This is a genomic window from Thorsellia anophelis DSM 18579 (assembly GCF_900111395.1).
In the GTDB taxonomy this organism is placed as follows: Bacteria; Pseudomonadota; Gammaproteobacteria; order Enterobacterales; family Thorselliaceae; genus Thorsellia; species Thorsellia anophelis.
On record NZ_FOHV01000002.1, the window covers coordinates 1 to 230,686 of the forward strand.

Genomic DNA, 230,686 nt, shown 5'->3' on the forward strand with positions numbered 1-230,686 from the left:
CGCCGATGGTAGTGTGGGGTCTCCCCATGCGAGAGTAGGACACTGCCAGGCACCAAATAGCGTGTTAAGTATAAGACTTTAGAAATAAAGCAAGTTGCGTAAAGATAAAAATAAAAAACGCATATTAAAATAAAAATAGACCTACAATCATGTAGGTTTTTTGCTTTGAGCATGAATAATTTTGCTTATTGCACACAGAATTGCTTGGCGGCAATAGCATTGTGGACCCACCTGACTCCATACCGAACTCAGAAGTGAAACGCAATAGCGCCGATGGTAGTGTGGGGTCTCCCCATGCGAGAGTAGGACACTGCCAGGCACCAATATAGTAACATTAAAAAGCCCTGTTTATGCAGGGCTTTTTAATGTTATATCCCACAAAAATATCATCTCAGTAACATCTCAGTAAATAAGTTGGCTAAAAGCTTTGGTGCGTGTTGAATCAAAATTCAGCGTATTCTCAATTTTATTTGTTTACTCTAAATAGCCAACAATAGCTCAATTAGCAATTTATCCTAATATATACCATTTTAAAATGTTTAATATTTTGGATTTTAATTGAAAATTATTATATGCAACTAAATGTTGTTGCTTGATTCCTATCATTAGTTCTGGTTTGATTGTCTATGAAATTTTATGGCAAGAGATTTGAAATGTTTGATTAGAAGTCCTACTTGATTAGATAAAATAAGTTATAATTAATATGCATCAACAGAGATATTAAGTCATAACGTTTAAATGATTAACCTAATTTTTTATTTACATAGCTTAAGTAAAAATTTATATCTTATGGGCAGCCTTTTGTGACTATGTGATAAGATGAAGCATAATATCGTTAGTGTTTAAAATTTACTGGCTTAAATTAATTGGGAATAAAATAAGGAGTCTGCATTCATAAAATGAATAGTTTGATACCAACAATAATTGCTTTGCTCGCTTATATTGCTAGTATAGCATTGATATTGCCTTCAATTTTAAACCCTAAAAGTTATTATCGATTATCAGTATGGATAACAACGGCCATTGCACTGATTGCCCATGCTAGCCATTTATATGAGAGAGTTTTTCCGCTGAGCCTAAATGGTGTTGAACTTAGTTTACTTAATCTTGGTTCAGTTGTTAGCGTGTTTATTTGTGCTGCGATTATTAGCACTGCTTGGCAAAATAAAGGGTGGCAGCTTTTACCAATTGCGTATAGTTTTGCACTTATCAATCTTATTTTAACTGCTTTTTTTCCAGAAAATATAGCAAAACAACTAGAGTCAAATCCTATATTACTTATTCATATTGGTATGGCTCTTCTAGCGTATAGTACTCTTTTTATCGCGAGTTTGAATGCAACATTTCTTGCTTGGATAAATTATCGTTTAAAGCACAGAAATTTACCACTAGGCCACAGAATTCCACCATTAATGCAAATTGAAAGACATTTTGTCAGTACAACGCAAATTGGTTTTAGTTTTTTAAGTGTTACTTTGCTAGTTGGATTTATTTATTTACCTGAACCTTTTGGGATACTGAGCCTGCATAAAACACTATTATCGTGCGGCGCTTGGTTTGTTTATGGCAGCTTAATTTCTGGGCATTATTTATTTGGCTGGAGAGGTGTCCGTATTGTCAGACTCAGTTATCTTGGTATTATATTGCTTTCATTTGCCTATATTGGTAATCGTCTTATAATAGGATATTAAAGGAGTAATTTTGGCTTTTTTATCTACCCCTGCATCACTTATATTAATCATATTACTTTTAATCGCCTCAGCATTTTTTTCATCTTCAGAAACCAGTATTTTAGCGATTAATCGTTATCGACTTAAGTATCTGGTTAACGAGGGACATAAAGGTGCATTACGTGTTGAGCAATTGCTTAAAAAACCTGATGAGTTAATTAGTTTATTACTTATTGGTAATAATATAGTTAATATCTCAGCTTCTGTTATTACAGCTGATTTAGGGCATCGAATATCAGGCGACCTTGGTGTGGCCATTGCAACTGGATGTCTGACTTTTATTATCCTGTTATTTGCTGAAATTATTCCTAAAACTTTTGCTGCAGCGTATCCTGAGAGAATTGCATTTCCAGCTAGTTTTCTTCTTATCCCTCTTCGTTTAATTTTATTGCCTTTAATTTACGCACTCAATATTATCAGTCGTTTTTTATTAAAAATGTTTGGTATTCATGACGTAGGGATAGGCAATAATGCTTTAACAAGTGAGGAGTTAAAATCCATTGTTAATGAATCCTCCGAAGAATTACCTTCGAAAGATCAATCGATGCTATTATCGGTATTAGATCTTGAACATTTAACAGTTGGCGATGTGATGAAACCTCGCTATGAAATCGTTGGAATTAACATTAATGAGGATTGGAAAACGATCCTTAAGCAGTTAACACATTCGCCTCATGGGCGTATCATTCTATACCGAGATTCTTTAGAAGATATTATTGGCATATTAAGGGTAAGAGAAGCTTATCGCTTAATGGCTGAGAATGATTTTGATAAACCCTATTTATTAAGAGCAGTTGATGAAAGTTATTATATACCAGAGAGCACAACATTAAGTCAGCAATTAATTGCATTCCAACAACATAATAAGAAACTTGGATTAGTTGTTAATGAATATGGTGATATTACAGGATTAATTGCTGTTGAAGATATTCTTGAAGAAATTATAGGAGAGTATACAACCTCAATGTCTCCTTCTATTAATGAAGAAGTTAAACTTCAAGAAGATGGTTCTATTTTACTTGATGGTGGAGCTCATGTACGAGAAATTAATAAAGTCTATCAGCTAGCGCTTCCTATTACAGATGCAAAAACAATTAATGGATTAATTTTAGAAACGTTAGAAGCTATTCCTACAGTAGGTCAAATTGTTACAGTGGGTTCTTATGATTTTATTATTGAACAGGTAGAAGATAATAGAGTCAAGTGGGTAAAAGTAATTAAGCTAGATGTGTCACATTAAGAGTGTTTGATTAGCATTTAAATCATGATGATTTGAAAATATACCGCTAGCTAATAGGAGTGCGGTATTAACCCTATAATTTTTTATTTAAGTCTTAAATTTAATTAGAGATAGTTGCTGCATTTAAAACTGACGAATTTTGTCAGTATCAAGCAGAATATATCGATGCTGATAACATTTAAGCACATTTTTTAGAGGGATTATTATCGGTTCATTTTAATTCTACCGGCAAAAGAGTGTGATAAGGTCATGCTATCTACCATTTCAAGTTCTCCGCCAATAGGGATACCATGAGCAATACGAGTCGCACTGATACCTTTTGACTCACACATTTGTGCAATATAACTTGCAGTAACTTCTCCTTCAATTGTTGGATTAGTCGCCAAAATAATCTCTGAAATGGTTTCTTCAGTCAAACGTTCGGCAAGCCTATCCAACCCTAAGTCAGCAGGACCTATTCCATCTAATGGGGATAAATGTCCCATTAATACAAAATATCTGCCAGAGAATTGCCCCGTTTGTTCAATTGCATGGATATCTGCAGGTGTTTCTACGATACAAATTTGCCCATTTTCTTGCCTTTTTGGATTTTTGCAGATATTACAATGGCTTTGTTCTGTGAAAGTGTGGCAGTCTTCACAGTGCCCAATTTCATTCATTGCTTGTAAAAGTGCATTTGCTAGCCGTAACCCACCAGCTCTATCTCTTTGTAATAGATGAAAAGCCATTCTTTGTGAAGACTTAGGACCAACACCAGGTAAACTGCGTAATGATTGCATTAAATGTTCAAGAAGGGGGCTTGTTTGCATAAGTGTTTAATATTTTTGATATAGATAAAGTGCCTTTATCTATGAGTAAAAGATTTAAAGGCACGGTGATTTCGTTAAAATAAATTAGAATGGAAATTTCATTCCTGGTGGAAGCTGCATGCCACCTGAGATGCTTGCCATTTTTTCTTTTTGTGTCTCGTCAATACGTCTTGCTGCATCATTAATCGCTGCAGCAATTAAATCTTCTAGTAATTCTTTTTCATCTTCCATTAAACTTTGATCAATTTCAACACGTTTACAGTTATGTGCACCATTTAAGGTCACTTTCACCATTCCAGCACCAGATTCTCCAGTGACTTCTAACTGAGCAATTTCCGCTTGCATTTGTTGCATTTTTTCTTGCATTTGTTGTGCTTGTTTTAATAAGCCGCCCATGCCTGCTTTACCAAACATTGTATCTCTCCTAATTGCATGATTGAATTAAATGTGATTAACTAAATTTATGAAGGATAATCACGGGTACTAGTATACTATATCAAATTGGTTTAATACTTTCTTCATCAATTTTTGCGTTAAAAGCCAGGCAAAGCTTTTGTAGATGTTGATCGGCTAGAATCGATGTTTTTGCTTGTGCCAATAATTCTGCATAGACGGCATGTCTATGCTCATAAGGTGTTAAGAGTGCTTTATTATCTTCTTCATATAGAGATAGCTCAATGCTTTCATCAAAATAGATGCTAAGCGCCTCTTCTAATTTTTGCTTATTTCCATTATGTGCTAAATGTTTGTGGGTAGAGCGGTACCCAAGTTTAATTTTATTTTCTGTTTTAGCATATAACGTGTTCAGAGCAAGTTGTTCAACTAGTTTAGTAACTTTTAGTTCAGGGATAATTTTAGCCCATTCATCTCTTAGTATCGATGCTTCAACTAGTTTATTTTGTAGCTCAGGTGTTTTTTCTAATTCTAATGCATCTTTAATTTGTTTAACGGTTGTTTTTGATTCAATGTTGTCAGAAATTACTTGAGCCCGCCATTGGTAGTTATTAGCGTCATTTTCATCACTAGTGTTTTCTTGTTCTCCTTTAGTTTGGCTAATTATTTTTTCATGGTGCTTTAGTTTCATTTCCAAACTTAGATCATTAGCACTAGACAGGGTAGTGTCAATTGAAGCGTCTGGCAATTTTTTGGAAGCAACAGGATTAGCGCTTTCTATGTGATTCTTTCTAGTTTGATATTTAGCGGCATCTTCAGCCGCTTTAAACTTTTTTCCATCAATTTGCTCTTGTTGTTGCCTAATTTTTTCACGAGCTTGTAAGAGTGCCGAGGTGGGAGAATTAGGAGCGATTACATTTGCTTTAGAAGGACTGATTTCTTGTGTATTAGTCGGTTCTCTAACTGGTAGCTGGTTATCTGATAGTGTTGTTGAACTTTGTGCCGATTCTTTAGTTGCTGGAGCGGTTGTTAGTTGTATAACTTGAGGCGCTGTACTAGATTGGTTTATTTTAGAATTAGATTGAGATTCACTACTAACCATTGTAGTTATTTGGGCTGGTGTAACCGCTTTTTGTGGATGGAAAGCTAAAGCTCTTAGTAGGGTCATTTCAACGCCCATTTTTGGGTCAGGGGCATAGGGTAATTCTTTTCGGCCTACTAAGATAATTTGATAAAATACCTGTAAATCTGTTGGCGAAACAATCCTAGCCAAATCTCTTAATTTTGCTTCATTGTGCTGATGCTGAGGTTCTAATGCACCTGGTAGTAATTGTAGTAATGCAATTTGATGAAAGAGTGCCGCTACTTCAATTAATACATCTTGCCAAGCACCACCTTTTTGGCTGATGAGTTTGATTTGTTCAAAGACGACTTCCGGTTGGCCTCTTATAATACTTTCAGCAATTGTCATAGGCTGCTCATCGTCTAGCATACCTAGCATTTGTATGACAGTTTCAGTGGTGACCTGATTATTACCACTGGCAATCGCCTGATCAGTTAGACTAAGTGCATCACGCATACTCCCATCAGCTGACCTAGCAAGCAATTGAAGAGCTTTAGAGTCAAATGGAACGGCTTCTTTTGTGAGTATATATTCAAGCTGCTGGGTAATTTGACTAATATCCATTGCCCGCAGATTAAATTGCAAACATCTTGATAAAATTGTGATGGGTAATTTTTGGGGATCGGTTGTGGCTAGCAAAAATTTGACATGTGCAGGAGGCTCTTCAAGAGTTTTGAGGAGCGCATTAAAACTGTGTCGCGAGAGCATATGTACTTCATCTATTAGGTAAACTTTAAATCTACCTCGGACAGGTGCATATTGTACATTATCTAATAAGTCTCGAGTATCTTCTACTTTTGTACGAGATGCAGCATCGATTTCTAACAGATCAACAAAACGTCCTTGTTCAATTTCAAGGCAATTTCCACACTTGCCACATGGAGCATCAGTAATCCCTGTTTCACAATTAAGACCTTTAGCCAGCAAGCGAGCGATACTTGTTTTACCAACTCCCCTTGTTCCAGAAAAAAGGTATGCGTGGTGTATACGCCCTAGTTTTAATCCATTCGCTAAAGCAGCAAGTACATGTTCTTGACCAATCACTTGGCTAAAAGTTTGAGGTCGCCATTTTCGAGCTAAAACTTGGTAACTCACGCAAAACTCCTATAATTATGATGGATTATTTTGATTAATGCCCATCAAATTCTGTTAGGCAAAAACAAGGCACACCTAATGCTTCTAAGCGTGTTTTTCCACCTATATCGGGCAAATTAATAACAAACGCAGCGCCTATGATTTCAGCGCCAGTTCGCCTGACTAAATTGACAGTTGCACTGACAGTTCCACCTGTTGCTAATAAATCATCAACGATAAGTACTTTATCAGTTGAAGTCAGCGCATCAACGTGAATTTCTAATTTATCTGTACCATATTCTAGTTCATACTCTTCACTAAAGGTTTCGCGAGGAAGTTTGCCAGGTTTGCGTACAGGAATAAAGGGTACATTTAATGCAAGTGCAAGAGGAGCTCCAAATAAAAATCCTCTAGCTTCTGCGCCAAGTATTTTTGTCACCCCTTTATTTTGATAATGTTCTTTAAATAAATTAATTGTTGCTTGATAAGCACTTGGGACTTCTAATAAACTGGTAATATCACGAAATAATATGCCTGTTTTAGGATAATCAGGAATGGTTTTGATCGTTGATTTAATCAGATCAATGGATTCGGCATACATATTAAGCATCTCCTTGTTGCTATTAAATAGTATTAGAATAAATATAAAATTTAATTATACTCAAAAATAAATAGATAATCCTTATAGATTTTAGAAAATCTCTAACGGTAAGCAATTATTTGGCTTACGGTATAAGAAGTATTAACATCAGATTTTTGCTTATACTACATGTTAATTTTTGATTACTGGTGTTAAAAAGTGATAGCAAATTGCAATAGGTAAACTAAACCACGAAAGCGGTTTAATTTATAGGGATATGAAAGTAAATGCAATCGACTTATGGCAACAATCTGTCTAAAATCAGAAAAAACTACTTTAAATCAATTGATTCTTAATTATATTTTATAGTGAAAAAAATATAAATATTTTTATTTTCAATTTGTTAGTTTGTTTTTTGTGAATATTACCGTAATGAAACATTTGTATCAAAGTCTCAATTGGTTATAATCAACTATATATTGTACTTTTATACTGAAATTCTAGCATTATGAATGGACGTGGGCTCTCTTTTTTATCTTCTGTTGAGGCAAATACATGCGTAGTAAGAGTAAATCTCACACATTAAAATCAATCTTTCTCATGACAAGTGTCTTAGGAATGAGCTTTGTATTATCAGGTTGTGATTCGAAAACTTGGTGTCAAATTAAAGCTGCTGTTGGCATCGTCAATCAAGAACAATGTACTGCAGCTGTTATAAAAGCAAATGCAGGTCCTGAGGTAGGTGTTTTTACACTTAAAGCACAGCCTTTTACATTAAAAAGTGAATTACCAGGACGAGTGCTTGCTTATCGAACTGCAGAAATTAGACCTCAAGTTAGTGGTGTATTATTGACGAGGCATTTTGTAGAAGGGACGGATGTTGAACCAGGAGTATCATTATATCAAATCGATCCTGCACCTTTTGAGTCTGCTGTAAGAAGTGCTGAGGGTAATTTAATTGCAGCAAAAGCCAGCGCAGATATTGCGAACATTACTGTAAATCGATTTCAATCTCTTCTCGGAACTAATGCACTTAGCCGACAAGATTTCGATAATGCATTAGCAACAAAACGCCAAGCTGATGCGGCAGTTAAGCAAGCTGAAGCATCTCTTGAAAATGCTAAAATAAACCTTGAATATACCAAAGTGAATGCTCCAATTGGGGGGAGAATTGGTCGTTCTAATTTTACTGAAGGTGCGCTAGTGAGTACGACGCAAACAACGCCACTTGCGACGATCAATCAATTGAATCCTGTTTATATTGATATCCCACAATCGAGTAGAGAGTATCAATATTTAAGAAATAAAATTATTACGGGTAACTTATCAGCTGAGGATAAAACAGTTGTACAATTAAAATTAGAAAATGGTGAGATGTATAATGAATCAGGTATTATTAGTTTTTCTGATATTGCAGTTAATCCTTCGACGGGATCAATTACGTTAAGAGCTGAGTTTCCAAATCCTAATTTGACATTACTTCCTGGCATGTTTGTTAATACAGTTATTGAGGAAGGGGTGATTAAAGACGCAATACTTATTCCACAGCAGGCAGTTCAAAGAACACCAACAGGGCAAGCTGCAGTGATTGTTGTAACACCTGAAAATACAATTGAAAATCGTATCGTGACCGTAGATAGGGCAGATGGTAACATGTGGTTGTCAACTGACGGCGTAAAAGCTGGAGAGAGGGTGTTAGTTTCAGGTCTAGCTAGATTACAGTTTTTGTCACCTGATAATCCATTTGTATCTCCAGTGGAAGAGGATCCAAACGCACCAAAACCGACTTCTGCACCTGATGCAAAAAAAGCTGATGTAGAGCAATCAGACTCTAAAAAAGATGACAATGAGCAAAGCTCAGAAAATAAAAGTGAATAATCTTGAATTTGAATGAAGCTGTACAGTAAGATTATTACTAAAAAATGGTGAAAAATCGATCATTCTGGTCATAAGTTGATAACCATCACACATCATAGGATTTAGCAAGTATGTCTAGTTTTTTTATTGACCGCCCGATATTTGCATGGGTACTTTCCATTATCACCATGCTTTTTGGTGCATTAGCGGTTGTACAATTACCTGTTGCGCAGTATCCACCAATCGCGCCTCCAACGGTTAGCATTGCTGCAACGTATCCAGGGGCTGACGCTGTTACAGTAGAGAATACGGTAACTCAGTTGATTGAACAAAATATGAATGGGTTAGACAATTTTCTTTATATGAGTTCAACGAGTGATTCAGCAGGTAATTCAGCTATTACGCTTACATTTGAAAATGGAACTGATCCTGATATTGCACAGGTACAAGTACAAAATCAATTGCAACGCGTCACTTCTTTATTGCCTCAAGTTGTGCAGCAACAAGGAATAAATGTATCTAAATCTGGCGATGCTATGATGATGGTTGTTGGTTTTATTTCAGTTGATGGCAGCATGAATCAAGATGATATTGCAGATTACATTAGTTCTAATATATCAGATCCATTAAGTCGTGTTTCAGGTGTTGGGAGCATTACTCAATTCGGTTCAAGATACGCAATGAGAATTTGGTTAGATGCTGATAAATTAGTTGCTTTTAATCTTACAACTCAAGATGTTCTTAATGCAATAAGAATTCAGAATAATCAAATTGCTGCAGGTCAATTAGGCGGGACACCTTCAGTTCCAGGCCAGCAACTCAATGCGCCAATATTAGTACAATCATTACTATCCACTCCTGAAGAATTTGGAGAGATAAGATTAAAAGCTGACTCAGATGGTTCTACAGTAAAACTTTCTGATGTTGCTAGAATTGAGTTAGGTGGAGAAAATTATAGTATCATCGCTCGTTTTAATGGAAGTCCTGCTTCTGGGGTAGGGGTTTCACTTGCAACAGGAGCTAACGCACTTGATACAGCCGCATTAGTACGTGAAGAGCTAGGCCGATTAGAGAGAAATTTCCCACCGGGATTAAAAATTGTTTATCCATATGATACCACTCCTTTCGTTAAACTCTCCATTAAGGAAGTAACGAGAACACTAATTGAAGCGATTATTCTTGTTGTGTTAGTTATGTATTTATTTTTACAGAATGTGCGAGCAACATTAGTTCCAACAATTGCTGTGCCAGTAACGTTATTAGGTACATTTGCAGTCCTCCATGCATTTGGCTATAGCGTGAATACCCTAACTATGTTTGCTATGGTCCTAGCCATAGGCCTTTTGGTGGATGATGCGATCGTTGTTGTTGAGAATGTTGAAAGGCTTATGCTAGAAGAGGGCTTATCTCCAAAAGAGGCAACTAAAAAATCAATGGAGCAGATCCAAGGGCCAATCATTGGTACAGCATTGGTTATTATCGCCGTATTTATGCCAATGATGTTCTTTGGAGGTGCAACTGGGGAGATTTATAGGCAGTTTGCTCTGACGATTATTGCGTCCTATACCATATCAACTTTTGTTGCACTGATTTTGTCTCCTGCAATGTGTGCTTTGTTACTTAAAAAGCCACAACATGTCGATTTCAAAGATCAAAAAGGCTTTTTTGGATGGTTTAATCGTGTTTTTGAAAAAAATACGAATCATTATACCGGCAGTGTAGCTATGATGATTCGTAAGGTAAAACGTTTTGCGGTAATTTATTTAGTTTTAGTTGTAGGTGGCTTTTTACTCTTTACCAGCATTCCTAAAGACTTTCTGCCTCCAGAGGATCAAGGGATTTTATTGGCAAGCGTGCTTATGCCAACTGGTTCAACTCAGGAAAGAACACAGGCTGTTTTAGAGGAAATTAATGAGTATTTTATTACCGAAGAAGCTAATAATGTTGAAGCGGTATTTACTGTAAATGGATTTGGTTTCGCAGGAAGAGGTCAAAGCACAGGGATTATTTTCTTAAGGTTAAAAGATTGGAATGAAAGACAAGGTGCGCAAAATACGGCGCAAGCTATTGCAAATAGAGCCAATGCAGCATTATCTAGAATTCGTGATCCATTGTTTATTTTTACAACTCCTCCCCCTGCTATTATTGAGTTAGGAACGGCAACGGGCTTTACTATGCAACTTATGGATGCGAGTAATATGGGGACAGAGGCGTTATTAGCCATTCAAAGTCAGATATCAGCAGCAGCAAATGCAACGGGTAGGGTAACTGAAGTGCGTGCTCAGTCTCTTCCACCAGCACCGCAATTTAAGCTGAATATCGACCAAGATAAAGCGCTCAATTTAGGTTTATCTCTTGCAGATATTAATACGACCTTAACAACCATTTTAGCAAGTACTTATGTTAATGATTTTATTGATAGAGGAGACGTTAAAAGGGTAATGGTTCAAGGTGAAGCACCTCAAAGAATGTTACCAGAAGATATCAATAATTGGTATGTGAGAAACAATCAAGGTGAAATGATCTCTTTTTCTGAATTTTCTACTTCAAGCTGGCAATTTGGTCCTCAAAGATTAGAAAGATTCAATGGTAATCCTTCTATTCAAATTACAGGACAAGCAGTTCAAGGGGTAAGTACAGGACAAGCTATGGATATTATGACTGAGATAGCAAATCAACATCCAGGAGTTGAAGTTGCATGGAGCGGAATGTCATTCCAAGAGCAGTCAGCTGGTAATCAATTGCCGGCATTATTTGGTCTAGCAACTATCATGGTATTTTTATCGTTAGCTGCGCTTTATGAAAGTTGGTCAATTCCATTTGCTGTTATTCTCTCTGTTGCGTTAGGGGTGCTTGGAGTGGTACTAGCGACTTACTTTAGAGGCTTAACGAACGATGTATACTTTATCGTTGGATTGCTGACAACTATAGCTTTAGCGGCAAAAAATGCAATTTTAATTGTTGACTTTGCTAAAGAGGGAATGGAAAAAGATAAAATGTCGTTATATGAGGCAACGGTTCATGCAGTTAAGGTGCGTTATCGTCCTATTATTATGACCTCTCTTGCCTTTATGCTAGGGGTTATTCCTTTAGCTATCAGCACTGGTGCTGGTTCAGGCGCTCAAAATGCAGTAGGGACGGCCGTGCTTGGCGGAATGATAAGCTCAACGTTACTGGTTATTTTCTTTGTACCTGTCTTTTTCGTTATAGTGAGGCTTGTATTTGGTACAAAAAATACGAAACAGAATGAGCCTGGACAGAGTATAGCGCTCGAGAAAGAATTAAAGTAGCTTTATGTTTTAAAATAGATGAATAATAGTAAAAGGCGCTTAGGCGCCTTTTACTATTATGGTTAATGTAAAAAAAATATAAAATAGCAAGAGCTAATAAATTTTTGCGTATTATAGGAAAAATTAACTCAGCAAGGATGGAATAAATGCACCAATATAAATTATATCTCTATACAATACTTTTTATGTTTACAATTCCTTTATTAGGCTGGTACTTTAATTGGGAATTATTGGAATTAACACAAAATAATGGATGGTACACTCATTTAGATGGTCGATTTGAACATTTTTCTGTATTTGTATTATTTTTATTTACAGAGTCAGTCTCTTTTCCTTATGGGATTATCACTGCGTTCTTCTTAACGATTATTATAGCAAGATTGCTTAAACTCACGTTATTTCAAACTTGTTTACTTTTAGTAGTCACTGCATCAGCAATTATTTTTGGATTAGGCATAAAGTCACTTATTAAACATATTACAAGTGAACCTAGGCCCTATATGCTATGGCTTGCAAATTTATCTACTTCGGTAAAATTAGATTTAGCTCAATACTATGCATTGACTGATAAAGCTGCTCAACAAGCCTTATTAAAAAGTATCATTGAACAGCCTTTTTTTGAACCTTGGCATATTCCATCATGGTTGGCAGATCATTGGATTAGAGATAGAGAGTATAGCTTCCCATCAGGTCATACTTTTTTTGCGAGTTTTTTCGCTTTACTGACCGCTGGATTATTAAAAAATAAATCAAATTGGTTAGTTGGTTTACTGATTTTTTGGGCGATGGTAGTGATGTTAAGTCGTTTGTTACTTGGAATGCATCGCCCAATTGATTTAATTGGTGGGGTGATCATAGCTTTGATCGTCTCTTTAGCTGCTTTATGGCTAATGCATAAATTTATCATCGCAAGGAGTTAAGAGGATAATTTATTCAGTACTCGCGTTTGATTTAGAAATATTTAGTTACAATAATGCCTATAAATTGCTATTTTAATGTAAAGATTCCATTATGAGCATGATAAATTATTAAAAATGTGGCGTTGATAGTGTAACATTTGCGTAAATTGTTTTACTATTTATAGGTTGGCATACTTACCTAATTATTTAAGGTCAGTTATTTCGTCTGTGTTATAGTTTGCATGCGACGCAAAATTTTTGATGTCATATGCGTGTGAACTAATAACACATTTTTCATTTACTGGTTATTTACAAAGGCTTTGTATGATCCGTATTCAAAGAGGTTTAGATATACCCATAGCTGGTATACCAGAGCAAAATAGCATTGATGCTAAATCGACAACGCAACAAGCGATTATCGGATTTGATTACCCTGGATTGAAACCTTCAATTTTAGTTGAAGTTGGGCAGCAAGTTAAGCTAGGTCAATCGTTATTATTAGATAAAAAAAATCAAGGGGTTGTTATAACTGCTCCTTGCGCTGGAAAGGTAATTGCTATCAATCGTGGTGAAAAACGTATTTTCCAGTCCATAGTGATAGAGTCTGAATCATTAACTGAGAATAATACCATTGTATTTGAATCATTTGATGATATCACGGTACTTAGTGAAACTAAAATTCGTGAGCAATTACAACAATCTGGATTATGGTCGGCGTTCAGGACTCGACCGTATAGTAAAATTCCTGCAATTGATGCTAAAGCGAATTCAATTTTTGTTAATGCAATGGACACTCATCCTTTAGCAGCCGATCCTCAGGTGGTGATAAAACATTACCAAGCTGATTTTGATAAAGGCCTTGCTGTGATTGCTAAATTAGCTCCCGTTAATTTATGCGTCGCTTCGAAAGTGTCAGTCACGCAACAAACAATCAATGGGGTCAGCACTCATGAATTTTCAGGTCCTCACCCTGCCGGTTTAAGTGGTACTCATATTCATTTCATCGATCCTGTCAGTGCTAATAAGACAGTCTGGACTGTAAACTATCAAGATGTGATTGCGATAGGAAAATTAATGACAACCGGCCGTTTATGGACGGAGAGAGTCATTAGTTTAGCTGGCCCAATTGTTAAGCGCCCTAGATTAATGACGGTGCCTGTTGGTGCCTTTCTTGATCAAATCATTCAAAATGAACTTAATCATCCCCTTGAAAAATCTAGAGTGATTTCAGGTTCGATACTAGGGGGGCGGCATGCAACTAATGCTTTTGCCTTTTTGGGCCGCTATCATTTGCAAGTGAGCTGCATTGCTGAAGCTGAACGTCCTGAAATATTGGATTATGTCAGACCAACTGGTGAACGTTTCTCGGCAATGAATTTGTTTTTCTCCAAATTATTTAAGCGTAAACTTAATTTAACAACGAATACTGAAGGCGAACCGCGTCATATGGTTCCTTTTGGGAATTATGAACTGATTATGCCATTAGATATTTTACCAACCCAGCTTTTAAGGGCACTGATTATAGGTGATACCGATATGGCACAAAAACTAGGGTGTCTTGAGTTGGATGAAGAAGATCTTGCGCTGTGTAGTTATGTATGCGCGGGCAAGTATGAGTATGGTCCAATTTTACGCGCACAACTTGCCCGTATTGAAGTGGAGGGATAATTGTGAGCTTCTTAAAAGATTTAATTTATTCTAATGCAACTGAAAAGTATCTTAGAACTAAAACAACTTCTCATGTTAGAGATGGTGTTAGTTTAAAAAGAGCGATGACTTGGGTATGTTTATGGACTATCCCAGCTGTTTTCTTTGCTTGGTGGAATGTCGGTTATCAGGCTAATTTAGTTTTTGATGCCAATCCTCAGTTAATTAGTGCGCAAGATAATTGGCGCATTCCTCTTCTTAACTTCTTAGTGGGATTTGATCCAAACAATTTTTTTGCAAATGTTGTCCACGGTGCGCTTTATTTCTTTCCGATATTTATCACGTGTTTAGCAGTCGGTGGAATCATTGAAGTTACTTTTGTGAAAATGAGAAATCATCTTTTGCATGAAGGCTTCATGGTGAGTGCGACGTTATTCACTCTAAGTGTTCCTCCGACGATTCCCCTTTGGATGGTGGCTGTTGCAATCGCTTTTGGGGTAATTGTGGGTAAAGAAGTTTTTGGTGGAACTGGAATGAACTTCCTAAACCCAGCATTAGTCGCTAGGGCGTTTTTATTTTTTGCTTATCCAACTAGTATGACTGGTGATAGCATATGGATTGCAGCGCAGGTTAATGAAACAGTGCAAGGATTCTCTGGTGCGACACCACTCGCATTAGCACAAGTAGGCGGTGTTGCGGCTATAGAAGCAGGTAACTTTACCTGGTTACAAGCATTTTTAGGTTTCATGCCAGGATCATTAGGCGAAACAAGTACGCTAGCTCTGATGATAGGAGGACTGGGTATCATTGCGATGCGAATTGCATCTTGGAGAATTGTACTGAGTGGATTTATTGGCCTAATTGCTATGAGTTACTTTTTTAATTTGATTGGTTCATCAACTAATCCTATGTTTGCGATGCCTTGGTATTGGCATATGGTATTAGGTGGATTCGCACTAGGGATTTTCTTTATGGCAACCGATCCGGTTTCTGCCTCAATGACAGATACTGGAAAATGGGTTTATGGTTTCTTTATTGGGGCATCAGTTGTCTTTTTGAGAGTGCTCAATCCAAGTTTCCCAGAAAGTGTCATGTTAGCCATATTATTAGGTAACTTATGTGCCCCGCTGATTGACTATTTTGTGGTTAAAGCCAATATCAAACGTAGGAGTATTCGTAATGGCTAATGAAACAGATATTAAATCTCAAGAAACGCCATTTTCAATTATGCGAGCTGCATTTATTATCTGTTTGATTTGCTCGGTAATTGTTTCTGCAGCTGCAATTTTTTTAAATGAAAAGCAAGCTGAAAATAGACGTATCGATAGACAACGTAGTATTTTAGAAGTGGCAAGATTAATCGAAGGTAGAGCGACGCCTGAACAAATTAATCAAATTTATAATCAATTTGTACAGCCAAGATTAGTAGATTTACGCACTGGTCAATTTACTGATGAATTATCAGTAGAAGGGTTTGATGCGTTAATTTTAGCAAATGATCCTAATCGTTCTTTTAGAGTGCCAGCAGAAAAAGATATCGCTAATTTGAGCCGCATTGAAAATTTTAGTTTAGTGTATTTGGTATTAGATAAAGAGCATAATCTAGATAAGCTAATCTTACCTGTTCGAGGGCCTGGTCTGTGGGGGCAAATTTACGGGTTTTTAGCCATTGATGGCGATCTTAAAAAAGCATCAAATATTATCTTTTATAAACATGCTGAGACGCCTGGTTTAGGAGGAGAGATCGAAAACCCACGGTGGCGTGATCAATGGAATGGTGTGGTATTATTTAATGAATCAGGAGAGGTTGTGATCGATGTAGTTCAACAACGCGATCCGAATTCAGCAGTTGCTAATCAACAAATACAAGGGCTAGCTGGGGCAACGTTAACTAGCCATGGTGTACGTAATTTTGTTCAATTCTGGCTCGGGGATGCTGCATTTGGTCCTTTTATTGCAAATCTTAGAGCAATGAGTTCAGACGATATTGTGAAAGGAGTGAACTGATGGCTGCAAATTCACAAAAACCGACAATTTCAAATGTAATCACTTCGCCTATCGTCAATAATAATCCGATTGGGTTACAAATTTTAGGGATATGTTCAGCATTAGCTGTTACGTCAAATTTGCAAACTGCTATGGTTATGTCGATGGCTTTAACATCGGTTGTAGCATTCTCAAGTTTTTTTATCTCACTTATCCGAAATTTTATTCCAAACTCTATTCGAATGATTATTCAGATGGTGATTATCGGTACGCTTGTGATTGTTGTTGACCAAATATTGCAGGCCTATGCGTTTGAAGCATCTAGGCAGCTCTCTGTCTTTGTTGGATTAATCATTACGAACTGTATTGTGATGGGAAGAGCTGAGGCATTTGCCATGTCTAATCCGCCTGTCATATCTTTTTTAGATGGATTAGGAAATGGGCTTGGTTATAGTGCTATGTTATTTGTTATTGGCGCTATCAGAGAGTTATTTGGACGGGGAAGTTTGTTTAATATTACGTTATTATCGCCTGTTAATGAGGGGGGATGGTATGTGACTAATGGCATGATGCTATTGCCACCTTCTGCATTTTTTATTATTGGGTTGATTATTTGGGGTATTAGAACATTTAAAAAAGATCAAGTTGAGGAAAACATCCATAAGCTTGCTTCACAGACATCTGGTCAGGAGGGGCAATAATCATGGAACATTTGATCAGTTTATTTGTTCGGGCAATATTTGTTGAAAACTTGGCTTTAGCCTTTTTCTTAGGGATGTGTACATTTATCGCCGTTTCTAAGAAAGTAGAAACGGCATTAGGATTAGGGGTGGCAGTTGTAGTCGTGCAATCGATTACTATACCTATTAATAATCTTATTTATAACCATGTTCTTAAGCAAGGTGCGTTAGATTGGGCTGGATTTGGTGATGTTGATCTTAGTTTTTTAGGATTGCTTGTTTATATCGGCGTAATTGCCACACTTGTCCAGATGCTAGAGATGTTATTAGATAAGTTTTTCCCAAGTTTATATAATGCATTAGGAATTTTCTTACCTTTATTAACCGTAAACTGTGCAATTATGGGGGGAGCTCTCTTCATGGTTGAACGCCGTTATAACTTCACTGAAAGTGTGGTATTTGGCGTTGGGTCAGGAATATCTTGGGCGCTTGCAATTGTTCTACTTGCGGCAATTAGAGAAAAATTAAAATATAGTGATCCACCTGCTGGTATTAGAGGGTTAGGCTTAACATTTATCACCATTGGTCTGATGTCGTTAGGTTTTATGGTCCTTTCTGGCGTTCAAATCTAAGGGGAATCTTATGCTAAGTGAAATATTAATTGCTGTAATTGTATTTTTAGTTTTGATTTTGTCTCTTGTTGCAATTACGTTAATTGCCCGGTCAAAATTAGTTCAAAGTGGTGATGTGAGCATCACCATTAATGGCGAAAAAACGATTACTGTGCCTGCTGGTGGAAAATTATTACAGACATTGTCTAGTAGCAATATATTCTTATCATCAGCATGCGGGGGAGGCGGAACTTGTGCCCAATGCCGATGTGTCGTTAATTCTGGTGGTGGTGAGATATTACCTACTGAAGAGAGTTATTTCACAAAATATGAAATTAGGGAAGGATACCGTTTATCTTGCCAAACACCGGTTAAACAGAATATGGAAATACGAGTTCCAGAAGAAGTTTTTGGTGTGAAAAAATGGGAATGTACAGTTGTTTCTAATCCTAATGTGGCGACATTTATTAAAGAATTGACGTTAGCTTTACCTGAAGGTGAGGATGTTAACTTTAGGGCAGGGGGGTATGTTCAATTAGAGTGCCCACCTCATACTGTTAACTACAAGGATTTTGAGATAGAAGAAGAGTACAGAGGAGATTGGGATAAATTTAATCTTTGGCGCTTTGTGTCAAAAGTTGATGAAACGGTTATTCGTGCTTATTCAATGGCGAACTATCCAGACGAAAAAGGCCTAGTTAAGTTTAATATCCGAGTTGCAACGCCTCCGCCTAGACAAGATCATTTACCCCCAGGACAAATGTCTTCATGGGTATTTAGTCTGAAACCTGGTGATAAAGTGACTGTCTATGGTCCGTTTGGTGAGTTCTTTGTCAAAGATACCGAAAATGAAATGGTATTTGTTGGTGGGGGAGCTGGTATGGCGCCTATGCGCTCTATGATATTTGATCAATTAAAGCGCTTAAGCACAACCCGGAAAGTCAGTTTTTGGTATGGTGCACGCTCACTTCGAGAAGCATTTTATGTTGATGAGTTTGATAAATTACAAGCTGAAAATCCGAATTTCACTTGGCATTTAGCATTATCGGAACCTTTGCCTGAAGATAACTGGACAGGTTATACCGGTTTTATCCATGACATATTGTATAAAAATTACTTAGAATCTCATGCAGCACCCGAAGATTGTGAATTTTATATGTGTGGACCACCTATGATGAATGCCTCGGTAATTAACATGCTAACTAACTTAGGTGTTGAATCTGAGAATATTATGCTAGATGATTTTGGCGGCTAAGATTTAACATTTTGATTTCTAAAAGCCTATACTTAACCGTATGGGCTTTTTTTATGCTTAAGTTTGGCTAATCTTTAGTAAGTTGTTATCTGCTATAGATTCAGTTTTAATCAAGTTAATTGTTTTATTTTGTAACATAAAGGTAAAGCTAATTGTGTTTTTGTAAAAATGGAATATTTTAATAGATGACATTTAATTGAATGACTAATTTATGGGGATATAATTATGCAAGGAATGCAAATTGATCGGTGTATTTTTAAAAAATGGTACAAAATATATTTTGTTATATTTATTATGGGTCTGAGTAGCCTTAACTCTGTTAATGCTAATGAAAAACGCCTTTTTATTTATAATTGGTCTGATTATATTTCGCCAAAAGTACTTGAGAATTTTGAGAAAAAAACAGGTATTTCAGTTGTCTATGATACCTATGATTCTAGCGAAGAACTAGAATCATATATTATGACAATGCCTCCTAAATATGATCTTGTTGTACCCTCTTCGACTGTTTTAGCAAAAGGAATTGATGCACATTTATACCAACCGCTTGATAAAACTAAATTACCTGATTTTTACAATAATCTTGATCCAAATATTTTAGAGCTAATTGCAAATGACGATCCTGATAATCAGTTTGCGTTACCCTATATGTGGATTTCAACAGGAATAGGCTATAACTCAGATAAAATAGAGGATATTTTAAAGCGCAATTTACCTAAAAACCCTTGGGATTTAGTCTTTGATGTGAATAGCGCAAGAAAATTAGCCCAGTGCGGGATTGCTTGGTCAGAATCTCCATCTGAAATGGTATCCCTTGCACTAAATTATCTTGGATTAGATCCAAATAGTGCTGTACCTGAGGATTATGTTGAGGCAGCAAATTTACTTCGAACAATTAGTCCGTATGTGAAATACATCGATTCTGCAAAGTTAATAGAAGATCTTTCAACGGGTAAGGTGTGTGTTGTAATTGGCTGGAGTGGTGATATTTACCAAGCAATAGATAAAGCACAAAAGAATGATGATGGAATCAATATTGAGTATAAAATCCCAACAAAAGGTGCATTTGCTTCTTTTGATGTATTTGCAATGACGAGTACAGCTGAAAATGTTGAAGAAGCCTATACATTTTTGAATTATTTATTAGATCCCCAAGTCATTGCTGAAATAAGTGACTATGTATTTTATGCCAATGCGAATGTCCCAGCTAAAAAATATATGAACAAAGAATTAGTTTCAGATAACAATATTTATCCACCTCAATCGGTTTTAGAAACCTTATATACCCTGGAATTAAAGTCCCCAAGAATTGAGCGTGCAATTCAGAGGGTATGGCGTGACTTATTAGACTCAAAAATTAAAATGGGTCTAGTGAATGATTTCAGCTAGGATATCAGCAATATCGGTGTACACTCTTGTCCAATAAGAGTGTGCAGATATAAGATCCATGCTATGCAACCAAATGCATTTTTTAAAATAGAGAAACTGACATTACAGATATGACATTGTTATCAATTTTGCCTAAGCTGAAAAGGTCTAGTTAGGCTTAAAATTGATAACATAAAATAAGTTATTTCTTTTTTAATAACATATAAATGCTAAATAATAAAAAAAGTATACTCGGTAGAAGCGCACTTAAAATGGCTGGTAGAGCAAAGACAATACTTATTCTACCAAAAAGTTCGTTTGTTACGTAAAATAAAAATCCAAACGCGATACCAGTAATAATCCTCACTCCCATAGGAACGGAACGAAGTGGACCAAAAACAAAAGAGAGAGCCATGAGCATCATGACCATAACAGAAAGTGGAGAGAATACTTTTTGCCAAAAAGTTAATTCATAAATTCTAGATTCCTGTCCTGCATCTTTGAGATATCTTATATAATTGAATAATTCAGTTAAAGATAAAGCTTCACTTGATAGGGCTACAACACCCAATTTATCTGGTGTAAGGGTTGTTTGCCATAATTTATTTTTAGTACTGCTATGGTCAATTTGTAATGGATTGCTTAAATTAGAGCCATCAATCTCATTTAATATCCAGCCATTTTTTTCTAGTGAGTATTGAGCCGTTTGAGCAAATTGGAGTTCATGTAGTTGATTTTCATTATTGAAATTGAATATATGTACGCCTTTAAGTTTTTGCGGACTTTCAACTCTTTCTATATAAATAAAAGCGTTATTATCCCTAGCCCAGATACTACCTTGTGTAGACAATAAGTCACCGCCATATAATTTTTCGGCCCGATAATTACGCGCAAATTGTTCAGATCTTGGAGCAATCCATTCTCCAATAGCCATATTCATAATCATCAATATGATAGCGGTTTTCATCACTGCTGATGCAACTTGTAGCTTAGAGAACCCAGCGGCCTGCATAACCACTAGTTCACTTCTTGTGGCAAGCGATCCTAGACCTAATAACGCTCCTAGTAAAGCAGCCATGGGAAAGAATATCTCTAAATCCCTTGGAAGTAATGCTAAGGTAACAAACATTGCAGACATAGCATCATAATCAGCTTGTCCAACTCGGCGAAGCTGTTCAACAAATTTTATAACACCATCAAGGGCTATTAGAGTAAATAAGGTCATTAATATACTGGATAGAATTGTTCTGCCTATATATCTATCTAAAACACCAAACATTATTTAATGACTCCTATTGCAATGCCAATTTGTCGAAAGAAGCGGCTATTACGGCTATTTAAGATTATTCCAATGATCAAATAGAATAAATTTAGCCCCCAAACCCAAATAAGAGGATCGATAAGTCCTTTTGCTGAATTTGTTTTAATAGAACTTTGTGCTAAGAAATAAATTAAATAAAGCAAAACAGCTGGTAGCATGCTGACTACTCTACCCTGTCTTGGGTTGACTTCACTTAAAGGTATTACAATCAAAGCCATTAAAAAAACTGCAGCAATAAGGGTTAAGCGCCAGTGTAATTCAGCCTTGGCGTTAGGGTCTTCTTTATCAAGAAGATCCCAAAATGAAAGTTCATCGATTTGTAAGGAATCTTGTGCTTTTTGGTTGTCAACGTCATTTTGACCGATTATGGCTTGATATTGATTGAAATGAGTAATTCTAAATTCTGGTGTTCTAGCCGTACCTTCATACCTAGTTCCTTCAGTTAGTATTACTTCTTGAGATCCATCTGGATGCTTAACTAACTTACCGCTATTAGCAACTACAATAGATGGCTTGCGGTTATTGACTTGATTTAGTTGTGCTAGGAATACATTCTCAAAAGATTGGCCTTTAATTGAACCAACATAAATCACGGCAGATCTGTCAGGGGTAGATTGAAATTGCCCCTCAATAATTGCAGCTAGGCTTGGATTGGCCCTAGCATTTTCAACAATCTCAGTCTTGTATTGAGCTGACCAAGGTAAAAAATAAGATACATTAAGCAGTGCTAGTCCTCCAGTTAGGATAGCTAAAATAGACGCACTGGCTAAAATTCGTCTAGGTGAGATACCACAAGCATACATAACTGTGATTTCGCTTTCAGTATGCATCCTGCCCAAAGTCATCAATAATGCCAGAAATAAGCTGAGCGGCAAGATAAGCTGAGCCATATCAGGGACACCAAGTCCAAGTAATGGTAAAATGATATCGGCTGACACTTGTCCTTCTACTGCTGAACCCAAAATACGAATCATGCTTTGACTAAAAAAAATCAAAAGCAAAATGAATAATATTGAGATTTGTGTTTTAAATATCTCTTTTGTGAGATAACGAATGATGATCACAAATTAATTTACCTTAAAAAAGTCATTGTATAATTAGTGTACGGCCCAGTCTAGGGTTGTCATGTCATAATGCGGTATTATAACCGTATTTTTGTTATAAGCGCGTATCTATTTTATTCGGATATTAGCAAAATTTAGTTTAATTAGCCCATGCGAAACAATTATAACCTAATTGTTCGTTAGGATATGTATTATTGCTATTTCATTGAGACGTTAAATGGCTTATTATCTAGCAAATAAAGATAATTAACTCATCTGGAATATTCACTACAAGGAAATATAATATGGATTATGCAGTCAAGAATTTCATAGCACAAAAACAAAAAGCTGGATGTATTGTTGTTGGGATTTATTCAGCAAAAGGCTTAAGTGATGCCGCGCTTGCGCTTGATACGGTAAGTGAAGGAGAATTAAGCCAAATCATTCGTAAAGGTGATATTGACGGTAGTATCGGTCAAACATTAATGCTTCAATCAATTAAAAATAGTCCCGCAGAAAGAGTATTGTTAGTTGGTTGTGGTAAAAAAGATAGGTTAACAGATAAGCAATATGTTGAACTTATACAATCTTCTTATAATGCAATTAATACAACAGGTGTTAAAGATGTAGTGAGCTTTTTAACTGATATCGAGGTAATTGATAGAGATATATACTGGAAGGTGCGCCGTTCAGTTGAGATTATGCAAGAGCTAAAATATACTTTTGCACATTTTAAGAGTGAAAAGCCAAAAGCAGCTAAACTTTCAAAATGGCAGTTTAATGTTGCTGATAAAAAATCTCTCGATGCTGCTTCTAAAGGATTATTACATGGTAAGTCAATTGCAAGTGGTGTGAAATCCGCAAAAGACTTAGCAAATATGCCACCAAATATTTGTAATCCAGCATATTTATCTTCCCAGGCAAGACAGCTTGCTGATGAATATAGTGATCTCATAAATGTCAAAATTGTGGGTGAAGAAGAAATGGCTACAATTGGGATGCACTCTTATTTGGCTGTTGGGCGTGGTTCTAGAAATGAATCCCTAATGTCTATTTTAGAATACAAAGGTAATCCTAATTCTAATGCGAAACCAATCGTTCTGGTGGGTAAGGGCTTGACCTTTGATACAGGTGGTATTTCACTCAAGCCAGCAGCTGAAATGGATGAGATGAAGTATGATATGTGTGGCGCTGCATCTGTATACGGTGTTATGCGTGCTATAGCTGAGCTAAAATTGCCTTTGAATGTGGTTGGTATATTAGCAGGCTGTGAAAATATGCCTGGTGGTGATGCTTATAGACCTGGTGACATTCTAACAACGCTATCAGGCCAAACCGTTGAAGTTTTAAATACTGACGCAGAGGGTCGTTTAGTACTGTGTGATGTTTTAACTTATGTTGAACGATATAATCCAGAGTTGGTTATTGATATCGCAACGTTGACCGGTGCTTGCGTTATTGCTTTAGGATCGCATTTTAGTGGTTTATTGAGTCCTGATGACAAGTTAGCTCAGGAATTGCTTAATGCTTCAGCGCTTGCTAGTGATAGATTTTGGCGTTTACCAATGGATGATGGGTACGATAAGCAGTTACAATCTAATTTTGCGGATATGGCAAATATTGGTGGGCGTGCAGGTGGAACAAGCACAGCTGCATGTTTCTTGGGTAGATTTACGAAGAAGTACCGCTGGGCACATCTTGATATTGCTGGGAGCGCTTATCAATCAGGTAAAGCAAAAGGTGCAACAGGCCGACCTGTTACTGCTTTAATTGAGTTCTTACTTCAAAATTCAAATACATCAGGATTAAAAGCTTAATCGATGTATGCAGCTCATCTACAGATAATACTTACCTGTAGATGACGCTATTACACCACTTCTCATGTTTATCTAATATGTAGTGATTCCATCTTATAATAAATTAATTTAGTGTCTGCAAGTTCAATGCCTACTCTAAACTATTTTAGTTATTTTGCATAATTACCCATCAAAAAACACAGATTGACTTCTTATAAAAAGTATTAAGTGTTTCTTTTAAAAATAGTCATGTAAGCCTCTCGACATTAGTATAAAAAAAGAGTATGTTTAGACGTCTAGATTTCTATACGTTTATACGGCTAAAAATGATAGGTTGGTATTTAAGTAGAAATCTTTAATCAAATTAACTTTAATTGCTTTAAATTTTAATTGTCTAGTGGAGGTATTATGCCTATTCGAATTCCTGATGAACTCCCCGCCTTTAGTTTTTTACGTAATGAAAATGTTTTTGTCATGTCAGATGAAAGAGCATTAACTCAGGAAATAAGACCGCTTAATATTCTCATTTTGAATTTAATGCCTAAGAAAATAGAAACAGAAAATCAATTTTTGAGATTGTTATCTAATGCGCCTTTGCAACTAAATATTAAGCTTGTTCGTCTTGCGACCCATGAGTCTAAAAATACACCCACAGAGCATCTAGATAATTTTTATTGTGATTTTAATAATATTAAAGAGGATAATTTTGATGGGTTAATTGTCACAGGTGCACCCTTAGGACAAGTTCAGTTTAATGAAGTTGCCTACTGGGATGAAATTAAAACGATTATTGAATGGTCTAAAGAACATGTTACTTCAACATTATTTGTTTGCTGGGCTGTTCAAGCTGCACTTAATATTTTATATGGTGTTCCTAAGTTAACTTTAAATGAAAAACTTTCGGGTGTTTATAAACATCAAATTTCCCAAAAACATGGATTATTAACAAGAGGGTTTGATGACTCATTTTGGGCACCTCATTCTAGATATGCGGCTTTTCCAACAGATATTATTGAAAAATTGCCTGGCGTTGAACTCTATGCAGAATCTGAAAAGACTGGTGCTTATCTTTTTGCTAGCCGAGATAAACGACAAGTTTTTGTGACAGGCCACCCAGAATATGACGTTAATGTATTATCTGATGAATATCATAGAGATGTTGGTCTGAATCTTAACCCTTTAATTCCTGAAAATTATTTTCCAGGGGATAATCCTGATAATTTACCGCAAGCCATTTGGCGAAGTCATGCTTATTTGCTCTTTGCTAATTGGTTAAATTATTATGTGTACCAAATTACTCCTTATGATCTCAGTGTGATGAATCCGACACTTGAGTAATTAATTAGTATTAGGCCGTATTTATGTCATAAGTAAACTATTTTAACATTTAATTATCAATGATTTAATTGTTTTTGTACTGAATTTAGCACTATTGATGAATGCAATACTTAACAGAAACACAGATCGTTAGGTCATGAGAAGAATAACTGAGATTGGGAAATGCTATGAATGATTTGAAGCGCAATGAACGTATTTTGGCGTTAGAGACTGAGTTACAAAAACGAATTCTATTACTTGATGGTGCTATGGGCACTATGATCCAGTCTTATCAATTAGATGAAGCAAAATATAGATCCGAGCGATTTAAAGATTGGCCGTGTGATTTAAAAGGTAATAATGATCTTTTAACATTAACTCAGCCAGAGATCATTCAAGCTATTCATGAACAGTATTTAGAAGCGGGTGCTGATATCATTGAGACAAATACATTTAACTCTACGACGATCTCCATGGCTGATTATCAAATGGAATCTTTGGTAGAAGAGATAAATTTTGAAGCAGCAAAACTTGCAAGAACAGCGGCCGATAAATGGGAAGCAATCAATCCAGAACGCCCTAGATTTGTTGCTGGGGTTTTAGGGCCAACAAACCGTACAGCCTCTCTTTCTCCAAATGTGAATGATCCTGCCTATCGTAATATTAATTTCGAGCAATTAGTCATAGCTTACAGACAGGCAACAAATGCATTGGTGAAAGGGGGAGTGGATATCATTATGATTGAAACCATTTTCGACACACTTAATGCAAAAGCGGCTGCATTTGCTGTAGAAACTGAGTTTGAAGCACTCGGCATTCGTTTACCTATCATGATTTCAGGCACCATCACTGATGCATCAGGCCGAACCTTATCAGGCCAAACTACAGAGGCGTTTTATCATTCATTACGCCATACTCAGCCCATCAGTATTGGATTGAATTGTGCATTAGGGCCTAAAGAACTTAGACCTTACCTCGCTGAATTATCTAGAATTAGTGAATCGTTTGTATCAGCACACCCAAATGCTGGTCTACCCAATGCATTTGGCGGATATGATTTAGATGCATTAGAAATGGCTTCAGAAGTCAAAGAATGGGCTGAATCTGGATTTTTAAACATCATTGGCGGATGTTGTGGTACGACACCAGAACATATCCGTCAAATGGCTAAGGCAATAGAGGGCATTGCTCCTAGGGTGATTCCTGAGCTTGAAAAAGCTTGCCGCCTGTCAGGATTAGAACCACTTATCATTAAACAAGATTCGTTATTTGTGAATGTTGGTGAACGTACCAATGTCACAGGTTCTGCTAAATTTAAGAGGTTGATTAAAGAAGAAAATTATCAAGAAGCGTTAGCGATTGCATTACAACAAGTAGAAAATGGTGCTCAGATAATCGATATCAACATGGACGAGGGAATGTTGGATTCAAAAGCAGCGATGATTCGCTTTTTGAATTTGATTGCCGGTGAACCGGATATTGCCAAAGTGCCTATTATGATTGACTCTTCTAAATGGGATATTATTGAGGCTGGATTACAATGCATACAAGGGAAGGGGATTGTTAACTCTATCTCATTAAAAGAAGGTGAAGAACCGTTTATCCATCAGGCAAAATTGGTTAGGCGTTATGGCGCAGCAGTGGTTGTTATGGCATTTGATGAAGTTGGTCAAGCCGATACACGGGCGCGCAAAATTGAAATTTGTCAGCGGGCTTATCAAATATTAACTGAAACGGTTGGATTTGCGCCCGAAGATATTATCTTTGATCCAAATATTTTTGCGATTGCAACGGGAATTGAAACTCATAATAACTATGCGAATGATTTTATCGGAGCATGTGAAGACATCAAACGAACACTGCCTTATGCCCTCATTTCAGGTGGCGTGTCGAATGTCTCTTTCTCTTTTAGGGGAAATGAACCAGTAAGGGAAGCCATCCACGCCGTCTTTTTATATCATGCAATCAAAAGCGGTCTTAGCATGGGGATTGTCAATGCCGGTCAGCTTGCTATTTATGATGAGCTTGACCCTGAGTTAAAGCTTGCAGTAGAAGATGTTGTTTTAAATAGGCATGATGAATCCACTGAGCGCTTACTTGAGTTGGCTGAAAAATATAAAGGACAGCAATCTGAAACAGTCACAGAGAAAGCCGCTTGGCGTGAGTGGGAAGTTAATAAACGCTTGGAACACGCCCTTGTTAAGGGAATTACTGAGTTTATCGAGCTTGATACAGAAGAAGCCAGGCAACAAGCTAAAAGGCCTATTGATGTAATTGAAGGTCCATTGATGGCAGGCATGAACATTGTTGGGGATTTGTTTGGTGCAGGTAAAATGTTTTTACCACAAGTCGTTAAATCTGCGCGTGTGATGAAGCAAGCTGTTGCTTATTTAGAACCTTTTATTCAAGCTAGCAAACAGGCTGGCACGACGAATGGCAAAATTTTACTCGCTACTGTTAAAGGCGATGTACATGATATTGGTAAAAATATTGTTGGTGTTGTTTTGCAGTGCAACAATTATGAAATTATCGATTTGGGCGTGATGGTGCCTACTCAAAAGATACTTGATACCGCTATCGCAGAAAATGTTGATATGATTGGACTATCTGGTTTAATTACGCCCTCTTTAGATGAAATGGTTAATATCGCAAAAGAAATGCAACGACAAGGTTTTAACTTACCTTTGCTAATTGGTGGAGCAACGACCTCTAAGGCTCACACAGCCGTTAAAATTGAACCTAATTATCAAAATGGGCCGACAGTATATGTCCAAAATGCATCACGAACTGTTGGGGTGGTAGCAGCATTAATTTCAGATGAACAGAGACCAGAATTTGTTCAACGTATTAAAGAAGAATATGAAGTTGTAAGAGTTCAGCATGCCCGTAAAAAACCACGTACTCCCCCTGTTAGCTTAAATGTGGCAAGAGAGAATGATTTTAAAATTGATTGGCAGGCTTATATTCCGCCGAAACCAAAATTTTTAGGTGTGCAAGTTGTTGATGCTGATATAGAAACATTAAGGCATTATATTGACTGGACGCCTTTTTTTATGACCTGGTCCTTAGCAGGCAAATACCCTAAAATTCTAGAAGATGAGGTTGTGGGCCATGAAGCTCAAAAATTACTTGCTGATGCCAATCAGATCCTCGATGAATTATCGGCATCTAAATCATTAACCCCTAAAGGCATTTTTGGTTTATTTCCGGCAAATCGTGTCGGTGATGACATTGAAATTTATCAAGATGAAGAGCGAACGATTAAAATTGCAACGAGTTATCATTTACGGCAACAGACCTTAAAATCAGATTTTCCAAACTATTGCCTTTCTGATTTTGTGGCACCAAAATCATCGAAGGTTGATGATTATCTGGGTGCGTTTGCAGTCACTGGCGGTTTAGAAGAGGATGCATTAGCAGATGCTTACGAGGCTGTACATGATGATTACAATAAGATCATGCTAAAAGCATTAGCAGATAGATTAGCAGAAGCATTTGCGGAATATCTGCATGAACAGGTGAGAAAAGTACATTGGGGGTATGCGCCTTTAGAAAACTTGGATAATGAATCATTGATTCGCGAAAATTATCAAGGCATAAGACCTGCACCTGGTTATTCTGCTTGTCCTGAACATACTGAAAAAGCAGCGATTTGGTCTTTATTACAAGTCGAGGAAAAAATCGGTATGCAATTAACGGAATCCTACGCAATGTGGCCCGGTGCCTCAGTATCAGGTTGGTATTTTAGCCATCCTGAAAGTAAGTATTTTGCAGTTGCTCAAATACAGCGAGATCAAGTCGAAGACTATGCAGCACGTAAATCAATTTCATTAGCTGAGGCAGAAAAATGGTTAGCGCCTAATCTTGGCTATGAAGGGAGTGATAATTAAACAGTATTAAATTATCTGCTCAAGTTTTATTTGAAAAATGCTTTGCTGAATGATTGCTCGCTCAGCAGAGCATCCACCCTGCTAAATATCCCAATCTAACATGTTCATTATTTAACCATTAGTAAAGCGATTTCTGGTATATATCTTTGTCTATTTTAATTATACTCACTCAGCTAAGCGCTATAGAGTGTGCAATGTGCTTGACCAAGCTTTTTAACAGTAATTTGGAAAAATGATGATTGAATTTAAAGAGGTCAGCTTATCTTTTGATAATAACCCTATTCTGAAAGAGATTAATTTAACCCTTAGTGAATCACGTATTGGTATTATAGGGTGTAATGGTGGCGGAAAAAGTTCTATGATTAGATTAATCAATGCACTTCTATTGCCGACTAGTGGTGAAGTATGGGTAGATGATCTCCTAACTAAGAAAAATAAAAAACAAGTACGGCAACAAGTCGGATTTGTTTTCCAAAACCCCGATAATCAGATTGTTATGCCAACAGTAGCAGAAGACTTTGCTTTTGGCTTGAAAAACCAAGGCATGGATAAGTCTACCCGATTCGCTACAACAGAGTTAATACTAAAACGGTATGGTTTATGGGAGTTTAGAGATCATCCTGCTTATTTATTAAGTGGAGGACAAAAGCAATTATTAGCCATAGCAGGTGTAATAGCCATGCAACCAAAATATATCATTTTTGATGAGCCGACTACATTACTAGATTTAAGGAATAAACGCCTTATTGAAAAAACGATTCAAACACTTGAACAATCAGCTATTGTTGTGTCACATGATCTTCAATTTCTAGCTCATTTTGACCGCATTATTGTACTTGATGAAGGTCAAGTTAAGTACGATGGTAAACCTAAAGAAGCGTTAGCGTTTTATGAGGCGTTGATGACATGATTATCTCTGTCTATTCCCCAGGAAATTCGTTTTTACATCAGCTTAAGCCTGGTATTAAATTGTTTATGCTTATAGCAATAACGAGTGGAATATTCATTTTTCCTTCTCTAATGATTAGTATAATAAGTTTAGCGCTATCAATAGGTTTATATATTGGTTGTCAATTGCCTGCAATCCATTTTACTCAATTAGTAAAAAGAAGTGTGTTTTTTTTGATCGTGTTATTTATTCTCCATTTTTTCAATAATACTTTAATCGTTGCCCTGACAATTTGTATCCGACTCTCTGCAGTATTGATTTTTGCAACGATTTTCACATTGACTACTCGTATCAGTGACATGATTGATACTGTCGAAAAAGCTCTTTCTTTTATAAAAAGATTTGGGGTGAATCCGAAAAAAATCAGTTTAAGTATATCGCTTGCAATTCGCTTTATCCCATTATTATTTGAAATTACCTCAAGAGTCAGAGAGGCTCAATCTGTTAGAGGTGCTGGTAGGAATATATTTGCTATTATTATTCCATCACTTGTACTCATGTTTAAAACAGCTGAGGAATTGACACAAGCACTTGATGCCAGAGGGTATGACTGTGAACCACTAAGCTTGGAAGATAAAACCAAGTAGAAATCATTAAAATCAAATAAATTATTATTTTAATAGCAGACTTAACTGAAACAGAGGATGTGATGCATACAAAAGACATTGTTTATATAGCATTATTCACAGCTTTTATGGCTGCTTTGGGGGTTTTTCCACCGGTTACGTTATCTTTTATTGCCATTCCTATTACTGCGCAGTCATTAGGTCCAATGCTAGCAGGATCGATATTAGGGGCTAAAAGAGGCGCTCTGTCAATATTGTTATTTTGTCTTTTAGTTGCGATTGGGCTCCCTTTGCTTTCTGGTGGTCGGTATGGAATCGCAGTTTTTTTAGGCCCGACAGCAGGGTTTATTTATGGATGGATAGTATCAGCGTTCTTCATTGGGCTGAGTTATCAAATACTACGCAGTAGACTTAATTTAGTAATTGAATTTATAATTTTACTAATAGGTGGAATTGGTATTGTATATACATTTGGCCTGTTATGGCTTATGTGGATAACGGATACTAGTTTTAAAACAGCACTGCTTGGCATGCTTATTTTTATACCAGGAGATATGATTAAAATCGTTATTGCATTATTTATTACTAGAGCTATCAAACGTGCTTACCCAGCAATTTCAGCGGTATAAATGTCAAGAGCCATAAACATTCATAATGGCTCTTAGACTGTTAATCTAGGTAATTATTCAGTAAAAAAACCATCATCTTCTAGGTCTAATGGCTCTTCAGAATGAACTATCCCTGTATTATCAGCATAAATATAATCATCAGAGAAGAAGGTAACCCCGCCAAAGTTGACACGAACATCGCTCTCACCTATCCCTTCAGCATGAACGCCAACAGGAACAGATGCAAGTGCTTGTATGCCAATGTCAATTTCAGCTAGATCATCTACATGCCTAATTGCACCGTACACAATTAAGCCTTCCCAGTTATTTTGAGCGGCTAATAAAGCGAGGTTATTATCTATTAATGCTCTTCTAACAGAACCACCGCCATCAACAATTAATACTCTGCCTGCACCTTCTTCTTTGAGGAGTTCATACAGTAAACCATTATCTTCAAAGCATTTTACAGTTGTTATTCTACCAAAGAAATGCGACCTACCACCAAAGTTGACAAACATCGGGTCAACGACATTTATCTCTTCATAATATTGGTCGCATAAATCTGAAGTGTCAAAAGGTAAAGGTATTTCCATGTTGCAGCCTCCCTAAAGTTGATTATCAATTCTGGCAGGGATAATAGCACATCTAATCATTTAGTGATTAAATCAAACGCATATTATTCTTCACAAATTGGTTTGATGAAACTTACACCCATATCCCAAGGTTGCTCAATCCATGTATTTTGAGGAATAGGTTGAACGAAGTCATCTACTAAATGCTCACCTGCTGGTTTTGCAAAAATAGTGACAAATTTAGCTTTAGGATAGATTTCTCTGATGACTCTTGCAGTATTACCGCTATCGACTAAGTCATCTACAACGATGAAACCCTCACCATCCCCTTCAGCTTTTTTAATGATTTGCAAGTCCCTTTGGTGATTGTGATCATAGCTAGAGATGCAAATGGTATCGACATGACGAATACCAAGTTCGCGAGCTAATAGTGCACTAGGCACTAATCCGCCACGGCTAACTGCAATAATACCTTTCCATTGTGAAACAGGCAGTAGGCGTTTTGCTAATGTTCTTGCATGGATTTGTAGGTTATCCCACGTGACAATATATTTTTCTACACTTTCGCTCATATGTTTTCCTAGCTTTGCAACGTTAAAATTGCGCGGCATTATAGTGCTAGGAAGTAATAATTGCTAGTTAGAGTACTCACAATCATAAAGAAAGTTACAATATTGTTTGTAAATAATACAAATAAGGTGTAATTCTGCAAAGATAAACAAGATTTTAATTAACTGTTAATCGTAAAAAGTAAGAGCAAAAAATAACAGGTATGATTTACTCTCACTTAGTCTTAGATTACTTTACAGCTTCTTTTAATGCCTTTCCTGCGACAAACGCTGGTACTTTAGATGCTGGGATTTGTATTTCAGCACCAGTTTTGGGGTTGCGGCCGGTACGAGCTTGTCGATTATTCACTTTGAATGAACCAAAACCAATCAACTGTACAGTATCTCCTTTTTGAAGTGTTTCACTTATTGCAGCTAAGGTTAAATCAATTGCATTTTTTGCTTCTGCTTTTGTTATTCCAGCTTGTTCTGCAACTGAGTCAACTAATTCTGTTTTATTCATAATCAATCCTTTTATATTATTGTATGCTAACGCAACTTATTATAACGTTTAATGGTATAGCTATGGCTCAAAACAAATCGACAGCGTATTTTGAGTTGCTATAATTTAGACTATATAAGGGTAAAAAGTGAAGTGTTTATATATAATTTTATAAAATTTTTCTAAAAAGAGAGGGGTGTATCTAGAATACCAGCAAAGATTCCTCTAAAAATAAGAATTAATGTTGAAAATAATGGTTAGTTATTTACAAAGGTATCTCTAGTTATTCTATCTTTTGATGAATATTTTACGAAATTAAGGATTGTCATACTTCTATTAAATGAATCTAATAATTTAATCTTCTTTAACGTGAACTAGTCATTTCCTAAAGAACCTCAGCATCCTAAAGATGGTAGGTAATATTACCTATTTTCAGCCAAATTTTTATTTTTTTATACACATCTAGAGAAAAATTAAGTGCCGAACCTAATTTGTAATCCTTTTTTAAGGATTTTATGAAATTCTGATGTTTATCTATATCTTATACCTGCTTTAATAAAAAATTAACTTAATTGAAAAATAAATGCAACATACTCTAATTATGATTATTTTTAATGATATAAGGAGTAATGCCGTGTTTAACAAAAAAAGATATTTGTCTTACTTAATTTTATTTCCCAGTCTGTTTTTTTTATTTTCATTTACTTACCTCCCATTTGGGGTGGCATTGCATGATTCCCTATTTGAGTTCAGAAATACTAAAGTTGGTGAGGAGTATTACACTGGATTTTCTAATTATATAAGGCTTTTTAACGATCCTGTATTCTATCAATCACTATGGAATACATTAAAATTCATCATCATTACTGTACCTATCAGTATTTTAATCGCTTTTCTGCTCGCATTAAAATTAAATCAATCTACTTTAATAAATAGAAGTTTTAGGGCAATTTTTTTCATGCCAACGGTTATACCTCTTGTTGCAGCAGCAGGGTTATGGATTTTTATTTTTTTGCCTGGCAGTGGATTAATCGATTATTACTTGACTCATCATTTAAAACTTTCTGCAAATAATTTTTTAGGGAACCAAGATTCAGCATTATTTGCACTATCCATTTTATCGATCTGGAAATTTTCTGGTTATTACATGATTTTTTTCTTAGCTGGACTGCAAAGTGTTCCTAAAGACGCTTTTGAGGCTATTAAGATGGAAGGGGCGTCAGAGTTTCAATGTCTCAGGTATGTCACTATACCAATGCTCAGACCAACGATTACTTTTGTAGCAACCATTGCGCTTATTTACTCAGTTACTCAAGTTGATCATATTTTAATGATGACAAACGGTGGGCCTAATAATTCAACGAATGTGATTTTATTTTATATCTACTCAACGGCTCAAGATAGCTTTGATTTTGGTAAAGCATCTGCTGCTACCATTATAACACTTCTATGCTTGCTAGTATTAACGATTATAAATATGGGTGCGATGGAAAAAGGGGCTCACTATGAACATTAAAAAATTAATAACCATGGTATTAGTCTCTATTGTTGCTCTGATATGGGTAATCCCATTTTTATGGATGCTAAGTGCTTCTTTACAACTATCACATCCCTATTTAGCTGTCTTAATTCCAAACCAATTTCCTAATTTGGATAAATTTGTTGATGCATTATCTTATGCATCTTGGGGTAACTTATACCTTAATACGATTATTTTTACCTTAGGTACCTTAGCAGGTCAATTAGTCACAATTACTTTGGCCGGTTTTGTTTTTGCATACTTTAAGTTTCCAGGAAAAAATCTTATTTTTTATGCTTTTTTGGTTCAACTATTAATTATACCTACCGTGTTGATCGTACCTAATATGTCTACACTACAATCAGTCGGACTTCTAGATACTTTATTCGGCATCATGCTTCCCTATTTCGCTTCAGCCTTTGGTACTTTTCTGATGAGACAAGCCTTTCGCTCTATACCAAAAGAATATATTGAAGCTGCTTTAATGGATGGTGCGAGTTTAATGCAAATTTTAAGAATTATTCTTGTGCCAATGGTAAAACCCTCTTTAACCGCTTTTTCAATTGTCAGTATCAGTGCACATTGGAATGAATATCTTTGGCCGCTCATGGTTATAAATTCACCAAGTAATCAAGTTCTTACTGTTGGCTTTGCAAGTTTTTCAAAAAGCGCAGAAGCTGGGGCTGATTGGGGGTTAGTTGCGGCTGGAGCCTTGATGATTGCTGCCCCTCTTATTATTATTTTTCTATTATTCCAAAAAACATTCATTCAAAGTTTTGGCTTTAGTGAACTTAAATAAATCATAATGTTAAATCAAAAGGGAACTCTTATGTTTATTGCTCAAATTTCTGATCTTCATGTCGTTTCTGACACTCATAGAATGTATGACTTTTTAGATGTCAACAGCCAAACAGCAAAAGCTTTTGCCTATTTAAAAAGTTTGCCTATTGATTTAAGCTGTATTGTTATCAGTGGAGATACTGTTAATTGTGGAACTCAAGCTTCTTATCATATGCTGGAAAGGCTTTTAGATGAATCTAGATGCCCTATTTTTACTATCCCTGGTAACCATGATGATCGTGATTTTTTAAGAACTGTAGCGAGCGGGAAATATCATCGTTCAAAACGTGATAAATTAGATTATATTGTTGATGATTTTGACATAAAACTTATTTTTATTGACTCAAGCGTTAAGGGTGTACCTCATGGCTATTTAGACAAAGATCAAGTTGAATTTATTTGTGATTCATTAAGACACAGTGATAAACCCGCTATGATATTTATGCATCACCCTCCATTTTTGACAGGGGATACTCATATGGATCCTATTTATTGTCTTAATGGTGAAGAATTGCTCAATGCCGTTTCTCAGTTTTCTCATTTAAAAGCAATTAGTTGTGGTCATGTCCATAGAGCTATCTTTAAAAATCATAATGGACTGTCATTGATGACAGCTCCTTCAATTGCAACAACATTTTTAACTGATTTTTTTAGTTCTGAAGGTAGGTTTTTTGAAACTGACAGCAGCTATTTATTACATCGTTTTAAACAAAATGAAGGTTTAACATCATTTTGTGAAACCATTCCTCAAACATTACCTATTTCAATACAAAAAGTAATTAGTTGTCCGAAAACAGGTGAAGTTTAATGAAAAAATCAGCATCTCACTCGATTATCTATGAAAACATTAATAAGTATTATGATGATAAGCAAATCCTTCACTCTATTAATTTAGAAATTAATGAAGGTGAGTTTATTGCTTTTGTCGGGCCATCGGGTAGCGGTAAAAGCACTCTGTTAAGGATACTTGCAGGCCTAGAAGATGTAACTTCTGGGAAAATTATAATTGATGGTCAAGATGTTACTCATTTACCCCCTAAAGACAGAGATTTAGCCATGGTATTTCAAAATTATGCGCTTTATCCACACATGACCGTAAGAGAAAATATTCTTTTAGGAATGAAAATAAGGAAATTACCACAAAAACAGCAAACAGAAGCTATAGAGAGAGTTGCGCCTATGCTGCAGCTTACAGATTTATTAGACAGAAAACCACGCCAGCTTTCAGGAGGGCAACGTCAACGTGTTGCTATGGCAAGAGCAATCGTCAGAAATCCTAAAGCATTTTTAATGGATGAGCCACTTTCTAATCTTGATGCAAAACTAAGAAATGAAGTGAGAGCATCAATCATTGAGCAGCAAAAGTTATTAGGCACCACAACTATTTATGTCACTCATGACCAAATTGAAGCTATGACTATGGCCCATAGGATCGTGGTGTTAGAAAAAGGAAAAATTCACCAAGTTGGTAGTCCTGAAGAGCTCTATCACTACCCTTCAAATACCTTTGTAGCCGGTTTTATAGGTAATCCAGGCATGAATTTCATTCAAGCAGAAATAAAAGAACAAGAAATTATCTCGACTAGTGGATTCAAATTTTCTATACCTATCAATAGCCCCATTATTAAACAAAATAAAATTATTATTGGTCTTAGACCCGAGCATTTTCATTTGCAGATGAATGGCGATAAAAATTTAAATTCAATTGATTGTGTTGTGAAAAGAAGGGAAATGCTTGGCTCAGAGTATTTGCTTCATGTTCAACTACAGGATAATGAATCCCTCATTATTAGAATACCGAATCAAAAAAACGTACCAGAAGTGAATCAAAGTATGACTTTTTATTATTCATTGGAGGATATTAGATTGTTTTGCTCTAATTCTCTTAATTTAATTTATCCCTTTAACTCATTTAATCGAGGTTAAAATGCTTAAAAAACTTATTTTTTCAACACTCTTATTATCTAGTGTTTCTGCCGTTCATGCTAAAACAGATATTGATTTTATGTTTCCTGTCCCTGTGCAAGGTAAACTTGCTCAAGAGATGAACTTGTTAACTAAACAATTTAATGAATCACAAGATGATATTAATGTCACCCCAATATTCACAGGTGATTATGATAGTACCAAAATGAAAGCCGCTGCTGCACAAAAAGCTGGGAATTCGCCATCTGTTGTGATCACTGCAGCGAACAACATTCACGACCTTGTTATAAGTGATTCTATTTACCCTATGGAAGAAATTATAGATACAACAGGAGGGAGTGCGGAAGAATTTTTAACCAATGAATTTTGGGCCGCGCTTCATTCAAATGCAATGGTGAGTGGTAAGGCTTATGCAATTCCTTTTCATAATTCAACACCTCTACTCTATTATAACAAAACACTTCTCAATGAAGCAGGTCTTTCTGTCCCACAAAATTGGGAAGAAGTTATTCAAGTAGCTAAAGTATTAACTAATAAAGAAAAAAATCAATGGGGAATAATGTTGCCAACAATAAATACCGATTATGCAGCTTGGATATTAGCTTCTCTTACTTATGCAAATGGTGGGCAATTTTATAACCCTGATTATGCAGGTGAAGTTTATTATGATGCACCCTCTACAATAGGCGCTTTAACTTTCTGGAGAGATCTTGTCTATAAATATGAAGTGATGCCAAGCGGTGTTCTTGATAATAATGCTATATCAAGTGCATTTTTTGAAGGCCGATTAGGAATGGCATTTTTGTCTACAGGCGCACTAAAGTTCATGAAAGATAATTCTAAGGATTTTGAAATGGGGGTGGCTTTTATGCCTGCGCAAGTAACAAGAGGTGTACCAATTGGCGGTGCTTCTTTAGTTAGCTACAGAGGAATAACCGATGAGCAGAAAAAGGCAGCAGGGGTTTTCATTAATTTTCTAGTATCTCCAGAAAATGCAGCAAGATGGAGCCAAGCAACGGGTTATTTTGCACCTCGCAAGAGCGCCTATGATTTACCTGAAATGAAAAAATTTATGCAAGACAATCCTGAGGCAAAAATTGCTTTAGATCAGCTACAATATGCCAAAGGTTGGTATTCAATGTATGATACAGTCACAGTAAGACGAGCAATAGAAAACCGCATACAACGTCTGGTTAATGAGCCAGATTACTCTCCAGAACAAGCGGCAAAAGATGCACAAGAGGAAGCTAATAAATTACTTGAACCTTATGTATCTAAAACAGCACTTAAAAAGTTAGACCCATAGCCTACACTAAATAACTGTCTAAGATAATAGTACTTGGGCAGTTGCTGATTGGCTAAATATTTTATCATTGCAACCACCATTGGGTGTAATAAATCTTGATATGAACTCCCCTCTTGATTTTTGTTAAGGCATTACTATTAATTTTTATTTAAGAATAGACCTATGTTGCTTTCTCCTATTTCAAAGAGTTCTTTTTTAAGAGATTTAACGAGATTGATAGAGTAAGGTTCTTCTAGTATCACTCTAAAAATCTCCCATTGGGCATCCCATTCATCTTTAACTGATTCAATATTATTAACTTCAATCGAATCTATTTCTAAGTTATGCTCTGTTAAGTATACATTCGCGACAGTTTGGACTGAAATTTCGCTAATTGAAAGTGCATAATCGAGCCAGGTTTCAGTTAATTTTGCATGTAGTGCTTCGCTTAATGCTTGACAGGCGTCAATCGCAGGATGGACAGCGTAAAAATCATAATCACTTTGTTTTGGAATGATTTCTTCTAATTTCTCCAATTGTTTATCATAATTAATTTGTGCGTTTTTGACGATTAAGCTTTCCCATAAGATATTTAATATGTTTCTGTATTGATCTTTAGCTATTTTATTTTCAGTGTGCAGTGCGAAAAACTCAAAATTAATTGCCATGCGCTCACAAAGAGAAAGCATAAAAAGTTGTAACTGAGGCTCAGATAGTTTTTTAAGTCTAAGCTGTAATGGATTTTTAAGCATAATATTGAATCTCTTTGTTTCAAATATGAGTTAAGGTAAGTGATATGGTTTTGAATAAGTATGAACAGCGTCAATAAATATCTTCGCGTGTTCTGGGTTAACATCTAAATGAATTCCATGACCTAAATTAAAAATATGTCCTGTACCTTTGCCATATTGTGCTAATAAACGCTGTACTTCACTCTCTATGCGTTCTTTTGGGGCATAAAGTACTGATGGATCCATATTTCCTTGTAAGCTAACTTGTGACCCAATTTGAGCTCTTGCAGTATCTAATTCAGTAGTCCAATCAATACCGACAGCATGACAACCTGTTGCAGCGATATGGGAAAGCCACTGTCCTCCATTTTTAGTGAAAAGTGTGACGGGAACAATTCTATTTTCATGAGACTGAATCAAACCATCGACGATTTTTTGCATGTAACGCAAAGAAAATTCGAGATAACAGCTTTGACTTAACACGCCACCCCAGGTATCAAAAATCATAACTGATTGAGCTCCTGCTTTAATTTGAGCATTGAGGTAGACGATAACACAATCAGCAAGCAAGTCTAATAACTTATGAAGCGCATCAGGATCGCTATAACACATTTTTTTTATTTTGGTAAATGCCTTACTGCTGCCACCTTCAATCATATACGTTGCAAGTGTCCAAGGACTGCCAGAAAAGCCAATCAAAGGGACTTGGCCTGCTAATGCAGTTCTGATAGTTCTGACTGCATCCATTACATAGCCAAGTTCAATTTCAGGATCAAATACTGCTAATTTATTAATGTCGGCTGTATTTTGGATGGGTCTTTCAAAACAAGGACCTTCACCTGTGCTAAAGTATAAGCCTAACCCTAATGCATCGGGTATTGTTAAAATATCTGAAAATAAGATAGCCGCATCTAAGTCAAAGCGCCTTAAAGGTTGTAACGTTACTTCGCATGCAAGTTCAGGATTTTTGCAAAGCGACATGAAATCACCTGCTTGTGCCCTTAATTCCCGGTATTCAGGTAGATAACGGCCAGCTTGTCTCATCATCCAAACAGGCGTGCAATCAACAGGTTCTTTTAGCAATGCTTTTAAATAACGGTCATTTTTTAATGTACTCGACATGAATATATTCCTTTAAGTAGGTGTATCCAAAGGGTTCAGGTAACCCATTTAATTATCGTTGCGGCAAAGTACGAGCGTATCTTCGATTAATCTTCTTGCAATTGTGCCATACGGAGGTAAATTTGGTAATGAATGAGTATCATACCAGTCTGCATGGAGGATCTCTTTGGTATCACATAGTATTTCACCTTGAGCGTAATCCGCCATGAATGCAAGCATTAATGAGTGAGGAAAAGGCCAAGGTTGTGAACTTACGTAGCGTATATTCTTTATCTCGATACCACATTCTTCTTTGACTTCTCGACTAACTGCTTGCTCGACCCGTTCTCCAACTTCCACAAAGCCAGCAAGGACGGTATAAATATCATTGCGATGTTTTGTATGTTTTGCTAAAAGAATTTTATCTTCTCGCCTAATTGCGACAATAATTGAGGGGGCAATCTGAGGGTAATAGCGTTGCCTGCAGGCTTTGTTATGACACAGCATCGCCCATTCTGTGCGGCTAGGATGCATGATTGTGCTGCAATAGCCACAAAATCGATGAGAAGTGTGAAATTCAGATAATTGAACTGCTTTCCCAATTAATTGAAATAGTTCAATGTCTGTATCAAGCAACTGCCTTGGCGAGTACATGCCTGATGATCGGGTTTGAGTAACTAACCAAACAGGCGATGTACCATACTCACCTACAACAAAAGCTTCGCAATTAGTCAAATTAAACTCATGTGCCTTACCATGTGGTAACTCACCTTGATTGAGCCATATTTGAGAGCCATCTGTTATAACCCAAAAGCCTTGTTCATGCCCATTTAAGATTTGACTAATCACAATGCAATGCCTCGCTTATTACAATCTCATCATTAGTGCTTATTGATGGCCGCTAATTGCTCTTCACTGAGCGCTAACTCATCATTTCGATTTACTGTCACACCACGTTCAATAATATTTTTGGCTATCCCTTGTGCTTCTTCGAGAGAATGCATGACGTAAGTACCACATTGGTATTCATTTAGTTCAGGAATTTCTGATTGGTTTTGTACGTTTAAGACATCTTTCATTGCCTTTACCCAAGCTTCAGCAACTTGTGATTCATTTGGTGCACCAATTAGGCTCATATAAAATCCAGTACGGCAGCCCATAGGCGAGATATCAATCACTTCAACTTCTGAACTATTAATGTGATCGCGCATAAATCCTGCAAAAAGATGTTCTAAGGTATGGATACCTTTTTCTGATAAAATTTCATCATTTGGCACACAAAAACGTAAATCAAAAACTGTTATGGTATCACCACTAGGAGTATTCATTGTTTTAGCAACTCTTACCGCAGGGGCATTCATACGTGTATGATCAACTGTAAAACTATCTAATAAAGGCATAATATTTTCTCCAGGTAAACGTATTTATTATTGACCGCCATTTAGGCGTAAAAATTCACTAAACGACAGGGTGTCTTGTGATTCAATTTCCCATTGCTTCGTGATAGATTGCTCTTTTTCTATATCAAACTGCATTTGAGTTAAGAATTGGTAATCTGATTGACTGAGTTCTTCTTTATATTTTTTAGCAAGACTCAGACCATAATTAGTCATTCCCTGTTCTTTAAAGGCCTGCAATAAGATGCCTGAATAGGTGAGTTCAGGTTCATCGAAAGCCCTTATCCATTTTTCACATACCATTTCATAGCGATTATTTTGTTCATTTTTATCTAATATTCTAGCAATTCTAATTAAATCAACAAATAAGCTTTTCCCAACAAGGCGTAGAGGATGATTTTCATTCCCACAACCAACAGCAATCGTTTGATCGGGTTTCCTTCCTTCAACGATTACTGTTTGCCAATTACGTTTTGTGCATTGTAATTCAGAACTGCTCATTTCAGGAGCCTTTGCTAGAACACACCAGATTAAAAAGAGATCTAAGAACCGTGCTTGTTCATCACTTATGCCAATAGCGTCAAATGGATTAATGTCTAGTGAACGAACCTCAATATATTGAATGCCACCGCGTAAAATGGCATCAGAAGGTCTTTCATTCGCTTTTGTGACTCGTTTAGGACGTATTGGGGCGTAGAGTTCATTTTCAATTTGTAAAATATTAGTGTTGATCTGAATGCGCTTACCATCTTTTTCTAGTCCAATTGCCTTAAATTCTTCTGAGCTTAAAGTCATTGCATGGCGTAATTGACCGATATAAGTATCAATATTATTAAATGTTAGACCTAAGTTTGTTTGAGCATTACTAGTATAGCCTAGATCACTTAGCCTTAAAGATGTACCATAAGGTAAGTAAGCCATAGAATCATTAAATTCAAAAGGTAAATGAGTTTGCTTATTGTTCAAAAAAGAGCGACAAATCGCTGGTGATGCACCAAATAAGAATGGGATAACCCAGCCAAAACGGTAATAATTTCTAATTAAATTTAAATACCCAGATGAAATTTTGTCTTTACCAGTCACTTCATCTTCAACACCAAGATAGGCTTGCCAGAAGGAAAGAGGGAATGAAAAATTATAGTGCACACCAGAGATAGTTTGCATAACAGCGCCATAACGCTGCTTTAATCCTTCACGATATAAAGTCTTAAGCTTGCCAATATTAGAATTACCATATTGTGCTAAGCGAACTTCTTCATCATCACCAATAAAGCAAGGCATACTGAATGGCCAAAATTGCTCATTTGGAAGAGATTTTATGGTATTGATATGTAAATCTTTTAAAAAACTCAGTGTTTCGGTTAAGTTAGTGTCTGCTGGCGTTATAAATTCTAGTAAAGATTCTGCGAAATCAGTGGTTATCCAAGGATGAGTAAGCGTTGAGCCTAATTGAGCTGGATGGTCGGTTTGTGATAATTTTCCATTAAGATCAATTCTTAATGTTTCGCGCTCAATACCTCTAATAATACCAATAATACTATCAGGATGCTTTTCTAACCAGTTCAGTTCAGATGAAATATTTGGAATCACAATAAGTTCTCTTTTTTTATAATATAACAATCAGGCTCTGATTGAATTTATGCTCAATCAGTAAATCACTTCATTATCTTTACCTAACCCGCCTACTTTCAGTTAATTGATAATGTATCTTATTAAGTCATAAAGTACCATATCTAGCCATAAAATTACTTCTTAACTCAGAAATAGTGGCTAATAATGATGATAAATTTAATTTTCTAGTAGGTTTTAAATTTATGTCAGTTTAACATTTTCAATAGATAATAGGGGATAATTAGTCTATTTTTAGTATAATTATTAAGTATAAGGCATGATAGTTAATTAGTTTGAATAGTTAGATCTTTAGCAATTAATGCTAGTCTATATTTTATTTAAAAATAGAAGGGCAGGCTTAGCACTAAATAGCGAGTAGCTTTGCCTAAAGTTAAATAAAATACGCATTTTTTTAGGTTAAGTCTTTGCCAGCCGGCAATGATGCATAATACATCCCCGATTAAAGGAACCCAGCTTAACAGTAAGCTATAGTAGCCATAGCACTTAATCCATTTTGTAGCGATGATGAGCATTTTTGTTTTAGGCTGTGATGTGATTTTTTCAGGAAATAAGCGTCCAATGATCAAATTTGTTATACCACCTAAACTATTTCCAATAGTCGCAATTAGCCAAAGAAACCAAACGGGATAGTTACCAATGTGAAGAAGTGTTAAGTATAAGACTTCTGAGCTCAATGGTAAAATAGTAGCACTTAAAAAGCTATTGATGAATAAAGCTAGCCAAGCAATCGGAGACAATGGTTGCGTAAAAAGATCAATTATATCCATGTTTAGATTTATCTATGCAGAACCAAAAACCATCTTTCATGCAGATTAGATTGTCATCAGTATAGCTTAAGGTAAAATACTTTATGATATGGTGCATCCGGGAGGATTCGAACCTCCGACCGCTCGGTTCGTAGCCGAGTACTCTATCCAGCTGAGCTACGGATGCACAGGAGTTTTTAATGCGGGTATTCATGCTAAATGAATGGTGCATCCGGGAGGATTCGAACCTCCGACCGCTCGGTTCGTAGCCGAGTACTCTATCCAGCTGAGCTACGGATGCATAAAAAAATGGCGGTGAGGGAGGGATTCGAACCCTCGATGCAGCTATTAACCGCATACTCCCTTAGCAGGGGAGCGCCTTCAGCCTCTCGGCCACCTCACCTTTCAGAACGCAAAGCGTCTTGAAGTGGCGAGTATGATACGTTTTGAAAATTTTAAGTCAATTCATTTTTTCATTATTTAGTGTTATTTGAACAAAACATATCCAGTTTTGCTGAAAAAGCATCACAAATAAGCATGCTAGTTGCTTAAATGCACTTTTTTAGATTGAAAATATTATTTTTTTGACTTGAATTCACCTTTAATTAATTTGTGTCAAAGTAGAATTAAATGTATTAAATTTGATTGACTCGTAATAGGATATGGTTAAAAAAGGGGAATTTAGGGTTGTTTTTAATAATAATAGGGAAATAGACAGTGTTATAGCATTGAATTTATTATGCTGGCTAACGATTTAATTTCTATGCAACCATTTAAGGCACATTGCGTGCCTTACGTTTACTGTATTTATTTAAAATTTATACCTGGCATGTATAAAATAAAACAGATTTTATGACGTAAAACGAAACAAGACACTTATAATCAGACTAAGATGAATAACTTACATAAGTTGGTTATAGTTCTTTTGCTTTATCATGTTGAATTCTTTGATAAATCTCTTCGCGATGCACGCTTAATGATTTTGGTGCATCGATACCAATTCGTATCTGATTTCCCTTAACATCAAGTACTGTAATTTTTACGTCATCTCCTATAATCAGTGTCTCACCGATACGCCGTGTTAAAATGAGCATTATATAATCCCTATTTATGCTTTTAAAATGTTAGTTAAATCGAATAAATATTCAGGCAAAAAATCAGCCTAATTCGATGAGAAATTTACCTGAGTCATTATAATACAAAAAATGAAACATAAATGTCTAATTATTTTTTGCAATTTGATGTTTCTTTCTGTTTGTTACATTTAAAATTCATTCTAAACATTAACTTACATAATTCTTATTTTGTAATTGGTTTGGACAATTGATTGATAAGCTAAGAAATATTAGGTGCTTATCCTATGTTTTTGATAATGAATGAATATTTGCAGGGCGGAATAAAATAATAAATCAAATTAGCTTTTATAATAGGCGAATAAATGAATTAACATTCATTTATTCGCAATAATTATCTGGCTATAATGAATTTATCCATGATTCAGCAGAGTTAAGGGCCTGTTCAATTTTCTCAAGATTAGTGCCACCTGCTTGAGCAAAATCAGGTTTGCCTCCACCTTTTCCATCGATTATTGGTGCTAGATAGGCGACTAGTGCTCCTGCACTGTAAGTGCTGACCAAATCTTTTGTGACACCCGCAAGTAACGTTGCTTTGCCCGCTTCTTTATCGAGACTAGCGATTAACACAATTCCACTACCCATTTGATTTTTTATATCATCAATCAAATTTCGAATCAGTTTGATATCATTGCTTTCAATCTTGTGAGTTAATAATTTTACACCTTTAACTTCTTTTGCCTGTTCAATTAAAGCTTGTTTATTTTGACTTAATTGAGCCGCCTTAAGTTGTGCAATTTCTTTTTCAAGTAGCTTTGTTTTTTCAAGTTGCTGAGTAATTTTATCAACTAGGCTTAATTTATCGCTTTTTAGCATTGAAGCTAATTGAATTAATTGCAACTCATCAGCTTGGGAACGCAAGAGTGCATTTTTACCAGTTGTCGCTTCAATACGCCTAATACCAGCAGCAATACCCGATTCGCTTAAGATTTTAAATAATCCTATATCACCAGTGCGGCTTGCATGAGTTCCACCACATAGCTCAATTGAATAGTCTCCCATTGATAGTACACGTACCTCATCGCTATATTTTTCACCAAATAGTGCCATTGCACCTTTGGCTTTTGCTGAATCAATATCCATCAAAGTAGTATCAATGAGATGATTTTTACGAATTTCATCATTCACGCTATTTTCAATTTCAATCAGTTGGTCTTGGGTGATACTTTCAGTATGGGAGAAATCAAAGCGTAAGTAATGTTCATTGACTAGTGATCCTTTTTGAGCAACATGTTCACCTAATGTGTGGCGAAGTGCCGAATGCAGTAGGTGAGTAGCTGAGTGATTAATGCGAATGGCTGCTCTTCTTTCTTCATCAATATGTGTTTCTACTAAATCACCTATCTTAAGTGAACCTTGAGTGAGATTTCCGACATGGCCAATCGCATCAGTATATTTTTGTGTATCTCTAACACTAAATAGGTTATTTGCACTTTTGATTTGCCCAACATCTCCAACTTGCCCTCCAGATTCTGCATAAAAAGTGGTTTTATCTAGAATTAGAATAGCTTCTTGATTTGCATTAAGCGTTTCAACAGGTTTTCCATCGACATAAATTGCTTCAATTTTTGCTGTTGTTGAAAGATTGAAATATCCATCAAACTCAGACTTTTGGTCAGGGCTAATTTGGGCAGCGTATTGAGTATTAAACCCACTTGCTTCACGAGCTCGCTTGCGCTGGTTTTCCATTTCACGTTCAAAACCTGCCTCATCAATCGTAATATTTTTTTCACGACACACGTCAGCGGTTAAATCGATAGGGAAACCAAACGTGTCATACAACTTAAATACGATTTCACCACTTAGTACGTCGCCTTTTAATTGGCTTAAGGCTTCATCTAATAGCATCAAACCTCGCTCTAAAGTGCGTGCAAATTGTTCTTCTTCTGCTTTGAGTGTTGTCTCAATTAAAGTCTGTTGCCGGGCAATTTCAGTACCTGCGCTGTGCATAACATCAATAAGTGGATTGACTAGTTTATAGAAAAAAGCTTCTTTTGCCCCAAGTAAATTGCCGTGCCTTACAGCTCTTCGAATAATTCTACGTAATACATATCCACGACCTTCATTCGAAGGTAACACACCATCAGCGATTAAAAAAGCAGTAGAACGGATATGATCTGCAATGACCCGTAATGATTTATTATTAAGATCGCTCACATTCAGTAACTGTCCAATCGTTTTGATAAGAGTTTGGAATAAATCAATATCATAGTTGGAGTTAACATGTTGAATAACTGCGCTTAAACGCTCAAGCCCCATACCTGTATCTATGGAGGGTTTTGGTAAGTTTTCCATTGTCCCATCAGGTAGGCGGTTAAATTGCATGAAAACTAAATTCCAGATTTCAATAAATCTATCCCCATCTTCTTCAGGACTGCCAGGAGGGCCTCCCCAGATGTGATCACCATGGTCATAAAATATTTCTGAACAAGGTCCACAAGGGCCAGTATCACCCATTTGCCAAAAATTATCAGAGGCATAAAGCGCACCTTTGTTGTCTCCTATGCGGATAATTTTTTCAGAAGGGACCCCAATTTCATTATGCCAAATCTCAAATGCTTCATCATCATTATGGTAAATTGTAACCAGAAGTTTATCTTTTGGAAGATTAAACCAGGTTTCACTAGTCAGTAATTCCCAGGCATAATGGATGGCATCTCGCTTGAAGTAATCTCCAAAGCTAAAGTTACCGAGCATTTCAAAAAAGGTATGATGGCGGGCTGTATATCCGACATTTTCTAGGTCATTATGTTTACCACCAGCACGGACACATCTTTGAGCGGTAACCGCTCGGGTGTAATCACGTGTTTGGGCACCTAAAAACAAATCTTTAAACTGGTTCATACCAGCATTAGTAAATAGTAAGGTAGGATCGTTCTGTGGCACTAGCGAGCTACTATCAACCGCTTTATGCCCTTTAGCTTCAAAATATTGGATAAATGCTTGACGAATATCCGCAACAGTTTTAATAGAGTTAGTCATATGTTGTGTCCAATTAATGATAAAAGAAACAGTATGTCATTATACGTTCCTTTTGTAATAAAATCAGTCTATAGAGATAGTCATGATTATCTGATGCATTTTAAATTCTTCTTCTATTACTTTAAGAACGAATAAGTGCGGTTTTCTAGCTTACTTATGTAAGGCGTTTTTCCCAATACAAGAGCTCTATATGTAATGGTGAAGTTTTTTTATATTCAATTTCAATTAAATACAGGAAGATTGGTGTGTGCGTGATTATCATTCCTTTATTTACGCTATAGTATAATGTATGAAATGAAATAACTTCAAGCCTTTAAATTCTAGTGAATATGTTTAGGGTATAACCCAAAATTAGCTTATCTAAATTGCTATACTTCGTTCTTATAATACAAAAAACATCTATTTTTTCTTTCTAATGTTTTGTAATTCAATGCATTATCTAATCAATAATAAAGCTATTATTTCAACTCGTTCAATATTTATGCATTTACCTTATATCTCCGTCTTCTATGTCGGGGATGTAAGGTGTAACGACGTAGTCGTTATTCTTGTGGTTTTTTTCTATATATTGCTTGATAATAGATATTTGAGTGCGATCACAACTTCCTGCAAAAGTAAGAAGGCGACTACAAACGAGCTCCCCAATTTTTTTTAGTTCGGCATAATATTTTTTTAAGCATTCGACTAGAAATACCTTTCAAACTATTAACCAAGTTCCATAAAAACCGTTTAACACAAGCTCATTTCAAATGCATTGGATGCGAGTTTGAAGAAAATATGGATATTGTTGGAGTGAACATTGTATTAATGGCGGGAGTCAGCAACAAAAAAACACCGAAGCGAATTAGTGATCAACTAACCCTAGTAGGCCTCCCCTATCTTTTAGATAGGGGGTAATGTCAATGGTGCAAAGTAAGTTCACTGATTAAGCGTTATTTTCGTTTAAATGGTAAGAGCATTAATCGCCAAAGGGTATTTCGCTCAAGATTAGAGAAATCAGGTTGTCCTATAGGCATTGATTCATGTGATTCTTTAGGATTTGCTGTGTAAGTTTTAAATAATTTATCCCAAATTGATAGGTTAAAGCCAAAGTTGCTGTGATACTCAGCTTGGTGGGTGGAATGATGTATACGGTGCATGTCAGGTGTCACGAATAATATTCTGAGTAAAGCATCTAATTTTAGGGGCAGCTTTAAATTCGCATGATTAAATATTGCCATGCTATTTAAAATGATTTCGAAACAGATAACCGCTATCCATGGAATCCCAATAAGAAGGACAAAAGAGAGCTTAATCAGCGCGGAAAGTATAAATTCAAGTGGATGGAATCTTAATGCAGTTGAACTATCTATAGATTCATCAATATGATGAACTTGATGAATACGCCATAGAATTGGTATGGCATGGAAGATTAAATGCTGTGTATAAATCAGCAAATCTAATAGAATAATGCCTAATATGATTTGTATAGGGTACGGAATCGTTAACCAATTAAATAAGCCAAAGTCTTGTTCAGTGGCGATAAGCGCTGCAGTTGTTGCGCTTATCGGTAAGACAAATCTTATAATGACACTGCTTAAAATGACAAATGTATAATTTTTGGTCCAGCGATGATACCTAGGCGTCTTAATGGTGCGCCTTGGCCAAAATGCCTCACACAGGCCAAATATGATAATACTGCCAATAAAAAAACAGAGCCTAATTGAAGATTCAGTCATTATGATTTAGTTTTTGGCTATGTTATGGGGAAATTCTGTCAATAGACCAGCTATTGTTAGTGTTTTGTACTGTATATCTGAACCGATCATGCAATCGATGCTCTCCACCTTGCCAAAATTCAATTTGGTTAATTTTAATTTGAAATCCTCCCCAGTTCTTAGGAAAAGGAACGGTTTCATTTTGATATTGTAACAGTAACTTATTATATTTATCTAATAGAGTTGTTTTAGAGTTTAATGTTGACGATTGTGAGGAAGCAATTGCGGCAATTTGGCTCTCTTTAGGCCGGCTATAAAAGTATCGTTCTGAATCGGTTGAGCTTAGTTTACTTACCACGCCAGTTGCAATCACTTGACGCTCTATCATATACCAAGGAAAGAGAATGCTGACTTGTGGATTATGTGCAATTTCTTGTGCTTTTTGGCTTTCATAATTAGTAAAAAAATTCAATGTACCTTGACCGGCATCCAAACCTTTCATTAATACAATTCTTTGTGAAGCTTGACCTTGTGCATTAACGGTCCCTAAAACAAATGCACTTGGATCGGGAATATTGGCATTTTTAGCGTCATCTAACCAAGTTTCAAGCAAGATGAATGGATTAGCCGTTAAATCCGCTCGAGTTAAACGTCCAAGTTGGTATTCACGCCTTAAATTAGCGAGTTGTTGATTGTCCATTGTCGCTCCTTATACGATTGATAAGATCAGTTTTATGAGACGCTGATTTATTTTATTCTGCGCCTTGCTCTTTTTGTTTGATTGTTTGAAAACCAAAATAAATTCGAGTGATGATTGTTATGCCTGCAAGCACTGAAAAAATCAGTGCTAAAATTGGAAAATACATTGGCCATAAACAAAAAGCACAAAAAAATAAAATCGTTTCCGTTCCTTCGGTTAACCCATTTAAATAATAAAAGCTTTTGTAAGAAAATACAGGATTTTTGATTGCAAACCGTTCAGCAGAGATTGCAAATGCTAGAAAGCTGCTGCCTGTTCCAATAAATGTTGCGAGTAATATGGCTGCACTTAATCCATTAAGTTGGGGATTCGCAATCGCAAAAGCGAGCGGAATACTTGCATAAAACAGAAAATCTAAACAAATATCCAAGAAACCACCCGAGGCACTTTGTGATTGTGTTAGTCTTGCTAATGCCCCATCTAATCCATCAAAAAGGCGGTTTATGAGGATGAACATCAAGCCTAATAAATAACAATTCATGCTAATTAAAATTGCCCCTATTATCCCAAAGACAAAACCAACTAAGGTTAAGTGATTGGCATGTATTTTATATCTGTCTAATACTTTAACGATAGGGAGTAGTATGGGTTTTAATTTAGGTGCGATATAAGCATCTAACATTGCGTGACCTCATTATGTCGATAGAGATAAGTTTTGATTATCTCATTAAAATTCAAATTATGAACAGAATATAAGGTCTCTTTGATTTTAATCATATTATTCTTTTCTTTGCCATTTGTGGTAACTCAATAAGAGTTTATGGGTTAAAGCACCCACTCGGTTGCTTCGCCAGATACCGGCCACATGTTTATTCGCTTCCCCCCAAGTTGGATAGGGGTGGATTGTTCTTAATATTTTAGATAAGCCTAAATTATATTTCATAGCTAAGGTAAATTCTGCTAGTAAATCATCGGCTCGGTGAGCCACAATGCTTACCCCTAAGATTTTATCACTATTAGGCTTGGTCAATACTTTAATAAAGCCTTGATTCTCATTATCTGTGATAGCTCGATCAAGCTCTGCTATGTCGAAAGTGGTTAGATCATACGGGATGTTATTTAATTTTGCATTCTCTTGTGTTAAACCGACTCGCGCAATAACCGGATCTAAATAGATGCAGATAGGAATGATACGTTCATCAACTGCAAATCGTTTAAATGATCCAAATAATGCGTTCACAGTCGCAAACCAAGCATGATGGGCGGCTACATGAGTAAATTGATGTTTCCCCACAGCATCCCCAGCTAAATAGATGGACTCAAAAGGGCTTTGTAAAAATTGATTGGGTTTAAAGGTATTTAATGAGTTTGGCTCTAATCCCAAATTTTCTAATCCCAATCCATCTAACTTGACTTGTCGGCCAATAGCAAGGATCAGCAGATCAAAATGAACAATTCTTGAGGCAGTATGCTGATTTAATATATTAACACCATATGGTAAAGACTCATGGTGGACTAATTCTTCTTTTTCACAAGTAAAATAACGTTCTGATTGACTATTAAGAAGGATTTCGACCCCACTTTTTTGTAAAATATTTAATGCGATTTGTCGGACATCGCTATCTTCTGACATCAAAATCTCATTATGCTTTGTAATCAAGGTTACTTTAATACCCAAGCGGCTGAAGCTTTGAGCTAATTCTACACCAATAGGCCCCGCACCTTCTATTACAATATGTTTTGGGGCCGATTGGCGTTCATAGAGTGTTTGCCATAGTGTTTCGGTTGTTTGTGCATTGACCTCTGAAATACCGGGTCTGTCTAACCAATTTGGTTTTGAACCAGTTGCAAGAATAATGCGCTTTGCGCTGACAATCTTAGTTTTGCCCATTGCATCGATGATTTTAACTCGCCAAGGATCAACCAAAGTCGCTTCTCCTAAGTTTACCTCTACACCAAGAGATTCATATCGCTCAACACTATCATGGGGGGCAATACGTTCTATTCTTGAACGGATAGAGTGCATGATTGATTTAAATCCGTCGTCAGTAAGGGAGAACTGAGAGGTTGGAATTAATCCATGTGAGTGTTGATGGTTAATTAAATGAGCAACACTTGCACTTTTTATCAGGGATTTGCTTGGTACGCAGCCATAATTTAAGCAATCTCCTCCCATCAAATTTTTTTCAACCAATAACACTTTTGCTTTAACACTTGAAGCAATATAGCTACTGACAAGACCAGCAGCACCCGCACCGATGACAATAAGGTTATAGTCGAATGATTTTGGTTTTGAAAAAGAACGATGCTGTTTTTGGTATTGAATATAGCGCAATCCCGTTTTAATTAATAAAGGAAAAATCCCCAAAAGGGTTAAGGCTAATATTATTGATGGGGAGACGATATCATCAAGTGAGTTGATTGCTGCAAGTTCAGTGCCAGCAAAAACGAAAATAATTGTGCCAGGTAGCATACCAATTTGGCTGATGAGATAAAATTGAACTACCCTAAAGCGAGTTAATCCCATTAAGGTATTAATCAGAAAAAAGGGAAAAATAGGTACAAGTCTTAAAGTAAGAAGATAAAACGCGCCTTCAGTATCAATTCCTTGGTTGATAGAGGCTAATTTATCTGGAAATCTACTGGTAAGTGATGCTCTAAAAAGATATCGTGCAAATAAAAATGCACCTGTTGCCCCTATGCTAGAGGCAAAAGAAACCAGCAACAAACCATAACTGAAACCAAAAAAGGCACCTGCAGCTAAGGTTAAAATGGCTGCTCCAGGCATAGATGCCGCTGTGATGAGGACATAGGTTAGGAAAAAAAGGGCAAAGGCCAGTAAAAAATGACTTACTTCTGAGTGAATATAATGATGCCAATGCTTATAATTAGATTGTAAACGTTCTAATGTAAGGTATTGACCGATATCAAAATAGAAGAAACTGAATAAAAGTAGCCCCCATATTAGGACAATTAGACCCTTTTTGTTCATATGAAAATCCTTTTTTATCAGTCAAAAATAAAAGGAAAAATGCTATTGAGTTATCTTTTCTCAATAGCATTCAATCGAGTCAGTTAAAGTGATATGACAATCCGTTTAGATAACTGATTCTTATTATAAAGCTTTATCTTGGTTTTCAAATAAAACTGAATATTTGCCATAGCCTTTTTCTGCTAACTCGTCTTTAGGAATAAAAAGCATGCTTGCTGAGTTCATGCAATATCTTAATCCAGTTGGGGCCGGGCCATCATCAAAAACATGTCCTAAATGTGAGTCAGCAAATTTACTTCTAACTTCAATGCGCGTCGCAAACCAACTATTGTCTTCTTTAGTTGTAATAAAGTTTTCGTCTATGGGTTTGGTAAAACTAGGCCAACCAGTACCAGAATCGTATTTATCTGTTGATGAAAATAAAGGTTCACCACTGACGATATCAACGTAAATTCCTGCTTCTTCATTATCCCAGTAAGGATTATCAAAAGGTCTTTCAGTACCATCTTTTTGCGTTACTTTATATTGAATATCATTGAGTTTTTGTTTTATTTCTTCATCGCTTGGGCGAAAATATTTAGGTTCATCCATGTCTGATGCTTGGTTCACTGTTCGAAATTCAACTTGTTCTGGTACATTAGAAGACAGCTTATTTTTCTCGTCGATCATTTGACGTAGTGTTTTTGGTGCGGTCTTGCGGTCTGGTCCAAAGATTTCATCTAAGTATTGGTCTCTACCTGAGCCATGTCGATAATATCTGTATCGCAAAGGGTTGTTGATATAATAATCTTGGTGGTACTCTTCTGCAACATAAAAGGTATCAAATGGGATTAACTCCGTTTTAAGGGGTTTCTTAAAAATTCCTGCTTTATCAATTTCAGCTAAAAAGCTAGCAGCTTGTTGTTTTTCTTGTTCATTTTTATAAAAAATAGCAGGTCTGTATTGTGGTCCTCTATCGACAAATGAGCCTTGATCATCGGTTGGGTCTATGCCTCGAAGAAACGCATCTAACATTGCTTCATAAGACAAGACACTAGGGTCATAAGTCACTTCAATGACTTCAATATGTCCAGTTGTACCAGAAGAAACAGCATCATAAGTCGGATTTGGTATAGTGCCACCAGAATATCCTGAAACAACATCGATGACGCCTGGTACTTTTTCCATATCAGCTTCAGTACACCAAAAGCATCCTCCTGCTAACACTGATGTTTCATAATTTGCATCAGTTTTGTTTACTTCTTTATTATCTGCATTAGAGTGCATAGATGCAAAATATAAGGCTGGGCTTAAAATGCATACACCTAATAGTGCGATAAATCTATTAGAAATTGAGTTTGAACGATTCATTTTAGACTCCTAAAATATATAAATATGGTTCAGCTTTACTAAAAAAACGATAACTTACTTAGGTTTCAGAAATCGTAATGCAAAAATAGTTTGAAAATAACGCTAGATTCAATCACTTTATTTAACCAATAAATTGATTTCTATTTATTAGCCATTTTTGAATGAATTTAATTGTATCTGAGTCTCTTTTACCAAAAGGCTACTTAGGCATTAATTATTTGTAATCTATTACCATCATTTATTTCGAGTCTTTGAATCATGTGTGGATAATTGTTTAGGGAGTTTGATAAAAGGAATTTTTTTAATTAAGATTTTTATGGCTTGATAATGGATAAGTCCAATTGCTTTTAAAGTGACTAATGGACAAGTTATAAAAGCGATGAGTCGTTGTTTGCGAGTAAGCGGTAAGAACGTACCTTTAAGTGAGGTTATGAGTGTTTTAGTGTTTTTATCTTGGTAGTAATCAATATTAATATAAGTAGAAATTTCTTGTATATCAAAGCGGAAGTGGTACTCTCCTTGTCTAGGTAAAAAAGGAGAAACATGGAAACATTTATCGGCAATTAACCAATTTTGAGGGCTTATCTTCGCATCAGAATTGAGAGGCTCCTCTGGTGATAAGCTGTGGGTACTACTTGGAGGGAGACATAGGTAAGTATGAGTTTCACCAAAAGTGTTATTCACCTCGCAAATCACAGCCTTAATTGCTTGATCGTTATCACGGCACACCCAGAAACTGACAGGATTAAAAACATACCCAAGTACTCTTGGCATACAAATGAGTGTTATATCATGCCAAATAGGTTGCGAATATTTGGTTAAAATATCATTTGCCCATTGCCTTAATGATCTGTCATCACGGTATCCATGGTCTTTAAAGTAAAAACTATGCAGACTAAATCGATTTAGTGCAAGGTTTCCTAATTGTGTTTTATTTTGTGACTCTAATAATTCTAGAGGTAATGATAGGTAGTAAACCTCATAATTAAAGGCGTTTACTTTAGGTATTAGACGTTTATGCATCACATTAGCTTTCAATATCAAGGCTTGCTTGATTGAATGTTTAGGCAACTGTGTATGCATAATGACCTCTTTTATTATGATTGACTATTTTTGCAGCCAAGGGGGAGATATTCCCATTTTTTCGGCAACTTTAACGGCACTTAATAACCCATCTTCATGAAACCCGTACCTTAACCAAGCACCAGCATACCAAATTTTATCAATACCTTGGATCTCCTCAATTCGATTTTGTGCATTAATTGCACTTTGGTCAAATTTAGGGTGTTCAAAATCATGTTTATCAAATATTTTGCTTCTATCAGGTGGGTTCTTAGGATTTAATGTGACAAGGATAGGGGAATCGCTTGTAATTGGTTGTAAGTTATTCATCCAATAAGTTAAACACAATTCATCTGTTCCTGATTGTCTACCACCAGATAAATATACCCAACTTGACCAAGCTTGTTTACGCTTTGGCATGAAGCTTAGGTCATTATGAACGTAAACCGTATTAGGCTGATAGTGAACATTTCCTAGTATTTGTTTCTCGCTTTCACTTGGATTGCAAAGTAGCGCTAGGGACTGATCACTATGGCAAGCAAAGATAACTTCATCGAATAATTCTACAGTATCTGACGCCGTTTTTACTTCAACACCTTGGTCGGTTCGAATAACTGATTTTATCGGTGTTGATGAGCGTATGGAGGATTTAAATGAATCTGATATTCTATTGACATATTCACGACTTCCACCTTTTACTGTATACCATTGAGGTTGATTATTCACGGTGAGAAGTCCATGGTTATCGAAAAATTGAATCATTGTTTTGGCTGGAAAACGGAGCATTTCATCAAGCGGTGTACTCCAAATAGCGCCTCCCATAGCTAATAAATAATAATTTTTAAACCAGTCACCTAACTTGAGTTCTTCTAAGCATTGTTGCATGCTTGCATTTGGGTTGAGAGCGACAAACTCGAGCGCCATTTTATTAAATTTTAAGATATCCCTTAACATTTTATAAAACGCAGGGCGTAATAAATTACGTTTTTGAGCAAAAATATAAGGAAGCTTTCTTGTGCCATACTCAATTCTACCATCATCAATACTGACCCCAAAAGACATATCACTTTTTGCTATTGGGACACTTAAGTGTTCAAATAGTGCTGTGAGGTGAGGGTAATTGCGATAGTTAAAGACAATAAATCCAGTATCGACAGGGACTTTACCTTTAGAAGTGTCAAGTTCAATGGTACGACTATGGCCTCCTAATGTATTATTTTTTTCGAATAACGTGATATCGTGATGAGGATTAAGTAAATAGGCTGCTCCTAGTCCGGAAATACCACTGCCAATAATTGCGATTTTTTTTCTTGTCATGACAATTCCAATTTTTTAGGTATTTGAGTAAATGAAGTAGGTTTATTATAAAATGACACTATTGTATTAAAATAGGTATCCATAGAGCTTATATTAAGTTTATACTCTTAATGAATTCTCATTCAATAACAAAGCACTTAAAAAGTTGATCAAATCGATTAAATGTTTACTTCTTTGGTTATATGATTAAATAGTGTTGCTTATTAGCTGTAGTAACCTCAGTATACCGGTCATGATAGTTCGATTCAAATTACAGATAATTAATAAATTAGAAACCTGAAGTAAACTGAAAGTATGATACTTTAAACGATAATCTAATAATTCGTAAAATGTGACTCAAAAATCTTATGGCTATAAAATCCTATCGTATCTTAATGTTAAACAATAAAAGATAGGCGTCTTAAATTTGGAGCAAGGTATGATAAGTCAAACAATTAATACAAAAACAACAGATGTGTTTTTAAGAGCGCTGTCCTGTCTAGATGCAGGCTCGTTGGTATTAGAATTACCAAATGGTAAAACCTATCAATTTGAAGGAAATAAACCAGGCCCTCATGCACACCTTATTTTGCATGAGTTTAGTGTTATCTCTAATCTTGCGCTAAGGGGGGATATTGCTTTTGCCGAGGATTATCGAGATGGACATTGGGATAGTCCAGATATTGCCGCATTAGTTGAATGTGCTATTTTGAATTACGATGCCTTATCTAGGTATATTGCAGGTAGCTGGGTGCAAAGATTTTTAAGCCAAGTATTTTATTTATTTAAACGTAACTCTAAGCGAGGGAGTAAGAAAAATATTCATGCGCATTATGATTTAGGCAATGAATTTTATTCTTTATGGTTAGATGAAACTATGACCTATTCTTCTGCTATTTATCAGCAAGGTAATGAAACACTCGCTTCAGCTCAGCGCAATAAATATGATCGTATTTTAAATAAATTTAATCAGCCTAGCTCACTTCTAGAAATCGGATGCGGTTGGGGTGGTTTTGCTGATAGAGTTGCGAATCCTCATAGCAATTTTGTATTAGATCATCATTTAAAGGCGCTCACTATTTCAGATGCGCAATTCCAATTTGCTAAAAATAGGCTTTCTGGTCATGAAGAGAAAATTAATATTGCGCTTGAAGATTACAGGGATGTGCAAGGTAAATTTGATGGAATTGTTTCAATTGAAATGTTTGAAGCGGTGGGGGAAAAATATTGGAAAACATATTTTGATAAAGTGAAATCACTTTTATCAAAAGAGGGTAAGGCGGTTATCCAAACTATTACAATTGCTGATCCTCACTTTGAGGCATACCGCAAAAGTGGTGATGCTATAAGGAGTTTTATCTTTCCTGGTGGTATGTTACCGAGTCCTGAACGCTTTGATCAAGTTGCCTTGAATTCTGGATTAAAAACAGAAGATCACTATTTTTTTGGTAAAGATTATGCGAAGACCCTACTGACATGGCTAGATAATTTTGACGGTGTTCAAAAATCTGTTTTAGCGTGTGGGTTTGATATGCCTTTTATAAGATTATGGCGTTTTTATCTTGCTTATTGCGCGGGAGCATTTAATGCTGAAAGAATTAATGTTATGCAAATTGAGTTACATCACAATTAAATCAGAGCGTTTACTATCACATTTAGAGGATTAAATCATGAACATTAAAATGCTTTTTGCAGGTTTTTCTGCCTTATTAGCTGGATGTGGTGGTATTGATGGCCAGCAATATGTTAATCAAAGTCCACCCTTAAAATTAGAAGACTATTTCAATGGGCCTATCAAAGCTTGGGGATTTATCCAAGATAGAAGTGGTAATGTTATTACTCGATTTGATGTTGTTATGCATGGCTCATGGGAAGGTAATAAAGGCAAATTAGAAGAAGTGTTTACTTATTATGATAGTGGAAAAGTCCAAAATCGCACATGGGAAATTACCAAAATTGATGAGTTAACCTACGAAGGTAAAGCAGGGGACATTCTAGGTACAGCTAAGGGGTCTGCATTTGGTAATGCGATAAATTGGGTTTATGAAATGGATGTTCCTGTTGATGATACAACTTATCGTTTAAAATTTGATGATTGGATGTGGGCAATGAATGATGGGGTTGTGATTAATCGTTCGTATATGAAAAAATTTGGTATTACCGTTGCCGAGCTGACCGTTTTTATGCAAAAAGTCCCTGTAGAGGCAATTGAAGTACAATAGTCCGGTCGTTTAAGTGGCGATTGGTTTATTTTTCTAACAAGCTTTAGGTGGCATTATGAAAAACAGTATGATTGATCGTACTTACTGGATTATTGGGGCAAGTAGTGGTATTGGCCGAGCATTGTCTATTGAACTTGCTAAAAAAGGTGCAACTTTAGTGATTAGTTCGCGAGATGAGAATTTGCTCATTTCGCTGCATGAACAACTAGACAAATCAAATGGGCAAACACATCTTGTTATTCCTTGTGATGCAAGTGCATTTGATAGTCTGCAAGAAGCTAAGTCTATCATATATAATAGATTAGATAAGCTTGATTGTGTGGTTTATATGTCTGGTATATATCATCCTATGGATACTGCTCAATTAGAATTAAGTTGGGTGAAATCTATTGTAGAAACAAATTTGCTCGGTCCTATGTACATTACGCAATTGATGATAAATGATCTACTAAACATACCTAATTCTCAGCTTGTATTTTGCGCAAGTGTTGCAGGATACAGAGGATTGCCAAATGCACAACCTTACGGCGCGAGTAAAGCTGGTTTAATTAACTTTGTGCAATCCATTCATGCAGAATATGGTCGCAAGTTAGACATTAAACTTATCAATCCTGGATTCGTTCAAACTCGGTTAACAGATAAAAACCAGTTCTCTATGCCCTTTATTATTGCACCAGAACAAGCAGCAACAGCAATTGTCTCTGGATTATTGAAGCATAACCAGTTTGAAATTCATTTCCCTAAACGATTTACGTTATTAATGAAATGTTTCACGTCATTGCCTTATTGGTTGTACCATCGTTTAGTCAGACGATAAGTGTTTAATTTTTAATCAATAAGTTATCCTGATAGTTCAAATTAAATAGGTGTGTTAGATTAAGGGTAATGCTAGAGTTAGCAATCACTTAAAAACCGATATGATAGTTTATTGTTTTGGCATCACTGACAGAGTAGACTGGAGCAGATGTGAAATTATTAGTAATAGAAGATGATAAAAAAGTATCTCAATTCATCGAGAGGGGATTTAAAGAGCTTGGTCATAATGTTGATATAGCTGAAGAGGGCAAAACTGGCTTATTTTTAGCTATGACTGAACAGTATGATGCGTTAATTGTTGATAGAATGTTACCTGGTATAGAAGGACTGACAATAGTACAAACTTTACGTGCGGCGTCAAATAAAATTCCTATCATAGTATTAAGCGCAATGGGAAAGGTAGATGATAGAGTCAAGGGATTAAGATCTGGGGCGGATGATTATTTAGTCAAGCCTTTCGCCTTTGAAGAGCTATTGGCTAGAGTTGAAGTGTTAATTGAGCGCTGCAGTGGTAAAGGCGATGTCAGGCAAACAGAATTAGTTGCGCATGATTTAGTTATGGATCTGTTGGCTAGGAAAGTAACGAGAAATGGAGTTGAGATAGAGCTTCAATCAAGGGAATTTAGATTATTGGAATATTTACTCCGTAATAAAGGACAAATGGTCACTCGCACTATGTTGCTTGAACATGTTTGGGATTACCATTTTGATCCTCAAACTAACGTCATTGATGTTCATATCAGTCGCTTACGAAATAAAATTGATAAAGGATTTGAAAATAAGATTATTAAAACAATTAGAGGATCTGGATATATTATAGACGATAGTATACATAGCATCTCAGATGAGCAAGGTTTTCATGACATCAACGATTAAAAATTTCAGGCAAAGTTCTAGTTTTTTTATGGCGACATTGTGTTCCATACTTCTACTTAGTGTTGCATGCTTTGTTTTTTATTTTATTTCTGTTGTCAATAGTGATGGTTTTTTAGCAGAATCACGCGCCGCAATAGATGCAGAAATGTCTCGCTTATTAATGTTAGATCAAATCGATAGCAACGCGTTAAAAAAAGCGCTAAGCATGCATAATGATACACCTCAAAATACGTTTATTTACGGTTTATTCTCTAAACAGAATGAAGTATTAATTGGGAATAAGGCATTTTGGTCACCATTTTTAAATGAGCTACAACAAAATACTCCTACATTGACTCAATATCAAATCGCCCAAGGTGGTGGTGCTGATGACCTATCCTTTTTTCAACAACTTGAGAATTTAACTTTGGAAAGTAATTATCTTTCTAAATCAGTTCAGGTAGAAGAAGGTAATTATTTGATTGTCGCTCGTAATATTGATGAATTCAGAACAGCCAGATGGTTTGCTATGACTTTTGGCTGGGTTATTTTTGTTATTACGCTCATGCTAATTTTATGTTTTTATATTATTGGGCAATTCGTCGTTAATAAAGTTAATTCTATCTCACGGATTGCCAATGAAATTATCACTACAGGAAATATCAGTAAACGAATTGCCAGAGATAGATACTGGGATGATTTAAGTAAGCTTGAAATTGTCTTAAATACGATGCTTGATGAAATTGAATCATTAATGCTAGGCATGAAAAAAGTAACGGATGATATTGCCCACGATCTCAGAACGCCACTTACCCGCTTAAGAAATGACTTAGAGCAAGTTGAGCCGGCTGAACTTAAAGAAGAGTTACTTAGTGAAGCTGATCGCTTATTAAGTATGTTTAATGGTTTACTTAGGATTGCAGAGGTTGAAAGCGGTAAAAAACGTGCAGAGTTTCAATTGGTTGATTTTGATGATATTGTTAGGGATGCTGAAGCACTATATGCCCCATTGTGTGATGAGAAAAATATCAGTATTAACAGTGTGATAAAAACGGCTAAAGTTTATGGCGATCGTAATTTACTGTTTCAAATCTGTATTAATCTTATTGATAATGCAATTAAGTTCACGCCATCTGGAGGATTAATAGAAATTATGTTATCTGAGCAAGATGGGTGTACATTTTTATCGATTACTGATTCAGGCATAGGAATTGATGAATCTGAAATTAATCATATCTTTAAACGATTTTATCGAGTAGAGCGAAGCCGTAACAGTGAAGGTAATGGTCTTGGTTTATCGATTGTACAAGCGATTGTGCAATTACATAAAGGGCGGATAACTGTTAAAAATAGGGCAGTAGGAACACGGTTTGAACTATTTTTCCCAAAAGATAAAAATATGACTTGTGCTGCTAATTTACCTAAATAGGGTAAAATAAGTTGAAAAAGCTAGTCTTAATATTCAAAATATGATATAAAGCGCGCCGCAAAAGCGCTCTTATTTATTGGTTATTTAACCTGGTTAATTAATCAAAAATTAATTGCATTACGTTGCGACTATAACCGCTGGTATGTCTAGAGTTTTATTAAGCTCTGGGTTTACATGTGTAAATACACACATGCATCGACACAATAGCCGGGGTGCCATGATTTTATCAAGTTTATCTTAAATAAGATAAAAACTAGGTCGGTCTATTGGGATGTATGGAGGCAAAACCCCATTTATATGATTAGAGGTCTATTATGACAACAGTTTCAATGCGCGATATGCTACAAGCAGGCGTTCATTTCGGTCACCAAACTCGTTATTGGAATCCAAAAATGAAACCATTCATTTTTGGCTCACGTAACCGTGTTCACATCATTAACTTAGAGCAAACTGTTCCTATGTTTAATGCTGCACTTGCTGAGTTAAGCAGAATTTCTGCTCGTAAAGGTAAAATTCTATTTGTTGGTACGAAGCGTGCTGCAGGTGAAGCAATCAAGGAAGCGGCTAAAAGCTGTGATCAATATTATGTGAATCACCGTTGGTTAGGTGGCATGTTAACTAACTGGAAAACAGTTCGTCAATCAATTGGTTTGCTAAAAGATTTAGAAAAACAATCACAAGACGGTACATTTGACAAGTTAACTAAAAAAGAAGCGTTACTTCGTGCACGTGATCTTGAAAAGTTAGAAAACAGCCTTGGTGGAATCAAGGATATGAATGGTTTACCTGATGCACTATTTATCATTGATGCTGAACATGAGCACATTGCAATTAAAGAAGCAAATAATTTAGGTATTCCAGTATTCTGTGTAGTTGATACAAACTCTAACCCAGATGGTATCGATTATATTATTCCTGGTAATGATGATGCTATTCGTGCGATTACACTTTATTTAACTGCTGCTGCTGATGCAGTACGTAAAGGTCGTTCGCAAGAAGTGGAAATAATCCCAGCTGCTGCAGAAGAAAGCGCTGCTGAATAATCATTAAAGCATGTTGAGTTTAAATTGCTTTTGGTTATATAGCATAAGGCCTTATTCTTGAATTCAATATGCAGATATATTCTTTAAAGGGCCTGAATAAGGCCTTTTTTGTTATAAATATGTGTTCAATCAAAAGATAGCACTCCATTTAAGAGGATTTAAATATGGCAGATATTACTGCAGCACTCGTAAAAGAACTTCGTGAGCGTACCGGCGCAGGCATGATGGAATGTAAAAAAGCACTTGTTGAAAGTAACGGTGATATTGAGCTAGCCATTGATAATATGCGTAAATCAGGCCAAGCAAAAGCAGCTAAAAAAGCAGGTCGCGTTGCAGCTGAAGGCATCATTCTTGCTAAAATTGCAAGTTGTGGTACGTTTGGTATGCTAGTTGAATTAAATTGCGAAACAGACTTTGTTGCTAAAGATGCAGGTTTCATGGCGTTTGGTGAAGAAGTTATTGAAGCAGTTCTTGCGGCTAAAATGACCGATATTGAAGCAGTACAAGCAAAGTTTGAAGAGCAACGTGCGGCTCTAGTTGCTAAAATCGGTGAAAACATCACAATTCGTCGTGTTTCTTTAGTAGAAGGCGAGAAATTAGGCGCTTATTTGCATGGTGCACGTATCGGTGTTATCGTTGCTGCGTCTGGTGCTGATGATGAAACTATTAAGCATGTTGCAATGCATGTTGCAGCAAGCAAACCTGAATATGTTAATCCTGAAGATGTACCTGCTGATGTTGTTAATCGTGAGCATCAAATTCAATTGGATATCGCGATGCAGTCAGGTAAACCACGTGATATCGCAGAAAAAATGGTTGAAGGGCGCATGCGTAAATTTACGGGTGAAGTCTCATTAACAGGCCAACCATTTGTTATGTCTCCAGATAAAACTGTTGGTGCAATGCTACAAGAAAAAGGTGCTAAAGTAAGTACTTTTGTACGCTTTGAAGTAGGTGAAGGCATTGAAAAAGTTGAAACGGACTTTGCAGCTGAAGTTGCAGCTATGAGTAAAGGCGTTTAATTTGATAAAGATCCTTATGGTATTAATATATGCTAATACTATAAGGATCAAATCTTATAATAATCTATTTTTTTAGAACTCATCAATAAAAAATATGTTAGCATTCATTATTGATTTCTCTATTTTTATTAGACTATTTTGAAAATTTCACTCTCGAAATATCAATAATCAATGTTAATCAATTAATTATTAAATCTATTTATACTATTTAAATTTAATAATTTCAAAGTTATATAGAGGATAACCTATGGCCAAAAATTCACAACCACTTTATCGTCGAATTCTTCTTAAACTCAGTGGTGAGGCTCTGCAAGGTGCTGAAGGATTTGGGATTGATCCGGCTGTGTTGGATAGAATGGCCCAAGAAATCAAAGAATTGCTTGAATTAGGCGTCCAAGTTGGTGTTGTCATTGGAGGCGGAAATCTATTTCGCGGTGCCGGATTAGCAAAGGCTGGTATGAACCGTGTTGTTGGCGACCATATGGGAATGCTTGCAACTGTTATGAACGGGCTTGCGATGCGCGATGCACTCCATAGAGCTTATGTTAATGCAAAACTCATGTCAGCAATTCCACTTAATGGCGTGTGTGAAGATTATAACTGGGCAGATGCTATCGGTTTGTTAAAAGAAAATAAAGTCGTTATTTTTTCTGCTGGTACAGGTAATCCATTTTTTACAACTGATTCTGCAGCTTGCTTGCGTGGTATTGAGATTGAAGCGGATGTGGTATTGAAAGCAACAAAAGTTAATGGTGTTTATACCGCAGATCCTGAAAAAGACCCAACAGCAGTTATGTATGAAAGATTAACCTATCAGGAAGTATTAGAAAAAGAGCTTAAAGTAATGGATCTTGCCGCATTCACCTTAGCAAGAGACCATAAAATGCCAATACGTGTGTTTAATATGAATAAGACAGGTGCACTCAGAAATGTGATTCTGACAGAAACAGAAGGCACTTTGATTTCTTAAGTCAGTCAAATATAATTAAATTAGGATAATATTATGCAAACAATTAGTGACATTAGAAAAGACGCTGAAGCAAGAATGGAAAAATGCTTGGAAGTGTTTAGAAATAATATTTCTAAAATTCGCACAGGGCGTGCCTCTCCAAGCATTTTAGATGGTATACAAGTTGATTATTACGGTTCGTTAACACCACTACGTCAATTAGCAAACGTCACCGCTGAAGATTCAAGAACACTTGCTGTTACTGTATTTGATCGTTCAATTGGACCTGCTGTGGAAAAAGCAATCATTAACTCTGATTTAGGATTAAATCCTTCTTCAGCTGGAACGACGATTAGGGTACCGTTACCGCCTTTAACTGAAGAACGTCGTAAAGATTTAATTAAAATTGTGAAAGCAGAAGCAGAGCAAGGTAGAGTCTCTGTACGTAATGTGCGCCGTGATGCGAATGATAAATTAAAAGCATTATTGAAAGATAAAGAGATCGGTGAAGATGAAGAACGCAAAGCACAGGATGAAATTCAAAAAATCACAGATGCTGTGATTAAAAAAGTTGATGCAGCTTTAGGTGAAAAAGAAACTGAATTAATGACTTTTTAGTCTTAATGGCTAATGAGATGAATAGACGCGTGAGTATTAAGTGATTAACTAGCTCACGCGTTTTTTTTCACTGCTTAATTTTTTAGTTTTGCGTAATCGGAAAAGTCTATGCAACAAATTGCTATTTTAGGTTCAACAGGATCAATAGGCCATACCTCACTTCGCGTGATAACGGAACATAGTGATAAGTTTAACGTGTTTGCTCTGATTGCGGGTGGAAACGATAAAGTTATGTTTGAACAAGCCATACGATATCGGCCAAAGTTTATTGTCATGGCTAATATCGAAGCAAGAGATTCACTCGCAAAACAACTTAATAATTACTTTCAAATGCATGGCAGTCAAAAATTTGAATGTGAATTATTATTTGGTGAGCAATCGATGTGTGATGTTGTTGCTCATCCGGATATCGATCAGGTGATAGCTGCGATTGTTGGCGGTGCTGGGCTTGTTCCGACTTTAGCTGCAGTTAAGGCAGGTAAACGAATATTACTTGCAAATAAAGAATCGCTTGTCATGTGTGGCAAGTTGTTCATGCAGGCAGTAAAAGAGCATAACGCCACGTTATTACCTATCGATAGTGAGCATAATGCTATTTTTCAGTCCTTGCCTGAAGCGCTGCAATCTAATCTAGGGCAAGTTTCTTTAGCTGATAATGGTATCAAGTCAATTATTCTCACTGGGTCAGGCGGCCCTTTTCTAAATACACCATTAAGTGATTTTAAATTGATTACGGTTCAGCAAGCTATTACTCACCCCAAATGGAATATGGGAGCAAAAATATCAGTTGATTCTGCTACGATGATGAATAAGGGCTTAGAATTCATTGAAGCAAGATGGTTATTTAATGCGAGTTTAGAAGAAATGGAAGTGATTCTTCACCCTCAGTCTATTATCCATTCAATGGTGAGATATAATGATGGTAGTGTCATTGCTCAGATGGGTAATGCGGATATGGCTATTCCAATTAATCATGCATTAACTTACCCTATGCGAGAACACTCGCCTGCGCAACAATTAGATTTTTTTAATTTAGAGCCTCTTGTTTTTAAGGAGCCTACAAAAGATAGATTTCCTTGTTTATTTTTAGCAAAACAAGCATCTCAAGCCGGACAGGTTGCAACAACTATTTTGAATGCAGCAAATGAAGTGATTGTTGCTGCTTTTTTGGATAAAAGAATCCAATTTTCTGATATATTTAGACTTAATGATATGATGTTATCTCAATATGTTTATTCAGAGCCAGAGTCAGTTGCTGAGGTGCTAGAAATAGATAAAGAAGTTAGAGTTAAGACTAATGAACTTATCGCTAAACGAGTGTAGAAGCCGCATAATGGAAGAAAATACGAAACCTAAGCATGTTGCTATAATCATGGATGGCAATGGAAGATGGGCGAAATTACGAGGTAAACTTCGTATTTCAGGACATAGGGCCGGAGCAAATGCAGTCAGAACAACCGTTAAAGCTGCTATATCTGCAAACATTAAAGTATTAACGCTTTATGCTTTTAGTAGTGAAAATTGGCGAAGGCCGAGTGCTGAGGTGACTGGATTAATGGAACTCTTTTTGCGTTCATTAAAAACCGAAGTCCCTAAATTACATGAAAATAATATTAAACTACAGGTTATTGGCGATATAAGCGGATTTAATCAACGTTTACAAAATGAAATAGCTAAAGCACACGAGCTTACGAAAAATAATAGTGGGCTGAAATTAAATATAGCTGCTAATTATGGCGGACGTTGGGACATAACGGATTCAGTAAAGACACTATTTCAGCAAATTCAAACAGGGCAGCAATCTATTGAGGCGATTAATGAAACAATGCTTACTGAATTGATCGCAGATCGCACTGTTTCTGATGTTGATCTTTTAATACGTACAGGTGGAGAATGTAGAATAAGTAACTTTTTACTATGGCAAATAGCCTATGCTGAGCTTTATTTTACAGACTGTTTTTGGCCTGATTTTAATGAAGATGAGTTCAATACAGCTATTGCTGCTTTTTCTAATCGTATTCGGCGATTTGGTGGTCTTTAAGTGATAATAGTGATTGTTATACTAAACTGCGTAATACATTTTGTACTACAGATCGAAAAATATTTTTTATCTGTGCTTATTTCTAAGGAGCCAATGTGTTTAAACAACGGGTTATTACATCTTTAATACTTATCCCTTTAGCTATAGGTGGGCTCTTTTATTTAGACTCATTTTGGTTTACGGCTGTTTTAGCAGTTGTTGGAGGCTTAACAGCATGGGAATGGACTAATATGATGCACATCAAATCATCTGCTATGCGCATGTTGTTAGGTGCTATTTTTACCTGTGTAGTGATTGCTTGTGCTGCAATATTTACCCCGATTCAGACTGCAATGGTGAATCATCTTATTTTAAGTATTTCAATTGGATGGTGGGTCGCTGTTATCGGTTTAGTCTTAACTTATCCTAAATCTAGCATGATTTGGAAACAAACCCATTTCTTAAAATCCTTATTCATTCTTTTTATCCTACTTCCTTTTATTGTTGGCATGGTTGAGCTTAAAGCAATGAGTCCTTGGTGGGTCATGTATGTTTTATGTTTAGTCTGGATAAGCGACACAGGTGCGTATCTTGTTGGAAAAAAATGGGGTAAACATAAATTAGCACCAAAAGTTTCTCCAGGGAAAACTTGGCAAGGTTTTGGAGGAGCTCTATTTTTCTCATGTTTATTACCTGTAGGAGTGTTGTTGTTCAAACCAGAATTTATTCCTGTAACGACCTTACAGTTTTTTATTATTTCAGTTATAACTGTAATTGTCTCAGTCTTTGGTGATTTAGCTGAAAGTATGTTTAAGAGGGAAGCTGGAGTAAAAGATAGCAGTCAGTTAATTCCTGGGCATGGTGGTGTTTTTGACAGAATAGATAGCTTAACAGCTGCTGTTCCTATTTTTTTTATGCTTTTACAATTTGCAATTAATGGATTTAATGCATAGATTAACTAATGATGAAATCTAGTTAATAGAAGCTTGAGGTGGTATGTTTAATTTACTTTTATTTTTAGTCACAATCGGTATATTAGTTGTTATCCATGAATATGGACATTTTATTGTGGCAAGAAAATGTGGCGTTAGAGTTGAGAAGTTTTCTATTGGATTTGGCCCTAAGCTTTATAGTTGGTATGATAAGAATGGAACAGAGTTTAGTTTGTCTATGATACCTCTAGGTGGTTATGTCAGGATGCTAGATGAAAGAGTTGCAGAGGTAAATCACACTTTAAAAGACAAAGCATTTAACAATAAAACAATCGCTCAGCGCGCTATGATTATTGCAGCAGGCCCACTTGCGAATTTTATATTGGCCTTTTTTATTTTTTGGCTATTAGCAATGATAGGATTTGAATCTAGAAAATCTGTTATTTTATCTGTTGAACCAATGTCAATTGCATCTCAAGCTAATATACCAGCTAATACAGTGATAATGGAAATTAATGGACAAGATGCGCGATCACTTATTACGGCCGAGGCTATCTTACATAAACTCGCTGAAAATAAGACTAGCTCAGCAACACTCATATTACAAGATATGGATGATGAAACGTATGAGTTTGAGCGAGTGTTATCATTAAGTGATTGGCAGTTTGATCCTCAAAATCAAGTTGCCTTAACAAGTTTAGGTATTGTTTTTCCAGAATACCCACTGAATATTCAAGAAGTTTTATCAGATAGTCCCGCGCAGAAAGCAGGACTACAGCCTGGCGATATAATTACACATATGAATGCAGAGCCAGTAAATAGCCGCCAAGAATTTATCCATTTTATTAATTATCATGCAAATGAAACAGTTTATTTAACTCTTATGCGTAATTCTACAGAAATTGATGTTATGATTACCCCAGAGAAAATTGTTGATAAACAAGGTGATAAAGAGATATCAAAAGGTAGAATAGGGATTTCATTTGCAAATGATCCGTTAAAGGATGAATATATGCTCAATAATCGCTATAATCCATTAACAAGTCTCTGGATTGCCAGTAAAATGCTGACTCAAAAAGTAGGATTGATACTAGGATTTTTGGTTGATGCAGTTAAAGGAAATGCTAGTATTGATGATATCGCTGGGCCAGTTGGAATTGCGCAAGCAGCCGGTTCACAGTTTTCTTTTGGTATGAGTGCCTATTTAGCTTTTTTAGCATTTTTGAGTATCAATTTAGGGATAATGAATCTGCTGCCGATCCCTGTATTAGACGGTGGACACTTGCTTTTCCTTGCTGTAGAAAAGATTAAAGGAAGTCCGGTTTCATTAAAAATACAGCAGAATTTTTATTTTGTGGGAGCGATTTTGCTCATACTATTAATGGGATTAACTTTCATTAGCGATTTTATGCGGTTTTGATATAAAATTGCATAGTTAAAAACTGCACTCTAATGTTAACAATGTGCGTATTAGCTTTAGATAATTTAAACAATTTTCATGAAGAATAAACCAATGAAAAAATCTATGAATACTAAAAACACTAAACATGTTAAAAGCATGTTAGCACGATTTAAACGCCATCCAATAAAGCATGTGGTTGCTGCCTCACTTTTTTTGGCTAGTACGACACTATTAGCGGACAGTTTTGTGCTCCAAAATATTCGTTTTGAAGGATTACAAAGAGTAGATGAAGGAGCTGCATTACTTAATATGCCTGTAAGAACGGGTGATACAATAGATGATGAATCTGTTGGAGATGTTATTCGTTCTTTATTTGCTTCAGGAAATTTTGAAGATGTTAAAGTTTTAAGAGACGGTGATTCACTAGTGATTCAAGTCACTGAACGTCCAACTATTGCAAGTATTACATTTTCGGGTAATAAAGCAGTTAAAGAAGATCAACTTACTCAAAATCTAGAAGCATCAGGCGTAAAAGTTGGTGAAGGTCTAGATAGAAATGCCTTAGCAGATATTGAAAAGGGTTTAGCTGATTTTTATTACAGTGCTGGCAAATATAATGCAGCGGTTAAAGCCGTTGTTACTCCTCTACCTAGAAATCGTGTCGATCTTAACATTGTCTTTAGTGAAGGCGCTTCTGCTGAAATACAGCAAATTAATATTGTTGGCAATCAACAATTCACATCCAAAGAGCTTATCAGTAAATTTGATTTACGTGATACATTACCATGGTGGAATATCATGGGTAATAAACAGTATCAAAAACAAACTTTGGCAGGTGATTTAGAGAAGCTAAGGAATTTTTACTTAGATCAAGGTTTTGCTAGGTTTACAATTGATTCAACTCAAGTTAGCTTGACGCCAGATAAAACAGGTATTTTTGTGACTATCAATATCACTGAAGGTGAAAAATACCAAGTGTCTGATGTGGTTGTTCGTGGTGAGCTAGTTGGTTTGAATAGTAAAATTGAAGAGCTTTCTCATGTTGAGCCAGGCACCTTATTTAGTGGACAACGTGTAACTGAAATAGAAAACTCTGTAAAAGAATTATTAGGGGCAAATGGGTTTGCCTATCCTCAAGTATTAGTTGAACCTGAATTTATTGATGATGCAGGGCAAGTAGTTCTGTATGTGAATGTCAGTCCAGGTAGCCGTTTTTATGTTAGACAAATTTCTTTTGAAGGAAATGATATTAGCCGAGATGAAATTTTACGCCGTGAAATGCGCCAATTTGAAGGGGCATGGCTTGCAAGCGATAAAATTGAACAAGGCCGTGAAAGATTAAATAGACTAGGGTATTTTGATAGTGTTGAAGTTGAAACTGTCAGAGTGCCAGGAACAGAAGATCAAGTTGATGTTGTCTATCGTGTCAAAGAACGTAATACTGGTACTTTCAATGTCGGTGTTGGATTTGGTACAGAGAGTGGCTTAAGTTTCCAAGTTGGTGTAGAACAAGACAACTGGCTCGGAACAGGTAATACGGTTGGAATTAATGCTACAACTAATAAGTCAGACACATCTGTTGATCTTTCATTAACTAATCCTTATTTTACTGCAGATGGCGTGAGTTTAGGGGGTAGAATTTTCTACAATGCTTTTGATGCATCAGATGCAGATCTAGATAGTTATACAAATAGCAGCTATGGTGCTGATATTTTGATGGGTGTGCCTGTTAGTGAAACAACTACACTGCGCGCAGGGTTAGGGTATGTACATAATGATATCAAAGATATTCAAGCAAGAATTGATACAGTCCGTTACTTTGATGCGTTAGGTAAAGATGTCGATTCCTCAGGTGGAAATAGATATTCATTTAACGCTAACGATTTTAACTTAACGTTAGGCTGGAATTATAATAGTTTAAATAAAGGTTTTTTCCCAACAGACGGAATGAGAGCAAACGTGAGTTCGAAAATCACTGTGCCTGGCTCTGATAACCAATACTATAAAATCAATGCCGATATCTCAAATTATTTGCCATTAGATGAAAAACAAAAATGGGTCTTACTTGGACGTGGTCGCTTAGGTTATGGTGATGGTTTTGGTGGGAAATATATGCCATTTTATGAAAATTTCTATGGTGGGGGTTCAAGTTCATTACGCGGGTTTGCGGGCAATAGCATAGGTCCTCGGGCAGTCCCAGTTTCCTGTACGAATCTAAATGATTCCAAGTGCATAGGAAATCCTGGCGATGCGATTGGGGGGAATGCGCTAGTTGTTGCGACTGCAGAGTTAATCACGCCGACTCCATTTGTGAGTGAAGAATATTCTAATTCACTACGTACATCGCTATTTATTGATTCAGCGACAGTTTGGGATACGAAATGGAAAAACACTGCAGCAACAAAAGCAGCAGGTATTCCTGATTATGGTTCCCCAACTGAATATCGTGCATCAGCGGGTGCAGCGCTGCAGTGGGTATCACCATTAGGACCATTAATTTTCTCTTATGCAGTTCCTGTCAAAGATTATGCAGGAGATGAATCAGAAGAATTCCAATTCAATATTGGACGAACTTGGTAAATTAGAGTGAGTGAAGTTTAATTTATCTAGTGCTTAACTATTTTATAAAAATATTATTGATTATTGTTCATAACCATTATTTTAGGAGTCAGATGTGAAAAAATTATTAAATTTAGGATTGATCGCTGCTGCATTGATGAGTACTACGGCTTTTGCAGAGGATAAACTAGGCGTTGTGAATATTGCATATGTTTTTCAGAATATGCCTGAGCGTGCTGAAATTGCCAAACAGCTAGAAGCTGAGTTTCAACCAAGAGCAGAGTCTTTGCAAAAAATGGAAAAAGACCTTCAAGATAAATTGAAAAAAATTAATACTGAAGGCGATAAAATGAAAGACGCTGATCGTGAAAAATTAGCAAATGAAATTAAAACAATGCGTGATAAATTTGCTGCTGAGGCGCAATCATTTCAGCAAGATAACCAAGAAAGAGAGAATACTAAGCGTGCTGAATTATTAACTCAAATTCAAGAACAAGTTAAAACCATTTCGGAAGCAGAAGGTTTTACAGTTGTAATTGACTCAACAGCAGTGACATACCGCCAAGATTCAACTGATATCACTGAAAAAGTTTTAGCAAAATTTACTAAAGCTAAGTAAGGTTAAACATGCAAGCATTAATAGTTAAAGATATCGCAGCTGAAATTGACGCGATTGTGCTAGGAGATGAAACAATTGCAATTAGTCGGTTAGCTTCACTTTTATCGGCTAAGAATACAGAAATTACTTTTTTATCTAATCCTCGTTATCGAGATGATTTAGTAAATTGTAAAGCAGCTGCAGTTATTTTAACAGAAGAAGATTTACCTTTTTGCCCAGATAATCTTGTTAAGTTAGTGGTAAAGAACCCCTATTTTGCTTATGCAAAGATTGCAAGATTATTAGATACGACCCCTAAACCTGCAACAGATATCTCTAAATATGCAGTTATTGCTAAGAGTGCTGTCTTAGGCAAGAATGTGTCGATTGGTGCTAATGCAGTCATTGAAGATGGCGTCGTGCTTGGAGACGATGTTGTTATTGGGGCTGGTTGCTTTATTGGTAAATATACTAAAATTGGTGCAAGAACAAAGCTTTGGGCTAATGTTAGCGTTTATCATGAAGTTGAAATAGGGGAAGATTGTTTGTTTCAATCTTCTGCAGTGGTTGGATCTGATGGTTTTGGATATGCAAATCACCAAGGAAATTGGATTAAAATACCACAACTTGGCAGAGTTATTATAGGCAATAGAGTTGAAATCGGCGCTTGCACGACAATAGATAGAGGGGCATTAGGTGATACTGTCATAGAAGACGGTGTTATCATAGATAATCTATGCCAAGTAGCTCACAATGTACATATCGGTAAGAATACAGCAATTGCCGGCTGTGTGACACTAGCAGGTAGCTTAAAAATTGGATCTAACTGCCAGATAGGTGGAGCGAGCGTTCTAAACGGTCACATGAGCATTGCTGATGGTGTTGTAGTGACAGGAATGGGCATGGTGATGAGACCAATTGATAAACCCGGTATTTATTCATCTGGTATTCCACTACAGACAAACAAAGAATGGCGAAAAACCGCAGCTCTTGTTATGAACATAGATAAGATGAATAAACGGATTAAGGTATTAGAAAAAGAACTTAAATCTTCAAATAGTACTGATAATATGGATGTGAATGAATCATAATTATTATTCACAGCTCGTGAATCTTATTTTAAAAGTGTATGCAAATGGATTTGTTAATTATAAAATTTTAAACAGGTAAATAATTTTGGCTAATCAATCAGAACAAGTAGAACTAGCAGAGCAAGATCCAATTACTATTGATATTGAAGAAATCTTAACGCTTCTTCCACATCGCTACCCATTTTTGTTAGTTGATCGTGTGGTAAGCGTCAATCTAGGTAAATCGCTTGTCGCTATTAAAAATGTCACGTTTAATGAACCTTTTTTTCAAGGCCATTTTCCAGGTAAACCAATTTTTCCTGGCGTTCTCATTCTTGAAGCTATGGCTCAAGCGACAGGTATACTTGCTTTTAAAAGTGTCGGCAAGCTCGCTGATGGAGAGCTCTATTATTTTGCTGCAATTGATGAAGCAAGATTCAAACGGCCTGTTATGCCTGGTGACCAACTTGTTCTTGAAGTTGAATTTATCAAAGAAAGAAGAGGGGTTGCTAGGTTCAAAGGTGTAGCAAAAGTTGACGGTGAGATAGCATGTGAAGCATCAATGATGTGTGCTCGTCGACGCGTAGGAGACTAAATTATGACACAATCAAGCCAAGCATCTCCATTTATTCACCCTACTGCTGTTATTCACCCAAGTTCTATTATTGAACCGGGTGCGATTATTAGCGAAAATGTTGTTGTAGGCCCATTTTGTACGGTAAGTGGACAGGCTAAGATTGGCGCTCATTCAGTTCTTAAATCTCATGTTGTCATAGACGGTATTATTGAAATAGGTGAACATAACACAATTTTTCCATTTGCTGTATTAGGGGGAATAAATCAAGACCTCAAATATGCAGGTGAACCTACAAGCGTTGTTATTGGCGACAGAAATTCAATTCGTGAAGGCGTGACGATTCAAAGAGGTACAATCCAGGGTAATAGTGTTACCGTTGTTGGAAATGATAACCTTATGATGATTAACACCCATATCGGCCATGATTGTATCATTGGAAATAATTGTGTTTTTGCTAATAATGCAACCATGGCAGGGCATGTCACGGTAGGGGATTTTGTGATTATCGGTGGACTAAGCGCCGTGCATCAATTTTGCGTAGTGGGCTCTCATGCGATGTTAGGTGGTTGCTCTGGTGTTGTTCAAGATATCCCTCCTTATATAATTGCACAGGGTAATCATGCAATACCATATGGTGTTAATCTTGAAGGGTTAAAGCGTAGAGGATTTAGTAAATCAGACATTCTCGCGATTCGAGATGCGTATAAAATTTTGTATCGCAATAGCAACAGTTTAGATGAGGCGAAGCAATCAATCGCAGAGTTATCAAATACCCATACTGTGCTCAATAAATTCACTGAGTTTTTTGCCCTATCCAAACGTGGCATTATTCGTGGGCAAAATTAATCTGATGCAATCTCAAGAAGATAAACCAATTATAATAGGTCTAGTCGCTGGAGAAGTCTCCGGTGATATTCTTGGTGCCGGATTAATTGCTGCTATCAAGCAACAATACAACAATGTTAGATTTGTTGGAATAGCTGGTCCTAGAATGAAAGCGATGGGATGTGAAGCTTGGTATGAGATGGAAGAGCTAGCCGTTATGGGAGTAGTTGAGGTATTAGCTCGCTTGCCAAGGCTATTATCCATTCGCCGTGATTTAGTTAAACGGTTTACAGAATTAAAACCAGATGTATTTGTAGGTATTGATGCACCAGATTTTAATTTAACCTTAGAATCAAAACTAAAGCAATCTGGTATCAAAACAGTTCAATATGTTAGCCCTTCTGTTTGGGCTTGGCGACAAAAAAGGATTTTTAAAATTGCAAAGGCAACACATTTAGTGCTAGCGTTATTGCCATTTGAAAAAGCTTTTTATGATAAATTTGAAGTGCCTTGCTTATTTGTTGGACATACCTTAGCGGATAAATTACCACTTGAACCAGATAAAAATGGCGCAAGAAATCGATTGAAACTTGAACCAGAGGGTTTGTATTTAGCTATCTTACCAGGTTCAAGGCACGCTGAGATTACTTTACTCACTCCTGTTTTTTTACAAGCGGCAGAAGAACTCTTGAGCAAAATACCTAATCTTAAATTTATTGTACCTATGGTAAATGAAACTAAGAAGAAGGCTTTTTTAGACATAAAAGCTAAAGTTGCTCCTAACTTACCACTAACTGTATTTGAAGGCAAATCTACAGATGTTCTAACGTCTGCTGATGCAACTTTATTAGCATCTGGCACCGCAACACTAGAGTGCATGCTTGCAAAATCACCTATGGTTGTTGGTTATAAAATGCGTGGGCTTAATTATTTTATTGGCAAAAGGCTAGTTAAAACCCCATTTATCTCATTACCAAACTTACTAGCAAATAAACAGGTAGTGCTAGAACTTCTGCAAGATGATTGCATAGTTTCGAATATTGTTAATGGATTAACACCACTACTCAGTGATGTAGAGCATAATAATGCGCTAAAATCTATTTTTAGAGATCTTCATTTACAGATTCGTTGTAATGCCGATGAGAAAGCAGCGCAAGCTGTGTTATCATTAGTTCAAACACATACGACATAGAGTATCTTTCTATAAATTACCAATTGATAAGATCCTGCGTTATCTATTTTATTAACTATCATTGAAATTATCACTATGGCTGATCTCATACATATTTTAGGTTCCCCTATTACCCATCATAATACGACTGTATTTTCATTTTTCCAAGAGCACATCACTAAACTCACTCATAAAACGTTACCTATAAAATTCATGGTAGCGGTTGATACCCTTGATCCGAAACAATCTGAAAGATACCGTCTAGATTACCCTGATCTTTCAATTGAGTGCTATGAAGGTAAAAAACAATTAGCTTTAGCATTGATTGAGCATGCTAAGACACATAAAACGTGTCGTTATTTTTTGCACGGACAATTTAATCCGAAAATATGGTTTAGCCTTATTCTCAATCAACTTGATGGAAGTCGATTTGCTTGGCATATTTGGGGAGCCGATCTTTATGAAGAAGAAACTAGTCTCAAATATAAATTTTTTTATTTTATAAGGCGTTTTGCACAACAGCGTATTGAGTGGTTTTTTGCAACAAAGGGTGATGCAGAAGTTCTTGCCAAGCGTATAACACATTCTAAAATAAAGCGATTATATTTTCCAACAAAAATGAACTATGACTTAACGCCTAGTCTTGATGTTAAAAGGCATAGATTAGAGCGGTTACAATCGCAAGAAAGAGAGCTAACCATACTACTTGGTAATTCGGGTGATAAAACAAATCATCATTTGTTGGGTTTAGATTTGATTTATAAAACATTTGGACAAAATGTGAGAATCATTATTCCTATGGGTTATCCTGAAAATAATCAAACTTATATTGCAGAAGTAGAACAAAAAGCGAATCATTTATTTAATATAGGTTCAGTTGATATTTTGAAAGTAAGATTGCCATTTGAAGACTATTTGAAATGCTTATCAAAATGTGATTTAGCTTATTTCTTATTTGAAAGGCAGCAGGGCATTGGGACTATTTCATTATGTATTCAGCAATGTGTACCATTTGTGCTACATTCTGAAAATGCTTTTCATGTGGACTTAAGTTACGAAAACATTCCTTATTTTTTAACAACAAGTCAAATGGATATTGATTCACTTGTTGAATTACAAACTAATCTTAATCAAGTTGAAATCGAGAAAATAGGTTTTTTATCACCTAACTATATGTCAGATTGGGCGCAGGCATTGAGTAATCTCACAGGAGAAGAGCATGTCATTACCTGAGTTAAGTTTATTATTAGTCATTTATCTCTTTTCAATTGGATTTGTCGGCTTAATGACAATAAAGGCCTACCAGCGAGATAAATTTAACTTTCATATACTTTTTTCTTTGCTATTTTTATTGACATTTTATTTCGGGTTTCCATTTACAGTGATGTTAATTTTTGGATACCAGGTGCAAGTTGAAACAACAACTTCGTTGGCTTACACATTATTGAGTGCAACCTTATTTTATGGCATTTATTCGCTTGCATATCACACAAAATTAATCCCCGCTAAATCAACTTATAACAGAAATAAAGCAAAGCCACTGTTAAATTTCACTCGATTGGAAGTTTATCTAACGGTTCTATTTTTAGCTTTTATCTCTATTGGTACATTAGGCGTCTTTTTTATTCAAAATGGATTTTTATTATTTAAGCTCGATGGTTATAGTGAGATTTTTTCAAGTGGTGTATCAGGGGTTGCTTTAAAACGGTTTTTTTATTTTTTTATTCCAGCTATGTTAGTTGTTTATTTTTTAAAACCTACACAAATACGTTGGTTACTTTTTTTAGGTATTTGTACAGCGTTTGGGCTATTCACTTACATTGTGGTAGGTGGCACGCGCGCAAATATCCTAATTGCGTTTGCGTTATTCTTGTTTATCGGCATTACAAGAGGGTGGATAACACTTTGGATGCTTATCTTAGCTGGTTTGCTTGGTGTCGTAGGGATGTTTGCGCTTGCGATTATGCGTTATGGATTAGATGTTTCAGGACCTGAAGCTTTTTATCATTTTTTATATCTGACAAGAGATACCTTTTCTCCTTGGCAGAGTGTTGCTAAAATTTTTGATAATTATGACAAAATCGAAACTCAAGGTTTAATGCCTATTTTGAGAGATTTTTATGTTTTTATTCCAAAATCTCTTTGGCCTGAAAGACCTGATACAATTGTTAATACGGCGAATTATTTTACTTGGGAACTCTTAAATATTTTTTCAGGATTAGCTTATTCACCGACGATGCTTGGTTCCATTTTGATTATGGGGGGAGTGGCGTTAATTCCATTTGGCGCAATTTTTGTGGCGTGGGTTATTCGTGCTTTTGATGTTTTATACAAATCCGGAAGTGAAGAGACAAATATTTACCGAGCTGCTATCTTGAAAGCATTTTGCTTCGGTGCGATTTTCAATATAATTGTGCTAGTGAGGGAGGGCATTGATGCTTTTTTCTCAAGACTGATTTTCTTTGTCATAATTTTTGCTCTCTGTGTTTTACTGGCCAAGATTGTCTATTGGATGTTGGTTGCAGGTAAGTATGTCTATTTTAAGATAAGGCGAATGGTATAAGTTTAAAGCGCTACATATCTCAAAGCAAATACGCTTGAAAAAATGTTATTATTTATATATTCACGGAGTTTAAATTGGAACAGATTACCACGTACCAAATTAGAGGGTTTTCAATAGCAGGATTTGCAGATGAAAATCATTTTCTATCCTATCTATTTGAAAATGGTGATGTTAAAACGGGTGCTTTAGTCGCAATTAATGCAGAGAAGATACTCACCGCTGAAACAAATAGCGAGCTTGCTACTTTAATTCATGAAGCAGAATATAAATATCCTGATGGCATCAGTATTGTTAAGGGAATAAAACGTAAGTACCCAGGCACTCAAATCACTAGAATTGCGGGAGCTGATCTTTGGGAAGCTCTGATGGAAAAAGCGGGAAAGCATAATACACCTGTTTTTTTGATAGGCGGGAAACCTGAAACGTTGTCGGAAACACAGCAAAAGCTGAATCAACTTTGGCAAGTTAATATTGTAGATAGTCAAGATGGTTATTTTAAATCTGATGAAGAAACGGATTTAATCGCACGCATTAAAGCAAGCGGAGCAAAAATTGTCACAGTGGCAATGGGTTCTCCTAAGCAAGAGTTATTCATTCGTGCCTGTAAAGCAGCTTATCCTAATGCTCTTTATATGGGAGTTGGAGGGACCTATGATGTATTTACTGGTCGAGTAAAAAGAGCGCCACTCGTCTGGCAAAATATGGGCTTAGAATGGCTTTATAGACTACTTAGTCAGCCAAGTCGAATTAAACGTCAATTGAAACTCTTGAAATACGTTTATTATTATTACTTTGGCAAGTTGTAATTGCTTTGAAGTGAACGTTTTCCAAGTTGACTGTCATAGTAGCGCTCGGAGGCTTTATGAGTTCAGATGAATCAAAACCTATTAAAGGGCTGTTTAAGTTAGAGGAACACTCGGAGTGTCCCCTATGCGGAGCAAAACTTGTGATAAAATCGAGCAGTAAAGGTCCTTTTTTAGGCTGCTCTAATTATCCTGAATGTCATCATATTCAATCTTTTAAACCGCAGTCGGAAACCACCGTAATTAAAGAGTTGCCTGAAAAACACTGTGAGCTTTGTCAAAGCCCATTAGTGTTAAGACAGGGGCGGTATGGGATGTTTATCAGTTGTGTAAATTATCCATCATGCCATTATGCTATCTCAACGCACAATACGAATGATTCACAAAAAACGCATTCGCTTGAACAAAATGAGTCAATTGAATGTCCTAGCTGCCAAGAAGGGCATTTAATTTCTAGACAATCTCGGTTTGGTAAGCGTTTTTGGGGATGTTCTACTTATCCAACTTGCAAATTCATTGTTAATTTGCAACCAATTGCTAAAAGCTGCCCTAAGTGTCAACTGCCTATATTATTAGAAAAAAGAAATACTAAAGGGGTTATTTACCAGTGTGCAAGCAAGAAATGTGATTTTCACTCTGATATTCAAACAGAGCCTTGATCAGTAAAATAGTTACTTAACCATAGTTTTAATTAACCTCAAAGGCCTTTATGACCACTAACCTTAACCCTGTATTTTCTGTCTCAACAGTTTTAGAAGCAGCGCAAGCATTAGCATTAGGCCATCTATTAGCCTACCCAACAGAAGCGGTATTTGGATTAGGATGCGATCCTGATAACGAGCAAGCCGTTCTATCGCTTTACCATCTCAAGCAACGATCTCTCAAAAAAGGATTAATTCTGATTGCATCCAGTTTTGAGCAATTGCAGCCCTACATTGAGCTTGATGCTATGAGTCAAATCCAGTTAGAAGCCGTTACTCAAACTTGGCCAGGTCCATATACATGGGTTATGCCCTCAAAAAATACTACGCCTCATTACTTACGAGGTGAGTTTGACACTATTGCAGTGAGAGTCAGTGCTCACCCAATAGTAAACAAGTTATGTCAACATTTTGGTAAGCCAATTGTTTCAACAAGCGCCAATATATCTGGTTATGAACCGGCGAGAAATGCTGAAGAAGTATTTGAGCAATTTGGTCAATCAGTGGTGATTTGTGAAGGCAATGTAGGTGGACTTGGAAAACCAACTACTATTAGAGATGCGATAACTGGCGAAATTTTTCGAGGATAAATAATAGGTTTAGTACTAAACCTATTATTTAGTAGGGCAGAATGATGATGCTTCTTATGGCATGGCATTTAATACTTGTGTATCAGGCGGGCTCCAATGGAACTGACTACCTATACCAAGAGGTATCTCAAATCCCCAGAAAATAAATAAAGTTGCAGTTAATACAAGTAATAAACCTAATGTATACGGAATCATCATTGAACTTAAAGTGCCCACTCCTGTCCCTTTAAAGTATTTTTGGCAATATGAAATAATTAAAGGATAAAATGGGAACATAGGGGTGGCAACATTGACTGCAGAATCACTTATTCTAAAACTTGCTTGAGTCAATTCGGGTGAAATCCCTACCGCCATTAGCATAGGGACAAGAACTGGAGCCATAACTGACCATTTTGCTGAAGCGGAGGTAATCAGAATATTTAATAAACCTGTTAATATGATCACCCCTATAATAGTAATACCACTTGGTAGCGCAAGGCTTTTTAATAGATCTGCACCTGAAAATGCGAGTAATGTACCAATATTAGACACTTTGAAAATATATAAAAACTGAGCACAGACAAACGCAAAGACAAAGAACGAGATTAAAGTAGTTAAAATCCCTTCCATCGATTTAACAATATCATTACTAGATTTAAATTTCCCTGTAATATACCCATAAATGATACCCGGTACAGAGAAGAATACTAATAGGATTGGAACAATCATGTTCATAAGAGGTGATTTATTACTGGTTAATGACCCTTCAAATCTTAAAATAGATGATTCTGGGTATGCCCATAAAGTTAATCCACCAGCTAGTAGTAAAAGACTTAGCATAGCAAATCTAAACGCTTTAATTTCAAGCGGCGTCATATAGGTCATTTCTTTTACAGAACCTTTTTGTTCGCCAAAAGCAATCGGTATATTGCGATTTAAGCGAGGCTCTACCCATTTATCCGTAATAAGCCAGCACATTCCGATTACTCCAATCGTTCCACCTAGGCTAACAAAATAATTGCTTAATACATTAACAGAGTAAGTCGGATCGACAATATGAGCGGCATCTTGCGTAAAGCCTTGCATAATTGGGTCGATATTTGAGGGGAGAAAACTTGCGGAAAAACCACCAGCTAAGCCGGCAAAAGCTGCAGCAATGCCAGCTAATGGATGCCTGCCATAGTTATAGTACATTAAAGCAGCAATAGGCATTAAAAATACATAAGCAGAATCAGAAGCAACATGGCTGACAACCGCAACAAATGCAACTAAAGGGGTAAGTGCTTTACGAGGTGTAATACGCAAAAGCTTTTTTAAAATAGCCTGTAAAAATCCACTTGCCTCTGCTATTCCAATTCCTAGTGTTGCAACAATTGTAATTCCTAGGGGCGGAAATCCCATAAAATTACCGACTAAACCGGTAATTAGATTTAATAGACCTTGCTCTGTCATTTGGTTCACAATCACAATTTTTTCATGTGTTAGTGGATGGATGTAATCAAAATCAAATTTAGATAGGATGAATGATAAAATCAAGCAAATCAAGAAAGCAAAAAAAATGAGTACAGTAATATTGGGTATAGCATTACCAAAGCGTTCAATTGTGTCTAGAAATCCCTTTTTTTTTACTGTAGGTGGCGGTACTTGCTCTGCTGTCGTCATATTACTCTCCGTAAAGTCACAAAATGATAAATGCATTTTAAAAATAGGCTAGGATGCCAAAATTGAAACGTATGTAGATTTAAACATAGATTTAGGTTGAGCCCAAAGGTTATGAATCATAGTTAAGAGAATGAAAAATAATTAATTTTATTCTTATGCTGCTTGGTATGACACTTTAAACTCATTAGGCTAAGTAATCTTTGATACTAAACTATTTTTATCCGTTTGGTCTAGAGGTATTTTATTTAGATATCTCTAAAATCAATTTTTAATGTTTCATATATAAAGTATATGAGCTCAATTAATGTATGTATTATTTTGTAGTATGTAAGTATATCATTGTTATGAACAGGCTAAGGATCAAAAAATGAGACCAATTATTACAAAGCATCTAATTAAAATATTTGCTACAATCACATTATTAATTCTATCCATAAATTAGTTGAGAAAATGAATATGTTTGCAAATTTATCAGAACGATTATCCAAAACTTTACGAAATATCAGTGGCCGAGGTCGCTTAACAGAAGACAACATTCAAGAAACACTTCGTGAAGTGCGCATGGCGCTTTTAGAAGCGGATGTTGCCTTGCCTGTTGTGAGGGAATTTATTAAGCAGGTTAAGGACAATGCAGTAGGACAAGATGTCAATAAAAGTTTAACCCCAGGTCAAGAGTTTATTAAAATTGTTCAGCGCCAATTAGAAATTGCCATGGGTGATGTAAATGAAGCGCTTAATTTAGCAGCTCAGCCACCTGCTGTTATCTTAATGGCGGGTTTGCAAGGGGCCGGTAAAACAACTAGCGTAGGTAAACTCGCTAAATTTTTAAAAGAAAAACATAAGAAAAAAGTATTAGTGGTCTCTGCAGACGTATACAGACCTGCCGCAATTAAGCAACTGCAAACATTAGCTGAATCTTTAGATGTTGCATTTTTTCCATCAGAGAATAATCAAAAGCCGATTGATATTGTTGATGACGCATTAAAACACGCGAAATTGAATTTTTTCGATGTGTTAATTGTTGATACTGCAGGCCGCTTACATGTTGACAGTGATATGATGGATGAAATACAGGCCATACATAGTTATTTAAATCCTGTAGAAACATTATTTGTAGTTGATGCAATGACAGGACAAGATGCTGCCAATACTGCAAAAGCATTTAATGATGCTTTGCCCTTAACAGGTGTTATTTTAACTAAGGTTGACGGTGATGCCAGAGGCGGAGCTGCATTATCAATTAGGCATATAACTGGCAAGCCCATTAAATTTTTAGGTGTAGGTGAAAAAACTGATGCTTTAGAACCATTTTATCCTGAGCGTTTAGCTTCAAGAATTCTGGGTATGGGGGATATGCTATCTCTGATTGAAGAGCTTGAAAGTAAAGTTGATAAAGAAAAAGCTGAAAAAATGGCTAATAAGCTTAAGAAAGGAGAGGGATTTGATCTTAATGATTTTTTAGAGCAATTGCAGCAGATGCGTAAAATGGGCGGCATGGCAAATTTAATGACTAAGTTACCTGGTATGGGTAATTTACCTTCTGGTGCAATGGATATGGTTGGTGACAAATCGATGACAAGAATGGAAGCGATTATCAATTCTATGACATTAAAAGAAAGAACTAACCCAGATATTATCAAAGGTTCACGTAAAAAAAGAATCGCTGCAGGGTCTGGTACTCAGGTGCAAGATGTAAATCGAATGCTCAAACAATTTGATGAAATGCAGCGTATGATGAAAAAAATGAAAAAAGGTGGCTTGGCTAAAATGATGCGTGGTATGAAGGGCATGATGCCACCAGGCATGTTAGGTCGCTAAGGTTGTAAGGTAGATTGTTTACTAATTAGATTCTTATGGCTTGCAATTTACCTCAAAATAAGTAAAATGCTCGATTGATCTTGGCTAAGTGTTGTAAATTTGGTGCTTAGTTTATGTCAAATCGTAAAGAATCTGGTGTATCCTATATTCTTTCACTCCCCTTTTCTATGCATTAAGGTTGTAAATCGATAATGCATTTTACAGCGACTGCCTTCGGAATGTTGGCGGTCGTTGTTATTTTATATACAAATGAGGATGTTATGGTAACAATTCGTTTAGCTCGTGGCGGTTCAAAAAAACGCCCATTCTATCAAGTCGTAGTGACTGATAGCCGTAATTCACGTGATGGTCGTTTCATCGAACGTCTTGGTTTTTTCAACCCGATCGCTTCAGGCCAAGCTGAAAAATTACGTTTAGATTTAGATCGTATCAATCACTGGATCGGTGTAGGTGCAACTGTTTCTGATCGCGTAAATCAATTAATTAAAGATGCAAAAAAAGCAGCTTAATTAATTGTTATTAATTTATAGGGTAATACCATATAAATAATTGCTTTTTAAATTTGATAGAGTAAGTATTTTAACATGCAATCTCAAACACATTCAGTGCTCTTAAAACCGATTGTTGTAGGTAAAGTTGGTGCACCTTATGGTGTACGTGGCTGGTTAAAGTTGTTTCCTGCAACAGAAAACAAAGAGAATATCTTTGACTATGCGCCTTGGTACCTTCGTGCCGCTGGACAGTTAAAGTTTGTTGAAGTTGAAGAGTGGAAATGGCATGCACAAGATATTGTCATCAAACTTAAAGGGATTAATGATAGAGATGAAGCTCAGCGTTTAACGAATGCTGAAGTGGTAATCGAAGAAAATAATTTACCCGCGTTAACACAAGGGGATTATTATTGGAAGGATCTTATCAATTGCCGTGTTTTGAGTGAAACTGGCTATGATATGGGAATTGTGACTGATTTGATGGAAACAGGTTCTAATGATGTGTTAATTGTTAGAGCAAATCTCAATGATGCCTTTGGTGCAAAAGAACGATTAATTCCTTACCTTGATGGTCAGGTAATTAAAAATGTTGATCTTAAAGCTAAACAGATTATTGCTGATTGGGATCCCAATTTTTAATGCATATTGGTATTATTACCCTTTTTCCAGAGATGTTTCATGCTATTACTGATTATGGCGTGATAGGTCGAGCAGTAAAAGATGGGCGTTTGCGTGTTGATTTTTGGAATCCGCGTGAGTTCACACAAGATAGACATCAAACCGTTGATGATAGACCTTATGGCGGCGGGCCTGGTATGTTGATGATGGTACAACCATTGAGTGATGCTATATTACAAGCTAAAACAGTAATAGGTGAGCAATCTAAAGTGATTTATTTATCACCTCAAGGAAAACCTCTAACGCAAACAGGTGTGAGTAAGCTTAGCACAGCTGAATCTTTGATTTTAGTGTGTGGTCGATATGAAGGGATTGATGAACGTGTGATACAAACGTTAATTGATGAAGAGTGGTCAGTTGGTGATTACGTTCTTAGCGGTGGGGAGTTACCTGCTATGGTGATGGTTGATGCCATAACAAGGTTGTTACCTGGTGTACTAGGACATTCTGAATCAGCAGTTGAAGACTCATTTGTGAATGGATTACTTGATCATCCACATTACACCCGACCAGAAGTTTTAAATGGCATGCAAGTTCCGAAAGTGTTACTTTCAGGTAATCATGCAGAAATTCGTCGCTGGCGGCTTAAACAATCGCTTGGGCGTACTTGGCAAAGAAGACCCGATCTTCTACAACATCTAGCTCTGACTGATGAGCAAAAATCTTTGTTGAAGGAATTTCAGCAAGATTCAAATGAACATTAATTCATAGACAATTCAGTTAATCTAGCAATAGGAATATAAAATGAGCAATATCATTAAACAAATCGAACAAGAGCAAATGAAAACGAATGTCCCTGCATTTCGTCCTGGTGATACAGTCGAAGTGAAAGTTTGGGTCGTTGAAGGTTCTAAAAAGCGTTTACAGGCATTCGAAGGCGTTGTTATCGCTATTCGTAATCGTGGACTTCATTCAGCATTTACTGTGCGTAAAATTTCAAATGGTGAAGGTGTTGAGCGTGTGTTCCAAACACATTCACCTGTTGTTGACAGCATCACGGTTAAGCGTCGTGGTCTAGTGCGTCAAGCTAAGCTTTACTACTTACGTGAGCGTACTGGTCGTTCTGCACGTATTAAAGAGCGTTTAAATCGTGTTAATGCACGTGGCTAATCTATTTTTTAGCAGATTATGACCTAAAAAAGCTCGGCATTGCCGAGCTTTTTGCTTTAGGTAATAATATAAATTTGATAGAAAAGATTGAGATAGTTATTGGACTAGGTAATAATAGGCATTAAACAAAAGATCGATGTTAGTCTTAGTGCGTGCAATATATTTTCAGGTTAATTTTAAAAGTGGTGGTCGATATGACAACAAGTGATGAGGGGTTGCCCCTACAATTTACAGATAAAGCAGCTAATAGAGTTAAAGAATTAGTCAGCGAGGAAGAAAACCCAAACCTAAGATTGCGAGTTTATATAACAGGCGGTGGATGTAGCGGATTTCAGTACGGATTTATGTTCGATGAAAAAACCAATGAAGATGACTTTTTGATAGAAAAACAAGGTGTTGCTTTAGTGGTAGACCCAATGAGTTTACAATATCTTGTGGGCGGTACAGTCGATTTTTTAGATGGTCTGGAAGGATCTCGTTTTGTTGTGAGTAATCCTAATGCGACAAGTACGTGTGGGTGTGGCTCTTCTTTTAGTGTTTAAGATTGATTTAAATAAAAAATAGAACAGCTAATCAATCGTTTTTATCAGGAATACCCATAAAACCTAAGCCTAGTAACAGCCTATTGCCATAATACACATTTCCTAGAGACGATGATCGATATGAAGTGTCCCTCATAAATGAGTTAGGCGTTTTTAGATTAAACGCCGAATTCTTTTCTTATCTCAAGTGGTTATTTTTAATAAAATATTTCGTAATTCATTATGTTCATTTCTGTTAGTGTAGATGGATGAAAAATAAGTTGTTTCGGTATTTACGTTACATAAATCAGGCTGATTTTTAATTATTTTTTTAAGTCGGATTAAAAAGCCAAAATACTACGCTTTTAGACAACCATCTACAGCAAGACCATAAAATGAGAAGTAGCCGTAACCGAAGAGTTCATCAGTGATCAATCTGTTTATCAATAATGTCTCAATTCTATGGAAAATAAAGAACCATATAGAATGGTTAATACACGGATGAGAGAGTCTGCTTATGTAATTGAAGTTGCGCAGTAGGAATCCCTTGCTTTATTGGGAGAGGATGCCAAAGCTATTTACTATCAGTTATTGTGGATGGCTGCGTTAAAACGTAGCCGTCCATAATAGATAATAATTGAAAAGCTAATTGGCAAATATATTAACCTTTTACACAAACAACTTGTCTTAGAGTATGCACTACTTCGACAAGTGATTTTTGTGCAGCCATCACTGCATCAATATCTTTATAAGCCATTGGTATTTCATCAATCACTGCCTCGTCTTTTCTACATTCAACATGTGCTGTAGAGCGGATTTGATCTTCAACTGTGAAACGTTTTTTAGCAGCGGTACGACTCAACGTTCTTCCTGCACCATGACTACAAGAGCAAAAACTCTCTTCATTCCCTAATCCACGTACAATAAAACTTTTTGCCCCCATAGATCCAGGTATGATTCCAAGTTGTCCCTTTTGAGCTGACACTGCCCCTTTTCTGGTAATAAAGACAGACTCACCGAAATGAGTTTCTTTTTGTACGTAATTATGATGGCAGTTTACCGCCATAAGATCGGTATAAAATGGTTTCTCAATTTGACTAGCCAAGGCTTTTAATGTGTTTTCCATCATAACTTCACGATTAGCAAGCGCAAATTCTTGTGCCCATTTAACGGCCTCAACATAATCATCAAAATGCTGGCTTCCTTCTTCAAAATATGCAAGATTTTTGTCTGGTAGGTTGCCAATATGAGCTTCCATATCTTTTTGAGCCATTTCAATAAATAGGCTACCAATTAAATTACCGACGCCACGTGAACCGCTATGTAGCATTACCCAAACCCTGTCTCTTTCATCTAAACAAAGTTCTATAAAGTGATTTCCTGTACCGAGTGTCCCTAAGTGTTTTTGATTATTAGAATTTTTAAGTCTAGGGTATTTGTCACATAATGCAGCAAATCCAGGTGCCAGTTTTGCCCATTGAAGATCTACGTTATGCGGAACATTATGCCAAGAACCTGTATCTCTTCTTCCTCTTTGCATCACTCTACCATGTGGTACCGTTTTCTCAATTGCAGAACGAATACCAAATAGATTATCTGGCAGATCACTGGCTACAAGTGACGTACAGACAGCCATCATACCACATCCAATATCGACTCCAACGGCAGCCGGAATAATCGCTTTATAGGTTGGGATAACGCTTCCAATTGTCGAACCTTTACCTACATGTACATCAGGCATAACGGCCAAATGTTTAAAAATAAAGGGTAGTGTAGCAGTATTAAATAGTTGTTTTTTAGCCTCTTCTTCAACGGGTACGCCATGGGTCCACATTTTAATTGGGTGGTGTTTATCTGAGCTAATTGTTTGGTATGATTCATTCATGATTATATTCATTTTCTTATCTCTCATTTATTTTAAATTTGTTGTTTGCTATCTATTTTGGTTTATTTACTGGCCTATTTATTTTGGTTGAGGGTGACAAGTCCGTTTAATACACCGTCTAAACCGCCATAAACACTCAATGTATCAATATGTTCAACAACTTTTTCTAGAGTTTCTAGTTCTTTTAACCTAAGTGCAATCGGATTATTTTCCATCACTTTAGCTGTATTCAGTAGTGAGCGTGTTGCTGATGTTTCTTCTCGGCGACGAATTACATTGGCTTGAGCTGCTTTTTCAGCCTCAACGACCTTGGCCAAAATCGCTTTAATTTCGCCAGGCAATATAATGTCTTTAACGCCTAATGAGGTGACTACAATCCCACTATTTTTTAGTACTTCAGAGAGCCTATCTATCACAATTTTATTGATAATCTCTTTATCTTCCAATAATTCATCAAGTGTTCTTGTACCAATTGCTTCTCTAAGCGAAAATTGCAACTCTCTGTAAAGATAAGGTTTAATCTCACTCAGTTGTTCATGCGCTTTTAATACATCGATATATTGCCAGTTAGCAATTAAATTTATTCTTAAGGTGACTTTATCTTTGGTTAATATTTCTTGGCCATTGACTTCTAATCCTGTGATACGTGTATCAATGATTTCCAAATCAATCGTGCGGTTAACTGCCCAATATGCATGATTGCCCGCTGCTAAAAGAGGCATTATTTTGCCATCTACTTTCAATATACCAACATGATATGCAGGGATATTAGCCATTAAAACATGAGATGTCCCAACGATTTTTTTTGCCCTTGCATTAGGGCGTAAAAGTTGACGTTTGATCGATTCATCTACTTCAATCGCCTCTTCAACGCAATACGTTTTAAGTGTTTGGGTTGTTGGACCTAACCAATATAAACGTTTCGTCGCTGGTGGTAAGATTTCAATTAAGATCCCATTTTCATAGCGTAAACCGATTTCATTTTCATTTGTATTGATTTCAGTACAATACTTAGCAATGACCTCTGGTAAATAAGCATACAAATGATTTGCTAATTTCTCATCAATCAAAGGAGCAGCAAGATCAACAAAAACTACGTTAAGCTCATTATCTGAATCTTTAAATTGAAATTCACCTTGAGCGTACACATTCTCTAAAAGCTGATTGCGGTATAGCAGAGCTAATTGATTAGGTTGAACTGTTAGTTTTTTTCTGCCAAACCATTGCTGCGTAAATTGAGTTTGTTTATCGTGTTGTTGTTCTGTTTTAATCATTATTTTATCTCTTATTATATTTCTTATTGAAATCACTGCGTAGCGTGTAGCGAGGTGTAGAATAAAATCAGTCAATTTTTTACGGTCTTTTGTCATTAAAAGCTGATTTTATTTACTCACATTAAGTCGTTTTTCCTCTTATCTAACTTAAGATCTAGATTAGATAAGATAAGAGGGGGTATTGGCGATACCTCGTACAGTCTGTCTCGCCTTAACCTTCGAGTTAATGCCCAGTTACTAGCCAGGCAGTGATTGTCAGCAGTAAACCTTCTACTGCAATGTTGTTTTAAAGTTGAAGGAGTCGAACCTTCCCAGCGTTAGCCTTACCATAATTGCAAGAGAGAATCAGTTAGTTCTCTTGATTGCATCTGTGTCTTAGTCTTATCTAACCCGCTAGTATTAGAGGGAGACGGTGGAGTATTAACGATAGTGATAAAATTATGACTAAATCGGTAACCTCAATCCAACCTAGACCTAAAGAAAGTGTAATTATTCTGTTAGGTGACGATGACATGAAAAATAAAGCAATCAATGTGCCAACTTTTTAAATGACATGACTAATTTTATTTAAGTTATTGTTTTTAAGTTTTTTAATGTTTTAATTTTTATTTTTAATCTTTATTTGAAGGGGAAGTCATCATGGTAAGTATCTATAGAACTTTGTTATATTTTTTTTATTTTTATATAAAATTATAATAATTTATATTATTATCTATTTAAGGGTGAGTAAATTTTTTGTTCGATTGATCTAGTAGGTGGAGTAACATGATAAATAGCATCGAAACAGGATTAAAAAATGTCGTGATTGGCACAGTAGGCACGATTTTAGATAAACGTGGCAATAAGCATAATCGATGGCGCAGTTGGCGGCCCTCATTAGGTGCCTGCTTGCAAACAAACTTACCAATTCATCGATTTGAGTTACTGTATCAAGAAAATCACAAACACATTGCTTTGCAACTACAGCAAGATATAACCATCGCGGCGCCGCAAACAGAGGTCTACCTGCATTGTGTTCCGATTAGCGATCCTTGGGATTTTCAAGAAACCTATACGCAGTTATATGAATTTTCAAAGTTATATCAATTTGATAGGGAAAAAGAAAATTATTATGTGCATATCACAACAGGCACACATGTGATGCAAATATGCTGGTTTTTACTGACAGAGGCCCATTATTTTCCTGCAAAGTTACTACAAACGTCACCGCCAAAAAAAGAGCGAGAATCTCAAAAACAAACATCAGTTGAGAAAAATATTGAGCAAGATGAGGCTCATATAGACATAAAATATAAGGAAAATGAACATTCTATTGATATCAAGCCAGTTGCAGGGACTTACTCAATTATTGATTTAGATTTAAGTCGTTATGATGAAATTGCTAAGCGTCATGCCTCCGAGAAAGATAATCATTATGAGCAACTTAAATCTGGTATTGCTACGCTTAATTCTAATTATAACCATATGATTACAGAGATAGAGAAAGTCGCAACGCTCTCTAAGTCTCCCATTTTGCTGAATGGTCCTACAGGATCGGGTAAATCTTTTTTGGCAAAGCGTATTTATGATTTAAAACGAAGTAAACACCAATTAGTGGGTGATTTTGTAGAAGTTAACTGCGCGACTCTACGAGGAGATGCGGCAATGTCTGCACTTTTTGGTCATACTAAGGGTGCTTACACAGGCGCACTCTCAGATAGACCTGGTTTGTTAAAAAGGGCAAATGGTGGCTTATTATTTTTAGATGAAATCGGGGAGCTAGGGCTTGATGAACAAGCGATGTTGCTAAAAGCGATAGAAGAAAAGGTATTTTATCCGCTTGGAAGCGATAAAGAAATATCCTCAGATTTTCAACTTATTGCAGGGACTCATCGAGATTTAAGGCAATGGGTCAGGGCAGGAAAATTTAGAGAGGATTTATATGCTAGAATTAATCTTTGGGCATATGAATTGCCTTCACTTGCTAACAGGCCAGAAGATATTGCACCAAACATTACTTATGAATTGAATCAATTCGCATTTTTAAATCAGCAGCAAGTTGCTTTTAGTACGGAAGCAAAACAAAAATATTTATCGTTTGCGACCTCGAAACATGCGAAGTGGTCTGGCAATTTTCGAGAATTGAGTGCGAGCATTACCCGCCTTGCGACATTATCTTCTGGTGGGCGAATTGATGCCTCACTTGTTGATGAAGAAATCAAGCGTTTAGAGTACGCATGGGGGCTTAAGTTAAAGGATTCAGATAGGTTGGAAACCGTACCAATAGAAAAAGAACTCGAGTTTTCAGATTTGATAGATTTAAATGGATTAGATTTATTTGATAAACAACAATTGTTGACTGTGTTAGAGGTATGTAAATCTAGCAAAAATCTTTCAGAAGCAGGAAGGAAATTATTTTCTGTTTCTAGAACTGAAAAAAAATCACCTAATGATGCTGATAGACTGCGGAAATATTTAGCTAAATTTGGTCTTTCATGGGAATTAATTCACTCCTACTGAGTTTTTAGCATGAGGCAAACTTACGTATTGTCTTTTTGAGAAGCAAGGCAATTATAGGGTTTGTACTCACCTCTATATTGAGAGCCGCCGTATAGTGAAGTTTAGATTTTAATTAAAATCAGGTTGATTGCCACCATTCTTGATAGGTCGGGGGTGTTACGCTACCTTCAGCATACACTGCCTTAAGCTCCACACAAGTTTCATGTCTGTTCTGCTTTACATTTGGTACCTGATTTATCAGTATCTTGAATTCTCTTATTAAAATAGTTTGCGTATCAAAAATTAACAAAAATGAGATACAAGGTATTTTGTTGCTCATTTATGAGTATCAAATTAGTTTGTCACTCAAAAAAAAGGAAAAATAAGATACAAAGTGTTTTGTTGCTCATTTATGAGCATCAAATTAGTTTGTCACTCAAAAAACAGGAAAAATAAGATACAAAGTGTTTTGTTGCTCATTTATAAGTATCAAATTAGTTTGTCATTCAAAAAATAGCAAAAATGAGATACAAGATATTTTGCCGTTCATTTATAAACACCAAAACAACCAATCTATTCATATCTAAGTCCCTTATGATATTTCAAACACGAATAAAAATTGGTTGGCGAAAATTGAGCAATATAATGGTGGTGGTATACCGAGGGAATTATAATGTTAGATCATGATTGTTATGATCTAATCTTTATTGAGTGATTCTGAACAAGGAGTTATTTTATCATGGACTATAAATATAAAGAGATCACGGATTATCACTATGATCTATTCCCACCTGCAGTGTTGAATTATGAAATCTTAATCAATCATCTTATTGACGCGACTGATGCACTTGCCAGATTTGATGCAATCCTAAAAACAGACCTGATAAGGATATCCTTTATGCTCTTTTAAGCCATCAGGAAGCTGTCATATCTTCTAGAATAGAAGGTATTATTAGTACAATGGATGAAGTTTTGAAGCTCGAAGCTCATTCGCGCCATGAAAATCATAAAGGGCAGGTCCGCTTGGATATAATTGAAACATTCCTTTATCAGCGTACATTAAAATCAGCTCAAATGGCTATGGAGGATGGATATCATATTTCCCAATCCCTAATTAAATCTGCCCATCAACAATTACTTTCTTTTGGCCGAGGCACAGATAAGTCTCCAGGAATGTTTAAGACAGAACAAAATTATCTCGCGGATAAGCGCAATAAAACAATATTATTTATTCCGATTAGTGCTGAAAGATTACAAGAAGGGCTAGATAAGTTATTTCTTTTTATTGCTGAATCTGATGCGCCAGCCTTGATTAAGGCTGCGCTCACCCATGTTGAATTTGAAGCGCTGCATCCTTTTAAAGATGGGAATGGTAGAATTGGACGAATCCTCATACCTTTAATGCTTTGGCAATCTGGTTTGATTTCAGAGCCACATTTCTACATAAGTGGATATTTACAAGAGCATAAAGATGATTATATTGATGTGATGCGTAATGTTTCCAAAAATAATGATTGGCACTCATGGTGTGTCTTTTTTTTAAAAGCCGTTAAGGCTCAAGCAAAACAAAATTTAGAAACAGTACAAAGCATCAGGGAATTATATGAAGATATGAAGGAAGAGTTTAGTAAACATCTAGCTTCAAAATGGTATGTGCATGCATTAGATTTTATTTTTACGTATCCGATTTTTCGAAATTCTTCTTTCATCGAAAAAAGTGGTATACCTAAAGCAACTGCTTCTAAATTTGTTCGAATCTTACTAGATCGCGAGATTTTAGTGGTGGTGGAAGAGGGGGCTGGTAGAAGAGCCGCTATGTACGCATTTGAACCACTCATGAAATTAGTCAGGGTTTAATATCTTGAATAAAAAGTAAAAATACAAAGAGACTTTATATGGTCGTATGAAGAGATATTTTTTGATATGATGACAAGATAATTAATTAGCCATGTTATGCAAAAAAGGAAGATAGTCTATGCCTTGGTTGACCATATTAAATGCTTTAGGATTTGGTTTATTAAGTGCCAGTAGTTTGTTAATCGGTGCTGCATTAGGATTTTATTTCAACTTTTCTAAAAAAGCAGTCGCAAGCGCATTAGCCTACGGGAGTGGTGTGTTAATTGCAGCTGTTTGTTTTTCTCAGATCCCAGAATCAAGAGAATTATCAAGTACCCCAATTGTTTTGATGGGCATTCTTTGTGGTGCTATCACGTTTATTTTGGCGGGTAAAGGACTTGAGTATATTCAAAAGAATAAAAAAGGGACAGGAAGTGAGCGCCATTCGAATATTGCTCTTTTATTAGCGTTTGGTGCGTTACTAGATGGTATTCCTGAATCTTTGAGTTTAGGTTTAGGATTTTTAGAAGGGGGGGAACTCAGTACAGTATTATTAATTGCCATTTTCTTATCAAATTTACCAGAAGGATTAAGTAGTGCCTCTGGTATGAAACAGGCAGGTAAATCAGCAAAAAGTATATTCTTATTATGGGGTATGATAACGATTGCCTGTGCAATCGCAGCGGGTTTAGCTCCAGCATTATTTGCTGATGTTGACCCGATGATACTAGGCTTCATTACGGCATTTTCAGCAGGCGCTATTTTGTGCATGGTTGTCGATAGTATGATTATTGAAGCATTTGAGTCAACGCATGATTGGACTGGATTGATTGTTGTTTTAGGCTTTATTACTGCTTATGCTATACATTAAGCAAATAATCATCGCATTTTTTCAATTGCTTTGAAGTCATCAGTCTATTGGGGGATTTGGGGTAGGTTATTCAAAATCACTCTGGCAAACCATGTCTATTTGAGATCCAAGAGATATTGGATGTGGTAGAAATGCCCTTCTCTAATCGAAGGGCTAAAAATAGATTAGTTTAGCTCTTTTTTGCTGCAGCTAAGCATAATCCTAATGTCACTTGATACGATTTTTCAAATGCGCTGAGTGGTAAAAATTCAAATGCTGAATGAAAGTTATGTGCGCCTGTGAAATAATTAGGCGTCATAATACCGCGTGCAGATAAAGCGCTTCCATCTGTGCCTCCACGCATTGGGATAATCTTAGGCTCAATGTTTAGCTCATTAAATACAGCTTTTAAAAGATCAATTGAGGTTGATTGCCCGCCATCTGCTAAAGAGTTCGCAATATTGCTATACATATCAATTATTTCACATTTAATTTCAGCTGTAGGATAAGCTTGTTTGACGCGTTCTACTCGTTCAAACATAATCTCTTTACGTTTTTCGTAGTTTTTTAAATCAAAGTCCCTAATTGAAACTTGAACGCTAGCCTCATTTTGATTAGCAATCAGGTGATTGAACCAAAAATATCCTTCACGTTTTTCAGTATGTTCAGGGGTATCTAATGGATCAAAATACCCCATGAGATCTTGAACGATACGCAGGGGATTGACTAGTACATTCTTCGCAGACATAGGATGCGCAGTGACGCCTTTAATATGTAAATGGGCAGTGCCAGCATTAAATGTTTCATAGATGAGTTCACCTGTTTCACAACAATCTATTGTATAGGCAAAATCAACAGGAAAGCGGGTTAGATCAAGTAGTTTAGCCCCTTTCAGTCCAATTTCTTCATCTGGGACAAAACTAATATAAATATCACCACGTGGAGTATTAGGATGTTCAAAAAAGTACTCTACCATTTGCATGACGACTGTCACCGCAGACTTGTTATCAGCGCCTAAGACGCTCGTACCATCACTGAAAATAATGTCTTCATTAAGATATTTTTTAATTTCAGGACGCTCATTTACACGTAACCATATATCGTGCTCTTGATTAAGGCAAAGATCCTCACCTTTGAATGTCAAAATTTGAGGTTTAATGTCAGGACTGAGTCCAACATCAACAGTATCCATATGGGCAATAAAGCCTATCGTATGAGTATCTTTCAAATTACCCGCTAACTTAGCGGTCACATTAGCATATTCATCGATATGGACATTCTGACAGCCAAGTTCAGTTAACTCTTTAGCAAGGAGTTTAGCCATATCCCATTGGCCCGAGGTGCTAGGCACAATGCTCTTAGAAGCGTCACTTTGGCTTGTTATGGCTAAATATCTAAAAAATCGGTTGGTTAATTTTTGTTGTATAGATTGATTATTCACGTGTATGGCGCTCCTATGAAGTAAAAAATGAAATATTATTCATCAAAAATCGCGTTGATTTCTTCAAAACTAAATCCTCTAGATTGTAAGAAACGCTGAATTTTGAGTTTAGATTCAATCTGTCTATCCTCAAGTAAATGCGGATATTTTTTGTGTGCGGTAAGCTGTGCTAGTGCAAACCAATCAATCTCAGCTGATTCTATTAACGTATTGATTAAGGTTTTATCTATCCCTTTTTGATAGAGCTCACTTTTGAGTTTACTCTTTCCGATGCCTTTTTTATGCCGGTTTTCAATATACCTCTCGGTAAATCGGCTGTCGTTTAACCAATTATGCTCTGCACAATATTCTAAGACAGACTCAATCAGGGTATATTGTGATTCTGATAGGTGATGTTGCTGGCTTGAAAATGAAAAATCATCCGTGAGATCATCTCTGAACTCTGAATCGATATCTTCGCCATTGCATTTTTTATTCTGCCATCTATTGGTATGAGATGATTCTTTTTTTAGTATAAATTGAGTGAGCTTACGCATGAGTTCAACTCGCCCATGATCTCGCTTTGAAAGATAATATTGTGCTTGTAGCAATAAGGCTGAAAATGGATTTGTGGTCATAATATCGTTTGTTATTGCCGTTACCCTAGCTTGACTTCTTACCGCCCAAATTGGGTGAGCATTTACGTTGAAATTGCTAATATGTTTTCTTATTATATTCTAATTTGACTTTTCCTATTGAATATTTTGAGTATTTCAATGTGACTTAAGTTTCAGTATAAGAGGATTTAACCTGAGATGTATTTGTTTCTGATAAGGCTGCCTTTTGGCGTCGATACATGGGGATCATCTCAAACACACCAAATAGAAAGAGTCTAATCTTCTGTGCAAAAGTCAATGGTTCACTTTTTGCAAGCATAAAAGAAATCATGAATACTTTTAATAAATGCATAATTGTCATGAAGATGAGTGCAAAATATAAGAAGTAATTAAGTGGTTTTTGTACTGGCATGATGATATTCAAGAGTAAAAATACCCAAATGATAAGCATCAACAATCGACCTAAGTTAATTAACATAATGTTCCTATTTAGTTTAAAGTGAAAAAAGCATTTTTATTGATTAGTTATGCGTGTGTTTGAACGCTGGCAATGCATGATTGATATACGAACTGATGAGTCAGGTGATGACATTAATTTAATGCTCTATTGTGCCATTTCTTTCACGCCACAAGCAAGATTTACCTTTTTTCATCACAGTATCTAATCGTGCTTCATGCATCGCTATCTCATCTGTACTAGCATAGACAACTTTTAAAGGATGCGCTCGTTTTATTGCAACTCTAACCTCTTGTATTTTTGAATGTGTGGTTTCTTCATTTTCTAGTGAAGCGAGTGATAAAGAGGTTTGCCCACCTGTCATGGTTAAATACACATCTGCTAGGATTTGGGCATCAAGTAGCGCGCCGTGTAAAGTACGCTTGCTATTATCTATGCCTAATCTTGAGCAGATGGCATCAAGACTATTTCGTTTGCCAGGGAATAGCTGGCGAGCCAGTGTTAATGAATCGGTGACTTTACAAATGTCATGTGTTTTGATTGATTGGCCTAATAATTTAAATTCATGATCCATAAAGCCAACGTCAAATGGTGCATTATGGATCACTAATTCACTTCCTTTTATAAAATCAATAAATTCTTCAAAAATATCCTTAAATTCTGGTTTGTCATATAAAAATTCATCAGAGATCCCATGGACTTTAAAAGCGGGAAAATCAACTAATCTGTCAGGTTTGATATAGACATGAAAATGTCTTCCTGTGAGACGCCGATTAATAACCTCGACTGCCCCTATTTCAATAATTCTGTGTCCTTCATAGGTGACCCCGAACTTATTCATACCAGTTGTTTCAGTATCGAGAATGATTTGACGAGATTGCATAGTTTCTTAGGCCTTTATTTTTTAGTAATAAATTTGGTTAGTCGTCTGTTTTTTCATCTAAACAGTAAAAGGCAATTTTTTACTTATTTTCTTATTTGCTTTGCTATAATGCTTTACATAGAGTATGACGCTGAGATAACGTTTATTTTATCAACTAAGTGAGCTTGAACTTTTGAATATTACGTGGAACACATTCAAGACGAACAACCTCAAAAGTGAATTGTCGCATTAATTTAGTGTGAGCTCAATTAATCGATCGCAATTGAATGTATATTTGTTCAAAGCTATCGATTTTGGCAATGAGTTTTGTGTAATTCCATTATTGATCCTGTAGACTCAATCGTTTAATAGAGTGTTTGATTCAAAAGTGTCAAGGATGAGCAAATTGATAATAAAGAAAAGGAAATAGTATTGAAAGAAATAAAAATTTTTACTGATGGGTCGTGCCTAGGTAATCCAGGACCTGGTGGGTATGGTGCTATATTGCGTTATAATCAGCATGAAAAAGAGATCAGCGGTGGATTTTATCATACAACGAATAATCGTATGGAGCTGCTTGCGGTTATTGAGGCCTTAAATAGTCTTAAGGAACCTTGTAAAATAACTGTGATGAGTGATAGCCAGTATATGAAAAATGGTATTACTAAGTGGATACATAATTGGAAAAAAGATAATTGGGCAGTTGCTCTTCGTAAATCAATCAAAAATATAGATTTATGGCAAAGGTTAGATCAGGCAGTAGCCCCCCATCAAATTGACTGGCAATGGGTAAGAGGACATTCTGGCCATGTGGAAAATGAACGATGTGATGAACTAGCTCGGCAGGCGGCAAATGCACCAACAGCAGATGATACAGGTTATAAAGAAGAATAACCCAAAATAAATCGAGGTTTATTTTGATAAATTTGATTCTCACGTATCATGCCAATGATTGGTTTTTAAGTAGTAGGGACTTTATTTAACTAGGAAAATATGTATGTCAGAGAAAATCACTCTCATTACAGGAAGCTCACTTGGTAATGCGGAGTATGTTGCAGAACATCTTGAGCCTTTACTTGGCGTCTTAGGACTAAATCCAGAGATTAAACATGGCCCAAAGTTAGATGAAACACCTTTGTTTGGTCTTTGGCTTGTTATCTGCTCGACACATGGTGCGGGGGATTTACCTGATAATTTACAACCCTGGCTAAATGAATTGGAAGCTAGAGAACCTGATTTGAGTCAAGTCAAATTCGGCGCCATAGGTCTTGGAAGCAGTGAATACGATTTGTTTTGTGGGGCGATTAAAACAATTGAAACAGTTTTGACTCAACTAGGGGCAACAAAAGTTGGCTCTCGATTGGAGATAGATGCGACTACAGATAGCTTACCTGAAGAGGTAGCTGAGGCTTGGTTGGATACTTGGGTATCGAACTTACAAAACGAAAATTGAGAGATGTGGATATGCTTGATTAAGTGTTAGAGCTAACGTTTAATCAAGCTTTAGGTTATTGCATAAATAGCATTTAATGTATAAATGATGAAGGAAGTTAAAATGTTAGATTCAATTAGAGTATTATTCCAGCACTTATTGCCTAAGCAGTTGCTGACTGTTTTACTAGGATTTGTTGCAGAGAAACAGTTAGGTTGGTTTACGCAAGGACTTATCAAAATTTTTATCAAAGCCTATCATGTAGATATGCAAGAAGCGAAAGAATCAGAACCAAAGGCTTATAAAACGTTCAATGAGTTTTTTACAAGACCCTTAAAAGAGGGCGTAAGACCGATTGATGAAAATTTATCGAGTCTTGTGTTTCCTGCAGACGGTAAATTAAGTCAGTTTGGAGATGTTGAAGGGGAAGCTCTCGTTCAGGCAAAAGGACATACTTACACTTTAACTGCTTTACTCGCGGGTAATACCCCATTGATTGATGCATTTGCTGGAGGTCTGTTTGCGACAATTTATCTTTCACCCCGCGATTACCACCGACTTCATATGCCTTGTGACGGGGTGTTAAGAGAAATGATTTATGTTCCTGGAGATTTATTTTCTGTGAATTTGCATACTGCAGCACATATTCCGAACTTATTTGCACGTAATGAGAGACTTATTTGTATTTTCGATACCGAGTTTGGTCTTATGGCACAAATTTTAGTAGGAGCAACAATTGTTGGTAGTATTGAAACGGTGTGGGCTGGATGCGTAACCCCACCAAGAGAGGGGATTATCCAGAGATGGACTTATCCAAAAGAGGGTGAGGTAGATGAATCTTTAGTGATTAAGTTGAAAAAAGGTCAAGAGATGGGACGCTTTAAACTCGGTTCAACAGTCATTAATCTTTTTGTTAAAGATTCACTTACCTTTGATGCAACTGTGACACTAGGTCAATCGACGAAGCTTGGTGAATTATTTTTACAGAAAAAATAACCATAAATCGCATCATAGAAGCGAATGATGATTTTATCATTCGCTTAAAATAGCCTTGTTTATTAAATGAGCTCATAGCTCATTACACGGCTAAGTGGAAGGCATCGAAGAAAAAGGCATAGAAGCAGCCTATTGATAAAGACGAGTATTAATTTACTAAATTAACAATCAAAGCTAAAAGCTATCGAAGTATCTCTTGTTGATTGCAATCTGAGTTGCTAGTATTTGAAGATAAACCCTATTTTGTTGTTAAGATTAGTCTTTGGGATGGAATAAATCCGTCATTTAAAGGACTTATGATTCTAATGACAAATCAGAATATTACCAGGTTAGCTCAAGCTAGGGCTATTTATGCAGGTTATATTTTGTTTTTTAAAACAGAATTTAGGTTGGTTGATTTTTAAGTTTTTGATTTTTAATTGATTAATGGTTTATTGGCGATTGTTTTTTTAGTGAGTTACTTTAAGGAAATTGAGGGCCAATTAAACACCCACCCCTTAGCATTATTTCACTGCGATATTGCCCTTTCTAAAGTAAAGTACACTTTTTTATTTTCGGGTAGGATGAATACAAGTCGCTAGTTATCTAGAAGTTGCCGATTTGATGAAAGAAAATAACATATGTGTGTGCGTTTTTAAACATAATACCACTTATTTACATCTCGATTGATAGGAGTATTTGATGACACTTCCCCCTGTGTTTACAGAGCAGAGTTTTACAGCAAAAGAAGTTCAAGATTTTCGAAATGTATGGCGCAAAGCCTTCACTGCTTTATTAGCAGGTGATGAAGAAAAAGCAGCTTTTTTGCCTGAAACAATTCGCGCTTTACCCAAGCCCGTAATTGAATTTGCTAGCCAATTATTCCCCAGTAATACTTCTGGGCATAACGCTTCAGGTATGAAATTATATTTCACTTTAGAAAGTGCTTCGTTTGCCGCTATTTTGCCATTGATACCTGAAGATCTATGGCAAAATGAGGATTATTTAACCTTATTCACCTATTTATATGGAGCTGAAAGGTTGCCTTTAGTGAAGCATACGTGGCATAAAATCCCCGAGAAAATCTATCAATATGGTTATTACCGTCGCTCTTTTCGTGCACCACAAGATAGCCAACGGATACGAGTTAATCAATTGAATTTTTTATCTAATATTTGCCAGCCATCTAGATGGTACGATAACAATAACAATAAATGGCATTATTATCAATTGAGTCTAGTTGAACAAATTAGGTATGATCATCAATTATATCAAACTTCCCAAATGCTACTTTGGTCGGCGGCATTAGATCTAGAATACCCTGAAATTTACCAAACCTTTGAAGATATTATTTTTAATAAAGATAATATTGGAAAAGTCAGTGTTACACTGATTCAGGCATTATTGAATAGTGAAAAGGTCGCCAGTTGGCAATTAGTCGAAAAATTACTATTAGCCGCTCAACGCCAAGAAGGCTTGCGTCAAATGATTTTAGAATCCTTAGATGAAACCAGTATTGGTGCTTTAACTTATATGATCCAAGTGATTTTGGAACATAAATTGACGCGTTTTTCATCATTAGTACGTGCGGTCGATACTTGGACAGGTCTCGGTTGGGAAGCTGAAAAAGAGCGCGTAGTAAAAGATATCTTATCCTTAGCCCACACCTATTTACAGCAACCGGCGTTGATTTCACAGGCAATAAAAAGTAAAAATAATAATGAAGTTTATATGGCACTGTGGGCGCAAGGAGTATTCGATATTGAAAAAACGCAGCCCCATTTAAACTATTTAGTGCAACGAGGCAATGTTGAGAAAAAATTATTAGCCATCAAATTTGCCAGTGAGATAAATATTCCCACCTTAGAAATTCCCTTTTATTTATCGATTTTAAATAGCCTAAATAATGAACTAGATGATTCAAAGGCTAAAGTGGGAGAAAGTAATCAAAAATTGATGATTTTAGGTGCGTTGTTCAGTCGTTTAGTTGAGTTATTTCAGCAGCACAATGCAGGCTATGCTGATTCACAATTATTTGCGAAAATTTATGCTCTAGCAGCAAGCATCCAGACCCAAGAACAAAGTTTTACTGGGAAGGTATTTTCTTGGTTAACTATAAATTTTAGAAAAAGTGATATTTATTTAGTACTCACCGAATTAGCGGGCGATAATCAAACAGATAATAACCAATTATTAGCAATATTTGATACGTTAGCGATTAATGTGCGTGAAGCCATCACCCTAAAAATATTAGGTCGCCATTATTATTATGCTTATGAATTTAATACAATAGAAAAGCCTTCCACATTAACTGCAAGACAACGTGAATTTTGTTTTCAAGTTTTGAGTGATCGTGCAGAAGGGATCGCGGCTAGCGCATTACGTGGTTTGTCATCGGTGCAACTTACCCCTGTTGAATTAGAGCAAATCTACCCATTACTGAAACGTAAAGCGGCTAGAGTACGTAAAAATACCATCACATTGATGGCTAAGCAGTCAGATACTACCCTAGAAACCTTTATTGCAAGCCACCTTACGCTTGGGGATCTGGAACAAAAAATCGGGCTATTAGATCTCATTTTGCAATTAAAAACACAACAACGTTTATTGACTCAGATCGATAAATGGGCAGAGCGTTATCAGAAAGAAAATAAAGTGTCCGCACGTGAGTTAACTTTATTACAGCAGTTGACCCAAAACGGTGATGAGCAAGCGTTTGTGTCTGCCGAAAACGGTTATGGATTATTTGATCCCAGTCGGATTGAGGCTAAACAACCACTCAGTGTGAAGACAGATAGTCTGTATCAAAAGCGTATTGCAAAAGAGCAATATGGGTTTTCTCAACCACTAGATACAATCAAAGTACATTTAGCCGCACTGAATCAATTGTATTTAGCGCACCAATATTACGAATATGAAGTAGAATATTATGGCGGAGAGTTTACTAAAGTTTTACTTAGCAATAGTTTACAATATAGCCGAAATACATTTGAGAAGGGGTATTCCGCTAGGGAGATTTTTGAACTTTTACCCCTTTGGCAAGAGTGGGAAAACTGGTATCAAGCCTCTGGTTTAGATCCGATTGATCTACTGTTATTGACCTTGATTGATGGCTGTAATCGAAAAGTGTGGCGGGATACATTAAGTCCGATGATGTTTTTTCATAAAAATGTGCTGATTAATCCAAAACAATCGGCTTATCAATGGGATAATCCAGCTAAAACCATTCTTGAAGGTTTATTAAAATTAGAATTAGGGAATAAAGAGAACCAAAACGTGGTGGTTGACTTTTTATTAGATGCCTGTGAACAGCTATTTTTATCATTACCTGACGAAATATTACAATACCAAATTGATACGAAGGATAGTTACGGCTACCATGGTGATGGTTGGCAACAAGAACCTATCTTTAGTACTTTCCTACACTCGGCTTATTCACACTCTGGGCCCACCCTTAAGTTAGATCTTGTCACTACGGCACGGTTATTTAAGTTATATAAATGGCGAATGGAGTCTGGTTTAGCGCATAATCGCGACCATGCTCGCCCCCCAATTGAGCTATATTTACAGGCATTCCATCATCAGCTGATCGGTGAAGATGAACTCTATTTTGCTTTATGTGAACCTAGTGCATTACGTAAATTGACAGCATGTTTACAAATTAAACAACAACACCAGTTTAATTATTGCCAACATTATCCATTTTTAACTGCGATGCTAACGCGCATTATCAATATGTGTTTAGATATTGAATTGATACGTGGCGATTCAAGCACTTTAGTAACTCATTTTAGTCAAGAGTTACAAGTTATTTTTGGCAGTCAACGTTTAGTGCAAATTTTAGTCGGTTTAGATAAAACCAATCTATATCGAGGGTATATTTACGCAGGCTATAATCAAAACCAGCTTAATAAACAGCAAATGTTCAGTTATTTATTAAAGCGTTGTTATCCACTGCCGACGGATACTCAAGCGGAATTTAACCAAATGGTTACCCAGTTTAACATTAAAGAATCACGGTTAATTGAAGCTGCAATCTACGCACCACAATGGCAAAAATGGGTGAGTGACTTTTTAGGGTGGAAGGGATTAGACTCAGCTATTTGGTGGATGCATGCGCATACTAAAATCGCTAGCTATCAAGATGTGAATGCTGAAAATGAGAGTGAAATTGCCAGATATTCAGCTATCGATCTGAATGAATTTAAAAATGGTGCGGTGGATAAAGAGTGGTTTACGGCTGCTTATAAAGCCTTAGGCAAAACTCGTTGGAATATATTATATACTGCTGCTAAATATATTTCTGAAGGTAATGGTCATAAGCGAGCACGATTGTATGCAGATGTGATGACCGACAACTTAAAGATCCGTGAAGTGATAGCTAAAGTGAAAGAGATGCGTGATCAAGATTATTTGCGTGTTTATGGTTTGGTGCCATTGAGCAAAACTAACCCAGAAAAAGATGTACTTACGCGTTATGAATATTTGCAACAGTTTAAAAAAGAGAGTCGCGAATTTGGTGCTCAGAAACAAGCAAGCGAAGCATTAGCGATTCAAATTGCGATGGAAAACCTTGCCCGTAATGCTGGATATGCTGATCCGGTGCGTTTAACTTGGTCAATGGAAATGCAGCAAGTGCAGCGTATTTTATCCACCGAAACCGATGTTATCTTGGATGATTTGCAGATTAAGTTAGTCGTTGATGCCACCGGTATCGCGGACTTGGTTTATAGCAAAGCAGGTAAGCCTTTAAAATCCCTACCTAAGGCGCATAAAAAAAATCCTGAGGTATTATCTCTCATGGAGAAGCGTAAAACCTTACGCGAGCAATATAAGCGGGCACTACGTGGATTAGAAGAGGCAATGGTGCGAGGGGATGAATTTACTCTACAAGAGATGTTGAACCTACTTGAACACCCAGTGATAACTCATCACTTACAAAAACTAGTCTTTATTACCCAGGATAAGCAAACAGGATTTTTACGTGACGGACAGCTAATTTCAGCAACGGGTGAAGTTCACCCTTTGCATGACGAGGCTCAAACACTTCGCCTACGGATTGCACACTGCGTTGATTTACATCTTACTCAAGAATGGGTGGCCTATCAGAAGGTTTGTTTTAATCAGCAATTACAGCAACCGTTTAAACAAGTGTTCCGTGAACTGTATCTGCCTACTGCGGATGAACTTGCCGCCAAAACCGTCTCCCACCGTTATGCAGGGCACCAAGTCGCGCCTAAACAGACTTTAGCACTGCTAAAAACACGTGGATGGAAAGTCGATTATGAAAGTGGCTTACAAAAAGTTTTCCATAAACATGGTTTTATCGCCAGAATATATGCTGTAGCTGATTGGTTTTCACCTGCTGACGTTGAAAGCCCTACTTTAGAAACGGTTGAATTTAACTCACTTAAAACGGGGGACAACGTTGAGTTCAGTTCGATTGCACCTATTATTTTCTCAGAAGTAATGCGTGATTTGGATTTAGTGGTTTCTGTTGCTCATGTTGGTGAGGTTGATCCAGAAGCAAGTCAATCATCAATTGAGCTACGTGCTGCACTGTTACGTGAAACTGTAGATTTATTTAAACTTAAGAACATTGAGATTGCTGGCAGTCATGCCCTCATCACTGGCAGTTTAGCCCAATACAGTATACATTTAGGCAGCGCGGTAGTGCATCAATTAGGTGGTAGTTATCTATCCATCATAGCGGTACCCTCTCAGCATCGCGGACGGATATTTCTCCCCTTTATGGATGAAGATCCAAGGACAGCCGAAATCATGGCAAAAGTATTGTTGTTAGCGTGCGATGATGAAATTCAAGATCCGACCATTTTGCAACAAATTAGGCGGTAAGGTTAGTATTTTCGGCGTAACATTAGCTATATATCTTTATTGCTTCAGCTGAGGTCGTTGCAAAATTGCTTGTGAATGTTGTTTTTTAGGTTTTAAGATCAAACGTTATGATTTATTTATCATATTTCGTATTTTTAAAGGCTTTTGTAGACGGTTTGCCAATCGCTGTTAAAAAGTGCATAAATTTGGCTTTTTAACTCGTTTTTATGATGTTTTTCGCTCAGTTTTTTTGACCGATTTTTTTGCTTATTCTGTTGCTTAATCGTGCACTAGAGATTAGGCAGGATTGAGGGCTAAGAGTCACTACTTTCCATGGCCTGCTTGTCGCGGTAGGACTTAGCCTCGAGTTTGATGATGTAGTACTTCTCGATTAATCTATCGATTAAAGAGATGGCGGTGGCGTTATTTTCAATGCCCTCAAAAAAAGGATTCAGTGCAAGGCTTCCCAGTTATGGTTTCGTGAATTCCCTTATCAGAATTGGTTTTACTGTGGAAACCATAAACTTGAAGTGAATTCCGAGAAAGATTTGAAAAGAATCATGATTAAAGAGAAAGAACTCACTGTCAGCTGTGCAGAACTTGCTGACTATGAAGTGGTAGACGCGATTGGCAAGCTGATTTCATTTGAGCATGTCGCAGAATTATTTCAGGGTTTAGTCAATCTTAGCCCTAGAAAAGTACAAGATATTCTTGAACGAAGTAGCTCTGTTCAGGCAAACCGAGTATTTCTATTTCTGGGTCGATACTACGATCACCAGTGGGTCAATCGCGTAGATGAGACAAGAATTAAATTGGGAGCAGGAAAGCGGCAGGTTGTCGAAAAAGGGCGTTTTGATGAGCGATATCAAATCACAGTGCCAGAGATATTAAACGTCAAAAAAAGATGAATAACAGAATGGATAAAGATAGCCCATATTACAAACAGGTTTCTTTGCTCAAAAGAATGCTTCCTGTGGTAGCAACAGAGACGGTTTTAGCATTACTTAACGCCCACTGAATGGGAATCGGAATAATATCTGCCCCTGCAACTTGAAGTAACTACAGTATAATTTTACAAAAAAATGTCAATTCAATGTGTCAATATGCAGTTAAATTAGCATTGACTATTTTTTTATGAACTGAATGCCTCGTAATAAGATCCAAGATAATTTTTAGACACTATCTTGAACCTAATCTTATTTTTTAGCCTTCATTATACATATCTAGATTTTCTATCTCATGAGTGGCCTTAATCGCTTGATTATCCGCATTTCTGATGGCATCTAAACGTTCAAAGTAGGCATCATTTACTTCATCACTCGCATAAACACCATCAAATACTGAGCAATCAAAATCAGTTAAAGTAGGATTTTCTTCTGTGATGGCTGATTTTAAGTCTTCTAAGTCTTGGAATATAAGCTTATCTGCACCGATTAACTGTCTGATATCTTCAAGCTCTCTTTCATGAGCAATCAATTCGGTTACACTTGGCATATCAATACCATACACATTGGCAAAACGAACTTCTGGCGCGGCTGAGGCGAGGTACACTTTTTTAGCACCTGCTTCACGAGCTAAATTCATAATTTGCTCAGAGGTCGTACCTCTAACGATTGAATCATCCACTAAAAGTACATTTTTACCTTTAAATTCTGCCGCATTAGCATTTAATTTACGTCTGACAGAAGCGCTTCTTGCCTCTTGACCTGGCATAATAAAGGTACGACCAACATAGCGATTTTTAACAAATCCTTGACGATAAGGTTTATTTAGAATTCTAGCGATTTCTAAAGCAGAATCGCATGAGGTTTCAGGAATAGGGATAACGACATCGATGTCGACATCTTGCCATTCCCGTGCAATTTTCTCACCTAGTTTTTTGCCCATATTAAGCCTAGCGTTATAAACCGAAACATTATTGATAAAAGAGTCGGGTCTTGCAAAATAGACATATTCAAATATACATGGGCGTAATTTAGGATTCTTCACACAAATTTTACTATGGAGTTCCGCTTCAGCTGAAATATAGACTGCTTCACCAGGTAAAATATCACGAATCAGCTTAAATCCCAATGTATCTAGTGCGACACTCTCTGAGGCTACCATGTATTCTTTATGTTCCGATGTAACACCATTTCGTGTGATTGAGACAATTTTTTCTCCTAAGACTAATGGTCGAATGCCAAATGGATCTCTAAATGCAATTAAGCCATATCCACTTATCATCGCAACACAGGCGTATGCGCCTAGAAGGCGAGCATGCGTGCGTTCAATAGCACTAAAAATCACTTCTGGAGTAAGGGTTAAATCAGTACATTTATCTAACTCGCTAGCAAGAACATTTAATAACACTTCTGAGTCCGAAGTAGTATTAATATGTCTTTTATTGGTTTGATATAATGATTTTCTAAGTGATTCAGTATTGGTCAAATTACCATTATGGGCAAGCGTTAGTCCATAAGGAGAGTTAACATAAAATGGTTGAGCCTCTGAAGCGCTAGAGCTGCCAGCAGTTGGGTAACGGACATGGCCTATTCCCATGTTGCCTTGTAATCTCTGCATATGTTTAAGCCCAAATACATCTTTAACCAATCCATTTGCTTTTCTCAGGCGAAAAGCACCAAGGTGGTCTAATGTTACTATACCTGCTGCGTCTTGCCCTCTGTGTTGTAAAACAGTTAAAGCATCATAAATTGATTGGTTTACAGGAGATACTCCGACGACCCCAACGATTCCGCACATACCATGCTCCTAAAGATGTTGTTGAAATATTCAAAAAAAACGCGACCTTCTGATCGCGTGCAATATCATTAATTATTTTTTATTCATATACTCAGCAAAAGTACTTGATGAAGTTTTTAGATAATCAAAGAACCAATGTTGAATAGGTTTGAATTTACTGACGAGTTCAGATCTTCCCCAGTCTTCAGAACTACCAATACCAGTGAAGGCATCAATAAATAGTAGCAGAGCAGCGACTAGCAAAGTCCCTCTTAATGCACCAAAGCACATTCCTAGTAGTCTATCTGTACCACTTAGTCCTGTTTTGTCAACTATTGTTCCGATTAGGTGGTTAATAATACCCGCAACAATCAAAGTTGCAGCAAATAAGATTCCAATAGCAGTCGCATTTCGTAAAATAGTATCTTCAATTCCTGTAAGATAAACCGCTAGATAAGCATAAAATTTGCTTGCGATAAAAAAAGCAGCTATCCAGCCAATTACAGAAAGTGCCTCACGGACGAACCCTCTGATTAAACTGATAAGTGTTGAGATACCGATGATGCCTAGAATAATATAATCAATCCAAATTAACATAATAACTCTTTATATATGAAAAATAACCTCTGGCAAGTTGATTCAACCAACCAATTACATTTACTGCTAATTATCTACTTTAAAGTGACTACTTGTCCATCTAAACCCGTTAAACTTTTCAATTTACCAAGCTGTTGATTCAACGCTTGTTTAGAATCATTCGGACCGACATAAACACGGGTAAGTTTAGCACCAGATACAGTGAAAGCTGGGTAGCCAGCTGCTTGTAATTTTGATACTAATTCATTTGCTCTTGTGCTATTTGATAATGCCGCAAGCTGAACTGCATATTTACCTGAGGCTTGACTAGATTTAGTATCAACGGGCTTAGCTTTAGTTTGTTCAGCTGGTTTTTCCACAGGCTTCTCAATATTTGTGGCAACTTGTTTTGGTGTTGTTGTATTTAATTCCTTGGGCTGTGTATTTGGGATATTTGCATTTGATGCCGTTGTAAGAGGAATCAGACCTTGTACTTGAGCTGTTGTATCGATTATGGCTGTCTCATCTGTGGTATTTGCTATTTCATTTTGTTCATTTAAATTATTATTTGGAACTGAATAATGTTCTGGTAATTCATTACTGAGTTGAATATTTTGTCCGTTAATTTGTGGTGCTTCAATATACGTTTGATCAGTGTGGTTTTGATTTTGGGGGTATAAGGCAATAGCAGGTTGATTTTGTCCATTGTACCATTTTTTACCATCAAACAAACTCGGTAAAACAGCAACACTTATTCCAACTAGAATAATAGAACCGACTAATTGTTTTTGAAACTTACTCGCCACTGATAACTCCTTGTCGCTTACTATGAGCTTCTTTTTAAAGTAACAGGTAGTATTTAAAAAGAAGATGTTAAAAATTCTGCAACTGTATAGAATGAACCGCAGACGATAATGATATCATTTTTTTCAACTTTATTTTCTAAGTAATCATATGCTTCTTTAATCGAGTTATGAGATGTTACTGGTGCTACAAAATGCCCTGACTGTTTATACGAAGCTTGAAGGTTATTCAGCGTATCAGATAACAGCTCAGCACTAGCCCCTCTAGAAACGTTCAAAGAGATAAAATGAAAACTATCTGCTGAAGGTATTAATGCATTAAGTGTGCTTGCAATATCTTTATCTGATAACATACCAATAATAAAGTGAAATTTAATTGAGTTAGGTAGGGTTAATTTTAGTTTGTTTACTTGCTCACTCAGGTACTTTGCTGCATGTGGGTTGTGTGCGACATCTAAAATGATCTTTGCAATTGTTTTTTCTTTATCGTCAATGCGTATTTCTTGGGTCTGTATAATTTGGAATCTACCACTGAGCGAAACCTTAGTGAGTGCATCTTTAATTTGTTTTTCAGAGATTCGTCTATCATCAGCGCGATTTAAAAAGCCGCCAGCATATAAAGTTGCCAATGCCGTAGCTGCATTTTGTACCGGAATCTGCGGATAGGGTAGATTCAAAAGTTGTAAATCTGTACCATGCCAATTCCAAGAATCTAAAGATTGCTTAAAATGCCAAACTTGCCCCAATTCATAAAGCGGTGCATTGATTTCGTTTGCAAAATTTATCATGGATTGAGGAATATTAGGTTCACCTATCACAGCAGGTCTGTTTGTGCGAAATATGCCTGCTTTTTCTTTAGCTATGACTTCTCGGTTATCCCCTAACCAATCAACATGATCAATATCAATAGAGGTAATGACAGAGATATCTGCATCAACAATATTACATGAATCTAGTCTTCCTCCTAAACCAACTTCTAGGATAACGACATCTAAACTAGCCTGTTTAAAAAGATGTAAAGCACTTAGGGTGCCAAATTCAAAATAAGTTAAAGAAGTTTCCCCTCTAGCGTTTTCAATCCAAGAAAATGATGCTGTATGTTCATGATCTGGAAGTTCTTTACCTTGAATTCTAACTCGCTCATTATATTTAATTAGATGAGGAGAGCTATAGACTCCTACTTTAAATCCAGCTTCAAGTAAAATTAATTCTAAGGTTCTGCAAGTAGTACCTTTACCATTTGTTCCCCCTACAGTTATCACAATTGGGGCAGGTTTCAATAGAGATAATTTATCACCAACCTTTTTTACTCTAACTAACCCCATATCAATAGATTTTGAATGTAAGTTTTCTAAGTAGGATAACCAGGTTGTAATATTATCTTTTTCGTGTGGACGATAACATTTATCATCGTGTACAGTAGGGGAAGATTGTTCTGACATAGGCTCACATTATTCTAAGGGAAATGAATCAGACTTGTTATATAATCACTTAAACAAATAAAGGCACCTTATTAAATAATACGGTGCCTTTATGAAAATTGCATTTTGCGCTACTTAAGCCTTTTTAGGTGTTGAGGAATCTTCTTCAACTTCATGCGCAGAGTGTTCAATAAAGGCCTCTGGCTCAGGCTCTGGTTTATTCATTAATTTTGCAAGAATATTTGCAATACGCTCACGCATTTCTGTTCTGCGAATTATCATATCAATTGCACCTTTTTCGATTAAGAATTCGCTACGTTGAAATCCTGATGGTAATGTTTCTCTAACAGTTTGTTCTATAACGCGAGGACCTGCAAATCCAATTAATGCATTAGGCTCAGCAATATTTAAATCACCTAACATCGCAAGGCTAGCAGATACACCACCCATAGTGGGATCAGTCATTATTGAAATATATGGCAAGCCACGTTCACGTAATTTCGCTAATGCTGCACTTGTTTTAGCCATTTGCATTAAGGATAAAAGCGCTTCTTGCATTCTAGCGCCCCCACTTGCTGAAAAGCAGACAAAAGGGCAGTTATCTGCTAGAGCTTGCTCTACGCCTTTAACAAACCTAGCCCCTACAACAGATGCCATTGAGCCCCCCATAAATGAAAATTCAAATGCCGCTGCAACAATAGGCATTTGTGCTAATTCGCCTTTCATAACAATTAATGCATCTTTTTCACCAGTGGCTTTTTGCGCTGCAACTATGCGGTCTTTATATTTTTTTGTATCTCTAAATTTTAGAGCATCCTTAGGTTCAAGTTCTGCACCAATCTCTATGGCAGTGTTTTTATCCAAGAACTTAAGTAGTCTAGCCCTTGCATGAATTCTCATGTGATTGTCACATTTGGGGCATACTTCTAAATTTCGAATGAGTTCAGGACGAAACAGGGTTTGGTCGCACTGTGAGCATTTAGTCCAAGTGCCTTCAGGAATGTTTGCTTTTCCTGTTGCTGAAATTGTTGGTTTGTTAAATATTCTCTCGAGCCAGCTCATCGTTATAGCCTATAAATTAAAGGGTTAGTAGTTTTATTGAAACCATTCTTTTTATGAATGATCTTTTCATTATATTTAATAATATCTAATGCAAGCGACTTTTCGCTCATAAGTATATTTTACCGTATTATACACGAACCTTAGTTGATTGTCGGTAATCAAAATGAATCGACGATAAAATTAGTTCAAACATAGGTATTGATAACTATATTGTACCGATTAATCAATTAGATTAAAGCATAGATTTTCGTGGTTGTATATTTTTTGATAAAAAAAATGAGTTATCTGCCTAATTCTAGGAGATAACTCATTTTTATTAATTACTGTTCGATTTTTTGTATTTTCTTCTTTCTTTTATGAATTCAATTATCCCTGGTAGAATTGAAATGAAAATTATAGCAACTATCAAAAGCTTTAGGTTGTTTTGAACAAATTCTGTTTGACCAAAGAAATAACCAGCGTAGCTAAAGCTGCAGACCCATAGAATCGCGCCAGATACATTATACATTGCAAATTGACGATAGTTCATGCTTCCCATACCTGCAACAAATGGGGCAAACGTGCGAACTATAGGTACAAATCTTGCTATGATAATGGTTTTACCACCATATTTTTCATAAAAAGCATGAGTTTTATCTAAATGACTAGGTTTAAAAAACTTTGCGTTAGGATTGCTGAATAATTTTCGTCCAAAATATTTGCCAATCGTATAATTCACCGCATCCCCTAGAATTGCAGCAACCAGAAGTAGTGCCACGATTATATGGACATTAATTGGTGTTTCAGGCAAAGATGCAAATGCGCCAGCAACAAAAAGGAGTGAATCACCAGGTAAAAATGGTGTCACAACTAAGCCTGTTTCACAAAACACAATCAAAAATAAAATGGCGTAAACCCAAATGCCATATTCAGCAATAAGAGTTTGTAAGTGAACATCTATATGAAGAATAAAATCTACTAGAGCTAAGATATAATCCATTAAAAATCCTTAAATTAAATAAACGACTAAGTTTATGTGTGTTAACTATCATGCTTTTATCGAAGTTTAGTAGGATTTAACATAAAAAAGCAAGTTAATAGCGGATGTTTGAGTGATTAATTATTTTTTTGATATTTTTACATGGTTTAATCAATAGGGTATGATTTGGTAGCAACTAATCGGTATGCTGTTGAATAGTTGCTGGCTTGATTAATTTAGCGTGCTTGAATAATGGCAAAATAATTATTTTCAGGATCAGCAAAGTTGAATACTTGTTGACCTGTCGGGAGAGTCATTAATTCACCAACAGTAATTTTTTTGGATTTAAACTGTTTATATAATGTATCGATATCTTGAGTTGTAGATAAGAGTATCGACGGCGTACCCAGATTCAGCTCAGGTTGATAGCGAGCAATTAAATTTTTATCGTGTAGAACAATTTCAGTTCCATTTTCTCGACCATCACTGATAACAATGATTGGTACCCCTGAATCATTATTGTTCTGTTTTATAACAAAATTTAAATGTTCAACCCAGAATTGAGCGATTTTTTCTTGGTTTTCAACATAAAGCATAATTTGATGAAATTTAATCATTTTCGTTAATTTCCATGAATAGATATTGTGTTTATAAAAAAGCCTAATATTTCGATTGATTATGGCTGAATGTATCTAAATTTGATTTAACCATATCAGCTAATATTTTGCCCGATATAGACAATTACAGAAGATTATCAGAGTAGTCAAAAGAAGTATATTCATGAATGAGTTTATTATTAGCTTCCATTTTCTTGTTTTTAATAAAAACAAAAAAATGAAAGCTATATGAGATAATTTTCGCAACATAAATTTAGAGCTTACTATTTGTATATTAAGGTTTTTTATGTTAAGCAGATCTTGATGAGATTGCGTTTAAATGCACACCAATATAGCGTTCATATCGTGCAGGCTTTAATTTACTCAGATCTACTAAAACTAATCCATCTATACTATTATTAAAATCAGGGTCAGTGCCAAAATCAATAAATTTAACCCCGCCTGGTTCACATAATTCAGTATATTGCTTATATAGCGTTGGAATAGCACAACCCAAATTAGTTAACATACTTTTTAAGCATGTGAAATCTGCTTGATAATCATCGCCTTTAAATTGGGCGAGGACATCAGGTAATGATGCAGGATAGGGATTGCGTGAAGTTGCTAATAGGTCAAGGTCAGGAAAATATAGCCGATAAAATGCAATCATTAAATCTCTCGCAGCCAAGGGCAGGGTACCTGACATTGACACTGGTCCAAAAAGGTAACGATAATGTGGATAGTGTGCGATAAATGCACCAATGCCTAGCCAAAGGTAGTCTAATCCACGTCTCCCCCAATATTTTGGTTGAATGAAGCTTCTCCCAAGCTCTATGCCATGCTGTAAATAAGGCATCATACGCTCTTCATAATTAAAAAGCGTATGGCTATAAATAGATTCAATCCCTTTTTCGATAATCGATTCACCCGTAGGCAAAAAGCGATACGCGCCGACAATTTCTAATTCTTGATGGTCCCATAAAATAAGCTGGTAGTAGTAATCATCATAGATATCTAAATCGCGTCTTTTTCCAGTACCCTCTCCAACTGCACGAAAAGCAATTTCTCTAAGGCGACCAAGTTCCCTAAGTACAGGGCTATTGTCGCTATCTTTACGCTGATAAAGATAGATAGATTTGCCATCAGGAGTTTGTCCAAGGCATTCGGATTGTTCAATTTGTTTTTTCAGTAAGATTCTATCTTCAGCTAAGGCAATAGGGGCTTCACAATGAAACAATCCAGGTTTGGAATGTCCAAGACGATAAACATGTTTTCTAAATTTTTTTGCTAACTCATTGATATCAATTTTGTTGTCGTGCCAGTTATGGAAAGGAATACTTTGGCCAACTTTGATTTTTACAGTTTTATTTTTTTGTTCAAACATTTCTCTAATCAATAATAAAGATGAAAGCGGTTTGTAACAAATTGAGGTTGTATAAAAAAGCGGACTATTTCTAGCTTTGACATGGATTGGAACGATAGGAGCTCTAGATTTTGCTGCAAGCTTAATAAAGCCAGTGTACCACTTCCCATCACGCACACCGCTAACATTTAATCGTGAAACCTCTCCTGCTGGAAAAAATAATAAGGCACCTTGGTTTGTTAGGTGTTGATGCATAGATTTAATTTGTTGTCTATGTGTGTTTTTCCCTACATTATCAACAGGAATGAATAAATTGCTAATCGGTTTGAGATTAGAGAGAAGTTGGTTAGCAACTACTTTAATATCCGGTCTCACTTTAGCGATTAATTTGATCAATAACAAACCATCTAAAGAACCAATTGGATGATTAGCAACAAGAACTAATGGACCATTTGAGGGAATGTTTTCCAGTTCATCAATATCATACAAACAATTAATTTTGAAATATTCTATAATTTGTTCGACACACTCTAGTCCTCTTAAGTGAGGGTAAGCTTCAGCAAAGTCTTGAAACTCTTTTTCATACACAAATTTTTGCAGTGCTTTGCGTTTGAGTGATGCAAAAGGACTATCATTAAAGTTGCTCGGAAGTACATCGTTAATATTAAACATAAGCAATTCTCCTTAATACAGTTTATTAACCTATCTCAGATATTCTCATATTGAGATGACAGTTAAATGACCGAATATACAATTAAACTAGCATAAACGGTATTAGGTTAACCTTAACAAACACAGACTTAAAAAAAAATCACTTAATTAACTAACAAAAATAGTTAGCTAGTTTTTTTTGAAATGTTTAAGTTTGATTTTTTTTGGTGTAAGTAGCTTATTGTAAATGAAAAAATAAATATAGTGTTGGTTAAGAGAGTATTAAATACTGATCTTCAAGGGGATAAAAAATGATGCTTTTTTTATGATGAAAGTGTTTTTTTTTCTCTTTATTTATGCCTTTTTACGAATCATAATCATGTTAAAAAGGCATAGATTAAAAGAGGTAGAAGAGTGAAAACAAATCACTACAAGAGGTTATGCTGTCGGAAGATTACTCAAAAATAAAGGACCGTCATCGAATTTTGGTAGATTAAAATGGTCTGGATAGTTTACATGGACTAAATATAAGCCATTCGGCTTAGCGGTAGCAGCAGCAATTTGACGATTTTTTAGAGTGAGTAGCTCAGCTATCCACTTTTCCGGTTTTGCTTTAATACCTACTTGTATTAAGCTACCTGCAATATTTCTTACCATATGGTGTAAAAAAGCATTTGCCTGAACTTCAATAACAACATAAGCCCCAATCCGTTTAACCGAAATATACTCTAAATTTCTCCATGGGCTGTGAGATTGGCAAGCTAAAGCTCTAAAACTGGTAAAATCATGTTCTCCAACTAAACTTTGTGCAGCCCTGTGCATAGCCATTTCATCTAGTGGCTCAAAACACTGAGTTAACCCACTTTGTAATATTGCAGGTCTTAGCCTGTGGTTATAAATCACATAGCGGTATCGACGTGATTGAGCTGAAAATCGCGCATGGAAATCTTGTGCTATAGGCATGGCAAATTTTACTGCGATATCTGGCGGTAGTTGACTATTGACACCTAAGGTCCAAGCGCCTTGTGCCCTTTGAACATGAGTTTTGAAATGAACAATTTGGCAAGTTGCATGAACACCTGCATCAGTTCGACCTGCACATTGGACCTCGATTACTTCATTGGCAATGTGACTGAGTGCTTTTTCCAGTTCACCTTGCACAGTTACTGCATGATGTTGTCTTTGCCAGCCGGCATAACGAGAGCCATCATATTCAATTCCCATTGCATAATTTAATAAGGGAAGCTCATTATTGTTATTTAAAGAGGGTTGCATAATTAATGTTATGATTTTTTTAAAGTAATTTTATGTGTGATTAGTCAGTATAAAGCAGTACGGCGACTGTTAACAAGTCGCCGTATCAGAGATGAATCTATTTTAACTTATATTTGCGGCCAAAGCCATGCTGCACCACGAACACCACTCGAATCACCATGAACAGCTTTTAGAATTGGGGTTGAGCACTCACCACCAAATACCCAAGGTAGAATTAATGAAGGAAGTGAATCATAGAGTTTATCTACATTACTCATCCCTCCCCCAAGGACAAATACGTCTGGGTCAAGTTGGTTTGTGACCTGAGCAATTGCTTTAGCTAAACGAACCTGATAATTATCAAAAGCTTTAATTGCAATAGGATCGCCATTTGTTGCTTTTTCCATTATGATTCGACCGTTAACTCTTGGGCCTTTAGAAAGCCTTTGATAATCATTCATGAAACCAGTGCCTGATACAAATGTTTCTAAGCAACCGCGTTTTTGGCAATAACATAACACATCTTCACTATAAGATTTATCTTCAGGCGTCATCCAAGGCAGAGGATTATGTCCCCACTCACCTGCATTACCATTTGCGCCTGCATGGACTCGCCCATCAATCGCAATACCAGCACCACACCCAGTCCCAATGATGATTGCAAATACGGTTCTTTTGCCTTTTCCAGCTCCATCTGTTGCTTCTGATACGGCAAGGCAGTTTGCATCATTTGCGACTCTCACTTCGCGATTAAGGAGTTTTGATAAGTCAGTATCGATTTTTTGACCATTTAACCAGGTTGAATTCGCATTTTTAACCTTCCCCGTAAAAGGCGATATCGTGCCAGGCATGCCAAGACCAACTGTCCCTGTTTGCTTAGTTTCTTGCTCTGTTAAATTTACTAAATAGACTAACGCTTCTAATGTTTTTTGATATTCACCTTGCGGAGAGTCAATTCTATGGCGAAAAATTTCTTTTCCATCGTCCGCTAAAGCAATAACTTCAGCTTTTGTACCGCCTAAATCAATTCCGATACGCATATCAATTCCTCTTATTAATAAGTTTACTATAATGGATTTAAATCTGAGCTAGCATAAGTGCCTTTTAAATGATTTTATTTGGTTAACTTACTGTGTTTAATATTGCCATAGTGTTACAGATGTTTTATGGCCTTGCCAAATAATGGCATTATTGTTAACAGCAGAAAAATGCCTTAAGCTAGCGGCTGCCTCTCCATGATTAAAAAATACCTCAAGAGACGAAGTATCCCCAAATAACTGAATGTGAGTCAATGGTTTACTTAGTTTGTAACAACGTGTTGTACCGTACTTAGTTGCAAATGCAATTCCTGCAAATTCCCTATCAATGGTGACCTGTCGCGCCATCGAATCATATCGGACGGTTAATTTTTCGATAGCGGAATCTTTATTGTTTAAAAGTAATGGGTCACTTGCAAATAATGCTAACTCAAAATTATCAAAGGTTGAGTCATCTGATAAGATTAATTCAAAATGGGCACTGCGTCCAATAATACTTTTATCATCTGCATACCCTTTAAAAATGACTTCTTTTCTCAGGTTTTGTAATTCTTTGACTGGATGCTGAAAAATCTTTCCATCAATTAAAGTCAGTTCTCTAGGTAAGGTTAGACAATGCGCCCATCCATCTTTATCGCTTGGATACTCAATCTCTGGTAATCCCATCCATGCTATCATGATACGTCTACCATCAGGAGTCATGGTTGTTTGAGGGGCATAGAAATCAAAGCCAAAATCAAGCTCATGAAATTCTCCATGAGAAAATGTGAGATTAGGTAAATTAAGCTCTGGACCCACAATATAGCCGGATTGATAAATATTTTGGAATTTATCATCAGTAGGGTTTAATCCTTGAGGTGAAAAAATAAAGACACCGAATGATTCATTTTCTTCAGTTAAACAAAAATAATCAGGACATTCCCACATATAACCAAATTGCGTTAACTGTGTGTTTATTTCCCCTATAAATTGCCAATCTTTACCATTTAGGGAGCGATAGATAACACCGGTCCCTTTTAGATCGCATTTTCTTTGGGCGCCAATAATGGCATAAAAGAGTTCCCCTTCTTGCCAAACTTTTGGATCACGAAAATGTTCAGTATATTCTGGAGGAATCGATTCAATCGCATCATTAACGGTTTCAATCAGACCGTTTGGCATCAGTTTTGCAATTACCTGCGAACAACTGCGCTTCCAGTTTTTATCACGCCTATTAGCAGTATAAAAAACGTGTAGCGAATCGTTGAGAATAAAACCACTACCTGAATAGGCACCATGAGAATTAATATGACCATCAGGAATTAAAGCAACACCACAATCTTCCCAGCTAACTAAATCCTTTGATTTTACGTGGTACCAATGCTTTAAACCATGTACAGGCCCTAAAGGAAACCATTGATAGAACAAGTGATACTCACCATTAAAATAACAAAAACCATTTGGGTCATTCAATAAGCCACACGGTGGCTGGATATGGTATGTTAATCTAAAAGGTGCATGAGCGACTTTTGATTTTAATGTCTCTAATGAATACGCGCTGACTTCATGCAAAGAGGTATAACGTTTTTCCCTATCCCATTCGGATGTTTCAATAGAAAGTAAAGATGCTAGCATAGTTTCTTTGTCCATTACATAGCCTCTTTTTGAGCTTGTCTTTTGGCTAAAATAAATGTCATGCTAAAGGCAATAGTAAAAGCAATCGCCATGCCAATAATATAAGAAAAGAGTGATTTGGGTGCAATAGAGATGATCCCAGGTAAACCCGCTGCTCCTAAGGCGATTGCAAGTACATCTTGATAAGCAATAAAAGCAGAAGCAAAACCTGATCCTAAAATTGCCGCATAAAATGGATAACGTAGTTTAAGATTTACCCCAAACATAGCGGGTTCAGTTATGCCTAATAATGCAGAGAAACCTGAAGCTGAAGCAACACCTTTCATTTTTGCATCTTTGATAATAAAGAATGCTGCTAGAGCTGCTGCTCCTTGTGCAACGTTAGACATAGCTGCAATAGGGAAAATAAAGGAGCCACCAGTTTCCCCCATGTTAGCTAATAATTGCGTTTCAAGAGCAATAAAGCTATGGTGCATACCAGTAATGACAATTGGGGCATAGAAGAATCCAAATAAAAATCCTCCTAAAACACCTAAAGAATTGAATAACCACAAAATACCAAACATAATCCATTCACCTAATTCACGGGTTATTGGACCTAAAGCAATAAAAGTTAAAATTGAGGTAACTAGAATGGCAAATAAGGGCGTTAGCAGCATATCTAATGCAGCTGGAATAAATCGCCTGAAGCTTTTTTCAAAAAAAGCTAGTACATAGGAAGCTACTAAAACAGGCAATACTTGTCCTTGATACCCTAATTTTTCGATATGCATACCAAAGATATCCCAATAAGGTATGCTTGTGGCGCTATTAGCATCATAGGCATTCATTAAATCTGGGTGCACCATGATCATTCCTAGTGTGGCACCTAAAAATGGGTTGCCTCCAAATCGCTTAGTAGCAGAAAAACCAATTAACACAGGTAGAAACACAAAAGCAGCGTTCGAGAAAGTATTAATCATGCTAGCAAGATCATTAAGTGCTGGTGTCTTATCGATTAACGATTCTCCAACATAGAAAAGATCTTTGGCTGTTAATAGGTTATTGATTCCCATCAATAAGCCACCTGCTACAATTGCAGGAATGATTGGTACAAAAATATCGGAGAGCATTTTTACAAAACGTTGAATCAGATTAAGCTTTTCAGCGCTAGCTGCTTTAACATCCTGCGTTGACATCTCAGTTATTCCAAGTTGCTTGCTTAGTTCTGCGTAAACAAGATTAACAGTACCTGTTCCGATGATAACTTGATATTGCCCACCTGTGGAAAAAGTTGCTTTAACGATGTCCAAGCCATCAATTTTAGCTTGATCTAATATAGATTCGTCTTTGAGGACAAGTCTTAAACGTGTCGCACAATGTGATGCGGCTTCAATATTGTTAGAACCACCTAGGGCGGTTATTAACACTTGAGTAGACATTTGTATATTCATCAGGATGGCCTTATTAAGTAAAGAGTGAATAGATTAGAGTATATTAGAGTATAAAAGTACATTAAGTATTATCATAAATTGGCAATACTTAATGTTAATGGAACCGATTCCAATAATCTAGAGCTTCTATGATTTTAAGTCAACACTCTGATGCTTTTTTAAGTGGAAATCTGTAAAAATGTGATCGGAATCAAGTGTTAATCGGTTCTGATAGTGAGTCGCATCGATTCTTTTCAAACAATTGGCTGAGGATGAGGAATTAAACTGTTCAATACAAAGCTGTTTTACACTTGCATCTTCATTGAGCATAATTTGGTTCATGAGTTTTAATTTATACGCCGCTATTTGGCCAGCTTCATAAAAAGGCAATGAAATTGTTGTGATGGCAGGATGAAGCATCTCACTAAATTGGTATCCACCAAAGCCTGCCAGGCTTATCTCATCTGGGATGCTTATCCCAGCCTCAGCGAGCGCTTTAAATGCACCAAGTGCAATATTATCTGTTGCGCATAAAATTAATGAGTAAGTTTTTTTGTCAGCTAAGATTGATTTTGTTATTTGATAAGCATCATCCATGCTAAAAGAGCATAAATATCGGGTCAGATTAGCATGATTAGACTTAAAAACATCCAAATATCCCTGCCAGCGATTTTTTCCTACTGCTAAGTCAGATTCTGCAACTCCTATATAGGCAGCATTATCATGGCCAAGTGAAATACAGTATTTAGCTAAGGTTGAAGCTGCTTCGTAATCGGGGTAAGCAATAAAAGGGAGGGTAGGATGCGTTTGACCTACTATTAAAATAGGGATATTAGCAAGTTGTAACTGTTTTATGACTTTATTATGTTCAGAGGTAAACTTTGATGCTAACCAAACCACTCCTGCTAATTTTTGCTTACTTAAATTATCAAGTGCATTTATCTCTCTTTGTATTGATTGACTGGAATTGAGTACAAGCATTTGCATATCGAATTCAGAAAGAATGCTGTCCAATCCCATTAACGTACGTGAAACTGCATAAGAATCAATTCTTGGTATGACAACACCCACTAGTTTACTGTGCTTTGACTTTAAGTTTTGGGCTGATTGGTTTGGTAAAAAACCTGTTTTTTTGATAATTTGTTCAATCTTAAGCTTTGTTTTTTCGCTGACAGATCCTCCATTTAAAAATCGAGATACGGTACTCTTAGCGACACCGGCAAGATTAGCAATATCATTAATATTAAGAGGCTTATTCATTACTCATTATCCAAATTATCATCGGAAGCGAGAAAACCGCCACTTTGATGGCGCCATAATTGTGCATACATGCCATTTTGTTCTATAAGTTCGTTATGACTTCCTGATTCGATAATCTCACCTTTATCCATCACAATAAGTCTATCCATCGCGGCGATAGTGGACAGTCTATGTGCAATTGCTATGACTGTTTTCCCTTCCATTAGACGATACAAGCTTTCTTGAATAGCGATTTCAACCTCAGAGTCAAGGGCACTTGTAGCTTCATCAAGCAGTAAAATAGGGGCATCTTTTAGCATGACTCTCGCAATGGCAATTCGTTGCCTTTGTCCACCTGAGAGTTTGACGCCACGTTCACCAACATGAGCTTCATAACCCTTACGTCCTAAATGATCTGAAAGCTCAGTGATAAATTCATGAGCGTGTGCATTTTTTGCAGCTTCCATGATTTGATCTTCGGTAGCATCAGGGCGTCCATAAGTTAAATTATCTTTTACCGAACGATGCAGTAAAGATGTATCTTGTGTAACCATTCCAATGTTTTGCCGGAGGCTTGACTGCGAAACATCTGCTATTGATTGACCATCAATTAATATTGAACCACTATCGACATCATAAAATCTGAGTAAAAGATTTAATAAGGTTGATTTTCCTGCACCAGATCGACCAACTAAACCGATTTTTTCACCAGGTTTAATCTGTAGGTTTAACGATTTTATAACTTCTTTTTCACCACCATAACTAAACTCAACCTCTTTAAAAATGACTTCACCTTTTGAAACAATAAGAGAGTTCGCGTTAGGTTTATCTTTAATTTCAACTTGCCTAGATAAGATTTGTAACCCATCTTGGACCGTGCCAATATTCTCAAATAAGTTAGACATTTCCCACATTATCCATTGAGACATTCCATTTAGTCTTAGTGCTAATGCGATAGAAGCTGCAACTGCCCCAACACCCATAATACCTTGTGACCATAGAATGAGTCCCATGCTTGCTGTAGCAATTGTTAAAAAGGCGCATAATGCATAATCAAGCGTATAAAATCCTGTCACAAGACGCATTTGTGCATAAACAGATTGCATAAACTCTTTCATTGAATTTTTTGCAAAATCAGCTTCACGATTAGCATGTGAAAAAAGTTTTACAGTAGAAATATTCGTATAGGCGTCAGTAATTCTCCCAGACATTAAAGAACGTGCATCAGCTTGGCGTTTAGCCACTTTTCCAAGTCTAGGGACAAAATAGATATTGGCAGCTGCGTAAAAAAAGAGCCAAACTAAAAATGGAATTAGCATTAATAAACTAAAATTACCCACTACTAATAAAATAGTCACGAAATAGATCCCAACGAAAACTAAAATATCCATGAATATCATAGTGACATCACGAGCAGCTAAAGCAGTTTGTAGTACTTTTGTTGATATTCTGCCAGCGAATTCATTTTGGTAAAATCCCATGCTTTGATTAAGCATTTGCCGATGAAATAACCAACGCAAACGCATAGGATAATTACCCATCAAGGTTTGATGCTTAATTAAGCTTTGAACACCAACGAGCAGGGGGCTAATTAATAAAATGATTAATAAAAATAAAATCCTATGGCCTTCCTTAGCCCATAGATCTTCTGGTTTAGTTTCACTTAACCAGTCAATAACATTACCTAAGAAACTAAATAGTACTGCTTCAAAGATACCGACGGCAGCTGTAAAAAGAGACATAATGAAAATATATCGACGTATCCCACTGCTACAAGCCCAAATAAATGGGATAAGTTTAGTTGGATATCTTTTTGGTAAGTTATCAGGAAAGGGATTTATTTTTTGTTCAAACCAATTAAACACATTCACTCCTTAAAGTATATACTATAGTAATTAAGTTAGAGTATATCATTAGATTACTAAAGAGATTCAAATTAGATAAACTAAGGTGTCAATATTTTAGTTTTTATCAAAAGTGCGTAAAACTTTGCCCTTTGGGGCAGAAATGTAAGCACGGACTGCCTCGCAGTCCTATCGGTAATTAGTGAGGTGTACGCTGCTGTTCAATGTACTGACGTACCACAGCAATAGGTGCACCGCCACAACTGCCCGCAAAGTAACTTGGCGACCAGAGCTCGCCTCCCTACAGTTTTTGGCGAATGCTAGGATAATTTTTTTGACTGGTTCCAATCCCCTTGCTTTAGCAGGGGGAGGATGTCAAAGAATCAGTATTTGATATTGTTAAAACGGTAATTTTGATTTAGCGTGATGATAGCATCAAGATTCTTTAATTAAATCTGTAGAGATTATGCACGCTTTACTCATTTAGTACAGGTGCTCAAGTAGATATTATAACGGTTTTTGGGGCCAGCTTATGGTATAGTAGGCGGTATATAACTTACTTTAATTTATCTTACTGAACAGAATATTATGACTAAAAAAAACAGGTGTCTAGCACAGGTGATTGCATTTTTATCTCTTTTAATTTTGAGTGATGTGTCTTTTTCAGATGATAATAAAGCCCAATTGAATGCTCTAGAAACTGAAATAGATAAGCAAGAAAATAAATTGAAAAATCAAAAAATAGAAAAAGATAAGTTAAATTCGCTATTGCAAAAACAGAATCAAGAGATAAATGCATTAGAACTAGAATTAAAAGCGTTTAAAACTGACTTAGATGTAATTGATGACGAAATCAAATCAATTGAAACTCAAATTAGTAAGATTAATCAATCTATTATTGAACAAAAAGCTCTACTTCTCAAACAAATTGAAATGGCATTTATGCAAGGGCAAAGTAGTACAATGGAGATGCTTTTTTCAAGTGAAAACACGCAACGTAATGATAGAGTTGTCGGTTATATTGGATATTTGAATCGTGCACGCGAAAAAACTATTGAAATAATCCAAACACAAGAAATTGAGTTGCGTGAGAAACAAGATGATATTAAAGCTAAAAAATCTCAACAAGAGACTTTAATCAAAGAACAGAATGTAAAATTAGAAGCGCTAGAGGCTGTAAAATTAGCACATTCAAAAACAATATCACAAATTAAATCGCAAATGAGTAAAACAGAGGATGAATTAGTATCTTTAAGAGACGATCAGATTAACCTTCAATATAAAATTCAACAGGCTACGAGAGAGGCCGAAAGGCAAGCAGCGGCATTAGCAGCTGAATCATTGTCTAAATCCCAAACTAGTAATCCTTCTACTGGTAAAATGTTAAGTCAAAGTTCGAATAGTTCAGGAAAAACTTTACCAAAACCTGTTGATGGTGCAATTATTATCAATTATGGTGAGCAACTAGGAGGAGAGATCATGAGCAAAGGGTGGGTGATCTCTGCTGCATATGGTCAATCGGTTAAAGCTGTACAATCTGGAAAAGTACTGATAGCTGATTACTTACAAGGGTATGGTAATGTCATTGTGATTGATCATGGTGCTGGGTATATGAGTTTGTATGGTTATAATAGTGAAATGCTTGTTAAGCAAGGCGATGATATCTCAATAGGAAAGGTTATTAGTAAAGTTGGTCAAAGAGAAGGTGAATCAGATAGTGGGCTGTATTTTGAAATTAGAAAAGAAGGCGAAGCTGTCAATCCGATAACTTACTTGAATAATTAGTCAAAATTAACCTGGCTATGCTTCACCTATTAAATATAACCAGTGAAATTGATCCATATCAATTTATGTGCACCTAGATTGAGACTCATACTCAATATTAAGTTATACTGCGTCCATGTAAATTCATTGATGTTTCCCTGGTGTTGGCGCAATATTAGCGCACCCCAATCTAACGGTTGGGGTTATTTTTTTACCCATCAAGAATCTGTCTGATATGAATAGTTATTCATAGTCACATAAGTATTATCTAATCCTCTTTTCAATTTGTTTTCACAAACACTACTTTATTGTCTAAGCAAGATAAGTCTATAATCTGCATTTGTTTGTATTTCCATATATGTGACACCTTAAACTGACAAAAGTGAGTTTATTAGCTATAAATCGTGATCAAATTCACATTAATAAGAATATTTCCAATAAAAAATAGATAATCCTTTCTTTTACGGTTATTTTGGAATAAATTATTCATTATAAGTTGTAATATTAGAATTGTATATATTGCGAGTTCATTTTTTAGCCATATGGTTTAGCTTGAGACTTTAATTAAACCTGGCTCGTCTAAAAGGAGTTGATATGTCAAAGTTTACTGATTTTTTAGATAAGCAATTATCTATGAGGATGGCTGCTCTTTCTCAACAAAGGCATTTAATTGCTGTTCGAGATGGTGTTATTTCATCCTTACCTTTTATCATCATAGGAAGTTTATTTTTGATAATAGCGGTGCCTCCACTACCTGCAGAATGGGCGATTACCATGTGGGCAAAAGCTCATGCTGCACAAATTTTGATTCCATTTCGAGTAACAATGTTCATTATGACACTCTATATTACATTTGGAATTGGGTATAACTTAGCCAAAGGGTATCAGCTCGATCCTTTAGCTGGAGGACAAATTGCTATAGTAGCGTTATTGCTATCTATTGCACCGAATATATTAAAATTAGGCAATTCAATCATGGCTCCATTAATTGGCATTGATGATGGAACATTTATGGGATTAATGATGCCGGTTGGTGCTGAAAGTATGGAAGAGTTCCGTAAGGTATCTGAATTTTACTTGCCAATTTCTAATTTAGGTGGGCATGGTCTTTTCATGGGAATGATTGTTGCGATTGCCTCGGTTGAGATTATGCGCCTTTGTAAAAAGTACAACATTACAATTAAGATGCCTCCTCAAGTTCCACCGAGCGTTTCTCGTTCATTTGAAGCATTGATTCCGATTCTATTTGTTGTCATTATTATGGTTATGCTAACACTAGTTTTCGGTCTTGATCTTCATAAACTTGTTGAACACGCCGTTGCACCTATTGTTAAAGCAGGGGACAGTTTGTTTGGGGTTCTAATACCAGTATTTTTAATTACCTTTTTCTGGTCATTTGGTATTCATGGGGTTTCAGTAGTCGGATCACTAGCTCGACCTGTTTGGGAAGTGTACTTAGGTAATAATGCTTCAGCAATAGAACAAGGTCTTCCCGCTCCACATGTTGCGCCAGAAACATTCTTTCAATGGTTTGTTTGGATTGGGGGATCTGGTGCTACAGTTGGATTAGTTTTTGCAATGTTATTTTTAGCTCGTTCTACCTATCTGAAAACAATGGGGCGGACTTGTTTTATACCTTCTATTTTTAATATTAATGAACCTGTTATTTTTGGTACTCCTATCGTTTTAAATCGTTATCTCATCCCACCTTTTATCATTGTGCCGCTTATCTTGGCTGGTTTATCTTATTATGCAACTGTGCTTGGTTTCGTTAGACCAACCTATGCGCAAGTGCCTTGGACATTGCCAGCACCGATAGGCGCATATTTATCTACTGGGGGAGATTGGCGTGCAGTGGTGTTAGTTTTGATTAATATTGTTATTTCGTTCGTTATGTACCTTCCATTCTTTAAAGCTTATGATAAAAGCTTATACTTAGAAGAGAAAAATAGCTCAGCAACTGCTTAAATATTTAAAAATTAACTTTTTGTAACATTTTTAGTTGCTTTTTACGATGCCACAATTTGTGGCATTTTTTTTATCAGTAACCGGCCAAAAAATATTTAATTATTTGAATGATAATTCATTTAATTTATTTTAGATGTACTGAAAATATTGATTTCACATTACTGATAAGTGATAATAGATAAATAAACATTAATTTACGTTTAATCAATCTTTGTAATTCTTTGCGTAAAAGAGTAATCTATACCGCCTATTACCTATCAGCGGTTAAAGTAAGTGATTTAAATCATAAAGTGGCAATATTTATTTACAGTTAATTGAGTTAATAGCGATTTTTCGGGAATTTTTTGCATTATATATTGTATTAACAGGAGTGCTATTTAAAATGAGACAAGGTCCATTTAGTTCGGTCAAATCTAAGATATTAGTTGGTTTTTCACTTATTATCGCAATGATATTTGTAGTGGCAATTACCAGCATTTTAAGAGTAAATTCAATAGCTGATTCATTGTTATATGTTGATAGTTTTAATAGCGTAAAACAGCGCCATGCAATTAATTTCCGTGGAAGTGTCCATGATAGAGCTATTGCAGCAAGGGATATCATATTAGTTGAAACTTCAAGCGAAGTACCACAGGTAGTTGATACTATCAATAAGCTCGCAAAAGATTATGCAGATGCGCATGTTGCATTAAATAATTTGCTTAAGGAAAGAGCCGATGAAGTCCAGCCTATAGAACTTGAAATTTTAAAAAGAATTGATGATATCGAAAAGCAGACACTTCCTTTAATTGATGAAGTAATTAAACACCGACTTGATAAAAACTATGCTAGAGCCGAAATAGTAATGATGGAAAAGGCTAGGCCTTTATTTGTTGAATGGCTAAAAGTGATAAATGAATTTATTGATTTACAAGAAAAATCTAGCGTTGCTGAAACACAAAAAGCACTTGCAACAGCAGAAAGTTTCCAAGCAGCAATGTTATTGTTACTTGCTATTGCAACTGTCATAGGATTGAGTTCTGCGTTTATAGTTGCCAGAGTAATCACTCGTTCACTTGGTGACGAGCCTGGTCATGTTAGTAGTATTGCCAATGATATTGCATCTGGTAATCTTGCTATCAGTATCGATTCGAATTCAGCGGATCCTGATTCAGTTATTGTTGCGATTGCAAATATGCGTGATGGGCTGAGTAATATGATTTCTAATGTTAGAGATAGCTCTGAACATATTGAGCAAGCAGCTGACTTAATTGATAAATCAAATGTATCTTTATCTGTTAGGACAGATCAGCAAGCATCTTCTTTATCTCAGATTGCAGATTCAATGACGCACTTGACAAATATTGTACAACTCAATACTCAAAGTGCTCGCCAAGCTACGGAAAAAGCAGAATCTGCTTCATCAGTAGCAGTTAAAGGGGGCGCGGTTATCAGTGAGATGGTAACTACAATGGCTTCAATTAATGAGTCGTCTCGTAAAGTGGCCGATATTACAAGTGTCATTGATGGTATTGCGTTCCAAACTAATATTCTTGCATTAAATGCTGCAGTGGAAGCTGCGAGGGCAGGTGAGCATGGACGAGGGTTTGCTGTAGTTGCAACTGAAGTACGTAATCTTGCTCAGCGTTCAGCAACTGCTGCAAAAGAAATTGAAGGCTTAATTGCTGATTCTGTACAACGTGTTAATAGTGGTAATCAGCTTGCTGCTCAAGCAGGTACTTCAATAAGTGATATTGTTGATAGTGTTCATGAAGTGACACAGATTATTTCTCAAATTACTGCGTCTAGTGAAGAACAAAGCTCAGGTATACATCAAGTTGGGGCACTTATCCAGCAAATGGATGATATCACGCATCTTAATTTATCCATGGTAAGAGAGGCAAATGATGCAACTCATACGATGAAACAGCAAATTGTTGAATTAAGTAAGTTAGTTGCAGCTTTTAAAATGTTTGATAGTGAAGCTTACAAACGTAGCCATAATGCTCATGTACAGATTTCTACTACTGATATCACCTATAGTCCAAATGCTCGCATAGAAAGTAAAAAGAGTCATTCAAATACCAAGTCATTACCTAAAGTGACTACTAATAATTCGATTGATAATACCCCTATCGCGCGTAAAGAGCCAGCTAAGACAGCTACACCTAGCCATAGTGAGAAAGGTAGTAAACTAGATAAAGTTGGAACTGCAACTAGGCATGAAGCAGATACGAAGAAAGATGAATTAAAAAGACCTAAAGTCTATAATTTAGGTGGGCAAGAAGTCAAATCGCCAACTGGTGCACCTAACAAGAAACAAGAGAATATTGTGAGTGATCATGAAGATTGGGAAGAGTTTTAAATATCCGTTAATTATTCTCTTTTAACATAGCAATAAAAAGGCCTGCATAGCAGGCCTTTTTATTGCTTTAGTGAATGGTGTATATTAAATGCTATAGTACATCTCAAACTCAACGGGATGTGGAACCATTCTTAACCGTTCAACTTCTTTATTTTTAAGGGCAATATAGGCATCAAGCATATCCTTGCTAAACACTCCACCACGAGTTAAAAACTCATTATCAGTTGCAAGCGCATTGAGCGCTTCTTCAAGAGAAAATGCAACACTCGGAATCCCTTTTAATTCTTCTGGAGGTAAATCATAGAGATTTTTGTCCATAGCATCACCAGGGTGAATTTTGTTTGTAATGCCATCTAAACCAGCCATAAGAAGAGCAGAAAAGGCTAAATAAGGATTTGCAGCAGGGTCTGGGAATCGGACTTCAATTCGTCTCGCTTTGGGATTAGAAACCACAGGAATACGTATTGATGCTGAACGATTTCTTGCTGAGTAGGCTAATAAAACAGGAGCTTCATAACCAGGTACTAGTCTTTTATAAGAATTTGTACTTGGATTAGTTATGGCATTTAAAGCTTTAGCATGCTTGATAATCCCCCCAATGAAATAAATTGCAGTTTCAGATAACCCTCCATATTTATCACCACTAAAAAGGTTGACACCATTTTTTGCAAGTGACATATGGCAATGCATCCCAGAGCCGTTATCACCACAAATCGGCTTAGGCATAAACGTAGCAGTTTTATTGAACTGATAAGCAACATTCTGCACTACATATTTATAAATTTGGGTTTCATCTGCTTTAAGTGTGAGGGTGTTAAAACGTGTTGCAAGTTCATTTTGGCCAGTGGCGACTTCATGGTGATGCGCTTCGACGACTAACCCCATTTGTTCCATTACTAAACTCATTTCAGCCCTAATATCGTGAGAAGGATCAATAGGGGTTAATGGGGCATACCCGCCGTGAGGAGCTGGGCGGTGCGCTTTATTCCCACCTTCTATTTGTTTACCATTATTCCAATATCCTTCGTTATCATCAAGAAATACATGGCTACCTTGTGGACCACTACCGAATCTAACATCATCGAATAGGAAAAACTCTGGTTCAGGACCTACAAGGACTGTATCTGCAATGCCAGTTGAACGAAGATAAGCTTCCGCTCTTTTAGCGAGTGAGCGTGGACAGCGATTATAGCCTTGCAAGGTACCTGGTTCTACAACATCACAGCGGATAATGAGCATAGAAACTGCTGAGAATGGGTCTAAAACGGCACTTGAAGTATCAGGCATGAGTACCATGTCTGATTCTTGGATAGATTTCCAACCGGCTATGGAAGAGGCATCGAACATTTTTCCTTCTTCAAAAAAATCTTCATCAATTTGATGCGCAGGGACGGTCATGTGCTGATCTTGCCCTTTGGTGTCTGTAAAACGTAGATCAACAAATTTAACATCTTGTTCCTGCAACATAGTGATGATGTTGTCGCCAGTCATAAAAAAATACCTCTTTTATTGAGTGAAATAGGTGAGTGAAATCGTTAATAATCTGATATGAGATAGAATCAGCTATGTAATAATAAACAAAGAATGCGTTGATGGAAAGCATCGAATTTTTAGTTTACATTTTTTAGTAATTAATTTGCAGAAAAAAGTATCAAAAGAGAGTAATTTATCTCTAAAAAAACAATGGAAATACTATTTGGAAATTGGATATTTGAGTTTAAAAATGCCATATAATGATATTTAAGTGTAAAAAAAGGACTTTGCCTGAAAAAAATCATTTTTTAATTGTTTGAATTATAAAGGGTTTACAGGTTTTGACATATTCGTTAATTTCTTTTGTTTATTGATCTGTGAATTCCATGTAAAATATGTTGTTATTTTTATATAAACCCTGCTCAATTCTTAATCAAAAAAAATTGTTATAGGAAATGAGAGTTAACTGAGAGACTTAATTGTGATTGAAAAACTACGTAATATCGCCATCATCGCCCACGTTGATCATGGAAAAACCACTATCGTTGATAAATTATTAAAAAAATCAGGTACATTAGCTGCCGATAGACAAAATGATTCAACCGAGCGGGTCATGGACTCTAATGACTTAGAAAAAGAGCGCGGTATTACAATCTTAGCTAAGAATACAGCAATTAATTGGAATGGCTATCATATCAATATCGTTGATACTCCAGGACATGCTGATTTTGGTGGAGAAGTTGAACGCGTAATGTCAATGGTGGACTCTGTTTTATTGATTGTTGATGCAATGGATGGTCCAATGCCACAAACACGTTTTGTGACACAAAAAGCATTTGCCCATGGTTTAAAGCCAATTGTGGTTGTAAATAAAGTTGATAGACCAGGTGCGCGTCCTGACTGGGTTGTAGATCAAGTCTTTGATCTTTTCGATAATCTAGGCGCCACTGATGAGCAATTAGATTTCCCAATTATTTATGCATCTGCGTTATTAGGAATTGCAGGTAAAGATCATACTGATATGTCAGATAACTTAGATCCGTTATTTGAAGCAATCATCGAGCACGTTGAGCATCCACAAGTTGATTCAGATGGTGCCTTCCAGATGCAAATTTCTCAATTAGATTATAATAATTATGTTGGTGTTATTGGTATTGGCCGTATTAAACGTGGATCAGTTAAGCCGAACCAACAAGTGACTATTATTGATAGTGAAGGTAAAACACGTAATGGTAAAGTAGGCCAAGTGTTAACTCACATTGGTTTGCAGCGTGTTGAAGCTGAAATAGCTCATGCAGGTGATATTATTGCTATCACAGGATTAGGTGAATTAAATATTTCCGATACTATTTGCGCTGCAGGTGAAGTTGAAGCATTACCACCGTTAACGGTTGATGAACCAACCATTAGCATGTCATTTGGTGTGAATACTTCACCTTTCTGTGGTAAAGAAGGTAAATTTGTCACTTCACGTCAAATTCGTGATCGTCTACAAAAAGAATTAGTGCACAATGTTGCTCTACGAGTTGAAGACACAGAAGATCCAGATACGTTCTTAGTGTCAGGTCGTGGTGAGCTACATTTATCCGTCTTAATAGAAAATATGCGTCGTGAAGGCTTTGAATTAGCAGTATCGCGTCCTAAAGTTATTATCCGTGAAGAAAATGGCAAAAAAGAAGAACCATTTGAACAAGTAACAATTGATGTTGAAGAACAGCACCAAGGTTCTATCATGGAAGCGATGGGATACCGTAAAGGTGAGCTTAAGAATATGATTCCAGATGGTAAAGGTCGCGTACGTTTAGATTACGTGATTCCAAGCCGCGGGTTGATAGGATTTAGAACTGAATTTTTGACAATGACCTCAGGTACTGGGTTAATTTATTCGACGTTCAGTCATTATGACGACTTTAAAGGTGGAGAAATTGGTCAACGTCAAAACGGCGTGTTGATTTCTAATGGACAAGGTAAAGCACTAGCATTTGCATTATTTGGTTTACAGGAAAGAGGTCGTTTGTTCATTGGACATGGTGCAGAAGTTTATGAGGGTCAAGTTATTGGTATTCATACACGTTCAAATGATCTGACAGTTAACTGTTTAACGGGTAAGAAATTAACTAATATGCGTGCCTCTGGTACTGATGAAGCGATTGTACTTGTTCCACCAATCAAAATGTCATTAGAACAAGCTTTAGAATTTATCGACGATGATGAGTTAGTAGAAATTACTCCTCAATCAATCCGTATTCGCAAACGTCATTTAACTGAAAATGATCGTAAACGTGCGAGCCGCTCATCTAAAGACTAATTATTGAAAGTAATTAATAGTTTAAGAGACTGCAACTATTATTTAGTTGCAGTCTCTAAATTTAATAATTTTATTTTTCAATAGTTTATATCTTAAGATATAGTTTTAGGCTCGTTCTTGCTCTAAAATAAATCAAACTTTTCTTACTTTATTTTATTAAAATAAACCCTCTATTCAATGAAAAAAAATCAACAAAAAAGTAGCTAAAGAAATTCAACTTATTTTTAAAACTGCCGATCAAATTAATAATGTGATTTTTTAAAGTAAACATTTCATTAATAAATGTGTATAATAATTAAATTACACGGATAGTTTAATTTTATAGAATAAAAAGTAAGAGGTGTCTATGAATAGGTTATACAGTGTTGTTTGGAATCATTCGTTAAATTTATTTCAAGTAACTAGTGAACTAGTTCATAGCACTGTAACTAATAAGAAGTCTACAAATAAAAAAAAATCAACCTCATTTTTAACTAAAAAGTTAAGAATCACGTTATTATTTCAATCAATTATTATATCGACTTCTGCAAATGCTATTGATTTGGGACTAACCGCGAGTTTAGCTGATGTTATCGCTCAAATTAATGCAATAAATGCACAAATTGTAAATTTAAGTACTCAAATCACACAAACTAATACTAATTTAGTTACTACAAATAATAGCTTAACGACGCTAAGTACTACAGTAGGCGGGTTGTCTACTACAACTGCGAAATTAACGACAGATTTAGCTAATACTAATGCAAATATTACTACTACTAATACAAATCTAGGTAATTTAACAGGTACAGTGACAGGACTGAACAATACAGTTACTGGTTTAAATACTACAGTAGGTGGATTATCAACCACAACAGCTACACTAACAACAGATCTTGCATCAACAAACGCTAATTTAGCTTCAACCAATACTAATTTAACTAATTTGACGGGTACAGTAACTGGACTGAATAATATTGTAACGGGTTTAGATACTAGTGTGGGTGGACTATCAACAACCACTGCTACACTAGCAACAGATCTTGCAACAACAAACGCTAATTTAGCGACAACCAATACAAATTTAACTAATTTAACGGGTACAGTGACTGGACTAAATAATACTGTTACGGGCTTAAATACGACTGTAGATGGCTTATCAACAACAACTGCAACGTTAACCACAGATCTTGCGAACACTAATGCCAATGTAGCGACAACAAATACAAATTTAAGTAATTTAGCAGAAGCTATGACGAGTTTGTCTGGTGTAAATACAAGTTTAATTACTGATCTAACGAGCATTCAAGATAATTTAGCAATAATAAATACAAATGTTACAGGTTTGACAGATACAGTCAATGATCTGTCAAATTTGACAACAACATTAAATACAAATCTTCAACTGACAGATGCCACTTTAGCAACAACAAATAACGAATTAGTGACAGTCAAGACTGATTTAAGTGGCTTAACAGGTACCGTGAATGGACTAAATACTTCTTTTAACACAATTGATTCAAGCATCACAGGAATTAATGGTAATTTATCTGGTTTAACGTTAAGAACTAATGCATTAGAAGAGAGTATTTCGACTACTGATGAATCACTCGCCTCGATTTTAGCGACAATGAATGATTTAAATAATGTGACGGGAGATTACAGTAGTTTAGTTTCGGCTATAGCTGGAATTAATTTAACGACAACACAACTAAGTAATGATATTGCAGCGACTAATTCAGGCGTATCATTATTATCCGATAATGTAAGTGCTATCAGTGCTAATGTTGCTGTATTAGATACTGCTAATGTTAATTTAAGTGCAGGATTAGTTCAAGCAAATGCAAATATCGTAGACACAAATCTTAGGGTCGATAATTTAGTAACGGAAGTAGGTTCTGTATCACAAGATTTATTAGGTATAACACCCGCCTTAGATGTTATAAACACAAGTATTGTGATAGACCCAATTAATAGTTCAATTGCTATTGGCATTGGTGATGGTATAACAGGACCTATCGCGACCGCTACAGGAGAGAGTTCATTAGCGATTGGTGGTAATGCACAGGCACTTGGCACAGGTGCTACTGCAATTGGAACTGGGGCTATAGCTGCTGCTGTGAATACGTTAGCGTTGGGTGAAGGTGCTAATGCCCAAGGTGATTTTTCAACTGCAATAGGGACACGTTCAGAAGCATCCACTATGTTTTCGATTGCAATAGGTGAGGAAAGCAAGGCATTGGGAGAGGCAACTATTGCCTTAGGTTTAATGGCGAAAGCTAATGGTAATAATTCATTAGTTTTAGGAAATAATACACTAACGACATTAGAAGCTGTAAATTCTGTTGCAATTGGTGCAGGTTCAGTTGCTGATCGTCAAAATGTGATTTCATTTGGTGCAGGAACAAACGCTGCGTCACTAGCATTAGGTTTACCTGCAACTAGAATTTTAGCGAATGTGTCAGCAGGAACTCAGTTGACAGATGCAGTCAATGTACAGCAATTGCTTGAATATCAGACACATTATTTTAGTGTTAATCCTGTACCAGAAAAAGATCCTGCATTAATTCAATGTGGATTTCTCTCAGGACCTGATACAGATAATTATTGTAATACTGGTGCCACTGGTGATAATGCTACAGCAATTGGTATTAGTAGTACTGCATATGGACAAGACGCTTTAGCTATAGGTAATAGTTCAAGCGCATTTGGTGTGGCAAGTTTAGGAGTAGGTTTAAATAGTAAGGCGGAAGGAAATAATTCCGTTGCATTCGGTAATCAAGCACAGTCTTCAGGCGAAAATAGTATTGCAGTGGGTTATCAATCGAAAGCTCTTGGTGAGTATGCTGTTACACTAGGTGCGAATGCTACTATTGATAGCACTTCACAAAACTCAATCGCAATAGGTTTGAATGCACGAGCTAATCAAGGTTCAACTTCTGCAGTTGCAATTGGTAATGCAGCAACAGTAGAAAATGGGGTTGTAAATGGTGTTGCACTAGGTTCAGGTTCAATAAGTACAGAAAATAATACAGTTTCATTTGGAAATGCAAATTTAAAACGCAGAATTATGTGGGTTGATAATGGCATTGAAAATTTTGATGCCGTTAATGTCTTACAGCTTTATGGTAGTAAAGATAATGCAATTTTAATGCAAAATAAGAATGTTAATTTATTCACTTTAGATCAAAGAGTGACTAGTTTGGAAGGTGGCAGTGGCGGATCCGGCGGTGGTACAGGTGGTGGAGCAGGGAGTAGCCCATTTTTTATAGCGAATACAAATAGTTCAAATGCAACTGCAACCGGGGCAAATAGTGTTGCAGCCGGTGGGGGTGCTTCTGCTAGTGGTAATAATGCAGTTGCTTTAGGTGAAGGTAGTGTAGCGAATCGAGATAATTCTGTTTCTATTGGTTCAGTAGGTAATGAACGACAAATTACTAATGTTGCCGCAGGTACTAATGCAACAGATGCCGTCAATAAAGGGCAGCTTGACACTTCTATCGGTAATATAAAGAACGAATTTATTACAAGCTTACAAGACTGTAAAACAAGTGGTGATTGTAATGTGACTATTACCCAAGATAACCCATATGTTAAGGTAACTCCAAAATCAGGTTCACAAGATGCAAAAGCTATTGGAAGTGGATCGGTTTCGTTAGGTGGAAATTCTGAAGCATTAGCAGAGGGTTCGATTGCAATAGGTGAAGGTTCAAAAGTTGCTAATAATGCAACAAATTCGGTTGCTATTGGACAAAATTCTGTTGCTGATCGTGCTAATACTTTTTCTGTTGGATCAAAAGGTAATGAAAGAATCATTGCGAATGTTGCTCGTGGTGTAGATAAATATGATGCCGTTAATTTAGAGCAATTTAATGAAGGCATTAATAATTTAAAATTTGACACCGATTCAAAATTGAATGATTTAAGAAATGATCTTGAAAATAAAACAGATAAATTAGCTGCTGGAATTGCAAGTTCAATGGCAATGTCTGGAATTCCTCAAGCATTTGCTCCTGGAACTGGCTCATTTGGTATGGGTGTTGCTGGTTATGATGATAAAGGCGCAGTCGCTTTTGGAATATCAACGATTACAACTGATGGACATTGGAGTACTAAAATACAAGGTAGTACTAATACAGAAGGTGAATTCGGTGGTTCATTTGGTGTCGGTTATCATTGGTAAATACCTTAAGTGAGTTTATCATTTAAGTTTCGTTTAACGAATATATTTTTATAATAAATAAAAGGGCAAAAAATGAAAAAGAAACTGAGTTTTATTTTTACAATCTTAATGGGTATTTATTTGGCAACAAATGTATTCTCAGTTAATGCAGCATTAACACCAACATCAACTATATCTTATCCAACATACACATTAATAACTGATTCTATTTTTTCATTAGTACCTAATGTTGGTAAAAAACGTGATGATAGTATGATGCAGTTATTGTGTCAGATTGCACGAGATGAAATTACGAAAGAATCAGCCAACAAGATTTTGACTGATAAAGGGTTTGATATTGAATTAATACCAGAAACAGGACATAACGTTTCACTTTGGATTAATAATGATAAAGCAGGCCAAAAAGCAGCATGCGCAGCCTATATTGCGACTTCATTATATCTTCCTCAAGATAATAAAGAGTTTTTAGTCAAACCTGATGACCCTAAATCAACCGATATTAATAAAGAGAAGTTCGCTGAAGTGATGAGAGTTAGATTTTCTATCGCGGATGCTAATGCAGAAATTTTTAGTCTGATTGCTAATAATTTAGATAAAAACCTGACAATTGAGGAATACCAAGCGCAAATTTCAAAGATGTTCACTGATCTAGCTCCTTTATTTTTGGATAGAATTAAAACTTTATATAGTGCTAAAGCTGGGGCTATGACATTAGTTGAAATTAACGGGGACGATTATCTAGTGATTGATGGTGAAGGCAGAAAATTAACCTTTAAACAAGGGCAAGTCGACTATTCAGTTCACGGGGTGAATTGGTTAGGGAATGGTAAGATTCTAGGTAAAGAATCTTTTGTGGATGTTTATTATTTTAGCCAAGACAATGCACCATCTGAACCTATTGCTACAGAAGAAGTAGAAGAAAAACCGGCTCCGAAAAAAGGCAAAAAATAATTTTTCTAATCTATTCGAATCATTATCACTAAGCTTGAACTATTTTTTGAATGAGTTTTAAGCTTAGTGCATCATATGGCTATGTGTATTGCATCTTAATTATTGAGTATTGCTGTCTAGATAGTTGCTTAGAGACTTCTTAATTGAACAATCATCATAGTATTGATTCATTAATGTTTTTGAATCTTACTATTGCTCTTCTATCTTTTTTAGTCGGTTTTTCATGTGAGTGGATAGGCGGGTTGAGTTTTCTCTGCTCTGACATTTTTTGCCTGCGCAAAATACTCTGTTCAGTCTCTTCATAAAAAGTAATTGCAACAGCTGCGGGCCCTCTATTTTCACTTATTAGTTTGACAATAATCTCTTTTTCATCAAGACCCTGTCTTAGTTTAATATTAGCATCTAGTTCTACTAATCTACTGGGTTTGGCTCTGTAACCATTATAATGGACTTTACCACCTTCAATCATTTCTCTAGCGATTGCCCTAGTCTTATAAAAACGCGCAGCCCATAACCATTTATCTAAGCGTACCGACATAATATATCCTTATGCTTATGTAAAATATAAAAAGCTAATACTATGACAACCTATAAGGCTAATAGATGATGAGGTTTGAATATATTTCAGTGCTCCATTCATCTATATATGCCTGGTAAATCAAAATAATTCTTCAGTCTGACCACTTTCTTCATTAATGATTTCAGTGCCCACTTCTTCAACATAGTAGGTTTTAGGTTCGGTTCCTTTTATGAAATATTCACTTCTAGATGAGCCACCGTTACTTAACTGGCCAGTGTATTTATCAATTTTTACACTGATAATGCCAGGAGGTGGTGAGATTTTTTGTTCTTCAATCCCCTCTAATGCAACTTTCATATAGTTATTCCAAGCAGGTTGAGCAGTTTTCGCGCCAGCTTCCCCGCCAGATATTTGACTTGGATCGCCAGGCCAGGCAGTACCGCGACCAAGTGCTCTTCTATTATCATCAAATCCAACCCAAACAGAGGTGACGACATTTGCACCATACCCTGAGAACCAAGCATCTTTGGAGCTATTAGTTGTTCCAGTTTTACCACCGATATCTTTTCTTGGCGCAAGCACTTTACCTGCTCGCCAACCCGTACCATTCCAACCTGGTTCCCCAAAGACATTACTATTAAGTACATCTCGCATTAAAAATGCAAGTTGACCACTGATGACCCTTGGTGCGTAACCACCAGATTGATTTTCACTACTGATAAATTCAATTTCTTCTTCCGTTAAAGGTCTGCCTTGGCTATCTGTTCTAGTTGATTCAGAGGCATTTTCGACATTGTCTAAAGACAATGCAGCAAGTTGCTCAGATTGACCGTAAATAACAGGAATGTTACAGTTCATACAAGCAACTTTAGGCTTCGCTTCAAATACAATATCCCCGTCATAATCAAGTACGCGGGTAATAAAATATGGCTCTATTAAAAAACCACCATTAGCAAACACGGCGTAGCCTCGAGCAACTTGCATTGGAGTAAATGATGGGCTACCAAGTGACATGGCTTCAGTCCTATCGATATTAGCTGCAGGGAAGCCAAATCTCTCTAGGAAATCTGCCGCTGCATCGACTCCGATTGCGCGAACCGCTCTGACCATGACTACATTTTTAGATTGACCTAATGCCTGTCTTAAGCGGATAGGACCATCATAAGTCGCAGGCGAGTTCTTTGGTGACCAGCTTTTTGCAGAGCCGCTATTCCAGCTTGTAATAGGCGCATCATTAAAAACGGTTGAAAGGGTCAATCCTTTATCCATGACTGCAGCATAGAAAAAAGGTTTAATATTAGAACCAATTTGCCTTAGAGCTTGGGTTGCCCTGTTGAATTTACTCTGATTAAAATCAAAACCACCTACTAGCGCCTGTATTTCTCCTGTATTACTATCTAAAGATACAAGTGCTGAGTTAACTGCAGGCTCTTGAGTTAACCAAAGCTCGTGATTGTAATATCTCACCCATATTTGTTCGCCAACATGAATGACATCTCCAATTTTACGAGGAGCAGGGCTTTGTGAGTTATCATTAATGAATTTTCGAGCCCATTTTACGCCTTTAAACTTGAGTGTTTGTGTTGTGCCGTCACTTAACAATAATGTCGCTTGATTTTCTTTGTTGCTGACTTCTAAGACTGCTGCAGGAATAAAATCAGCTAATCTGACAGTCGTTTTGAGTGCTTTTATTACCTCATTTTGATCAAAACTAGTAGAGTTTGCATCCCACAGGGTTGCAACCGGCCCACGATAACCATGGCGCATATCATAAGACAAGACATTATCTCTAAGTGATTGTTCAGCTGCAAGTTGCAAGCGTTTTGTGATTGTTGTATAAACTTTAAATCCACCTGTATAAGCTTCTTCGCCATAACGACGATACATCTCTTGGCGAGCAGCTTCTGTTATATAAGGCGAAGAAAATGCAATATCTGCTTGATGATATTTTGCGACGATTGGCTCTGCCCTTGCTTGTTGAAATTCAGTTTCAGTAATAAACCCTTCTTCAAGCATTCTACGTAAAACAATATTGCGTCTATCTGTAGCACGCTCAATTGAATTAATAGGGTTATAATCTGATGGTGCTTTAGGTAGACCAGCAAGCATTGCCATTTCACTTAATGTTAACTGGTCGAGTGATTTACCAAAATAGGTATAGGCAGCAGCGCCAATGCCATAAGAACGTTGCCCCATAAAAATAGTATTTAAATAAAGTGCTAAAATTTCTTCTTTGCTCAGAAATTTTTCGATATCAAAAGCTAAAAACACTTCTTTTACTTTACGTTCTAATGAACGTTCATTACCTATATCCGTGATATTTCTGGCTAATTGCTGCGTGATAGTACTCGCACCTTGTGATGTATTTCCAGAGCTTGCTGCTACAAAAACAGCCCGAAGAATACCTTTGGGGTCGATTCCACTATGTTCAAAATAGCGGGTATCTTCAATTGCTAAAAATGCATCAATTAATTGCTTTGGTACTTCATTTAATTGAACTGGGATACGGCGTTTTTCACCGAACTCAGCCATTAGCTCTCCATCAGCGCTATAAACACGCATCGGTTGTTGCAATTTGACATCCCTAAGTGCTTCTACCGAAGGCAACTGAGGTCTGATATAGTTATATAAACCAGCAAAAGCAACAATTCCTAAGGCAAAGGCTAGAACAAATAAGAACATGAATATTTTTATAAAACGCACTCAAATACCCTCAAACAAAATTTGATAAATTAGATTAATGCATAGTATAGATCAAGGCACTTAAAAATATCTTCAAATTTACGATAAAAGAGAAATAAATCCTTTAAGTTTTCATGATTTTGCCGATGTTGATGCTGTAACTGAAAATTATCATCATTTTTTATTTAATTAGTCGCTAGAAAGACAATATTTGAAGGATAGTTAAGTAGTAATTTTTTAAAATTCACGTATAATTTAAGCATTATGGCAAAGAAAAAAATACAAAAACCAGGTTCAAATACCATCGCACTTAACAGAAGTGTGCGTCATGACTTTTTTATTGAAGAAGAGTTTGAGGCTGGCTTGTCTCTTTTAGGTTGGGAAGTGAAATCCTTAAGAGCGGGCAAAGCAAATATCAGTGATAGTTATGTTGTCTTTAATAAAGGTGAAGCCTTTTTATTTGGTGCAACAATACAACCGCTTTTAGCTGCCTCAACGCATACAGTATGCGATCCCTTAAGAACAAGGAAACTACTATTAAACCAAAAGGAAATTGAGAAAATTTTTGGTAAAATTAGTCGAGATGGTTATACGGCTGTCGCAATCTCGTTATATTGGAAAAATGCTTGGGCTAAAGTCAAAATAGGTATTGCCAAAGGGAAAAAATCCCATGACAAGCGTGAAGATGTTAAAGATCGCGAATGGAAAATTGATAAAGAACGTATCATGAAAAATGCAGGGCGTAATGGCTAATATTAATTTAAATATTAGCCTTGCAAAGCATTGATGTGTGTTTTTCTATTAAAAATAAATCATTTTAAACTAAATATTAAACGGAGGATGTTATGAGTCAAACAACATGTATTAGTCATAAAGTTAATAGAGTAGGGCAAGATAGCTAAGTTATAACGTGTATTTTCTTTACAGCAGCTTTTCATCCTAATTTGTTCCCTCACTTTTTTAAACTTTCTTCAATACGCTTATTTGTATTGCCAATATTTTGGTAAAGCGATCTATTATCTAATCATATTTAAATGTTTAGCTAAATACATTGGTTTAGAACAAAATGAATTTGAACGCTATTGGAATAGACAATTAATAAGTATCGTAGAAGAAAACCATTTTTAAAATTCTATTAACTTTCACCTTAAATAAGTCCTAAGTAGGTTGCTTAAGACTAAATTAGTTTTAATTTAAGCGTTGCTTTAAAAATAAGAAGTTTTTAAGTTAACGATTGAAAGGAATGAAATTTTGAATACATATTTAAGTGGTGCTGTACGTGCCATTCAATCAAATGTTGCAATTATTGCGAATCAATCCACCTGGATAGATGAGACTTCAGTTGATCAATTAGTTCAGTGTGCAAGTTTACCGAATATGCAAAAAGTAATAGGCATGCCTGATTTGCATCCAGGTAGAACGTATCCAATAGGAGCTGCATTTTTAACGCATGATTATGTTTATCCAGCTTTGATAGGTAATGATATTGGGTGTGGAATGGGTATTTGGCAGACAGACATACTCACCCACAAATTTAAACTCTCTAAAGCATTAAATCACTTATCTAATTTGGAATCGGCACTCTCTGAAACAGATATATTAGAGTACTGTACAACAGATGATATCTCTAATCAGTTATTTCAATTGCTTAAAAGCCAAAATATTACTTATTATGGACTAGGTACAATTGGTCGTGGTAATCATTTTGTTGAAATCCAAAAGATTGAGACAGTTTATCGTGAAGATTTAATGAATCATTATGGACTTTCAAAACAGAACATCCAGTTATTAGTCCATAGCGGTTCTCGGGGGGTAGGTGATGCAATTTTAAATACTCATTTAGCGAAATATGGATATAACGGTATGCCATGTGAGAGTGAGGATGCATTATCTTATTTAAAACAGCATGATAATGCCTTAATATTTGCAACTCTTAATCGTCGGTTGATAGCAAATAGATTTGCATCACGTCTTAGGGCTCACATTTCACCAATTTTGGATTTATGCCATAATTTTGTTGAATACAATCAATCAAATCAAGGGTATATTCATAGGAAAGGAGCATCACCAAGTGATAAAGACATCGCAGTCATCCCAGGTTCAAGAGGCGATTTTAGTTATATCGTTAGAACTAATGAAAACAATCATTTATTAAACTCCATTGCACATGGTGCGGGGCGAAAATGGCGACGCAGCCATTGTAGGGCAAATTTGAGAAACTTATATCAATTTGACGAGTTGTTTAAAACAAAACTAGGTAGCCATGTTATTTGTCATGATAGGAATTTAATGTATGAAGAGGCACCGGAGGCTTATAAAGCGGTTATCCCTATTATTGACTCATTAGTCGAAGCAGGATTGATAGAGGTAATAGCAAAACTCAAACCTCTTATTACATTTAAAACCAACGGGGAGTGCTGCTAATATGTTGATTATACAATTGTCGAGTGCAAATGGGCCGTTAGAGTGCCAGCTCGCTGTAGAAAAATGTCTATCATTTTTCATAAAAGAGGCTAATAGTCATTCAGTGAATGTAGATATCCTAGAGAATAATCCAGGAACTATTGGTATTAAATCTATTTTACTTGGGCTAGAAGGGCAGAATTCGTTAGAATTCGCCAAGAAATGGGATGGAACTCATCAATGGCAATCACAAAGTAGTATAAGACCACATCATAGACGTAAAAATTGGTTATTTGGTGGTAGAGTTTTTAGTCAAATAGCTGAAGCTAATGAAATTGCATCAATTGAACCAAAGTTTTTGTCAATCACAACTTGCCGTGCATCTGGAGCAGGAGGGCAACATGTAAATAAAACTGATTCAGCGGTTCAGATAACGCATTTGCCTACAGGAATCAGAGTCAGAGTGCAGAGTTATAGAAGTCAGCATCAAAATAAGCAATGTGCGCTAGCGTTGTTGAGTGCTAAATTAAAGCTTAATGCTCAAGCAGACAATCAGGCAGGAGTATTTCAGCAGAGGATGCATCATCATCAAATACGTCCTAATGCGCCTATCCGTTATTTTATCGGAAATTCGTTTCAAGAGGTTTTCCCTTAAATTAGGCATGAAAATGTATAATTAAGTAATCGTTATTTGCATTAATCTAATAATGGTGTAGTATATGTCAATACTTTGGGGCAGATTTTGGATTCGACAGGATTCGCGAAACCCAAGGTGCATGCCGAGGGGCGGTTGGCCTCGTAAAAAGCCGCAAAAAAATAGTCGCAAACGACGAAAACTACGCTTTAGCAGCTTAATAACCTGCGTAAAGCCTTCTCTCCCTAGCCTCCGCTCTTAGGACGGGGATAAAGAGGAGTCATCCTAAAAGAGATCGCGTGGATGCTTTGCTTGGAGCTGAAACGTTAAACTTAATCAAGCTAGTCTGTTAATGGCGTGTCTATCCGCAGTTAGCAGGCGAATTTAAAGATTAGACTAAGCATGTAGTACCGACGGTGTAGGAGTTCTGGACGGGGGTTCAAATCCCCCCTGCTCCACCAATACATTAAAAGTTAAATATAAAAAACCCTTTTAGCATAAAGCTTTGAGGGTTTTTTTATGTCTGCTTTAATACATTAGCTATCATTATATATTCTTAAATCTGCAATATATCGAGTAATACAGCAGTAAATTATTATATAATGCTTATTAACTTGTAATTTTGGGGGATATTATACTAGAGCGTTTTGTGAATTAGGTGATGCTAGTATACTCCTAATCTAATGATTTCGTTCAAACTGCTTCTTTAAACTTTTTAGTAAATTTACTCATATATATATTCTTATTTCGATGAGCTATGATTAGATAATTCGTGCGATTTAGAGGCGACATTGCTATGAATCTAAATTGTTTTAGTAATAGGTATATTAAGCAATTGAAAAAATAGTTTCAAAAAAACTGTAGTCTATTTTACAGTCTTTCCCATCTTTTAGTTACAGAAATATTATCTTTGTATTGCGTTTAAAATCTGATAAGTGACTTTGATAACAATTTGGTTTATATTGTTAATCACTTGGTTATGTAAAGGAAAACTCATTTATGTTATTGGACATCATGTCAGTTCTTGTTGGTTTGATTTTGCTTATATTGAGTGCAGATAAATTTGTGGAAGGTAGTTCTGCTGTTGCTAAAATTTTGGGGGTATCTCCTTTAATCATTGGGATGGTCATTGTTGGTTTCGGCACTTCTATGCCAGAAATGGTTGTCTCTACGTTTGCAGCTATCGATCAAAGTTCAGGTATTGCACTTGGTAATGCTTATGGCTCGAATATATTAAATTTAGGTCTTATTCTTGCCTTAACACTTTTAATTAGACCAATTAAAGTTACTCAGTCGATTGTACGAACCGAGCTACCTTTACTTTTAACTGCTACCACCGTTACCTTAATATTACTTTATGATTTGAAACTGCGCCGTACTGATGCTCTTATCATGTTATTCGTTTTCATTTTAATTTTTGGGGTAATGATTTATTTAAGCCTACAGGAAAGAACTCAAGTTAATCTTCTTAAAGATTCTTGTTTAACAACTGAAACTAATAGCCAATTCTCTTTAAAGCTAGCATTTTTTTATTTAATTGCAGGCTTAGTGCTTTTAATATTAAGTTCTAAGCTATTAGTGTGGGGTGCAGTTGGAATTGCAACATATTTTGAGATAAATGATGTCATAATTGGATTAACTATTGTTGCAATTGGGACATCACTTCCTGAGTTAGCTACATCTATTACAGCCGCTAGAAAAGGGGAGAATGAGTTGGTACTTGGTAATATCATTGGCTCAAATCTCATGAATACCTTATTAGTTGTCGGAATTGCAGGGCTTATCCATCCATTTAGTTTTGCAAAAGAAATCTTCAGTCGAGATATCTTTGTGATGACAATACTCACCGTTTTGCTTGTTATATTTAGTTATTTTGCTATGAAAAAGGATGGTGTGCTTTCTAAGTTGCTAGGATCGATTTTGCTTTGTTTATATCTTGGTTATACGTTTTGGCTGATTTTATCGATATGAAACAAAGTAAAATTATGAGTTTATAAAGGTATGTGTATTCAACTTATTTTGCAGGAAGTTGTGGTGGCGCTCAAATATCTATTATTAAGCAATATATAGAATAAAAAAAGAATACCACAAGAATAACGGCTATGTCGTTATGCCTAAAGAATGAGGTTTTTAGATAAGATGAATAAAAAAGCCACCTTTCGGTGGCTTCTAAATAGTTAATCATAGTAATTAACTAAACGATCTTCATTACTCAGCAGTAACTGTAGCAAGACCAGATACTTGGATTTCTACACGGCGGTCAGGAGCTAAACACTCAATTAAAGCAGCACGCGGTGATACGTTATCACATTGTGTGCCAGTAACAGGGTTGTTAGCACCCATGCCACGAGCTTCGATTAAGTTAGCAGGTACACCGATTTGTGTTAAGTAATTAACAACTGTTTGCGCACGACGCTCAGATAATGCTTGGTTAGCTTGAGCTGAACCAATACGATCTGTGAAGCCGATAACAACTGCTTTACCTTCGTCTGGATCAATACGTTTTAATTCATTGAATAGTTGATCTAATGCAGTGCGACCTTCAGCTTTGAGCTCAGCTTTACCGAATGCAAATAAAACATCTGAACGTAAGTTAAATGTTTTAGTTTCTAATTTAGGCGCAGCAGGAGCAGCTACTGGAGCAGGTGCCACTTGACCTTGACCAAAACGGTAAGATAGACCAACACTTAATAAACCATTGTCTGGTTTAAGATACGTATCGCTGCGTTTACCCATGTTTGGAACATATTGGTAATCTAAGCGTGTTGCGATTGATGGCGTAATTGCATACTCAACACCGCCTGCGAATACTGGTGAAACACCATTTGATGTATTTCTACCTAGTGAATCTTTATAAAATCCATTTGCTTCATAAACTTTTGCAGAGGCTCTCCAGCCGTATACACCTAAACGAGTATAAAGGTCTAAGTCATTGACAACTTCATAAGAGAATTTACCTGTTGCATAAAGACCTTGAGCAGTATATTTACCATCTACTAATGTATTTCCACTAGCACCATTTACCGATACTTTTGATCTGCCTAGCCAGTCATAACCAACTTCTAGACCAATATTTGGGGTAAATTGATATCCTGCAAAACCACCTGCAGCAAAACGGTTACGGCTAAAGTCATAACGATCACCTTGCTGTAAATTTTCTAAATCACTATCAAAATAATGTGACCAACCTGCTTTAGCACCTACATATGGTGTATTTACATCTGGCGCTGCGAATGAAGCTGCAGAAACGCCTGCTAAAAGAATACCTACTGTTAAATGAGATAATTTCATTTTTACTTCCTCTGTTTAAATTTATATATTATTTTAAAACCCTTAATCTGCCTTAAACGAATATATTATAGTTTGCTCTATACAAAGATTAAAGCAGTTTTTAATTACTTTTCAATGCAAGTTTAATAAAGCCTTTGGTTTTTAATTAATTTTAATTAAGTTCAATTAGTTGCGTAAGTTTTGCTTGTAAAATTATTTACAAAATCATACAAAATATTTTCTTGCATTATAAAAAATACGCATCCATGGGCTATCTTCTGACCAATCATTCGGATGCCAACTATTGGTGACTGCTCTAAAGACTCTCTCAGGATGCGGCATCATAACTGTTGCACGCCCATCTTCACTTGTTACCGCAGTAATGCCTATTTCAGAACCATTCGGATTAGCTGGATAACGTTCAGTTATCTCACCAAAGTTGTCAACAAATTGCATCACAATTTGTTTATTGGCTTGCAATGTACTTAGCGAATTTGGATTACGCCATTCTATTTGCCCTTCTCCATGAGATACCGCAATTGGCATCATTGAGCTATTCATATCCTTAAAGAGTACAGAGCTTGTTTCTGCAATTTTAACTAAGCTGAATCGAGCTTCAAATCGCTCTGAGCGGTTACGAATAAATCTAGGCCAGTTATGCGCACCTGGAATAATTTCAAATAGATTGGACATCATTTGGCAGCCATTACATACCCCTAGTGATAGAGTATTGGGATTGGCAAAAAATTGACTAAAACTTTCTCTTAATCCTGCGTTAAATAGAATCGTTTTTGCCCAGCCTTCGCCTGCACCTAATACGTCACCATAAGAGAATCCACCACAAGCGACTAAGGCATTAAAATCAGATAGAGTTTGGCGTTTTGCTAGCAGATCGCTCATATGAACATCAGTTGCTTCAAATCCAGCGCGAGTAAAGGCCGCAGCCATCTCTACATGCGAGTTAACACCTTGTTCTCTTAGTATCGCAACTTTAGGCTTTACTCCTAAATTGATCATCGTTTGGGCTGGGTTTTCATTTAAATCAAAGCTCAATTTGACATTTAAACCCGGATCGTTTGCTTTTCCTTTTGCATCATGCTCGCTATCAGCACACTCAGGATTGTCACGAAGTTTCTGCATTTGCCAAGTGGTCTCAGCCCACCAGAGACGTAATTGTGTGCGTGTTGATTGATAAATTACTGACTTATTATGATTTAGGATGATTTCATCTTTTGGTGTAATCGAACCAATTTCATGTAGGCAATCATCTAAGCTAAGATTTTTGGCAAGCGCCTTGACTTGAGCTATATTAGAGTTGCTTATTTGAATAACTGCACCTAATTCTTCTGAAAAGAGTGCGCGGATTGGGTCGGTATCTAACGTATCTAGATTAATATTAAGACCAGTATGTCCTGCAAAAGCCATCTCTACAAGCGTTACGAATAACCCACCATCACTTCTATCATGATAAGCAAGTAATGTCTCATCTGCGACTAATTGCTGAATGAAGTCATAAAAGGCTTTGAGTTTTTCGGCACTATTTACGTCAGCGGGCTTATCTCCAAGTTCGTTATATACTTGGCTTAGTGCGCTTGCACCTAATCTATTTTTACCTTCACCCAGATCAATCAGTAGCAGCGTGCTATCTGTATGAGTTTGTAGTTGAGGTGTGATAGTTTTTCGTACATCTTCAACCCTAGCAAAAGCGCTTATCACTAATGATAAAGGAGAGGTAACCGTTTTCGTTTCTCCTGCTTGCGTTGTCCAGCGTGTTTGCATAGACATAGAGTCCTTTCCAACTGGTATCGTCAGCCCTAGTGCTGGGCAGAGCTCTTCACCCACTGCGTGCACTGCAGCATAAAGCGCCGCATCTTCTGAGGCTTGTCCAGTTGAGGCCATCCAGTTCGCTGATAATTTAATGCGCTTAATGTCTCCAATGTGAGTCGCCGCGATATTCGTGATGGCTTCACCTACTGCCATTTTAGCTGAGGCTGCTGCATCTAATAGTGCGATTGGCGCACGCTCTCCCATAGACATTGCCTCACCATGGAAAGTCTCAAAACCAGTCGTTGTGACTGCGCAGTTAGCAACCGGAATTTGCCAAGGGCCAACCATTTGATCGCGGGCAACCATACCTGTGACTGTGCGATCGCCTATCGTAATTAAAAATGTTTTTTCAGCAACTGCGGGCAAATGCAAAATGCGTTTGATAGCTTCGTTTAATTGAATTTTGCTTGTATCGATTGCAGGGCTCACTCTGACTTGAGTGGTGCCTTGTCGAAGCATTTTAGGTGTTTTACCAAGTAATGCGGATAGCGGCATATCAATTGGATTAGGCTGACTCTCTGTTTCTGGGAATTGTTCATCTGTTAATTGTAAATGCAACGCTTCAGTTGCCTTACCAATTACGGCGAACGGCGCCCTTTCACGAAGACAAATGGCTTCAAATAATGGGAGATTCTCATCAGATACAGCAAGCACGTAACGTTCTTGAGATTCATTGCACCAAATCTCAAGTGGGCTCATACCTGTTTCATCAACTAAAATTTTACGAAGCTCAAATTGACCGCCACGCTCTGCATCACTCACAAGTTCAGGCATTGCATTTGATAAACCACCTGCGCCAACATCATGGATAAATTGAATGGGATTGTTATCGGTAAGCTGCCAGCAAGCGTCTATTACTTCTTGGCAGCGTCTTTCCATTTCAGCGTTATCACGTTGAACGGAAGCAAAATCCAACTCAGCTGCTGATTGACCAGAGGCAACAGATGATGCGGCGCCGCCGCCAAGACCAATATTCATCGCAGGGCCACCTAGAACAATTAGATTAGCACCAACTGTGATCTCACCTTTTTGTACATGTTCTCTTAGGATATTGCCAATCCCGCCTGCTAGCATAATAGGTTTGTGATACCCTCTTAATTCTTCACCTGCAGAAGTTTTGATCTTATCTTCATAAGTTCTAAAATAACCATTAAGAGCAGGGCGACCAAATTCGTTATTAAAGGCCGCTGCACCGAGCGGACCTGATTGCATAATATCTAAAGCTGAACAAATTCTATCGGGTTTACCTAGATCCGTTTCCCAAGGTTGCTCAAAACCAGGAATTCTTAAATTGGAAACAGAAAAGCCGACTAACCCTGCTTTAGGTTTAGCGCCTCTACCAGTTGCACCTTCATCACGAATTTCTCCGCCTGCTCCTGTAGCAGCACCAGGCCAAGGGGAGATAGCTGTTGGGTGATTGTGTGTCTCTACCTTCATTAAAATGTCAGTTTGTTGCAGCTGGTATTGATAAACTTTAGAGTGAGGATCAGGATAAAAACGTTTAATTGTAGAGCCTTCCATTACGGCTGCATTATCTTTATAAGCAGACAGAACAAAATCTGGTACTGTTTTGAATGTATTTTTAATCATGCCAAAAAGTGATTTTTCTTGGGCTTTCTCATCAATGATCCAGTCAGCATTGAATATTTTATGCCGGCAATGCTCTGAGTTTGCTTGTGCAAACATATATAATTCAATATCAGTTGGATTACGTTTTAGCGTAAGACGAAATGTCTCTTCTAGATAATCAATTTCATCTTCAGTCAGCGCAAGTCCTAAACTTTTATTAGCCTCTTCTAGCGCAAGGCGACCTTTTGAAAGCAAGTCAATCACAACAAGCGGTTTGGGTTCTGAATCTTTAACAAGTTGCGCTGCCTGCTCGATATCGTGAATCACGGACTCAGTCATTCTATCGTGTAGCAAGTGCATTAATTGCGTTTGAGTTGTTTCAGTGAGAGATTGAGTTAATTCAATGTCATAGCGAATCGCGCGTTCTAATCGCTTTATTTGCTTTAATCCAGCATTATGTGCAATATCCGTTGCCTTTGATGCCCAAGGTGAAATCGTACCAATACGGGGGATAACAAATAAAGACAAAGTCGTGTTAAGTTGACATAAATCTTCCGATTTAGGGCCATAGGTTAACAGTGCTTCTAAAACACGCCATTCATCATCTGTGAGTGATTGATTCGCTTCAGTAAAAGCTAAGTGAACAAAATGAGTGTGAATACCAGCCACTGGTAAGTTGATAGCTTGACAAGCGTGGCGTAATTGTTCAACTTTAGCGTTTGAAAGTGCCTGAGCACCTTGTAAAATTTGCATCATGATATTGTCTCTGTCACTGGTTTGGATTAATTTTTGAGGGTGAAAATTTAAAAAAAACGCTGAACATCTGTTCAGCGTTAGAATACTACTGGCTTAAAGCACTATCCTGTGCTTTGAATAAGGCATCCAATCCAATTTTCCCTAAAGCCAACAAGGTATTAAGTTCTTCAAACGTGAAGGGGGTGCCTTCTGCTGTGCCTTGAATTTCAATCAAATGACCTTCTTGTGTCATGACGATGTTCATATCTGTATCTGCATTTGAATCTTCGGTATATTCAAGATCACAAATCGCAGTGCCATTTAAGATACCAACAGAGATAGCAGCAACTCTTGATTTAATCGGCAAAGATTTTAATTTTTTCTTTTCAACTAACTTGCTGAGTGCATCAGTAAGTGCAACAGCTGCGCCAGTAATTGATGCAGTTCGAGTACCACCATCTGCTTGTAACACGTCACAATCCACAGTAATGGTGTTTTCCCCTAAGGCCTCTAAATTTACCATAGCACGTAATGAACGGGCAATGAGGCGTTGGATTTCTAATGTCCTACCACTTTGCTTTCCTTTAGCGGCTTCTCTTTGGTTTCTAGTATGAGTAGATCTAGGCAGCATGCCATATTCTGCTGTAATCCAGCCTTTACCTTGACCTTTTAAGAAACGTGGTACACCTTCTTCGATTGTCGCTGTGCAAAGCACTTTAGTTTCCCCAAATTCAATTAAAACTGAACCTTCGGCATGCTTAGTATAATGACGGGTAATTTTAACAGGACGAATCTCATCATTCGCACGATTATTTGGGCGCATTAAAACTCCTAGCTTAATTATTTAAAGAGGTTGAATGATCATTCAACTAATGGATGTTAAGTTTATGCATTTCAAAATGATTTACAAGCATTAATTCGCCTTAATTCTTATCTTGTAAAAAACAGCGGGGATTTGACAGTATTAAGTAGTTGCTTGAAGAAAAAAACCGAGCTAAGCTCGGCTTTATCATACAGAATGGATTAATTATTCATCAATGAATTCATCAGCACCTTCAACTTGTGGTTTGCCGCCTGATAATGTGTGAAACCGTTTTGGTTGACGTGTTTTTTGAACATACTTCATCCAAACTTTTTCAATATCCGTTTTAGGATCTGCATTACCTTGGCTTACAGCTACAAATTGTTTTTCTTCTTCAGTTATAGGTGCACGGCTACCCGATTCTAATTCTAATAAGGCATTACCATGCTTTTCTAATAACTGCGCTTCCTTGATTGTATAATCTCCGTGTCTTGCTAAACCACGAGGATAGTTTTTATTATCAGTGAAACGACGAGGTGAAATAAAACTTTCCGCCATCTCTATCTACTCCTAAAGTTTAATCAATTGTTAAAAGAGGCAAGAGGGGACGTCCTCTTACCTAAAAAGATTAAATATTACTCATCACTATCAAACGACATGCCAGTTAAAAGTTCAGCAAGATTTGCTGACGCTTCTTCTTGTGTGATTTGATGCGTAGGTTCCTCAGTTGCAAAGAATTGCTCACTGCGACGTTTAGCTCTATCTTGGTGGTATGAATAACCTGTACCAGCAGGAATTAAGCGGCCAACAATAACGTTTTCTTTAAGACCACGAAGTTCATCACGTTTGCCTGAAACAGATGCTTCAGTTAACACGCGTGTTGTTTCTTGGAATGAAGCTGCTGAAATAAAGGATTCAGTTGCAAGTGATGCTTTTGTAATCCCTAATAGATCACGTTCGAATGTTGCTGGAATTTTACCTTCAGATTCCAGTTTTCTATTCGTGACTTTGATACGTGAATATTCAACTTGTTCACCTTCTAAGAAATCACTGCTACCAGCATCTTTGATAGTCGCTTTTCTCAGCATTTGACGAACGATAACTTCAATATGTTTATCATTGATTTTAACGCCTTGTAAGCGATAAACTTCTTGCACTTCATTTGTGATATAACGAGTCACTTCACTCACACCACGTAAACGTAAGATGTCATGTGGCGCTGCAGGGCCATCAGCAACGATATCACCACGCTCTACAACCTCACCTTCAAATACATCTAGCTGACGCCATTTGTGAATCATTTCTTCATAGGCTTCACTACCATCAAGTGGTGTGATAACTAAACGGCGTTTACCTTTTGTTTCTTTACCAAAGGAGACCACACCATTAATTTCAGCCAGGATTGCAGGCTCTTTTGGACGACGAGCTTCAAAGAGATCCGCAACACGAGGGAGACCCCCTGTGATATCACGAGTACCGACAGATTCTAGTGGAACACGGGCAATGATTTCACCAATACCGACTTTGATATTATCTTCAAGCTGAACAATTGCTTTACCAGGCAAAATATAAATTGCAGGCATGTTAGTATCAGATAACATGATGTCATTACCATCCGCATCAACAATTTTGATGCTTGGACGGAGATCTTTTGCTGAACTTTGACGCTCTGCACTATCTAAAATAACCAGTGAAGATAATCCTGTTACTTCGTCTGTTTGACGTGTAACAGTCTGGCCATCATTCATATCAGTAAAGCGAATAAATCCATCTACTTCAGCAATGATTGGGTTTGTATGTGGATCCCAGTTAGCTACGACTTCACCAGCAGCAACTTCTGCACCATCCCCTTTTTCCATTAATGAACCATATGGTAATTTATAGTTCTCTTTTGTTCTACCGAATTCATCAATCAGACGAAGTTGGGCATTACGAGAGGTGATTACAAAACGACCATCTGCTCTTTGTACTGATTTTGCTTCAATTAAACGTAAGTTACCACGGTTTTTAACCTGGATAGTCGATTCTGCTGCCGCACGAGAAGCCGCACCACCGATATGGAATGTACGCATCGTCAGCTGTGTACCTGGTTCACCGATAGATTGCGCAGCGATAACCCCAACGGCCTCACCATTATTGATTAAGTGTCCACGAGCCAGATCACGGCCATAGCAGTGTGCACACACACCAAAGTCAGTTTCACACATTACGACTGAACGAACTTTAACTAAGTCAACAGAATTTTCTTCTAATACATCACACCATGCTTCATCAAGTAAAGTATTACGCGGGACTAAAATTTCAGATGTACCTGGTTTTAGAACTATATCAGCTGTGACACGACCTAATACGCGATCACGAAGTGGTTCTTTAACATCACCACCGTCGATTACCGGTTCCATTTCAATGCCGCCTAATGTGCCGCAGTCATCTTCAGTAACAACTAGATCTTGTGCTACGTCAACAAGACGACGGGTTAGGTAACCTGAGTTAGCAGTTTTTAACGCAGTATCCGCAAGACCTTTACGAGCACCATGTGTCGAGATAAAGTACTGAAGAACGTTTAGTCCTTCACGGAAATTCGCTGTGATAGGTGTTTCAATGATTGAACCATCTGGTTTAGCCATTAGACCACGCATTCCTGCTAACTGACGAATCTGCGCTGCAGAACCCCTTGCACCTGAGTCGGCCATCATGTAGATATTATTAAAAGAGACTTGCTCTTCTTCATTACCTTCACGATTTAGCACAGTTTCAGTAGAGAGGTTTTCCATCATCGCCTTAGCAACGCGTTCATTCGCAGCAGCCCAAATATCGATAACTTTATTATAACGCTCACCAGCTGTTACAAGACCAGATTGGAATTGCTCTTGAATCTCAGCAACTTCATTTTCAGCTTCATTAATGATACCGACTTTCTTCTCTGGGATAACCATGTCATCAATACCAACTGAAACACCAGATACAGTAGCATAGCTAAAGCCGGTATACATGATTTGGTCAGCAAAAATAACTGTTTCTTTTAAACCAAGAATACGGTAGCAAGCATTCAACATTTTTGAAATCGCTTTTTTCCCTAAAGTTTGGTTTACTAAAGAGTAAGGTAAGCCATTAGGTACGATTTGCCATAAAATAGCACGACCAATGGTTGTTTCTACAATGCTATTGCTTGGAATATCTTGACCATCTTCAGTTTTAGTGTACTCAGTCACTCTAATCTTGACACGTGCATGCAACTCAGCAATACCTTGGCGATAAAGTTTTTCAGCTTCTTTGACGCTGCCTAATACCATTCCTTCGCCTTTTGCATTGACTTTATCACGAGTCATATAATAAATACCTAATACAACGTCCTGTGATGGAACGATGATAGGCTCACCATTAGCAGGTGATAAGATATTATTAGTTGACATCATCAAAGCACGAGCTTCAAGTTGCGCTTCTAACGTTAACGGAACATGCACAGCCATTTGGTCACCATCGAAGTCAGCATTATATGCCGCACAAACTAATGGATGTAACTGAATTGCTTTACCTTCGATTAAGATAGGCTCAAATGCTTGAATCCCTAAACGGTGAAGGGTAGGGGCACGATTCAGTAGGACTGGATGTTCACGGATTACTTCATCTAGGATATCCCATACAACGGCCTCTTCACGCTCAACCATTTTTTTAGCAGCTTTAATCGTCGTTGCTAAACCACGTAATTCTAATTTGCCATAAATAAATGGTTTGAATAGCTCAAGAGCCATTTTTTTCGGTAGACCACATTGGTGTAGACGTAAGTAAGGACCTACTGTAATAACAGAACGACCAGAATAGTCAACACGTTTACCTAGTAGATTTTGACGGAAACGACCTTGTTTACCCTTAATCATATCAGCAAGTGATTTGAGTGGGCGTTTGTTCGAACCTGTAATTGCACGGCCACGGCGTCCGTTATCTAATAGGGCATCAACCGATTCTTGTAGCATACGTTTTTCATTACGCACAATGATATCTGGCGCAGATAAATCTAGAAGACGTTTTAAACGATTATTACGGTTAATTACTCTGCGATAAAGATCATTAAGATCAGAAGTCGCAAAACGACCACCATCAAGCGGTACCAATGGACGTAAATCTGGTGGTAAAACTGGAAGTACAGTTAATACCATCCATTCAGGGCGGTTGCCTGAAGAAATAAATGCATCCACAAGTTTAATGCGCTTAGTTAATTTTTTACGCTTAGTTTCAGAATTAGTTTGTTCTAACTCTTCGTGCATCATTTCGCGCTCTTTTTCAAGGTCTAAACCTTTGAGAAGAGATTGGATTCCTTCTGCGCCCATTTTTGCATCGAATTCATCGCCAAATTCTTCAAGTGCATCTAAGTATTGTTCTTCTGTTAGGATCTGACGACGTTCAAGAGCCGTTAAACCAGGTTCAACCACAACATATGATTCAAAATAAAGTACACGTTCAATATCACGAAGTGGCATATCAAGTAATAAGCCGATGCGTGATGGCAATGATTTTAAATACCAAATATGAGCAGCAGGAGAAGCAAGTTCAATATGTCCCATGCGTTCACGACGTACTTTAGTTTGTGTAACTTCAACGCCACAGCGCTCACAAATTACACCACGGTGTTTTAAACGTTTGTATTTACCACAAAGGCATTCATAGTCTTTGACTGGTCCAAAAATACGAGCACAAAACAGGCCATCGCGTTCAGGCTTAAACGTTCTATAGTTAATAGTTTCTGGTTTTTTAACTTCACCAAATGACCATGAACGAATCGTGTCTGGAGAGGCTAAAGAGATTTTAATGGCATTAAACTCTTCACTTTTAGTTTGTGCTTTTAGAAATTTTAATAGGTCTTTCACAGTTAGCTCCTGCGTATTGAGACAATCATCCTTTTGGCCTCAAATCATATACTTTTTATGGTCAAAAGGACGTAAATAAAATTAAATGTTAATCAATTTGTGCTTATTCCCCTAAAATGATAGGGGGGTATTACATTTACTCAAGCCAAAATTATTAATCATCTTCTAGCTCAATGTTGATACCAAGCGAGCGAATCTCTTTTAATAATACATTAAACGATTCTGGAATCGCAGGTTCCATGCGATGATCGCCATCAACGATATTTTTATACATCTTAGTACGGCCGTTAACATCATCTGATTTAACAGTTAACATTTCTTGCAACGTATAAGAAGCTCCATATGCCTCAAGTGCCCATACTTCCATCTCACCAAAACGTTGACCACCGAATTGTGCTTTACCACCTAACGGTTGTTGCGTGACAAGACTATACGACCCAGTTGAACGCGCATGCATTTTGTCATCAACAAGGTGATTTAGTTTTAACATGTACATATACCCGACTGTAACAGGTCGTTCAAACTTATCTCCGCTACGACCATCGTATAATGTAATCTGGCCTGATGTTGGTATATCACCGAGTTTTAATAACTCTTTGATTTCAGTTTCTCTTGCACCATCAAATACTGGAGTTGCAATAGGCATACCATTTCTTAAGTTATGCGCAAGCGCCATCACTTCTTGGTCTGTAAAGGTAGTCAGATCAACTTTCTGATCAGTATCTTCACTTAAGTCATAAGCACGTTGAATGAATTCACGAATTTTAGCAATTTCTTCTTGTTGCTTAAGCATAGCGTTGATTTTATCACCAATCCCTTTAGCAGCCATACCTAGATGTGTTTCTAATATCTGACCGATGTTCATACGTGATGGAACACCTAGTGGATTTAACACGATATCAACAGGTTGGCCTTTTTCATCGTATGGCATATCTTCAACAGGATTAATTTTTGAGATAACCCCTTTATTACCATGACGACCAGCCATTTTATCACCAGGTTGGATTTGACGTTTAACAGCTAAATATACTTTTACTTTGATAAGCTCACCTGGTTTAAGATCTGCACCTTGGGTGATCTTACGACGTTTTTCGTCTAGGCGTTTCTCAAACTCTTGTTTTAGCTCATCAAATTGTTCTGCTAATTGCTCAAGTTGCGTTTGTTTTTGCTCATCTTTAAGACCAAGTTCTAACCATTTTTCACGTGGTAATTTATCAAGGTCAGATTCGCTTATTCCAGAATTAACGAGTAAAGAACGAACACGAATAAATAAAGATGCAGCTAAGATTTTATGCTCATCAGATAAATCTTTTTTGACTTGTCTTAATTGCATTTCTTCGATTTCATTCGCACGTTTGTTTTTAACAACACCGTCGCGAGTTAAAATTTGCACGTCTATGATAGTACCTGAAACACCATTAGGTACACGTAAAGAGGAATCTTTTACATCCGAAGCTTTTTCACCAAAGATTGCACGAAGTAATCTTTCCTCTGGTGTCAGTTGTGTTTCACCTTTAGGGGTTACTTTACCCACTAAAATATCGCCACCTTTAACTTCTGCTCCTACGAAGACAATTCCTGATTCATCTAATTTTGATAACGCAGCTTCACCTACATTAGGGATATCTGCAGTGACTTCTTCAGGCCCAAGTTTAGTATCACGAGAAATACATTCTAATTCTTGAATATGAATGGTCGTGAATCTATCTTCTTGTACTACGCGTTCAGAAACTAAAATTGAGTCTTCGAAGTTATAACCATTCCAAGGCATGAATGCAACACGCATATTTTGGCCTAGTGCTAATTCACCTAGATCAGTAGATGAGCCATCAGCTAATACGTCGTTTGCTTCAACCCGTTCACCTTGAACAACACAAGGACGTTGGTTTATGCAGGTATTTTGATTAGAACGCGTATATTTTTTCAGATTATAGATATCGATACCTGCTTCACCTGGATTAAGTTCTTCATCATTTACATGAACAACAATCCTAGAAGCATCAACAAATTGTATAATCCCACCACGTTTTGCTACAACTGTAACGCCTGAGTCGACCGCAACAGTTCGTTCCATACCTGTTCCGACTAATGGCTTGTCAGCACGTAGTGTTGGAACTGCTTGACGTTGCATGTTCGCACCCATTAGGGCACGGTTAGCATCATCGTGTTCAAGGAATGGAATTAATGACGCACCAATTGACACGACTTGTTGTGTTGAAACGTCCATGTATTGGACTTGATCTTTGCTAAATAAACTTGATTCACCTTTGCTACGACAAGTGACTAAGTCTTCAATGAAGGCATTATTTTCGTCTAAGTTTGAGTTAGCCTGGGCAATGACAAATAAACCTTCTTCTATTGCTGAGAGGTAATCTATTTCATCTGTTACTATTCCGTTTTCAACACGGCGGTAAGGCGTTTCTAGAAAACCATACTCATTTGTTTTTGCATAAACAGACAATGAGTTAATTAGACCGATATTTGGGCCTTCAGGTGTTTCGATAGGACAGACACGGCCATAATGTGTTGGGTGAACGTCTCGAACTTCAAAGCCTGCACGTTCACGTGTAAGACCTCCTGGGCCTAAGGCTGAAATACGACGTTTATGTGTAATTTCTGATAACGGATTATTTTGATCCATGAATTGAGATAATTGGCTTGAACCAAAGAACTCTTTTACTGCAGCAGAGATTGGTTTAGCATTGATTAAATCTCTTGGCATTAATGCATCAAGGTCACCTAATGATAAACGTTCTTTTACAGCACGTTCTACACGTACTAAACCTATACGGAATTGATTTTCTGCCATTTCACCGATTGAACGGATACGACGGTTACCTAAGTGATCAATATCATCTACTTCACCGTTACCATTACGAATGGCGATTAATTTACGCATAACATCAATGATATCGTCATGACTTAGAATGTGAGAGCCTTCAACTTCTTCACGATTTAATGAACGGTTGAATTTCATTCTACCTACTGCAGAGAGATCATATCTATCATCAGAGAAGAATAAATTTTCGAATAGATTTTCTGCCGCATCACGTGTAGGTGGTTCACCAGGGCGCATCATACGATAGATTTCAACTAATGCTGATAAACGATCTGTAGTAGGATCAATGCGAAGTGTCTCAGAAATAAATGGCCCATGATCAAGATCATTGGTAAATAAGGTTTCTATTTTCTTATGTCCACCTTGAGAAATTTTTGCAATTAGCTCAAGTGTTAGGTCGGTATTCGCTGGGCAAATCATTTCGCCAGTATCATTATCGATGTAATCTTTAGATACAGTTTTACCAACTAAATACTCTAGAGGTACTTCAATTGCTTTTACATTATCTTTTTCTAATTGACGGATATGGCGCGCAGTAATACGTCTGCCTTGTTCAGCATAAACAACATCTTTTGCGACAATATCAAATGCAGCCGTTTCTCCACGGAGGCGTTCTGGGATCAGATCCATCATCACTTTATTTTTTTGTAAAGAAAAAGTAACTTTATCAAAAAATAAATCAAGAATACCCTCAGTTGTATAATCAAGAGCTCTTAATAATATTGTGGCAGGTAATTTTCTGCGACGATCTATACGGACAAATACATTATCTTTTGGATCGAATTCAAAGTCTAACCATGAACCACGGTAAGGAATGATACGGGCATTAAATAGAATTTTACCAGACGAGTGCGTTTTACCTTTATCACTATCAAAAAATACGCCTGGGCTACGGTGTAATTGAGAAACAATGACACGTTCTGTACCATTAATGATAAATGTCCCATTATTTGTCATTAATGGGATTTCCCCCATATAGACTTCTTCTTCTTTGATGTCTTTAATCGTGCCTTCAGCTGCTTCTCTATCATAAACGACTAAGCGTAATTTGACACGTAACGGAGCTGCGTAGTATTCACCACGGATTAAACATTCACTTTCTTCAAACTCTGGCTGACCTAGACGGTAACTGACATATTGCAATTCTGAATTTCCACTATAACTTTTGATTGGAAAAACAGAGCGAAATGCTGCTTCTAAGCCATGTTGACCAGAGGTATCTAATTCAATAAATTTTTGAAACGAATCAAGCTGTATTGAAAGTAAGTATGGTACGTCAAGAATACGAGCACGTTTACCAAAATTTTTACGAATTCGTTTTTTTTCGGTGTAGGAATAGGACATGTGATTCCTCAACTGGTAAAGAGAGATTAAAATTAAGAACTTTTAGGCTAGGCTAATTTAGCAGCCTGAGCAATTTTTACTGTTTGATTGGGCGTTGGCCTTTAATATAGTCTTTGCTCGCTTAAATCATTTCATTGCATATCTATTTTATAGTCTGCAGTATATTAAGTCGTTGACAAAGGTACATTAGGTTGTGTAGCCAGTATTTCTACACACACCTGAAAATTTATATACCTAGTCGAAAGTCATTTAAGTTTTCGTAGGTTAGTAATATTTCGCTAAATATCGTTTTATTTCCATCTCCAGTAGGAGATTGGGTTGACAACCCAATAAAGGGTATTGGCGAAAAATTATTCTTAAATAGTCTAATCATCACCCATTCTTTGCTATCTTGGGAGTAATAACAGCCTATTTGTTTTGTATCTGATGCAATTTTTAAATAAATTGATTGATTGCTATTCTTTTCGTGATTGCAGTCATCTGAGTATTGGTCAGTTTTGACGCTAACAATTCGTTTGTTATAAGAATCATCTAATTCAAAAGCAAGTTTCAGCCATTTCTGGTTATTATCATAAAAGAATAAGGCCCCAGCATCATATTTTTGTTTAAAAGTGGGTAAGACCTTACACGATAAGACAAATGGTTTATTATTATCAATTTTGGTTAATAATAAAGGTGCGTTATTAGCAGTATAACTATCATCAGGCGCATTAAAAAAATCAGTCTTTGCTATCGAACTTAAACTAATTGAATCTTGAGAAGAATCAATTTTAGGTGTATTGACGATATGAGTAAAAAACAGAATGTTTTCAATTTCTTTAAGGTTAGTGTTTATTGCAACATTAGATTCACGATTTATATTTTGAGTCATCGAAACAAATCCTCATAATTTTAAACGAATTAACTTAGTTGATAATATGTAACCTTGCCTTAATGCTAAAGGCTAGTATGCAAAAACATACTAGCCTCTATTGATAAAGACCTTGATTTTTCAATCAAGATCAATTATTTAATTACTTAACTTCTACTGTAGCACCAGCAGCTTCTAATTCTTTCTTAAGTGCTTCAGATTCATCTTTGCTCACACCTTCTTTGATTGGTGCTGGAGCAGATTCAACTAGATCTTTAGCTTCTTTTAAGCCTAAGCCAGTTGCAGTACGTACTGCTTTGATAACAGCAACTTTGTTAGCGCCTGCAGCTGCAAGAATAACGTTGAATTCAGTTTTTTCTTCAGCAGCTTCAGCAGCAGCAGGTGCAGCAGCAACAGCTGCTGCAGCAGAAACACCGAATTTTTCTTCCATTGCAGAAATTAATTCAACAACATCCATTACTGACATAGCAGCAATTGCATCAAGGATTTGGTCTTTAGAAATTGACATAGTAATTGTTCCTAAAATTTATAGTATAAGTGAATAATTCAAATGCAAAATTGAATACTGAAACTGCAATTAAGCAGCTTCTTTTTGATCGCGGACAGCTGCGATTGTACGTACCAATTTGCCTGCTGCAGCTTCCTTCATGGTACCCATGAGGCTTGCTAATGCTTCTTCGTAAGTTGGTAATGTTGCTAAACGATCGATGTTAGCACCACTAATTAATTCACCTTCGAAGGCAGCAGCTTTTATTTCAAATGCTTGGTTTTCTTTTGCGAATGCTTTGAACAAACGTGCAGCTGCACCTGGATGCTCATGAGAAAAAGCAATTAAAGTTGGACCTGTAAATTTGTCTGTCAAGCATTCAAACGGCGTACCTTCAACGATACGACGTAGAAGTGTATTACGTACAACACGTATATAAACACCTGCTTCACGACATTCTTTACGCAATGCAGTCATCTTACCAACAGTTACACCGCGAGAATCTGCGATAACTGCTGAAAGTGCACTTTTGGCCACTTCACTGACTTCAGCTACAATCGCTTGTTTGTCTTGAAGATTTAATGGCATATGCCTTGCTCCTGGATTAACCGAGTAAACTCGGGACTCACTTTGCTTTAGATTGAAAATTAATCTAAAACGCTTAATACGGTGAGCAGTTGCCAGTTTTAGAAAAAATAAATTATTTTTTCTTTTATAGGGTTCTGTCACCGTCTACGCTAGAAATTAAGTTGAAAATAAATTATTTATCAACACTAGCGGTCTTAGACGGGGCTTGGAAGGCCAAGCACCAACTAAATTTTTGAAGCGTCAATTATATTGAAGCGCTTAATGTTGTTTGATCAATTGCAACACCGGCACCCATTGTTGTAGAAAGGCTAACTTTCTTAACAAAGATACCTTTAGAGTTTGCTGGTTTAGCACGTTTAAGAGCAACCAATAAAGCCTCTAAGTTTTCTTTTAATTGTTCTTGTGTAAAGTCAACACGACCAATTGTAGTGTGGATAATACCATTTTTATCATTACGGTAACGTACTTGACCTGCTTTAGCATTAGTAACTGCTTCAGCAACGTTTGGTGTTACTGTACCAACTTTAGGGTTTGGCATTAAACCACGTGGACCTAATACTTGCCCAAGTTGACCTACGATACGCATAGCATCTGGAGAAGCAATCACAACATCAAAGCCCATTTCACCAGCTTTGATTTGATCTGCTAAATCTTCCATACCAACAAACTCAGCACCAGCTGCTTTAGCTGCTTCTGCATTTGGTCCTTGTGTAAACACAGCTACACGTACTGAACGGCCTGTACCATTAGGTAAAACAGTTGCACCACGTACGTTTTGATCTGATTTACGAGCGTCAATTCCTAAGTTAATAGCAACATCAACGCTTTCAGTGAATTTAGCTGTTGCTAATTCTTTTAATAAAGCTACTGCTTCATTGATTTCATATTGTTTAGTTGCGTCTACTTTCTCACGAATTGCACGCATACGTTTGCTTAATTTAGCCATTTATTGACCCTCCACCGTAATGCCCATAGAGCGAGCTGTACCAGCAATTGAACGCGCCATTGCATCAATATCTGCACCCGTCATATCTGCTGCTTTTGATTCAGCAATTTGACGAACTTGTTCGGCAGTAAGATTTGCTACTTTTTCTTTATTTGGTTTGCCTGAACCTGATTTGATACCAGCTGCTTTTTTCAATAATACTGCTGCAGGAGGAGTTTTTGTTACGAAAGTAAATGAACGGTCAGCATAAACTGTGATAACAACAGGAATTGGAAGACCTTTTTCCATGCTTTCTGTTTTTGCATTAAATGCTTTACAGAATTCCATGATGTTAACACCTTGTTGACCTAGAGCAGGACCAACTGGTGGACTTGGATTTGCCATACCAGCTGCAACTTGCAACTTGACATAGGCTTGTACTTTTTTAGCCATTTTAAAATTCCTCTAAATGGGTCATAGCGCAACATATCAGTTGCTTCCCGTTAAATGATTTATATAAGTATACTTCATATCTTAGTAAATATTTAATTTTTTATAAATTACCTACTTACTAAAAGGCGCGAAATTTTACTACTTTAATCTTATCAATGCAAATGATTTTTTGTTTAAAGTTGAAAGTGTATTTGGGTGCTGAAATCAATAGGGTGTTTTTTTATGAAATGAGATAACTTGATGAGGTTTTTTTGTGGTGGGCCGTGCGGGATTCGAACCTGCGACCAACTGATTAAAAGTCAGCTGCTCTACCGACTGAGCTAACGGCCCGTTATAAAATTAGTGGTGGGCGATACCAGATTCGAACTGATGACCCCCTCCTTGTAAGGGAGATGCTCTACCAACTGAGCTAATCGCCCACTAATTTTAAAACAGCGATGAGAAGTATTTCTCTGTCTCAACGGAGGCGCATTATAGAGACTCTAGGAAGTAAGTCAAATTATTTTTTAAATTATTTTATCATTAGGTTTAAAAATGCTCAATTAGGTTAAATTTTGTTTTATTTGTTTTTAATTTAAGCTGATTTATAGATGCAATCTGATATTGTTTCTGATGCTATATGAGTTATTTAGCATAATGTATATAAAATGTACTTTTGTTTGTTGATACTGCGTATTCAATCTTTGTTAGTTTCGATTATACCATTCTTATAATTGACCAACTAATGGCTTTTTTAGTATCACGGAGTCAGCTCTTCAAAAATGCATGATAAATTATCTATGTAATTTTCAGTGAATTAAATATATAGATAAACGAGTTTGACGTTTTCTTTTTTGCAGCTGCAAGCGTATAATCAAATAAATTGCTGATTCATTTTGTCTGTGTTTAGTTTGCAGCGTTTAAAAGTGAATTTAGTTTGTTATTTTACGACTATCAAGGTGAATATTAGATTATGTCAACAAGCGCATCTTTAACAAATAAACCTATTAAAACACGTTTTGCCCCAAGTCCTACAGGTTATTTACATGTGGGCGGTGCAAGAACAGCTCTTTATTCATGGCTATTTGCTCGCCATTATGGTGGGGAATTTGTGCTTAGAATTGAAGATACTGACCTCGAACGTTCAACTCCAGAAGCGATTGAAGCGATTATGGATGGTATGCAATGGCTTAATCTAGCTTGGGATGAAGGTCCTTATTTTCAAACCAAACGATTTGATAGATATAATCAAGTAATCGATGAAATGCTTGAAGCTGGTACTGCTTATCGTTGTTATTGCTCTACTGAGAGATTAAATGAGATGCGTGAAGCCCAAATGGCTGCGAATCAAAAAGCACGCTATGATGGTAGGTGTCGTTTTCATGAGCACAATCACACCTCTGATGAACCTCATGTTGTACGGTTTAAAAATCCTCAAGACGGTAGTGTTATTTTTGATGATATCATCCGTGGTGAGATTGAAATTAGCAATCAAGAAATGGATGATTTAATTATTAGACGAACTGATGGCTCACCAACTTATAATTTTTGTGTAGTAGTTGATGATTTCGATATGGGGATTACACACGTGATTAGAGGTGAAGATCATATCAATAATACGCCTAGACAAATCAATATACTTAAAGCTATTGGTGCTGATGTACCTCTATACGGGCATGTTTCGATGATTTTAGGGGATGATGGTAAAAAATTATCTAAGCGTCATGGTGCTGTTAGCGTTATGCAATATAGATATGATGGTTTTTTACCTGAGGCTCTATTAAACTATCTTGTTAGATTAGGTTGGGCACATGGGGATCAAGAAGTGTTTTCTGTTGAAGAAATGAAATCTTTATTCACGCTTGAAGCCGTTAATAAATCTGCTAGTGCATTTAATACAGAAAAATTGCTCTGGCTAAATCATCATTATATTAATCATTTACCACCAGAGCGTGTTGCTGTTCAACTTGATTGGCATATGCAACAAATGGGGTATCCGCTGCAAGCGGGACCAAACTTAGTCGAATTGGTAAAATTATTAGGTGATAGATGCAAAACGTTAAAAGAATTAGCACAAAGTGCCCATTACTTTTATCAAGAATTCGACGCATTTGATGAAAGCGTGGCAAGTAAGCATCTCACTACCCAAGCTATTGAACCACTCACTCTATTGCGTGATAAGTTAGAATCTTTAGCTGACTGGTTAAATGAGCCTATTCATTCTGCTATCAAAGCAACAGCCGAGGAATTAGGCTTGGGAATGGGTAAAGTTGGTATGCCACTTCGTGTTGCTGTTACGAGTTCAGGTCAGTCTCCAGCAATTGATGCAACAGTTGCTGCAATAGGTAAAACACGCACATTAGCTAGAATAACTAAGGCGATTGACTATATTAAAGCTAAAACCGCTTAATAAATTAATCGGTCATTTGAGATTATACAAAAAGAATAACAAAAGGTTAGGGGCTAGTTTATGAGCCAAGAAAAAAAAGTAAGAATTGCAATTGTTGGTGCTGATGGACGTATGGGCAGACAATTAATAGAGGCTGTAGCACAAGCAAATGATACTATATTAGGTGCAGCAGTTGTCAGAGCGAATGAAAATAATAGGTTAATCGGGCTAGATGCCGCGACTTTAATTGGAACAGAACAGCTTGGTGTAATGATAACAGATAATCTTGAATCTGTTATTGATGAGTTTGATGTATTAATCGACTTCACTCGTCCAGAAGGGACCCTTGCTTATTTAGAAACATGTATTGTCAATAAAAAAGCCATGGTTATTGGTACTACAGGATTCTCAGACGTAGAAAAAATACGTTTGACCGAAGCTGCTAAGACAATACCGATTATATTAGCAGCGAACTATAGTGTAGGTGTGAATTTACTCTTGAATTTACTTGAAACTGCTGCAAAAGTTATGGGTGATTATACTGATATTGAGGTGATTGAAGCTCATCATAGACATAAAGTTGACGCACCTTCAGGCACAGCTTTAGCTATGGGTGAAACTATTGCTCACGCACTTGGTCGTGATTTAAAAGAGTGCGGTGTATATGCAAGAGAAGGCTATACTGGTGAACGTTCACCAAAATCAATCGGTTTTTCTACTATCCGAGCTGGGGACATTATCGGTGAACACACTGCTATGTTTGCTGATATAGGTGAGCGAGTTGAAATTACACATAAAGCATCTAGTCGTATGACATTTGCAAAAGGAGCACTTCGTGCAAGTATTTGGTTATATGCTCAAAATAGAGAAGACCTCCGTTTATTCGATATGCGTGATGTATTAGGCTTTAAATAAAACATGATATAACTTAATGATCTTAGCGCAATTTGCTCTCCTCATCATTAATAGGATTTAAGATGATAAAACAGTCTTTAATAAGAATTTATAAAGCATTCGGTTATTCTAAACAAGGACTTAAGTCAGCTTATCAAAATGAGCGTGCCTTTAAAGAAGAAGTTTGGTTACTTGTTATAGCAATTATTTTGGGTGTGGTTTTGAATATTACTGTGATAGAAAAGTTTGCTTTAGTCGCCGTTGTTTTATTGATGATGATAGTTGAGTTACTCAATAGCGCAATTGAAGCTGTTGTTGACAGAATTGGTCCTGAACATCATGAATTATCGGGACGTGCTAAGGATATGGGGTCGGCTGCAGTCTTATTAGCAGGTGCATTAGTTTGTTGCGTGTGGGGCTATATTATTATTGGGTATATCTGCACACTGTTATCTAATTAATGTTAATTTTTACTATATAAATCAAATATAAAAATATGCCTGAATTACCAGAGGTTGAAACAAGTTGCCGAGGAATTACGCCTTATTTGAAAGGTGCAACTATCTTAGGGGCAAGAGTAAGCCAACCTAAATTACGTTGGATGGTATCTAAAGAAATCATTGAAATTAATCAGGTGAAAGTCATAGATGTCACAAGACGAGCGAAATATATTCTAATTAAACTTGATTATGGTTGGTTGATCGTGCATTTAGGCATGTCAGGTAGCGTCAGAATCTTACCTCAAGATTCACCTATTAATAAACATGATCATCTAGATTTGATTTTAGATAGTGGGCAAATCTTGAGGTATACCGATCCTAGGCGATTTGGTGCTTGGTTATTTGCTCCTACTTTAACAGATCATCCATTATTAGCTCATTTAGGACCAGAGCCTTTAAGTGATGACTTTAATGAAACGTATTTAATGAGTGTTATTGAAGACTTAAAAAATAAGCGCAAACCAAGTATGCTTATTATCAAACCTTGGTTGATGGATAATAGAGTTGTTGTTGGGGTAGGTAATATTTATGCTTGTGAGTCCTTATTTGAAGCAAAGATAAGCCCTTTAAGGTTAGTTGTTTCTTTAACTTCCGATGAAATACGCTGTTTAGTTAGGATAGTTAAATTAGTATTAACGCGGTCGATTACTCAAGGCGGCACTACTTTAAGAGACTTCACTCAATCAGATGGTTCTCCTGGGTATTTCGCACAGCAGCTTTTTGTTTATGGGCGGCATAATGAACCTTGTAAATCCTGCGGTCAGTTAATTGAATCTTTAAAGCAAGCTCAGAGAACAACATTCTACTGCCCAATCTGCCAAACATGATTTTGTATGGCACTTCTATCAATTTCAGAACATTCAAAAAGATTAATGACCTTAAAATTATGAACGCGTTAAAGATTGAGTAAAATATGACAGATAAAATAAAACTAATTGTAGGACTAGCTAATCCTGGTGCTGAGTATGCAAATACTCGGCATAATGCAGGTGCTTGGTATCTTGATTTGCTTACAAGGCAGTATCAATTAAGTTGGCAAAATGAAAATAAGTTTTTTGGTATGACATCAAGGGCGATTATTTCAGGCCAAGATATAAGATTTCTCATTCCGACCACTTTTATGAATCTAAGCGGAAAAGCAGTATCTGCTATAGCTAATTTTTATCGAATCGATGTTGAAGAAATATTGGTGGCTCATGATGAGCTAGATGTGTTGCCAGGTATTGCGAAATTTAAGCGAGGCGGTGGCCATGGTGGTCATAATGGACTTAAAGACATTATCAGTAAAATGAATAACAACCCTAATTTTTTAAGATTAAGAATAGGTATTGGCCATCCAGGAGATAAAAACAAAGTAAGTGGTTTTGTTTTAACTAAACCGCCATCAAGTGAATTGACGTTGATTGAACAAAGTCTTGATGAAGCCGCTAGAGCAACAGATATATTGCTTTCAAAAGGGCTAAATGACGCAATGCATAGATTACATACTTTTAAAGCTCAGTAATACATTAATACACCAGTCAAATCACTCTTGCTGGTGTATTAATTAAAATTTACCTATTTTCTATAATCCAAGTGTTTAGTTTAGATTGCTCCTCAGAAGATAGCTTAAGCCCGAGTTTAGTTCTTCTCCAAATAGCATCATCTAATTCAGTTACCCATTCATGTTTAATTAGATATTCTAATTCCGCCTCATACAAATCGGCACCAAAATGCTCACCTAAATCACTGAGTTGAGATTTATCTTTCAAAATAATCTCACTATTAGAACCATAAGTATAGGCGTAGCGTTTTGCAGTATCTTTCCCTAACCAAGGATATGTTTGCCATAAGGCAGCCGCATAGGAATATCTTGAACCTGTAAAATTACCGCCAGGTAAAATATTCTTAGACGTCCAAGCACTTTTAATACCAGTATAAAAAGGAGTAAGATCATTTATTGCTTGCTCTGCAAGTTTGCGGTAAGTCGTTAACTTACCACCAAATACTGAGAGTAGAGGTAATTTTCCTCCTTCATCTTGCAATGAAAGAGTATAGTCACGTGTGATTGCTTGTGGTGAATCCGACTCATCATCACATAGAGGACGTACACCAGAAAAATGCCATATAATATCTTCTTTTGATAGCTGTTTTTTAAAATAATCATTATAGGCATTTAGCATATATTCTATTTCTGCATCACTTGCTTTTGCACTAAGAGGATCACCTATATGTTCTACATCAGTTGTGCCTATCATTGAGTATTCATCTAACCATGGGATTACAAAAACAATACGTTTGTCTTTATTTTGCAAAATATAGGCTTGTGGCTCATCATGAACTCTAGGAACCACAATATGGCTGCCACGAATTAACCGAATACCATAAGGTGATTTAAGTTCTAATCCATTATCAAAGAACTCTTTAACCCAAGGACCTGCTGCATTGACAATACCACTTGCTGTATAAGTAAGTGTTTCATTTGTTAGTGTATTATATGCACTGACAACCCATTTATCACTATCACGCTTTGCCCCGGTTACCATTGTTCGTGTTTTAACTTGCCCACCTTTTCTAATAACCTCTTGTGCGTTGATCACCACTAACCTCGCATCATCTACCCAGCAGTCAGAATATTCAAAACCTTTTGTGATGTGCGATTTTAAATAGCTATTTTCACCAAATTTGATGCTATTACTTTTAGGTAGGGTACCGCGCTTACCTAAATTGTCATACAAAAATAATCCTGCTCTTATCATAAGAGCAGGCCTCAAATGGGGTTCATGTGGTAATCGAAAACGCATTGGAAAAGCTAGGTGCGGAGCGAGTTTAAGTAAAACTTCTCTTTCAGATAAAGCGTGGCTGACTAGTTTGAATTCATAATGCTCTAAATAGCGAAGACCGCCATGAATAAGTTTTGAACTAGCTGAAGAAGTCGCACATGCTAGATCTTTTGCTTCTAATAATAAAACATTCAAGCCCCTACCAGCTGCATCAGCGGCAATACCTGCGCCATTAATACCTCCACCGATAACAATTAGGTCAAAATGTTGAGTCATGTCGCTCCCTAAAAATGAGTGTTTAAATAAACATAATGTTTGATATCGAGCATTTTAGGGGCTGTGCTTGTGAATTGCAACACATGTGTAAACTTTTTGTATTAAAAATGTGATGATAAAGAGGTTATTGGGTTGATATATATTTTAATGCTCTGATTTTTAATGAGTTGTATGGGTAGCTATAAAGATAGTTTTTAAATAAATATTCTTTAATGTGAGATTCAGCCGCAGGTGGGGAAACAAGTAATATTTCAGAAATCATATCTATTAAATGAAGCAAATCGCTAATGCATTTTTCGATTTCGAGCGTATTGCGTAAAAAACATTCTTCTAGATATAAGAGTTGTTGAAGAAGATTTGCTAGTTTATCCTTTTGATTAGTTGATGTTATTACTTTAGGTGCATTAAGTATTTGTTGGGCGTCTAAACTGCTTTGTGATCGTAGTTGCAACATATGTCCTCTTGCAGCTTTTGATAAGTCACTTATTCGTAAGCCATTTATTTTCAAAATATTAAGAGCAAATATTAAGACCTCATTTAAGCTGCCAGATTTAAGTTCAATTTCAACTTCACAAATAGGTTCGTTTAGTTGATTAGATGTGATAGCACCTTCATCTAGCACTACTTCTACACAAGTAGTGCTAGATAGTTCAACTAACCAAGTGGTTCTTAAAAAGTTTGTTGTAAATTGAGGTTTAAGTAGTGCTTGTAACTCAATACAATCCGTTCCATTTGGCCAGATATTATCGGGTAGCAAGTGAATGTTTAATTTGCCATCGACTAAATGTACATTGTATTCTTGACGTTTAGCGATCCCAGGCATCCCAACTGAAGCTGTTTTCAAAGTCATTTCATATTCGTCATTAAATCCCCTAACACGTAATCCCATATCATGTCGTCTCAGAAAATTATCCTCAGTTTCATAATAAGTATTACTAAGTTGACAGGATTTAGGTAGGCTTGGTATTAAGCTTGCCATCAAGGTTAAAAAAGATTTTTTTGATTCAGGTAATAATGAAAATTTCAATTCTGTTTCAAGTTGATTAGTATTCGAATTAGGATTATTTTGGGGCATGATATGTCTCAAATAAAGGTAAGGATGTGAATATTTAGAAGGCAGGCTTAGAAATTATCTAAGCCTTAAATTCGTTATTTTTTAGGTGGATTATTGCGTTTTTTTGACCAGATCATATAAATTGAGCTGATTAATCCAAATACCAATAAAACGATTGGTAGTATCATCAAAATATGCATAAATTGGGTTTCATATTTTTCAAAAATTTTTGTGTTACCAAACACATACCCTACTAAGGTTAATGAAAGTACCCAAAATATGCTACTTAACCAATTGAAAATTTGAAATCTTTTAGGCTCTAACCCTGAAATTCCTGCAAGTGTAGGCATCAAGGTACGAACAAATGCGATAAAACGACCAATTAATAGTGCCATTAGCCCATGTTTATAAAATAAATCATGTGTTCTTTGATGATATTTTTGAGGTAAATGCCCCAACCAAGATTTAACAATTGTTGTATTACCTAACCATAATCCTTGCAGGTACCCAACCCAACTCCCTAGGCTCGCGCCTGCAACTAGGAGTATTAAAGTGAAAGGTAGATTCATCGTATCTTTAGAAATTAACACACCAACTAAAATCAGTAAACTATCACCAGGTAAAAAAGCTGCAGGTAGAAGACCATTTTCTAGAAATAGTATTAAAAAAAGGATTAAGTATAAGGCCCACAGAACATTTGGATCCTGAAGGGTAGCAAAATCATGTGTCCAAAGTGCAAAAAATAAGTTTTGTAATAATTCCATTCACTTTCCTAACAGCAAAAATACAATTTAAAAGAAATAAATAATATAGATATCCATGATGATATAATGTTTATTATAAAAATAGTATCTCACAAAACGAAACAATAGACTTGTTTTAGTTTACTTACAATTGATTTAAAACCTTAAATATGTGCTAATTGTTTATTTTTTTATCAATCTATATGGTTTAAAAGAGGTTAACAATTCAGTATTAGATAGAACCACTGCTAATAACCTAATTTTGATCTGCCTGATAAGTTACACCTATTTGCTCTCTTAATGCAGTGATAACTTCGATTGTTGTTAGTGAGCGTAAGATATCATCATGATTTATGTGTTTATTTGCGACTAGTTCTGAAAAATAAGATGCTTCAAATATCATAGTGTTATCTGGGTGACGGTTTGAAATAAGCTGAGTTTTGTTTGTATTACGCATAATTTTAGTAATAGATTCACACTCTGATAAGTGCTCAATGACTAAACTTCCTAATTCACCTTGGATTTCACTTGGTACGTAAGAATTACTTATTTTAGAGTGTTGTATATTGACTAAAAAATCATCAAAGGCAAGTGTCGCTGTTCCTAATCCATCAACTCCAGTATCTAATTTTATTGCCTGGCCTACAACATGATTTGGCTTACCCCACAAGGTAATTGCAAAAGCGACGCAATAAAAGCCTATATCCATTAAAGAACCATTTGAAAAAACAGGATTAAAAGTATTAGGAAGCTCACCTGCTAGGTATCGGGGATAGCGTGAAGAATACTGGCAGAAATTGAGATTGGCTAAGCGAATTTTGCCAAGAGAATGTAATTCACTTTTCAGGATTGAAAAATTAGGGGTGTAAGCAGTTTTAAAGGCTTCGAATAAAATGACTTGGTTGCGTTTAGCACATTCAAACATTTGGATTGCTTCAATATAATTTGAAGCCATAGGTTTTTCGACGATAACATGCTTACCGTGATTCATAAAAAGCATCGCCTGTTTGGCATGTAATGAATTTGGACTCGCAATGTAAACTGCATCAAAACTATTGGATGATGCTAAGCTATCTAAATCTGAAAAGAGTTGAGAGTTTTCAGAAGGATATTTACTCGCAAATGTTTCAGCACTATCTTTATTCCTAGAATAAATTGCTTTTAATTGGTATAACCCAGTTGATAAAGCTGCTTCGACAAATTTGTGCGTAATCCAATTAGTACCTATAATTGCTAAACGTAACATAATTAATCCTCTGATTAACTGTCAAAAAAAGGAGTGCCTTCTATCTCAATTTGTACTAAGAATAATCTTACATCAAATTCTAATTGAAAATAGTTTGGTTCCATATAAGTGCATAACTGGTAAAAGGCCTTGTTATGAGTTTTTTCTTTAATATGTGCAAGTTCGTGTACAACGATCATTTTTAAAAATGGTTCAGGTGCGCGTTTGAATATATTACCAATACGAATTTCTATTTTAGCATTAGCTTTGCCACCTTGCACTCGGGTTACTGCAGTGTGTAAGCCTAATGCGTTATGCATTACATGAATTTTATTATCATACTGCACTTTATTCAAAACAGGGGCATTTTTAAAATATTTTTGCTTGAGTGAATTTGCATATCCAAAAAGAAGTTTATCGCTATTAAATTGATGTATTGGCTCGCCTTTATAACGATTTTTAAGAACCATCCCAATCCTTTTGGTTTCAATTAAGTTTTGTACTTGCAATCTTATTTCAGGTGAATATCCTTGAAAGTACTCTAAACCAGCCATATTCCATTTATTTCCATTATCAATTTTACTCTACGAAGAGAATGTAATAAAAATGCGCGCAATGAGCAAGTACTTTACACTTTCTTTCTTATACGCAGCATTTAATTTGAGGTAATCAGTGTAAATCAAGTTATAATCTATTAATAGCTCGATGCAGATTTTCAATTTAGATTAGCTGCATTTTATCATACGCAAGTTTGCGTTTCTTTTTTATTTTTCGGTTGATTTATGACATTTTCTAAACTTAGTGCAACACTTCAAACCCATCAACTTGGTCAAAGATTGGATCAAGCTTTAGCTGAAATCTTTCCTGATTATTCACGCTCAAGGATTAAGGATTGGATTGTGGAAGGAAAGGCAACTCTAAATGGCGTGGTTGTTACTACTCCTAAGGAAAAAGTATTTGGGTATGAATCTGTTACGCTCACTGTCGAATTAATTGAGCAAGTCAATTGGCATGCTGAGTCTATGGCTCTTGATATTTATTATGAAGATGAAGATATATTAGTGATTAATAAACCTGCAGGTTTAGTTGTCCATCCTGGGGCGGGAATACGTGAGGGTACGCTACTTAATGGATTATTAGGGTATTATCCAGCGATAGCCGAAGTTGCTAGAGCAGGTATAGTGCACCGTTTAGATAAAGATACAACCGGGCTAATGGTTGTAGCTAAGACGGTTCCAGCTCAAACTCATTTAGTTGAGGCGCTTCAAGCAAGGCGTATTACACGTGAGTATGAAGCTGTTGCAATTGGCTACATGACTGCAGGTGGACGAATTGATCAGCCTATTGCGAGACACCCGACAAAAAGAACTCATATGGCAGTTCATCCTATGGGCAAACCCGCTGCAACTCAATATCGTTTAATTAAGCAGTATAGAGCGCATACCCATTTGAGATTAAGGCTGGAGTCAGGCAGAACACATCAGATCAGGGTACACATGGCGCATTTAAATCATCCATTAGTTGGTGATCCTCTTTATGGTGGAAGGAGCCGTTTACCAGCGCACTCTAGTGACAATTTGATTGCAACCTTACAGGCATTTAATAGACAAGCATTGCATGCAGCTCATTTAGCACTTAATCATCCAATTACTCAGGAACCGCTTGCATGGAGTGCTCCGTTACCAGACGACTTTCAAAATTTACTAAAAGCCTTGCAGGTAGATTTAGAGGAAAATATCGATAGGATGTACTAGTTTTTATAATCAAAATGAGGAAAGGGTAATTGAACAATAGCTATATAACACCAAACTGGCATGCCCCTAGCAATGTATGTGGATTGACGACAACACGATTAGGAGGCCTTAGTGATGCTCCTTTTGATAGCTTTAACCTTGGCGCGCATGTTGGAGATGAGGCGGGATGTGTGGAGGCTAATAGGCTGAAATTAATGCATATCGCAGATTTACCTCATATGCCCAATTGGTTAAATCAAACTCATAGTGTCTCTGTCGCTACAATTAAATCCGGTCAACTCAGTACAGTTGATGCTGATGCTGTCTACACAAATGAGATTAATACTGTTTGTGCTATTCTAACCGCTGATTGTTTACCTGTTTTATTTGTTAATAAAGCAGGAAATGAAATTGCTGCTGCGCATGCTGGCTGGAGAGGACTTGTAAATGGCATACTTGAAAATACTATCAATTGTTTTAATGCCAATCCTCAAGATATTCTTGTTTGGTTTGGTCCTGCAATTGGGCCAAAATATTTTGAAGTTGGGCAAGATGTATTTGATGCTTTTTTAAATATAGATAGTGAATGTGCGTTTGCATTTCAACCCTGTATAAATCATGATGATCAATCACTAGATAAGCCTAAATATTTAGCTAATTTATATAGCTTAGCCAAACATCGATTAATGAGATGTGGGCTAAGCGACTTTTATGGCGCAGATCGTTGTACGGCGAGTGAGTCAGAATATTTTTACTCTTATCGCCGTGATAATAAAACAGGACGAATGGCCACTTTAATTTGGCTGACTCGCTAATTAAAGTTATTATGCGCTTTCTTGCAAACCTCTAATTTTACTTTTTCTATCAATTAAGTTGCCGTAAGTATCATAATAGCGCGTTGGCCAAATCAGTGATGGATGCATACCTAATCTGTCTGCTATTATCCATTCTCCTTTAGGCCAAGGTCTTATGAGTGTATTTGAAAGTGTTGAGGAACTTAGTCCTGCATCTCGTGATAGAGCAGCGAGCGTTGTTCCTGATTTTTTGAGTGCGGCAATTATATCTGCTGGATGCCAATCCGATGGCTGTTGATGCATAACATCATCTCCTTAAGTAAAAAATTTAATCCATTAAATTATGGGGTGGTGCAATACTTGTAAGTCCAATTGGTTATTTAAAATTTTTTGATAAGAAAATTTTTAAAAATAAGGGATAATTACAGTAAAGCTGAATAAAAACAGAAGACTGCGCTAATTAAAATGGATTGGTTATTCCAAATCAAATCCATATATTGAGAAATACGCAGAACTCTAAATGCATTTTATGAATTTTTTGGCAAATGTCTATTGAAAAATTTAACAGTTAAACCTTATCTCTAAAATTTTGATATTAATGTATCTATTTGGGTTATCCACAAGGGTGAGCTGTACTTTTAACAGGTTTATATATAAAAACTGAAGAAAATTGATAAAAAACTTAAGGTATTTATTCATGATATGGAATTATTTAAATATATTTTTAAATGGCAGTTAAAAATAATAAAGTAGGGTAATAAAAATATATTGAGTTAATAAATTTCTTGAATGTAAATTAATTAAATTGAATGGCTTGAATAAAAATTGCAATTAAGTGAATAAATAATTTGTTAATATTAAGTTAAATGACTCTAGATATAGAGACATAAATTAATTTAAGTATATGATGAAGTAGCTGAGTTTTTGAATATTTTAGAACATTAATACTACTATTAATAGCATATAGAAATATTGATATTTTAGAATAAAGATTTAAATTTTTTAAGGATAAAAATACCAATTAATACTAATATTTCAACTAAATCAGTATGAATTGGTATGTCATGAATTAAAGTAGATTGTGTTAATAAGTGCGGTTAACAGCAAGATTAGCTAAAAAAATTAAGGCATCTTTATAAATTGAGTCATCAAGTTGAGATAACGACGCAATTGCTTTATCCGATTCTTCTTCAGCTTTTTGTTTCGTGTAATCTAACGAACCATATTTATTCATAATCTTAAGTACATTATCAATGTGCTGCCTGCCGTCGCCTGTTTCTACAATTTGCCTTAATAGATGCCTATCTTCACCATCTGCGTGAGCCATAGCATGGAGTAAAGGCAGAGTAACTTTTCCTTCAGCTAAATCATCACCTAATGCTTTACCTAATTGTTCACTATCGGCAGTATAATCAAGATGGTCATCGATCAGCTGAAATGCTGTGCCAAGATATTTTCCATAGTCTTTTAAGCATTCAGTTAGTGTATCGTCCTGGTTTGTAATTACAGCTGCTGAATGAGTAGCTGCTTCAAATAAACGTGCAGTTTTGCTGTAAATAACTTGCATATAATCCGTCATAGACACATCAGGGTTATTGCAATTAATCAGCTGTAATACCTCTCCTTCGGCAATTACATTAACAGCATCTGACATAAGTTTTAGAAGCGGCATTGATCCGATGTCTGTCATCATTTGAAATGAACGAGTGTAAATAAAATCTCCAACTAAGACGCTAGCAGCATTTCCAAACTCAGCATTTGCAGTTGATTTACCTCGTCTAGTTGGAGATTCATCAACCACATCATCATGTAAAAGAGTTGCTGTGTGGATGAATTCAATCAGTGCAGCAATTTTAATATGATCTTGTCCTTTGTATCCAAGAGCATGTGCGCTGAGCAGGGTGATTAATGGTCTTAATCTTTTTCCACCACTACTAATTAGGTAATAACCTACTTGATTGATTAATGAAACTTTTGAGTTGAGTTGAGACAAAATTTCTTCATTAACCGCCTTCATATCTTTTTCGGTTAAATTCATGACATCTGATAAATTCATAGTGGCAGCCTTTACTTAGCTTTAGTCAATAAATAAAAAAACAAATTTTTTGATAATATACTCATGAATATGATGTTATAAATATTTCAATATCAATTATTTATATTTATTGATCTGTTTAAAAAACATCATTTAGCATGAATCCTAAACCAACACGAGTTTGTTTGTGATCATAATCAATTAATGATTCCCCATAACCAGAATAGACTTGGGTATAAAACCTAACATGGTTAGTGATTGGATAGCTCCAGCCAAGTTCAGCACCACCATAGCCACTATTCCAGTTATAACCGCCTTTTGCACTAAAAGTGCTTTCACCTAGCTTATAGGCTATTTTGAGTCTATAGTGGCCAAGGTAGTCAGTAATATTCGGATTATCATCATTACTATCACTTTCTGGTACACGCCACCAAGGTTTTAAGTCTACTTGAAAATTACCATTTTGAGCCATCATTCTTGCATAAAGACGATTCCAGCTTCGTGAGGTTGGTTCAGCTTTACCATTCGATTGATGATTAAAACCTAATTCAAGCTCTCTTAGTACCCAATCACCAAATTGATAATCTGTTTCCCAACCTAGAAAAACCTGCGGCTCGTAATTAGATTCTCTAAATGGAGCTGATTCAGACATGTTAAAAGATTGCCACCAAGAGGTTTGTGTATAAGAAAATCCTAATAATGAGTTTTCGCTTACTATACCACGCCAGATAGGAAACCCTAAACTTACTTGAAATTTAGCTTCTTGCTTATCTGCATTATCAGCCCATTCATACTCAGAAATAGAATATGAATTAAGATTAGACGTATGTGTAAATAATAAATAATTTGTATCATATGGATAGAGCAGAAAAGGGCGTTCATAATCACGCATCATTTCAGAAATGACACTTCCTCGAGTGGGAGGTGTTTGGTTGGCGATTAGAGATGAACTTATGCCCATAAGTGATAGAGTTATAAGCACACCTAAAGGTGATATCATTAATTTTTTTTGTGATACTTGAGATGAAAGCGTAATCTTCATTTTTTTACCTTTGTGTGATTTAGGTGAGTGATTCTATAGCGCGTTTATTTCAGTTATTAACATACCTAGGATTAACATACCTAGGATTTATTCTGTATATTGTAGCAAAAACGACTAATGTTATCTAAACGTGTTTGGGTTAAAATATAAATTAACCTGTTTTGCCAAGCTAACTAGAATTAGTTAGCTATATTTATCTGCCTTTAATTTACTAATTCTTTTAAGTATTGATAAATTAATCTAGATGATTTAGGTGGTTTATTGGCAGCTTGTTCTTTTTGTGCATTTCGGACTAACGCTCGTAGATGTTGTCTATCAGCATCAGGATACTGGTTCATTACTAGTTCAAGCGCATCTTCCTTACCAGTTAATAAGGCATCTCTCATCGCCTCAAGTTTATGAAGTAATACGACGCTTTGGTTGTGACGATTTTTTAATTTATCTAACGCTTGGATAATCGGTTCTACCTCAATATGGCGAAGCATCTTTCCGATAAGTTGTAACTGTCTGCGTCGACCTTCTTTTTTTATTTTAGTTGCAAGGATGATTGCATTTTTAAGTTGTTCCTCAAGAGGGATATAAGCTAATTCTGTTGGACTTAAATTAACTAACTCAAGGCCTAATTTTTTTAGATCTTCAGCGTCACGTTTAATTTCACTTTTACTGACCCAAATAATTTCATCAGGCTCGGGAGGAGGTGCGAGTATTGCATCATCGATACCATAATCAGCTAAAGACGGAACATTGCGGTTAGAATTTTCATTTTCCTCATTCTGTTGTGTATCGTTTGTATCTGGAATGTATTGTTTCATATTGTGTACTTTATATAGTTGCCTAATATAGGCTGGATATTTTAGCATTTTTAATGCCATGCTCATATACAGCGCTGCTTTCGCGTTTTTATTTTAATGTCTTGCATATTTAAGATAAATAACAGCCATATCTAAGTTTTGTAAGACTCTACTTGTATAGACTAGCAGAAATGAGGAAGTTTTTTTATCTTTTTTTAAACATATTTCTAATGAGCAGATGGTGTATTTGTAGTGAGTAATGATTATCATCATTCCGATAAAGTTTTGGGTATTGACTAAAAATATAGTTTAGTTAAATACTGTATTTTAAAATCTAATTAATTTGGGGTATTTTTAATAGCTTTGCATTTTTAGTGTTGTGTGTTTCAGTTTTCATCTATGTTAACAGAAGTATCAATGATATAATTTAGTGATGTTTTTGATACTTTATGTTTAACGTGTATCAGCCTGAATTATTGCTAAACAATAGCACATCAGCACATCTATTAAGTTTGCTTATTAATTGCATTAAAGATAGCGTAAGTTAAAATACAGATGTAAAAAATATATGAAACTATCTCATTGTTAGCAATTTTTAGTGGTTGTAAGTCTATTTTGTTAACTTTTTATGCTCATATAAACTGCATTAATTTAGCTTGAATGAATAAGGGATGGGTTAAGGTTTTGATTTTATATTAAATTATTTAAATGTGCCCTTGTTGGTTAAATTAACCCAAAACCTAGATAACGCAGAGTAAACCAAGATATGATATTCAATCACCACACTTATTAAGGAAATCTCATGGCAGAGCAATACATCAACAGTATAGATAATATTAAACAAGATGTAGAGATTGAAAAAAAACAGTTAGAAAATGCAGTTGCTTTAGCACTTGAACTTGCTGCAATTGATTCGACTAGTGCGGAAGTTGCTATCACAAAAAGTACAGGCATAAGTGTATCTACTCGATTAGGTGAAGTTGAAACACTTGAGTTTAATAGTGATGGTGCGCTCGGAATTACAGTGTATTGTGGGCATAAAAAAGGGAGTGCGTCATCGACTGATTTACGTCCAGAAGCAATACGTTCTACTGTACAAGCCGCGATTAATATTGCTAAATATAGTTCAGAAGATCCTTATGCAGGAATTGCTGATAAATCAGTTCTAGCATTTGAGACTCAAGATCTTGATCTTTTTCATCCTTGGGTTTTAGATGCTGAACAAGCTGTAGCAATTGCTGCTGAAGCTGAAGAAACAGCTAGGCATGCTGACACTAAAATTATTAATAGCGAAGGCGGTAGTTTTAACAGCCATTATGGTATTAATGTGTATGGCAATTCTCACGGTATGCTGCAAAGTTATAGCTCAAGCAGGCATTCAATTTCATGTAGCGTACTTGCTATGGAAAATGAGAATATGGAGAGAGACTATGCTTATTCAATTGCTAGGAGATTTGAAAAATTATGTTCGGCTAGAGAAGTTGGCTTAGAATGTGCTAAAAGAACCCTTTCCAGGTTATCTCCTAGAATAATTAAAACCCAGCAAACCCCTGTTATTTTTACTGCGGAAGTTGCAACAGGATTGATAGGTCATTTAGTCGGTGCAATTAGTGGTAATAGCGTTTATAGGCAATCAACTTTTTTGCTAGATGCCCTAGGGACGAAGATTATGCCAGAATGGTTGACCATATTTGAAAATCCTCATGTTTTAGAAGGGCTTGGTTCAAGTTACTTTGATAATGATGGCGTGAAAACCCAATCTCGTAATATTATTGATTCAGGTCATCTTGCAACTTGGTTACTTGGGACTTATTCTGCTCGTAAACTTGGGTTAGTCACAACAGGGCACGCAGGTGGAATTCATAACTGGTTTATCCAAGATAATAGGCACCCTCAAAATAATACAAATTTATCTGACTTAATTAACACTATGCACACCGGTTTAGTGGTAACAGAATTAATGGGACAAGGTGTAAATGGCGTCACAGGTGACTATTCTAGAGGAGCAAGTGGATTTTGGGTAGAAAATGGGCAAATTCAATATCCAGTTAGTGAAATAACAATTGCTGGTAATTTAATGCAAATGTGGCAGCAAATTATTGCAATTGGTGGTGATATTGAAACTCGCTCTTCAATCCAGACAGGATCTATTCTGATTGAAAATATTCAAGTTGCAGGTTCCTAGAATTGATTGATTTTACATGTTTTCTAATTTTATAACTATGGGGATTTCAATATAGTTTTTTATTGAAATCTCATTAATAATTTTTTACAGTGAAACACTCTTCATACCTTCAATGTTGAGCCAATATCCATTGCATAGGTTATTATTAGGTTGAAAGGCAATCGATTTTTCGCGATAGGCTTTAAATTGTTTTAACATATCAAAAATAGTGTCATCATGCGGGCTTAAACGGATAATATCGACAAGCCCTTCCATTTCTGCTTGCCTGTTGCCTAAATGATAACAATACCCACTTTGTGTTTGTATACCATTTAGCGTGAAAATTGTGTCATTATCCTGAGTGTAAACTGGTTTACCTTGTGGGTAATGAATACAACATGTTTCACATTGTTCTTTATTTTTATTTTCTGAACGAGCTGTAAAACACCTTGCAGAGTAGGCTAGTGGCAGGTACCCATATGAAAACACTTCAATTTCAAATTGAGATCGGATATTCAGATTTTCAGCTTCAATGACAATTTTTTGTAGCCAATCTCTTGAAAGTTCAACAGGCATACACCAGCGCTTCATTCCTTGTTTTAGAAAAATATTTAATGTTTGTGCATTATAACAATTGACAGAGTGTCCAACAGTGAAAGAAATTTTTGCTTCTTTTGCTAACTCAATGGCTGAGAGATCGTTTGCTTCAATTAAAAAATCACCATTTTCAATGTAGCGTTTAAGCTCTTTAATTTCTGACTGAGCTTCTAATAAGGCTAAGGTACTGAGAGTGATCTGTTTACCGCTATGAGTAAGTGATTTTGCAAGATCAAACCAATCATTAAATTTTAATTCTCTCCTTTTAGTACAAACCGTTTCACCTAAATAAATAATATCAGCATCAGATCCTTTTGCTTGCTCGTAAAATTGCTCGATTTGTTCTTTTTTCCAGTAATAGAGTATGGGGCCAAGTGAATATTGCATAATAATTACGCTTCCAATAAAGTAAAAAATAATAGAAATAAAAGCAAGTTACTGCCAGGTTTTATGATAAGCACCTAATGTTGTTTGGCTACCTTCAGACAGTGAACTCAGTGCATTGAGCCACTTAGGATCAACCGCATAGGTTTCAGGGGCAGATTTGCAAGTATCTATCGCATTTCTCCATATTTTAGCAATTTGACCAACATAAGCGGGACTTCTTTGTCTACCTTCAATTTTCACTGAAATAATATTTGCTTTGATAAGTTCAGGTAACAATTCCAAAGTATTTAAGCTCGCAGGCTCTTCTAATACATGAAATTTTCTATCATCAACGATATATCTACCTTTACATAAGGTAGGGTAGCCTGCTAGCTCATTTTCTAAGTAGTGATCAATTAAGACATCATTTAGCCTTGCACTTCTACCCGTTGATGTTTCCTCCCAGCGTACAAACTTTGCAGGTGAACACGCTCCTTTTGTATTTGGAGATTCACCAGTTAAATAAGATGAAAGATAACAACGACCTTCAGCCATGATGCATAAACTCCCAAATGCAAATACTTCAAGTGGTACCGGGCTTGTCCTAGCGAGCTGTTTTACTTGGTGTATAGATAATACTCTAGGTAGAACGATACGGCTCACTCCAAAGTTGTTTGCATAAAACGAAATTGCCTTTTCATTTGTGGCTGATGCTTGCACTGATACATGTCTTTGAATAGCCGGATACTGTTTTGCAGCGTATTCTAATATCGCCAAATCTGCAATGATTAGGGCATCAACACCAGTATTTGCTGCGATATCAACCGCATTTTTCCATCTCTCAATGCCATCAGGATGAGCAAACGTGTTAATTGCAACGTGAATATGTTTGTGGTGCAAATGAGCATATTCAACCGCTTTGGCAAGTTTTTCCTCAGTGAAATTTAATCCAGCGAAATGCCTAGCGTTTGTATCATTTTTTAAACCAACATAAACTGCATCAGCACCATTTTCGATAGCTGTTTTTACAGCAGGTAAGTTACCAGCAGGACATAATAATTCCATATCAATTCCTAACAATTTAATTTTAAGTAGCAATAAGTTTAATCGGATTAACAAAAATGTTTTTGATGTGGAACAATCTACATTCATAGAATTTTGATATAAGTGAGAATGAAAATTCAATTTTCCAAAAAAACTATTTAACTGAAACTGTATAATTGAATAAGAGAATTAATACTATGGACTCACTGATTGCTCCTCCTGTTTTATTAAAGTACTGCCTCCCAATAGTGATTAAAACACTGACAAAGTATCAACTTAAGTTAATCCCTAAGTTACTCATTAATCAAGTATTATCAGATGCTTTTAATCATGCCTTGCAGGTTTCGATTAGAGAAGGGGAATTTGATTTTTTAAGGGATAAATGGTTAAAAATAGAGATATCAGATTTGGATTTTAGTTGGTCTATTACGTATAAAAATCATAAACTGATAATAGCTAATCCTATCGTTAATCAAGCTGTGCTTAGTGGTGATAGCCAAGCGTTATTATTGATAGCGGCTCAGGTAGTAGATGCTGATACTTTATTTTTTCAAAGAAGACTTAGAATTGAAGGAGATACTGAATTTGCATTAGAAGTAAAAAACACATTAGATGCGATAGATAGAGAAGATTTAGCTCTCTTATATCAAGCCCCTTTAAGCTGGCTAGAGAAAGTTTTAAAACATGCATATATACAATAATTATAAATAGACTTGTTGACTAAATATTTTATGAATCATATTCCCTAGGTATCATCGTTTTTTAAATAGGAGAAATAGTCATCATTATTTTATCCATTTTGCCGTAAAACCTCGTCCTTTAAGGCGGGGGGTAACGACGTGGTCGTTATTCTTGAATATATAAGGTATAATTCATAAATGAATTTCATAATAATGCTCTTTTGTTGATGCATGTTCAATATAATTAAAAAAGCAGCTAAAATTAAATTCAAATATGATTAACAACTCAATGGGGGAGCTATGAAAAGAATTGGTATTATTGGTGCAATGGAAGAAGAAGTTGCTATATTAAGAAGTGCAATGACCATAGAAAAAACGGTCTCTAGAGGTGGTTGTGAAATTTATATAGGTAAAATAAATGATTGTCATATTGGGTTACTTAAATCAGGTATTGGTAAAACATCAACTGCAATCGGAACGACTTTATTAATTGAACATTATCAGCCTGATTTAGTGATTAATACTGGTTCAGCAGGTGGATTAGCAAGTAGTTTAAATGTTGGCGATATCGTGATCTCAACACAAGTTCGTTATCATGATGCAGATGTAACTGCGTTTGGTTACGAAATAGGACAAATGGCAGGTGCGCCAGCGGCATTTGAGGCGGATATCAAGTTAAGTGAAATTGCCGTCAATTGTGCAAATGAACTTAAGCTCAATGCTGTGACTGGGTTAATTTGTAGTGGAGATGCGTTTATTAATGGATCTGAGCCATTAAATAGAATTTTGACATCTTTTCCTACTGTGATTGCGGTTGAAATGGAGGCAGCATCGATTGCTCATACATGCCATCAATTTAACATTCCTTTTGTTGTTGTTAGAGCGATTTCTGATGTGGCAGATCAAAAATCTCATCTTTCATTTGATGAATTCTTACAAATAGCAGCGAAACAATCAAGTTTACTTGTAACTAAAATCATTCAAACTATCAATCAGGCATAAAGCTGATTTCTTGTTGTGGAAATAAGCTTTATGATAAAGTCAACGGCATTGAGTGTGTTGAGCTATGTTTTAGGTGGAGTCTTATTTTGCCTTTCATGGAATTTAATTGCTGATGTAGATAGCGCTCAATCAAGAATTATTACTTTAAGCCCAAACTTAACTGAATTAGTTTTCTCTGCAGGACTAGGTGATAATCTTGTAGGGGTAAGTGATTTTTCAAACTACCCAATTAAGGCTAAAGATTTACCGATTATTTCTGATTCAAATGGCGTTAATTTAGAGTTTCTTTTCAGCCTCAAACCGACGTTAATTTTAGCCCAGCAGGGCTTAATTTCACAAGAAACAATTAATAAGCTCGAAATGATAGGCTTAACTGTTGTGATAATTAATATTAAAACAGTCGAAGAGCTATATTCAACGTTAGAATCTCTTTCAAAGATAAGTCCAAATCCTAAGATAGCGGAACAAACTTTATTTCAATTAACAACTACAATCAATAAAATTGATGAGATTGGTAAAAATTCTACAAAAGGCGTTACAGCTTTTCTTGAACTTTCAGATAATCCAATTTTAACAACAAATCAGAATTCATTAATTCACGAACTGTTAGCGAGATGTCAAATTAATACGTTATTTGCTGATGAATTAGCACCTTGGCCAATAGTTTCCAAAGAGAGTATCGTAGCTCAAAACCCAAGTGTCATTTTAATTTCTACACCTACACAGTTGTTGTCTGCCAATACAATTATTTTTGAAGATATCACTTATTTTGATAACGCAACTGAGCATACAGGTCAAAAAATGCAAAGCCAGTTAACGAGGTTTTATCAACAATATCTTCCTAATGTAAAATTAATTCAACTCAATGCTGATATATTTTCAAGAGAAACGCCACGATTAGTTAGTGGCGTACTTTCAGTCTGTCAATACCTACAAAATACCTCAATTAATTAATTAATAAACTAGGAATTATTATGAGAGAAATAAGAATATACCACCCAGAAGCACTGACTGAGAAAAAGCAATATTTATTGTCAGTCGAGGCTGCAAATCATGTGGCTCGAGTATTGAGAATGCAAGAGGGGCAACCAATTTCTTTATTTAATGGGAATAATTATTGCTATGAGGCTATTATTTCAAAAATTACAAAGCGTGATGTGGAAGTGATAGTACAGTCTGAATATGAACAAAATAGGGAGTCTCCTCTTAGACTGCATTTAGGCCAAGTTATTTCTCGTGGCGATAAAATGGAGTTTACGATACAAAAAGCGGTTGAGCTTGGAGTGACTGAAATTACACCATTATATTCAGAACGATGCGGCGTTAAATTAGATGAAGATCGTGCACTAAAAAAACATATTCAATGGCAAAAAATCATTATTTCAGCTTGCGAGCAATCTGGGCGGAATTATTTGCCAGTATTAAATCCGATCCAGACGCTTGAGAATTGGTGCAAAAGAGATGATGCTAAACTTAAATTAAATCTTCACCCAAGAGCCGACAAAACAGTAAATCAGCTTTCACTTGTAAATTTAAATGATCCAATTGATCTTTTAATTGGGTCAGAGGGAGGGTTGTCTGAGTCTGAGATTGAAATGACGCTTAAATTTAATTTTACTGAAATTCTATTAGGGCCTAGAGTATTAAGAACAGAAACGGCAGCACTAAGTGCAATCACTGCGCTCCAAGTGAGATTTGGCGATTTTGCTTAACACTCTACTCTATTTAGATTCTTTTTATGGTTATTACGAATGAATATGCCATTTAAATTGATAATTGAAAATTATTCGTAATAAAGTGTAAGCATGGATGTGTAAACTATTTTTAATTAAATCATTATTTTGTTATTATTATACGAGAACGAGTAAAATTAAATTTATATTTACTTACAAAGTAAGCTGATTTATTTTATTTTTTTTACTATTATGTACTCAGGAATAAGGTTTATGCGCATAAATAAGGCATTTTTAGATTGAAATGGCTCACTCATGCACTCTCTAGGTTTTGAATTAGGTGAAATATGAAATTATCTCAGAAGTTTCTTATGCTCTTTATCATAATTATTTTGGGTTTCTTAGCGTATGGCGCTTGGTCATTCAAAGTAATTAATGACTCTAGGATGGATGGTCCTATATTTGATGAGCTTAAACAATTACAAGATCTTAAAGCAGATAGTATGCCACCTACTATTTATGCAATAGGCGCTTATGTTGCCGCTAATAAAATATACCAAGCGCAGACATTAGATGAGCTAAATGCACAAAAACAAATCTTTGAACAAAATCAGTCTGATTATATGCGTGACCATAAAAAATGGCAGCAGAAAGAATCGGATAGAACAGTTTTGATGACACTTATTGAAGGCGGTATACATTCAAATGCTCTAGCTTTTTTTGAAACTACCTTTTCAGAACTTATTCCAACGGTTCAAAAAGATATTGAAAATAATTTAAGGGTAAGCCCTGAGCGTGATAAAGCGTACCAAAAATTAGATAAAGCGTTTTTTGAACATAAGAAAAGTGTTGATGAATTGATCATTGTGATAGATAAATTGTTTGAAAATGATGCAAAAGTAGCATCAATTGAAATTCAGCGGTCACTTATTGTTTTAGTTTGCGTATTTATTTTCTTCTTAATTGTTATTGCTTTAACAATCTTACTTATTACAAGAAAACTCATGGCTCAATTTGGTGGTGATCCAGCTTATGTTTCTTCTATTGTAGAGCAAATCGCAGCAGGTAAATTAAATGTTAATATCAAAATAAATAGCAATCATCCTAATAGTCTACTCGCACGTATGAGGATGATGCGTGATAATTTGCAGCATATCGTATTGCAGATTCGTCAAAGTAGTGATGCAATATATTCTGCAGTTTCTCAAATCAATGCTGGAAATCAAGATTTATCAAGGCGTACAGAAGATGAAGTGAGTTCTCTTGAACAAACCTCTGTTAGCATGACTGAGTTAACTCAAACGGTAAAAGCGAATGCAGAAACAGCCGCTAATGCAGATGATTTAACTCAAGGCGCAGTTACTATGGTTGATCAAGGTAGTAAGGCAATGGTTAATATGATTCAAACAGTTAATAGTATGGGGGAAAGCGCGGCTAAAATTAATGATATCACCTCATTAATTGAGGGTATTGCGTTTCAGACGAATATTCTAGCATTGAATGCAGCAGTTGAAGCTGCTAGAGCAGGCGAGCAAGGTAAAGGCTTTGCTGTTGTTGCGAATGAAGTCCGTACATTAGCCCAGCGTTCATCAAGTGCAGCGCAAGAAATTCAATCATTAATTGATAGTTCGGTGAGCATGAGTAAAGAAAGTATACAACGTGCAGCTGAAGTAGATGAAGTAATGGATAAAATTAAAGTTTCGATTAATGATGTGTCAATATTGATTAATCAAATCGCGATTGCTTCAAATGAACAAACTGAAGGTATTTCTCAGGTAAATATTGCGATTGCTCGTATTGACACGACAACACAGCAAAATGCAACATTAGTTGAGCAGGCTGCTCATGCTACTTTGCATCTTGAAGAGCAATCTGCTTTACTAGAAAGAGCAATTGGTCAGTTTGAATTAGATAGTATGATATCTCAGCAACATGATAGTGATGTGTTTGATTTAAACAACAGGCATTAAATCAAGCTATTTAAGTGTCGAGATTGAATGTAATTGAAATATATGAACGATGCTTAAACCAAATAGCGGGCACTTAATAGATAAGTGACTTGACTATTAATGATATGCTGATTCGTTTATAAAATAATTATTTCAATTTTATCAAGTGTAGAGGAGTAGTATATGTTTGGAAGTTTATTTAGTAGTAAAGGGCCTTATCAGACCCATAAGAGCAAATCAGATAGTCAACGTTTTTTTCAATCAATTAGTGCAGCTGTCCCTTACATAGAATTTACTCCCCAAGGTATTATCAAATATGCTAATAGGCAACTACTTGATACTTTAGGGTACACACTTGATGAAATTAAAGGACAACATCATAGTATTCTTTGTTTTCCTGAAGATAGTGAATCAACTGAATATAAAGAGTTTTGGGAATCACTTGCCCGCGGGGTACCTTCAAACAAACGTTTCATGAGAAAAACTAAGCGTGGTGATAAAATTTGGCTTGCAGCAAGCTATTTTCCAGTGATGAAACGAGGTAAAGTAGACTATGTAGCTAAAGTCGCATCTAATGTTACTGCTGAACAAGTTGAATTAGAGCATAAGCAAGCACTTATTGCTGCGCTAGATAAATCGCTAGCCGTGATTGAATTCGAACCAGATGGCACTATCATTGAAGCTAATCTTAATTTTCAGCATGTGATGGGATATACCAATGATGAACTTCGTGGACGCCATCATAAAATGTTTTGTACAGATCAGTTTTATCAAGAAAACCCAACTTTCTGGAAAGATCTTGCATCAGGTAATATTAAAACAGGATTATTCCTTCGAATAGATAAGCAGCAAAGAGAAATTTGGTTGGAAGCTACTTATAATCCTATTTATGATAGAGATGGTAATATTACAAAAATTATTAAATTAGCTAGTAATATTACTGAGAGAGTTGAAAAAAGCATGCGAGTCAGAACGGCTGCTCAAACAGCAAGTGGCATTGCACAAGAAACTGTAGTAAGTGCTTTGAGTGGACGTGAGTCAATTAGCCATTTACTTGAAAACTCTAAAGAGATTAACTTAGCTGTTGAAGATGTGAATGGGTTGATTGCTGAATTAAATCGATTATCAAAAAATGTTGAGTCTATTGTCTCAACTATCAGTTCAATAGCAGATCAAACCAATTTACTTGCTTTAAATGCTGCAATTGAAGCAGCTAGAGCTGGGGAGCAAGGTCGTGGTTTTGCTGTTGTTGCTGGTGAAGTTAGACAGCTCGCGGCAAGAACATCGCAATCTACCTCTCAAATTGCAGAGGTAATCGCCCAAAACTCATCTGTGACACAAAAAATAGATGATAAAATCAGTGATGTCTTTAAAATGACCTCTGCGGGAGAAAGTCAAACTTCTCAAATATCATCTGCGATAGAAAAGATTATTATAGATGCTGAAAATGTATCTGATACAGTTAAAGATCTGTCTCTTTAGAGGGAATTAGCTAGTGATTTAATGAAGACATTAATCGTAAAAGTTTGATTAATGTCTTATTACCAGTTTGTTAGGGTTTATAGCTCAATATCAGCTTTATCCCCTTTTTCTTGAAGCCAGTTTCTTCTGTCTTCTGCACGCTTCTTGGCTAGTAACATATCCATAATCGCAAAGGTTGCCTCGCTATTATTTTCTGAAATAGTTAACTGAACTAGTCTGCGAGTATTAGGATCTAAGGTTGTTTCTCGTAATTGCATTGGATTCATTTCACCTAATCCCTTAAAACGCTGAACATTTGGGGTGCCACGTTTACGTTTTAGTTTATCAAGGATATGTTCTTTCTCTTCTTCATCTAATGCATAATGGACTTCCTTGCCTAAATCAATACGGTATAAAGGTGGCATGGCAACATAAACATGACCATTAGCAACTAGTGGTTTAAAGTGACGCATAAATAGGGCGCATAATAGGGTGGCAATATGCAAACCATCGGAGTCAGCATCCGCAAGGATACAAATTTTTCCATAACGTAAGCCAGATAAGTCATCACTATCTGGGTCAATACCAATAGCAACTGAAATATCGTGAACTTCCTGTGAGCCTAATACTTCATCAGAAGAAACTTCCCAAGTATTTAAAATTTTTCCTTTAAGCGGCATGATGGCTTGGTATTCCCTATCACGAGCTTGCTTAGCTGAACCACCAGCAGAATCCCCTTCAACTAAAAATAATTCAGTGACTGAAAGGTCTTGCGAAGTACAATCAGCAAGTTTTCCAGGTAGAGCCGGTCCATTGGTTAATTTTTTACGAATGACTTTTTTAGCGGCTCTTAATCTTTTTTGTGCATTAGCAATGACAAGTTCTGCAAGTTGTTCTGCTATGGTTGTATTTTGATTAAGCCAGATGCTGAAACTATCCTTTATAACCGCTGAGACAATTCCCGCAGCTTGTCTTGAGGATAGACGCTCTTTAGTTTGACCTGCAAATTGAGGTTCTTGCATTTTTAATGAAAGAACGTAGGCACATCTATCCCATACATCTTCAGGCGAAAGTTTAACGCCACGTGGTAGGAGATTTCTAAATTCACAAAATTCACGCATAGCATCTAATAGACCTTGCCTAAGACCATTAACATGTGTACCACCAACTGGAGTTGGGATTAAGTTAACATAACTCTCCGTTATAAGCTCACCACCTTCAGGTAGCCAGACAAGTGCCCAGTCAACAGCTTCTAATTCACCTTGATGGCTACCTACAAATGGTTTTTCTGGAAGTGTAGGTAGACCGTCAACTGCTGCGCATAGGTAATCATTTAATCCATCTTCATAGCGCCATACTTGTTCAGTTTCTGCTGCTAAATCCTTAAAGCGGATTTCAACTCCAGGACATAAAACCGCCTTAGCTTTTAAATTATGTGCTAATTTTGATGTGGAAAATCGTGGAGTATCAAAATACTTAGGATCTGGCTTAAATTTAACCCAAGTTCCTTTTTCAGATTTTTTACATTCACCAATAACGGACAATTCAGTTACTTTATCGCCATTTTCAAAAGCAATGTGGTATATTTTTCCATCTCGTCTAACCTCTACATCTACACGTAGTGAAAGCGCATTCACTACGGAAATACCTACTCCGTGTAGACCTCCAGAAAATTTATAATTTTGGTTGCTAAACTTACCACCTGCATGTAGCCTGCATAAAATTAATTCAACAGCACTGACTCCTTCTTCAGGATGAATATCTACAGGCATCCCCCTACCATTATCTCTAACTTCAAGTGTGTGATCAGGGTAGAGAATAATTTCGATAAGGGTAGCATGCCCGCCTAATGCTTCATCTACGCTATTATCTATCACTTCTTGTGCGAGATGATTAGGCCTTGTTGTATCAGTATACATGCCTGGACGTCTTTTAACGGGTTCAAGGCCATTTAGGACTTCAATTGAATTTGCGGTATAAAGAGAATCTTTTGTCATGTTGATTTTTTAACTATTATTTAAGATGTGAAATATCATGCGAATTTGAGGGGATGAAGGTTTCATCAATTAAATCAAATTTTGTGAGTTGCATTATACAACAAAAGCAAGAAAAGTTTATCATATAAATAGTGGTTAATATTATTTAAGGTAAGTTGTATAAGGATATGCATGAAAATACCTAAAATTGTGATAAGCTATATTCAATTTTTGTATTAATCTTAGAAAATCTTTAACATAGGTGATTATTTGTTAATTGAACGTTTAACCATACATAAATTTCGCAACATTCAAGAAGCAGATTTATCCTTTTCTTCTCATTTAAATTGTTTTGTAGGAGAAAATGGCAGTGGGAAAACAAGTTTACTTGAGGCTATTTATACATTAGGTCATGGCCGAGCGTTTAGAACTTCGCTTACCGCTAGGGTAATAAATCATGAAGCAGAAAGTTTCATTTTGCATGCAAGATTAAATGGTGTGGAACAAGAATCCATAAAAGTTGGATTGCTTAAGCACAGAAATGGTGATGTACGAGTTAAGATTAATGAACAAGATGGTCATAAAATCGCTGCGTTAGCACAAAATTTACCAATGCAACTCATTACTCCTGAAGGGTTTGCCTTAGTGGATGGTGGCCCTAAGTTTCGCAGAGGATTTGTTGATTGGGGGTGTTTTCACCATTTCCCCCAATTTTATCCTAAATGGCATGCAATAAAAAGAATTGTAAAACAGAGAAATGCAGCACTAAAACAAACATATAATTATGCTCAACTAAGCGTCTGGGATGAAGAATTAGTTCGCCTAACCGAAGAAGTGACTGTAATTAGGAAAACATATTGTGAAAGACTTATTAATATCATTCATAGTTATATAAAAAGTTTTTTGCCTGATCACCAAATAAATATTCAGTTTTATCCTGGTTGGAATGTGAATTCAAGTTATAAGGAATTACTTGAAAAACAATATGAAAGAGATAAAATGATGGGGTATACGACATTAGGTGCTCATAAAGCAGATATGCGCATGCATATAGGACATTTGCCAGTTGAAAGTATTTTGTCAAGGGGGCAACTCAAACTCTTAATGTGCGCGCTTAGATTAGCTCAAGGTCATTTTTTTACCAGTGAACTAGAAAGGCAATGTGTTTTTTTGATTGATGATTTTAGCGCTGAGTTAGATGATGAAAGAAAAAATAAACTCGCATCTGCACTAAAAAACCAAAAGGCTCAGGTCTTTATCACAGCTTTAGGTTCGCAGCATTTGACTGATTTTCAATCCTATCATGAGGAGAGTACAAAACATTTTAGAGTAAAGGCAGGAGAAATAAATGAGTTGAATTCATTTTGAAATCAAACTCTTTATCTAGAAAATATGTGTATTTTCTCGTTTTTGTGTTACAGTATTTTAGTGTTCTGCCGATATATTAGTCACATCTGCTAAGATTATTGTCAGTAGATATGAAAAAATTAAATAGTTAAGCACCAAATAATCGAAACGATTTTGGGTTGTTAGTGTTATTTAACAACAAGCTAAATGATAACTTAAAGTAAGGGTAATGAATGAATAAGATACTGCTAGTTGATGATGATCGTGAGTTAACCGCTCTTTTAAAGCAATTACTAGAGCTTGACGGATTTCATGTGGAATTAGCTAATGATGGCGTTGAAGCATTAGCTAAGCTTGATGATACCATTGATCTTATTTTGTTAGATATCATGATGCCAAATAAAAATGGCCTAGATGCTTTAAGAGAAATTAGACAAAATTACACGTTGCCTATTATTATGCTAACAGCAAGAGGTGGCGAGCTTGATAGAGTTTTAGGTCTAGAGCTAGGTGCGGACGACTATCTTGCAAAACCATTTAATGATAGGGAATTATTGGCACGCATCAGAGCGCTTTTAAGACGATCAGCTTGGATGGATGGTCCTTTCACTGAGCCTGTGAGTTCAGATGATGTTTCCCCTGTTATTTCCATTGATGGCCTTGTTCTTTATCCAGGACGCCAAGAGGCAAGGTTTGATGACAAAGTTTTGGATTTGACAGGAACTGAGTTTACCTTGTTATACTTGCTTGCTCAAAATGTTGGTTTAGTTGTTTCTAGAGATGACTTGAGTATGAAAGTATTAGGTAAACCTTTAAGCCCATTTGATAGAGCTGTTGATATGCATGTTTCGAATTTAAGGCGTAAATTACCTGAGCGTAAAGATGGTTTGCCTTGGTTTAAAACTTTAAGAAGTCGTGGTTATTTAATGGTTGCAGTAGGCTAAATATGTTCAAAAATCTAACTTCGCGGATTTTTGCGATATTTTGGTTTACAATGGTACTGGTTATTTTTCTTGTCCTATTTGTTCCAAAGTTAGATATGCGTAACATTAAAGTTGTTACGCATGAAGATAAAACAGCAGCTTTTGAAATAGCGAATAAAATTGAAGGCATTATTTCACAGCAGCAACACCATCAAGCTTTTTGGCTTGAACGCCTTTCACGAATTGTTAATAATGCTAAAACGGCTGAATTATCAGTTTTTTTAGTTAATAGTGAAGGGCGGTTAATTGGTGCTAAACGTAGAGATATCGAGCTTATTAGGCATTTTATTGGTGTTTCTAACGATTATGAACATCCGCAAAAAAAACGGTATGAAGATAGAGAGTTACTTGGTCCTTTTATCGTAAATGATGATAAGGATGCTTATTTACTTTACCTGATTCGTAAAATTGATGAATCCCAATCTCCTTTTATTAGTCAACTTTTTGATGACCCAATTTTACTCCTTCTAGTTATCATGATAGTTAGTACGCCACTCTTGTTATGGCTTTCTTGGAGCCTTGCTAAGCCTGCTCGGAAGTTAAAGTTAGCGGCAGATAAAGTTGCACAAGGTGATCTATCTGTGCGCCCCGAACTTGAACAAGGCCCTATTGAGTTTAGAGCAGCAGGACGTAGCTTTAATCATATGGTCCAGTCTGTTGAAAAAATGATGCAAGTGCAGCATAGGCTTTTATCAGATATTTCTCATGAACTGAGAACTCCTTTGACGCGTTTGCAACTTGCTTCTGCTTTGATGAGACGAAAAAGTGGTGAAACAGAAGAATTAAACCGTATAGAGATGGAAACGCAGCGTCTTGATGTTATGATAAATGAACTTTTAGAACTTTCTCGTAAGCAATATACTGACCAATTACATAGAGAGGTCATCACTGCTGATGAATTGTGGTTTAATGTTATTGAAGATGCAAAATTTGAAGCAGAGCAAAAAAATAAGTCACTCGTTCTAAAAACAGAGATCGGTTATTGGAAAGTTTTTGGAACACTTAATGCACTTGAAAGTGCTGTTGAAAATGTCGTTAGAAATGCACTTCGTTATTCACACGGATTAATTGAAGTATCCTTTTTGGGAGATGCTAAAGGCATCACCATCATTATTGATGATGATGGTCCTGGGGTAAAAGAAGATGAGCTTGAACATCTTTTTAGACCATTTTATAGAACAGACGAAGCAAGAGCGCGCGAGTCTGGGGGCAAAGGATTGGGTTTAGCGATTGTAGAGGCGGTAGTTAAGCAGCATCATGGTTGGGTGAGAGCAGAAAGAAGTGAATTAGGTGGACTTAAAATGACTATTTGGTTCCCTGTTTATCATCCAGAATAAGCTAAGCTTGTAATTCAGCCTATATTGTTTAGGTGGTAACCTGTTTATTGTTACTGAACTTGGTTTTAATTTATTTACCAAGCCCAGTTATTAGACAGCCAAGGTACAAGTAATGCTTTAGCTGTAAAATACCCAGTAAGCAAAGCCTGCGACAATAAAACGATAAATTGCAAATGGAATAAAATTGATTCTTTTGATAAGATTTAAAAATGTTTTAATTGCAATTAAGGCTACAATAAAAGCCGTTACAAAACCTGCAACAAAAACAGGCAAAAGATCAACCGTCAAATACTCGATGTTTTTATAAACATCTAATACTGTTGCTCCCATCATCATAGGAACGGCTAGAATAAACGAAAACTCTGCTGCTACATAACGATTCATACCAAGTAGCATACCCCCAGAAATTGTTGCACCAGACCGAGAGAATCCAGGCCAAAGCGCTAAACATTGAAAGCAGCCAATTATGAAGGCTTGTTTATATGTCATGCCATCAAGTGAGCTAGTTTTTTCTGTTTTCGGTTTGAAAAATTCAGCAGCGAGCAGTAAAAATCCTCCCGCAACTAGTGCATATATAACAGCCATGTTAGAGGAAAAAAGAGACTTAATTTGATCATGCAAAGCTAGGCCTATCACAATAGCCGGTAATCCAGCTAAAATAATATGCAATAGAGTGAGTTGACCAACTGAACTCTGTTTCTCGGGCTTTTTGCCAAAGTGAATGCCTATTAAGCCAAAAAGCCTTCTCCAAAAGACACTTACAACTGCTAATATAGAACCGAGTTGGATGACAACTTGGAACGTTTCAGCTGCTTTTCCTTCAAATCCGAGCCAATGACCTACTAATATCATGTGCCCAGTTGAGGAAACGGGTAAAAATTCTGTTAAACCTTCTACTATACCGAGTATAATAGCGTGAATAATTTCAAGCTTTATTACAACATTATCCATTTAGACTAACCTAAGTAAGCAATAAAAAAATAAAAAAAGTGAGCATTTTGTCTAGATGAGGTTGATGATTATCATCACATCTTCTATTATCACACATTATAACGCTTTTTAATGAGAGTAACTGTTTTTTCTCAATGGGTATCCGCTAAAATGAGCATTTGATATGCTTAACATACCATAAACTCTGTTAAAAACAGTAATGATATATATACACTTATAGGGAACTCAATTTTGGACTACTTCTACCCGCTTCAATCCATTACATCCAATTATTTATCCCAAGATCAAATAAAGCGTCTTTATAAAGCTTATTTAGTGGCTTTTGATGCTCATGATGGACAAACGCGTTCTAGTGGCGAACCTTATATTACCCACCCTGTTGCAGTAGCTTCTATTTTAGCTGAAATGAACTTAGATGTTGAAACATTAATGGCAGCTTTACTGCATGATGTAATTGAGGATACTGATGCAACATTTGATGATATGCAGCAGTTATTTGGCAAAAGCGTTGCTGAGTTAGTTGAAGGTGTTTCTAAGCTTGATAAACTAAAATTTAGAGACAAAAAAGAAGCGCAAACAGAAAATTTTAGAAAAATGATCATGGCAATGGTACAAGATATCAGAGTGATCTTAATTAAACTTGCAGATAGAACCCATAATATGCGGACTCTTGGCTCATTAAGACCAGATAAACGCAGAAGAATTGCTAAAGAAACGTTAGAAATCTATAGTCCTTTAGCTCATCGTTTAGGGATTCAACATATTAAGGTTGAACTGGAAGACTTAGGATTTGAGGCTCTTTATCCAAATAGATATCGTGTAATTAAAGAAGTAATCAAATCAGCAAGAGGTAATCGTAAAGAAATGATTCAGAGGATACTGGATGAAATTTCTGGACGACTTCTTGATGCAAATATTGCATGTCGTGTATTTGGAAGAGAAAAAAATATTTTCTCTATTTATAATAAAATGCAGTTAAAAGAACAACGTTTTCATTCCATTATGGATATCTATGCGTTTAGAGTCATCGTTCTTGACATCGATAGTTGTTATCGTGTACTTGGTCATGTTCATAGCCTCTATAAACCTAAGCCTGGTCGAGTAAAAGATTATATTGCGATTCCTAAAGCAAATGGTTACCAGTCTTTACACACTTCCCTCATTGGTCCTCATGGTGTGCCTGTTGAAGTTCAAATTCGTACAGAAGATATGGATCAAATGGCAGAAATGGGGGTAGCTGCACATTGGGCTTATAAAGACGGAACGGATATAAATAGCCGAAATGGCACTACTGCACAGGTACGCGCACAAAAATGGCTTCAAAGTATTATTGAACTTCAGCAAAGTTCAGGTAATAGCTCTGAATTTATTGAAAGTGTTAAATCTGATCTTGTGCCTGATGAAATTTATGTTTTTACACCAAAAGGTAGAATTGTTGAATTACCAGCAGGTTCAACTCCTGTTGATTTTGCGTATGCTGTTCATACCGATGTCGGTAATTCATGTGTAGGAGCGAGAGTTGATCGTAATCCGTATCCGTTATCCCAATCATTAAAAAATGGACAAACAGTAGAAATCATTACCGCACCTGGTACCAGACCTAACGCAACTTGGTTAAATTTTGTAGTCAGCTCAAAAGCACGAGCCAAAATTCGTCAAATGATTAAAACAGTCAATCGTGATGAAGCGATTACATTAGGAAAAAGAATGCTTAATCATGCTTTAGGTGAAGGAACTAAGTTGGAAGATATTGCACCAGCTGTGATTGATAAAGAATTAGCTAGGTTAAAATTGACTTCAGTTGAAGATTTATTAGCTGAAATTGGTTTTGGCAACCAGATGAATGTTGTTATTGCAAGGCACTTATTAGGGGATATTGAACAAACAGCCCATGATAACTTAGGGCATGGTGTTTTACCAATAAAAGGGGCTGATGGTATTTTATTGACCTTTGCAAAATGTTGTAAGCCTATTCCCGGTGACCCGATTATTGCGCATGTTAGTGCGGGCAAGGGGCTTGTGATTCATCATGATGCATGTCGAAATTTTAGAAATGCGGATAGAAATACTGAAAAATTCATGAGTGTCAGTTGGGATAAAGATCAGATTCAAGATTATGCAACTGAGATTAAGATCGAACTCTTAAATCATCAAGGTGCGCTAGCTAATTTAATATCTGTTATTAGTAGTGCCGACTCTAACATTACTCATTTAAATACAGATGAAAAAGATGGCCGGATTTATGTGGTTTTAATGCAAATTACGGTAAAAGATAGGGTACATTTAGCAAATATAATGCGTAAAATTCGTATTTTACCTGATGTTATTCGTGTTCATCGTAATCGAAATTAATTATGTCAGTTATTCCCCCTCAAGAGAGTCAATATGAATTGGTATACTGTCACTATTTTGGGGGTAGGATTCCCGACACTTTTACTGGTCCTTGTTGCGAGCTGTATTATTTTTGAAAGGCTGGCTAGAGCGTTGGGATATAAACAAGAACTTAACGCATTAGGACATGATACTTGGTTGTTGTTGTTTGGTTTTTTGTTTGCAAGGTTTGGATTTATATTACAAAATTGGTCCTATTACGCTAACTCTCCAATTGATATTATCAATATTCGTGATCAAGGTTTTTCAATTACAGCAGCATTAGTCCCTATCTTTATTTGGATTGCGTTCAAAAAACGAGGCAATGTCAGAAAAATTGGTATTCTATTTATTTTTGTACTATCGAGTGTAATTGGTATTGTAAAATGGGGACAAAGTACAACGCAGTTTGAAAGGTTATTCGAACAAATCGACCTTAAAAGTTTTAGAATGACTCGTACAGATACAGAACTAAAAACTGATCATTCTAAAACAGTTCTCTTAACGGCTTTATTAGAAGATGCAAAAGAGAAAAATAAAGCCGTTATTATTAATTTGTGGGCTAGTTGGTGTCCACCCTGTAGACGTGAAATGCCTGCATTGCAAATGGTTCAATCAACAAGAGATGATGCTGTTATTATTTTGATCAATCAACAAGAATCTGAAGAAACGATAATTCATTTTTTTAAAGAAAATAATCTAGTATTTAGTCATGTGTATTTAGATACCCAAGGGAGCATGATGAATAATAATTTCTTACATGCATTACCGAGTACACTCTATATCGATAATCAAGGAAATTGGCAGGGAATTCATACTGGTGAACTGACACAGTCAGCATTACATGCTAAAATTGATAGTCTGATTGTACAATAAACCAATGACATTATTCTTACTTAATGGTGATTCATACATATGAATTTCAACCCACAGATATTAAATGCGAATGGATTGAGCACATTAAGCGGTGTCGGTGCGGCTATGTTAAAAAAATTAGCTAAACTGAATATTTTTACTATCCAAGATATTTTACTACATTTACCTTTGCGGTATGAAGACAGGACTAAAATTACTTCGGTAGGACAAGTCGCAGCAGGTGATAATGTGACTATTTTTGGTGAAATAGTTCAATGTGAAGTTACTTATGGAAAACGTAATATTTTAAGTTGCGTTGTAAATGACGGCACAGGTGCAATTAATTTGCGTTTTTTTCATTTCACCGCAGGACAGAAAAATGCCATGACAATAGGTAAATATATCATCGCATTTGGAGAAATTAGACCTGGCAAATATGGCCTTGAAATGACTCATCCAGAGTATAAGGTAACCACACAATCCACAATTGATATCAATAATTTACCGAAAAATTTATCCCCTATTTATCCATTAACCGATGGTTTAAACCAAGGGCAACTGAGAAAACTAACCGATCAGGCATTAAAATTATTGGCAAACTGCCCTATTGCTGAGTTGCTACCTGAAGAAATAGCTAAACAACTCCCTTCTTTATCTGATGCCATCCAGCTACTTCACCAGCCACCTATTGATATTCGTTTATCAGATCTTGAAGCGGGTAAGCATCCTGCGCAAACTAGGTTGATTTTAGAAGAGTTTACAGCTCATAATCTTAGTTTGTTGATGGCAAGAAGTGAAGCTAAGCGTCTGTATGCACATGCTATAAAACCTCATTCATCGCTTAAAACTGATTTTTTGTCACAGTTGCCTTTTTCTCCAACAAATGCTCAAAAACGGGTTGTAAATGATATAGAGTCAGATTTATTTAAAAATAGCCCAATGATGAGATTAGTTCAAGGAGATGTAGGATCAGGTAAGACTCTAGTAGCGGCATTGAGTGCGATAGATGTGTTAGCTGCTGGGTATCAGGTGGCTTTGATGGCACCAACGGAGTTATTAGCAGAACAACATGCACATAATTTTGAAAAATGGTTTACGCCACTTGGAATTAAAATTGGCTGGGTCGCAGGTAAGCAAAAAGGGAAAATTAGGCTTGCTCAAGAGCAAGCAATTGCAAATGGTGAAGCGCAAATGGTGATTGGTACCCATGCTATTTTCCAAAGTCAAATAGAGTTTGCAAAACTAGCCTTAGTCATTATTGATGAACAGCATCGGTTTGGTGTACAACAACGATTGTCTCTTTGGGAAAAAGGACATCAATCAGGCGTATATCCTCACCAATTGATCATGACCGCGACGCCAATTCCAAGAACACTCGCCATGACGGCTTACGCTGATCTTGATACATCAATTATTGATGAACTCCCCCCTGGAAGAACACCTATTACCACTGTTGCTATTGCTGATTCACGCCGCGATGAAGTGATAGATAGAGTCAAAAGCGCATGTTTGACTGAAAAAAGACAAGTGTATTGGGTATGTACTTTAATTGATGAATCTGAGGTGTTAGAGGCACAAGCAGCTGAAGAAACGTATACTGTATTACAACAAGTTTTACCTGAATTAAAGATAGCTTTAATTCATGGAAGGTTGAAATCAACTGAAAAACAAAGTTTGATGGAGGCATTTAAGCAAGGCCAGTACGATTTACTTGTTGCGACAACTGTCATTGAAGTCGGAGTCGATGTACCAAATGCAAGTTTAATGATCATAGAAAACCCAGAACGACTTGGCTTAGCACAATTACATCAATTAAGAGGCAGAGTAGGGAGAGGTCAAGTTGCTTCTCACTGCGTGCTATTATATAAAACGCCATTAAGTAAAACAGCTCAAAAAAGATTGCAAGTGATGAGACAAAGTAATGATGGTTTTTATATTGCTGAGGAAGATCTCGCATTACGAGGGCCAGGTGAAGTACTAGGCACAAAACAAACAGGTTCTTTAAATTTTCATATAGCAGATTTAATTCGAGATAAAGACCTTATTCCATATGCACAAAAAATAGGAGAAACCCTCCTACTCTCAGATCCTATTAAAGCCGAAGCCTTAATTAGGCGATGGTTACCAGAAAGCCTACGCTATAAAAATGCTTAATTTATGCTTTTTCGAGGACAGTTAATATTTGGTGATAAAATTAATCGTAAATAAATTAGTTATTTAATAAACAAATTCTCATGCTAAGATATTTGGTTAGATAGTCAGTAGGATTGTTTACAAAAAATTATTAACTGCGCCAATATAGGTTCTATCAAAGAATCAAATCGATTATTTTTTGAGAAGTGGGAATACAAGGCGTAACGATGCAGTCGTTATTCTTGTGGTGTTCTTTGCTGTTCTATACGTTACTTGATAATGGATATTGGCGCGCTACTACAACGTCCTATAAAATAAGAAGTAGACCACAAAGGACCTCCCCAAAGTTTCTGCTTTAGTTCGGCATCATGTTTTTTTAATCATTCGACTAGATACACCTTTTAAGCTATTTACTAAGCTTGATACTCATATTGATATTGATATTTTAGCGGATAATTAACAGATGAACGTGGTCATGTTCTCCATCAAATTCGATTAATTCAGCTTCAAAATCTGCACAGGCTTTAGTGAATATGGGGGGCATATCTTCAATCATGGTTTGAGTTTCAAAGATGATTTTCTTATAATTTAGCCTAGCAAGGAGGGTGTTAATCTAAACATACCCGTCGAACATGTCCTTGCTGCTCTCATATATCGAAAGAAAATCGTTTACAATACGCTCATTTTAAATGCGTTGAATGATAATTTGAAGAAAATGCGGATATTGTTAGAGCGTTCATTGTATTAAGGGCAGAAGTCAGTAGCAAGAACTCACCAAAACGAGTTAGTAATAAATTAAACCGCAGTAGGGCTCATCTTCTTTTAAGGAGAGAAAAGTGTCAAAAACGACTGTATTTTAGTATTAAATAGTAGTCACTTGTATTGATGGTTATCCGTTATAGGATTACTTTGAAATATCAGGCGCAATTAAACGATGCCCAAAGCCGATAAATGTCACTCTCGCCTGGGTTTAAGAATTGAAGCGCTCTTGATTGAATTAATAAATTGTTTTAGCAGGTTTTTACGCAGTTTTGTTATATTGATTGCAATAGAGGAATACGCCCTACATCATGTAGAATTTATCCTACTTCTAGACGTAAGTTGACTTCTCTGGATCGTTACAAGATATAGACTATACTTGAAATATTTTTAATGGGTTTTCTGGCGAAAATCACCATAAAAAGCTATTTTTTATAACTTGAATAGCTTTTTCATGCTAAAATTTGGCAAAAATTGTCAAATTTATCAAATTGTAGGGTGTTAATGTTTATTGAACTAAAGGTTACAAATTTTCGCTCGTTAAATGACACACAGACGTTTAGTTTAGTGAAATGCAAGGGTGATGAATTAGCCGTATCAAATTCCTTTAAGGTTTCTTCTGTCAATAAACTTGAACTTCTTCGCTCAGCAGTCATTTATGGTCCGAATGCTAGCGGGAAGTCTAATTTTTTGCGTGCATTGCAAACGATGCAGCATATCGTGCTTGGGTCTGCTGCAGAGCAGCGAGGAGACCTTTTACCCATCACTTCATTTCGTCTTTCTCCTAATACTCGTCAATTACCAAGTGAGTTTGAAGTCATGTTTCTTGTAGATGGGATACGTTACCAATATGGATTTTCCGCAACGTCTGAACAAATTCATGAAGAATGGTTATTCGTTTATCCAAAAAATCGAGCTCAAAACTGGTTTACTCGTTCCTGGATGCCCGATACAAAACAATTTGAATGGAAACTGGGTGAAAACTTGGCTGGAGAAAAGCAACAGAAATATCTCTGGCAAACATCTACACGTGACAATGCTTTATTTCTTTCAACTGCCGTCCAATTAAACAGTAAACAGTTACAACCTGTTTTTGATTGGTTTAAACGTAATCTGCACTTGGCAAATGTCAGCGGATGGGGATATTCATTTAGTGCAAAACTGTGTGAGAATGAGGAAAAATCTAAGGTGATGAATTTTCTTAATGCCGCAGATATTAATATTGACGACATTCAAATTGAGACAAGTCTCTTTGACCCTAACGATCTGTCGGCCGAAATGCCAGAAACAGTAAAACAAATAATTGTTGAGAACATGAAAGGAAAAAAAATTAGAGATATTAAAACAATTCATAAAGACAGTCAGGGAAAACCAGTTGTTTTTGACTTTGAGGATGAATCCGACGGCACTAAAAAGCTATTTTCTTATGCAGGGCCTTGGATTGATAGCTTAGAAAACGGACATGTTTTATTTATTGATGAATTGCACGATAATTTGCATCCAAAATTAGTTCGTTTTCTAATCGAATTATTCCATAATCCAAAAACTAATCCCAAAAATGCACAATTAATTTTTACTACCCATGAAACGTCAATTTTAAATCAAGAGATATTTCGTCGGGATCAAATTTGGTTTTGCGAGAAAGATACAGAGCAAGCTACAAAACTCTACCCTTTAACAGATTTTAGCCCTAGAAAAGGTCGAGAAAATCTGGAACTAGCTTATCTTTCTGGGCGTTATGGGGCCTTACCCTTTGTTAAAACTATGCACTCAGCCTTTTAAGCGGAATATTTTGTGGGTACGGATAATTTACATCATAAGAGAAAAGCTAAAAGTATGAAAGCTCTCAAAAGGCGAACAGCACGTCGAGAAGCATACAAGAAAATTCTTATAGTCTGTGAAAGCACAAAAACAGAGCCTAACTACTTTGAAAATGCACGTGAATATTACAGGCTTAATACGGTTAATGTTGAAGTTCGGGGTGATTGTGGTTCTGACCCAATGAGTATCGTTAAATTTGCACAACAGCGATTTAGAGAAGAAAAAGATGCGGGCGATCCATTTGAAGAAGTCTATTGCGTTTTTGATAAAGATGGACACAGCAGCTATTTAGAAGCTTTAAGCACCTTAGCTGCCGCTACACCGAAAAACGTCTATTTCGCTATCTGTTCAGTTCCTTGTTTTGAGTATTGGTTACTATTACATTTTAAATATACGAATAAGCCTTATACAGCACTTTCTGGTAATAGTTCTGGCAATCAGGTTATAACGGAGTTAAAGAACTACATCCCTGATTATGAGAAAAGTAGCCGAACAATTTTCTCAGATCTCATCAATCAATTAGATAGTGCAAAAGCCTATGCTGAAACAATTTTGCAACAAAATATTAAAATTCAAACCGATAATCCTAGTACGCATGTCCACAAACTTATTCAGACACTGCAAAATTTGAAATAATAACTTAGGAAACACTCAGAATGTACAGGGGAATTATTTTTTTATCGCAATTGTTCAATAGAAATCGAATTCAAGTGCAATAGCATATTTTCTGGCTATGTGTCTAAAACTGCTCAGGGAATTGCCTAAAGCGGTATGAGGCGCCTAGAAACGAAATAGTAGATGCAAACTAAACCTGCTTAATTCCATTAAAAACAAACTAGTGTTCAAATGGAGTAAAGATCAAATACCTAGCTGGCTGGTTAATAAGCCTGAAAAAAGAAAAGGAAAAACATTCAGCTAGGGATATATACTCAATGGAAATCAAGATGCAGGTTTTAGCATTACTTAATACCCATCAAATGGCAATCGGAATAATATCTTCTCCTGCAATTTGGAGTAACTTCACTATACTCCCACACCTATATAAAAAATAGACTGAAAATGTCAATATCCTTCAGTAAGTCAAAAAGCTAATTATTTTACATTATTTTCGTATTTACACTTAATTACACATCTGTGTGAGGATTATTTAAAGTTTCTATCGCCTTTGCCGTAAGTATATCTGCAACGAGAATTTCGTTGTATGTAATTGATTTAAAATATAAATTTACTTGGTAAATAAATCAATTAAACTTAAGGCCTATTTTGTGAATGAAAAAAAGGATGTTATTTCATTCCCTCATGCTGAGTTTTTTTATCCATATTACAAAGCAAGAGCATGCCCATGGAATAGGTCTTTTTAAGCAAATTTATACTTAAAGGATTAAATATAAATTTGTACCTTAACTGCATAATGAGAATTGCATGGATGCAATTTAAATTTAAAAGGAGTTTTATATGTCTGTTATCAACACAAATGTGATGTCATTGAACACACAACTTAACCTATCAAGATCACAAAACGCCCTCGGTACAGCAATTGAGCGTCTTTCATCAGGTATGAGAATTAATAGTGCTAAAGATGATGCAGCAGGACAAGCAATTGCAAACCGTTTTACTTCTAATATAAAAGGATTATCACAAGCTAGACGTAATGCCTTAGATGGTATTTCTATTGCTCAAACAGCAGGTGGTGCATTAGATGAAGTAAATAATAATTTACAGAGAATTCGTGAACTATCTGTACAGGCTGCAAATGGTTCGAACTCTCAATCTGATCTAGATTCAATCCAAGCTGAGGTACAACAACGCTTATCTGAAATTAGCCGTATTTCTGCACAAACGCAATTTAATGGTAAAAAAGTACTTGCCGAAGATAATGTTTTAAGATTGCAAGTTGGTGCATATGATAATGAAACGATTGATGTGAATTTAGTCAAAACTGATGTTGAAACATTAGGATTAAATGGCTTTAATATTAATGGACTATCAGAGACTCCTGTAGATGTAACCACAATTTTAACGGGTGCTGAAATAGATAAAATGTTTGGTTCTGTTGGTGCTGCAACAGGATCGTTAACTTTAACTGCAACAGATGGTACGGCATTTGGTTTAGCAGCAGGCAGTGCGACAGTTGATAATACTAAAATTTTCCAAGGTAAAGATGGCACTCTTTATGCAGAAGTGAATTTTTCAGGTGCAACAGGGGCTGATTTAGCAAAAATTGAAGAAGCAGGATTTAATACAACTGATACCTACTACGTAGGCATCGCAAACGGGACCGCGGCTGTGACAAATGAAACAGCAGCTGGTGCGGGAGATGGCTCTGTTGCTGTGACATTTGGAGCAGGTTCTCTTAATTTTAGTAATGTACTAGCCTCTTTGTCAGAAGCTCCTCTAGCAGCAATCGATGCAGCTATTTCTAAAATAGATGGAATTCGTGGTGATTTAGGTGCTGTACAAAATCGATTAGATTCTACTGTGAACAATTTAGGAACAGCAGTTAACAATCTATCAGCATCAAGAAGTCGTATTGAAGATGCAGATTACGCGGTTGAGGTTTCAAATATGTCTAGAGCTCAGATTCTGCAACAAGCAGGTACGTCAGTATTATCACAAGCAAACCAAGTACCTCAAACTGTTTTATCTCTATTAAGATAAAATAAATTTATTCATAGGTATTTTTAGAAGATAAGAGGGCAGGAAACTGCCTTCTTATCATTCGTTTTTGATTCATGAATAATTATCTTATCAATAAAATCTATTTATTGAAACTTTTAAGAGTTAACACTAATTCTAGTATTAAATACGCTAAAGCCTTTTAATTTCAAATATGGGTGATGGGGAATGAATATCTGATTGATTTGCAATTAACGGCAAATCACGCTCGCCAGCTATTGTATGAGAAACAAGTGAATATAGGCTACTGACTGCTAAGGCTGTTGCTTCTTCAATAGGCTTGCCATTTAGAATATGAGATAACAAAATAGCAGATAAGGTGTCGCCCATGCCATTTGGAAGAGGTTCGAGATCATGATAGGGTGTTTCAACTAAACAAGCCCCCTGTTCCGTTACGAGTAATGTTTCTAATTTTTCGGGGGGTAAATCAGGCAACCTAAGACTCGTGATGACAACAGCATGTAAGTGTTGATTATGCTTAATCAGTAATTTGGCATGAGTAATAATTTCATTTAAATCTGTAAATGTTTGCTCTGCTAAAAGCTCGTATTCAAAATGGTTAGGGGTGATGATTGAGGCTTCACGTAGTGCAGAATGTTTTAAAAACTCTGGTATACCTGGACGAACAAAGATGCCTCGACCGATATCACCCATAACAGGATCGCATAAATAAATCATGCTAGGGTTTTGTTTTCTAATTTTTTGAACACTTTTTAATATCACCTCGCCAATATCTGCATCACCAAGGTAACCAGATAACACAGCATGACAATTTTCTAATACACCTCTAGCCTCAAGACCACTAAGTACATCTTCAATATGAGAAGCTGTAAAAACTTGACCTTTAAATTCACCATAACCCGTATGATTTGAAAATTGAACAGTATTAATCACGATAGGCTGGATTTTGAGTAACTGCATCGGCAATGTGGCAGCTGCGTTACCTACATGTCCATACGCAACATGTGATTGTATAGTTAAAACATTTGGTAAGTGACGATTTAATTTACTGAACTCAGTAGTTAAATTAGACTGACTATTTAAATTAATGCTAGACTCTTTCATATCAAGTTCTCAAGTATTATAAGTCAAATTATTGTTTAATCCATTCAATGGTAATTGAGTTATCAATTCTATCAAATAGCATAGTCATTTCAGCATATTTTGGGTTATTCATAATGTACTGATAGAGACGTTTATCATTATATAAATCTTCGCGATTAAAGCTCTTAGCGCTTAGTTTAACAGCAAGCTCATATGTATCTTCTTTTTGCCAAAATTGCTCTGCCATTTTGTTGGCAATTTCAAATACTTCTTCTTCTTTAAGTTCAATTGATTCATCAACAAAATTAACTATTCTAAATTTTAAAACATCACAGCCACCGTAATAAATTTCATCTGCCAAATTACCATTTTCCCAAACAATACTATTACTCTCTGAATAAATTTGCCCATTTGGTTGTTTTTTAGAAATGTTAATTAAAGTTTGTTGATTTGCTTCTGGATTGAAACGACATTCAGCAAATACAGAAGAACAAAATATACTTAGTGTAGCAATAAGTGAAATTTTCAGTGGGTTGATAAGAAAAGATTTAATTATCATTGGAACGAACCTCCCACTCAGTAACTTGAGATAAAATTCCTTTTGCATCTAGGCCAATAGATGATCTCATTTCATGTTGTTCACCTGGAGCAATAAAATAATCGGGTAATCCTATCATGAGAAGTTTAATTGATAAGTTTTGTTTTAGTAAAAATTCTGCAACACCACTCCCAGCACCGCCTGCAATAGCATTCTCTTCAACCGTGATAAAAGTAGTATGATTTTGGACTAGACTCAGTAGACACTCTTCATCTAAAGGCTTAACAAATCGCATATCTATAACAGTTGCATTTAGGGTGTCTGCTGCAGTTAGCACGTCTGGTAAAAGGGTTCCAAAATTTAAAAACACTCTGTCAAAACCATTTCTAATTAACTTTGCTTTACCAATTGGAACAGGTTTGAGTGGTGCTAATTCTGCACCTGTTCCATAACCTCTAGGATAGCGTACTGCCGCCGGCCCAGAATGCATATAACCTGTTTGGAGTAGTAAGCGACACTCATTTTCATCACTAGGCGTCATAATAATTAAGTTTGGAATACACCTTAAGAATGATAAGTCGAATGCACCTTGGTGTGTTTGCCCATCACTTCCTACAATTCCACCTCTATCAATCGCAAGCAAAACAGGCAAATTTTGAATGGCGACATCATGAATAACTTGATCATAAGCGCGTTGCAAAAATGTTGAATAAATTGCAACAACCGGTTTTAGGTTTGCTAGAGCTAGACCTGCAGCGAATGTGACTGCATGTTGTTCTGCGATGGCTACATCAAAATATTGCTTTGGAAATTTCTTAGAAAATTTCACTAATCCAGAACCTTCACGCATCGCTGGTGTTATGGCCATCACTCGTTTATCTGTTTTGGCAATTTCACATAGCCATTCGCCAAACACTTCGGAATAAGTTAGGAAAGGAGAGGGCGCTTTAGGAGGTAAACCTTCAGATGGATTAAATTTTGGGACAGCATGCCAGCGAATTGGATCTTCCTCAGCAGGTCCGTATCCTCTGCCTTTTTTCGTCATGATATGAAGTAACTGTGGCCCTGTTTTATCTTTAAGCATTTCTAATGTCTGGACTAACAATTCTACATTATGCCCATCAATAGGTCCTGTATAATGAAAACCTAATTCTTCAAATAAAGTGCTTGGAACTAATATTCCTTTAACATGTTCACCTGTTTTTTTGATGAGCGTTTTTAGAGGAGGAAGCGGAACAGGCATATCTGAAAGGTCAGGAAGATGATCGAGTACTTTTTTGCCACCTTCACGTAAGGTGCTATAAAGTTCTCCTGCAAGGAGTTTCGCTAGGTGATTATTAAGAGCGCCAACATTTTCAGATATCGACATTTCGTTATCATTTAAAATCACAAGCATATTAGGTTGAATATCACCTGCATGATTCATTGCTTCAAAGGCCATCCCTGCAGTTATTGCACCATCTCCAATAACACAGACAGTTTTGCGATTTTGACCTTCTTTCATTGCCCCAACAGCAAGCCCAATTGCAGCACTAATTGAGGTGGAAGAATGGCCGACTGATAGCACATCATATTCGCTCTCTTCACGCCATGGAAACGGATGTAGTCCTTCCTTTTGGCGAATGGTTTTTATACGATCACGTCTTCCAGTTAAAATCTTATGTGGATAGGCTTGATGACCCACATCCCAGATTAATTTATCAAAAGGCGTTTGAAAAACGTAATGAAGTGCTACTGTTAATTCAACCACACCTAAGCCTGAAGCGAAGTGGCCACTTGAGCGACTAACGCTATGAAGAAGGTACTCACGTAACTCATTACTCAATGGTTTTAATTGAGATTTTGATAGTGTCCTCAAATCAGAAGGTAAAGCACATTGCGCTAATAGAGGATAAATAGTCGGATCAAATACCATAGTGTGCCCAGTAGAGTAAAAAGTTAAACAATTAACATTCGATCTTACAAGCAATTATACTGGATGAAAAGAGCTTAATAATGATTAATACCTCAAATCGTTATTTTATATAAAAAACTCTTAAATGGCATCATATGAGTTAAAAGGGATGCATAAACATAAAAAGTCATTTTATTGAGGTATTTTAGTTTATTTTGCTTTGTTTTTATTTTTGCATTGAGTAGGGTCATTGCCACAAAAGTCACACTTACTACCTTTGCGCAAACCTAGGGCAGAAATACCGCCACAAGAGCCTGCAATCGGTTTTCTACCAAACATTACGCCTATTGACATCCCTACTACAACACATACTAACAAACCAAACACAAGAATCCAAAGCATAATTTACGTACCTAACATTGCAATTAAATGGTCTCTAGTCATATCAGACTCGCATCTACATACTATACCATATCTTATTGAAAAATCACGCACCTTAATTATTTAACTTGAAATGCTGATGCTGCTTTAATCAAATCTTGAGAGCCGCTTTGTAATTTCTGTATTAAAGTAGATGAGTCCTCGACTAATTCAACATTTTCTTCTGTGCTCTTATCAACTTGATTGATAGCAGTATTAATATTATCCATTCCATGGGTTTGTTCAACAAAAGCGTTTGACATTCCATTCATAATTTCAGAAGCCTGTTCTATAGCATTTAAAAGCTGTAACATTATCTGGTCAACTTGTGAAACTTGCCTTACCCCTACATTGATTTGTGAAACAGAATCTTCAATAAGTGATTTAATTTCGTTTGCTGCAGTAGAAGAGCGAAGGGCTAAATTTCTGACTTCTGATGCTACCACCGCAAATCCTTTACCTTGCTCACCTGCTCTAGCTGCTTCAACGGCTGCGTTTAATGCAAGAATATTAGTTTGGAAAGCAATATTTTCAATTACACTGATAATTTCACCCATTTTAGAGGTTTCATTTGAAACTTGTTGCATGGTTGTAACAACACTTGCAACCATCTTGTTACTGTCAATTGCAGTTTGTTTTGCAACTTGTGCAAGGTTATTTGCTTCTATTGCTTGGCTAGTATTATTTTCAACTGTTTGGCTCAGCTCTCTGACTTGATTGAGCGTAGCTGTGAGAGCCTCTGATTGACTATGCGTTCTAATTGATAAATTTTCGTTTCCTTGAGACATTTGATTGGCTACGTTGTCAATTGCCATTGCACTAGATTGGACAGATGTGACCATAGTGACTAAGTCTTGCTGCATCTCTTTTAAAGCATATAGCATACTTTGTGAGTCATTGGAATTAAGTGCAAGTTGAGTGTTTAAATTGCCTTTGGCTATTTCATGAGCAAAATCAATGGCTAAACTAGGTTCTCCACCTAATGGTCTAATAACAAATCTATGTATACCGATAGATAAAATTAAGGAAACTAGTAAAATTGCGAGGCTACCTAAAATAAAGGCTAAGTTACGCATAAAAACAGCCTCTTTCATAATCGTTTCTGTTGGTATAGATAGGGCAAACAACCAACTATTTCCAGTTTTGCCAATTGGAATTTGAATAAAACTACGAAGTACATCTTGTTCTAGTAATGCATCGTATTCAATACGAGAATCATTTTTACCAGATTTGAGTATAGTTAATATTTCAGGATCTTCTGTCACTTTACCTCGTAGATCTGGATTTTGGTGTGCAATCACAACCCCATTACTTGCATATAAGCTTGCAAATCCATTTTCAAATGAATTATTTTTGGTAAATAAACGCTGAAATTGCACCATATCAACAGTAATACCAACTACTCCAACAAACTGATTATTTCTCTTAAGCGGGACACCAATATTTGTGACAAACGCAGGCTCTGAATTTTCTATTGGGTAAAAAATAGGATCGGTAACAACCTCATTTCCAGTTTTTTTAGGCACTAGATAGTAAGAACCAAATGCTTCATCGTTATAGCCGACTAATGGTGCCATTTGGATGTCGCCAGTAGAGCGATGCCAGCCAGGAATAAATCTACCAGTCTCGTCATGCCCTGCTGTGTTTTTATATTGCTCGTCTTTTCCATCAAATGCGTTAGGCTCAAAAGCAGTCCAAACAGCTGTTAATTGCGGTAAGCCTTCTAGCGTTGTTTTAAAAAGGGTATTTGCTTCATCTCTATTAAGAGAGGCATTAGCAGATGGGCCAGTTAGGACAAAAGAGAGAGTTCGAGCAACAGAAAATGCTTCATCAAAAACATTATTAATAACTACTGATTGGGTTTGCGCTTGTTGAGCAGTAATTTTTTTAGCATTATCCATGGTAATACTTAAGGCATTTTGCCAAGCAATGTAGAACACTATGCCAAAAACAATTAAAAGTGTAGAAATCACAATTCCAACAATTTTAGTCCTAAGTGTGAGTTTGGGCGAAGCATTTTCGATTTTGACTGCCATGGTTTCCTCTATTATTTTTTGAAGCTCGTGGCTGTTATTTGAATGACGCAAATGTTTATTGAATAATTAATAAAAATATATATAACAAATAGTATCATTTTGAAATAACTTAACCAAATGTTTTATCCATTTTAATAGCTGTTTTTTTACTATAAAAAATATTAGAACGCATGAAAATAGCATTTTTTATAGTGTTAAAGAATTGTTTCGGTTATGCGCATAAAACTATTCTACGAATAGAACATAAAACAAACATAATATCAGTAGAGTATTTATTTTTTTGCCATGTTTTTTAGTTTCTAAAATCGCAAGTGTTAATGTGCTAAGATTTAAACTAATCTAACTGACTGCGAGAACAAATCAATCATGCTATACTAACATTAGAATTTTATTGCATCTTGATGATATTAATTATTATGTAAAGGGTATGTTTGGGTCATGTTGATTAAACTTTTAAAAGCGATCGTTCTAGGTGCTATAGTTGGCATTTTGATGATATGGTTATTTCCCCAGATTAGGACCAAGCATCCAGAGATTGATGTATTACCAACTACAGATAATGTCGTTCAAGTAGCTCCTATCTCTTTTCATGAAGCAGTGAACATTGCCGCACCCACGGTGGTGTATGTCTATAATCGAGGTGTGGGTGATGAAAATGATAAAGAACAATTAGGAATACGTACATTAGGATCTGGTGTGGTAATGAGAAGCGACGGGTATATTTTAACTAATATGCATGTTATTTCAGGAGCCGAGCAGATTGTGGTTAGTCTGCAAAATGGAAGTACTTTTGAGGCAGAACTTGTTGGTGCAGATGATTTGACAGATTTGGCTGTATTAAAAATAGATGCCATCGACTTGCTTGCTATTCCTGTTAATTTAGAACGTAAAACTCGGGTTGGTGATGTTGTTCTTGCGATAGGTAATCCTTATAATTTAGGTGTGAGTATTACTCAGGGTATTATTAGTGCTACTGGGCGAATCAGCTTAAGTTTATCAGGGAGACAAAATTTTTTGCAGACGGATGCCGCGATAAATCATGGTAATTCTGGTGGTGCTTTAGTTAATTCTTTAGGGGAATTAGTTGGAATTAATACATTGTCATTTGATAAAAATGAAGATGGGACCCCTACAACTGGGGGATTAAATTTTGCTATCCCGACCGAACTAGCTATTAAGGTCATGAACAAAATCATTAAAGATGGCCGAGTTATTCGAGGTTATTTTGGCATTAAAGGTGGTGATGTTAAAATGACTTCTACCGATGGAGTAGAAGAAATTACAGGAATTTATGTCAGTGCTTTAGACGAAACAGGTCCTGCTGCAAAGGCTGGGATTAGAGTAGGTGATGTTTTAATTAAAGTTAATAACTTATCTGTATTATCTACGTTGGATGCGCTTGATAAAGTTGCTGAAATTGCACCTGGAACGATTATTCCTGTTGTTTTAATTCGAGATGAATATGCTATTGAATTACAGTTAACGGTTGGTAAATATCCTGAAAAAGAGTCTTTTTGAATTTTTTGCCCATTTTAGCAATATAACCGACATACTATTTACTTACCACTAGGACATGATTGATTTTTAGATTTGTGTATGATTGAACTATTGTTATATATTGAATTTTAAGAGAATGAATCGCAAAGCTTATAATAGATTGAAACTTTAACTTGATTTTTTACTAGTCATTTTTTAAAGTATAAAGTTATCATTCACGAAAGTTAAACTAAAGGTACACTTTATGGCCGTATTAGAATTAAATCAAAATAATTTCAAAGAAACAATAGAGAATAATAATATTGTTATTATTGATTTTTGGGCTGCTTGGTGCGGTCCTTGTATGAATTTTGCACCTATTTTTGAGGCGGCATCAGAGGAACATCCTGATGTTATATTTGGGAAAATTAATACTGAGCAAGAACGAGAAATCGCAGCTGCTTTTAACGTACGTGGTATTCCGTTATTGATGGTTTTCAGAGATAATATTATGCTTTATTCCGAATCAGGTGCACTTCCTGCTGCTGCATTAAATGATTTACTTACACAAGTAAAGAATCTCGATATGGATGCTGTTAGAGCTGAAGTTGAAAAAAATAAAACTATAAAAGAATAAGTAATATTCATTGCCTGCTTTACATAGGGTTTTATTATTTACTTAATAAATTAAGTCTTTAGATGAATTCTTTAGTGACAGTGTTTGATTGAATTTATCCTTAAAAATGTTAAACGCATTTATTGTCCCTACCAACTTATTCAGGCTGCGAGTAATCACCTATAGTCAGCATGATTATTCGTAACTAGTTTATTGATTGTAATTTTTTTATTGTCTAAGCTCATATGCATAGATGATAAAAAAGTTATTTTGTCTAGTACGTTAAGTATCCGAGTTAACTCATTTTCAAAACCGTTTTTACTCTCGCCAAAGTTATCCCCAAAGTATGTGTTAGCTTCATATTTATACGATTTGCGCTTTCGTTCCGAGTGATACTGAATAAATTGATTTTTCTATAAACTAGAGGAAAATTCAGAAGGTAAGAAAAAATTTTTATAAGGCACAGGTGTAGATGAGTGTTTAAAATTAGTTTCCCCCCTCATTTTTTTAAGCTATTTGCCTGCGATGCACACTTTAGATTGTAGTTGTATGATGAGTGTAATAGTACAACATTGAATTGCAATACTGCTAGTTTGTAGCAGTATCTTATGTATTCTATGCATATATTCAGATAGCAAAACGCGTTAGATTTATTTGTAACAAAATATAAATATAAAGGAAATTAAGATAATAATGATTGATATCTTAAAGTTTGTTCGTTATATTTTTTGTTTAATTTTAACTTTTATTTAATGGAGTAGCTTATGCGATCGCAATGGGGATCGAAATTAGGATTTATTTTAGCCTCGGCAGGCTCAACAATTGGTTTAGGCGCAGTATGGAAATTTCCTTATGTTACAGCAACACAGGGAGGCGGGGCTTTTTTAATCATCTATTTAGCAATTTGTATGACACTAGGGCTTGTCCTGATGAGTACTGAAATAGCAATAGGACGTTCTACTCAATCAAGCCCATATGGTGCATTTAAGAAATTAGGAGGTAAAGCTTGGCCAATCATAGGTTTATTAGGAATACTGATATGTTTCATGATTATTTCTTTCTATAGCGTTATTGGAGGCTGGACTTCAGCTTACTTTGTAAGCACTATCAGTGGTTCGACACACACTGCGATTGGATCACAAAGTGCTGAGAATTTTTCAGGATTTATCACTAATGCAGCTGAGCCTATATATTACCATTTGTTTTTTGCAGTAGTAACAGCGGGTACTATTTTATTTGGTGTTCAAAAAGGTATTGAAAAAATTGCTAAATATCTAATGCCTGTCCTTTTTATACTGTTGATTATTTTAATTTTTAGATCACTTACATTAGAAGGTGCAAGCGCTGGATTATTGGAGTTTTTATCAATTGATTTTAGCGAAGTCACAAGTAATACCTTTTTAGAGGCACTTGGTTTGAGTTTCTTTTCTCTTTCATTAGCTATGGGTATTATGGTGACCTATGGTTCATATGTTGATAGCCAAGCTAGTATTGTCCCTTCAGTTGTGTGGATTATAGCGTTAACACTCATGACTTGTATATTATCAGGTTTGATGGTTTTACCCGCCGTTTCAGCACTTGGTTTATCTAGTAGTGCAGGTCCAGGACTAACCTTTATTACAATGCCATCGGTATTTGCTACCATGCCATATGGACAATTTTTTGGTGCATTATTCTTTGCCGCATTATTTGTTGCTGCTTTGACTTCTGCGATTTCATTAATGGAAGTTATTGTAAGTTTTTTAATTGATGAATTTAAGCTATCAAGGCCTAAGTCAGTTTTTATTACACTCACTGGATTTTTCTTATTAGGAGCAGTATGTTCTTTGTCATTAGGTATTTGGCAAGATTACCAGCTTTTCGGATTAGGGGTATTTGATTTACTTGATAAATTGACCCAAAATATTTTAATGCCAATAGGAGAAATTGGATTAGCAATTTTTGCCGCTTGGGTAGTTTGGCCTAAGATTGAGCAAGAAATTATTGCAAATTCTCCGCGCCTGCGTTCTTTTATGTTGCCTTTTAGAATATTCTTAGGAATTATTGTTCCTGTTATCATAATGATGATATTTATTTATCAAATTAAAGATCAACTAATTAATTGGTTTAATTAGTTAAACGTAATATTGCGGAACTGTATTAACGCAGCCAAGTTAGTAAATAAAATTGGCTGCGTAGCAATTTAAGGGTTACTGAGTATTTAGGGCTATTTCAATAGTGGTATTAAAAAACGTGCTGTATGAGAAGCATTGCATTTAGCAACAGTTTCTGGTGTGCCTGCGACTAATATCTCCCCACCACCACTACCACCTTCAGGTCCTAAATCAACTATCCAATCAGCAGTCTTGATGACATCAAGGTTATGTTCAATCACAACGATTGTATTGCCCTGATCTCTTAATTGGTGCAATACGCCTAATAGTAAGTCGATATCAGCAAAGTGTAATCCAGTTGTTGGCTCATCTAAAATGTAAAGGGTTTGTCCCGTGCTTCTTTTTGACAGCTCTTTTGCCAGTTTAACACGCTGGGCCTCACCACCTGAAAGGGTGGTTGCTGATTGACCAAGTCTGATATAAGAGAGGCCTACATCAATTAAGGTTTGTAGTTTTCGAGCTAAAGCAGGAATGGCTTTAAAAAATTCACATGCTTCCTCTATCGTCATATTCAGTACATCATTGATATTTTTACTCTTATAGCGTATATCAAGCGTTTCTCTGTTATAGCGTTTACCTTTACACTGATCACACGGCACATATACATCAGGTAAAAAATGCATTTCGACTTTAATAACGCCATCACCTTGGCATGCTTCACAGCGACCACCTTTAACGTTAAAACTGAATCTACCAGGGTTATACCCTCTTGCCCTTGACTCTGGAACACCTGCGAATAATTCACGAATTGGGGTAAATATACCAGTATATGTAGCAGGATTAGAACGAGGCGTTCTACCAATAGGGCTTTGGTCGATATCGATGACTTTATCTAAGTGTTCAAGACCCGTTATCGTTTTATAAGGCGCAGGTTCAGCTAAGGTGGCACGATTAAGTTCTCTTTGTGCAATTGCAAATAGTGTATCATTAATCAAAGTAGACTTACCTGAACCCGATACGCCAGTAATACAGGTGAATAAGCCAATTGGAATAGTTAGATCTACATTTTTTAAATTATTGCCAGTTGCACCTTTAAGCTGGAGTAATTTTTTCTTGTCTAATTTATGGCGTTTTTCTGGAATAGCAATCGTTTTTTTACCACTGAGATATTGCCCTGTTAATGAGTCTTTATTTGCTAATATCTTTTTAAGTGGACCTTCTGCAACAACTTGTCCTCCGTGAACCCCCGCACCAGGCCCAATATCAATGATGTGATCGGCAGCTCTAATTGCGTCTTCATCATGTTCTACAACTATCACTGTATTACCTAAATCTCGTAGATGGATGAGTGTGCCAAGTAATCTTTCATTGTCTCTTTGGTGTAGACCTATCGAAGGCTCATCAAGTATGTACATTACCCCAACTAATCCAGCACCAATTTGGCTAGCGAGCCTAATCCGCTGAGCTTCTCCCCCTGAAAGGGTTTCTGCACTTCTTGATAAAGAAAGGTAATTTAATCCAACATTGACTAGAAATTGTAATCTATCACGAATTTCTTTAAGCACTTTTTCAGCGATTTGAGCGCGCTGACCTGTTAAGGTTAGTGATTCAAAGAAGTGCGTCGCTTCACCGATACTTAAATCTGAAATATAAGGTAGTGTTGTATTATCAACATAGACATGCCTTGATTCTTCTTTAAGTCTGGTCCCATTACAGCTAGGGCAACACCGATTATTGATATATTTAGCGAGTTCTTCTCGAACTGCCATCGACTCTGTTTCTTTGTAACGCCTCTCTAAATTATTCAAGACACCTTCAAATGTATGATTACGAGTAACAATGTCCCCTCTATCATTTGTATAATTAAAAGCAATGGTTTCTTTTCCAGAGCCATATAATATTAAATTTTGAATTTTATCGCTTAATTCATTAAAAGGGCTTTCTATATCAAATCCATAATGAGAGGCAAGTGACATTAACATTTGAAAGTAATAGAAATTACGTCGATCCCAGCCACGAATCGCTCCACCAGCAAGAGATACTTCTTCATTTTGAATCACTCGGCTTGGGTCAAAATATTGTTGTACTCCTAAACCATCACAGCTAGGGCATGCGCCTGCAGGGTTATTGAAAGAAAATTGACGTGGTTCTAATTCTTGCATGCTGTAACCGCAGCTTGGACAGGCAAAGTTTGCTGAAAATAATAGTTCTTCGGCCGCTGGATTATCCATATCGGCAATAACAGCAATACCACCAGTCAGTTCTAATGTGGTTTCAAACGATTCTGCTAAGCGTTGTGCAATATCAGCTCTAACTTTGATTCGGTCAACAACGACTTCAATAGTATGTTTTTTTTGTAATTCTAATTTAGGTGGATCGGATAAATCACATATTTCTCCATTAATCCGTGCTCTGATGTAGCCTTGAGCAGCTAGATTATCAAGCGTTTTTTGGTGTTCACCTTTACGTTCTTTGATAATTGGGGCAAGAAGCATTAATTTTGTCCCTTCAGGTAAAGCTAAAACTTGGTCGACCATTTGACTGACAGTTTGAGCTGCTAAGGGGAGCTGATGAGTAGGGCATCTTGGCTCACCGACTCTTGCAAATAACAGACGTAAGTAGTCATGAATTTCTGTGATGGTACCAACTGTTGATCGTGGATTATGTGAAGTGGATTTTTGTTCAATAGAAATAGCTGGTGACAATCCTTCTATATGATCAACATCTGGTTTTTCCATTAAAGATAAAAATTGTCTTGCATAAGCTGAAAGTGATTCAACATAACGGCGTTGCCCTTCTGCGTATAAAGTATCAAAGGCTAGTGACGACTTGCCCGAACCAGATAATCCAGTTATAACGATTAATTTGTCTCTAGGGATCGTCAAATTGATATTCTTAAGGTTATGGGTGCGAGCTCCGCGTATGTTAATAAATTTCATGCTGTTATTCCTTTAGGGTGTTTAGTGGAAGTGCAATTTTTCAATGTCTTATTCAATTTTAGCGCATTTTTGTGATTTTTATGAGTAATGGGTATTTTTAATGTTAAAATGCCGCACAATTCGTTTTTTTGTGAATATAAAAAAAATAATTGAGGTGCATGTATTTTAGTAATTCATTTTCATGAGTTTATCCGATTAGTGGAGTGATAATCAGTAAATTAGGATTATCGCACAAAAGATTAGAATCTGATATATCAAGACAAGCTTAATCTTTTATGGTCAAGTTTATCCATTCGTGTGGTAAACTTACTGGCATAATTTATATCAGATGAACACATCAATCATTTTTTGTGCTTAGGCGCGATATCAAATAAATAATTATAGTTAGGAGGCGGTTATGGCATCAAGAGGCGTTAATAAGGTAATTTTACTTGGTAATTTAGGGCAGGACCCTGAAGTTAGGTTTATGCAAAATGGTGATCCTGTTGCAACATTAACTGTTGCAACGAGTGAATCATGGCGTGATAAGCAAACAGGGGAAACTAGAGATAAAACCGAATGGCACAGAGTGGTTATTTTTGGCAAATTAGCTGAAATTGCTCAACAATACCTAAAAAAAGGTTCTCAAGTTTATTTAGAAGGGGCATTGCAAACTCGTAAGTGGCAAGATCAGCAAGGGATTGAACGTTATACAACAGAAGTCGTCTTAAGTGGATTTAATGGTACGATGCAAATGGTAGGTGGGCGTACTGGCAGTGGACAAAATAACTATGATGCTCCTCCTATGGGGAATGCTGGTGGATTTAAACCTGAAACTGGGGCAATGGGCATGGGCGCTGTAGCTGCTGGAGCTGCTTCTTCTTGGGATAATTCGCCAGCTGCGCCGCAATTTACAGGTGCAAATCCTACGGCTGCTCCTTCAAGTGAACCGCCAATGGATTTTGACGATGATATTCCTTTTTAAATGATATAAAATAATTATTGTTAAGTTATTCATAGTTAAATATTTGCATTGCATTGTTTTTAAAGTAATTTAATTGTAAATATAGCCCTTTTAGTGCGTAAGCATTTGAAGGGCTTTTTTTGTTTTAATGATTTTGGTATTTTAAGAAATCGTATAATTTATTATATTGTAAATTTAGAGTTTTTGGGTTATGCTTGTTTTGTCAATAAAGGTGATGTAATGAAAATAGAGCTAGTCACACACAAAACGGGTGAACAAATACCAATGATGCTAGATACTTCTGGTATGCCTGTTGTATTACCCAATGAGTTTATCCTTTCTAGGCGATCCCTTAGTACCAATACACTGGTTCGGAATTTGAGAGAACTGTCAGTGCTCTATCGTTGGCTGGACAAATCAAATTGTGACCTATCTGCTAGATTACTGGCTCAAAACTCGTTCAACGAAGCGGAATTAAAAGGTAGTTTGGTCGAGGCGTTAAGAATCGACCAGGCCAATGGGCATATAAGAGCAGTAGCGCCTAATACCTTTAATCAAAGGCTAACAACTATCCGACTATTTTTCAGTTGGTGCATGGACGTACTGACTAGTCAGCTACCTCTATCTTCCTTGGATTATGAGCGTTTAAGGGAGAGAAAGTCATTTTTGCTAAAAACTCTTGATGGTAGCTTTATGTCTGCAACACCAGTCAAAAAGAGTCTTCAAAAGGGGCTAAATGATGCTGAAGTTGATTTCTTGCTTGCGGTATTGCACCCCGATGCTAAGCAAGGGTTCGGAAGAGATTCTGCTGTAAAGTTCAGAAATTATGTATCTGTTGGGCTGATGTTATTTTGTGGTTTAAGGCCAGGTGAGCTGCTTAGTCTCAGGGTGGAGGATGTCCAGGTTGGTCCGATTTCGTCGATACAGGTTGAACGTAGGCCAGCGGACCCGCTTGATCTAAGGCGACCGAGGCCTCAAATAAAACGCAATGGCCGAGTCATTCCGGTTGAAAATAGGCTTCTTGAATTGGCTTTGAATGAGTATATTGTTACTTGGCGTGAAGTGCTTGAAAGTAAAAGCCAATACGAATCAGACTATTTAATCTTGAGTGATGAGGGGGCGCCTTTGTCGCAATCCTCAATTACACAGTTTTTTCAGTTGTTGCGATTGCAATACGCTGACCACCTTCCTGAAAACTTAACGGCCAAGTCTCTCAGGCATTCATTCTCATCACGGCTTGAGCGGGTATTGCGTGCTTCAGGAATGGATGAGCAGCGCAGGAGAGAAGCTTTAGCCTTGCTGCGTGGCGATAGTAGTTTGGACTCACAAGATATATACATAGCCCAAGAAGTGGAAGAGCAAGCAATCAAGTCACTGAAACGGTATCAGGCTGAAATAATGTCAGGGAAGAAGCTAGAGTGAATATAAGATTATCGAAACCACAGGCTATCGAGCGGTATTGTCCTGAGATAGAAAAATTAATTACCCGTGAAGGAAAAGCAGTTGATATATCCGGTGATACTTGGAGATTGCCGTATTCTGTGAGGGATAATTCAACCCTGAATTTCACAAAGATAATCAATCCCGAAATCAGAGAAGCGCTCAAAGACCATGTTGCCGAACAACTTAAACGAATATCAACACATGCAGGCTATGTTGCATATCAGGATGTCTGGAGAGAGGTTCTGAGATATTGGGGGAGCCCTGCATCTAAAGTTGATTCAGAGTCGCATCTAATAGATCTATTTGAAACCGCTATTAATCGCGCTCGCTCACGAAAAAGGCTATGGGCAATGTACAGGCCCATACAGTGGTACATCTGGAGCGCTGACAACAAGGCAGAATATGGTTTTTCGGAAACTTATGCGCAAGAACTTGAGGCATTAGAATTGCCTGGGAATCCGAAAGGTGAAGCTGTTCGGATGGAAGATCCCGAAAGTGGCCCTCTGCACAAGTCTCTTGAGCTACCTCTCTTAATCAATGCACTTAAATCAGATGATGGGCGAACATTAGAGCATTTGCAGCAGAGGGTTGTAGTTGCCCTTTCCATAGCATTTGGGCGAAACCCTGCTAACTTAACATTTCTCCGAGAGTCTGATTTTGAACGGCTGGCTCCCTTAGGTGATGACCCATGCTACATCATTCGCATGCCGAGAATTAAAAAACGATTTGTAAATCCAAGAGACGATCTTTTGGTTGAATATCTTGATCCACATTTTGGTGCCATGATTGAGCAGTTGATAGAAATCAGTAAATTGGTGCCGCTGAGTTTTGCAAATAGAGCCTTTGTTATTCCAGAAAAGCGACCATTGCTAATTAACAGAAATGGAAATAAAGCGGCCATTTTATCCAAAGATATTGATAACGTATTTAACCTGACGAGTAGCGATATATCACGTTTACTCAGTGCGTTCGTAAAACGCCACAATATTATCTCACCGCTCACTGGTGAGTTAATGTGCGTAACTCCGAGACGGTTGCGCTACACATTGGCGACAGGCTTGGCTGCTGAAGGGATCAGTAAGCGTGAGCTGGCGAGGATCCTTGATCACACAGATACCCAGCACGTGCATGTCTATTTTGAAATGGCTGGTAGAATTGTTGAACATCTAGACAAAGCAACCGCGAAAGGCTTCTCGAAGTACCTCAATTTTTTCAACGGTAGGCTAATCGATAGTGATGAAGATGCTGTCAATGGTGAAAGAGGTGATAAGCATCTAATATTTATCGATGAGCAAAACCCTACAGATCAAGCTGATATTGGTGTGTGTGGCGAATCCAGTGTTTGTCACCTTGATCCGCCCTACTCATGTTATTTGTGTCCAAAATTTCAGCCTTATCGGCACGCTAATCACGAGCATGTTTTGGAATGTTTGCTGGCTGGACGCGAAGAGCGTTTGAAGAAGTACGATAATGCGCGATTAGGCATACAGCTTGATGAGGTAATCGCAGCGGTAGCACAAGTAGCCAAACTATGTGAGGAAGGGGGGCGTAATGTCTGAT

The 230,686-nt window shown here is 36.4% G+C and carries 179 protein-coding genes, 5 tRNA genes, 1 rRNA gene, 1 other RNA gene and 4 pseudogenes (1 of these 190 cut by a window edge); 104 read left to right on the forward strand and 86 right to left on the reverse strand.

Going from position 1 to position 230,686, the window contains the following annotated elements:
* The first annotated feature begins 203 nt into the window (after window positions 1-203).
* From rrf to BMW37_RS01235, 3 genes are all read left to right on the forward strand, one after another.
* A 5S ribosomal RNA gene (rrf, locus tag BMW37_RS01225) occupies window positions 204-319 on the forward strand.
* 580 nt (window positions 320-899) lie between these two features.
* Complete coding sequence (locus tag BMW37_RS01230) at window positions 900-1,691, forward strand: cytochrome C assembly family protein (protein ID WP_093316972.1); 792 nt, start codon at window positions 900-902, stop codon at window positions 1,689-1,691.
* Between the two features lie 10 nt (window positions 1,692-1,701).
* Window positions 1,702-2,970 (forward strand): CNNM domain-containing protein, encoded by a 1,269-nt coding sequence (locus BMW37_RS01235; RefSeq protein WP_093316975.1) that lies wholly within the window; start codon window positions 1,702-1,704, stop codon window positions 2,968-2,970.
* 203 nt (window positions 2,971-3,173) lie between these two features.
* Here the strand turns inward: BMW37_RS01235 and recR are convergent, their stop codons facing one another.
* The 4 genes from recR to apt form a co-directional block, all read right to left on the reverse strand.
* The gene (recR, locus tag BMW37_RS01240; protein WP_093316977.1) at window positions 3,174-3,779 is read right to left on the reverse strand and encodes a recombination mediator RecR; all 606 of its coding nucleotides are present in this window, start codon (window positions 3,777-3,779) and stop codon (window positions 3,174-3,176) included.
* Window positions 3,780-3,863: 84 nt separating this feature from the next.
* A complete protein-coding gene (locus tag BMW37_RS01245; RefSeq protein ID WP_093316980.1) occupies window positions 3,864-4,193 on the reverse strand; it encodes a YbaB/EbfC family nucleoid-associated protein in 330 nt (109 codons plus the stop codon).
* Between the two features lie 82 nt (window positions 4,194-4,275).
* Complete coding sequence (gene dnaX, locus BMW37_RS01250) at window positions 4,276-6,390, reverse strand: DNA polymerase III subunit gamma/tau (RefSeq protein WP_093316983.1); 2,115 nt, start codon at window positions 6,388-6,390, stop codon at window positions 4,276-4,278.
* Window positions 6,391-6,424: 34 nt separating this feature from the next.
* On the reverse strand, window positions 6,425-6,979 hold the full coding sequence (apt, locus tag BMW37_RS01255) for an adenine phosphoribosyltransferase (RefSeq protein ID WP_093316986.1): 555 nt from the start codon (window positions 6,977-6,979) through the stop codon (window positions 6,425-6,427).
* Window positions 6,980-7,504: 525 nt separating this feature from the next.
* On the opposite strand from apt, the gene BMW37_RS01260 reads away from it, so the two are divergent.
* The 10 genes from BMW37_RS01260 (at window position 7,505) to BMW37_RS01305 (ending at window position 20,563) form a co-directional block, all read left to right on the forward strand.
* A complete protein-coding gene (locus BMW37_RS01260; RefSeq protein WP_093316989.1) occupies window positions 7,505-8,827 on the forward strand; it encodes an efflux RND transporter periplasmic adaptor subunit in 1,323 nt (440 codons plus the stop codon).
* Window positions 8,828-8,937: 110 nt separating this feature from the next.
* The gene (locus BMW37_RS01265; RefSeq protein WP_093316991.1) at window positions 8,938-12,096 is read left to right on the forward strand and encodes an efflux RND transporter permease subunit; all 3,159 of its coding nucleotides are present in this window, start codon (window positions 8,938-8,940) and stop codon (window positions 12,094-12,096) included.
* A gap of 146 nt (window positions 12,097-12,242) precedes the next feature.
* A complete protein-coding gene (locus tag BMW37_RS01270; RefSeq protein ID WP_093316993.1) occupies window positions 12,243-13,016 on the forward strand; it encodes a phosphatase PAP2 family protein in 774 nt (257 codons plus the stop codon).
* A 303-nt stretch (window positions 13,017-13,319) separates the two neighbouring features.
* Complete coding sequence (locus BMW37_RS01275; RefSeq protein WP_093316995.1) at window positions 13,320-14,663, forward strand: Na(+)-translocating NADH-quinone reductase subunit A; 1,344 nt, start codon at window positions 13,320-13,322, stop codon at window positions 14,661-14,663.
* 2 nt (window positions 14,664-14,665) lie between these two features.
* Complete coding sequence (locus tag BMW37_RS01280) at window positions 14,666-15,829, forward strand: NADH:ubiquinone reductase (Na(+)-transporting) subunit B (RefSeq protein ID WP_218139437.1); 1,164 nt, start codon at window positions 14,666-14,668, stop codon at window positions 15,827-15,829.
* Window positions 15,822-16,649: a Na(+)-translocating NADH-quinone reductase subunit C gene (locus BMW37_RS01285; protein ID WP_218139438.1), complete on the forward strand. Its 828-nt coding sequence runs from the start codon at window positions 15,822-15,824 to the stop codon at window positions 16,647-16,649. The genes BMW37_RS01280 and BMW37_RS01285 overlap by 8 nt, the downstream gene beginning before the upstream one ends.
* The gene (locus tag BMW37_RS01290; protein ID WP_093317000.1) at window positions 16,649-17,329 is read left to right on the forward strand and encodes an NADH:ubiquinone reductase (Na(+)-transporting) subunit D; all 681 of its coding nucleotides are present in this window, start codon (window positions 16,649-16,651) and stop codon (window positions 17,327-17,329) included. The genes BMW37_RS01285 and BMW37_RS01290 overlap by 1 nt, the downstream gene beginning before the upstream one ends.
* A gap of 2 nt (window positions 17,330-17,331) precedes the next feature.
* Window positions 17,332-17,940 carry an NADH:ubiquinone reductase (Na(+)-transporting) subunit E gene (gene nqrE, locus BMW37_RS01295; RefSeq protein ID WP_093317002.1) on the forward strand — a complete coding sequence of 203 codons (609 nt, stop codon included), beginning with the start codon at window positions 17,332-17,334 and terminating at the stop codon, window positions 17,938-17,940.
* 10 nt (window positions 17,941-17,950) lie between these two features.
* The gene (nqrF, locus tag BMW37_RS01300) at window positions 17,951-19,174 is read left to right on the forward strand and encodes an NADH:ubiquinone reductase (Na(+)-transporting) subunit F (RefSeq protein ID WP_093317005.1); all 1,224 of its coding nucleotides are present in this window, start codon (window positions 17,951-17,953) and stop codon (window positions 19,172-19,174) included.
* 225 nt (window positions 19,175-19,399) lie between these two features.
* The gene (locus BMW37_RS01305) at window positions 19,400-20,563 is read left to right on the forward strand and encodes an extracellular solute-binding protein (protein WP_093317008.1); all 1,164 of its coding nucleotides are present in this window, start codon (window positions 19,400-19,402) and stop codon (window positions 20,561-20,563) included.
* A gap of 181 nt (window positions 20,564-20,744) precedes the next feature.
* On the opposite strand, the gene lptG is transcribed toward BMW37_RS01305, so the two are convergent.
* Both lptG and lptF read right to left on the reverse strand, forming a co-directional pair.
* Window positions 20,745-21,821 carry an LPS export ABC transporter permease LptG gene (lptG, locus tag BMW37_RS01310; RefSeq protein ID WP_093317011.1) on the reverse strand — a complete coding sequence of 359 codons (1,077 nt, stop codon included), beginning with the start codon at window positions 21,819-21,821 and terminating at the stop codon, window positions 20,745-20,747.
* Entirely contained in the window at window positions 21,821-22,927 is a 1,107-nt protein-coding gene (lptF, locus tag BMW37_RS01315; RefSeq protein ID WP_093317013.1) for an LPS export ABC transporter permease LptF, read from the reverse strand. The genes lptG and lptF overlap by 1 nt, the downstream gene beginning before the upstream one ends.
* Before the next feature lie 284 nt (window positions 22,928-23,211).
* Here lptF and BMW37_RS01320 point away from each other — a divergent pair, with 284 nt between their 5' ends.
* From BMW37_RS01320 to BMW37_RS01345, 6 genes are all read left to right on the forward strand, one after another.
* Complete coding sequence (locus BMW37_RS01320; RefSeq protein WP_093317016.1) at window positions 23,212-24,723, forward strand: leucyl aminopeptidase; 1,512 nt, start codon at window positions 23,212-23,214, stop codon at window positions 24,721-24,723.
* Between the two features lie 387 nt (window positions 24,724-25,110).
* Entirely contained in the window at window positions 25,111-26,040 is a 930-nt protein-coding gene (metA, locus tag BMW37_RS01325) for a homoserine O-acetyltransferase MetA (RefSeq protein ID WP_093317018.1), read from the forward strand.
* Between the two features lie 167 nt (window positions 26,041-26,207).
* Complete coding sequence (metH, locus tag BMW37_RS01330; protein WP_093317021.1) at window positions 26,208-29,909, forward strand: methionine synthase; 3,702 nt, start codon at window positions 26,208-26,210, stop codon at window positions 29,907-29,909.
* Window positions 29,910-30,144: 235 nt separating this feature from the next.
* On the forward strand, window positions 30,145-30,819 hold the full coding sequence (locus BMW37_RS01335; RefSeq protein ID WP_093317024.1) for an energy-coupling factor ABC transporter ATP-binding protein: 675 nt from the start codon (window positions 30,145-30,147) through the stop codon (window positions 30,817-30,819).
* Window positions 30,816-31,445 (forward strand): energy-coupling factor transporter transmembrane component T family protein, encoded by a 630-nt coding sequence (locus BMW37_RS01340; protein WP_093317027.1) that lies wholly within the window; start codon window positions 30,816-30,818, stop codon window positions 31,443-31,445. The genes BMW37_RS01335 and BMW37_RS01340 overlap by 4 nt, the downstream gene beginning before the upstream one ends.
* A gap of 62 nt (window positions 31,446-31,507) precedes the next feature.
* Window positions 31,508-32,053: a biotin transporter BioY gene (locus tag BMW37_RS01345; protein WP_093317030.1), complete on the forward strand. Its 546-nt coding sequence runs from the start codon at window positions 31,508-31,510 to the stop codon at window positions 32,051-32,053.
* A gap of 53 nt (window positions 32,054-32,106) precedes the next feature.
* On the opposite strand, the gene rraA is transcribed toward BMW37_RS01345, so the two are convergent.
* The 3 genes from rraA to BMW37_RS01360 all read right to left on the reverse strand — a co-directional run bounded on the left by rraA (window position 32,107) and on the right by BMW37_RS01360 (window position 33,675).
* A complete protein-coding gene (gene rraA / locus BMW37_RS01350; protein WP_093317033.1) occupies window positions 32,107-32,625 on the reverse strand; it encodes a ribonuclease E activity regulator RraA in 519 nt (172 codons plus the stop codon).
* Between the two features lie 83 nt (window positions 32,626-32,708).
* Complete coding sequence (gene gpt, locus BMW37_RS01355) at window positions 32,709-33,176, reverse strand: xanthine phosphoribosyltransferase (RefSeq protein ID WP_093317036.1); 468 nt, start codon at window positions 33,174-33,176, stop codon at window positions 32,709-32,711.
* Between the two features lie 226 nt (window positions 33,177-33,402).
* Window positions 33,403-33,675, reverse strand: coding sequence for an HU family DNA-binding protein (locus tag BMW37_RS01360; RefSeq protein WP_093317039.1), 273 nt, complete (start codon window positions 33,673-33,675; stop codon window positions 33,403-33,405).
* Window positions 33,676-34,255: 580 nt separating this feature from the next.
* Between BMW37_RS01360 and BMW37_RS01365 the strand changes: the two genes are divergently transcribed.
* From BMW37_RS01365 to BMW37_RS01385, 5 genes are read left to right on the forward strand one after another with little or no spacing between them, the layout of a single operon-like run.
* Window positions 34,256-35,170, forward strand: a complete 915-nt coding sequence (locus tag BMW37_RS01365; protein ID WP_093317422.1) for a carbohydrate ABC transporter permease — start codon at window positions 34,256-34,258, stop codon at window positions 35,168-35,170.
* Entirely contained in the window at window positions 35,160-35,972 is an 813-nt protein-coding gene (locus BMW37_RS01370; protein WP_093317042.1) for a carbohydrate ABC transporter permease, read from the forward strand. The genes BMW37_RS01365 and BMW37_RS01370 overlap by 11 nt, the downstream gene beginning before the upstream one ends.
* A gap of 30 nt (window positions 35,973-36,002) precedes the next feature.
* Window positions 36,003-36,821 (forward strand): metallophosphoesterase, encoded by an 819-nt coding sequence (locus tag BMW37_RS01375; RefSeq protein WP_177168551.1) that lies wholly within the window; start codon window positions 36,003-36,005, stop codon window positions 36,819-36,821.
* Window positions 36,821-37,939: an ABC transporter ATP-binding protein gene (locus tag BMW37_RS01380; protein WP_093317048.1), complete on the forward strand. Its 1,119-nt coding sequence runs from the start codon at window positions 36,821-36,823 to the stop codon at window positions 37,937-37,939. Before BMW37_RS01375 ends, BMW37_RS01380 begins: the two co-directional genes overlap by 1 nt.
* Before the next feature lies 1 nt (window position 37,940).
* Complete coding sequence (locus tag BMW37_RS01385) at window positions 37,941-39,245, forward strand: ABC transporter substrate-binding protein (protein ID WP_093317051.1); 1,305 nt, start codon at window positions 37,941-37,943, stop codon at window positions 39,243-39,245.
* A gap of 137 nt (window positions 39,246-39,382) precedes the next feature.
* Here the strand turns inward: BMW37_RS01385 and BMW37_RS01390 are convergent, their stop codons facing one another.
* The 18 genes from BMW37_RS01390 to BMW37_RS01475 form a co-directional block, all read right to left on the reverse strand.
* Window positions 39,383-39,976: a YjaG family protein gene (locus BMW37_RS01390; RefSeq protein ID WP_093317054.1), complete on the reverse strand. Its 594-nt coding sequence runs from the start codon at window positions 39,974-39,976 to the stop codon at window positions 39,383-39,385.
* 30 nt (window positions 39,977-40,006) lie between these two features.
* Window positions 40,007-41,077, reverse strand: a complete 1,071-nt coding sequence (gene hemE / locus BMW37_RS01395) for a uroporphyrinogen decarboxylase (RefSeq protein ID WP_093317057.1) — start codon at window positions 41,075-41,077, stop codon at window positions 40,007-40,009.
* Between the two features lie 48 nt (window positions 41,078-41,125).
* Window positions 41,126-41,902, reverse strand: a complete 777-nt coding sequence (gene nudC / locus BMW37_RS01400; RefSeq protein WP_093317425.1) for an NAD(+) diphosphatase — start codon at window positions 41,900-41,902, stop codon at window positions 41,126-41,128.
* 35 nt (window positions 41,903-41,937) lie between these two features.
* The gene (gene luxS, locus BMW37_RS01405; RefSeq protein ID WP_093317060.1) at window positions 41,938-42,456 is read right to left on the reverse strand and encodes an S-ribosylhomocysteine lyase; all 519 of its coding nucleotides are present in this window, start codon (window positions 42,454-42,456) and stop codon (window positions 41,938-41,940) included.
* Between the two features lie 27 nt (window positions 42,457-42,483).
* Window positions 42,484-44,043 carry a glutamate--cysteine ligase gene (gene gshA, locus BMW37_RS01410; protein WP_093317063.1) on the reverse strand — a complete coding sequence of 520 codons (1,560 nt, stop codon included), beginning with the start codon at window positions 44,041-44,043 and terminating at the stop codon, window positions 42,484-42,486.
* 359 nt (window positions 44,044-44,402) lie between these two features.
* Complete coding sequence (locus BMW37_RS01415) at window positions 44,403-44,852, reverse strand: YqaA family protein (protein ID WP_093317065.1); 450 nt, start codon at window positions 44,850-44,852, stop codon at window positions 44,403-44,405.
* 89 nt (window positions 44,853-44,941) lie between these two features.
* A tRNA-Arg gene (locus tag BMW37_RS01420) sits at window positions 44,942-45,018 on the reverse strand.
* A gap of 37 nt (window positions 45,019-45,055) precedes the next feature.
* Window positions 45,056-45,132: transfer RNA gene (locus tag BMW37_RS01425), tRNA-Arg, on the reverse strand.
* A 9-nt stretch (window positions 45,133-45,141) separates the two neighbouring features.
* Window positions 45,142-45,234, reverse strand: a tRNA-Ser gene (locus BMW37_RS01430).
* Window positions 45,235-45,745: 511 nt separating this feature from the next.
* Window positions 45,746-45,925 (reverse strand): carbon storage regulator CsrA, encoded by a 180-nt coding sequence (gene csrA, locus BMW37_RS01435; protein WP_093317067.1) that lies wholly within the window; start codon window positions 45,923-45,925, stop codon window positions 45,746-45,748.
* 381 nt (window positions 45,926-46,306) lie between these two features.
* Window positions 46,307-48,946, reverse strand: coding sequence for an alanine--tRNA ligase (gene alaS, locus BMW37_RS01440; protein ID WP_093317070.1), 2,640 nt, complete (start codon window positions 48,944-48,946; stop codon window positions 46,307-46,309).
* 932 nt (window positions 48,947-49,878) lie between these two features.
* Window positions 49,879-50,664, reverse strand: coding sequence for a sterol desaturase family protein (locus BMW37_RS01445; RefSeq protein WP_093317073.1), 786 nt, complete (start codon window positions 50,662-50,664; stop codon window positions 49,879-49,881).
* Window positions 50,665-50,686: 22 nt separating this feature from the next.
* The gene (gene pdxH, locus BMW37_RS01450; protein ID WP_093317075.1) at window positions 50,687-51,343 is read right to left on the reverse strand and encodes a pyridoxamine 5'-phosphate oxidase; all 657 of its coding nucleotides are present in this window, start codon (window positions 51,341-51,343) and stop codon (window positions 50,687-50,689) included.
* Window positions 51,344-51,395: 52 nt separating this feature from the next.
* Window positions 51,396-52,025, reverse strand: coding sequence for a CDP-alcohol phosphatidyltransferase family protein (locus BMW37_RS01455; protein WP_093317077.1), 630 nt, complete (start codon window positions 52,023-52,025; stop codon window positions 51,396-51,398).
* Window positions 52,026-52,121: 96 nt separating this feature from the next.
* Window positions 52,122-54,335 carry an FAD-dependent oxidoreductase gene (locus BMW37_RS01460; protein ID WP_093317080.1) on the reverse strand — a complete coding sequence of 738 codons (2,214 nt, stop codon included), beginning with the start codon at window positions 54,333-54,335 and terminating at the stop codon, window positions 52,122-52,124.
* 123 nt (window positions 54,336-54,458) lie between these two features.
* Window positions 54,459-55,685 (reverse strand): peptide-methionine (R)-S-oxide reductase MsrB, encoded by a 1,227-nt coding sequence (msrB, locus tag BMW37_RS15860; protein ID WP_093317082.1) that lies wholly within the window; start codon window positions 55,683-55,685, stop codon window positions 54,459-54,461.
* Between the two features lie 234 nt (window positions 55,686-55,919).
* The gene (locus BMW37_RS01470; RefSeq protein ID WP_093317085.1) at window positions 55,920-56,768 is read right to left on the reverse strand and encodes a DUF1365 domain-containing protein; all 849 of its coding nucleotides are present in this window, start codon (window positions 56,766-56,768) and stop codon (window positions 55,920-55,922) included.
* Between the two features lie 24 nt (window positions 56,769-56,792).
* On the reverse strand, window positions 56,793-58,064 hold the full coding sequence (locus tag BMW37_RS01475; RefSeq protein WP_093317088.1) for an NAD(P)/FAD-dependent oxidoreductase: 1,272 nt from the start codon (window positions 58,062-58,064) through the stop codon (window positions 56,793-56,795).
* A 418-nt stretch (window positions 58,065-58,482) separates the two neighbouring features.
* Between BMW37_RS01475 and BMW37_RS01480 the strand changes: the two genes are divergently transcribed.
* The 24 genes from BMW37_RS01480 (at window position 58,483) to tsaC (ending at window position 82,808) form a co-directional block, all read left to right on the forward strand.
* A complete protein-coding gene (locus BMW37_RS01480) occupies window positions 58,483-59,676 on the forward strand; it encodes an SAM-dependent methyltransferase (protein WP_093317090.1) in 1,194 nt (397 codons plus the stop codon).
* 37 nt (window positions 59,677-59,713) lie between these two features.
* Entirely contained in the window at window positions 59,714-60,265 is a 552-nt protein-coding gene (locus BMW37_RS01485) for a DUF3833 domain-containing protein (protein WP_093317092.1), read from the forward strand.
* A 55-nt stretch (window positions 60,266-60,320) separates the two neighbouring features.
* Window positions 60,321-61,082, forward strand: coding sequence for an SDR family NAD(P)-dependent oxidoreductase (locus BMW37_RS01490; RefSeq protein WP_093317094.1), 762 nt, complete (start codon window positions 60,321-60,323; stop codon window positions 61,080-61,082).
* Window positions 61,083-61,231: 149 nt separating this feature from the next.
* Window positions 61,232-61,957, forward strand: coding sequence for a response regulator transcription factor (locus tag BMW37_RS01495; RefSeq protein WP_093317096.1), 726 nt, complete (start codon window positions 61,232-61,234; stop codon window positions 61,955-61,957).
* Window positions 61,941-63,365: a sensor histidine kinase gene (locus BMW37_RS01500; protein WP_177168552.1), complete on the forward strand. Its 1,425-nt coding sequence runs from the start codon at window positions 61,941-61,943 to the stop codon at window positions 63,363-63,365. Before BMW37_RS01495 ends, BMW37_RS01500 begins: the two co-directional genes overlap by 17 nt.
* Window positions 63,366-63,679: 314 nt before the next feature.
* On the forward strand, window positions 63,680-64,408 hold the full coding sequence (rpsB, locus tag BMW37_RS01505; RefSeq protein WP_093317101.1) for a 30S ribosomal protein S2: 729 nt from the start codon (window positions 63,680-63,682) through the stop codon (window positions 64,406-64,408).
* Between the two features lie 164 nt (window positions 64,409-64,572).
* Window positions 64,573-65,430, forward strand: a complete 858-nt coding sequence (gene tsf, locus BMW37_RS01510; protein ID WP_093317103.1) for a translation elongation factor Ts — start codon at window positions 64,573-64,575, stop codon at window positions 65,428-65,430.
* Window positions 65,431-65,677: 247 nt separating this feature from the next.
* Complete coding sequence (gene pyrH / locus BMW37_RS01515) at window positions 65,678-66,400, forward strand: UMP kinase (RefSeq protein ID WP_093317106.1); 723 nt, start codon at window positions 65,678-65,680, stop codon at window positions 66,398-66,400.
* A gap of 33 nt (window positions 66,401-66,433) precedes the next feature.
* Window positions 66,434-66,997 (forward strand): ribosome recycling factor, encoded by a 564-nt coding sequence (gene frr / locus BMW37_RS01520; protein ID WP_093317108.1) that lies wholly within the window; start codon window positions 66,434-66,436, stop codon window positions 66,995-66,997.
* A 108-nt stretch (window positions 66,998-67,105) separates the two neighbouring features.
* Window positions 67,106-68,320 carry a 1-deoxy-D-xylulose-5-phosphate reductoisomerase gene (gene ispC / locus BMW37_RS01525; RefSeq protein ID WP_093317111.1) on the forward strand — a complete coding sequence of 405 codons (1,215 nt, stop codon included), beginning with the start codon at window positions 67,106-67,108 and terminating at the stop codon, window positions 68,318-68,320.
* 10 nt (window positions 68,321-68,330) lie between these two features.
* Complete coding sequence (locus BMW37_RS01530; protein ID WP_093317113.1) at window positions 68,331-69,038, forward strand: undecaprenyl pyrophosphate synthase; 708 nt, start codon at window positions 68,331-68,333, stop codon at window positions 69,036-69,038.
* Window positions 69,039-69,133: 95 nt separating this feature from the next.
* On the forward strand, window positions 69,134-69,970 hold the full coding sequence (locus BMW37_RS01535) for a phosphatidate cytidylyltransferase (RefSeq protein WP_093317116.1): 837 nt from the start codon (window positions 69,134-69,136) through the stop codon (window positions 69,968-69,970).
* Window positions 69,971-70,013: 43 nt separating this feature from the next.
* Window positions 70,014-71,369 (forward strand): RIP metalloprotease RseP, encoded by a 1,356-nt coding sequence (gene rseP / locus BMW37_RS01540; protein ID WP_093317118.1) that lies wholly within the window; start codon window positions 70,014-70,016, stop codon window positions 71,367-71,369.
* Window positions 71,370-71,507: 138 nt separating this feature from the next.
* On the forward strand, window positions 71,508-73,931 hold the full coding sequence (bamA, locus tag BMW37_RS01545; protein ID WP_093317426.1) for an outer membrane protein assembly factor BamA: 2,424 nt from the start codon (window positions 71,508-71,510) through the stop codon (window positions 73,929-73,931).
* 94 nt (window positions 73,932-74,025) lie between these two features.
* Window positions 74,026-74,529 carry an OmpH family outer membrane protein gene (locus tag BMW37_RS01550; RefSeq protein ID WP_093317121.1) on the forward strand — a complete coding sequence of 168 codons (504 nt, stop codon included), beginning with the start codon at window positions 74,026-74,028 and terminating at the stop codon, window positions 74,527-74,529.
* Window positions 74,530-74,537: 8 nt separating this feature from the next.
* Window positions 74,538-75,599 carry a UDP-3-O-(3-hydroxymyristoyl)glucosamine N-acyltransferase gene (gene lpxD / locus BMW37_RS01555; protein ID WP_093317124.1) on the forward strand — a complete coding sequence of 354 codons (1,062 nt, stop codon included), beginning with the start codon at window positions 74,538-74,540 and terminating at the stop codon, window positions 75,597-75,599.
* 85 nt (window positions 75,600-75,684) lie between these two features.
* Window positions 75,685-76,173: a 3-hydroxyacyl-ACP dehydratase FabZ gene (gene fabZ, locus BMW37_RS01560; RefSeq protein WP_425441743.1), complete on the forward strand. Its 489-nt coding sequence runs from the start codon at window positions 75,685-75,687 to the stop codon at window positions 76,171-76,173.
* A gap of 3 nt (window positions 76,174-76,176) precedes the next feature.
* A complete protein-coding gene (lpxA, locus tag BMW37_RS01565; protein ID WP_093317126.1) occupies window positions 76,177-77,001 on the forward strand; it encodes an acyl-ACP--UDP-N-acetylglucosamine O-acyltransferase in 825 nt (274 codons plus the stop codon).
* 4 nt (window positions 77,002-77,005) lie between these two features.
* The gene (gene lpxB, locus BMW37_RS01570) at window positions 77,006-78,172 is read left to right on the forward strand and encodes a lipid-A-disaccharide synthase (RefSeq protein WP_093317431.1); all 1,167 of its coding nucleotides are present in this window, start codon (window positions 77,006-77,008) and stop codon (window positions 78,170-78,172) included.
* Between the two features lie 75 nt (window positions 78,173-78,247).
* Entirely contained in the window at window positions 78,248-79,384 is a 1,137-nt protein-coding gene (locus BMW37_RS01575) for a TDP-N-acetylfucosamine:lipid II N-acetylfucosaminyltransferase family protein (protein WP_093317129.1), read from the forward strand.
* Window positions 79,371-80,714 carry an ECA oligosaccharide polymerase gene (wzyE, locus tag BMW37_RS01580; protein WP_093317131.1) on the forward strand — a complete coding sequence of 448 codons (1,344 nt, stop codon included), beginning with the start codon at window positions 79,371-79,373 and terminating at the stop codon, window positions 80,712-80,714. The genes BMW37_RS01575 and wzyE overlap by 14 nt, the downstream gene beginning before the upstream one ends.
* 74 nt (window positions 80,715-80,788) lie before the next feature.
* On the forward strand, window positions 80,789-81,520 hold the full coding sequence (wecG, locus tag BMW37_RS01585; RefSeq protein WP_093317134.1) for a lipopolysaccharide N-acetylmannosaminouronosyltransferase: 732 nt from the start codon (window positions 80,789-80,791) through the stop codon (window positions 81,518-81,520).
* A 56-nt stretch (window positions 81,521-81,576) separates the two neighbouring features.
* A complete protein-coding gene (locus tag BMW37_RS01590; RefSeq protein ID WP_093317136.1) occupies window positions 81,577-82,176 on the forward strand; it encodes a DNA topoisomerase family protein in 600 nt (199 codons plus the stop codon).
* Between the two features lie 50 nt (window positions 82,177-82,226).
* Window positions 82,227-82,808 (forward strand): L-threonylcarbamoyladenylate synthase type 1 TsaC, encoded by a 582-nt coding sequence (tsaC, locus tag BMW37_RS01595; RefSeq protein ID WP_093317139.1) that lies wholly within the window; start codon window positions 82,227-82,229, stop codon window positions 82,806-82,808.
* Window positions 82,809-82,862: 54 nt separating this feature from the next.
* Here the strand turns inward: tsaC and BMW37_RS01600 are convergent, their stop codons facing one another.
* On the reverse strand, window positions 82,863-84,449 hold the full coding sequence (locus BMW37_RS01600) for an AbgT family transporter (RefSeq protein ID WP_093317141.1): 1,587 nt from the start codon (window positions 84,447-84,449) through the stop codon (window positions 82,863-82,865).
* A 456-nt stretch (window positions 84,450-84,905) separates the two neighbouring features.
* On the opposite strand from BMW37_RS01600, the gene ffh reads away from it, so the two are divergent.
* The 6 genes from ffh to erpA all read left to right on the forward strand — a co-directional run bounded on the left by ffh (window position 84,906) and on the right by erpA (window position 89,088).
* Entirely contained in the window at window positions 84,906-86,267 is a 1,362-nt protein-coding gene (ffh, locus tag BMW37_RS01605; protein ID WP_093317143.1) for a signal recognition particle protein, read from the forward strand.
* A 260-nt stretch (window positions 86,268-86,527) separates the two neighbouring features.
* The gene (gene rpsP / locus BMW37_RS01610; protein ID WP_093317434.1) at window positions 86,528-86,776 is read left to right on the forward strand and encodes a 30S ribosomal protein S16; all 249 of its coding nucleotides are present in this window, start codon (window positions 86,528-86,530) and stop codon (window positions 86,774-86,776) included.
* Between the two features lie 75 nt (window positions 86,777-86,851).
* The gene (gene rimM, locus BMW37_RS01615) at window positions 86,852-87,397 is read left to right on the forward strand and encodes a ribosome maturation factor RimM (RefSeq protein WP_093317146.1); all 546 of its coding nucleotides are present in this window, start codon (window positions 86,852-86,854) and stop codon (window positions 87,395-87,397) included.
* On the forward strand, window positions 87,397-88,140 hold the full coding sequence (gene trmD, locus BMW37_RS01620; RefSeq protein WP_093317148.1) for a tRNA (guanosine(37)-N1)-methyltransferase TrmD: 744 nt from the start codon (window positions 87,397-87,399) through the stop codon (window positions 88,138-88,140). Before rimM ends, trmD begins: the two co-directional genes overlap by 1 nt.
* Before the next feature lie 40 nt (window positions 88,141-88,180).
* The gene (rplS, locus tag BMW37_RS01625) at window positions 88,181-88,546 is read left to right on the forward strand and encodes a 50S ribosomal protein L19 (protein ID WP_093317151.1); all 366 of its coding nucleotides are present in this window, start codon (window positions 88,181-88,183) and stop codon (window positions 88,544-88,546) included.
* Between the two features lie 194 nt (window positions 88,547-88,740).
* Window positions 88,741-89,088 carry an iron-sulfur cluster insertion protein ErpA gene (gene erpA / locus BMW37_RS01630; protein ID WP_093317154.1) on the forward strand — a complete coding sequence of 116 codons (348 nt, stop codon included), beginning with the start codon at window positions 88,741-88,743 and terminating at the stop codon, window positions 89,086-89,088.
* A 640-nt stretch (window positions 89,089-89,728) separates the two neighbouring features.
* Here the strand turns inward: erpA and BMW37_RS01635 are convergent.
* Complete coding sequence (locus BMW37_RS01635) at window positions 89,729-90,964, reverse strand: RtcB family protein (protein ID WP_245710992.1); 1,236 nt, start codon at window positions 90,962-90,964, stop codon at window positions 89,729-89,731.
* Window positions 90,965-91,026: 62 nt separating this feature from the next.
* On the reverse strand, window positions 91,027-92,322 hold the full coding sequence (locus BMW37_RS01640; protein WP_245710993.1) for a slipin family protein: 1,296 nt from the start codon (window positions 92,320-92,322) through the stop codon (window positions 91,027-91,029).
* 669 nt (window positions 92,323-92,991) lie between these two features.
* Between BMW37_RS01640 and rtcR the strand changes: the two genes are divergently transcribed.
* The 4 genes from rtcR (at window position 92,992) to BMW37_RS01655 (ending at window position 97,411) form a co-directional block, all read left to right on the forward strand.
* Entirely contained in the window at window positions 92,992-94,725 is a 1,734-nt protein-coding gene (gene rtcR, locus BMW37_RS01645) for an RNA repair transcriptional activator RtcR (protein WP_093317160.1), read from the forward strand.
* Window positions 94,726-95,443: 718 nt separating this feature from the next.
* Window positions 95,444-95,614, forward strand: coding sequence for a hypothetical protein (locus BMW37_RS15285; protein WP_218139439.1), 171 nt, complete (start codon window positions 95,444-95,446; stop codon window positions 95,612-95,614).
* A 29-nt stretch (window positions 95,615-95,643) separates the two neighbouring features.
* Window positions 95,644-96,561 (forward strand): Fic family protein, encoded by a 918-nt coding sequence (locus tag BMW37_RS01650; RefSeq protein ID WP_483887619.1) that lies wholly within the window; start codon window positions 95,644-95,646, stop codon window positions 96,559-96,561.
* A gap of 118 nt (window positions 96,562-96,679) precedes the next feature.
* Window positions 96,680-97,411: a ZIP family metal transporter gene (locus tag BMW37_RS01655; RefSeq protein WP_093317162.1), complete on the forward strand. Its 732-nt coding sequence runs from the start codon at window positions 96,680-96,682 to the stop codon at window positions 97,409-97,411.
* Window positions 97,412-97,580: 169 nt separating this feature from the next.
* On the opposite strand, the gene pepT is transcribed toward BMW37_RS01655, so the two are convergent.
* From pepT to dnaQ, 4 genes are all read right to left on the reverse strand, one after another.
* Window positions 97,581-98,831, reverse strand: a complete 1,251-nt coding sequence (gene pepT / locus BMW37_RS01660; protein ID WP_218139441.1) for a peptidase T — start codon at window positions 98,829-98,831, stop codon at window positions 97,581-97,583.
* Window positions 98,832-98,866: 35 nt separating this feature from the next.
* Window positions 98,867-99,448, reverse strand: a complete 582-nt coding sequence (locus BMW37_RS01665) for a regulatory protein RecX (RefSeq protein ID WP_093317164.1) — start codon at window positions 99,446-99,448, stop codon at window positions 98,867-98,869.
* A 145-nt stretch (window positions 99,449-99,593) separates the two neighbouring features.
* Window positions 99,594-99,905: a DUF1145 domain-containing protein gene (locus BMW37_RS01670; protein WP_093317166.1), complete on the reverse strand. Its 312-nt coding sequence runs from the start codon at window positions 99,903-99,905 to the stop codon at window positions 99,594-99,596.
* Window positions 99,906-100,023: 118 nt separating this feature from the next.
* Complete coding sequence (dnaQ, locus tag BMW37_RS01675) at window positions 100,024-100,767, reverse strand: DNA polymerase III subunit epsilon (RefSeq protein ID WP_093317169.1); 744 nt, start codon at window positions 100,765-100,767, stop codon at window positions 100,024-100,026.
* Window positions 100,768-101,178: 411 nt separating this feature from the next.
* Between dnaQ and rnhA the strand changes: the two genes are divergently transcribed.
* The 5 genes and pseudogenes from rnhA to BMW37_RS01705 form a co-directional block, all read left to right on the forward strand.
* Window positions 101,179-101,640, forward strand: coding sequence for a ribonuclease HI (gene rnhA, locus BMW37_RS01680; protein ID WP_425441745.1), 462 nt, complete (start codon window positions 101,179-101,181; stop codon window positions 101,638-101,640).
* 103 nt (window positions 101,641-101,743) lie between these two features.
* A complete protein-coding gene (mioC, locus tag BMW37_RS01685) occupies window positions 101,744-102,199 on the forward strand; it encodes an FMN-binding protein MioC (protein ID WP_093317174.1) in 456 nt (151 codons plus the stop codon).
* A 102-nt stretch (window positions 102,200-102,301) separates the two neighbouring features.
* A complete protein-coding gene (asd, locus tag BMW37_RS01690) occupies window positions 102,302-103,174 on the forward strand; it encodes an archaetidylserine decarboxylase (RefSeq protein ID WP_177168553.1) in 873 nt (290 codons plus the stop codon).
* A 681-nt stretch (window positions 103,175-103,855) separates the two neighbouring features.
* Window positions 103,856-109,009, forward strand: coding sequence for a DUF4132 domain-containing protein (locus BMW37_RS01700; RefSeq protein ID WP_093317182.1), 5,154 nt, complete (start codon window positions 103,856-103,858; stop codon window positions 109,007-109,009).
* 452 nt (window positions 109,010-109,461) lie between these two features.
* A pseudogene (locus tag BMW37_RS01705) lies at window positions 109,462-109,896 on the forward strand (type IV toxin-antitoxin system AbiEi family antitoxin domain-containing protein); the annotation flags it as partial.
* Window positions 109,897-110,191: 295 nt separating this feature from the next.
* Here BMW37_RS01705 and purF read toward each other — a convergent pair.
* The 15 genes and pseudogenes from purF to BMW37_RS01780 form a co-directional block, all read right to left on the reverse strand.
* Window positions 110,192-111,730: an amidophosphoribosyltransferase gene (gene purF, locus BMW37_RS01710; RefSeq protein ID WP_093317184.1), complete on the reverse strand. Its 1,539-nt coding sequence runs from the start codon at window positions 111,728-111,730 to the stop codon at window positions 110,192-110,194.
* Between the two features lie 72 nt (window positions 111,731-111,802).
* A complete protein-coding gene (locus tag BMW37_RS01715; RefSeq protein ID WP_093317186.1) occupies window positions 111,803-112,306 on the reverse strand; it encodes a CvpA family protein in 504 nt (167 codons plus the stop codon).
* Window positions 112,307-112,380: 74 nt separating this feature from the next.
* Window positions 112,381-113,091: an SPOR domain-containing protein gene (locus BMW37_RS01720; RefSeq protein WP_177168554.1), complete on the reverse strand. Its 711-nt coding sequence runs from the start codon at window positions 113,089-113,091 to the stop codon at window positions 112,381-112,383.
* Window positions 113,092-113,144: 53 nt separating this feature from the next.
* On the reverse strand, window positions 113,145-114,530 hold the full coding sequence (folC, locus tag BMW37_RS01725) for a bifunctional tetrahydrofolate synthase/dihydrofolate synthase (RefSeq protein WP_093317192.1): 1,386 nt from the start codon (window positions 114,528-114,530) through the stop codon (window positions 113,145-113,147).
* A 114-nt stretch (window positions 114,531-114,644) separates the two neighbouring features.
* Window positions 114,645-115,571: an acetyl-CoA carboxylase, carboxyltransferase subunit beta gene (accD, locus tag BMW37_RS01730; RefSeq protein ID WP_093317194.1), complete on the reverse strand. Its 927-nt coding sequence runs from the start codon at window positions 115,569-115,571 to the stop codon at window positions 114,645-114,647.
* Window positions 115,572-115,887: 316 nt separating this feature from the next.
* Entirely contained in the window at window positions 115,888-116,550 is a 663-nt protein-coding gene (locus tag BMW37_RS01735; protein ID WP_093317197.1) for a DedA family protein, read from the reverse strand.
* A gap of 215 nt (window positions 116,551-116,765) precedes the next feature.
* On the reverse strand, window positions 116,766-117,146 hold the full coding sequence (locus BMW37_RS01740; RefSeq protein WP_093317200.1) for a VOC family protein: 381 nt from the start codon (window positions 117,144-117,146) through the stop codon (window positions 116,766-116,768).
* Window positions 117,147-117,435: 289 nt separating this feature from the next.
* Window positions 117,436-119,160 (reverse strand): bifunctional ornithine lipid synthase OlsF, encoded by a 1,725-nt coding sequence (olsF, locus tag BMW37_RS01745; RefSeq protein ID WP_093317202.1) that lies wholly within the window; start codon window positions 119,158-119,160, stop codon window positions 117,436-117,438.
* Window positions 119,161-119,577: 417 nt separating this feature from the next.
* Entirely contained in the window at window positions 119,578-120,414 is an 837-nt protein-coding gene (truA, locus tag BMW37_RS01750; RefSeq protein WP_093317205.1) for a tRNA pseudouridine(38-40) synthase TruA, read from the reverse strand.
* 107 nt (window positions 120,415-120,521) lie between these two features.
* Window positions 120,522-121,433 carry a fructokinase gene (gene mak / locus BMW37_RS01755; RefSeq protein ID WP_093317207.1) on the reverse strand — a complete coding sequence of 304 codons (912 nt, stop codon included), beginning with the start codon at window positions 121,431-121,433 and terminating at the stop codon, window positions 120,522-120,524.
* A gap of 96 nt (window positions 121,434-121,529) precedes the next feature.
* On the reverse strand, window positions 121,530-123,059 hold the full coding sequence (locus BMW37_RS01760; protein WP_093317210.1) for a sucrose-6-phosphate hydrolase: 1,530 nt from the start codon (window positions 123,057-123,059) through the stop codon (window positions 121,530-121,532).
* Window positions 123,059-124,477 carry a sucrose-specific PTS transporter subunit IIBC gene (locus BMW37_RS01765; protein ID WP_093317212.1) on the reverse strand — a complete coding sequence of 473 codons (1,419 nt, stop codon included), beginning with the start codon at window positions 124,475-124,477 and terminating at the stop codon, window positions 123,059-123,061. The genes BMW37_RS01760 and BMW37_RS01765 overlap by 1 nt, the downstream gene beginning before the upstream one ends.
* A gap of 126 nt (window positions 124,478-124,603) precedes the next feature.
* Entirely contained in the window at window positions 124,604-125,716 is a 1,113-nt protein-coding gene (locus tag BMW37_RS01770) for a LacI family DNA-binding transcriptional regulator (RefSeq protein WP_093317215.1), read from the reverse strand.
* The gene (locus BMW37_RS01775) at window positions 125,716-127,560 is read right to left on the reverse strand and encodes an ABC transporter ATP-binding protein (protein WP_093317217.1); all 1,845 of its coding nucleotides are present in this window, start codon (window positions 127,558-127,560) and stop codon (window positions 125,716-125,718) included. The genes BMW37_RS01770 and BMW37_RS01775 overlap by 1 nt, the downstream gene beginning before the upstream one ends.
* A 178-nt stretch (window positions 127,561-127,738) precedes the next feature.
* A pseudogene (locus BMW37_RS01780) lies at window positions 127,739-127,837 on the reverse strand (transposase); the annotation flags it as partial.
* A 290-nt stretch (window positions 127,838-128,127) separates the two neighbouring features.
* On the opposite strand from BMW37_RS01780, the gene BMW37_RS01785 reads away from it, so the two are divergent.
* The 3 genes from BMW37_RS01785 to BMW37_RS01795 all read left to right on the forward strand — a co-directional run bounded on the left by BMW37_RS01785 (window position 128,128) and on the right by BMW37_RS01795 (window position 133,615).
* Window positions 128,128-129,324: a peptidoglycan DD-metalloendopeptidase family protein gene (locus BMW37_RS01785; RefSeq protein ID WP_093317220.1), complete on the forward strand. Its 1,197-nt coding sequence runs from the start codon at window positions 128,128-128,130 to the stop codon at window positions 129,322-129,324.
* A gap of 573 nt (window positions 129,325-129,897) precedes the next feature.
* Window positions 129,898-131,271, forward strand: coding sequence for a PTS sugar transporter subunit IIC (locus BMW37_RS01790; protein WP_093317223.1), 1,374 nt, complete (start codon window positions 129,898-129,900; stop codon window positions 131,269-131,271).
* Between the two features lie 382 nt (window positions 131,272-131,653).
* On the forward strand, window positions 131,654-133,615 hold the full coding sequence (locus tag BMW37_RS01795; RefSeq protein WP_093317225.1) for a methyl-accepting chemotaxis protein: 1,962 nt from the start codon (window positions 131,654-131,656) through the stop codon (window positions 133,613-133,615).
* Between the two features lie 84 nt (window positions 133,616-133,699).
* On the opposite strand, the gene glnA is transcribed toward BMW37_RS01795, so the two are convergent.
* Entirely contained in the window at window positions 133,700-135,106 is a 1,407-nt protein-coding gene (gene glnA / locus BMW37_RS01800; protein ID WP_093317228.1) for a glutamate--ammonia ligase, read from the reverse strand.
* Window positions 135,107-135,569: 463 nt separating this feature from the next.
* Here glnA and typA point away from each other — a divergent pair, with 463 nt between their 5' ends.
* The 3 genes from typA to BMW37_RS01815 all read left to right on the forward strand — a co-directional run bounded on the left by typA (window position 135,570) and on the right by BMW37_RS01815 (window position 142,509).
* On the forward strand, window positions 135,570-137,396 hold the full coding sequence (typA, locus tag BMW37_RS01805) for a translational GTPase TypA (protein WP_093317231.1): 1,827 nt from the start codon (window positions 135,570-135,572) through the stop codon (window positions 137,394-137,396).
* 346 nt (window positions 137,397-137,742) lie between these two features.
* Window positions 137,743-141,558, forward strand: coding sequence for a YadA-like family protein (locus BMW37_RS01810; RefSeq protein WP_093317233.1), 3,816 nt, complete (start codon window positions 137,743-137,745; stop codon window positions 141,556-141,558).
* Between the two features lie 72 nt (window positions 141,559-141,630).
* Window positions 141,631-142,509: a hypothetical protein gene (locus tag BMW37_RS01815; RefSeq protein WP_093317236.1), complete on the forward strand. Its 879-nt coding sequence runs from the start codon at window positions 141,631-141,633 to the stop codon at window positions 142,507-142,509.
* A gap of 154 nt (window positions 142,510-142,663) precedes the next feature.
* On the opposite strand, the gene hslR is transcribed toward BMW37_RS01815, so the two are convergent.
* Together hslR and mrcA are read right to left on the reverse strand one after the other, a co-directional pair.
* Window positions 142,664-143,047, reverse strand: a complete 384-nt coding sequence (hslR, locus tag BMW37_RS01820; RefSeq protein WP_093317238.1) for a ribosome-associated heat shock protein Hsp15 — start codon at window positions 143,045-143,047, stop codon at window positions 142,664-142,666.
* 120 nt (window positions 143,048-143,167) lie between these two features.
* Window positions 143,168-145,732, reverse strand: coding sequence for a peptidoglycan glycosyltransferase/peptidoglycan DD-transpeptidase MrcA (gene mrcA / locus BMW37_RS01825; RefSeq protein ID WP_093317241.1), 2,565 nt, complete (start codon window positions 145,730-145,732; stop codon window positions 143,168-143,170).
* A 243-nt stretch (window positions 145,733-145,975) separates the two neighbouring features.
* On the opposite strand from mrcA, the gene smpB reads away from it, so the two are divergent.
* The 5 genes from smpB (at window position 145,976) to BMW37_RS01850 (ending at window position 150,719) form a co-directional block, all read left to right on the forward strand.
* Entirely contained in the window at window positions 145,976-146,464 is a 489-nt protein-coding gene (smpB, locus tag BMW37_RS01830; protein WP_093317243.1) for an SsrA-binding protein SmpB, read from the forward strand.
* Window positions 146,465-146,962: 498 nt separating this feature from the next.
* Entirely contained in the window at window positions 146,963-148,135 is a 1,173-nt protein-coding gene (locus BMW37_RS01835; protein ID WP_218139442.1) for an RNA ligase RtcB family protein, read from the forward strand.
* A 1-nt stretch (window position 148,136) separates the two neighbouring features.
* On the forward strand, window positions 148,137-148,769 hold the full coding sequence (gene prfH / locus BMW37_RS01840) for a peptide chain release factor H (RefSeq protein ID WP_093317246.1): 633 nt from the start codon (window positions 148,137-148,139) through the stop codon (window positions 148,767-148,769).
* A gap of 77 nt (window positions 148,770-148,846) precedes the next feature.
* Window positions 148,847-149,209: a transfer-messenger RNA gene (gene ssrA, locus BMW37_RS01845) on the forward strand.
* A 538-nt stretch (window positions 149,210-149,747) separates the two neighbouring features.
* Window positions 149,748-150,719: a calcium/sodium antiporter gene (locus BMW37_RS01850; RefSeq protein WP_093317248.1), complete on the forward strand. Its 972-nt coding sequence runs from the start codon at window positions 149,748-149,750 to the stop codon at window positions 150,717-150,719.
* A gap of 237 nt (window positions 150,720-150,956) precedes the next feature.
* Here BMW37_RS01850 and ompA read toward each other — a convergent pair whose 3' ends face one another.
* The 13 genes from ompA to BMW37_RS01915 form a co-directional block, all read right to left on the reverse strand.
* On the reverse strand, window positions 150,957-152,039 hold the full coding sequence (gene ompA / locus BMW37_RS01855; RefSeq protein WP_093317252.1) for a porin OmpA: 1,083 nt from the start codon (window positions 152,037-152,039) through the stop codon (window positions 150,957-150,959).
* A 204-nt stretch (window positions 152,040-152,243) separates the two neighbouring features.
* Entirely contained in the window at window positions 152,244-156,167 is a 3,924-nt protein-coding gene (purL, locus tag BMW37_RS01860; RefSeq protein WP_143047587.1) for a phosphoribosylformylglycinamidine synthase, read from the reverse strand.
* An 88-nt stretch (window positions 156,168-156,255) separates the two neighbouring features.
* Window positions 156,256-156,972: a ribonuclease PH gene (gene rph / locus BMW37_RS01865; protein WP_093317257.1), complete on the reverse strand. Its 717-nt coding sequence runs from the start codon at window positions 156,970-156,972 to the stop codon at window positions 156,256-156,258.
* Window positions 156,973-157,176: 204 nt separating this feature from the next.
* Window positions 157,177-157,509: a MaoP family protein gene (locus BMW37_RS01870; protein ID WP_093317260.1), complete on the reverse strand. Its 333-nt coding sequence runs from the start codon at window positions 157,507-157,509 to the stop codon at window positions 157,177-157,179.
* A gap of 77 nt (window positions 157,510-157,586) precedes the next feature.
* Window positions 157,587-161,816, reverse strand: coding sequence for a DNA-directed RNA polymerase subunit beta' (gene rpoC / locus BMW37_RS01875; RefSeq protein WP_093317263.1), 4,230 nt, complete (start codon window positions 161,814-161,816; stop codon window positions 157,587-157,589).
* Window positions 161,817-161,970: 154 nt separating this feature from the next.
* Window positions 161,971-165,999, reverse strand: a complete 4,029-nt coding sequence (gene rpoB / locus BMW37_RS01880) for a DNA-directed RNA polymerase subunit beta (protein ID WP_093317266.1) — start codon at window positions 165,997-165,999, stop codon at window positions 161,971-161,973.
* Window positions 166,000-166,225: 226 nt separating this feature from the next.
* Entirely contained in the window at window positions 166,226-166,870 is a 645-nt protein-coding gene (locus BMW37_RS01885; RefSeq protein ID WP_093317268.1) for a DUF1349 domain-containing protein, read from the reverse strand.
* Window positions 166,871-167,012: 142 nt separating this feature from the next.
* The gene (gene rplL / locus BMW37_RS01890) at window positions 167,013-167,378 is read right to left on the reverse strand and encodes a 50S ribosomal protein L7/L12 (RefSeq protein WP_093317271.1); all 366 of its coding nucleotides are present in this window, start codon (window positions 167,376-167,378) and stop codon (window positions 167,013-167,015) included.
* Between the two features lie 69 nt (window positions 167,379-167,447).
* Window positions 167,448-167,945, reverse strand: coding sequence for a 50S ribosomal protein L10 (rplJ, locus tag BMW37_RS01895; protein WP_093317273.1), 498 nt, complete (start codon window positions 167,943-167,945; stop codon window positions 167,448-167,450).
* A 244-nt stretch (window positions 167,946-168,189) separates the two neighbouring features.
* Window positions 168,190-168,891 (reverse strand): 50S ribosomal protein L1, encoded by a 702-nt coding sequence (rplA, locus tag BMW37_RS01900; protein ID WP_093317275.1) that lies wholly within the window; start codon window positions 168,889-168,891, stop codon window positions 168,190-168,192.
* Window positions 168,892-169,323 carry a 50S ribosomal protein L11 gene (gene rplK / locus BMW37_RS01905; protein WP_093317277.1) on the reverse strand — a complete coding sequence of 144 codons (432 nt, stop codon included), beginning with the start codon at window positions 169,321-169,323 and terminating at the stop codon, window positions 168,892-168,894.
* 254 nt (window positions 169,324-169,577) lie between these two features.
* Window positions 169,578-169,653, reverse strand: a tRNA-Lys gene (locus tag BMW37_RS01910).
* Between the two features lie 13 nt (window positions 169,654-169,666).
* Window positions 169,667-169,742, reverse strand: a tRNA-Val gene (locus tag BMW37_RS01915).
* A gap of 533 nt (window positions 169,743-170,275) precedes the next feature.
* Here BMW37_RS01915 and gltX point away from each other — a divergent pair.
* The 5 genes from gltX to pth all read left to right on the forward strand — a co-directional run bounded on the left by gltX (window position 170,276) and on the right by pth (window position 174,589).
* On the forward strand, window positions 170,276-171,712 hold the full coding sequence (gltX, locus tag BMW37_RS01920; protein WP_093317280.1) for a glutamate--tRNA ligase: 1,437 nt from the start codon (window positions 170,276-170,278) through the stop codon (window positions 171,710-171,712).
* 60 nt (window positions 171,713-171,772) lie between these two features.
* Complete coding sequence (gene dapB / locus BMW37_RS01925) at window positions 171,773-172,606, forward strand: 4-hydroxy-tetrahydrodipicolinate reductase (RefSeq protein ID WP_093317283.1); 834 nt, start codon at window positions 171,773-171,775, stop codon at window positions 172,604-172,606.
* A gap of 62 nt (window positions 172,607-172,668) precedes the next feature.
* Window positions 172,669-173,046: a diacylglycerol kinase gene (locus BMW37_RS01930; protein WP_093317285.1), complete on the forward strand. Its 378-nt coding sequence runs from the start codon at window positions 172,669-172,671 to the stop codon at window positions 173,044-173,046.
* Window positions 173,047-173,081: 35 nt separating this feature from the next.
* Window positions 173,082-173,912 carry a bifunctional DNA-formamidopyrimidine glycosylase/DNA-(apurinic or apyrimidinic site) lyase gene (gene mutM, locus BMW37_RS01935; protein WP_093317288.1) on the forward strand — a complete coding sequence of 277 codons (831 nt, stop codon included), beginning with the start codon at window positions 173,082-173,084 and terminating at the stop codon, window positions 173,910-173,912.
* Between the two features lie 86 nt (window positions 173,913-173,998).
* On the forward strand, window positions 173,999-174,589 hold the full coding sequence (gene pth, locus BMW37_RS01940; protein ID WP_093317291.1) for an aminoacyl-tRNA hydrolase: 591 nt from the start codon (window positions 173,999-174,001) through the stop codon (window positions 174,587-174,589).
* Window positions 174,590-174,638: 49 nt separating this feature from the next.
* Here the strand turns inward: pth and glpD are convergent, their stop codons facing one another.
* The 5 genes from glpD to BMW37_RS01965 form a co-directional block, all read right to left on the reverse strand.
* The gene (gene glpD, locus BMW37_RS01945; RefSeq protein ID WP_093317293.1) at window positions 174,639-176,123 is read right to left on the reverse strand and encodes a glycerol-3-phosphate dehydrogenase; all 1,485 of its coding nucleotides are present in this window, start codon (window positions 176,121-176,123) and stop codon (window positions 174,639-174,641) included.
* 124 nt (window positions 176,124-176,247) lie between these two features.
* The gene (locus BMW37_RS01950; RefSeq protein ID WP_093317296.1) at window positions 176,248-177,198 is read right to left on the reverse strand and encodes a CYTH domain-containing protein; all 951 of its coding nucleotides are present in this window, start codon (window positions 177,196-177,198) and stop codon (window positions 176,248-176,250) included.
* 74 nt (window positions 177,199-177,272) lie between these two features.
* On the reverse strand, window positions 177,273-177,941 hold the full coding sequence (locus BMW37_RS01955; RefSeq protein WP_093317299.1) for a DedA family protein: 669 nt from the start codon (window positions 177,939-177,941) through the stop codon (window positions 177,273-177,275).
* Between the two features lie 235 nt (window positions 177,942-178,176).
* Window positions 178,177-179,166 (reverse strand): Gfo/Idh/MocA family protein, encoded by a 990-nt coding sequence (locus BMW37_RS01960; RefSeq protein WP_093317302.1) that lies wholly within the window; start codon window positions 179,164-179,166, stop codon window positions 178,177-178,179.
* Between the two features lie 14 nt (window positions 179,167-179,180).
* Window positions 179,181-179,699: a M48 metallopeptidase family protein gene (locus BMW37_RS01965; RefSeq protein WP_093317304.1), complete on the reverse strand. Its 519-nt coding sequence runs from the start codon at window positions 179,697-179,699 to the stop codon at window positions 179,181-179,183.
* A 228-nt stretch (window positions 179,700-179,927) separates the two neighbouring features.
* Here BMW37_RS01965 and rluD point away from each other — a divergent pair, with 228 nt between their 5' ends.
* A complete protein-coding gene (gene rluD, locus BMW37_RS01970) occupies window positions 179,928-180,899 on the forward strand; it encodes a 23S rRNA pseudouridine(1911/1915/1917) synthase RluD (RefSeq protein WP_093317307.1) in 972 nt (323 codons plus the stop codon).
* A 29-nt stretch (window positions 180,900-180,928) separates the two neighbouring features.
* Window positions 180,929-181,693: a peptidoglycan editing factor PgeF gene (pgeF, locus tag BMW37_RS01975; protein WP_093317310.1), complete on the forward strand. Its 765-nt coding sequence runs from the start codon at window positions 180,929-180,931 to the stop codon at window positions 181,691-181,693.
* Window positions 181,694-181,702: 9 nt separating this feature from the next.
* On the opposite strand, the gene BMW37_RS01980 is transcribed toward pgeF, so the two are convergent.
* The 4 genes from BMW37_RS01980 to yjgA form a co-directional block, all read right to left on the reverse strand.
* Window positions 181,703-181,975 (reverse strand): helix-turn-helix domain-containing protein, encoded by a 273-nt coding sequence (locus BMW37_RS01980; RefSeq protein WP_093317312.1) that lies wholly within the window; start codon window positions 181,973-181,975, stop codon window positions 181,703-181,705.
* Between the two features lie 781 nt (window positions 181,976-182,756).
* A complete protein-coding gene (ispB, locus tag BMW37_RS01985) occupies window positions 182,757-183,728 on the reverse strand; it encodes an octaprenyl diphosphate synthase (RefSeq protein ID WP_093317315.1) in 972 nt (323 codons plus the stop codon).
* A gap of 118 nt (window positions 183,729-183,846) precedes the next feature.
* On the reverse strand, window positions 183,847-184,668 hold the full coding sequence (gene pldA, locus BMW37_RS01990) for a phospholipase A (protein ID WP_245710998.1): 822 nt from the start codon (window positions 184,666-184,668) through the stop codon (window positions 183,847-183,849).
* Between the two features lie 284 nt (window positions 184,669-184,952).
* Complete coding sequence (yjgA, locus tag BMW37_RS01995) at window positions 184,953-185,627, reverse strand: ribosome biogenesis factor YjgA (protein ID WP_245710994.1); 675 nt, start codon at window positions 185,625-185,627, stop codon at window positions 184,953-184,955.
* Between the two features lie 715 nt (window positions 185,628-186,342).
* Between yjgA and pmbA the strand changes: the two genes are divergently transcribed.
* Window positions 186,343-187,725: a metalloprotease PmbA gene (gene pmbA, locus BMW37_RS02000; RefSeq protein WP_093317319.1), complete on the forward strand. Its 1,383-nt coding sequence runs from the start codon at window positions 186,343-186,345 to the stop codon at window positions 187,723-187,725.
* Window positions 187,726-187,809: 84 nt separating this feature from the next.
* On the opposite strand, the gene BMW37_RS02005 is transcribed toward pmbA, so the two are convergent.
* Complete coding sequence (locus tag BMW37_RS02005; RefSeq protein ID WP_093317322.1) at window positions 187,810-188,688, reverse strand: U32 family peptidase; 879 nt, start codon at window positions 188,686-188,688, stop codon at window positions 187,810-187,812.
* 48 nt (window positions 188,689-188,736) lie between these two features.
* Window positions 188,737-189,732 carry a ubiquinone anaerobic biosynthesis protein UbiU gene (gene ubiU, locus BMW37_RS02010; RefSeq protein WP_093317324.1) on the reverse strand — a complete coding sequence of 332 codons (996 nt, stop codon included), beginning with the start codon at window positions 189,730-189,732 and terminating at the stop codon, window positions 188,737-188,739.
* Window positions 189,733-189,908: 176 nt separating this feature from the next.
* Here ubiU and ubiT point away from each other — a divergent pair, with 176 nt between their 5' ends.
* The 6 genes from ubiT to BMW37_RS15690 all read left to right on the forward strand — a co-directional run bounded on the left by ubiT (window position 189,909) and on the right by BMW37_RS15690 (window position 196,497).
* On the forward strand, window positions 189,909-190,412 hold the full coding sequence (gene ubiT, locus BMW37_RS02015; RefSeq protein ID WP_093317326.1) for a ubiquinone anaerobic biosynthesis accessory factor UbiT: 504 nt from the start codon (window positions 189,909-189,911) through the stop codon (window positions 190,410-190,412).
* Window positions 190,413-190,691: 279 nt separating this feature from the next.
* Complete coding sequence (gene mtnN / locus BMW37_RS02020) at window positions 190,692-191,393, forward strand: 5'-methylthioadenosine/S-adenosylhomocysteine nucleosidase (RefSeq protein ID WP_093317329.1); 702 nt, start codon at window positions 190,692-190,694, stop codon at window positions 191,391-191,393.
* A 30-nt stretch (window positions 191,394-191,423) separates the two neighbouring features.
* Window positions 191,424-192,347: a helical backbone metal receptor gene (locus BMW37_RS02025; RefSeq protein WP_093317331.1), complete on the forward strand. Its 924-nt coding sequence runs from the start codon at window positions 191,424-191,426 to the stop codon at window positions 192,345-192,347.
* 20 nt (window positions 192,348-192,367) lie between these two features.
* Window positions 192,368-193,105, forward strand: a complete 738-nt coding sequence (gene rsmE / locus BMW37_RS02030; RefSeq protein WP_093317334.1) for a 16S rRNA (uracil(1498)-N(3))-methyltransferase — start codon at window positions 192,368-192,370, stop codon at window positions 193,103-193,105.
* Window positions 193,106-193,437: 332 nt separating this feature from the next.
* On the forward strand, window positions 193,438-195,036 hold the full coding sequence (locus BMW37_RS02035; RefSeq protein WP_218139443.1) for a methyl-accepting chemotaxis protein: 1,599 nt from the start codon (window positions 193,438-193,440) through the stop codon (window positions 195,034-195,036).
* Window positions 195,037-195,198: 162 nt separating this feature from the next.
* The gene (locus tag BMW37_RS15690; protein ID WP_093317339.1) at window positions 195,199-196,497 is read left to right on the forward strand and encodes a methyl-accepting chemotaxis protein; all 1,299 of its coding nucleotides are present in this window, start codon (window positions 195,199-195,201) and stop codon (window positions 196,495-196,497) included.
* 77 nt (window positions 196,498-196,574) lie between these two features.
* On the opposite strand, the gene parE is transcribed toward BMW37_RS15690, so the two are convergent.
* Window positions 196,575-198,473 carry a DNA topoisomerase IV subunit B gene (gene parE, locus BMW37_RS02045; RefSeq protein ID WP_093317341.1) on the reverse strand — a complete coding sequence of 633 codons (1,899 nt, stop codon included), beginning with the start codon at window positions 198,471-198,473 and terminating at the stop codon, window positions 196,575-196,577.
* A gap of 249 nt (window positions 198,474-198,722) precedes the next feature.
* On the opposite strand from parE, the gene recF reads away from it, so the two are divergent.
* The 3 genes from recF (at window position 198,723) to cpxA (ending at window position 202,119) form a co-directional block, all read left to right on the forward strand.
* Complete coding sequence (gene recF / locus BMW37_RS02050) at window positions 198,723-199,820, forward strand: DNA replication/repair protein RecF (RefSeq protein WP_093317344.1); 1,098 nt, start codon at window positions 198,723-198,725, stop codon at window positions 199,818-199,820.
* A gap of 212 nt (window positions 199,821-200,032) precedes the next feature.
* Window positions 200,033-200,743, forward strand: a complete 711-nt coding sequence (gene cpxR, locus BMW37_RS02055) for an envelope stress response regulator transcription factor CpxR (RefSeq protein ID WP_093317346.1) — start codon at window positions 200,033-200,035, stop codon at window positions 200,741-200,743.
* Window positions 200,744-200,745: 2 nt separating this feature from the next.
* Entirely contained in the window at window positions 200,746-202,119 is a 1,374-nt protein-coding gene (cpxA, locus tag BMW37_RS02060) for an envelope stress sensor histidine kinase CpxA (protein ID WP_093317350.1), read from the forward strand.
* Between the two features lie 117 nt (window positions 202,120-202,236).
* On the opposite strand, the gene bacA is transcribed toward cpxA, so the two are convergent.
* A complete protein-coding gene (bacA, locus tag BMW37_RS02065) occupies window positions 202,237-203,070 on the reverse strand; it encodes an undecaprenyl-diphosphate phosphatase (RefSeq protein WP_093317353.1) in 834 nt (277 codons plus the stop codon).
* Window positions 203,071-203,301: 231 nt separating this feature from the next.
* Between bacA and spoT the strand changes: the two genes are divergently transcribed.
* From spoT to recG, 3 genes are read left to right on the forward strand one after another with little or no spacing between them, the layout of a single operon-like run.
* A complete protein-coding gene (spoT, locus tag BMW37_RS02070; protein WP_093317355.1) occupies window positions 203,302-205,422 on the forward strand; it encodes a bifunctional GTP diphosphokinase/guanosine-3',5'-bis pyrophosphate 3'-pyrophosphohydrolase in 2,121 nt (706 codons plus the stop codon).
* A 33-nt stretch (window positions 205,423-205,455) separates the two neighbouring features.
* On the forward strand, window positions 205,456-206,316 hold the full coding sequence (locus BMW37_RS15865; protein WP_093317358.1) for a redoxin domain-containing protein: 861 nt from the start codon (window positions 205,456-205,458) through the stop codon (window positions 206,314-206,316).
* A gap of 39 nt (window positions 206,317-206,355) precedes the next feature.
* Window positions 206,356-208,449: an ATP-dependent DNA helicase RecG gene (gene recG / locus BMW37_RS02080; protein WP_093317361.1), complete on the forward strand. Its 2,094-nt coding sequence runs from the start codon at window positions 206,356-206,358 to the stop codon at window positions 208,447-208,449.
* A 248-nt stretch (window positions 208,450-208,697) separates the two neighbouring features.
* On the opposite strand, the pseudogene BMW37_RS15870 reads toward recG, so the two are convergent.
* Window positions 208,698-208,793: pseudogene (locus BMW37_RS15870) on the reverse strand (IS200/IS605 family transposase); the annotation flags it as partial.
* Window positions 208,794-208,873: 80 nt separating this feature from the next.
* Window positions 208,874-209,041 (reverse strand): transposase, encoded by a 168-nt coding sequence (locus tag BMW37_RS15875; RefSeq protein WP_425441746.1) that lies wholly within the window; start codon window positions 209,039-209,041, stop codon window positions 208,874-208,876.
* 713 nt (window positions 209,042-209,754) lie between these two features.
* Here BMW37_RS15875 and BMW37_RS02090 point away from each other — a divergent pair.
* From BMW37_RS02090 to BMW37_RS02100, 3 genes are all read left to right on the forward strand, one after another.
* Window positions 209,755-210,969, forward strand: coding sequence for an AAA family ATPase (locus tag BMW37_RS02090; RefSeq protein WP_245710995.1), 1,215 nt, complete (start codon window positions 209,755-209,757; stop codon window positions 210,967-210,969).
* A 54-nt stretch (window positions 210,970-211,023) separates the two neighbouring features.
* Complete coding sequence (locus BMW37_RS02095) at window positions 211,024-211,644, forward strand: RloB family protein (protein ID WP_218139444.1); 621 nt, start codon at window positions 211,024-211,026, stop codon at window positions 211,642-211,644.
* An 819-nt stretch (window positions 211,645-212,463) separates the two neighbouring features.
* The gene (locus BMW37_RS02100; RefSeq protein ID WP_093317371.1) at window positions 212,464-213,666 is read left to right on the forward strand and encodes a FliC/FljB family flagellin; all 1,203 of its coding nucleotides are present in this window, start codon (window positions 212,464-212,466) and stop codon (window positions 213,664-213,666) included.
* A 150-nt stretch (window positions 213,667-213,816) separates the two neighbouring features.
* Here the strand turns inward: BMW37_RS02100 and pdxY are convergent, their stop codons facing one another.
* The 5 genes and pseudogenes from pdxY to BMW37_RS02125 all read right to left on the reverse strand — a co-directional run.
* Entirely contained in the window at window positions 213,817-214,749 is a 933-nt protein-coding gene (gene pdxY / locus BMW37_RS02105) for a pyridoxal kinase PdxY (protein ID WP_093317374.1), read from the reverse strand.
* A gap of 28 nt (window positions 214,750-214,777) precedes the next feature.
* Complete coding sequence (locus tag BMW37_RS02110) at window positions 214,778-215,287, reverse strand: hypothetical protein (protein WP_093317377.1); 510 nt, start codon at window positions 215,285-215,287, stop codon at window positions 214,778-214,780.
* Window positions 215,277-217,181: a 1-deoxy-D-xylulose-5-phosphate synthase gene (gene dxs, locus BMW37_RS02115; protein WP_093317379.1), complete on the reverse strand. Its 1,905-nt coding sequence runs from the start codon at window positions 217,179-217,181 to the stop codon at window positions 215,277-215,279. The genes BMW37_RS02110 and dxs overlap by 11 nt, the downstream gene beginning before the upstream one ends.
* A 189-nt stretch (window positions 217,182-217,370) precedes the next feature.
* Complete coding sequence (gene nqrM, locus BMW37_RS02120; RefSeq protein WP_093317382.1) at window positions 217,371-217,562, reverse strand: (Na+)-NQR maturation NqrM; 192 nt, start codon at window positions 217,560-217,562, stop codon at window positions 217,371-217,373.
* Window positions 217,563-217,660: 98 nt separating this feature from the next.
* Window positions 217,661-219,463 (reverse strand): annotated as a pseudogene (locus BMW37_RS02125) (methyl-accepting chemotaxis protein); the annotation flags it as partial.
* Window positions 219,464-220,054: 591 nt separating this feature from the next.
* Here BMW37_RS02125 and degS point away from each other — a divergent pair.
* The 3 genes from degS to BMW37_RS02140 all read left to right on the forward strand — a co-directional run bounded on the left by degS (window position 220,055) and on the right by BMW37_RS02140 (window position 223,822).
* Window positions 220,055-221,134, forward strand: a complete 1,080-nt coding sequence (degS, locus tag BMW37_RS02130) for an outer membrane-stress sensor serine endopeptidase DegS (RefSeq protein ID WP_093317387.1) — start codon at window positions 220,055-220,057, stop codon at window positions 221,132-221,134.
* 223 nt (window positions 221,135-221,357) lie between these two features.
* A complete protein-coding gene (trxA, locus tag BMW37_RS02135) occupies window positions 221,358-221,729 on the forward strand; it encodes a thioredoxin (RefSeq protein WP_093317389.1) in 372 nt (123 codons plus the stop codon).
* A gap of 743 nt (window positions 221,730-222,472) precedes the next feature.
* A complete protein-coding gene (locus tag BMW37_RS02140) occupies window positions 222,473-223,822 on the forward strand; it encodes a sodium-dependent transporter (RefSeq protein ID WP_093317392.1) in 1,350 nt (449 codons plus the stop codon).
* A 92-nt stretch (window positions 223,823-223,914) separates the two neighbouring features.
* Here the strand turns inward: BMW37_RS02140 and uvrA are convergent, their stop codons facing one another.
* The gene (uvrA, locus tag BMW37_RS02145) at window positions 223,915-226,740 is read right to left on the reverse strand and encodes an excinuclease ABC subunit UvrA (protein ID WP_093317394.1); all 2,826 of its coding nucleotides are present in this window, start codon (window positions 226,738-226,740) and stop codon (window positions 223,915-223,917) included.
* A 397-nt stretch (window positions 226,741-227,137) separates the two neighbouring features.
* Between uvrA and ssb the strand changes: the two genes are divergently transcribed.
* From ssb to BMW37_RS02165, 4 genes are all read left to right on the forward strand, one after another.
* Window positions 227,138-227,704, forward strand: a complete 567-nt coding sequence (ssb, locus tag BMW37_RS02150; RefSeq protein WP_093317396.1) for a single-stranded DNA-binding protein — start codon at window positions 227,138-227,140, stop codon at window positions 227,702-227,704.
* A 219-nt stretch (window positions 227,705-227,923) separates the two neighbouring features.
* On the forward strand, window positions 227,924-229,105 hold the full coding sequence (locus BMW37_RS02155) for a tyrosine-type recombinase/integrase (protein ID WP_093317398.1): 1,182 nt from the start codon (window positions 227,924-227,926) through the stop codon (window positions 229,103-229,105).
* Window positions 229,102-230,685, forward strand: a complete 1,584-nt coding sequence (locus tag BMW37_RS02160) for a site-specific integrase (protein ID WP_093317403.1) — start codon at window positions 229,102-229,104, stop codon at window positions 230,683-230,685. The genes BMW37_RS02155 and BMW37_RS02160 overlap by 4 nt, the downstream gene beginning before the upstream one ends.
* Window positions 230,678-230,686 carry the 5' portion of an integrase gene (locus tag BMW37_RS02165; protein ID WP_093317406.1) on the forward strand. 2,001 nt of this gene lie beyond the right edge of the window, so 9 of the gene's 2,010 nt are visible here — the first part of the coding sequence; its start codon is at window positions 230,678-230,680; its stop codon lies off the right edge, out of view. The genes BMW37_RS02160 and BMW37_RS02165 overlap by 8 nt, the downstream gene beginning before the upstream one ends.

What these genes read in the sequence shown, in the direction of transcription:
- BMW37_RS01230 (WP_093316972.1), top strand. Translation starts at nt 900, where the DNA reads ATGAATAGTTTGATACCAACAATAATTGCTTTGCTCGCTTATATTGCT.
- recR (WP_093316977.1), bottom strand. Translation starts at nt 3,779, where the DNA reads ATGCAAACAAGCCCCCTTCTTGAACATTTAATGCAATCATTACGCAGT.
- BMW37_RS01245 (WP_093316980.1), bottom strand. Translation starts at nt 4,193, where the DNA reads ATGTTTGGTAAAGCAGGCATGGGCGGCTTATTAAAACAAGCACAACAA.
- apt (WP_093316986.1), bottom strand. Translation starts at nt 6,979, where the DNA reads ATGCTTAATATGTATGCCGAATCCATTGATCTGATTAAATCAACGATC.
- BMW37_RS01260 (WP_093316989.1), top strand. Translation starts at nt 7,505, where the DNA reads ATGCGTAGTAAGAGTAAATCTCACACATTAAAATCAATCTTTCTCATG.
- BMW37_RS01265 (WP_093316991.1), top strand. Translation starts at nt 8,938, where the DNA reads ATGTCTAGTTTTTTTATTGACCGCCCGATATTTGCATGGGTACTTTCC.
- BMW37_RS01270 (WP_093316993.1), top strand. Translation starts at nt 12,243, where the DNA reads ATGCACCAATATAAATTATATCTCTATACAATACTTTTTATGTTTACA.
- BMW37_RS01275 (WP_093316995.1), top strand. Translation starts at nt 13,320, where the DNA reads ATGATCCGTATTCAAAGAGGTTTAGATATACCCATAGCTGGTATACCA.
- BMW37_RS01285 (WP_218139438.1), top strand. Translation starts at nt 15,822, where the DNA reads ATGGCTAATGAAACAGATATTAAATCTCAAGAAACGCCATTTTCAATT.
- BMW37_RS01290 (WP_093317000.1), top strand. Translation starts at nt 16,649, where the DNA reads ATGGCTGCAAATTCACAAAAACCGACAATTTCAAATGTAATCACTTCG.
- nqrE (WP_093317002.1), top strand. Translation starts at nt 17,332, where the DNA reads ATGGAACATTTGATCAGTTTATTTGTTCGGGCAATATTTGTTGAAAAC.
- nqrF (WP_093317005.1), top strand. Translation starts at nt 17,951, where the DNA reads ATGCTAAGTGAAATATTAATTGCTGTAATTGTATTTTTAGTTTTGATT.
- BMW37_RS01305 (WP_093317008.1), top strand. Translation starts at nt 19,400, where the DNA reads ATGCAAGGAATGCAAATTGATCGGTGTATTTTTAAAAAATGGTACAAA.
- lptG (WP_093317011.1), bottom strand. Translation starts at nt 21,821, where the DNA reads ATGTTTGGTGTTTTAGATAGATATATAGGCAGAACAATTCTATCCAGT.
- BMW37_RS01320 (WP_093317016.1), top strand. Translation starts at nt 23,212, where the DNA reads ATGGATTATGCAGTCAAGAATTTCATAGCACAAAAACAAAAAGCTGGA.
- metA (WP_093317018.1), top strand. Translation starts at nt 25,111, where the DNA reads ATGCCTATTCGAATTCCTGATGAACTCCCCGCCTTTAGTTTTTTACGT.
- metH (WP_093317021.1), top strand. Translation starts at nt 26,208, where the DNA reads ATGAATGATTTGAAGCGCAATGAACGTATTTTGGCGTTAGAGACTGAG.
- BMW37_RS01335 (WP_093317024.1), top strand. Translation starts at nt 30,145, where the DNA reads ATGATTGAATTTAAAGAGGTCAGCTTATCTTTTGATAATAACCCTATT.
- BMW37_RS01340 (WP_093317027.1), top strand. Translation starts at nt 30,816, where the DNA reads ATGATTATCTCTGTCTATTCCCCAGGAAATTCGTTTTTACATCAGCTT.
- BMW37_RS01345 (WP_093317030.1), top strand. Translation starts at nt 31,508, where the DNA reads ATGCATACAAAAGACATTGTTTATATAGCATTATTCACAGCTTTTATG.
- rraA (WP_093317033.1), bottom strand. Translation starts at nt 32,625, where the DNA reads ATGGAAATACCTTTACCTTTTGACACTTCAGATTTATGCGACCAATAT.
- gpt (WP_093317036.1), bottom strand. Translation starts at nt 33,176, where the DNA reads ATGAGCGAAAGTGTAGAAAAATATATTGTCACGTGGGATAACCTACAA.
- BMW37_RS01360 (WP_093317039.1), bottom strand. Translation starts at nt 33,675, where the DNA reads ATGAATAAAACAGAATTAGTTGACTCAGTTGCAGAACAAGCTGGAATA.
- BMW37_RS01365 (WP_093317422.1), top strand. Translation starts at nt 34,256, where the DNA reads ATGATTATTTTTAATGATATAAGGAGTAATGCCGTGTTTAACAAAAAA.
- BMW37_RS01370 (WP_093317042.1), top strand. Translation starts at nt 35,160, where the DNA reads ATGAACATTAAAAAATTAATAACCATGGTATTAGTCTCTATTGTTGCT.
- BMW37_RS01375 (WP_177168551.1), top strand. Translation starts at nt 36,003, where the DNA reads ATGTTTATTGCTCAAATTTCTGATCTTCATGTCGTTTCTGACACTCAT.
- BMW37_RS01380 (WP_093317048.1), top strand. Translation starts at nt 36,821, where the DNA reads ATGAAAAAATCAGCATCTCACTCGATTATCTATGAAAACATTAATAAG.
- BMW37_RS01385 (WP_093317051.1), top strand. Translation starts at nt 37,941, where the DNA reads ATGCTTAAAAAACTTATTTTTTCAACACTCTTATTATCTAGTGTTTCT.
- BMW37_RS01390 (WP_093317054.1), bottom strand. Translation starts at nt 39,976, where the DNA reads ATGCTTAAAAATCCATTACAGCTTAGACTTAAAAAACTATCTGAGCCT.
- hemE (WP_093317057.1), bottom strand. Translation starts at nt 41,077, where the DNA reads ATGTCGAGTACATTAAAAAATGACCGTTATTTAAAAGCATTGCTAAAA.
- luxS (WP_093317060.1), bottom strand. Translation starts at nt 42,456, where the DNA reads ATGCCTTTATTAGATAGTTTTACAGTTGATCATACACGTATGAATGCC.
- BMW37_RS01415 (WP_093317065.1), bottom strand. Translation starts at nt 44,852, where the DNA reads ATGGATATAATTGATCTTTTTACGCAACCATTGTCTCCGATTGCTTGG.
- csrA (WP_093317067.1), bottom strand. Translation starts at nt 45,925, where the DNA reads ATGCTCATTTTAACACGGCGTATCGGTGAGACACTGATTATAGGAGAT.
- alaS (WP_093317070.1), bottom strand. Translation starts at nt 48,946, where the DNA reads ATGACTAACTCTATTAAAACTGTTGCGGATATTCGTCAAGCATTTATC.
- BMW37_RS01445 (WP_093317073.1), bottom strand. Translation starts at nt 50,664, where the DNA reads ATGACTGAATCTTCAATTAGGCTCTGTTTTTTTATTGGCAGTATTATC.
- pdxH (WP_093317075.1), bottom strand. Translation starts at nt 51,343, where the DNA reads ATGGACAATCAACAACTCGCTAATTTAAGGCGTGAATACCAACTTGGA.
- BMW37_RS01455 (WP_093317077.1), bottom strand. Translation starts at nt 52,025, where the DNA reads ATGTTAGATGCTTATATCGCACCTAAATTAAAACCCATACTACTCCCT.
- BMW37_RS01460 (WP_093317080.1), bottom strand. Translation starts at nt 54,335, where the DNA reads ATGAACAAAAAGGGTCTAATTGTCCTAATATGGGGGCTACTTTTATTC.
- msrB (WP_093317082.1), bottom strand. Translation starts at nt 55,685, where the DNA reads ATGAATCGTTCAAACTCAATTTCTAATAGATTTATCGCACTATTAGGT.
- BMW37_RS01470 (WP_093317085.1), bottom strand. Translation starts at nt 56,768, where the DNA reads ATGCATACACAGTTGCCTAAACATTCAATCAAGCAAGCCTTGATATTG.
- BMW37_RS01475 (WP_093317088.1), bottom strand. Translation starts at nt 58,064, where the DNA reads ATGACAAGAAAAAAAATCGCAATTATTGGCAGTGGTATTTCCGGACTA.
- BMW37_RS01480 (WP_093317090.1), top strand. Translation starts at nt 58,483, where the DNA reads ATGATAAGTCAAACAATTAATACAAAAACAACAGATGTGTTTTTAAGA.
- BMW37_RS01485 (WP_093317092.1), top strand. Translation starts at nt 59,714, where the DNA reads ATGAACATTAAAATGCTTTTTGCAGGTTTTTCTGCCTTATTAGCTGGA.
- BMW37_RS01490 (WP_093317094.1), top strand. Translation starts at nt 60,321, where the DNA reads ATGAAAAACAGTATGATTGATCGTACTTACTGGATTATTGGGGCAAGT.
- BMW37_RS01500 (WP_177168552.1), top strand. Translation starts at nt 61,941, where the DNA reads ATGACATCAACGATTAAAAATTTCAGGCAAAGTTCTAGTTTTTTTATG.
- rpsB (WP_093317101.1), top strand. Translation starts at nt 63,680, where the DNA reads ATGACAACAGTTTCAATGCGCGATATGCTACAAGCAGGCGTTCATTTC.
- tsf (WP_093317103.1), top strand. Translation starts at nt 64,573, where the DNA reads ATGGCAGATATTACTGCAGCACTCGTAAAAGAACTTCGTGAGCGTACC.
- pyrH (WP_093317106.1), top strand. Translation starts at nt 65,678, where the DNA reads ATGGCCAAAAATTCACAACCACTTTATCGTCGAATTCTTCTTAAACTC.
- frr (WP_093317108.1), top strand. Translation starts at nt 66,434, where the DNA reads ATGCAAACAATTAGTGACATTAGAAAAGACGCTGAAGCAAGAATGGAA.
- ispC (WP_093317111.1), top strand. Translation starts at nt 67,106, where the DNA reads ATGCAACAAATTGCTATTTTAGGTTCAACAGGATCAATAGGCCATACC.
- BMW37_RS01530 (WP_093317113.1), top strand. Translation starts at nt 68,331, where the DNA reads ATGGAAGAAAATACGAAACCTAAGCATGTTGCTATAATCATGGATGGC.
- rseP (WP_093317118.1), top strand. Translation starts at nt 70,014, where the DNA reads ATGTTTAATTTACTTTTATTTTTAGTCACAATCGGTATATTAGTTGTT.
- bamA (WP_093317426.1), top strand. Translation starts at nt 71,508, where the DNA reads ATGTTAGCACGATTTAAACGCCATCCAATAAAGCATGTGGTTGCTGCC.
- lpxD (WP_093317124.1), top strand. Translation starts at nt 74,538, where the DNA reads ATGCAAGCATTAATAGTTAAAGATATCGCAGCTGAAATTGACGCGATT.
- lpxA (WP_093317126.1), top strand. Translation starts at nt 76,177, where the DNA reads ATGACACAATCAAGCCAAGCATCTCCATTTATTCACCCTACTGCTGTT.
- lpxB (WP_093317431.1), top strand. Translation starts at nt 77,006, where the DNA reads ATGCAATCTCAAGAAGATAAACCAATTATAATAGGTCTAGTCGCTGGA.
- BMW37_RS01575 (WP_093317129.1), top strand. Translation starts at nt 78,248, where the DNA reads ATGGCTGATCTCATACATATTTTAGGTTCCCCTATTACCCATCATAAT.
- wzyE (WP_093317131.1), top strand. Translation starts at nt 79,371, where the DNA reads ATGTCATTACCTGAGTTAAGTTTATTATTAGTCATTTATCTCTTTTCA.
- BMW37_RS01590 (WP_093317136.1), top strand. Translation starts at nt 81,577, where the DNA reads ATGAGTTCAGATGAATCAAAACCTATTAAAGGGCTGTTTAAGTTAGAG.
- tsaC (WP_093317139.1), top strand. Translation starts at nt 82,227, where the DNA reads ATGACCACTAACCTTAACCCTGTATTTTCTGTCTCAACAGTTTTAGAA.
- BMW37_RS01600 (WP_093317141.1), bottom strand. Translation starts at nt 84,449, where the DNA reads ATGACGACAGCAGAGCAAGTACCGCCACCTACAGTAAAAAAAAAGGGA.
- ffh (WP_093317143.1), top strand. Translation starts at nt 84,906, where the DNA reads ATGTTTGCAAATTTATCAGAACGATTATCCAAAACTTTACGAAATATC.
- rpsP (WP_093317434.1), top strand. Translation starts at nt 86,528, where the DNA reads ATGGTAACAATTCGTTTAGCTCGTGGCGGTTCAAAAAAACGCCCATTC.
- rimM (WP_093317146.1), top strand. Translation starts at nt 86,852, where the DNA reads ATGCAATCTCAAACACATTCAGTGCTCTTAAAACCGATTGTTGTAGGT.
- trmD (WP_093317148.1), top strand. Translation starts at nt 87,397, where the DNA reads ATGCATATTGGTATTATTACCCTTTTTCCAGAGATGTTTCATGCTATT.
- rplS (WP_093317151.1), top strand. Translation starts at nt 88,181, where the DNA reads ATGAGCAATATCATTAAACAAATCGAACAAGAGCAAATGAAAACGAAT.
- erpA (WP_093317154.1), top strand. Translation starts at nt 88,741, where the DNA reads ATGACAACAAGTGATGAGGGGTTGCCCCTACAATTTACAGATAAAGCA.
- BMW37_RS01635 (WP_245710992.1), bottom strand. Translation starts at nt 90,964, where the DNA reads ATGAATATAATCATGAATGAATCATACCAAACAATTAGCTCAGATAAA.
- BMW37_RS01640 (WP_245710993.1), bottom strand. Translation starts at nt 92,322, where the DNA reads ATGACAAAAGACCGTAAAAAATTGACTGATTTTATTCTACACCTCGCT.
- rtcR (WP_093317160.1), top strand. Translation starts at nt 92,992, where the DNA reads ATGATAAATAGCATCGAAACAGGATTAAAAAATGTCGTGATTGGCACA.
- BMW37_RS15285 (WP_218139439.1), top strand. Translation starts at nt 95,444, where the DNA reads ATGGACTATAAATATAAAGAGATCACGGATTATCACTATGATCTATTC.
- BMW37_RS01655 (WP_093317162.1), top strand. Translation starts at nt 96,680, where the DNA reads ATGCCTTGGTTGACCATATTAAATGCTTTAGGATTTGGTTTATTAAGT.
- BMW37_RS01665 (WP_093317164.1), bottom strand. Translation starts at nt 99,448, where the DNA reads ATGACCACAAATCCATTTTCAGCCTTATTGCTACAAGCACAATATTAT.
- BMW37_RS01670 (WP_093317166.1), bottom strand. Translation starts at nt 99,905, where the DNA reads ATGTTAATTAACTTAGGTCGATTGTTGATGCTTATCATTTGGGTATTT.
- dnaQ (WP_093317169.1), bottom strand. Translation starts at nt 100,767, where the DNA reads ATGCAATCTCGTCAAATCATTCTCGATACTGAAACAACTGGTATGAAT.
- mioC (WP_093317174.1), top strand. Translation starts at nt 101,744, where the DNA reads ATGTCAGAGAAAATCACTCTCATTACAGGAAGCTCACTTGGTAATGCG.
- asd (WP_177168553.1), top strand. Translation starts at nt 102,302, where the DNA reads ATGTTAGATTCAATTAGAGTATTATTCCAGCACTTATTGCCTAAGCAG.
- BMW37_RS01700 (WP_093317182.1), top strand. Translation starts at nt 103,856, where the DNA reads ATGACACTTCCCCCTGTGTTTACAGAGCAGAGTTTTACAGCAAAAGAA.
- purF (WP_093317184.1), bottom strand. Translation starts at nt 111,730, where the DNA reads ATGTGCGGAATCGTTGGGGTCGTCGGAGTATCTCCTGTAAACCAATCA.
- BMW37_RS01715 (WP_093317186.1), bottom strand. Translation starts at nt 112,306, where the DNA reads ATGTTAATTTGGATTGATTATATTATTCTAGGCATCATCGGTATCTCA.
- folC (WP_093317192.1), bottom strand. Translation starts at nt 114,530, where the DNA reads ATGTCAGAACAATCTTCCCCTACTGTACACGATGATAAATGTTATCGT.
- accD (WP_093317194.1), bottom strand. Translation starts at nt 115,571, where the DNA reads ATGAGCTGGCTCGAGAGAATATTTAACAAACCAACAATTTCAGCAACA.
- BMW37_RS01735 (WP_093317197.1), bottom strand. Translation starts at nt 116,550, where the DNA reads ATGGATTATATCTTAGCTCTAGTAGATTTTATTCTTCATATAGATGTT.
- BMW37_RS01740 (WP_093317200.1), bottom strand. Translation starts at nt 117,146, where the DNA reads ATGATTAAATTTCATCAAATTATGCTTTATGTTGAAAACCAAGAAAAA.
- olsF (WP_093317202.1), bottom strand. Translation starts at nt 119,160, where the DNA reads ATGTTTAATATTAACGATGTACTTCCGAGCAACTTTAATGATAGTCCT.
- truA (WP_093317205.1), bottom strand. Translation starts at nt 120,414, where the DNA reads ATGCAACCCTCTTTAAATAACAATAATGAGCTTCCCTTATTAAATTAT.
- mak (WP_093317207.1), bottom strand. Translation starts at nt 121,433, where the DNA reads ATGCGTATCGGAATTGATTTAGGCGGTACAAAAGCTGAAGTTATTGCT.
- BMW37_RS01760 (WP_093317210.1), bottom strand. Translation starts at nt 123,059, where the DNA reads ATGGACAAAGAAACTATGCTAGCATCTTTACTTTCTATTGAAACATCC.
- BMW37_RS01765 (WP_093317212.1), bottom strand. Translation starts at nt 124,477, where the DNA reads ATGAATATACAAATGTCTACTCAAGTGTTAATAACCGCCCTAGGTGGT.
- BMW37_RS01770 (WP_093317215.1), bottom strand. Translation starts at nt 125,716, where the DNA reads ATGAATAAGCCTCTTAATATTAATGATATTGCTAATCTTGCCGGTGTC.
- BMW37_RS01785 (WP_093317220.1), top strand. Translation starts at nt 128,128, where the DNA reads ATGACTAAAAAAAACAGGTGTCTAGCACAGGTGATTGCATTTTTATCT.
- BMW37_RS01790 (WP_093317223.1), top strand. Translation starts at nt 129,898, where the DNA reads ATGTCAAAGTTTACTGATTTTTTAGATAAGCAATTATCTATGAGGATG.
- BMW37_RS01795 (WP_093317225.1), top strand. Translation starts at nt 131,654, where the DNA reads ATGAGACAAGGTCCATTTAGTTCGGTCAAATCTAAGATATTAGTTGGT.
- glnA (WP_093317228.1), bottom strand. Translation starts at nt 135,106, where the DNA reads ATGACTGGCGACAACATCATCACTATGTTGCAGGAACAAGATGTTAAA.
- BMW37_RS01810 (WP_093317233.1), top strand. Translation starts at nt 137,743, where the DNA reads ATGAATAGGTTATACAGTGTTGTTTGGAATCATTCGTTAAATTTATTT.
- BMW37_RS01815 (WP_093317236.1), top strand. Translation starts at nt 141,631, where the DNA reads ATGAAAAAGAAACTGAGTTTTATTTTTACAATCTTAATGGGTATTTAT.
- hslR (WP_093317238.1), bottom strand. Translation starts at nt 143,047, where the DNA reads ATGTCGGTACGCTTAGATAAATGGTTATGGGCTGCGCGTTTTTATAAG.
- smpB (WP_093317243.1), top strand. Translation starts at nt 145,976, where the DNA reads ATGGCAAAGAAAAAAATACAAAAACCAGGTTCAAATACCATCGCACTT.
- prfH (WP_093317246.1), top strand. Translation starts at nt 148,137, where the DNA reads ATGTTGATTATACAATTGTCGAGTGCAAATGGGCCGTTAGAGTGCCAG.
- BMW37_RS01850 (WP_093317248.1), top strand. Translation starts at nt 149,748, where the DNA reads ATGTTATTGGACATCATGTCAGTTCTTGTTGGTTTGATTTTGCTTATA.
- ompA (WP_093317252.1), bottom strand. Translation starts at nt 152,039, where the DNA reads ATGAAATTATCTCATTTAACAGTAGGTATTCTTTTAGCAGGCGTTTCT.
- purL (WP_143047587.1), bottom strand. Translation starts at nt 156,167, where the DNA reads ATGCAAATTTTACAAGGTGCTCAGGCACTTTCAAACGCTAAAGTTGAA.
- rph (WP_093317257.1), bottom strand. Translation starts at nt 156,972, where the DNA reads ATGCGCCCAAATAATCGTGCGAATGATGAGATTCGTCCTGTTAAAATT.
- BMW37_RS01870 (WP_093317260.1), bottom strand. Translation starts at nt 157,509, where the DNA reads ATGGCGGAAAGTTTTATTTCACCTCGTCGTTTCACTGATAATAAAAAC.
- rpoB (WP_093317266.1), bottom strand. Translation starts at nt 165,999, where the DNA reads ATGTCCTATTCCTACACCGAAAAAAAACGAATTCGTAAAAATTTTGGT.
- BMW37_RS01885 (WP_093317268.1), bottom strand. Translation starts at nt 166,870, where the DNA reads ATGACTCAAAATATAAATCGTGAATCTAATGTTGCAATAAACACTAAC.
- rplL (WP_093317271.1), bottom strand. Translation starts at nt 167,378, where the DNA reads ATGTCAATTTCTAAAGACCAAATCCTTGATGCAATTGCTGCTATGTCA.
- rplJ (WP_093317273.1), bottom strand. Translation starts at nt 167,945, where the DNA reads ATGCCATTAAATCTTCAAGACAAACAAGCGATTGTAGCTGAAGTCAGT.
- rplA (WP_093317275.1), bottom strand. Translation starts at nt 168,891, where the DNA reads ATGGCTAAATTAAGCAAACGTATGCGTGCAATTCGTGAGAAAGTAGAC.
- rplK (WP_093317277.1), bottom strand. Translation starts at nt 169,323, where the DNA reads ATGGCTAAAAAAGTACAAGCCTATGTCAAGTTGCAAGTTGCAGCTGGT.
- gltX (WP_093317280.1), top strand. Translation starts at nt 170,276, where the DNA reads ATGTCAACAAGCGCATCTTTAACAAATAAACCTATTAAAACACGTTTT.
- dapB (WP_093317283.1), top strand. Translation starts at nt 171,773, where the DNA reads ATGAGCCAAGAAAAAAAAGTAAGAATTGCAATTGTTGGTGCTGATGGA.
- BMW37_RS01930 (WP_093317285.1), top strand. Translation starts at nt 172,669, where the DNA reads ATGATAAAACAGTCTTTAATAAGAATTTATAAAGCATTCGGTTATTCT.
- mutM (WP_093317288.1), top strand. Translation starts at nt 173,082, where the DNA reads ATGCCTGAATTACCAGAGGTTGAAACAAGTTGCCGAGGAATTACGCCT.
- pth (WP_093317291.1), top strand. Translation starts at nt 173,999, where the DNA reads ATGACAGATAAAATAAAACTAATTGTAGGACTAGCTAATCCTGGTGCT.
- glpD (WP_093317293.1), bottom strand. Translation starts at nt 176,123, where the DNA reads ATGACTCAACATTTTGACCTAATTGTTATCGGTGGAGGTATTAATGGC.
- BMW37_RS01950 (WP_093317296.1), bottom strand. Translation starts at nt 177,198, where the DNA reads ATGCCCCAAAATAATCCTAATTCGAATACTAATCAACTTGAAACAGAA.
- BMW37_RS01955 (WP_093317299.1), bottom strand. Translation starts at nt 177,941, where the DNA reads ATGGAATTATTACAAAACTTATTTTTTGCACTTTGGACACATGATTTT.
- BMW37_RS01960 (WP_093317302.1), bottom strand. Translation starts at nt 179,166, where the DNA reads ATGTTACGTTTAGCAATTATAGGTACTAATTGGATTACGCACAAATTT.
- BMW37_RS01965 (WP_093317304.1), bottom strand. Translation starts at nt 179,699, where the DNA reads ATGGCTGGTTTAGAGTACTTTCAAGGATATTCACCTGAAATAAGATTG.
- rluD (WP_093317307.1), top strand. Translation starts at nt 179,928, where the DNA reads ATGACATTTTCTAAACTTAGTGCAACACTTCAAACCCATCAACTTGGT.
- BMW37_RS01980 (WP_093317312.1), bottom strand. Translation starts at nt 181,975, where the DNA reads ATGCATCAACAGCCATCGGATTGGCATCCAGCAGATATAATTGCCGCA.
- ispB (WP_093317315.1), bottom strand. Translation starts at nt 183,728, where the DNA reads ATGAATTTATCAGATGTCATGAATTTAACCGAAAAAGATATGAAGGCG.
- pldA (WP_245710998.1), bottom strand. Translation starts at nt 184,668, where the DNA reads ATGGGCATAAGTTCATCTCTAATCGCCAACCAAACACCTCCCACTCGA.
- yjgA (WP_245710994.1), bottom strand. Translation starts at nt 185,627, where the DNA reads ATGAGCATGGCATTAAAAATGCTAAAATATCCAGCCTATATTAGGCAA.
- pmbA (WP_093317319.1), top strand. Translation starts at nt 186,343, where the DNA reads ATGGCAGAGCAATACATCAACAGTATAGATAATATTAAACAAGATGTA.
- BMW37_RS02005 (WP_093317322.1), bottom strand. Translation starts at nt 188,688, where the DNA reads ATGCAATATTCACTTGGCCCCATACTCTATTACTGGAAAAAAGAACAA.
- ubiU (WP_093317324.1), bottom strand. Translation starts at nt 189,732, where the DNA reads ATGGAATTATTATGTCCTGCTGGTAACTTACCTGCTGTAAAAACAGCT.
- ubiT (WP_093317326.1), top strand. Translation starts at nt 189,909, where the DNA reads ATGGACTCACTGATTGCTCCTCCTGTTTTATTAAAGTACTGCCTCCCA.
- mtnN (WP_093317329.1), top strand. Translation starts at nt 190,692, where the DNA reads ATGAAAAGAATTGGTATTATTGGTGCAATGGAAGAAGAAGTTGCTATA.
- BMW37_RS02025 (WP_093317331.1), top strand. Translation starts at nt 191,424, where the DNA reads ATGATAAAGTCAACGGCATTGAGTGTGTTGAGCTATGTTTTAGGTGGA.
- rsmE (WP_093317334.1), top strand. Translation starts at nt 192,368, where the DNA reads ATGAGAGAAATAAGAATATACCACCCAGAAGCACTGACTGAGAAAAAG.
- BMW37_RS02035 (WP_218139443.1), top strand. Translation starts at nt 193,438, where the DNA reads ATGCTCTTTATCATAATTATTTTGGGTTTCTTAGCGTATGGCGCTTGG.
- BMW37_RS15690 (WP_093317339.1), top strand. Translation starts at nt 195,199, where the DNA reads ATGTTTGGAAGTTTATTTAGTAGTAAAGGGCCTTATCAGACCCATAAG.
- parE (WP_093317341.1), bottom strand. Translation starts at nt 198,473, where the DNA reads ATGACAAAAGATTCTCTTTATACCGCAAATTCAATTGAAGTCCTAAAT.
- cpxR (WP_093317346.1), top strand. Translation starts at nt 200,033, where the DNA reads ATGAATAAGATACTGCTAGTTGATGATGATCGTGAGTTAACCGCTCTT.
- cpxA (WP_093317350.1), top strand. Translation starts at nt 200,746, where the DNA reads ATGTTCAAAAATCTAACTTCGCGGATTTTTGCGATATTTTGGTTTACA.
- bacA (WP_093317353.1), bottom strand. Translation starts at nt 203,070, where the DNA reads ATGGATAATGTTGTAATAAAGCTTGAAATTATTCACGCTATTATACTC.
- BMW37_RS15865 (WP_093317358.1), top strand. Translation starts at nt 205,456, where the DNA reads ATGAATTGGTATACTGTCACTATTTTGGGGGTAGGATTCCCGACACTT.
- recG (WP_093317361.1), top strand. Translation starts at nt 206,356, where the DNA reads ATGAATTTCAACCCACAGATATTAAATGCGAATGGATTGAGCACATTA.
- BMW37_RS02095 (WP_218139444.1), top strand. Translation starts at nt 211,024, where the DNA reads ATGAAAGCTCTCAAAAGGCGAACAGCACGTCGAGAAGCATACAAGAAA.
- BMW37_RS02100 (WP_093317371.1), top strand. Translation starts at nt 212,464, where the DNA reads ATGTCTGTTATCAACACAAATGTGATGTCATTGAACACACAACTTAAC.
- pdxY (WP_093317374.1), bottom strand. Translation starts at nt 214,749, where the DNA reads ATGAAAGAGTCTAGCATTAATTTAAATAGTCAGTCTAATTTAACTACT.
- BMW37_RS02110 (WP_093317377.1), bottom strand. Translation starts at nt 215,287, where the DNA reads ATGATAATTAAATCTTTTCTTATCAACCCACTGAAAATTTCACTTATT.
- dxs (WP_093317379.1), bottom strand. Translation starts at nt 217,181, where the DNA reads ATGGTATTTGATCCGACTATTTATCCTCTATTAGCGCAATGTGCTTTA.
- nqrM (WP_093317382.1), bottom strand. Translation starts at nt 217,562, where the DNA reads ATGCTTTGGATTCTTGTGTTTGGTTTGTTAGTATGTGTTGTAGTAGGG.
- degS (WP_093317387.1), top strand. Translation starts at nt 220,055, where the DNA reads ATGTTGATTAAACTTTTAAAAGCGATCGTTCTAGGTGCTATAGTTGGC.
- trxA (WP_093317389.1), top strand. Translation starts at nt 221,358, where the DNA reads ATGGCCGTATTAGAATTAAATCAAAATAATTTCAAAGAAACAATAGAG.
- BMW37_RS02140 (WP_093317392.1), top strand. Translation starts at nt 222,473, where the DNA reads ATGCGATCGCAATGGGGATCGAAATTAGGATTTATTTTAGCCTCGGCA.
- uvrA (WP_093317394.1), bottom strand. Translation starts at nt 226,740, where the DNA reads ATGAAATTTATTAACATACGCGGAGCTCGCACCCATAACCTTAAGAAT.
- ssb (WP_093317396.1), top strand. Translation starts at nt 227,138, where the DNA reads ATGGCATCAAGAGGCGTTAATAAGGTAATTTTACTTGGTAATTTAGGG.
- BMW37_RS02155 (WP_093317398.1), top strand. Translation starts at nt 227,924, where the DNA reads ATGAAAATAGAGCTAGTCACACACAAAACGGGTGAACAAATACCAATG.